Below are 224,594 nucleotides of genomic sequence, written 5' to 3' on the forward strand. Positions count from 1 at the left end.
GAACTGGTCGGCTTGAACGCCATGCGGACGACGACGTCCTGACCGGTGGAAATGCCGCCCGCCACGCCGCCACTATGGTTGGCGGTGAAGGCGGGCCGGCCGTCCTCGCTCTTGCGCATGGGATCGGCATTCTCGCTGCCTTGCAGCGCCGCGCTTGCCATGCCGCTGCCGATCTCCACGCCCTTCACGGCAGGGATCGACATCATGGCGCCCGCCAGCGCGGCGTCCAGTTTGGCATAGACGGGGGCGCCCCAGCCGGCGGGGACGCCGGTTGCCACGCATTCGACCATCGCGCCAAGGCTATCCCCATCGGTTCGTGCTTGATCGAGCATATCTTCCCATCTGGCACTATTGGCTTCGCCGCCGATGGCGGCGACTCTCGCGGAGATGGCGACATCGGGGATGATCAGCCGGGCGATGGCCCCGCCTGCGACGCGGATCGCGGTTTCGCGCGCCGACGCGCGCCCGCCGCCGCGGGGGTCGCGAAAGCCATATTTGGCGTCATAGCTGTAATCCGCATGGCCGGGGCGATAGGGCGCCTTGGCCAGCTCTTCGGGGGCCGGATAGTCCTTCGAGCGCGCATCGACATTGTCGATCATGAAGGCGATCGGCGTGCCGGTGGTGCGGCCCTCGTAGAGCCCGGACATAAGGCGGACCCGGTCGGGTTCCTGCCGCGGGGTGACGTTGCGCCCGGTGCCGGGGCGACGCTGGTCGAGGAAGGCCTGGATATGCGCTTCATCGAGCAAGAGCCCCGGGGGACAGCCGTCGATCATGCCGCCGATGGCGGGACCGTGGCTCTCGCCCCAGGTCGACAGGCGGAAGAGAAGGCCGAAATGGTTGACGCTCATCGCGTCGAGATCCCGCCGCCGAGGCTCCGCACGAGCGCGGTGAAATCGGGGAAGCTGGTGGCGATGGGTTCGGCATTGTCGACCGTGATCGCCCCCTTGGCGGCGAGGCCGAGGGTGAGGAAGGCCATGGCGATGCGATGATCGTGGCGGGTCGAGACCATACGCCCGCCCATGACCTCGCCCTTGCCGATGATGCGCAAACTGTCCTCTGTGGCAAAGGCGGTGACGCCGTTGGCGGTGAGGCCCGCGGCGACCGCGCCGATGCGGTCGCTTTCCTTGACGCGCAATTCGCCGATCCCCTCGAACAGGCTTTCGCCATCGGCCATGGCGGCGACGCAGGCGAGCATGGGGATTTCGTCGATCATCGAGGGGACCTCGTCGGGGGTCACGTGCACGGGCTCCAATCGGTCGTGTGCGACGGTGACGTCGCCGACCGGTTCGCCCGAGCGCAGGACGTGATTGTCGAGGCTGACCGCCGCGCCCATTTCCTCGAGCTTCTCGATAAAGCCGGTGCGCGTGCCGTTGACGAGGACGCCGCGCGTGGTGACCTTGGCGCCGGGGATCATGGCCGCGGCGGCCCAGAGGAAGGCGGCCGAGGACGGATCGCCGGGGATGCTGAGGTCGGTGGCGCTCAGCGCGCGCTGCTCGCCGAGCGAGATGGCGATGCCCTCCTCCACTTCCTCGACCCCGCCCTCGACGCCGAACTGGGCGAGCATAATCTCGGTATGATCGCGGCTGGGGCGCGGTTCGACGATGCGGACCGGCGCTTGGGTGCGAAGGCCCGCGAGGAGGATCGCCGATTTCACCTGCGCCGAGGCGACGGGACTGGCAAAATCGATGCCGCCCAGCCGCGCACCGATGAGGTCGAGCGGCAGCGTGTCGCCGCCCTCGAAGCTGGCACCCATGCGCCTGAGCGGCTGGGTGATGCGCTCCATCGGGCGCGAGGACAGGCTGTCGTCGCCGGTGAAGCTGGCGGCAAGTCCTTCGAACCCTGCGGCGGCTCCCATGAGGAGCCGCGCGCTGGTGCCGCTGTTGCCGCAGTCGATCGGCTCGGCGGGCGAGGTCCAGTCGCGCCCGGTAACGTGGACGACGCCGTCCACGTCGCGCTCGACATGGGCACCAAAGGCTTTGACGGCATTTTCGGTGGCGCGCACGTCGTCGCTGTCGAGAAGGCCGGTGATGCGGCTGGTGCCGCTGGCGAGCGCGGCGAGGATCAGCGCGCGGTGGCTGATCGACTTGTCGCCGGGAAGGTCGGTCTCGCCGCCGAAGCGGGGCGAGGGATGCGCGGTCAACGGGGTCACAGCGAACTTTCCAGATCGGTTACAAGTTGTAGGGCCTGATCGCCATTGAGGCGAGGGTCGCAGGCGGTGCGATAGGCCCGGCCAAGATCGGCGACGCCTTCCGGCCCGCCGCCGCCAAGGCATTCGGTCACGGCATCGGGGCTCATTTCGAGATGCACCCCGCCGGGTACGATGCCAGCCTCGCGGGCGAGGCGGAAGAAGGCGCGGGCCTCGGCGAGGATGCGGTCGTAGCGGCGCAATTTGCGGCCTTCGACCTTTTCGGTGTTGCCGTGCATGGGATCGACGATCCACGCCGCGCCGCGATTTCCGGCGGCGGCGAGCAGCGGGGGCAGCTTTGCCTCCACCTCGTCGGCACCGAGGCGGACGATGAGCGTGATGCGTCCGGGCGTGCGGCCGGGATCGAGCCGGTCGAGCAGCGCGGGCAGCGCCTCGGGGTCGAGCGAGGGACCGCATTTGATGCCGATCGGATTGGCGATACCCGACAGATAGGCGACATGCGCGCCGTCCAATTGCCGGGTGCGATCACCAAGCCAGAGGAAATGGCCCGAGGTCGCCCACCAGCGCCCGTCCGAATCGCGGCGGGTAAGCGCTTCTTCATAGGGCAGCAGCAATGCCTCGTGGCTGGTGTAGATGGGCGGCTGCCCGTGGCGCGCGGCGGCGAGCGTTGCGGCGGTGCCGACCGACTGGATATGCGCCTGGATCATGCGCGTCGGCTCGGCGGCGCGTTCGGGGCCGGAGAAGCCCTGGCCGTTGATGATGTCGCCGCGATAGGCGGGCAGGCTGGCGGCGCCGCGCGTCTCGGTCGGGGCCGAGCGCGGCTTGGCGAATTGCCCCGCGATGCGTGCCACGCGCAGGACGGGGCGCTCCGTGCGTGCCTCGATGGGCGCAGCCATGGCGTCGAACAGGCGCGCCAGATTGGCGACGCGCATGCCGATGGCATCGTCGAAATTCTCGGCGCAATCGCCGCCCTGGAGGAGGAAGCGCTTGCCCGCGGCGACCTCGGCGATGGCATGGGCGAGCTGCTGCGCCTCGGCCAGCGCGATGACGGGGGCGGCATCGCGCAAACGCGCCTCGACCGCCTCGAGCGCTGTCACGTCCGCATAGGCCGGCTGCTGCGCGGCGGGGGCGCGGCGCCAGTCGCCGGGCTGCCAGTCGGCGGGGGCAAGGGGGAGGTGCTGGTTCATGCTCGCTTTCTCCCTAGCCGAGCGGTGCGGGCGAGGAAAGCGCGGGGGATAGGGCTTGCGGGCAGGGGGCGCGGCGCGCACGGTCGAAGGCGAACCATCAAGCGGAGCGCAACCCATGACCGACATCCTGCATCACGATCCGGCGCGATTTACGGGGCTGCCCGACTACGCATTTGCCGACCGTTGGCAGGCGGTAGACGTCGGCGGCGGGCGCGAGGCGCGGATGCATTATGTCGACGAGGGACCGCGCGATGGGCCAGTGCTGCTATTGCTCCATGGCGAGCCGAGCTGGTCCTATCTCTATCGGCACATGATCTCGCCTCTGGCGGCGGCGGGGTGCCGGGTGGTGGCGCCCGACCTCATCGGCTTTGGCAAGTCGGACAAATTGGCGGATCAGGGGTCTTACAGCTACGCCGCGCATGCCGATTGGCTTGAGCAGTTCGTCGCGGCGTTGGGGCTGAAAGACATCGGGCTGTTCTGCCAGGACTGGGGCGGGCTGCTGGGCTTGCGGATGGTGGGAATGCAGCCGGAGCGATTCGCCTTCGTGGTGGCGTCGAACACCTTCCTGCCGGTCGGCAAGGGCGAACCTTCGCCCGCCTTTCTCGCATGGCGCGAATTTGCCGCGAGCCATCCGGGGTTCGAGATCGGGCGGATCATCCAGCGCGCCACGGTGCGCGAATTGAGCGAGGCCGAAGTCGCCGCCTATGACGCGCCTTTCCCCGACGAATCGCACAAGGCGGGCGCGCGGGCCTTTCCGGCGCTGGTGCCGATCAGCGAGGAGGATTCGGGCGCGGTCGACAATGTGCGCGCCTGGGACGGGCTGCGGCGGTTCGAGCGGCCGTTCCTGACGCTGTTCACCGATCAGGATCCGATCACCAAGGGCGGCGAGCAGTTTTTTCAGAAGATGGTGCCGGGCGCGGCGGGGCAGCCGCACCGCATCGTCGAGGGCGGCGGACATTTCTGCCAGGAGGATGTCCCCGAGGTCTTCGTCGCGGCGATGCTGGACCTCGCAGGGCGCGGCGGTTGAGATTCGATCAACTGCTGGGTTCCTGGACGCGGAAGATGATGTTGTCACCTGCATCGAACGTACCCCAAAGTCCGCCATCTGGTGCTCGCATAAGACCGGAGACCGGTCGGCGAAGCGTTGATGTATCATGGGGGCCGAAAGAATGAAGGACGTCATGTTCTCCAGTTTTCGAAAGGCGGAAAATCGTGCCGTTGTCGGACGTCCTATAAAAGCCTCCGCTAACCGTCGCGCCATATAGATATCCATCGGCACCTTCGACGAGATGCTCTCCAGGCGTATAACCCAACGTATGATCTAGTTCGCCATTGTCGTCGAGAATGAAACGGTGAATGAATTCCACTCGCCCATCGGTTGAGAATTTGTAGACTGTCCCGCAACCAAGTGTCCGACACGCTACGGAAGCGCCAAATGGTGTCGTGCCGTACATATAGCCGTCGCTAGCGACTATAAGAGGCCCTCGTGGCATCGTCCCTTGGGTTTGCGGGTCGCCAAAGTGATAGACTGTCTCAAATCCAGCCTTCGGGTCATAACGGAAGATCGTTCCGCATTCGCTCCCGTCCTGGGCATTGATGTCGCGACAATCGAGTTTGCCCCCCCTGGCTGTACCATACAACGCACCATCGGGTCCTTCGACGAGCGTTCCGTTGGGTTTGGTCGCAGCCATGGGATCGGAATCGCGTCCGAAGGCATGCACGACCTGATATTCGCCATCCTTTGACACGCGATAGATCGTCCCGCACCTCACCGACCCTTCGGGATGGCTGTCGCAGATGTTAGGACCGAAATTCGTTGTGCCATAAAGATAGCCGTCGCTATGTTCGACCAGCGAACCGATGGGTTGCCCCTCGTCGCCGCCGCCCTTGAATTCATGCAATACGGTGTAGCTACCCGCCGATGTAATGCGGAAGACGACCCCGCGATCATCTGCCCCACCGAATAACGTGGTGCCATAAAGCGCGCCATCGCTGCCTTCGATCAGATGCCCGTGATCGCGCCCATAAAAACCGTCCGCGCCAGAAAAGCGGTGCAGTCGCTCGACATTGCCTTCACGATCCATCCGAAAGATCATACCGCAGTCGCTGTTCATATAGCAGCCACCCGCGCCGCCGCGAGTCGCCATGCCGTAGACGTATCCGTCGTCGAGACCGAGCAAAGGTGTGTATAGACCCAACTGCCGGTTTTCCGAATCCAACCTCGGATCATAGAATTCGATCGCCATCTGCTCCGGTTGAGGATCGGGAGCGGGAGCAGGGGAGGGAGCCGGGGCGGGCCCTTGCGTTGGGGGTGGCACCGGCTTGGAAGTACCGCCACCACCACAACCCGAAAGGCCGAAAAGGATCGCCAAACACGAAACCAGCTTCAAATCGACACCCATGGACGCAACCCTACGCACTCTAATGACTGATAGCAGCCTAGGGTGCACAGCACACGCATGCAAAAGATCATTCGATGAACGCGTAACGTCCCCGAGGTCCGCGTCGAGGCGGTCCTCGACCTCGCGGGGCGCAGCGACTGAGCTTGGGGGAAGTGGCGGAGCGGGTGGGATTCGAACCCACGATACGGGGTTACCGTATACACACTTTCCAGGCGTGCGCCTTCGACCACTCGGCCACCGCTCCGCACGACTTGGGGCAGGTAGCGGGCAAGTGAGTTGGGCGCAAGGCTTGCGGGCGGCGGGGCGGGCTGCTTAGGCATTTTCCCATGACCCGGAGCTTCGGCATCGCGCCCACGGGGGCGGACATGGAAGAGATGGCCCGCGCCGCCTTCGCGCGGCTGCCCGAGGCGTTCACGCAGCATCTCGGCGATGTCGTCATTCTGGTCGAGGATTTCGCCGACGAGGCGACCTTGCGCGCGATGGGGATCGAGGAGCCCTATGAGCTGACCGGCCTCTACGAAGGCCTGCCGATGACCGAGCGGTCGATCGAGCATTCGGGAACGCTGCCCGACAAGGTGCGGCTGTTCCGCCTGCCGATCCTGCTCGAATGGATGGAGCGCGGCGACGAGACACTGGAGCATCTCGTCGCCCATGTGCTGATCCACGAGATCGGGCACCATTTCGGCTTTTCCGACGAGGAAATGCACGCGCTGGAGGACATGGTTTGATCCCGCACCTGCGCTTCGAAGGCGTGACCTGTCGGCGCGGCGGGCGGGTGCTGTTCGAGGCGTTGAGCTTCGAACTGGCGCCCGGGGAGGCGATGCTGCTTACAGGCCCCAATGGGGTGGGCAAATCCTCGCTCCTCCGGGTGGCGGCGGGGCTGCTCGCGCCTGCCGAGGGCCGCGTGGTGAGCCGCTTATTGGCGCTGGCCGACGACCGACTGGCGCTGGAGCGCGACAAGCCGCTGGGCGAGGCGCTGGGGTTCTGGGCGCGGCTCAATGGCGCGGAGGCGCGGCTTGGCGAGGCGATGGACGCAATGGCGCTTGGCGATCTGGCCGATGTGCCGGTGGCTTATCTGTCGACCGGGCAGAAGCGGCGCGCTGGCCTTGCGCGGGTGGCGGCGTCGGGGGCGAGCCTGTGGCTCCTCGACGAGCCCGCCGATGGGTTGGACACCGCCTCGAAAGAGCGGCTGGCCGCGCTGATCGCGCACCATCGCGCAATGGGCGGGGCGGTGCTGGCGGCGAGCCACCAGCCGCTGGGCGATGACTGGCGCGGCCACGAGATTCGGCCATGATGGGGGCGCTGATCGGGCGCGAATTGCGCCGCGCGTGGAGCGGCGGCGCGGGGCTGGCGCTGGTGTTCTTCCTGCTGGTCGCGACGCTCGTGCCCTTTGCGACGGGGCCTGACGGGGCGCTCCTCAATGCTATCGGCGCGGGGATGGTGTGGCTTGCCGCGCTGCTCGCCGCGCTCTTGCCGATCGACCGGTTGGTGGCCCCTGACCTGGCTGACGGGACCGTGGACCAGCTGCGGCTACGCGGCGCGTCGACCGAATGGATCGCGCTCTCAAAGCTGATCGCGCATTGGCTCAGTTTCGGGCCGCCGCTGATGCTCGCGCTGCTGCCCGCAAGCGCGCTGCTGGGGCTCGAGGAATCGAGCCTGCCGCGCATCGCGCTGACGCTGCTGATCGGCACGCCCGCGCTGGCGGGGCTGGGGCTGATGGCGGCAGCATTGATCGCGGGGCTGCCGAGGGCGGGCTCGCTGGCCGGGCTGCTGGTGCTGCCGCTGGGCGTGCCGGTGCTGATCTTCGGCACGGGCGCGGCCGAGGGTCAGCCGGGGGCGCTGGCGCTTCTGGGCGCGGTGTCGCTGCTGCTGACGGGGGCGAGCCCCTTCGTCGCCGGGTTCGCGATCCGCGAAGCTAGTCGTTGACGTAGCGGGCGAAGATGGCGGTGGGCAGGACGAGCCCGCGCCGTTCCTCGCGCACCCCCATCTCGCCGACCTCGACCCGGCCCGGCAGGTGCGCGGCCTGTTGGCGCATCAGTTCGCCGATGGCGAGCGCGCTCATGCGCACGGCATAGACGGTGAGGATACAGAAGCGGCTTTGGTCGTCGAGCAGGCCGATGCAGTCCTTGAGGAGCGGGGCGAGCCCGGTGTCGATGTCCCAGCGCTCGCCCTTGGGGCCGCGCCCGAACTTGGGCGGGTCGAGCATGATGCCGTCGTAGCGCCGTTCCCGCCGCACCTCGCGCGCGGCGAACTTGCCCGCATCCTCGATCAGCCAGCGGATCGGGCGGTCGGCCATGCCCGACAGCGCCGCATTCTCGCGCGCGCCCTCGACCGATTTCTTGCTGGCATCGACATGGACGAGCTCGGCGCCCGTGTCGCTCATCTGCAAGGTGCCGACGCCGGTATAGCCGAACAGGTTCAAGGCGCTGCTGCCCTCGCCCAGTCGCTCGCGGGCGAAGTCCCATTGCGGCGCCATGTCGGGGAAGAAGGCCAAGTGGCGGAAGGGGGTCAGCTGCGCATTGAAGGCGACCGCGCCGCGCTTCAGCGGCCAGCTTTCGGGGACGTCCCGGTAATGCTGCCACCGGCCCTTGCCCTCGGCGTCGCTGGCGGGGACGAATTCGGCATGGGCGTCCCAGTCGTGATGCGCGGGCTCCCACATCGCCTGCGGTTCGGGGCGGATGGTGCGGATGGGGCCGAAGCGTTCGAGCTTTCGCCCGTTGCCGCTGTCGATGAGGGCGTAATCGTCCCACGGCTCGGTGACGAGGGTGAGGAGGTCGCTCATTCGGACGGCTCCCTTGCGGCGTCCTTTCGGCGTTTGGCCGAGGCCAGCAAGAAGATGACGACCGCGATGGCGGCAAAGGCGAACCATTGCATCGCATAGGCGAAATGGTTGTTGCTGATCGCGTCGAGCGAGGGCGGGGCGCTGGGCTGGAGCCCTGCGAGACCTTCGTCGGCGACGAGGCGATAGCGATATTTCTCGTCGGGCCCGATGGTGCCGGTGACGGGGCCACCGGTCCAGTCGGTGCCCGCGACGGGCTCGGTGCTCCAGCCGATCTCGACCGCCGCGCCGGGGCCCTCGGCGCCGAGGCGGCAGTCGGCGACATGGACATAGCCCGAGCGCCCGTCGCGATTGGCGCCGGCCTGATGGCGCCAACCGGTCACCTCGAGACAGGTTAGCGCGGACTTGCGGTAGAGCGGGGGATCGTCGGTGGGGACGGGGGGAAAAGCGATGGCGGGCCGGTCGGCGGCGGCCTCATAGCCCGCGATCAGCGCTTCCTTCTGTTCCAGCCGATCCAATTGCCAGAAGCCGAGGCCGATCATGACCGCGACGGCGATGGCGGTGAGGATCGCGCCGATGACGAAGGCGGTGCGGGTCATTGGGTGCGGCGTCCTTCGCGCGCGTCATTGGTCACCTCCTGGTAGAGGAGGGCGGCCTTGCCGATGCGCAGGCCGAGGATGGTGAGGGCGATGAGGATCGGCACCCAGACAAGGTGCACGTACCACGCCGGTTCGAGCGCTAGCTCGAGCCAGATGGCGGCAACGCCGATCACCGTGCCGAGGATGAGGATAAGGAAGGCGGCGGGACCATCACCGACATTGTAGCGGCCGATATCGAGCCCGCAGGAGGGGCAGTTGTCGGCGAAGGTCAGCAGGCCCTCGAACAGGGTCTTGGCGCCGCAGCGCGGGCAGCGGCCGCCGAGGCTGGCCTGAACCAGCCCCGGCGCCTGTTGCCTAGTGATAGGTCGCGCCCCAGCCACCCCAGACATAGATGGTGGCGAAGAGGAACAGCCAGACGACGTCGACGAAGTGCCAGTACCAGGCGGCGGCTTCGAAGCCGAAATGCTGCTTGGGCGTGAAATCGCCCTTCTTGGCGCGCAGGTAGCAGACGATCAGGAAGATCGTGCCGATGATGACGTGCATGCCGTGGAAACCGGTCGCCATGTAGAAGGTCGAGCCGTAGATGTTGCCGCCATTTTCGGTCGAGAAGGCGAAGGGGGCATGGAGATATTCGAACGCCTGCACGCCCGAGAAGATGAGGCCGAGCGCGATGGTCGCGAGCAGGCCCTTCTTCAAACCTTCGCGGTCGCCGTGGATGAGCGCGTGGTGCGCCCAGGTCACGGTGGTGCCCGAGCAGAGCAGGATCAGCGTGTTGAGGAGCGGATAGCCGAACGGATCGATCACCGCCTGGTTGACGGGCGGCCATACGCCTCCGACGGCGTCGACGGCGGGCGGGAAGAGCGAGGCGTTGAAATAGGCCCAGAACCAGGCGACGAAGAACATCACTTCCGAGGCGATGAAAAGGATCATGCCATAGCGGTGGTGAAGCTGGACCACCGGGGTGTGATCGCCGCCATTGGCTTCCTTCACCACATCGGCCCACCAGCTGTAGAAGGTGAAGAGCACGCCGATGAGGCCGGCGCCGAAGACGAGACCGCCATAGGCATAGTCGTGCATCCATCCGACCGCACCAGCGAGCATGGTCATCGCCGAGACGGCGCCGATCAGCGGCCAGGCGCTGGGGGGAAGAATGTGATAGTCGTGGTTGACGGTGCCAGCCATGAAAAGGTCCTCTAGTTCAGCTTTGCGGGCGTCCTAGCCCGGCTCTCCTCATTTTTCCACCGGGAAAAACGTATAGGAGAGGGTGATCTCGTCGATGAAGTCGGTGTTGGGGTCCTCGGCGATCGCGGGATCGACGAAGAAGATGATGGGCATTTGCGCCGTCTCGCCCGGTTTGAGCGTCTGCTCGGTAAAGCAGAAACATTCGATCTTGGAGAAATATTGCCCCGCCTGCACGGGCGAGACGTTGAAGGTCGCGGTGCCCGTCGTCGTGCGCGCGGTGAGGTTTTGCGCGGTATAATTGACGATGGTGCGCGCGCCGGGATGGATGCGCACGGTCTCCGCGGCCTCGACCTTCCAGGGAAGCGCGCCGTTCATGTTCACATCGAAGCGAACGCCGATCTCGGCCGCCACCGCGCCGGGGGCCTCGGCCGCCTGCTGGGTGGTGCCGCCAAAGCCGGTGACCTGGCAGAAGATGCGGTAGAGCGGGACCGAGGCGAAAGCGACGCCAAGCATCGCCAGCGCGAAGAGCGCGGCGCGAATCGCGATGCGATTGTTGTTTTTCGAGGCGAGCGCCTCGCTCATGAATAGAGCCCCATCTTGGCGATGGTGATGCCGAAGACGAGCACGACGAACGCGATCAGGAGGATCGCCATGACGCGCGCACGCTCGCGCTGGCGGCGGCGATACTCGTTTTCGTCGAAATCGGGAGGCGTGTCGGTCATTTAAAAGAACATCCGGTCGATGGTGAGGATCGCGAAGAGCGCGAAGAGATAGAGGATCGAATAGCCGAACAGGCGCTTCTCGGGCACCATCAGCTTTACCTTGTCGGTGCGGTTGCGCGCGACCTTGATGGCGAGGACGAGGAAGACGGCGTTGAGGGCCAGCGAGGCGAGGCCGTAGACCGGGCTGGCGAGGCCGAGCGGCCAGGGCGCCAGCGCGGCGGCGATCATCGGAAAGGTGTAGATGAGGATCTGGCGCCGCGTCATCGCATTGCCCGACACATTGGGCAGCATGGGGATGCCGGCGGCGTCATAGTCGGTCTTCACGAACAGCGACAGCGCCCAGAAATGCGGCGGCGTCCACAGGAAGATGATCGCGAACATGAGGATGGGCAGGATGGTGACATCGCCCGTCACCGCCGCCCAGCCGATGAGCGGGGGAAAGGCGCCCGCCGCGCCGCCGATGACGATATTCTGCGGCGTGCGGGGCTTGAGCCACATGGTGTAGACCACAGCATAGAAGAAGATCGAGAAAGCGAGGATGGCGGCGGCGAGGACATTGGTCGCCAGCCCCATCAGCACGACCGAGAAGAAGGACAGGCCGATCCCGAAATGCAGCGCCGAGCGCTTTTCCATCCGGCCCGCGGGCAAGGGGCGCCCGGCGGTGCGCTTCATCTTGGCGTCGAGTTCGGCCTCATACCATTGGTTGAGCGCCCCCGAGGCACCTGCCGCCACCGCGATGCACAGGATGGCGGTGAAGGCGAGGACGAAGGGGATCGTCTCGGGCGCCGCGAGCAGGCCGCATAGCGCGGTAAAGACGACGAGGCTCATGACCCGCGGCTTGGTCAGCGCGAACAGGTCGGCGACGCTGGCGGGATAGCGCGGCAGCTCGGTGGCCGGGGAGGCAGCGGGCTTGGCGCCGGGGCTGGAGGAAGCGTTTTCCATGGTCGGGGCTGGCCTATAAAGGCTTGAAGGGACGAGTCAAAGAGGGGCTTGGGGGCAGGGCGCGACTGGGCTAGGCTCATGCCCATGATCCAGCCTGTTGCAGCCCTGCTCGCCGCCCTTGTCGCCACGCATGCGCAGGAGGCCGCGCCGCCTCCCGCCGAGCCGATGGCGATCGCCGCGCCCGAGGCCGTGGAGTCGCCCGCGCAGCTCGTGCGGGTCCGGGTCGAGACGGCGATGGGGCCCTTCGTGCTCGAACTGGACGAGGGCGCGGCGCCGCTGACGGCGGGCTTGTTCCTCGATTATGTCGCCAATGGCGCGCTCGAACATGCGACCTTCTATCGCGCCATGCCCTATGGCGATGCGGGGATCGCGCAATTCGGGATCCGGCGCGGCGACAAGCTGCTGCCCGCGATCGCGCATGAATCGACCGCCGACACGGGGATCCTGCACGAGCGCGGCGTGATCTCGCTGATCGCGCCGCAGCCGGGGCAGGGGCAGGGCGACTGGTTCATCGCGCTGACCGATATTCCGGGCTTCGACGCGAGCGCGGACTTTCACGGCTTCACCCCCTTCGGCCGGGTGGTCGAGGGGATGGAGATCATCGAAGCGATCTTTGCCGCGCCGACCGACCCGCAAGCGGGCGAGGGGGTGATGAAGGGGCAGATGCTGGCCGCCCCGGTCGCGGTGACCGGGGCGAGCCGCGAGGACTAGCGCCCGGTGGCGCGCTGGAACAGCTGGCCGGCGCCCATGAAGATGGTCACGAACAGCGCGTGGATGCCGATGATGAAGGGCGCAGGCTCGCCCTGACCCGCGGCGAAGGCGGCGATCCCCATGCCGATGTAGAGCGTTGCGGCGGTGCGGCACGTCGCGGCCATGCCGGCGGGCTTCAGCCTCGCGAGCGTGGCGCCGAGCGCGAGCAGCGGGACGATCAGATAATAGCCGATGTTGATCGCATTATCCTCGTTGCCGACGATGCCGACGGCGAGGTTGGCCCAGAGGGTGAAGAGTGCGCCGAAGGTCGCGAGCACGGCGGCGATGCGGTAATTCCAGTCGCGGCTGACGCGAACCAGAAGCTCGACGACGAGGCCCGATCCACCGAGGAGGAGGGTGGCGGCGATGAAATCCTCGGGGCCCCATTGCACCTCGGCACCCCCGGCCATGGCGATGGCGGGCAGCGCGAGGAGGACGGCGACGAGGCTCCATGCGATGATGCGCAGGATCTTGAGCAGGCGATCGTCGCCGGAGAGGGAAAGGTCGGTCATGTTGTTGCACCTTGAGATCGTTGAACGAGCCGCAATCATGGCAAGGTGCGCGCATAAGGGCATGAGCGCCCGATAAGGATCAGGTGAGGATCAGCTGAGGATCGGCTGATGTCTGCGCTGGGCGATGAGGATGCCCGCCGTGACAAGGCTACCGAGGAGGAGGCCCTCGACCCCCGCGCTCAGCGCCTGGGCCAGCGTGCCGAACCCCTCGGCGAGTCCCGACAGCCCGCCGCCGTCGATGGCATCGCCGTGGAACTTGCGCGCGAGGCCGAGCAGGCTGGCGGCCATGAGCTTGCCGCCGCCAAGGCTGATCAGTACGCCCGCCAGCCCGCCGCCGATCCCGGCGCCGAGGACGGGACGGGGCCAGCGGCCCTCGACTCCCCCACCGAGCTGCGCGCCCATCGCGATGCCGGCGCCGAGCACCGCGCCCTCGAGGCCGCCCGTGAAGTCGGCATGGGGGGTCGCGAGGAGCAGCGAGAAGCTGCCGCTGGCGAGGAGGTGGAAAAGGTCGCCGACAAGGAAGCCGCCGAGCGCGGCGCCGAGCGCGAGAAAGCCGAAGGGACGGGCAAGGATGCGGCTGGCGGCGGTCATGCCGAGGAGGAGGCCGAGTGCGCCCAGTCCGGCGACGCCCATGGTGATGACGGTCATCACCGTGACGATGACGAGCGCGGCATCGTTCCCGGTCGCCGCGATCATGCCATAGACGAGCCCGCCGACGAGCCCCGCGACGACACCGCCCAGCGTGCCGCCGAGAATGGCGCGTGCGCTGGAGATGGGGCGCGCTGTCGGCGATGACGAAGGCGTTGCCGCGCCGCCTTCCACCGGGGCGATGAAGCGATAGCCGCGGCCGCGCACGGTTTCGATATAGGTCGGCGCGGCGGCATCGTCGCCGAGCGCCTTGCGCACTTCCTTGATGGCCTGGGTGAGCGCTTCGTCCCCGACGGTGACGCCGGGCCAAACCTGCGCGAGCAACTCGTCCTTCGACAGGAGCTGGCCGGGATGGCGCGCTAGCACATCGAGCAGGTCGAAGGCGCGGGGCTGGAGCGCGATGGGGGTGTCGCCGCGCAGAAGGCGCGCTTCCCCCGGCTCGAGGGTGAAAGGGCCGAAGCGAATGGCGCGGGGCTCGGACATGGGCTCATTCATAGCAAAGGGCGGGAGGATGCCTAGCGGAGAGATTGTTCGCTGGCCGGAACGAGTGGCGACAAAGTGGGTTGATTTCGAGAAACCATCTCGCATCTGCAAACAAACTGTGATACAGATGTCATATTATGGCAACGCAAATGAAACATTCCGTCCGCGCTTTCGATGAAGATCTGACCACGCTCCGCGACCTGATCGTGGAGATGGGGGGCATGGCCCGCACCGCGCTCGACGGCGCGATCCACGCGCTCGTCAAGAACGACCGCGCGCTCGCCGAAAAGGTGATCGCGGGCGATGCGGCGATCGACGCGCTCGAGGCGCGGATCGACCAGTTCGCCATCCGCACCATCGCGCTGCGCGCGCCGATGGCCGACGACCTTCGCGACATCATCAGCGCGCTGAAGATCGCCAACGTGCTCGAGCGCGTGGCCGATTATGCCAAGAATATCGCGCGCCGCTCGCGCAAGGTGACCGATGAGGACGCCGATCCGCTGAAGGAACGGCTGGTGGTGCTGGCGAGCCTGTCGGGCGATCTCATCGACAAGGCGGTCAAGGCCTATGCGACCCGCGATGCCGACATGGCGACGCAGGTGTGCAAGGACGACGATGCGGTCGACACGCTCTATGCCGCGATCTTCAAGGAGACGGTCGGCTATATGCGCGGCCATGCCGAGGAGGTCGACTGGGCCGCGCACGGCCTGTTCATCGCCAAGCATCTCGAGCGGATGGGCGACCAGGCGACCAATGTCGCCGAGATCGTCTATTATATGGAAACGGGCGAGCTATTGCCCGACCGCCCCAAACAGGACGAGGCGGCGGCGGAGTAGATCCGCGCGCCGCCCCGGCTCCCACTATTGCTGAACGCGTCGCCTAGAAGGCGAACTGCGCACGCGCGCCGATGACATCGGCCGCATAGTCGGTGTCGCCGTCGGCGGCCGGCGCCGCATCCTCATAGGTGATGTGCGCATAGTTCACGAGGAAGCGCAGATAGGCGTTGGGGTGCCACGAAAGCGCCGCCGCAATGGCATCCTGCGTGCCGCCGATCACGGCTTCGTCGCTGAGGTCGAGCCGGTCGTAACGCAGCACCGCCTGAACGGCGCCAAGGCCGTTCCAGCCGGCGTCGGTCGTGGGCTTCACGCTCTTGAAGGCGCCCGGCGAATAGCTGCGCGCATAGCCCGGCGTCAGCATGTAGCCGACCTCGGCATAGCCGCCGAAGAAGGTCGGATTGTCGCCTGCGATCAGGTCGGGTCGCATCCAGTGGACCTCGCCCGCGGTGTGGAACCGGCCCATGAGCGCGGCGGCCTCGAGCCCGTAGCTCATCTCGCTGGTCGCGCCGAGGCTGCCGGTGTTGATGAGGCGCGTGTCGGGGATGTGGATGAAGGGGCGCTGGCGATAGCGCACGCTTTCGCTGTCATCGTCGAGATCGCGCCAGTGAACCGAGCCGCCAAGATGCAGCTGGGTATCGCCGATCATCGGCGCGTAGACGGCGCGCGCATCGAGGCTGTAGGCCTGCGCCCCATCCTCGCCCAGATCGCCGATGTTCGACCCGAACAGCCCGCCCCAGACGTAAAGGTCGCCCGCATTGCCGTTCGCCGAGATGCCGAGGCGGCGCTCGAAACCGAAGGCGTCGGTGAAGGCGGCGCGCTCCATGAAGCTGATGTCGTTCGACGAGGTGATTTCCTCGAGGCTCTGGAAATTGTTGTGCTGGCCGAGCACCACGCCGACGTCGCCGCCGTCATAATCGATGAAGGCGTCGGTGAAGGCGACTTCATTGTCGGCGAAGTCGAGTTCGAACTTGTAGCCGAAGTCGCCCGGGATATCGCCCGAGACGCCAAGGCGCGCGCGGCGCACTTCGGTCGCATTGCCGAAATCGCCCGAAAGGCCGTCGGGCGCGCCGACGCTGCCCATGTCGAACTGGAGACGGCCGCGCGGCTTCAAGCTCCAGCCGTCCGACTTCTTGAAGCTGGAGATCGCCGGGGTCTTGGCGGCGGCCTCGCTCGCGGCGGTAGCGGTCGTGGCTGCCACGGCGGCCTCGCTGGTGGCGGCGTCGGCGGCGGCGGTGGCCTGTGCGGCCTGCGCCTCGGCGGCGGTCAGGCGGGCACGCAGCGCGGCGGTCTCGGCCTCGAGCGCTTCGAGACGCTCGAGCATGGCGCGGCTTTCCTCGGGGGTGAGGTCCTGCGCGGCGGCGGGCGTGGCGGTGAGCGCAAGGACAAAGCCCATTGCGGTGGTGGTGAACAGCTTGGCCATGACGGCTCCCTCCCTTGGTGTCCCCCGGCGGGACCTATGTGACGTTGCGGTGTCCGTTCGACGACAAAGGCGAAAGCTTGATGGCGGGGACGTGACGGTTCGATGACGCGCGGTAAGTTTGACGCAACAGGCGCGCAATGTGCCTGTCATCGGCGCGAGGCGGAGGTCGTGAGGATGGCGGCGGCGGGGCCAAGGCGGCTTGGCCCCGTCAGTCCTGTCGCTTCGCGCAGGCTGGCTGCGGCTCGGGCTCTTTCGACAAAAGAAAAAGCCGCCCGGTGTCCCGGACGGCTTTGTCTTTTGCGCTGGCCCTCGCCTAGTCGACGCGCGGAAGCGTTTCGAACTGGTGGTAGGGCGGCGGGCTCGACAGGCTCCATTCGAGCGTCGTCGCGCCTTCGCCCCATTCGTTGTCCGGAGCGGGCTTGCCCTTGGCGAGGCTCCAGAAGACGTTGACGAAGAAGATCACCATCGAGGCGGCCATGATGAGATATCCGATCGAGCTGATGCTGTTCCAATAAGCGAAGGCTTCCGGATAGTCGGGATAGCGACGCGGCATGCCGTCGAGGCCGAGGAAGTGCTGCGGGAAGAAGATCACGTTCACGCCGATGAACATGATGAAGAAGTGCAGCTTGCCGAGCAGCTCGTTGTAGCGCTTGCCCGACATCTTCCCGAACCAGTAGTAGAAGCCCGCGAACAGCGCGAAGACCGCGCCGAGGCTGAGCACGTAGTGGAAGTGCGCGACGACATAATAGGTGTCGTGCATGTAGTTGTCGACGCCGCCATTGGCGAGCACGACGCCGGTCACGCCGCCCACGGTGAACAGGAAGATGAAGCCGATCGCCCAGAGCATCGGGGTCTGGAAGCTGATCGAGCCGCCCCACATGGTGGCGATCCACGAAAAGATCTTCACGCCCGTGGGGACCGCGATGATCATGGTCGCGGCGGTGAAGTACATCTTGGTGTTCACGTCGAGGCCGACGGTGAACATGTGGTGCGCCCAGACGACGAAGCCGACGACGCCGATCGCGACCATGGCATAGGCCATGCCGAGATAGCCGAAGACGGGCTTGCGGCTGAAGGTGGCGATGATCTGGCTGACGATGCCGAAGGCCGGCAGGATCATGATATACACTTCGGGGTGGCCGAAGAACCAGAACAAATGCTGGTAGAGGATGGGATCGCCGCCGCCGGCCGCATCGAAGAAGGCGGTGCCGAAGTTGCGGTCGGTCAGCAGCATCGTGATCGCGCCGGCCAGGACCGGAAGCGCGAGCAGCAGCAGGAAGGCGGTGACCAGCACCGACCAGACGAACAGCGGCATTTTATGCAGGGTCATGCCCGGCGCACGCATGTTGAAGATGGTGGTGATGAAGTTGATCGCGCCGAGGATCGAGGCGGCACCGGCAAGGTGCAGCGAGAAGATGGCGAAATCGACCGCCGGGCCCGCCGAGCCCGAGGTGGAGAGCGGGGCGTAGACGGTCCAGCCGGTACCCGCGCCGGTGCCCGTGCCGCCGGGCACGAAGGCCGAGGCGAGCAGCATGAAGAAGGCGACGACGGTCAGCCAGAAGCTGACGTTGTTCATGCGCGGGAAGGCCATGTCGGGGGCGCCGATCATGATCGGCACGAACCAGTTGCCGAAGCCGCCGATGAGCGCGGGCATGACCATGAAGAAGACCATGATGAGGCCGTGCGCGGTGATCAGCACGTTCCAGTGGTGGAGCGCCTCGTTGAAGGTCGCCTCGGTGCCGACGCCGAAGGGCCAGCCCATGGTGTTGAGATACTGGATACCCGGCTCGGCGAGTTCCATGCGCATGATGCCCGAGAAGGCACCACCGATGATCCCGGCGATGATCGCGAAGATCAGATAGAGGGTGCCGATGTCCTTGTGGTTGGTCGACATGAACCAGCGGGCGAAGAAGCCCGGCACGCCATGATCGTCATGCGCGTGGTCGTGCGTGTCGCTCTTGGGAGCGTCGAACGGCAGCGTGTCAGCGGTGGTGGCCATGGGTGATGTCTTCCTTAGGCAGTCGGCTCGGCAGCGGCGGTGTCTTCCGCCTCGGCTGCCTCGGTTTCGGTTTCGTCGGTCGCGGTGTTGGCGTCCTCGGCGGGCTCGCTACCCGGCAGGCTGCCACCCTTGGCGGCGACCCAGGCGTTGAACTCGGCCTCGGGGAGCACTTCGACGGCGATCGGCATATAGGCGTGACGCGCGCCGCACAGCTCCGAGCACTGGCCGAAATAGAGGCCGGGCTTCTCGACATTGACCCAGGTCTCGTTGATGCGGCCCGGCACCGTGTCGAGCTTCATCCAGAAGGCGGGGATGGCGAACGAGTGGATGACGTCGTTGGCGGTCATCAGGAACTTGACGTTCTTGCCCGCCGGGATGACGAGGCGCTCGTCGACCGCGAGCAGCGCGGGGCCGTCGGCGTCGGTGCGGAAGCGGCTGCCTTCCTCGCGATCGGGGTCATTTTCTTCGAGGAGCATGTTCGACACGATGCTGATGCCCATGTCGGGATATTCATATTCCCAATACCACTGGTTGCCGATCACCTTGACGGTCACGTCGGCGGGCGGGGCGTCATACTGCTTCTTGATGAGGCCGATCGAGGGCACCGCGATCACGATGAGGATGAGCACCGGCACGACCGTCCAGATCACTTCGATCGCGGTATTGTGCGTGGTGCGCGAGGGCTCGGGATTGGCGCTGCGGCGATAGCGGACCATCGCCCACAGGAGGAGCACGAGCACGAAGATGCTGATCGCGGTGATGAGCGGAAGCAGCCAGTAATCGTGGAAGTTGGCCGCCTGCTGGCCGACCGCGGTGACCTGGTCCTGGATGCCCATGCGCCCGTCGGGGCCGGCATAACCCTGGGTGGCGTCGAGCCCGACCCAGCTGGGCGCGGCGGCGTCGGCACCGGTGGCGAGGTCCGCCTCGGCGGCGACCTGCTCGCCGATCGGCGTCTCGATTGCTGCCCGCGCCGCGGTCGGCAGGGTGGTGAAGGCGGTGAGGGCGGCTAGCCAGCGTTTCCCGGTCATCGTCATCCTAGGTCTGTCAGTTGTGGGCGCGCGGAGATGCGCGACCCCTATCGCGAATTGCGGCCTCTATAGTCGGCACATCTCTATTGCTCAAGGCCGCAAAAAGGGCGGGGCGGCGCGACTTTACGATGACGCGCGCGCGACCTATGTGCGGGAGCAGGAAGACAAAGGGAAAAGCGATGACCCAAGAGGAAGTTTTGGCCGAATTCCGTAGCGCCGATGCGCTGCTGGAAGGACATTTCATCCTCTCCTCGGGAAAGCGCAGCGCCGCCTACCTCCAATGCGCACGCGTACTGATGGAGCCGGCGCGCGCCGCCCGCCTCGCCGAGGCGCTGGCTGCAAAAATCCCCGCCGAGCTGCGCGACTCCATCGACGCCGTCGTCTCGCCAGCGATGGGCGGGGTGATCATCGGGCACGAAATGGGCCGCGCGCTGGGCAAGCCCGCCATGTTCCTCGAACGCCCCGAGGGTAGCTTCCACCTGCGCCGCGGATTCGCGCTCGACAAGGGCGCCAAGGTGCTGATGGTCGAGGACGTCGTCACCACCGGCCTGTCGAGCCGCGAGGCGATCGACGCGGTGGGGCGCGAGGGCGGCGAGGTCGTGGGCGAGGTCAGCCTCGTCGATCGCGGCGGGGGGACGAGCCTCGGCGTGCCCTATTGGTGCCTGATGGAACTCGACATCCCAGCCTACGATCCCGACGCGCTGCCCCCCGAACTGGCGGCGATCCCCGCAGTGAAGCCGGGAAGCCGCGCGTCGTGAAGGCGCTCCTCCCGCTTCTGTCGATCGCGCTCGCGGGCTGTGTCGTGGCGACCCCCGAGCCGCAACCCGAGCTGGCCGAGGTCGCGGCCACCGATGCCGTCGCCGCGGTGCTCGAGCGGTACCAGTTCGATGGCGAGGTGGCGGTCTCCTACGGCGGCGCGCGGCCCGATTATCGCTATGCCGCGAGCGGCGCCGAGCAGCGCTGGCCCTGGGCGTCGGTGACCAAGCAGGTGGTGGCGACCATCGTCATGCAGGAAGTGGCCAAAGGGCGCCTCGACCTCGATGCGCCGGTGTCGACCTATCTTGCCGACTGGCCCGAGAGCCCCCTGGTCGCGCCGAGCCTGCGGCAATTGCTCCAGCACCAGTCGGGCCTCTACGACCCCGAGGACGATCCCGCCTTCGACTGGAAAGAGGCGCTGCCGCTCGATCCGATGATGTGCGTGGCACGACGCAGCGTGGCGCCGGGCGGCGCCTTCGATTATACCAATTGCGATACGCTGCTCGTCGCCCGGGTGCTCGAGCGCACTACCGACGATGATATCGAGGCGCTGTGGCAGTCGCGGATCGCGCAGCCGGTCGGTCTTGAACAGTCGGGCTTCGCGACCCCGCGCACCCGGCTGGGGCCGAGCGTCAACGGTACGCTCGCGGCGCAGATCGCTCATTATGGCGCGGCCGGCGGGCTGGCCGGAACGGCGAGCGACCTCCTCGCCTTCGACCATGCGCTGATGGACGGGCGCCTGCTGCCCGAGGCGGCGCGCGCCGAGATGTGGACCGGCAATCCGGCGATCGGCTATGCCGCGCTCGGCCAATGGGCATTCGAGGCCCCGCTCGCAGGCTGCGACGGGCCGGTGCGGATCATCGAGCGGCGCGGCGCCATCGGCGGCTACCAGGCGCGCAACTTCATCCTGCCCGATCGCGATGTTGCGATGGTCGCCTTCATCGGCCGGGGCGAGGGCGACTATGCGTTCGGCGAGATCTGGATGGGCGAGGGGCTGTCGTTCGAGATGCTGTCGGCGGCGGCCTGCGCCTCATGACCATGGCGCCGCGCCCCACCACCCTGCGCCTCGGGGTCAATATCGACCATGTCGCGACGGTCAGGAACGCGCGCGGGGGCGATCATCCCGATCCCGTCCGCGCCGCCGAGATCGTGGCGCGCGTCGGCGGCGACGGCATCACCGCGCACCTGCGTGAGGATCGGCGGCATATCCGCGACGACGACTTGCAGCGTATCCAGCAGGCGACCGACCTGCCGCTCAATCTGGAAATGGCGGCGACCGAGGAAATGCTCGAGATCGCGCTCCGCCACCGCCCCCACGCCGCCTGCATCGTGCCCGAGAAGCGCGAGGAGCGGACCACCGAGGGCGGGCTCGATGCCGACGGCCTTCACAACCAGCTCGCCCCCATCGTCACGCGCCTCACCGAAGCGGGCATTCGCGTCTCGCTGTTCATCGAGGCGCAGGAACGCCAGCTCGACGCCGCGCTCCGCCTCGGCGCGCCGGTGGTCGAATTTCACACGGGCGAATATGCTCATGCCTTTCTCGACGGCGATGCGCCGCGACTGGAGCGCGAATTGAAGCGCATCGCCGACATGGCGGCGCTGGCAGCCAAGAACGGCATCGAGCCGCATGCGGGACATGGGCTGACCTACGAGAATGTGCAGCCGATCGCGGCAATCCCCCAGATCGCCGAGCTCAACATCGGCCATTATCTCGTAGGCGAGGCGATTTTCGTCGGGCTGGAGGCGGCGGTGCGGCGGATGCGCGAATTGATGGACGCGGCGCGGTGAACTTGCTGCATTTCCGTCGCCCCAGCGAAGGCTGGGGCCCATGCCAGAGACCTTCCGCGATGCCTCGGGGCATGGATCCCAGCCTTCGCTGGGATGACGCGAAAAGAGGCGCGTCATGATCATCGGGCTGGGCAGCGACCTGTGCAACATCGAGCGCATCGCCAATTCGCTCGAACGGTTCGGCGAGCGCTTCGAGGAGCGCGTCTTCACCGAGGTCGAGCGCGCCAAGGCCCGCCGCCGCCCGTTCACCATCGCCGGCACCTATGCCAAGCGCTTTGCCGCCAAGGAGGCCTTTTCCAAGGCGGTCGGCACCGGCTTCAAGCGCGGCGTCTATATGAAGGACATCGGCGTCGTGAACGCGCCGTCGGGGGCGCCGACGCTGGCGCTGACCGGCGGGGCGGCGGCGCGGCTTGACGAATTGACCCCCGTTGGCCACCGCGTCACCGTCCATGTGACGCTGACCGACGATCACCCCTGGGCGCAGGCCTTCGTGATCCTCGAGGCGCATCCGATCAGAGAAGAAACGTGACAGACCCCGCCCCGACTGCCGAAACACCCAATGCCGACACGCCCGCGCCGTCGCCCGACACCCGCAAGCCGCGTTCGGCGGGCGAGTTGGGGCGCTTCGTCTGGCGTGAGTTGAAGGGGCTGTTCTGGGTCATGCTGGCGGTGCTGGGCTTCCACAGCTTCATCGCCAAGCCCTTCTATATCCCGAGCGAATCGATGATGCCGATCCTGCTCGAGGGCGACCGGCTGGTCGTGTCCAAATTTCCTTACGGCTATTCCAACGTCAGCCCGACCATCCCCAATCCGGCGGCGTTGTCGCGCATGCTCATCATGCGCGGGCCCGCCGAGCCGTGGAGCGTGACCTTGCCGCCGATCGAAGGGCGCCTGTTCGGTCGCTATCCGACGCGCGGCGATATCGTCATCGTCACCCCGCCGGGGCGAAGCGACGATTATATCAAGCGCGTCATCGGCCTGCCCGGGGACACGGTGGCGATCACCGGCGGGCGGCTCGTATTGAACGGCAAGCAGGTGAGCGCCGAGCGCCGCCCCGCCGCGCTCATCCCGGTCGATCCCAATGCGCCCTGCCACCTAATGGACGGCACGCGGGTCAAGGGCGGCGACGGCGCGCTCTACTGCCGCCTGCCGATCGTGCGCGAAACGCTGCCGAACGGCGTGAGCTACGACACGGTCGACCTCGGCTATCGCCGGTCGAGCGACGAGTTCGGGCCGATCACGGTACCCGAAGGCCATGTCTTCCTCCTCGGCGACAATCGCGACAGTTCGGCCGACAGCCGCGTCGCGCTCGAACAGGGCGGGCTCGGTGGGCCGGTGCGGGTCGAACAGATCGGCGGGCGCGCCGAATTCATCACCTTCAGCCTCGACGGCACGACCAGCCTCAATCCGGCGAGCTGGTGGGCAAGCTTGCGCGACGGGCGCAGCTGGTCCAGCCTGCGAACCTCTCCCAGCCAAGGGACCAGCGACTAAATGAGCCAGCCCCCCGAAGCGCAGACCGCCGGACCCACCGAGATCGAGGATCCGCGGCTGCGCTTCGAGGTGAAGCGGGCATTGGTGTGGATCGGGCTGGTGCTGCTGGCGGTCGGCGTCATCATGCTCGCCGCGCCGCTTCTCCTCATCGTCGGCGGACTGGTGTTCGCGGTGCTGCTCGATGGCGGCACGCGGCTCTTGGGCAAGGTGCTGCCGATCGCGCGGGGCCTGCGGCTGCTCCTTGTCGTCCTCGCCTTCTTCGGCTTTCTCGGCTGGACCGTCTGGTATGCGGGGACCAGCTTCGTCGACCAGTTCGCGGCGCTGCGCGACACGGTGGTGACGCAGTTCGAGCGCTTGCTCCAATGGGGCGACCGGGCGGGGTTGATCACCGACCTCACGCTCGACCGGGTCGAGGGGCAATTGTTCGAATCGGTCGGGCGGGTGACCAGCATCCTCGGCACCGCGCTGGGCGCGCTGACGGGGGCGCTGCTGATGGTGGTCATCGGCATCTTCATCGCCGCCGAGCCGCGGCTCTACGACCGCGGGGTGGCATGGATGCTGCCGACGCGGTTGCGGCCCAAATTCTACGAGATTTCGGACCATGTCGGCTATGCGCTCCGCCGCCTGCTCGCGGGGCGCCTCCTCGGCATGTTCATCGAGGGAGTGTTCACCTATGTCATGCTGACACTGGGCGCGCGGCTGATCGGGCTGGAGCCCTTCGCGCTGGCGGCGCTGCTGGCGCTGCTGACGGGCCTGCTCGCCTTCATCCCCAATGTCGGCGCCTTCGTGTCGGGCGTTCTGATGGTGGCGGTGGGCTTTTCGCAATCGAACGAGGCGGGCTTCTACGCCATCTTCGTCTATCTCTTCGTCCAGAATTTCGACGGCTATGTCGTCATCCCCATGATCGCCAAGAAGACCGTCGACCTCGCGCCCGCGCTGGTGCTGGCGATGCAGATCGTGATGGGGACGCTGTTCGGCATCCTCGGCCTCTTGCTGGCCGACCCGCTGATCGCGGCGATCAAGGCCGCGCTCGAGCAATATTCGAAGGTCACCCCGGGCAAGAGCGACGCCCTACCGCCCAAGACAAAACGCCCGGCCAGCGAGGGCTGACCGGGCGTCCGTGTTGCTTGTCGCGTCTCGCCAGGCTCAGCCGGCGAGGGGCGCCTCGGCCTCGGGCGCGGCGGCGTCCGCTTCGGGCGGGAGCTGCTGCGGGGCCTGCTGCTGCTGCATCATGAGCGCGGCACCGCGCACCACGTCGGCGATCTCGATATCGAAATAGAGATCGGCGCCGGCGGGAATGATGCTGCCGGGCGGCGGGGTGTCGCCATAAGCGAGCTCGGCGGGGATGCGCACCTTGTAGGAGCCACCGGGGCGCATCGCCTGCAACGCTTCGGAGAAACCCGCGACCGTCTGGGCGGGCAGCATGGGGATGGGGCGACCTTCGGACGAATCGAAGACGCGGCCATCGGCCAGGCTGCCGGTATAGATCACGAAGGCCCCGTCGACGACGTCGATGGTCTCGCCCTCACCCTCGACGAGGGTGCGGATCGACACGCCATTTTCGGTCGTCTCGGCCTGGAGCGGGCGCGTGGCCACCCAGGCGATGGCGACGCCGAGAACGACGAGCGCGAGCATCGCGAGCCAGAATTTGGCGACCGAGCCCTTGGCGATCGGACGCAACGGGACTTGGGTGACCGACATGACCTACCCCTTGTTAAAGGAAGGTCCTAGCGACCGCCTTCGCGTTCCATGCGCTTGCGCTCGAGCTTGCGCGCACGACGGACAGCGGCGGCCTTTTCACGGGCGCGCTTTTCCGACGGCTTTTCATAATGGCGGCGCAGCTTCATTTCGCGATAGACGCCTTCGCGCTGCAGCTTCTTCTTGAGCGCGCGCAGCGCCTGGTCGACATTGTTGTCGCGAACGATGATCTGCATAAAAAACACCAGCTCCTTTGCCCCGCCGGAAAATGTGGACAGGCGGGTTAATGTCCATAGAGAATCGGGCCGCGAGACCCAGATGGGTCGCAGCGAGGCCGCGCCCTTAGCAAGGTCGGGGGCCATGTTCAAGCGCATAGCTGGCTTTTAGGCGCCTCGTCGCGCCCCTGCCCCGGCCTGTCGGCGATCCGACACAAGTTCCGTCCATCTTCGACGAACCGTTGTTTACCCATGGTAGGACGAAATTCGCCTCATCGCGCATTAACCTTTTGATAGCTATAAGAAATCACCTTGAGTGGATGGAGCGAACAACGAGAGCGGGGACAGGCGTAGTGACGGATTTGGGGCGGCGGAGTCTTTTGAAAGCGGCGGCAGCGGGGAGCGCGGGGATCATCCTTCCCGGCGCGGCGCTCGCGCAGCCGATGAAGGTCGTCACCCCGCGCGCTCGCTCGTCGGCCTGGAATTTCTCGGGCGCGCCCGCGGGCGTCGAACCGCGCATCTTCCAAAAGGCGCTGGCCGCGCTCGAACAGCATCGCGGGCGCCTGCGTCACACCGATCGCATCGGCATCGTCGACTATTCCAGGCATAGCGCGCAGGAGCGTTTCCACATCGTCGACCTCGCCTCTGGCCAGGCGCAGCATTTCCGCGTCACCCACGGCAGCGGCTCGGACCGCAGCCACAATGGCTATCTCGACCAATTCTCGAACGCACATGGCAGCCATGCGAGCTCGCAGGGCGCCTATGCGACGGCCAACCAATATCACGGCAAATACGGCCTCTCGATGAAGCTCGCCGGGTTGGACTTCACCAATTCCAATGCCATGTCGCGCTATATCGTGATGCACTCGGCCAATTACGCCGAACCCGCCATGATCGCCCGCCACGGCAAGCTCGGCAGGTCGCAAGGCTGCTTCGCCTGCGCGAAGCGCGATCACTGGCAGGCGATGAACCTGCTCGGCGACGGGCGCCTGCTTTACGCCGACAAGCTGGCGTAAAACTGCACCGGATCTGGGCTGTCCCGGAAGGTCTGCTTACGACCCCATTGCGGACACTGAGTCGTCATGCAAACTAGTGACATGGATTGCCTTCTAGTCATTGCCACTCTGTGCTTTGCAGACGTGCAAAGTGTTGAAGTCAGCAGCTCAAGCACGACGTCGCGCTGGGCTACTGCTCGTGTTCTAGGCTCGGAAGTCGTCGTCCAGCTTTGGAGCGACAACTTTCGCGGTGAATTTGATGCGCAGCGCATGAGCCGCGCGTGCGTCGAAAACGCTTGCGTCTCCTATCATCGTTGGTGTGAAAGCCGGGATGACGGCTGGACTTGCTATTACTCCACGGAAGACAATGCGGATTACTCACGCTGGCTTCGCATATCTTCGCAGGATGCAGTTTCTTATGCTGAGGTGGAGAGATCGCTGGGACTAATAAGTTCTACGGGACACGTCGTTCCGCTTGCTAACCTTGAGACTGTCTCTCTGAACCCGACTCCCCCGTTTTGCCGACGTGAAGGGCGGGGTCCTCAATGCCCAGACTGATTGCCCGCTTCCCACCCCGATCCTGACCTTGGCCAACGCTCGCTATTCCAAGCCTTGCATGATCATCGCGTTTTATCGAACGTCGCGTCCGTGAAACGCCTCAAATCGCGCATCCCTGTCGAACTCACGATCATCTTCGGGGTGATCACGCTGGTCGGTTGCCTCGGCCTTGGCGTCGGAACCGCCCGGCCCGAAACGGGGGCTTGGTTGCCGGGGCTCATATTCCTTCTTGCCGGGCTCGCCTGCCTTGTGGGCGCGCGGTCGTTGCAGACCGTGTGGGTCGACGCGGGCGCCGTGACGGTGCGCACGATCTCGCTCGCACGATGGCCGATGCACCGCGTCGAACGGATGGCGTTCGATCAGATCGAGCAGTTCGGCGAGCGCGACGAGGCCATGACCGGCGTCGGACAGCGGTTTCTTCACGAGCGCATCTTCAAGGTGGAAAACGCAGACCAGGTCGTCGAAATTCAGACAGCCTACCTCCGCAGCGACGACGTGAATCGCCTTCGGAACCTCTTGCGCTCACGCTCTTCCGCGCCCGTGGCGCGCTAACGAAAAGGCCCCGCCGTCGCCGGCGAGGCCTTTCCCAATTTCATTGACGACGCGACGCCTCAGTCGGCGCTCGCCACCTGCTCGCCCAGCGGGGCCAGTGGGTCGACACCCTTCGGCGCATCGTTGAGCGCCTGGAGTACCGGGGCGTCGCGGTCGTAAATATCCTCATAGGCGAGGATCGAGCCGTCGCCCTTGGCCGCGACCGACATATAGACGATGTAGACGGGCAGCGGGTTGACGAAATTGGCGCCCGTATTCTCGCCCGAATTGACCACCTCGACGGTCTTTTCCGCCGACCAGTCGCCGCCATCTTCCTCGAGCAACATGGTCGCGAGCCCGAGGATATTCTCGGTGCGGATGCAGCCGTGCGAATAGGCGCGCGCCTCATTGTCGAACAATCCGCGCGCATTGGTGTCGTGCAGGTAGATGAGATGCGGATTGTACATCACGAACTTGACCCGCCCGAGCGCGTTCGACGGCCCCGGCGGCTGGCGATAGCGCACGATATTGCCGTCGCCGTCCTTGACCGCCTCATAGCCCGCCTTGCCGCGCACTTCGGGCTCGATCGACTTGGGCACGTTCCAATAGGGGTTAAAGATCACCCCGGTCGCCTCGGCCATCAGTTGGGGCGTCGGCGTGCGCTTGGCCCCCGCGACGGCACGATGGCGCGACTTGGTCTTGCCATTCTCGACCAGCGCGGCGGTATAGGCCGGCACGTTGACGATGATGTAGCGATCCCCAAGATCGCGCGGCAGCCAGCGCCAGCGATCGAGGTTGAGACGAATGTCGGCGATGGCCTCGGCATCGGCGGCCTCGCCTTTGGCGCGCTCGGTCGCGAGCGCGTTGATCAGCGCGGCATATTGCGGGTGCGTCGGCGCGAGCTGGTCGAGCGAGGCGGTGACCGAGGCCGAGGCGATGGCCTGCGCCACATAGGTGCGCAAGGAGCCTTCCTCGGCAAAGTCGGTATCGACGATATGCCAGTCGACGCGGGCGTCATCGCTGGCATGGCCATGGGCGAGATCGCGCGCGAGCGTTTCGAACAGTTCGGTCGCGGCGACCGAAACGCCATTCTGGTTGTTCGCGGCCATGGCAAGGTCGAGCTGGCTGCGGTCGTAATCGGCCGGGTCGAGTCCGAGGGCGCCGACATTGGCGACATAGCTCAGCAATTCCTCGACATCGCCGGCCTGCCAGAAGGGCAGGCGCTCGGCAGGCTCGAGCGGGGCGATGGTGGGCTGGCCGACATCGCGCGCCGGGTCGGCAGGCAGTACGTGCTGATGCGGCGCGCTGGCCTGCGCATCTTGGGCCGAGGGCGTTTCGCCGGGCACTTCGGCACTCGCCGGTTCGGATGCGGGCAGCTCGACCGGCTGGACCGATGCCTGCTGCATCGCCAGCGCCGAGGCGGGCACGAACATGCTCGCTGCGGCGAGCTTGGAGAGGAGGGAGCGCTTCATCGAATATCCTGTGGTCGCAAGGGGTTGGCGACACCCCACATGCCGCCTTGTCGCCCCCCGATAGCTGATGTCGACCATATAGAAGCTGAACGAGGCTTGCCAGCGATTCGCACGGCCATTCGTCGCATCGCGGCGGCGGCTCGCTTGGTCGCCCCTTGGGTCGCGCCCGGGGTCGCGCCAAGCATGGTGAACAGAAATTTCCCCATTTTGCGAATTTGTGACTATAAAGCGCGCACCCCGTCGGTGACGGGCAATGAAGGACGGAAATTTCACATGGTCGAAGCGCGAATCGCCGAGGTCGATCCGGCAGTCGAACGGCGCCGTTCGAAACGGCAGGACGTCGATCTCGACGCGCAGGTGCGCGAAATGGGGGCCGAGGGCACCGAGGCGCGGCTGGTGAACCTGTCGGCGCATGGCTTTTCGGCCGAAGTGCCGGGGCACGAGTTCGAGCCCGGCATGCGCATCTGGCTGATCATCCCGACGCGCGATCGTGCCAGCGCGATGGTCAAATGGATCGCGGGCGACCGGCTCGGCGCGGAATTCTTCGAGGAAGTCGACGTCACCGGACTGGTCGGCGAGGAAGACTAATCCGCGCCTTGCGTCTCCGCCTCGATGAGGGGCAGGAGGCGCGCGGTCATGGCGGTCACGATCGCCTTTATCCCTTCGAAATTGGGATGCACCCCGTCGGGGAGCAGCAATCCCTCGCGGCTCGCGCCTTCGGGGACGAATGGCAGGACGGGCACGTCATAGCGTTCCCCCAGCGCCGGATAAACGGCATCGAAGGCGGCGACATAAGCGGGGTCGTAATTGCGCGCCGCCGGGATGGAGGCGAGGACGACGGCGATGCCGCGCGCTTCGAAGGCCTCGATCATCGCGGCGAGATTTTCCTCCGTCACGCTCGGGTCGAGCGCGCGCAGCATGTCGTTGCCGCCCAGTTCGAGGATCGCCATGTCGGGCACGGCATCGAGACTGTCGAGCGTCCAGCCGAGCCGCTCGCGCCCCTGCGCGCTCGTATCGCCCGACACGCCGGCATCGATGACGGTGGCGGCAATGCCCTCGCGGCGCAGCGCATCCTCGAGCTGGGGCGCGAAGCCGAGACCCGCATCGAGGCCGTAGCCCGCGGTCAGGCTGTCGCCGAAGGCGATGATGGTGATCGTCGGCCTATCACCAACACCCATGTCGTTCGCAGGCTGCTGGGCGCTGCTCGTCGAAAGCACGGCCGTCAGGAGGCTGAAGAAGAGCGCGAGGCGTACCATGGTCCTATGTGCGGCTAGCGCAAGCGGGGCCGCTCGGCAATTGCCAAGCCACTTCCTGCCCCTTAGCCACGGACGCCATGACAGAACTCCTCATCGACCTTTCCGACATCCATCTCTCGCTTGGCAAGGGCGCCGCGCGCGTCGACATTCTGAAAGGCGTCGACCTTCAGCTTGCGGCGGGCGAGACGCTGGCGATCCTCGGGCCCTCGGGCTCGGGCAAGTCATCGCTCCTCAGTGTCATGGCGGGGCTCGAACGGCCCGATGCAGGGACCGCGAGGATCGCGGGCGAGGATCTGGCGGCGCTCGACGAGGACGGGCTGGCGCGGCTGCGCGGGCGGCGCATCGGCATCATCCTGCAGGATTTCCAGCTGCTCCCCACCATGACCGCGCGCGAGAATGTCGCGGTGCCGCTCGAGCTGGCGGGGGAGAAAGACGCCTTCGCCCATGCCGAGGCCGAGCTGGCGGCCGTCGGGCTGGCCGGACGCATGACCCATTATCCGAGCGAATTGTCGGGCGGCGAACAGCAGCGCGTCGCGATCGCGCGCGCGACCGCGCCGGGGCCCGACCTGCTGCTCGCCGACGAGCCGACGGGCAATCTCGACAGCCGCACCGGCGCCGATGTCGCCGACCTCCTGTTCGAACGCGCCAAAGAGCGCGGCGCGGGGCTGGTCATCATCACCCATGATCCCGCGCTGGCAGGGCGATGCGACCGCACGCTGCACATGCGCGACGGGAAGCTCGCCGAATGATCGGCTGGCGGCTGGCACGGCGCGATCTGAAGGGCGGGCGCGCGGGGCTCGGACTCCTGTTCGCCTGCCTTCTGCTCTCGGTGGCGGGGCTGGCAGCGGTGCTGAGCCTCGTCGCCTCGATGAACAGCGCCATCGCCGACAATGGCCGTGCGCTGCTTGGCGGCGACCTGCTCGTCAGCCAGGCGCAGCGGGTCGCGACCAGCGAGGAGCGCGCGGCGATGGAAGGCCTAGGCACGGTCAGCGAAGGCGTGGCGACGCGCGCGATGCTGCGCCAGGGCGAGGAGATCGCGCTCATCGACCTGCGCGGTGTGGACGGCGCCTTCCCGCTCGCCGGGACGCTCGAACTCGAAGGCGCGCGGCCCGCCAGCGATGACGAGATCGCGCTCGGGCGCGCCGTGGCGGCGCAGTTGGGGCTGGGGCTGGGCGACCGGGTGGCGCTGGGACAAGGCGACTATCGCGTCAGCGGGCTCATCGACCGGATGCCCGGCGGCACCTTCCTGTGGGCCCCGCCCGCGCTGGTGACCCCCGGAGGACTGGGACGCAGCGGACTGGTCGTGCCGGGCAGCCTCGTCGACTATCAATATCGCATTGCGCTTCGCAATCCGGCGGCGCTGGAGGGGGCGGAAGAAGAGTTGATCGCCGCGCTGGAGCCGATCGGCTGGGAAGCCCGCACCCGCGAGGGCGCGGGGCAGGGGACCCAGCGCTTCGTCGCGTTGGCGGGCGACATGCTGCTCGTCATCGCCATCGCTGCGCTGGGGATCGGCGCGCTCGGCATCGGCGCGGCCATGCGCGCCTTCGCCGCCTCGCGGCAGGCGGCGGTAGCGCGGCTGAAGCTGGTCGGCGCGCAGCGGCGCGACCTCGGCGCGATGCTGGGATTGGAAATCACGCTCGCGGTGGGGCTCGCCCTGATCCCCGCGCTGGCGATCGGCGCGGCGGTGCCGCCGCTGCTCGAGGATATGCTCGCCGAGCGCTTCCCCGTGGCGCCCGACACGGGGCCGCATTGGACGGCGCTGGGGCTGGCGGCCGCGGTGGCGATCGCGGTGACGGTGGCGGTGGCGTGGCGCCCGCTGGTCGCGGCATTGCGCACCCCGCCCAAGGCGCTGCTGCGCGCCGATGCGGGCAGCGGGCTTTTGAACGGCCGCAAGATCGACTGGCTGGTGCCGGTGCTGGCGGCGCTGGTGGCGATCGCGCTGCTGTTGCTGGGGTCGGACAATGCACGGCTCGCGGGGATCGCGATTGCAGGCCTGTCGGTGCTGGCACTCCTCTTCTGGCTGCTCGGCTGGGCCATCCAGCGCGCGGCCAAGGCGGCCGCCGGGCGCGGCGGGCCGGTAGCGCGATTGGGCGTGGCGGCGCTGCATCGCCCGGGCAATGCGACCCGCGCGCTGACCGTGGCGCTGGGGCTCGGCCTGTCGATCCTCGTCACGCTGGCGGCGACGAGCCAGAGCCTCTTGGGCGAACTCGACGGCGCCATCCCCGAGCGCGCGCCCTCGCATTTCATCACCGACCTGCCGCGCGGCAGCGAGAGCGACTTGCGCGCGCTGGTCACCGAGGCGATGCCGCAGGCCAAGCTGCGCGTCGTACCCAGCCTGCGCGGTTCGATCAGCGCGGTCGACGGGATCGCGGTCGCCGACCTGCCCGAGGACCGTCGCAGCTGGCTGACCAGCGGGGACCGGGGGCTGACCTATTCGGCCGCCGTGCCCGAGGGCAATGAGGTCGTCGCGGGCGACTGGTGGGGCGAGGATTATGCCGGCGCGCCGCTCGTCAGCCTCGAGGAAGAGGCCGCGCGCGATCTCCAGCTTGAGGTCGGCGACACGCTGACGCTCGCCATCGCCGGGCGCGAGGTCACCGCGACCATCGCCTCGCTGCGCAAGGTCGACTGGCAGAGCTTCGGCTTCAACTTCGGCATCGTTTTCGCGCCGGGCACGCTCGAACAAGCGCCGCATGTGCTGATGGCCACCATCGAGCCGCAGGGTGCCAGCGTGCCGCGCGGCTTCGAGGCGGGGCTGGCCGAGACCTTTCCGACCGCGACGACCATCTCGGTGGCAGGCGTGCTCGAGGACGTGCGCTCGATCCTGACCTCGCTCGACGCGGCGGTGCGCATTGCGACCCTCTTGGCGATCCTCATCGGGGTGGTGGTGCTGACGGGCTCGGTGCTGGCGACGCGCGCGGCGCGGGCCCGCGATCTCGTCTTGCTCCGGCTGGTCGGTGCACGGGGGCCGCAGCTGGTCGGCACCCAGCTGGTCGAATTTGCGATCCTCGTCGCCGCGGCGGTGTTGCTCGCCATCGGCGCAGGGCTGGCCTCGAGCTGGTTCGTCATCACTCGTCAGTTCGATATCGGCTTCGCCCCCGACGCCGCTGGAATCGCGGCGCTCGCCGGGGCGACCATCGTCGTGGCGATCGGCAGCGCGATGGCAGCGGTGCGCCCCGCGCTCACTCGCTCGCCACGCGCGGCCCTCAGGGCACATTGAGTGGCCCGATTGCACCACTTGCGTCCCAAATTAAGACTTTGGAAACCCTTTCGCGACCGCGGGCGTTGATGCGGGTTGAAAGGAAGTGCCGATGAGCCAGCCCGCGATGCATTATCACCCGGTCCATGACAGCGCCCTCGAGGGAAGTCGCGGCTATCATGCCGTCTATCGCGAAGCCGAGGTGAACCATTGCCCGGGCTGCGGTCGTACCCACTGGCTGGTGGGACGCACGTCGGCCGAGTGCGCCTTCTGCGCCACCGCGCTCCCGCTCGAAGGCTCGGTGTTCGACCAGGGCCGCGCCGAATTCGTCATCGCGCACCGCCCCAAGGCGCGCACGCACAGCGACGTCTGGGCGGCCTGAACCTACGCCTTTCCTAAACCGCTAGCGCGCGATGCGGCGCACCGGCACCTGCACATTGCAAATATCCACACCGCCCGCGGGGACGTCATAAAAGGCGTCGTCGCGGTTGGCGCGCACGCTGACATAGCGGGCGAAGGCGGTGCTGTCCTCGCGCAGCACCCCATAGGCGGGGCGGGTCTCGGGCGGCATCTGGCTGGCCAGTGCGACGCGCACGATACCGGCCGCAATCTCGCCCTCGGGATACATGCCGAGCGTCTCGGTGCCGCGGGTCAGCGAAGTGAAATGCTCCATCCCGTCGATCACGCGCCCGACGATGGCGATGTTGCGATCAAGGTGGCGCGGGGCGTGGCCGATGACGGCATAAAGCTCCTCGCCCGTGCCGGTATCGGGGCTGAGGTCGCGGCCGACGCCGACGGTGCCATAACAATGGGTGAGGCTCGCGGTGCCGTCGGCGTAGAGCGCGACGGGCCAACCATTGGCGAAGCCGACGGCGGCGGCATAGCTGTCGCGCATGCCGAAGGAGCGCACCGACAGCCCCTCGACGGGGCGGACATATTCGGCGGGCGGATTTTCCTCGACCGTAGCGGGTAGCTCGGGCGCATCGTCGCGGTGGCCCCATTGCACGACATAATTGTCCTGCACCCGATAGACGCTGGCGCCGGGGATCCAGAAACCCTCGCGCGCCATGGCCTGGATATTGGCGACATGGACGGGGGCGAAATCGCTGTTGAGTTCGATCGTCACCTCATCGCCATCGGCGAGGCCGATGACGAGCAGGTGATCAGGATCGATCGCGCGCCAGTCGCCCGCGGGCGCGGCGTCGGCGATCTCGTTGGGGGTGAGGCCGGCGACATCGGGGTCGGCTTGCTGGAACAGGAAGCTGGCGAGGGCGAGGCTGAGCATGGGACACTCCGGCAATCAGGGGCGACAGACGAGCGCGCAGCATGGCAGCGGCGGGGCAAAGCGCAAGAGGCTGTCGATGACGGGAGGGACAGCGGGTGGTCGTGACTTGTGCGTCACGGCGGCGTCAAAAGGCGGCAAAGCGGAAACTTTTGCTGATTTGGAGCATTGCTCGCCTTATGGAGATGGACGACACCCCCCGCCTTTCGCCGTCCGAATTGAGGACGATGGCGCAGACCAGCGCCGATCCGATCATCCAGCGCGCGCTCAAAACGCTTGCCGATGATTATGAGGAAGAGGCAGAACGCCCGGTGGACGCGGAGGATTGGTTTTGATCGATAAAAGTTGGTTGCCGCTGGTGATCGCGGCGGGCGTCTTGGCAGGATGCGGCGAGACCGCGCCGACCGAAGACAAGGACGTGACGGTGCGCAGCGAAGCGCAGAACCGGCTGTTCGACCTCAGCCCGGTCAATCGCGATATCGCCCTGAAGCGCGCGATCCGCGCCTCGGGGCTGCGCTGCGAGCGGGTGACGCGCTCGGGCTATGTCGCCGACTATGAAAATCTCATGATGTGGACCGCGAGCTGCGACGACGGGCGCGACTGGGCGGTCTTCATCGGCGCCGATGATTCGGCGCAGGTGCGCAATTGCGTCGATGTCGAGGCGCAGGGGTTGCCCGCCTGCACCATCACCCGCGCCGACAGCGAGGGGCAGAATGCGCCCGAACTGGGCGAGGTCGAACCGGGGTCGAACGAACCCTAGGCGTCGCCGGCCGGCGGGAAGCGCGCGATTTCGGTGAACTCGTGCGCGTTGCGGTGGCCGATCACGGGCACATCGCCCGAACGCACCCAGACATGCGCCTCGAGCCCGTCGTCGCTCCGGCGGGTGCCATAATGAACGACGACGTCGCAGCCGCGCCGCTCGAGCATGCGCTTGGCCGCGATCGCCTGGACGAAACATTCGGTCTTCCACGGCAGCCGACGGGCCCAGCCGCGAACCGCGCGCTCGATCATGTCGCGATCGCCGGGCGACACGCCGGGGCGGTGCGAGATGTGCGCCGGCACCAGCGCCACGAAGGGGCGGAAGCGCAGCGCGGCGACAGCAGCGAGATGATCGCCCAGCGCCTCCAGCTTGACCCGCAGCGGCAGCGGTGGCGGCGTGGATCCGCCGTGCGTCACGGCGCGCCGTCCGCGACCCATTGGGCAAAGGCGGCGGCGCTCATCGCGCGGCCGAGATGGATGCGATAACGCACGACCTGATCCTCATCGTCCCAGCCCGAGGCGGGCCAGTTGTCGAGTGCGCGCCGCATCGCGCGCACGTCGAAAAGCTCGGCACCGCGATGGCCATCCTCGAGCCGGTCGAGGATGCGCTTCATCAGCCCGGCATCGCGCAGCGCGGCGGCGCGCCAGTCGCCGCCCTGGATCGCGGTCATGCGCGGGTCGCGGATGTCGGGGGGCAGGCGCGGATCGAGCAGTGCGCGCTGGAGCCCGCGCGGCACGCCGTCGTGGCGGAAGATCGCCTCGGGCAGGCGCAGGCTGAATTCGACCAGCTCGCGCTCGGCATAGGGATCGACCAGTTCGATGCCGTTGCGCCGCTCGGCGGCGCGGTAGCGACCGGCGGGATCGACCTGCGCGATATAGTCGCGCAGCCGCCGCTCGGGAAAGGCGAGCCCATCGCCGGGATAATCCTGCCGCACCCCGAGCGCGATCTCGGGCGCCATGGCGGCCTTGATCCGCGCCGAGCGGGGATTGGCGAACAGGTCGCGCACATGGCGCCGTGCCGAAGGGCGGGCGAGCAGCCGGGCGAGCCAGTCGGGCGGTGCGGCGAGGAGCGAGGCGCGGATGTCGCGCCCGCCATTGGCGGCGATGGCGCGCGCCCAATCGCCCCAGCGCCGCGCCGCCGCCAGCGCGATGGTCGGTCGCATGCCATTGTGGCCGAGCGTGTAATTGCCCTGCAGCCCGTCGAAGATGCGCGTCATGCCGAGACTGCTGGCGAGTGCCTGGCAACCATCGACCCAACCGAGGTTGGAGGGGTTGTACATCGGGCGCTGATAGGCGGCATAACCCCAATTGAGCGCATCGCGCAGCCCGCTCGGCGCGGCGCGCAGGCGATGGTGCTCGCTCCCGCCCACGCTGCGCAGCCCGGCATGGGCGAGCGGATATTCATCGACCAGCTGGACCGCCGAGGGGTCGGCATGGGCGCTGGGCGAGCCGGTGATGGCGCGCGGCGTGCGCCCGAGATGCGCGAGCCGCGAGAGGATGACATTGCTGTCGATCCCAGAGGAGAGGAGCAGCGCGTCGCAATCACTGCCCCCGATGGCCTCGTCGAGCAGCGTAGCGGCGGTGTCGCGCGCCTCCTCGAAACCGATGTCGAGCGGCTCGAAGCTCGGCGTCCACCATGTTTCGTGGCGGGCGCGGCCATGCTCGATGACGACAACATGGCCGGGTTCGACGCGCGTGACGCCATCGAAGGGCGACCGTGGGCCTTCTTCCGGCAGGGTCAGGAAATAGCGCGCGAGCCACTGTTCATCGAGCCGCGGCGTGCCGCCGATCCGTGCCAACGGCAGGGCATCGCGGTCGAGATCCACTGCCTCGCCGTCAAGACGATAATGTAGCGCCTTGCGCCCGAGCGCGTCGCGGAACAGGAGGGTGCGGGTCGGGGTCTGGAGGATGCCGACGAAACCGCCGCGCAAGCCATCGAACGCCGTCCAGTCGAGCCGCGCGAGCCGCCGCGCGATGTCGCTGGCCTGCTCGGCGCTCGGCGGTCGAAGCGCGTCGAGCCACAGGCGAACATCATCGCCGGTGGCGAAGGGTGGGGGCGAGACGGTGTCGCGCCCGCGCTCGGTCCACGGCTCTAGACGGCGCGGAAAAAGAGGGGAGCTGCTGGTGCCGCTCAGCTGCAATTCATCGAACTGCCGCGCCGGGTATCCTGCCCTTCGCAGATGCTCGTGCCGGACATGCGCGCATGCTTGGCGGGCAGGCGATCGAGGCGCGGGGCCTTCCAGGGGGCTTTGACGGTGGTCTTCATGGGTCCTCTATACGCATCTTCGCCGTCAAAGCGGCAACAAATTCCGGCCGGTTACCTAGAGCGACGATAACGCCTCGTCTATGTCTATATATAACACCGCTTTCACCGACCTCAGCTCGCGCAGAGCTTGGCCTTGCCCTCCTTGCCCGAACAACCTTCGGCCGCCGGACCATTGCCCGGCATGCGCGCGGCCTTGGCCGCGAGCCGGGTCATGGTGGGCGCCGTCCAGGACGCTTTGGGGGTGGGTGGGTGTCGCATATCGATTCGGCAATATCGCTTCTAAACAGGTGTGCTTTATGAAGGGTTAAAGAGCGCGCGCGACCCTAGCGTGGCGATCGAGCTGCGCAAGGCTCTGCGGGCGATGCGAGACCATGAGGATGGCCATGTCGGGCGCGGCGGCGCGGATTTGCGCGAAAATCGCAGCCTCCGCCTCGAGGTCGAGCGCGGCAGTCGCCTCGTCGAGGAGGAGCAGGCGGGGCTGTCGCAGCAACGCGCGCACGAGCGCGAGGCGCTGGCGCTCGCCCCCCGACAGGGTCGCGCCATGTTCTCCCAAGGGGCGGTCGAGGTCGGGGCCGAAGCGCTCGCGCAGCGGGTCGAGGCCCAGCGCGCTAATCCAGCGGTTCGCATCGGCGGCGGCCGCCTCGGGCAGGTCGTCGAGCTCGAGCATGGCGCGCGGGGTGGTGCCGAGCAGGGGATCGTGCTGGCCGACATAAGCGAGCCCACGCGCCCAGTCGGGTCGGGCGGCGAGATCGATCGGCGCACCGTCGACCAGCAGGCGCCCGCCCAGCGGGGCGATGAGCCCGGCGATGGTGTCGAGCACAAGCGTCTTGCCCGAGCCCGAGGGGCCGGTGAGCGCGATCGCCTCCCCCGGCGCGATGGCGAGGTCGAGCGGGGCGGTGGCGATTTTGCTCGCGACGCCGGCGACGAGGCCCTCGACCTTCAATTCGCGCCAGTCGAGCGCCTCGCCCATATCGGCGGCGACCTCCGCCTGCGGTGTCGCCCGCGCGTCGGCTGCCGCGAACAATTCGGCAAGATCGGTAAAGCCCGGCGCATTGACCGCGACCGCCTGCCACGCATCGACCAGCGTGCGCAGCGGGCCGTAGAGCCGCCCGAACAGGAGCAGCGTGAGAATGAGGATGGCGGGGGCCACGTCGATCCAGAAGAGCCCGGCGGCCACCAGCCCGACAAGCGCGACAGCGGCGACCAGCTGGCCGACGAACCCCGCCAGCACCTGTCCCTCGTCGATGGCGATGAAAGCGTCGCGCTCCTCCGCCAGCCGGGCGCGGTAACGGTCGAGAAAGCGCGGCGCGCGGCCCTCGGCCAGGGCGGCCTTGAGGCCCGCGCGCAGCCGATAGGCCTCGCCGATGCTCTTGTCATAATGGTCGGCGAGCTTGCCGGCGCGGCGCTGGCTGGCGCGCAGGAAGGGCCAGCCGATGGCGATGCTGATGGCGGCGAGCGCCATGGCGAGGAGGGTCAGCGCCGGCGCCAGCGCGAGCGCGATGAGGCCCTGCACGGCAACGATGAACAAGGCGACCAGCCCGATCTCGACATAGGAGGCCGCCGCGCCCGCGCGCATGATGTCGACCTGCAGCATGCGTTGGAGGCGGGGCGGGCCCAGCGCCTCGGCCTCGCGCCAGCCGATGGCGAGCAGCGACACGGCGACCGCCTCGCGCAGCCTTGCGGGGTAGGATTGGCCGATGCGCGCGCGCTGGCGGGCACGCGCGGCGATCAGCATCGCGCGCAGGATCATCACGCCGAGGAACAGCGCCAGTAGCAGCTCGATCGGGGGGAGCGGTGGAAACCAGTCGGGCAGGCCCGCCGCCGTCATCCCCTCCGCTCCGCCCGTGGCAAGCGCGATGATGGGGACGAGGAGCGTGATCCCCACCCCCTCGACCAGCGCGGCGAGGAAGGCGACGAGGAAAAGGCGGCGAAGGCCGGGGCCCTCGCGGCGGGCGAGGTCGGCGACCAACGCGCGGCGGACCGCCATGCTCATGGTTCGACGACGACCAGTCCGGCCGCCACGGCCTGCTCGAGGAAGGGCAGGATATCGGCGAGGCACTGATCGGGCGCGACATCATGGCTCTGCGTGATGGCCTCGACCAGCGCGGCGATGGTGGTGCCGCTGCCGATGCGATCCCAGACGATCGTGGCGATGGGGTCGAGCCCGAACACTTCCCCCGCCTTGGGATCGAGCGCCATCAATTCGCCATCGACCCGCCCGGTCGGCACGGCCTGGTTCTGGCGGATGCGCGTGTCGGGGGTGAGGTTGAGGGGTGCCTTTGCCATGGCGCTGGGGTAAGCCCGCTCGTCATGCAGGGCAAGAGCGGCACAAGCGGCGGGCATCACCGCCATGGCGCCTTCGGGTTGCGCTTCGAGAGCAGCATGCTGCTGCCCGAACTCTATGCCGATACGTCGGGGGAGGCGCCCGACGTGCATATCACGATGCGCCGCGATGCCGCGCTGCGCATCGATGAGGAAACCGACTGGCGGCTCGAACCCGACGGAACGGTCGCGTTCGAACTGCATGGCATCCGCTATCGCGTGCGCGGCGGGCGCGAGATCGAGGTGGTCGCGCCGCGGGAAACGCCCGAGGCGATGATCCGCGTGTGGCTGCTTGGCTCGGTCATGGGGGCGCTGCTGCTCAAGCGCGGGATGCTCACCGTCCATGCCAATGCCGTCGCCTTTGGCGATGGCGAGGCGGCGGCCTTCCTCGGCGACAGCGGGGCGGGCAAGTCGACGCTGGCGGCGAGCCTGCGCGAGGCGGGGTTGAGGCCGCTCTGCGACGACCTGCTCGCGGTCGAGTTCGATGACGACGGCACCGCATGGGTCCGGCCCGGCATCCCGCGCATCAAGCTCGGCCCGACGGGCGCGGCAGCGCTCGGGATCAGCCTCGAGGGCTTGCCACGTGTCGCCCCGCAGATCGACAAATATCAGCTCCCGCTCGACCGCTCGGCGCCGTGGACCGAGCGGTTTCGCCTGACGCGGCTCTATCGTATCGACCAGGGCGAGTTAGCAATTGTGCCCATTAAGGGGCGCGAGGCGGCGATGAGCCTGCTCGACAACCTCTTTCGCCCGGCGATCGGCGAAGCGCTGGCCGACGATGATCGGCGTTTCCTGCAGGCGATGGCGCTGGCGGACGGCTGCGCCTGCTTTTCCTTCTCGCGGCCCTTCGCGCTCGACGAGGCGCTGCGGCATGCCCGTGCGCTGCAACAGCATCTGCAGAGACCGCTCGGCGCCTAGGCGCGCGCGTTGACGGCAGACAGCAAAAAACGCCCCCGAAAGCTCGGAGGCGTCTGATGCTGTCTCAAAAAGACCTGCGCGTCAGGCAGGCGCCGTGGCTTAGCCCTGGCGCGCCTTGAAGCGACGGTTGGTCTTGTTGATCACGTAGGTGCGACCGCGACGACGGATGACGCGGCAATCGCGGTGACGCGACTTGAGCGATTTCAACGAGTTACGGATCTTCATGATGCAAAACCTTGCAAAAAAGTGATTCTGTTTTTTCGGGAGCCGAAAAGTCTGAGCGCCACCTAGTGGCTGCTAAGCCCTGAGTCAAGCGTGGGCGGCGTCGGCGCGCGCTCGCCGCCGGGATCGAAGGCGTCGCCGAAATAGGTGCCCTCGTACCAGCGCGGCGGGGTCGCATCCTCGGCGATGGTCAGCGCGATGCGATGGTTCAATTCCGCATATTTGGCGAGCGCGTCCCAATCGAGCGCCTGGCTCAGATCATCGCCCGCCTTGTGATAGCGCGTGGCGAAGAAGTCGGCCCATTGCTCCTCGCCGCCATTGCCATAGCCGGTGAAGAGCAGGATCGCGGGCACGCCCATCTTGGCGAACTCATAATGGTCCGAGCGCACGAAGATATTCTGCTCGGGCATGGGATCGGGCGAGACGGTGATGCCGAGCGCGGCGCCCGCGTCGGCGACCTTTTCGGCGACGCTGTTATAGGGCGCCCCGAAGGCGACCACGTCGGTGAAGTCGTAGAGCGGGACGGGCATGTCGAGGTTCACCACCGCGGCGATGTCGTCGATCGGCACGATGGGATTTTGCGCATAATAGGCCGCGCCTAACAGACCCATTTCCTCCGCCGCGAGCGCGATGAAGCTGATCGAGCGGGCGGGTGCGACCTCGCGTGTGGTGAAGAGGCGCGCCGCCTCGAGCATGGTGGCGATGCCCGCGGCATTGTCGAGCGCGCCATTGTTGACCTTGTCCTCGCCCTCTTCGTTCACGCCGATATGGTCGAGATGCGCGGTCATCATGACATGTTCGCCCGCCAGCACCGGATCGGCGCCGCGCAGGTTGCCAATGACATTCGTGCCGGTGAAGCTGTCATGGGACGAGCGATGGTCGATCATCATCCGCGCCTCGGGCGCGCGCGGCAGCGTGATCGCCTCGCCCATCGCCGCGGCCATGGCGGTCTCGCGCAGGTCCATGCCGAACAGCGCGCTGGCCGCCTCGATGGTCATATAACCTTCCACGTCGAGCGCGCCGGGCTGGTCGGACGGGCGCCCGTCGGGGCCGATGACATCGACCACCTCATGGTTGCGCATATAGTTTATGAAGCCAGCGCCCTGCCCTTCGGGGGCGGCAAGCAGGTAGATGATGCCGCGCGCGCCCTTGGCGGCGGCGACCTGCGCCTTCGATCCGCCGAGATGCGCGTTGACGTCGCCATTGCCGCCGGGAACCGCGCCCGGCATCACGACCACGATCTTGCCCGCGACATCGAGGCCCGCATAATCGTCGATCCCGAGCAGCGGTTCGCTGATGCCGCGCCCGGCGAGGACGACGGGCGCGTCGATCATGACCTGTTCGCCTGCCACGCTGGGGCGCAGCGCGATGTCGCTATCGGCGAGCGCGACGGCCGCGCCGTCGCGGCTGGCGGCGATGCTGGTCTCGCCGACCTTCGCGCGCACGAAAGGCACCTCCTGGTACCAGCTGCCGTCATCGCCGCCGGGCTCGAGGCCCATGGCGCGAAAGCGGCTGACGACATAGAGCGCCGCGAGATCGTAGCCTCGGGTGCCGGTCTGGCGCCCTTCGAGCAGATCGTCGGCGAGGAATTCGACATGCGCGCGGACCATGTCGCTGTCGGCGCGGATGGTGGCGGCCTCGGCCGTCATGGGGGCGGGGGTCTCGGCGGCAGCGGCCAGCGGGGCGGCGGCGGCCAGCGCGGTGCCGGCGGCGAGGAGGAGGCGAAGGGTCGTCACGGGGCGTTCTTCCTGAGCAATCGTCAATGGCTGGCCCGCTCCATAGGCGCTCGCAGGTGGATGCGGAATGAATTTCGACAAGCGGACGCGAGGCGCGGGTGAACGCACGGGGTTTCCCTTGGCTGTCGCCTTGCCTAGGAAGGGGCGAAATTTCGATCATTACAGGTGTAGACACAGCCATGACCCTTTCCGTCACCAGCGCTTTCGACAGCGGCAACATCCGGCTCGTGAGCCAGCAGGACGACCGGCTCGAGCTCGAGATCGTCAAGGACCATCAGAGCGATTTCTACCAGTGGTTCCACTTCAAGCTGGTCGGCGGCGCGGGGCGCGAGGTCGAGCTCGCCATCACCAATGCGGGCGGCGCGGCCTATGTCGACGGCTGGCCCGGCTATGAAGCGCTGATGAGCATCGACCGCGAGGAATGGACCCGCGTCAAGTCGACGAGCTACGAGGACGGCACGCTGACCATCCGCCTCGTGCCCGACACCGACTGCGTCTATCTCGCCTATTTCGTGCCTTATTCGATGGAGCGCCACCTTGACCTCGTCGCCACCGTCGCGGCGCTGCCCGATGTCGACTATCGCAGCCTCGGCAAGACGATCGACGGGCAGGACCTCGACTATTTCCAGATGGGCGAGGGCGATCTTGTCGTGTGGATGTATGCGCGCCAGCATCCGGGCGAGAGCCAGGCCGAATGGTGGATGGAAGGCATGCTCGAGAAGCTGACCGATCCCGACGATCCCGTCAGTCGCAAGCTGCTTTCCGAATGCACCTTCCACATCGTCCCCAACATGAACCCCGACGGGTCCAAGCGCGGGCATTTGCGCACCAATGCGGTCGGCACCAACTTGAACCGCGAATGGGACAATCCGACCGAAGAAAAGAGCCCCGAAGTGCTCTATGTGCGCAATCGCATGGACGAGACGGGCGTCGACTTCGCGATGGACGTGCATGGCGACGAAGCGATCCCCGCCAACTTCCTCGCAGGCTTCGAGGGCATCCCGAGCTTCGATGAGAAGCAATATGACCTGTTCAAGCAGTTCAGCAGCCTGCTGGTGGCCAATTGCCCCGACTTCCAGGAGGAAAAGGGCTATGAGGTGTCCAAGCCGGGCGAAGCAAACCTGTCCATGTCGACCACCCAGCTGGCCGAGCGTTTCGGCGCGGTGTCGATGACGTTGGAAATGCCCTTCAAGGACAATGACGACCTGCCCGACCCCATCTACGGCTGGTCGACCGAGCGCTGCAAATATCTGGCGCACGGCTGCCTCAATGCCCTCGCCCAGCTCGTCCCCGACCTGAAAGCCCGCAAGAAAGGCTGATCGCCCATGACCGCCAAGCTGATCCTCGTCCGCCACGGCCAGTCGCAGTGGAATCTCGAAAACCGCTTCACCGGCTGGTGGGATGTCGACCTCACCGACAAGGGCGTCGAGGAAGCGAGGAGCGCGGGCGAGGTGATGAAGGCCAAGGGCATCGCGCCGACCCGCGCCTTCACCTCGGTCCAGACGCGGGCGATCCGCACGCTGCACCTCGCGCTCCATTCATTGGGGCGGCTGTGGATCCCCGTGACCAAGGACTGGCATTTGAACGAGCGCCACTATGGCGGGCTCACCGGCATGAACAAGCAGGAGATGCGCGACAAGGTTGGCGACGAGCAGGTCCACATCTGGCGCCGCAGCTTCGACGTGCCGCCGCCCGCGCAGGAAGCGGACGACAAGTACCGGATGGACGATGATCCGCGCTATGCCGGGATCGACGTGCCCGCGACCGAGAGCCTCAAGGACACGATCGCTCGCGTCCTGCCTTATTATCAGGCGAACATCCGACCCCACCTGGAGGCGGGCGAAACGGTGATCGTGTCGGCGCATGGCAACAGCCTTCGCGCGCTGGTAAAGCACCTATCGAACATCTCGGATGACGACATCACCGGACTCGAAATCCCGACCGGCCGTCCCATCATCTACGAATTCGACGAAGCGATGCAGCCCTCCGACCGGCGCTACCTCGACGAGGCCTGAGGCGTGGACGGGCGAGCGTTCCTCGCCTAAACGGGAGCGATCCGGCCCCGCCACGGGGCGCGAACACGGGGGCTATATACGTGGACGTCGGTATCATCATGGGCAGCCAGTCCGACTGGGAGACGATGGCGCGCGCCGCCGCGATCCTCGAGGAGCTGGGCGTTGCACACGAAGTAAAGATCGTCTCGGCGCATCGCACTCCCGACCGGCTCTACGATTATGCCAAGGCAGCGCGCGGGCGCGGTTTGAAGGCGATCATCGCGGGCGCGGGCGGGGCGGCGCATCTGCCCGGCATGGTCGCCGCGCTGACCCCGGTGCCGGTGCTCGGCGTGCCGGTGCGCTCCAAGGCCCTGTCGGGTCAGGACAGTCTCTATTCGATCGTTCAGATGCCCGCGGGCGTCCCCGTCGCCACCTTCGCCATCGGCGAGGCGGGCGCGGCCAATGCGGCACTGTTCGCGGCGGCGCAACTGGCGGTGAACGACGAAGCGCTGGCCAAGCGACTGGACGATTGGCGCCAGGCCCAGACCGACAAGGTCGAGGAGACGCCCCGATGAGCGAACTCAAGCCACTGCCCCCCGGCTCGACCATCGGCATCGTCGGCGGCGGACAATTGGGGCGGATGCTGTGCCTTGCCGCGCATCGCATGGGCTATCGCACCCATGTCTATGCCCCCGATCCCGCGCCGCCCGCGAGCGCCACAGCCTCGCTCTACGTCTGCGCCGATTATCAGAATTCGGACGCGCTCGCAGCCTTCGCCGCCGAATGCGACGTCGTCACCTACGAGTTCGAAAACCTTCCCGTCGCGCCCTTGGACGCGATGGAAGGCAAGCTTCGCCCCGGCACGCGCAGCCTCGCCATCGCGCAGGACCGCGCGGCGGAAAAGCGTTTCATCGAAGAGCATGGCGGCACCGTCGCCAGATGGCGTCCCATCAGCGAACCCGGCGATTTCGACGGCATCGGCGAGGACATCGGCTTCCCGCTCGTGCTGAAATCACGGCGCCTCGGCTATGACGGCAAGGGGCAGGCGTGGGTGCGCGAGGAAAGCCAGCTGCTCGACGCCTGGGACGCCATCGGGCGCGAGCCCGCGGTCGCCGAGGCGGCGGTCGATTTCGGCGCCGAATTCTCGATCCTCGTGGCGCGCCGTGCCGATGACGAACTCGCCATCTGGAACGCGCCGCGCAACATCCACGACGGCGGCATCCTGCGCCGCTCCGAGGTCCCGGCGGGCGATCCGGTCGACGAGCATGTCGAGGCGGCCGTCGCCATCGCTGCCAAGCTGGCGATGGAGCTGGGGCATATCGGGGTGATGGCGGTCGAATTCTTCGCCACGCCCGAGGGGCCGATCGTCAACGAGATCGCTCCGCGCGTCCACAATAGCGGGCATTGGACGATCGAGGGATCGCAAACCAGCCAGTTCGAACAGCATCTTCGCTGTATCTGCGACCTGCCGCTCGGCGATCCCGCGCTGGTCAGCCCACGCGTCACGATGGACAATCTCATCGGCAACGACGTGGACCTGTGGGCCGACCTGCTCGCCGAACCGGGCGCGCATCTTCACGTCTATGGCAAGCGCGAGGCCCGCCCCGGGCGTAAGATGGGGCATGTGACCCGGCTGGGCTAGACGCTCTATCCTAGGGTGCGTCGACTTCGGGGGCGCTGCGCGTCTCGAAGGCGATGCCCGCCGCCTCCAGCTGCGGCGCGACCGTCTCGGCATCGCCGACGACGATCCAGCGAAAGGCCGCGGGGTCCAATGCCGCGCGGATCGCGCGGTCGAGCCCCTCGCTTGTCTGCGCGCCAAGCCGCTCGGCGAGCGTTTCGTAATAGTCCATCGGCCGCCCGACCTCGACATTGTTGCTCATCCCCTGAATGAGCGCCGCGCTCATCTCGAAGCGGCCGGGGAGTTCGGCGATTTGCGCGGCCTGAGTCCGCGCCAACTCTTCCTCGCTCACCCCCGCATCGGTGAGGAAGGCGTGGGTCTCGGCGATGATCGCGCGCAGGCTGTCGGCGGTGCGGTCGGCCTGTACCGGGGCGCGGAGCCGGTAGAAGACATCGGCGCTCGATCGGATGACATAGCCGCGCGCGCCATAGGACCAGCCCTTCTCTTCGCGCAAATCCATGTTGATGCGCCCGAGGAAGCTGCCCCCGAACACTTCATTGGCACTGAAAAGATCGGTCAGCTCGTCGCCCGGCGCGACCGGCAGGATTTGCGCGGCGAGGATCAGCGACTGCGAGGAGCCGGGGCGATCGACGAGAGTCACGTCGGGGCCCTCGGGCCGCGCGGGCCGCGCCGCAAAGCGCTTGATGCCGGCGGGAACCTCATCGACCGTCCATCGGCCCAGCCGTTGTTCGAACATCGCTTCGACCTGCGCCGTGTCGAGGTCCGAGACCACGAAGATATTCGCCCGTTCGGGTCGCAGCCAACGCGCGTGGAAATCGCGCAGGTCGTCGGCATCGATCGCGGCGATGGCGTCGGGGTCGCCGTAAGGGCTGCCGCCATAGGGATCGGCCGGGTGATAGAGGATGGCGGGCAAGAGATCGTTGGCGACGCCGTCGATGGTAGCGAGCGTGCGTTGCCGCGAGGCGAGTAGCTGGCCACGCACGCGCTCGATCGCCTCAAGGTCGAAATCGGGGGCCCGCAACATGGTCGCCAATAGATCGAGGCTGGCATCGAGATTGACCGTCAGCGCGCTCATGCTCGCGACCGTCTCGTCGAGCGCCGTGCCGAAGTCGATCTCGGTGCCGAGCGCTTCGCTGCGCTCCGCGATCTCCTGCGCGCTCAAGCCGCCGGCGCCTTCGTCCAGCAGCGCCTCGACCATGGCCGCGATACCGCGCTCGTCGGGGGCTTCGGCGGCGCGTCCGGCGTCAAATTCGATGAGGACCGAAGTTACGGGAAGGCTGGAGCGGCGGGCATGGTATAGCGTGGCGCCATTAGACAGCCGCACCGAGGCGACCTCGGGAAAGTCGAGCGCCGAGGTCGGCCCGATGGGCGGGATCTCGCGGATGGTGCGGGTCGGCGGGCTGGGCGATGCGGCTGTATCGCTCGACGCCTGCGACGGGGCCTTTTCGAGGGCATCGACCGTCTCCGGCTCGCCCGGCAACAGCGTGAGCGTCAAGGTCGGCTGCTCGAGCCAGCGCGCGGCGGCGGCGCGGACCGCCTCGGGCGTCAGTGCAGCATAAGCGGCGAGATCGGCGGCAAAGTGCCCCGCGTCACCATGATCCAAATAGCTTTCGGCCAGCCGTGCGGCCTTGCCCTCGCTGCCCCCGACTTGCTCTAGCCCGCGTACCTCGGCGGCGATCAGGTCCGTCACCGCCCGCTCGACTTCCTCGGCGCTCGGTCCCTGCGTGACAAGCCGGGCGACCTCTTTCTGCAACGCCAACTCGAGGGTGTCGAGCGAGGTGCCCTCACGCGGCTCGCCGCCCACGCTGAACAGCCCGACATGCTGATATCCGATATAGCCCGCGAAGGCGAAGTCGGCGATCTCGCGGCGGCGGACGAGCTCGGCATCGAGGCGGCTGGAGGCGAGCCCGCCGAGAACCGAGCCCGCGATGTCGAGCGCGGGGCGATCGGGATCGGTGCGCGGGGGCATGGGCCAGTAGATCGTAACGCGTGGGCGCGCGACGCCGTCGGTCACCTCGACCCGCCGCGATTGCTCGAAACTGGGGACCTCGGCCACGATCGGGGGTTGGGCGGGACCTGTTGGGATTGCCCCGAAATAGCGTTCGACCAGCGGGCGAGCGGTGGCGGCATCGACATCGCCCGCCAGCACCAGCACGGCATTATCGGGCCCATAATGGTCGATGAACCACTGGCGCACGTCGCCCAGCGTCGCGCTGTCGAGATCCGCCATCGAGCCGATCGTCTCGTGACCGTAGGGATGGTCCTTGCCGAACATCTCCTTCAGCAGCACGCCCCAGGCGCGCGCGCCGGGGCGATTGTCGCGCTGCCGTTTCTCGTTCTGGACGACGGCGCGCTGGGTATCGAGCTTGTCCTGCGTGACCGCGCCCAGCAGATAGCCCATGCGATCGCTTTCCATGAACAGGATGCGCTCGAGCGCGCCGGTCGGCACGTTCTGGAAATAATGGGTGCGATCGAATTGGGTGGTGCCGTTGAGCGACGTCGCGCCGATGGCGTCGGTCCATTCGAAATAGTCGCCCGGCAAATTCTCCGAACCGTTGAACATGAGATGTTCGAACAGATGGGCGAAACCGGTCTTGCCGGCGGGCTCGTCCGTCGAGCCGACATCGTACCAGACGCTGACCGCGACGATGGGGGCCTTGCGATCCTCGTGCACGATGACCGTGAGGCCGTTGTCGAGCGTGAACGTCACGTGCGGGATGGCGACCTGGTCGGCGAGGGCGACGAGCGGTCCCGGCGCGGCTGGTGCCTGTGCCTCAATGGGCGCGGGCGCAGGGGCAGCGTTCGGCGGCGGCGTGACCGCGCAGCCGAGCAGGAGCGCGCCCGAGGCGACGATCCACGCCTGCCGCAAGAGTCGAGGCACGATAATGTTCGGGACTTTCAGCACGTTGCCGTGCTCATGCCCCGAACATTCCTTCACCGCAATATCCCTCTTCGACGAGGGTGCGCGTCGGTTCGACCGACGCCCGGGGGTCAACGGTTCGGGCGCAGATCCTCGTTGGGAATGATGCGATAGCGCGCCTCGACGAGGCTGAAGATGCCGAACAGGATGAGCCCGATGCACAGGAGCGTGAAGAGCGTGCCCGTGTCCTTGAGGCTGGTCAGCGCGGCGGCGAGGCCCTTGGCCTCCTCGCTGTTGCCGACCGCCTGGATGACGAACCATCCCGAGGTGATGAAGACGATGCCGCGCGCCACATGGCCGAGCAGTCCGAACCAACCGACGAAGGGCGGCGTGCCGGCGCCCAGCCCGCGCAGGAACTCGCGCGTGATGCCCTTCTTGATCTGGTAGAGGCCGGCGATGAGGATGCCCGCGCCGGTCGCATAGAGCAGCCAATCGGGCGCGATGGCGGCGGCTTTTTGCGTGCCGTCACCCGAACCGCCCGACCCGAACAGCGTCTTGCCTGCCAGATAAGCGAGAACGAAATAGCCGAACCCGCCGACGACATAGAAGAAGCGCTTGGCCTTGCCGGTGGCGTCGTCGTCGAAACCCTCGAGATTCTTCACCGCGTCGAAGATCTTCCACAGGCCATAGCCGAAGGCGCCGAGCATGATGATGCCGAGCAGCACGCTGCCCGCTGGAAGGTCCTCGACCGACTTGAACAGGTCCGACGTGCTGTCGGGCGCTTCGGCGGACAGCGCGACATAGCCGAGGAGGATGTAGATAAGCCCGCGCGCGACATAGCCGACGCGGGTCCAGTTCTCGAGGCTGGAGGCGGTGGATTCCAGTTCCGACGTAGTGACCATGCGTGAAAACTCCCTGTTGTCTTCTGGCAGACGAGCGGGAAGCCGTGACGGTTCCGAAAATGCTGACAGGCGCGCCAACTGCTGCTAGCTGGCGTGGCAGATTGGCGCGGGACCCGTCCGCCGCCTCCCAGCTTGACTGAAGATTCGCATGGCAGACCTCGAAAAAATCCGTAATTTCAGCATTATCGCGCATATCGATCATGGCAAGTCGACGCTTGCCGATCGGCTCATCCAGGTCACTGGCGGGCTGACCGAGCGCGAGATGAAGGCGCAGGTGCTCGACAATATGGAGATCGAGCAGGAGCGCGGGATCACCATCAAGTCGCAGACCGTGCGGCTCGACTGGGTCGCGGCGGATGGCGAGACCTATGAATTGAACCTCATGGACACGCCCGGCCACGTCGACTTCGCCTATGAGGTGTCGCGCAGCCTCGCCGCGTGCGAGGGCGCGCTGCTGGTGGTCGATGCCGCGCAGGGCGTGGAAGCGCAGACGCTCGCCAACGTCTATCAGTCGATCGAGCACGACCATGAGATCGTGCCCGTCATCAACAAGATCGACCTGCCCGCCGCCGAGCCCGAAAAGGTCAAGCTGGAGATCGAGGAAGTGATCGGCCTCGACAGTTCGGACGCGGTCGAGGCATCGGCCAAGTCGGGCATCGGCATCGAGGCGATCCTGCAGGCCATCGTCGACAAGATCCCGCACCCCAAGGGCGACCGCGACGCGCCCTTGAAAGCCATGCTGGTCGACAGCTGGTACGATCCGTATCTGGGCGTCGTCATCCTCGTGCGCGTCATGGAAGGCAGCCTGAAGCGCGGGCAGCGCGTCAAGTTCATGCAGGCGGGCACCGAGCATCTCATCGACCGCGTCGGCTGCTTCACCCCCAAGCGCATCGAACTGGACGAGCTGGCGGCGGGCGAGATCGGCTTCATCACCGCGCAGATCAAGGAAGTCAGCCAGACCGCGGTCGGCGACACGATCACGACGGTCAAGAACCCCACCGCCACGCCGCTGCCGGGCTTCAAGGAAGTGCAGCCGGTGGTGTTCTGCGGGCTGTTCCCGGTCGATGCGGCGGAGTTCGAGAAGCTGCGCGAGAGCCTGCACAAGCTGCGCCTCAACGATGCGAGCTTTTCGTTCGAGATGGAAACCTCGGCGGCGCTGGGCTTCGGCTTTCGCTGCGGCTTCCTCGGGCTGTTGCACCTCGAGATCATCCAGGAGCGGCTGACCCGCGAATATGACCTCGACCTCATCACCACCGCGCCGAGCGTCGTCTATACGATGCATTTGTCGCACACCAAGACCGAGGATGCGAAGGTCATCGAGCTGCACAATCCGGCGGACTATCCCGACGTCAACCGGATCGAGCGGATCGAGGAGCCGTGGATCAAGGCGACCATCTATACCCCCGACGAATATCTCGGCGGGATCCTCAAGCTGTGCCAGGACCGGCGCGGGATCCAGAAGGACCTGACCTACGTGGGCGGGCGCGCGCAGGTGGTCTACGAACTGCCCCTCAACGAAGTGGTGTTCGATTTCTACGACCGGCTGAAGTCGATTTCACAGGGCTATGCGAGCTTCGATTATGAACAGATCGGCACGCGCGAGGGCGACCTCGTCAAGATGAGCATCCTCGTCAACGAAGAGGCGGTCGACGCCTTGAGCATGATCGTCCACCGCTCCACCGCCGAACAGCGCGGGCGCGGCATGTGCGAGCGGTTGAAGGACCTCATCCCCCGCCACCTGTTCAAGATTCCCGTCCAGGCCGCGATCGGCGGCAAGGTCATCGCGCGCGAGACGATCAGCGCGATGCGCAAGGACGTGACGGCCAAATGCTATGGCGGCGACGCGACGCGCAAGCGCAAGCTCCTCGAGAAGCAGAAGAAGGGCAAGGCGAAGATGCGCGAGTACGGCAACGTCTCCATCCCGCAGGAAGCGTTTATTGCGGCGCTGAAGATGGGGGATGAAAATTAGGATCGCCGAGCAGAAGGCGGCGATTGCGCGAGCAATCGTGCCTTCTGTCGAGAGACGATCCTAAGCGGCCGGCGGGTCGGCGCAGCCGGACCCGTTCGACGACGGCAGGCCGCCCTGCCGTCGCTTGCAGCAACCTAATACCAGAGGGCTTTTTTCATTGCTTTCGCACCGTCGGAATATACCTTTGACTGAAAGGGGGAGGGGCGCAAATGGCTTATCCATCTTACACTGCAGTTGACCTCTTCGCAGGTTGTGGAGGCCTTTCGGTAGGGTTGTCCGATGCCAACATTCGCATCTTGGGCGCAGTCGAATGCGATAATCTGGCAGCCGAGACATATCGGCTGAACCATCCTAAGACTAAGGTTTTTGAGAGCGATATTCGTGGTCTAGATCCATCGAAAGTGCGAAAGTCGCTCGGCCTTGAGAAGGGTGAACTGACGCTTTTGGCTGGTTGCCCACCGTGCCAAGGATTTTCATCACTTCGCACAAGGAACGGTGGATACAGCGTCTCCGAGCCGATGAACGATCTGGTGTTCGAGTTCGAGCGGTTCTGCAAAGAGTTTAGGCCACGGCTCATCATGCTAGAAAACGTACCAGGGTTGAGCAAAGATGTTCGGCTTAAGGCTCTAAAAACAAAGCTGAGCGCACTTGGTTACAAATGTAAGTCCGAAGTTTTCAATGCGATTAACTTCGGTGCAGCGCAGAAGCGGCGCCGGATGATATTGATTGGTTCTTTGGATTCGGAGCCTGATTTTGCGCCACCTTTGAGTGCTAGCCTTAGTGTAAGAGATTTGATAGCGCACTTGCCTGAGCCGTCGAAGAGCAAAGACGCGATGCATAATTATCCGGTTAAACGTTCGGACAAGGTAAACGAGATCATATCGAAAATTCCGAAGGATGGCGGGAGTAGATCAAGCCTGCCTTTTCATTTAGTGCTTGAGTGCCATAAAAAAACAGACGGCTATAAAGACGTGTACGGTAGAATGGCTTGGGATAAGCCAGCGCCTACGATAACTGGGGGGTGTATCAATCCTTCTCGCGGCAGATTCCTTCATCCTGAACAGGATAGGGCGATCACCTTGCGTGAGGCTGCAATCCTTCAGGGTTTTCCGGCATCATATGCGTTTTCTGCAAAGCGCGGCCGCTACCCTATTGCGCAAATGATTGGTAACGCCTTTCCGCCCTCATTTGCGAAATTGCATGCTGCTCGGCTTCTCCAATCATTGGGGTCTTCATGATTGATAGTAAAAACGAGAAACTTTACTTGCGCTTTCATGGGCGGATAATAGACTCGCTCGGCATTCAGATGTACCAAAGCCCTGTAGCGGCAATCGCTGAACTAGTAGCAAATGCATGGGATGCCGATGCGGAAAACGTCAGGATTTCCTTGCCAGATGATGTCAGCGACCCTCAGGCGACCTTCACAATCAAAGACGACGGTCACGGCATGTCGTTCGCAGAGTGTCAGGACTTTTACCTTAAGATAGGTCGAAACCGTAGAGAGAGCGATGGTGGCGATACTTCAGAGAAGGGGCGTCCGGTCCTTGGAAGGAAAGGGATTGGAAAATTTGCGGGATTTGGGATCGCTGAGGTTCTCGAAGTAGAAACAACTAGTAAAAAGACCGGCGAGCACACTAAATTTGTCCTAGATTTGGCCAATTTGCGAAGCTCCGAATACATTTCGGAGATCGCACAAGAGCTCCCGGTGCCGATCAAAGAAGGTCCCGATCCATCCAAAATTGAAAACCACGGTACAACGGTCACTCTCAAAAGGCTAAAGCTTTCCCGCCGTCCTAATAGCGAAGCATTCGCGAAATCAATGTCGCGGCGCTTCTTGGTCAACCAATCAGCTGATGATTTTCGGGTATTTGTTGAGGGGTCGCCGATTCCAGAAGATCGACTCCTCGCAGGAGTAGAGTTCGATTTTCCAAAGGATTTTCGGGATGATGAAGTCCCCGATGGCGTAAAAGTCGATGGAAACTGGGCTCAAGAAAAAGTTGGTGGAGGAAGAGTTCGCTGGAGGGTCTCGTTTACAAAAGATCCCATAGAGACAGAGGAGTTTAGAGGGGTTTCCGTATTTTGTGGAATAAAGATCGCGCAGACACCTTTTTTCTTCCATCTTTCGGGGGGTCTATCAGGCCAGCACGGGCAACAATACATGTTTGGCGAAGTTCAAGCGGACTTTCTTGATAGTCTTCATGACGACATAATTACGACTGAACGTCAGCGCATAAACTGGGAAATCGACGAGGCGAAGCCCGTATTGGAGTGGGGTCAAGAAAGACTAAAAAAACTTCTCCGGCTATGGAAAGAAAGACGAGCCGAGGAAAATATTGCTAAGATAGATAACAAGATTGCTGCGTTTTCCGGTAGACTAGAACGGCTGAACGCTCGTGAGCGCAGGATCGTAAAGGGCGCGATTAAAAAAATCGCGACGATCGAGACTCTCAAGCAAGAGCAGTTTGAAAGTCTAGCATCGGCTATTCTCACTGCTTGGGAGGGAGGCCGGCTGAAGGAACTCATCTCGGACGTGTCCGACGTGGAGGACATGAGCGAGGGGATCCTCCTGTCACTTCTTGCAGAGACCCAAGTACTCAATGCGCTACACGTTGCAGAAGCCGTTAAAGCCAAACTGGAAATCATTCGTGGCCTCGAACGACGCATCCGAGCGAAGGAACTCGAAAACGCTGTAAGGGATTACATCGCGAAGAATCCTTGGCTGCTCTCTCCAGAGTGGGAGACATTTAGAATCGAAAAAACGGTCAAAAATCTCGTTGAGGCCGCGGCAAAAGAGGCCAAGCTCGACAGTGACCCTGATTGGAAGAAACGAGTGGATTTGGTCCTGTCATCTGGCCGTCAGTTACTCATAGTAGAATTTATGCGGCCAGGACTTAAAGTTGATCGTGACCATCTGAATAGATTTCAGGAATATGTCGATATTCTTAGCATTAAGATTCATGCGAACACGAAGCTTGGCTTTTTAAATGTGTCAGGCCTACTCGTTGCGGAAAAACTCGCAGATAATCCGGGGTTGCAACCGCTTTTCGATAGACTTCAACGCGCAGGCATGGAGTGCTTGGAGTGGGACGGGCTGCTCAAGCGCGCAGAATCGCAGTGGGACGAGTTCCTAGAAATTTTGGTTCAGCGTGCCCCGGATGATGATCGGTTGTCTGACCTACGAGCGAGTTGAAATACATCAGCCTTGAATTGCGTAGCAATCGATCGAAAGGCGCGGATTGGACGCCGCGTTTACTTCGTCTTCTCACAACCGCCTGATCATCATCCCCTCGGGCCCCGGCTCGAACCCGCGCGAGAACAGCTCTTCCCGCGTCACGTCGCGAACGTCGGGCGGGTGGCGCTGGCCCAGCGCAGCCCTCGCCTGTTCGCGTTCGATGGTGGCGCTGGAGGGGGGCTGCGTGGCGGGCTGGGGGGGTGGTTCGGGCGCTGCCGGTAGCGCTGGGGGCGGCGCGTCGATGGAAGCGGCGCCGGGCGCTGACGTGTCGCGCGCGGCGCGGGCGCGCCAGGCGGCGTCTTCGGCCTCGCGCTCTCGCACGGCGTCCCAGTCGACGGGGCCGTAGAGGGTTTCCCAGGCGGCGCATTTGTCGGGGTCGTGCATGATCTCGGCGAGTTGTTCCTGCTGCCCTTCCTCGGCGAGGCGCTCGAGGCGTTCGAGGACGGCGGCGCGGGCGGCTTCGATCTCCTCGCGGTCGGGGCCGCCGTCGCCGACGTCGACGGCGGGCGGGCGGCCGGGGCCGCGCCTGCGGCCATCGCGGCGCTCCTCGCGCGAGAGGAGGACGCTGCGGCGCTGGTCGCGTTCCTCGTCATGCTCGGCCTTGAGGTCGGCGAGGCCGTCGTGGAGGAGCGCGAGTTCGCGTTCGCGGTAGAGGTCGAGCGCATTGTCCCAGGCTTCGGCGAAGCTGCGACCCTTCGGGTGTTTCCTGAGGCGCTCGGCACCGTTGGCCCAGCGGCCGATGGCGCGGGCGGCGGGGCGAACGTTGCCGGTGGTCGCGAGCGCGGCGATGAAGGCGCGCTGATGCTCGGGCGTCCAGTTGTTGGCGTGGCTCTTTACCGGCACGGGGGTGAAGGCGAGCAGCTCGGCGAGTTCGGCGAAGGCCTCGTCGCCGGCATGGCCGCGGGCGCGGCACAGGTCGCACAGGACGGGAATAAGGGGCTGGTCTGGCATGGGGTGGCTCCGGCGCGGTGGAAAGCCTCTCCATGTATCGCAGGGCGGGGGTTGTAGGACAGGGTGGCGGCGCGGGAGGTGGTGCGGGGGCCCGAGGCGGCTCGGGCCCGTCGGTCCTGTCGCGCAAGGGCGCGCAGGCCGTCCGATGGGTCACGCATCTCTTCGGATAGCGACGCTCGCTTGCGCTCCGCTTACGCTATCCTCGGTGCTTGTGGGCGGTTTCGGTTGCGTTCAGGAACGTAACCCTATAGAGGCGCGCAACAGACATTCGGTGCAGCGTGAGGCCTGATCACAGGATCCGCACCGTCCAGAAACACTGACAGCTTCCTTTTTCACGCAGGGTCGCATTCGACGACAACCTGCTGCGCGGTGCGCCCCTCATCGTGGGTCGCTGCGCCGCTTTTCATATTGAAAGAACATCCATGAGCTTTTTTGCCAAGCTTGGCCTCGCCAAGCCGATCCTGCACGCGTTGCAGGAACAGAATTACACCACCCCGACCCCGATCCAGGAGCAGTCGATCCCGGCGCTGCTGGAAGGGCGCGACCTGATGGGGATCGCGCAGACGGGGACGGGCAAGACGGCGGCTTTCTCGCTGCCGTCGATCCACCGCCTTTTGGAGCGCGGGTTCGTGATGCGCCAGCCGGCGACGTGCCGGATGCTGGTGCTGAGCCCGACGCGCGAGCTGGCGGCGCAGATCGCGACCTCGATCAAGGGCTATTCGAAGGGGACGGGGCTGAAGACCCATGTCGTCTTCGGCGGCAAGCCGATCACCGCGCAGGCGCGCGGGCTCAGCGGCGGGACCGACATTCTCGTCGCGACGCCGGGGCGTTTGCTCGACCTGATCGACCGGCGCGCGCTCACCCTGCGCAATGTCGAGATCTTTGTCTTGGACGAGGCCGACCAGATGATGGATCTGGGCTTCATCAAGCCGCTGCAGCAGATCGCGCGGATGCTCCCCAAGGAGCGTCAGTCGCTGTTCTTCTCGGCGACCATGCCCAAGACGATCGCCGATCTCGGCAAGCAGTTCATCTCGAACCCCGTGCGGGTGGAAGTGACGCCGCAGAGCTCGACCGCCGAGCGGATCGACCAGTCGGTGACCTTCATCGACCAGCGCGAGAAGCAGGCGCTATTGACGCTGCGCCTTCGTGACGGCTTGCGCGACGGGTCGATCGACCGCGCGCTCGTGTTCACGCGCACGAAGCATGGGGCGGACCGCGTCGTGCGCTTCCTCGTCGGTGCGGGCATCGAGGCCGCCGCGATCCATGGCAACAAGAGCCAGGGCCAGCGGACCGCGGCGCTCAACGGTTTTCGCGAGGGCAAGCTGCGCATTCTCGTCGCGACCGACATCGCCGCGCGCGGGATCGACGTGCCGGGGGTGAGCCATGTGTTCAACTTCGAGCTGCCCAACGTGCCCGAACAATATGTCCACCGCATCGGGCGCACCGCGCGTGCCGGGCGCGAGGGCGTGGCGATGAGCTTCTGTGCGCCCGACGAGAAGAGCTATCTGCGCGACATCGAGCGGCTGACGGGGGTGAAGATCACGCCCGCGCGCCTGCCCGACAATTTCAACCAACAGGCGAGCGAACTGCCCAAGGCGGCGCCGCGCGGCGCGACGCAGGGGCGCTGGACGCCGATGGGCGAGGATGAGGGCGAGGGTGTCAACAGCCGTCCGCCGCATTATCGCCGCCCGAGCAAGGGCGAGCATCGCGTCAAGCCGCGTCACGGACAGGGCAAGCCGCGCCGCGACGATCAGGGCGAGGGTGGCGAGCGCCGCCAGCGCAAGCCCTTCGCCAAGAAGCCGCATCGCGGGCAGGGCGGACATGGGGGCGGACATCAGGGCGGCGGCCAGCAGGGTGAGCGCAGCTGTGGCGAGGGGCAACGTGCCCAGCGCGGTGGCGGCAATCCCGGCGGCCCGCGCGGGCCTCGTCCCGGCGGTCGCCCCGGTGGCGGGCAGCGCGAAGGCGGCGCAGGCCGTGGCCCTCGCCGCCAGTCGCGCTAGGGTCCTTTCCTAGCCCTCAATCGTCATCCTTTTCTGCGGCCTGTTCGACTGTTCGAGCAGGCCGCGTCGTTACGGTCGCCCGCGCCCGGTTGGGCGTGTCGGCGTCCTGCGTGTCGCTGGCGCGCGGCGGGCGGGTCGGGGCGCGGGCCGGCGTGCTGCTCGAGCGAGCGGCGGGGCGCGCATCGCTGCCGCGGGTCGTGACGCTGTCGCGCGCCTGCGGGCTCCAATGGGCGGCGCGGACCTGGTGCTGGTTGGAGCAGGTCGTGCCCGCGTGGCAGGTGAAGTCCAATCCGCCCGGCGGCAGGTCGACCGACAGTTGCGGGAACCAGACCGGCCATTTCCACGTGTGGCCCCAGACCGCGATGTCGACGAACACGCGGCCCTCGATCCCCGGCGTCATCTCGAAGCCGAGATTGTAGACCGGATCGCTGATCGAGAAGCGGCTGCGGTGGTTGTCGTCGAGCGCGACCGCATAGGGCTCGCCCGAGGTCGTCATCCACGTATTCTTGCCCGCGACATGATCGCGCAGCTTGAACTTGAGGCCGTCCGAATTGAAATTGAACTTTACCGCCGGGTGGATCCTCGCGCCCGCGATGCCGAAATTGGCCTTGTTGGCGATAAGGTCGATCTCGGTCACCGTGCGCACCAGATCGGGGCTGCTGTAGCCCGGCGCGGGCGGGGTGAACTGGCCGCCATGATAAGGCGCGGGCAGGCGATCGGTGAGGTCGGCGCCGACACTGGCGCTGATATTGCCATCGACCCCGGCGGGCAACTTGAACAGGAAGCCCGCATAGGCCTGTAGCTCGGCGACCATCTCCTGTCCGTCGAACGACTGATTTTGGGAGAGGCCGGCATCGCGATATTGCTGGTCGTTGCCGTTGAAGGGGGTGAATTGCGGCACCACCCAGGCGCGCTCCTGCCCGTTCTGGTGGCGATAGCGATAGGTGCCCTCGACCCGCACGGGCAGGCGGAGGCCGAGCCCGTAGCCGAAGCCCGCATAGGGTTCGAGATAATAGGTCCGCGTGCAACCGATGAGGCACCAGTTGACGCTGATCGACACGCGGCGCGACCATTCATGTTCTAGCCCGAGGGTGAAGCCGGTGAGATAGGGCTTGGCCTCGATCGCAATGTCTTCCGAGACATTGAGCATCTCGGGCGCCTGGAAACCGTGGATCCCGCCGGGGCGCGTCGGGGTCATGCGGATGTCGGCGACGGCGCGGCCCGAAGGCACGCGCGCGGCCAGATCCTCGCGGTCGAGCGCGACGATCTGCGCATCGAGCGCCTCGCGCGAGCCGATGCGCCCGAAATCGGCGCGATCCTTGAGCCGCACCGCACGGGTGGCGGGGGCGGGGACGAACATCACTTCCTCGACCTCGATCTCGGCATTGTTGACGATCTCGGCCTGGAGCTGGTCATCGGGCAGAGCGGCGAGGCGGGCGGCCTCGGCGACGCCCACCTCGGCCTCGATCGCGGCGCGTTGGGCGGGGTCGGCGAACATGGCGCGCAGCTGGGCGATGTCGCCGTCGATCTCGGCCTGCGCCTGCACGATCCGCGCCTCGGTCTGGGCGGCGATGCGCGCGCGCTGGGCGCGGTCCTCGACGAAGCGTGCGCTGGCGGGATCGGCGAGTTCGGCGCGGCGCGCCTGGGCGCTGGCGCGGTCGAAACAGGTGCCGCCCTGCGCTTCCAGCGCGCGGCGCTTGGAAGGGTCGGTGCAGGTGCCGAGCCCCACCTTGTAGGCGAGGAACTGGCGCACCACGAGGCCCTGCGGGATTTCGGCGACCTCGATCGTATCGGCGCGCACGGTGGCGAGCTGGGGCCGCGCCTTGAGGCGGTCGGCGATGTTGATCGGCGACACGGGATTGGCGAGCACGGGGGTGAGGTCCGCCTCGCCCTGCTCGAGCGCGATCACCGGCTGGGCGCGCACGGCGGACAGATCGAGACGGCGCTCGACCGGCAGGCGACGCAGCAATTCGGCCTGGTTGTCGGCGCGCAGCACCACCGCGCGCTGCGGGATGGCGGCGCGACTGATCGCGGGGGCGGACAGTTCGGGCTGGACCGGCGCCGCCTGGCGCGCCGCCTGCTGCGCGTATGCGCTGCTGGCAAGGCCGATCAGCGCAAGGCTTCCGGCGATCATCTTCACCTGTCTCATGTCGTCTCTCCCTCTTGGACCCCGCGGGGCGGGGCCATTGGCATGGGTGAGGTATGACCGGCGTTTGCGAGGATCATATCACATCGCCCGAGTCGTTGTGTTTCAAATGTGTCGCTGGGGATGAATGCGCATCGTCAAAGCGCGGATTGCCGAGCCTCGTTTCGCATCCGTCATATAAAAGGCTATCGATTCGCTACTGATTCTGGTTAAGCTCGTTCCATGGAGCGAATGGGGGATCGCGAGTCGCCCGTCTCGCCCGCGGGGGAGACGGAAGCTACGGACCGCTCGAGGCGGGACGGGGGGATTCAACCCGGTGCGATCGGGCGCGAACTCAAGCTCCTGCTCGCCAACCTTCCCGACAATGTCGATTTCGACAGCGTGGTCGCGCTCGCCGATGCGCTGCCGGTCATGATCGCTTATTGCGACACGGGGCTGCGCTATCGCTTCGTCAACGCGCCGCTCGCCCACTGGCTGGGCCGCAAGCGCGAGGCGATCATCGGGCGCCGTGTCGAGGAGATGATGGGCCCCAAGAGCTATGCCGCGCGCGCGCCCATGCTCGAACGCGCGCTGGCGGGCGAAGCGCAATATTATGCCGCCGATTACGAGCATCCGCGCCGCGGGATGCTGACGACGCAGGCCGAATATCTCCCCCATGTGGGCAGCGACGGCGAGGTGCGCGGGCTCATCCTGATCATCACCGACATCACCGAGCAGCGCGGCGCCGAACATGCGCTGCGCGAGAGCGAGGACCGCTTCCGCCGCATCGCCGACAGCGCGCCGGTGCCCATTTGGGTGACCGATGCGGGCGGGCGCCGCGACTTCATCAACCGGGCCTATGCCGAGTTCATGGGGATGGTGCGCGAGGATGCCGCCGCGGTCGACTGGACCGACCGGGTCCATCCCGACGACGAGGCGATGATGCGCGCGGCGCTGGTCGAGGGGCTGAAGAGCGAGGCGCCCTTCGCCTTTTCGGCGCGGGCGCGGCGACATGACGGGGAATATCGCTGGATGGCGGCGCAGGTCCAGCCGCGCCGCGACAGCGAGGGGCGGGTCGACGGCTATATCGGCAGCGCGACCGACATCACCGCCGCCAAGGAGGCCGAAACACAGCTGCGGCGCGAGGTCGCCGACCAGCAGGGCGAATTGGCCTCGAGCGAAAAGCGCTTTCGCGCCGTGTTCGACACGCTCGACATGGTCGCGCTGATCGACCTCGACGGGCGCTATATCGACATGAACCGCGCCGCGCGCGCGGTGCTGGGCGAAGAGGCGGTGGCGAGCGGGCGCCCGGCCTGGGAATTGCCCCCCGTGGCCGACAGCAAGGACAATGCCGCGATCATGCGCGGGTTGATCGAACGCGCGGTCGGGGGCGAGGAAGGGCGGGCCGAGATCGACCTCGACTTGGAAACCGCTTACGCCACCCATCTCCTCACCATCCGCCCCGTCCTCAATGCGGCGGGCGAGCCCGAATATCTGGTTGGCGAAGCCCGCGACGTGAGCGCGCTGAAAGCCGCCGAGAGCCAATTGAGGCAGGCGCAGAAGATGGAGGCGCTGGGCCAGCTGACGGGCGGCATCGCGCACGACTTCAACAACCTCCTCACCGTGGTGCTGGGCGGGCTCGACCTCATCGCCAAGCGGGTCGAGGACGAGAAATTGAAGCGCTACGCCGACAATGCGCTCGCCGCCGCGCAGCGCGGAGCGCGGCTCACGGGACAATTGCTGACCTTCAGTCGGGTCCAGAAGCTGGAGGTGCGGCCGATCGAACTGGGCGCGATCCTGAAGGAGGTCGGCCCGCTGATCGCCAATGCGATGGGCGGGCGCTACGAGGTCGAATGGGACGTGGAGGATGATGCGTTGCGCATCCTCGCCGATCCGACCCAGCTCGAGGTGGCGCTGCTCAACCTTGCCATCAACGCGCGCGATGCGATGTCGAAAGGGGGCAAGCTTACGCTCGCCGCCCATGCCGTGGACTTTGCCGGCGACGGCGAGGTGGAAGCGGGGCGCTATCTCGAGCTCAGCGTTGCCGACACCGGCTCGGGGATGGCGCCGCGCACGCTGCAAAAGGCGTTCGAGCCCTTCTTCACGACCAAGGACGTGGGCAAGGGCACGGGGCTCGGCCTGTCGATGGTCTATGGCATGGTGCGCCAGTCGGGCGGCACCGCGCGGATCGAGAGCAAGCTCGGCGAAGGCACCACCATCCGGCTCTATTTCCGGCTCGCGGGCGAGGAGGCCGGGGAGGGGCCGAGCGATACGGTGGCGCGCGGCTGTGCCCAGTCGGTGGCGGGGCGGCGCGTGCTGGTGATCGACGACGACGGCGACGTGCGCGGCTTCATCGCCCAGACGCTCGACGACATGGGGGCGCTGGTGAGAAGCGCGAGCGACGGCAAAACCGGGCTCGCGGCCTATCGTGCCGAGCGGCCCGACCTCGTCGTGGTGGATTATGCCATGCCCGGCCTGTCGGGCGCCGATGTCGCCGCGGCGATCCTGAAGGAAGCGCCCGACCAGCCGATCCTGTTCATCTCGGGCTATTCGGAGACCGAGGCGATCAAGCGCCACGCGCCCGAGGCGCGGCTGCTGGCCAAGCCTTTTTCGCCCGACGACCTCGAAGCGTCGCTGTGCGACCTGCTCCCGGCCTGAGAGAAAGCTGAGGCTTGATCGGGGCGCGCGGCTCGGCCAATCGGGTGGCGATGCGCGCCTCTCTCTCCCGCTGGCTGCCGCTCGGCACCTTGCTGCTGCTCACCCTACTCTTCTTCGCGCTGGGCGGAGGCGAGCGGCTGGGGATGGAGCGGATCGACGACAATCTGGCGCAGGTGCGTACATTGGTCGAGGCACATTGGGTCATCGCGCTCTTTCTCTATTTCCTGCTCTACCTCGCCGCCATCGCGCTCTTGGTGGTGCCGCCGAGCCTGTTCCTCAGCCTGACGGGCGGCGTCCTGTTCGGGACGGTGGCGGGCGGGCTGGTGTGCGTCATTGCCAAGACCTTGGGCGGCTATGTCTCCTTCCGGATGTGCCGCTCCTCCTTTCGCGACGGGGTCGAGCGGCTGGGGCCGCGCGCGCGGGCGTTCGCCGACCGGCTCGCCGACCGGGGGCTGTGGCTGCTGGCGGCGTTCAGGCTGGCGCCGATCTTCCCCTTCGGCACGGTGACGATCGGCGCGGCGGCGGCGCGCATGTCGCGGCGCGATTTCCTCGTGGGGACGGTGATCGGGCAGATCCCCTCCTCCTTCATCTACGCCCACCTCGGGTGGAGCGCCTCGCGCGCGGTGCTTCGCGACGAAGCGGGCGCGGCGCGGGCATTGGGCGACTGGCTCGCCTCGGCGGATTTCCTGCTGCCGAGCCTGTTCCTCATCGCGCTGTCGGGCGTCGCGCTGCTGGTCGACCATGTCGCGCGGCGACGGGGCGCGGCGCGAGACTGACGGTCGTCGACACAAGCCTTGGCTTCATCGAATATTGCTGTTGGCGAACCCCCTACCGCATAGGGCGTGAGCACGGGTCGCGCCGGGCGGCGCGAAGGCAGGGGACGACATCATGGACATCAGTTACGAACGGGTCGAGCGGATCGATGTGGAGACGTTCCGGCGCGTGCTGGTGGCCTCGGGGCTGGGCGAGCGGCGACCGGTCGATGACGCCGAGCGGCTCGGGCGCATGGTCGATCATGCCAATCTGACCGTGGTGGCCAAGGACGGGGACAGGGTTGTCGGCGTATCGCGCGCGCTGACCGATTTCGCTTTCTGCTGCTACCTGTCCGACCTTGCGGTCGATCCCGTCTACAAGGGGCAGGGGATCGGCCAGCGGCTGATCGAGGAAACGCGCAGGCATGCCGGGCCCGAGGCGATGTGCCTGCTGCTGTCGGCGCCCGAGGCGGTCGGCTTCTACGAGCGCATAGGCATGCCGAGGAACGACCAGGCCTTCATCTACGCGCGCGAACGCTAGCGGTTTCTCTCGGCGCGAGCGCCGGGGTGGCGCCTCAGCCCGCCTTCTTGGCGAGGCCCATGACCATCTGGCCGGCGCGCTCGAAGGTGAGCGGGCGGCCGAAGAGATAGCCCTGGATGGTGTCGACGCCGAGGTTGCGCATGCGCTCGAAATCCTCGGCGGTCTCGACGCCTTCCGCCGTGACGTTCATGCGGAACGACTTGGCGAGCTGGACGATCGACTTGATGATCGCGACATTTTCCTCGCGCGTGCCGGCCTCGCGCACGAAGCTGCCGTCGATCTTCAGCTTATGGAAGACGGCCTTGTTCAAATAGCCGATCGAGGAATAGCCGGTACCGAAATCGTCCAAGGCGATGCCGACGCCCAGCTGGCGCAGGCGCTGGAGGATCTCGAGCGTCGACGAATTGTTGCCGAGGAAGATACCCTCGGTGACTTCGAGTTCGAGGCGGTTGCCCGGCACCTTGTGACGCGCCAGCGCCTGGCTGACGAGCTGGGGCAGCGAGGGCATCTGGATCTGCTTGGGGCTGACGTTGACCGCGACCGTGATCGGCTCGGGCCATTTGGCGAGCGTGCGGCAGGCTTCCTCGATGACCCATTGGCCGATTTCCATCATCAAGCCGCATTCCTCGGCGATGGGGATGAAGACCGGCGGCGGCACGAGCCCGCGCTTGGGGTGGTTCCAGCGAATGAGCGCCTCGAAGCCGATGAGCTTCTGGTCCTTGGCCGAGACGAGCGGCTGGTAGAGGAGGTGGAACTGCTGGCTGGCGACGGCCGCGCGAAGGTCGCTTTCGAGGCGGACGCGGTCTTCCTGCTCGCTCATCAGTTCGGAACTGAAATATTTGGCCACGCCGCGGCCTGCATTCTTGGCCTCGTAGAGCGCGAGGTCGGCCTTGAGGATGAGATCGTCGACGGTGGCGCCGTCGATGGGGCCGAAGGCACAGCCGATCGACACGCCGATGCGGATCTCGATCTGGTCGATCATATAGGGTTCGGCGACGGAGGCGATGATGCGCTCGGCCAGCGCCTGCACGCCCTTGCGGCTCTGCGCGTCCTTGATGATGATGGCGAATTCATCGCCGCCCATGCGCCCGACATGGCCCATGTCGCCGACCTCGTCGACAAGTCGCTTGGCGACCGCCTGGAGGACGGCATCGCCCTTAGGGTGGCCGAAGGTGTCGTTGACCGGCTTGAAGCCGTCGAGATCGAGGAACATGATCGCGCAAGGCACGTTCGAGCTGGTCGCATGGCGCAGCGCCTCGCCCGCGAGCTGGCGCACGCGGCCACGGTTGGGCAGCCCCGACAGGACGTCGACATTGGCGAGATGGGTCAGGCGTTCCTGCTGCTGGCGCACCTCGGTAATGTCGCTGCCCACGCCGCGGAAACCGGCGAAGCGGCCGGCATGGTCGATGATGGGATCGCCCGCAAGGCTGATCCAGCGCGACCCGCGCCCGGTCTCGAGCTCCATCTCGAGGTTCTGGAAGGGCTTGTGCTCGTAGAGGACGGCGCCGAATTCCTTCTGCCCGCCGAGGAGGGCGGGGAGCGCGTGGCCGATGATGGCGGACGAGGGCCGCCCGATGAGCGCGACCATACGGCTGGAGAGGTAGGTAACGCGATTTTCCTCGTCGACCTGCCACAGCCAGCCCACGCCGCGCTTTTCATATTCCTGGAGGAGGAGCGAGGCGCTTTCGGACTGCGAGCCGACATCGGCGTTGGTCTTCAATTGATGGAAGGCCCAGCGCGCGACGGTCATGACGCCCGCCATGGCGACGCCGATGACGAAGATGATCGCGACCATATGCTCGATCGGCACGGTGTTGCGGCCGATGAAGAGATTGACGCACAAGGCGGTGACGAAGACCGTCATCCACGTCATGGCGGCGGTCGGCACGGCGACGAGGCCCAAGGCGGCGACGCCCAATCCCGCGATGACCGAGGCGGCGATGATCTGGTCCGACGGCGACAGGCCGGCGAACACCATCATCGGCAGGCTGAGCCAGACGGCGGCGCGCAGCGCGACGTCGGAAATCATCAGCCAGTGCGGCACGCGGCGCCCCGAGCGCCCGATATGGGTGATGGCCTGGCGCCGCGCGAGCATGGTCATGGCAATGTTGATGCCGCCGACGGCGAGGATCCAGCCGCCCATCAGCACGATCTGGATCGAGCTGTGCATCGAGGCGGCGAACAAGAGGGCGGCGAGGATGTTGGCGGCGGCGAAGAAAGGCGCGAGCTGGGCGCGGCTGATCAACTGGACGTCGCGCAGCGGAGTCGAGGCCTGGTCGTCATGCACGCCCTGCGCGACGCCCAAGGAGGCGCCGTCGGGCAATTTGGCCGAAATCATGCGTTTGTAGCGGTCCGGGGCCTGATACATTCGACTCACGCGCTCCTGTTGTAGAGCGCATGGCCTAGCCTCCGGGTGGTTACGACCGGGTTAAGACCGTGGTTAACTTTGCGTTGAACCTGCTCCGTCTTCGGTCCGACCCAGACCCATTTCGTCCAATTCCTGGAAGGTGACGGGGTGATAGAGCGGGCGCGCGCGCGGATAGATGTCCCTGGCGATCGGCAGGCCCCACTGCTCGTCCTCGGCGAGCGCGACGAACAGCGGGCGGACGAACTTGCGGCGGCCTTGGCCGGTCAGGAAGGCATCGAGCGTCTCGACCGCCGGATCGTAGCGATTGGCGATGGCGAGCTTGAGCCAGAGGAAGAGGATCTCGTTGTTGCCGGTGTCGGACAGGCCGTAGGCATTGTCGAGCGCGGCGAGACGTTCGGTGTCCATGTCACTGTCGATCTTGCCGAGGAAACGCAGCCGCTCGGCGGTGTTCCATTCGGCCCAGCCGAGCTCGGCGGGATCGCGGCCACCGTCGAAATCGGTGACGGCGGCATCGACCTCGGCAAAGGCCTGCGCATTGCCGCGCGCAATATTCTCGGGAAGGCCGGGTTCGTAGATCCAGTCGCGAAGCCCGAAGCTCGCGATCTTTTCCTCATCGCCGTCGAACAATTGCTCGCTCACCGCCTCGAAGAACATCGAGGAGGTCACGGGTTCGAAGGCATGGTCGTCGAACCAGCGGCGGATGAAGGCGTCGAACTTCTCGCGCCCGACCTCGGCCTCCAGGGTGCGCAGGAAGGCCGCGCCCTTGTCATAGGGGATGGAGGTGAAGCCGTCGTCGGGATGACGCCCGGCAAGGTCGACCGCGAGCACCTGGTCGCGTTCCTCCAGTTCGGCGATGGCGCCGTCGGTCTCGTCGAGCGACAGGCTGACCGCCTGGTCATAGGCATCCTCGCCATAGACCGCCTCGACGATGCGCTGCTCGGCATAGACGGTCATGCCCTCGTTGAGCCAGAAATCGGCCCAGGTGGCGTTGGTCGCGAGATTGCCCGACCAGCTGTGCGCCAGTTCGTGCGCGATCAAGGCGGTGAGCGACTTGTCGCCCGCGATGAAGGTCGGGGTGAGGAAGGTGAGAACCGGGTTTTCCATGCCGCCGAAGGGGAAGCTGGGGGGCAGGACGATCATGTCGTAGCGCTCCCAGCGATAGGGGCCGAAGAGCTTTTCCGACACCGCAATCATGCGTTCGGTGTCGGCCAGTTCGGCGGCGGCCGCATCGAGCATTTCGGGTTCGGCCCAGACGCCCGAGCGCAGCCCCAGCGGCTTGAACTCGATGTCGCCGACCGCGACGGCGATGAGATAGGGCGGCACCGACTTGTCCATCTCGAAGGAGAAGATGCGGTGGTCGGGGCCGTCGGGGACGGGGTCGCCAGCGCTCGGCGCGCTCATGACGGCGGTCAGCGGGTTGGGGACGCGGATTTTCGCTTCCCACGTCTGGCGGATGCCGGGGCTGTCCTGCGTCGGAATCCACGAGCGGTTGAGGATCGACTGGCCCTGCGAAAAGAGGAAGGGATGTTCCTTGCCCGCGGTCTGTTCGGGGCTGAGGAACTGGAGCGCGTCGCTGTCGGGTGCGGCGACATAATCGATGACGATCTGTTCGGCGTCGCCGAGCTGGACGGTGATCGGCTGGCCGAGCTCGTCATTGCCCTCGCCGACCTCATAGGCGAGCGCGCTGCCATCTGGGGCGGTGATCGAATTGATGGTGAGATTGCGGCTGTCGAGGACGATCTCGGTCGCATCCTCGGCGGCAAGGACGTCGAGCGTGGCGGTGCCCGACACGCGCTTGGCGTCGAAATCCATGTCGAGGTCGAGCGCGACATGGTGGACGCGCGCTTCCAGCGGCTTGGCATAGCTATGCTGGTCGACCGCATCCTCGCGGTCGAGGATCGGGGCGATGGCGGTCGCATCACCGGTGGCGCGAGTATCGTCGCTCTTGGTGGAACAGCTGGCGAGAAGGGCAGCCCCCAGGGCGACCAACGCGAAACGAACCATCGAAAACTCCTGCCAACCGTTGCTGTCCTGCGACGACCATGATCGCCGTGCCCCTAGGAAGACGTGTCATTGCGCATTATGTTGCGCCAGCGCAACCATGGAGCGGATGATTTGGCGAGCGAAGCTGTACCGGGGCTGAAGCAGGACGGCGGCAAGCGCGCGTCACGACGCGATCGCCTCGGTGGCGTATCGGTCGAGCATATTGCGCGCCATGCCGGCGAACAGGCGGCCAGCGGCGTCGGCCCCGACGGGCAGGTGATCGGCGCGGTCGGCCTCGACCGGCCCTTCTTTTCCGACAAGAACCGCGCTTTCTGGCTGCTCCAGAGCTTCGGCTGGTCGGGCTATCTCATCCTTCGTTACCTGACCGGCGTGGTGAACGGCTTCCAGCCGATCGTCTTCCTGTTCCACTGTCTCATCATCACCGCGACGGGCTATTCGCTCACCCTGTTGATGGCGGCGCTCTACAAAAGGCTGATCAAGCTGCAGGCGGCGATCACCATGCTGGTGAGCCTCGCCACGGTGGTGCTGGGCTCGGTGCTGTTCAGTTTCCTCGAGACGTGGAGCATCTCGACCTTCGTCAACCCGACCTTCGAGCCGCGCGGCACGCAGTTCCTCGGCGCGATGGTGCTCGACTTCGCGCTCCTGGCGGCGTGGACCGCGCTCTATTACGGGATCAACTATTACCTGCTGCTCGAGGAACAGATCGACCAGCGCCGCGCGCTCGAGAGCCAGGCGTCGGCGGCGCAGCTGGCGATGCTGCGCTATCAGCTCAATCCGCATTTCCTGTTCAACACGCTGAACAGCATCTCCACGCTGGTCCTGCTGGCGGAGAAAGAGCGCGCCAATGCGATGCTGGCGCGGCTGTCCTCCTTCCTTCGCTACACGCTCGCCAACGAGCCGACCGCGCAGGTGCCGCTGGCCAAGGAAATCGACACCTTGAAGCTCTATCTCGAGATCGAGAAGATGCGCTTCGAGGAACGGCTGCGCCCGCACTTTCGCATCGAGGCGGCGGCGGCAGGCGTGCCGGTGCCGAGCCTCATCCTCCAGCCGCTGATCGAGAATGCGATCAAATATGCGGTGACCCCGGCCGAGAATGGCGCCGATATCTGGATTACCGCGCGCGCCGAGGGGGGGCGGGTGCGCATCGAGGTGGCGGATTCGGGCGCTGGCGGCGGGGTCGTCACCGGGGCCCCGTCGACGGGCGTAGGGCTCGCCAACACGAGCGAGCGACTGGCCCAGGCCTATGGCCGTGACGGTCATTTTGAGACCAAAGCGAACGAAAAGGGAGGCTTCAGCGTTATCCTCCACATACCTTTCAGGAAAGAAGAACAAGAATGACCATCCGTACGCTTCTGGTCGACGACGAGCCGCTCGCCACGCAGGGCCTCCAGCTGAGGCTCGAGGCGCATGACGATGTCGAGGTGATCGGCACCGCCAACAACGGGCGCGAGGCGATCCGCCAGACCAAGACGCTGAAACCCGATCTCGTTTTTCTCGACATACAGATGCCGGGGTTCGACGGCTTTTCGGTGATCTCGGGGCTGATGGAAGTCGAGCCGCCCTTGTTCGTCTTCGTCACCGCCTACGACCAGCATGCGGTCAAGGCGTTCGAAGCCAAGGCGGTCGACTATCTGGTGAAACCCGTCGAGGAAGATCGCCTCGCCGAAACGCTCGACCGGGTGCGCAACCGGCTCGCCGAAAAGGGCGCGGCGAGGAAGGCGAGGAAGCTCGAGGCGGCGTTGAACGAACATGCCCCCGAGGCGGCGAGCGAATTGTCCAAGCAGGACCCCAATGCGCCCGCCGCGAGCCGCTATGAAAGCGTCATCAACATCCGCGACCAAGGCCAGATCTTCCGCGTCGACGTCGAGGATATCGAGCGCATCGATGCGGCGGGCGATTACATGTGCATCCAGACGGGCGACAATACGCTGATCCTTCGCGAGACGATGAAGGACCTCGAAAAGCGCCTCGATCCGCGCAAGTTCCAACGCGTCCACCGCTCGACCATCGTCAATCTCGACAAGGTCAAGCAGGTCAAGCCGCACACCAATGGCGAATGTTTCCTCATCCTCGGCTCGGACGCCGAGGTGAAGGTGTCCCGCAGCTACCGCGACGTGGTGGCGCGCTTCGTCCACTAGGAGGCGCTAGAGGTCGGCCTCGTCCCATCGCGCGCGGCCGCGGCGCTCGAGCTCGGCGCGGGTGGTCGCGTCGGGGATCAATTGTTCGACCCATTCGCCGGTGCATTTGCGACCCTGTTCCTCGGCAAGGACGACGCACAGGAAGGCGGCGTCGTCGAGCAGGTCGTTGCGATAGCGTTGGAAGACGGCTTGGTTACGGACCGCGAAATTGACGACGTCGGCAAATTCCCTGTCGGCGCAATAGGACTCGCGATCGAAGATCATCTCCAGCCCGCTGCCTTTGTCCGAACCGCTGTCGCGCACGGTGAGCCGAGGATCCTCGGGGCGAAGGAGATCTTCCTGCGAGCGGAAGTTGGGGAGCTGTCCCTTCGCATAATTGAGGCTGTTGCGATAAAAATCGACCGCGAGCCGGGCGTCGGCCGATAGCGCGGAGACGCCGACCGAATTGACGAGTTCGTCATAGACGCCGCTCGGCGGGTCGATCATCTCGTACAGCTGGACCGCCCAGAGGCTCTGGAAGGCGGCATCGTCGGGGCATCGACCTTCCGCAAGGTCGCGCGCTGCGCTGCGCGCCAACGGCAGTTCCTCATCGCGCTGCGAGGTCCGTTGCCAGACCAGCCCCATCGCGGTGCGCGCTTCCTCAAGCAATTGCGCCTCGATCCGGCCGAGACGCGCGGCATCGCGGCGGTCCTCCGCATATTCGCTGAGCTGGAAAGCGGCGAAGATCGAGATGAAGACGATGACGCCCTCGATGGCGACGAGGAGCCAGTCGGAGGGGCGAACCTCGCGAGCGGATGTGCGCAGGCGGCGGATGAGGGCGATCATGGGCTTGTCTCGGCGAGAACGTCGCGGGCCTTGTCGGCGTCCTCGGGGGCGAGTGCTTCGCCGCGCGGGCGACACGCACGTCCCAGGCTGTCGGCCACGACCATGCAGGCCATGACCGCTTCGAGGAGCAGTTCTTCGCGCTGCGCGTGCAAGATTTCCGCCGCGCGCATCCGCTCGGCCATTTTGAGCTTCAGCGCAGGAGACTCGCAGCGGTCCGGTGCCTTGACCGCGTAGGCCCGGCGCCATCCCGCTTGTGCATCAAAGCCGGCGTCGTAGCCCGCCGCTGCAAGGTCATCCGCCAAGGACGGCAGGGAGATATTAAACCACTGGACCCGACCGTTGTAGGATTGGAGCTCGGAATGAAAATTGGCGAGCGTATCGCGTCGGCGCGTATCATCGAGCAGCGATAGGCTGCCCGTCGCGGTCATCTCGTCATAGGCCACCGTGGGCAGGTCAATATCCTCGAAGATAGTGGTGAAGATGGAAAACTTCTGGGGGCACTGGCCGGCATTGATCCAGGCATCGAAGTCGGCGCGCGCCTCGGCCCTCACCCTTCGGTAGAAGACGTCGCCGCGCTTCAACCGAAAGACCGATTCCTCCATTTCCCCGACCAGTCGATCGAGCAGCCGTTGTTCGCGCGCCTCATCGCGCCGCGCGCCGACCCAGTCCTCCAGTGCCAGCGCGAGCAGGATACCGCCGACCACGGCGATGGTCTCCAGACCCAGCAAAAGCCATTCGGGCCCGCGGATCTCTCCGGCGCTCGAGCGCAGGCGGCGGAAAAGGGCGATCATCGGGGCGCCACCTTTGACCAGCGTTCGTCGGCCGGGCGATCGGTGCGGTCGTAATAACGGGCGAGCATCGCATCGATGCGTTCCCGGCTGCTCTTGGGAATGGCGAGGCGGGACCGGTCGTAGCAGGGTTCGCCAACTTGGGCGGCGAGCGCGTGGCAGGCGTTGGCGACGGCAATCACATTGTCGTTGCGGATCGCCAGATAGCGTTCGTAGAGTTGTGCGGCGGCGATATAGCCTTCTCGAAAGTCGGTATCGGCGCACAAGCCTTCGATGTCATAGTCACGGCGCGTGGTCGCTGCGCGGCCTTGAGTTTCGGCGGTGGCCATGTCCTCGCGACCCGAGCCGTCGACCTCGTCCAGATAGCGTACGCGAACGTGTCGATTGTCGGGTTCGAAGAAGGTGATCGGCTGGCTCGCGCGCCCGAAATTCTCGTCCATCCAATCGAGGTTGGCGCGATAGGAGGACAGCGGGCCATGCATCCTGGGAGGAAGCGCCGACAGGCCGACGCCATTCAGCATCTCGTCGTAAGCGGGCGTGCTGGGTGCCGCAAACCATCCGCCGAAGCCAAAGGCGTCAAGATCGCCGTAGCTTGTCGGACATCGACCGCGCGACAACAGTCGCGCCGCATCGCTCGCCTCCCGTGCCGTCTCGATGGCCGCGACGGTGTGGAGTTCGACCTGCGCCAAGGCGTCGGCGCTTTCGACGAGGAGCCGTTTCATCAGCCGATCGACCTGACGCGCCTCGCGCCGGTCGGTGGCCCATTCGGTGAGCTGGAAGGCAGCGAAGATGGAGATGAAGACGATGACGCCTTCGATGGCGACGAGGAGCCAATCGGAGGGACGGACCTCGCGGGCGGATGCGCGAAGGCGGCGGATGAGGGCGATCATACGGCGGGGCCCTCCAGCGCCTCGGCCGCCAGGTCAAGGTCGTCGCCCGTCAGCGACTGGTCTCCGGGGCGGCATTGCCGGCCCGCCGCATCGGCGAGGACTGCGCACATCTCGATCGCCTCGGCGGCAAGCGCGGCGCGAAATTCGTGGACGACCTCGGCGTGATACATGGCGCTTGCCATCCGGCCCTTGAAGGTTTCGTCGGCGCAGTCGCCGTCATGGACCTTGCGCCCGTTATAGCTGCTGCCTGCGGGTTTCGCGGGGTCGAAGGTATAGACGAAGCCCATGCGGTCCCAGTCGCCGAAATCGTAACCGGTGGCGAGCGAACGGGCGAATTGCAGCTGTTGGGCGAAGGCATTGCGGGCCGCCTGATAGTCGGCGACGGCGCGCCGTTCGCGCGCACGCGGGAGGATCGACAAGCCCCCGGTGCCGGCCATCTCGTCATAGGCGGAGGTCGGCAGATGCAGCGAGGGCAGGTTGCGGGCAAAGGACATGTCGCCTTCGGGCGGGCATCGATCCTCGTTGATGAGGATGTCGAGCTGGGTACGCGCGGCGCGGCGCCATCCATCGAAGCCGTCGCGATGCTCGATGAGGAAGGCCACGCTCTGCTCGGCCTCGTCGACGAGCCGGTCGAGAAGCGCTGCCTGCGCGGCGCGCTTCTCGCGGCGCTCGGACCATTGCTCGAGCTCGAAGGCGATGAGGATGCCGGCGACGACCGCGAATGTTTCGATGGCGAGCAGCGCCCATTCGGTCGGGCCGATACCGCCGACGGCCTTCCTTATCCTGCGCCACAGGACGATCATGACAAGCACCCCCCGGTTGAGCGCCTAACCTGCGTCAGCTTTTGGCGGCTGGCAAGTCAGGATCGTCGGCGATTTTCGCGACGAGGCGGGGGAGCATGAGGCGCTGGAAGACCGCGCGGGCGATGAGGAAGAGGGTGAAGCTCGCCCACAGGCCGTGATTGCCCCAGTCCCAGGTCAGCCAGAGCGCGAGGGCGTAGACCGCCGCGCTTCCCCCCATCACGAGGAGCAGCGCCCGCGTCCAGGAAGCGCCGACATAGACGCCGTCATAGATGAAGCCCGCCACGCCTGCGAAGGGCAGGACGACGAGCCAGGGCGAATAATACATGGCGGAAAGCGCGACCGCGGGGGTGGCGGCGAAGCTCTCGATCAGCGGGATGGCGAACAGGCCGAAGGCGAGGCTGACCAGCGCGGCGGCACCGAAGCCGCGAAAGACGATCGCCTTGGTCAGCCGCTCGAAGCGGACGCGGTCGGCGGCGCCCTTGGCCTCGCCATTGAGGACCTGCGCGGCATTTTCGAAGCCGTCGAGGAAGAGCGCGGAGAAGAGGAAGAATTGGAACAGGATGGCATTGGCGGCGAGCGTGACCGCGCCGCGCGTCGCGCCGATGCGGGTCAGCGCGGCAAGCGCGAGCGCGAGGATGACGGTGCGCAGAAACAGGTCGCGGTTGACCGACAGGAAGGGCAGGAGGCGGGCTCTTGCGAAGGTGCCGGTTGCGCCGAGCTGGGCGCGCAGGAGCACGAGGCCGCCGCCCGAGAAGACGAGCGCGGCGGTGATGGCGAGCTTGGCATATTCGGCAATGAGGCTCGACCAGCCAATGCCCGCAATGCCCATGTCGAAGCGCAGCACGAAGAGCAGGCCGAGCGCCACGTTGAGGAGGTTGTAGCCGACCTCGATCACGAGCACGGCCGTCATCCGGCGCTGGCCGACGAGATAACCGATGAGCGCGAGGTTCACGAGCACGCCCGGGGCCGACCAGTAGCGAATGCCCGCATAGGTGCGCGCGGCAACGAGCACCTCGCCCTTGGCGCCGAGCGCGTCGAGCAGCAGCGGCAGGAGCAGAGGTTTGAGCGCGAGGAGGGCCAGCGCGATGGCGAGCGCGACCGCCATGCCGCGCAGTAGCGTCGCGGCCTGTTCCTCTGCGCCCTCGCGCGTGCCTGCCTGCGCGACGAGGCCGGTGGTGCCCGTCTTGAGGAAGTTCATGACGGTGAAGAGCAGCGCGAACAAACGCGCGCCGATATCGACCGCGCCTTGCGCCGGCGCGCTGCCGAGGCGCCCGACGACCCACAGGTCGGCAATGCCGATGAGGGCGGTCGCGACATTGGTGATCATCGCGGGGACGGCGATGGCCCAGATCAGTCGACTGTCGATGCTCCCCCGCTTCATGACGATCTGCTATGCCGGAGCCGCAACGACAGGGGAAGCATGATGGCACGGATCACGGGACTTGGCGGCGTGTTCGTCAAGCGCAAGGACGTCGAGGCGTCGACCAAATGGTACAAGGACGTGCTCGGCATCGCGGGCGATTATGGCCCGATGTTCCGCTGGGCCGACGAGCCGCAGGAGGATCCCTTCAGCCTGTTGTCGAGCTTTGCCGAGGACACGACCTATCTCGATCCGGGCACCATGCCCTTCATGATCAACTTTCGCGTCGACGACCTCGATGCCTTCCAGGCCGAATTGGAGGGCAAGGGCGTGGAGATCCTCGGGCGGGCCGACGAGGTCTATGGCAAGTTCGCCTGGATCCTCGACCCCGACGGCATCAAGATCGAATTGTGGGAACAGCTGGGGCCGGCGCCGGCGGCCTGAGCCCGCCGCGCCGATCTAGCGCACGGCCTTGCGGCTCCACGGCCAGCGGAAGGGCTTGCCCGATTTCAGCACGCTCTTCCTGAAGAAATTGGAAGCGACGCGCAGGATCAGCGCGACCCACAGCGCCTGCCAGGCGATCGCGACGAGATGCGGCCAGAGCGGCGCGACTTCGGCGGCGCGGGCGATCATCGCGAAGGGGCTGGTGAAGGGGAAGACGGCGGCGATGATCGCCTCGCGGCCATAGGGATCGCCGACGCCCAGCTGCGCGCCGAGGAAGAGGACGACCTGGATCATGGTCACGGGCATGGACAACGTCTGCACCTGCCGCACGGTCGAAGCCTGCGCGCCGATGCCGAGGAACGCCGCGCCGAGGAGCAGGTAGCTCGTCGTGAAATAGACGAGGCCCAACAGGATGAAGACCGGCCAGCCCACCGCGGGCGGGGGCGGGATCAGCGCCGCGCTGCCGCCGCCAAAGGCGTAGAGCGCGATGACGATGGTCGTAATCCACACCGCGATGCCGGTCAGCGAGATGGCGAGCATCGCAAACAATTTGCCGATGAAGATGCTGTCGACCGGCACGGCGGAGGCGAGCACCTCGATCGCCTTATTGCCCTTCTCTTCCAGCATCTGGGAGAGGAGCATGCCGGCGAGCAGGATGGTGACGAAGAAGAGGAGGAGCTGGCCCATGCGCGCGGTCAGCGCCTGCGCGAAGCTGCGGCTCGAGGCCGATTGGCTGCGGGTATTGACCTCGAGCGGGGGGCCGGTGGCATCGGGCGGGGCGCCTTCCAATGATGCGCGGCGCGCCTCGTTAATAAAGGCGCCGAGATGACGCGCGGTGCCCGAGCCTTCGCCGAGCGTGCCGGTGAGGACGGGCGCCTCCAGCCCGCCGTCGAGGACGCCGAGAATGGGACGCTCGGTGCGCGCCAGCAGCGCCTCGCGCTGCGCATCGAGATCGCCTTCGGGGTCGACCTGTTCGAGGGTCACGAAGCCATCGCCCGGCGCGAAGGGGGTGAAGCGCTCCTGCGCCTCGTTCAGTGCCGCGACCTCGGCGGCGGTGCCGATGACCGCGACGATGCGCTCATTGTCGCTGTCGGCGATATTGGTGCCGACCGCGCCGAACAGGACGCCGATACCGATCGGGAAGAAGGGGCCGATGAGGAAGAAAAGAAACGTCTTCGACAGGACGGTCGCGAAATAGTCGCGGCGGCCGATGACGAAGGCGGCGCGGATGATTTCCTTCATGCCCGGGCATCCTTTTTCATCTGGGCGGCGACCGCCTCGCCCGCGATGGCGACGAAAGCATCGTGCAGGCCGGGGCGCTCGATCGACAGCGTGTCGATGCCCGCGCCATGGTCGATCAGGCTCTTGAGCATTTTCTCGGGGCCCGCTTCGGGCAGCTCGAAATGGAATTCGCAGCCCGACTGGCGGGCGCTGTCGGGCAGGTCGGCGCGCCAGGGGCCATCGGGGGTTCGGGTGCGCAGGTTGACGATGGGGCGCAGCCGGTTGCGCGCCTCGTCGACCCCGCCCTCGAAGGCGATCCTGCCATTGGCGATGATCGCGACCTTTTCGCACAGGCGCTCGGCATGGGCGATGACATGGGTGGAGAAGATGACCGTCGTCCCCTCGGCGGCGAGGCGGCGGATGAGGTCTTCGAGCTTGCCCTGGTTGATTGCATCGAGGCCCGAGAAGGGCTCGTCGAGGACGACCATGCGCGGATGGTGGACGATGGTGCCCAAGAGCTGGACGGTCTGCGCCATGCCCTTGGACAAGGAACGGATCGGGGCCTCGATCCAGTCGCCAAGGCCGTGGCCGTCGAGCAGTTCGACGGCACGCGCGCGCCCGGTTTTCAGCGGCAGGCCGCGCAGCGCCCCCATGAAGGCGATGGCCTCCCTGCTGCTCATCGCCGGATAGAGGCCGCGTTCCTCGGGGAGGTAGCCGACGTCATGCGCGACCTTCAGCGGTTGCCGGTTGCCGAGCAGCGTGCGGTGTCCCTCGTCGGGGTCGATGATACCCAGCATCATGCGCAAGGTCGTCGTCTTGCCCGCGCCATTGGGGCCGAGGAAGCCGTAGATCGATCCCGCGGGCACCGACAGGCTGGCGCCGTCGACGGCGGTCTTGCCGTCGAAGGTCTTGACGAGGTCGGTCGCTTCGGCGGCGAGAGGCGTGGCGTTCATCCCTCAATTTGGTAAGGGCTGGAGCCGTGATGGCAAGCCTTGAAACCCGGATCGAGGAAGAAGCGCGGCGGCTCGGCTTTGCCGCTTGCGGCTTCGCGCGTGCCGATGCGGCCGACGATGCGGGCGAGGAATTGCGCGCCTTCGTCGCCGAGGGGCGGCATGGCGACATGGGCTGGATGGAAGAGCGGCTGCACCACCGCGTCGGCGTCAAGGCGCTGTGGCCCGAGGCGAAGAGCGTCATCGCCCTGGGGCTGAGCTATGCGCCCGACCGCGACCCGCGGTGGCTCGAAGACCATCCGACCAAGGGGCGGATCAGCGTCTATGCGCAGGGCGCCGACTATCACAAGCTGGTGAAGCAGAAGCTGAAGGCCTTGGCGCGCTGGCTGGTGGCCGAGGCGCCGTGCGAGGTGAAGGTGTTCGTCGACACCGCGCCGGTGATGGAAAAACCCCTCGCCGCCGCTGCCGGGGTGGGCTGGCAGGGCAAGCACACCAACTTGCTCAACCGCACCCATGGCAACTGGCTGTTCCTCGGCATCATCTATACGACGCTGGAGCTGGCGCCGAGCGCGCCGGCCAAGGTGCATTGCGGCAGCTGCACCGCCTGCATCAAGGATTGCCCGACGGGCGCGATCACCGCGCCGCACCGGATCGATGCGCGCAAATGCATCTCCTATCTCACCATCGAGCATCCCGGCCCGATCCCGGAAGACTATCGCGAGGCGATGGGCAATCGCATCTATGGCTGCGACGATTGCCTGTCGGCCTGTCCGTGGAACCGCTTCGCCGACGGCGCCCAGGGCCATGAGAAGTTCGCGCCCCGCCCCGAACTGGTCGCCCCCGCGCTGGCCGATCTGTTGCAATTGGACGATGCGGGGTTTCGCGAGATGTTCGCAGGTTCGCCGATCAAGCGCATCGGGCGGGGGCGTATGGTCCGCAACTGCCTTATCGCGGCCGGTAACAGCAAGGAGAAAGGCCTGCTCGAGCAGGTCGAGCCGCTGACCCGCGATGCCGATCCGGTGGTCGCCGAGGCGGCGCGCTGGGCCAAGGGGCGGTTGGCGCGCTAGTTGGCGGCTTCCAGTGCGCGGATGCAGGCGGTGCGATCGACCTCGTCGCCGCCGGGTCCGCGCGCCTCGACATGCGCGGTCTCGGTGCCGCCGCGACCATTGGGGTAGAGATAGGCGTCCAAGGTGCAGCCCGCCGTCTTCCATTGCAGCATCAGGCTGTCGCCCTCGGGCACCTGCAGGCTGGGCGCGCCGAAGCGTGACAGGAGGCTCGCCGCGCCCATGCCGAGGAGGCTCCCCGCGCTGGCGGGCGCGGTGGCGGCGACGAGCGAATAATTGGCCGACGGGGTCGGCGGCGCAGCGGAAGTGGCGCGGCTGCCGCAGGCCGACAGCGCGGCGGCGGCAAGCAGCAGGGGAAGGGCGAGACGCTTCATGAGACGAAGCCTATCCACGGCTCGTCGCGCGACGCAAGCGCCTTCGGTTCGGACGCCTTTTCCTTGCGCTGGAACGGGCCAGCGCATAGGGGCGCTGCCATTCCTTTTTCATTCAAGGCAAGTTTCATGACCCAGCCCCGCCTCGACGTGCTCGCCATCGGCAATGCGATCGTCGACGTCATCGCCGATGCGAGCGACGAATTTCTTGACCAGCAGGATCTCGACAAGGGCGGCATGCGCCTCATCGACGAGGCCGAGGCGGAGCGGCTCTACGGACTGATGGGCGCGGGCCGCGAGATTTCGGGCGGCTCGGCGGGCAATACCGCCGCCGGCATCGCCGCGCTCGGCGTCAAGGCAGGCTTCATCGGGCAGGTCGCCGACGACCAGCTGGGGCAGATCTACAAGCATGACATCGAGGCCGCGGGCGTGGACTTCATCGTGCCGCCGTCGAGCGAGGTGGACGCCGCCACCGCGCGCTGCCTCATCCTCGTCACCCCCGATGCGCAGCGCACCATGAACACCTTCCTCGGCGCCGCGCAGGAACTGCCGGCGGGCGCGATCAGCGATGAAGCGGTGGCCGATGCCTCGATCCTCTATCTCGAAGGCTATCTGTGGGACCCGCCCGGGCCGCGCGCGGCGATGGAAAAGGCGATCGACGCGGCGCGCGCCGCGGGCCGCAAGGTCGCCTTCACCCTGTCCGACACCTTCTGCATCTCGCGCCACCGCGGCGATTTCGTGCGGCTGCTGGATGAAGGCAAGATCGACGTGCTCTTCTCCAACGAGGAAGAAGCAAAGGCGCTGGCCGACAAGAGCGACCTCGACGAGGCGGTCGAGTGGATCGCGCCCAAGGTCCCGCTGCTCGTCGTGACGCGCTCGGAAAAGGGCGCGATCGCGGTCGAGGACGGGCATCGCGCCCGCGTCGGCGCACAGCCGATCAAGGCGCTGGTCGACACTACCGGCGCGGGCGACCTGTTCGCGGCGGGCTTCCTTGCCGGGTTGGCGCAGGAGCGCGACCTCGAGGCGTGCCTCAAGATGGGCGCGATCGCGGCGGCCGAGGTGATCCAGCATTATGGCGCCCGTCCCGAAGAGGATCTGCGCGCGCTGGTCGCGAAGAAGCTGGCCTAGACCAGCGTCGCTAAAAGAGAAAAAGAAAGGCCCGGCGGGAGTGGATCCCGCCGGGCCTTTTTCTTGGCGCTCGGTCGCTGTGTCCTAGCCCAGAAGGCCCGGGAACAGGCCGAACAGCAGCACCAGCCCGACCGCGACCGGGCACAGCCAGGCAATGAGGAAGCGCCACAAGGCGAACATGCCGTTCGACAGGCCGGTGGCCGCCTTCATCATCTTCTGGTCGGCCTTCCAGCCGATGAAGATCGACAGGATCATCACGCCGACCGGCAGCATGATCTTGCCGGTGAAGCCGTCGATCGTGTCGAGGATGTCGGCATTTTCGAACAGGCCCCAGAAGCCCAGCGGGCGCACGTCGGCAAGGACGTTGTAGCCCAGCAGCGCGAACACGCCGAGGCCGAAGGCGCCGATGCCGAAGATGGTGGCCGAGGTGAAGCGGGTCCACTTCATCTCGCCCTTGCCCCAGGCAGTCGGCACTTCGAGCAGCGAGACCGAACTGGTCAGCGCGGCGACGAAGATGAGGAGGAAGAAGAGGAGGCCGATGAGCGCGCCGCCCGGCATCGACTGGAAGGCGACCGGCAAGGCCTGGAAGACGAGCGTGGGCCCGCCCGCCGGATCGAGCCCCGCCCCGAACACGATCGGGAAGATCATCAGGCCCGCGATGAGCGCGACGCCGGTGTCGGCCATCGCGATGGTGGCCGCCGTGCCCCCCAGCCCGCCCTTCTGCTTGATGTAGCTGCCGTAGGTGATGAGGCCGGCGACGCCGAGCGAGAGCGAGAAGAGCGCCTGGCCGAGCGCCTCGTTCATGACCTGCGGGGTGAGCTTGGAGAAATCGGCGGTGAAGAGGAAGGCGGTGGCTTCCTCGAAATTGCCGGCAAAGGCGCCATAGATGGTGATGCCCACGAGCAGCGCGAAGAAGATCGGCATGAGGATCGTCGCCGCTTTCTCGATGCCCGCATGGACGCCGCGGCTGACGACGAACCAGGTCACGCCCATGAACAGCGCATGCATGGCGAGCAGCATTTTCCAGTCGCCGAGCAGGCCGCCGAGACGGGCCTGGATCTGGTCGATACTCTCGCCCGCGAAGGCCCCGCCCAGGGGATCGCCGCGGCCGATGGCGCTGACGAGCTCGCCGCCCATCACGCCCGCATAATAAAGCACCCAGCCGGCGACGACCGAGTAGAAGGAGAGGATGAGGAAGGCGCCGATGGTGCCCAGCGTCGCGGTGATCGACCAGCCCTTTGACGCGTTGGAGCGATCCGCGACCTCGCGCACCGAGCCGACCGCGTCGGTCTGGCCGATGCGCCCGGTGGTGATCTCGGCGAGCACGAGCGGCAGGCCGAGGAGTAGGACGAAGGCGACATAGACGAGGACGAAGGCGCCCCCGCCATTTTCGCCCGCGAGCGTGGGGAAGCGCCAGATGTTGCCGAGGCCGACGGCGGCGCCGACGGCGGCGAGAATGAAGGCACTGCGGCTGGACCAGCCTTCCTTGGCCGATGCGCTGCCCATGGCGGCTCCCTTGGAAACCATCTGATCCTCCCCGGTTAAATACTGTTGGTGCGACGTGGTAACGGGCAAAGGCGCGCCCGCCTAGGGGCTTGGACGCGCCGCTCGTCGAAAACTATTTGCAGAGCATGGGCCCCAAAGGCTCGCCCGCGAACAAATGGACGTGGAGGTGCGGCACCTCCTGGCCCGCGCGCTGGCCGACGTTGGCGAGCATGCGATAGCCCTGCTGTTCCATCCCGCGTTCGCGCGCGACCTTGCCGACAAGGCGGACGAAATCGAGGATTTCCTCGTCCGACGCCTTGGCAGTGAAATCGTCCCAGCTGACATATTTGCCCTTGGGGATGACCAGGATGTGATGCGCCGCCAACGGGTTGATGTCGTGGAAGGCGAAGCTGTGTTCGCTCTCGGCTTCCTTGTGGCAGGGCAGCTCCTCGCGCAGGATCTTGGCGAAGACATTGTCGTCGTCATAAGGGGCAGTGGCATCGATGGGCATGAGGTTGGCGATCCAATCGTCTAGTGTTCCCCTTGACCCATCGCGCATGCGGGTTCACGAGGCAAGCCATGACCGACGACACGCCCGAAAGCCTGATTCCCTATGACGAGATCGTGCAGGAAGCGCTGCGCGCGGTGGTCGGGCGCGTCCTGACCAGCGTCGCCACGCAGGGCGGGCTGCCGGGCGGGCATCATTTCTACATCACCTTTCGCACGCGCCATCCCGGCGTCGACATCCCGGCGCATCTGGTCGAACGTTTCCCCGAGGAAATGACGATCGTCATCCAGCATCGCTTCTGGGATCTCGAGGTCGACGACCAGGGCTTTTCGGTGGGCCTCAGCTTCGGCGGGGTGCCGTCGAGCCTGCGCGTGCCGTTCGGCGCGGTGACCGACTTCGTCGATCCGGCGGTCGAATTCAGCCTCAAGTTCCAGGCCTCGGACGATATCGAGATCGAGACGACCGACGCGCCGGATCGCCCGGCGGCCGAGGCGAGCGAGGACGGCTCGAACGTCGTTGCGGTGGATTTCACGAAAAAGAAATAAGGCCAAAGGACAGCCGGTGGCTGTCCGACGTCTTGTTCCGGAGCGAAGCGGAGGCGCGGGCGTCCGCCTAGCGCAGCGGCAGGCGGATGCGGATGCGGCGACCGCCCTCGATGAGGTCGCGCGCCTGTTCGCCCTCCACCTTGGCGAGCTGGCGAGCGATGCAGCGGATCATCGCCTCGCTTTCCTCGACCGGCGGCGCATCGACCGCCTCTTCCTCCCAGTTGAGACACAGCGTGTCGCAGCCCTCGGGGCCGCTGCCCTGATCGACCGCCCAATCGAGATGGACGCGCCCGTCGCGGGTGCGCCACGCACCATGGTCATGCGCCCAGCGAGCGAGCTCGTGGACGATGAGGGTGAGCGGGGTGACGATACCATTGGCGAGGCGCACCGGCGGGCCGTCGCAGGAAAAGCTGGCGGGCGAGGGCAGATGGACGCCGACCACCGCCTCGATGAGGCGGCGCAGGTCGACGGTGAATTCGCCGTCATGATCGAGCCCGATGATATGGGCATTGGCGAGCGCGCCGATACGCTCGCGCGCATTGTCGAGGAGCGCGGCCTTGTCGTGGCTCTGCTCGGCGCTGGTCTCGAGCGATTCCTGGACGACGACGAACAGGTCGCGCACGCGGGTGCGCAGCTCGCGGTTGAGCATGGCCTGCCGCCTGGCCTCGCGCTCGAGCGCCGCTTCCTGCTGTTTCTGGACGGTGATGTCGGTGCCCGAGACGATGATCTCGACGACATTGCCGAGCGTATCGTAGATGGGCGCGGTCTTGCGGATGACGTGAATGATGCCCTGGTCGCCGAAACGGGCGGCGGTCTGGCGCGTGGTGGCCTTGCCTTCACGCGCGCGGGCGACATCCTCTTCCAGTTCGCGGGCGATGGCGGGGTCGTAGTTCCACCACTGACTTTCCCAGAAGATGGTGCCTTCGACATCTTTGAAATCGACCCCGGCGAGGTCGAGTGCGGGTCGGCCGCTTTCGATCATGCGCCCGTCGAGATCAAGCACGGCCACGAACGACACGAGCTGGTCGAACATCTGCTGGAGCCGACGATCGGCGCGCGTGTCCATCCTATCCCCCAAGCACCCCGCAGCGTCGCAAGGCCTGCGCATCATGGCATGGGCAGGCCTGCTGACAAGGCTTAATAATCGAACCGAACGGTGGACGCGCTACGAGGCCGAGGGGTGTTGACGGTGCGGTGCTCGACCAACGGGCGCGCAGTGTCGACCAACGGCGGTGGCGGACCGATCGCCGTCGCCCCTCAACCGCGTCCGCGCGTGCCGGTGCGGCCTTCCTTATAGGTCTTTTCGAGATATTCGATGATCTTGCCGGCAACGTCGATCTCGGTCGATTTCTCGAGGCCTTCGAGGCCGGGGGAGCTATTGACTTCCATCACCACCGGCCCCTGGTTGCCGCGCAGGATGTCGACGCCGCACACGCGCAGCCCCATCGTCTTGGCTGCAAGCGTGGCGGTCTTGCGCTCGATCGCGGTGATCTTGACCGGCTCGGCCGAACCGCCGCGATGGAGGTTGGAGCGGAAATCGCCCTCCTTGCCGGTGCGCTTCATCGCCGCGACGACCTTGTCGCCGACGACGAAACAACGAACGTCCGATCCGCCTGCTTCCTTGATGAACTGTTGGGTGAGGATGTTGGTGCCCACGCCCGCAAAGGCTTGGATAATCGATTCGGCCGCCTTCTGGGTCTCGCCCAGCACGACGCCGATGCCCTGCGTGCCCTCGAGCAGCTTGACCACGACCGGCGCGCCGCCCGCCATTTCGATGATTTCCTCGGCGCGGCTGGTCTGGTGCGCGAAGACGGTGACGGGGAGGCCCACGCCCTTGCGCGCAAGGAGCTGCATCGAGCGCAGCTTGTCGCGGCTGCGGCTGATCGCGACGCTCTCGTTGAGGGGGAAGACGCCCATCATCTCGAACTGCCTGAGGACCGCGGTGCCGTAGAAGGTCACGCTCGCCCCGATGCGCGGGATCACCGCGTCATATTTGGGCAAATCCTCGCCCTTGTAGCGGATCGTCGGCTTGTTCGAGGTGATGTTGATGTAACAGCGCAGGTGATCGATGATGTCGATCTCGTGCCCCCGCTGCTCGGCCGCCTCGACGAGACGCTGGTGCGAATAGAGCTTGGCGTTGCGGCACAGCAGCGCGATTTTCATTGACGAATCCCCTTGGACGGCTTGTTACGAGTCGCGAATGACAATGCAGGATCAACGAGCCAGCGTCCATTGAGTGCCTGCCGCCCGATCAACATGCGAAACCCCATGGTGTCGCGGTTGGTCAGCGTCAATTCGATCGGATAGGTCGCATCGCCCATGGCGAGATCGACGGCGATGACGAAGCGGCGCTGCTTCATGCCGTTCGACGAGGTGATGACGCGGGTGTCGAGCAAAGGACATTCGCAGGCGATCTCGTCCATATCGTTCTTCTGCTCGGGATGGAGGTTGAAGCGGACGTGCTCGACGCCGTCTTTCTTGAAATGATGCACGTTCCAGGCGTGGATCGCGCTGGTCTTCGCGCCGGTGTCGATCTTGGCCTTGATCGCGGCCACGCCGAGGCCGGGCAGGGCAACCCATTCGCGCCAGCCGACTATTCCACGATCCATATGCCTCGTCCCCTCGACAGTTGGCCCCCGCTTGGGCTAGCGCGCGCCCCAAAGTCAATTGGAGAGCATGATGAGCGATTTCCGTATCGAGAGCGACAGCATCGGCGACATCGAGGTCCCGGCCTCGGCTTATTGGGGCGCGCAGACCCAGCGCAGTCTGGAGAACTTCCCCTTCTCGGAGCGCGAGCGCATGCCGATGGGGATCGTCAAGGCGCAGGCCATCGTCAAGCAGGCCGCCGCGCGGGTCAATCGCAAGCATGGGCTCGACGAGGATCTCGCCGATGCGATGGAGGATGCCGCCCAGTCGATCATCAAGGGCGAGCGCGACGGCGAATTTCCGCTGACCATCTGGCAGACGGGCTCGGGCACGCAGACCAACATGAACGTCAACGAGGTGATCGCGGGCATCGCCAACGAGGCATTGAGCGGCCAGCGCGGCGGCAAGGAGCCGGTGCACCCCAACGACCATGTCAACAAGTCGCAAAGCTCGAACGACAGCTTCCCGACCGCGCTCCACGTCTCGGCGGTGCTGGCGACCGAGAACGAGCTGTTTCCCGCGCTCGACCGGCTCACTGCTTCGCTCGCCGCCAAGGCCAAGGAATTCGACCCGATCGTCAAGATCGGGCGCACCCATACGCAGGACGCCACCCCGCTCACGCTGGGTCAGGAGTTCTCGGGCTATGTCGCGCAGCTGGTGAGCGCTCGCAAACGCATCGAGGGGGCGATGAACGGGTCGCTTCGCAAGCTCGCCATCGGCGGCACCGCGGTCGGCACCGGCCTCAATGCGCCCGACCATTGGGCCGAGGACATGGCGAGCGCGATCAGCGACATCGCCGGCACCAAGTTCGAGAGCGCGCCCAACAAGTTCGCCGAACTGGCGGCCAAGGACGGCATGGTCTTCTACCACGGCGCGCTCAACAGCCTCGCGGTGGGCTTGAACAAGATCGCCAACGACATCCGCTTCCTCGGCTCGGGCCCGCGCTCGGGGCTGGGCGAACTCTCGCTGCCCGCCAATGAGCCGGGCTCCTCGATCATGCCGGGCAAGGTCAATCCGACCCAGAACGAGATGCTGACGATGGTCGCCGCGCAGGTCATGGGCAACCAGCAGGCGGTCACCATCGGCGGGGCGCAGGGGCATTTCGAACTCAATGTCTTCATGCCGCTCATCGGCTCGAACGTCTTGCGCTCGATCGAGCTGATGGCGACGGGTATGGTCAGCTTTGCCGAACGCTGCGTCGACGGCATCGAGGCCAACGAAGAGCGCATCAAGGAGCTGGTCGACCGCTCGCTCATGCTGGTGACCGCGCTGGCGCCCGAGATCGGGTACGATAATGCCGCCGCCATCGCCAAGCATGCGCACAAGAAGGGCCAGACGCTGAAGGAGGCGGGCCTCGAACTGGGGCTGGTCGATGAAGAGACCTTCGACCGCGTCGTGCGTCCCGAGACGATGATCGGGCGCTAGGCGTTCTTCGTCGCGGCGCGTTCCTCGGCCGCGCGGCCCTGCAGCGACTGGCGGTCGAGAGCGTCCTCGAGCGCGTCGATCGCCGCCATCAGGCCGGGCACCTCGGCGACCAGCGCGGCGGTGGCGCGCTGGTCGGCCTCCCATGTCGGCGCAAGACGCCGCACCACCGCCTCGCCCTCGGCGGTGAGGCGCAGGAGGCGGCGGCGCGCGTCCTCGGGGTCGGCCACGCCCTCGATCAGGCCCGCGCGTTCGAGCGCGCGGCGGGTCTCGCTGACCGAGGCATGGGTGATGCCGAGCCGTGCGGCGATGTCGCCGACGGTCGCTTGCCCAAGCAGGCGCAACTGGTTGACGATGCCGAACCAGCGCTGGCTGAACGTGACGCCGAGGTCGCGATAGATGGCGTCGGCCTCGCGATCGATCCGTTCTGACAGGCGGCGCAGTCGCCCGCCGAGCGCCTCACCGCCCGCTTCACGCAAATAGTCGCTTTCACCCGCCATTGACCTGCCTCCTGATAATATGTAGGCGCCTACATAATTTATCGGACAGGATATGTGAACCCATGATCTCGATTCTCCTGGCTGCCCTCGCAGGCTCCGCCCTTCCCGCCGACGCCGAGGCGACCTGCATTGATGCCGGGCCGACCATGCACGCCGTCGCCGACGCGCTGCGCAGCCGCTACGTCATCATCGACAAGGGGGCGGAGGCGGCGACGCGGATCGAGCAGCGCGTGGCGAGCGGGCAGTTCGACCGGATTTGCGGGGCGCCGGACGAGCGCGCGCGCACGCTCACGACCGGATTGCGCTTCCTGCTCCCCGACCAGCATTTGCGGATCGCCGCGGGCGCGCCGCAGGATCCCGACCCGCCCGCCGAGGCACCGCAAGACGCGCTCGAATATGGGCTCGGGATCGGCGAGGTGTCGCGCCTGCCGGGCGGCATCGGCTACCTTCGCATCGCGGCCTGGCTGCCCGTCGAATGGGTGCGCCCGCGCCTCGAATCGGCGCTCGACCTGCTGCGCGGCAGCAAGGCGATCATCATCGACGTGCGCGGCAATGGTGGGGGCGATGGCAATACGATGAACCTCGTGGCGCGCAGCTTCCTGCCCGCCGGCGCGCCGCAGACGCTGGTCGGCATGGACCGCAGCGGCGCGCCTCACGATTATATCGAGCCCGCCGAGCCTGCATGGGTGCGCTTCGCCTCCGACCTGCCGCTCGCGGTGATCATCGACGGCGATTCGGCGTCCGCCTCGGAGGCGCTGGCCTTCATTCTCCAGCAGGAAAAGCGCGCGACCATCGTCGGGCGACGCTCGGCGGGGGCGGCCTATGCGGTGATGGATGCGGTGGTGCTGCCCGGCGATTTCGCGCTCTATCTGCCCGAATATCGCGGGGTGAGCCGTTATGACGGCAGCGACTGGGAAGGTGGCGGCGTGGTCCCCGACGTCTGGGCCGGGGCGGGCGAAGAGAAGCTGACTGCCTGGGAGGTGCTGCGCGCCGCCACCGCGCCCGACACCGACTGATCGCGCCCCGTCGGCGCCGTTAAACGCGTTAACAGGCAGGCTTAACGATCAGTTGTTGCGCGGCGTCGGCCAACCGACAGGCCTGTTCATTTGCCTGCCAGCGCCTCTCTGTCATTGTTTCAAAACGGAACAACGACGGGGGCGCTTCAACAGCATCCCCGCACGAGATGGGGTGGGGACCTTTGAAAAAACGGATGATGCCGGCGCTTGCCGGAACGATGCTTGGCGCCATGACGATGCTGGGCAGCGCGCCCGCGATGGCAGCGGACAGCCAGGCGCAGGCGGCCACGGTGGCAGCGAGCGCGACCATGGCCGCTACGCCGAGCCCGCGCGCCTATGTCGATGTCGCGGCCTCGGCGGCGCTCTATTCGGTCGAGGCGGCGCGGCTTGCCAAGACCCGTGCGCGCAGCGCTGCGGTGCGCAATTTCGCCAAGAGCCAGGAAGCGAGTGGCTTCGGCATCGGTGGGCAGTTGAGCTGGGCCGGGCGGCGCGTCGATGCGCTGCCAGGCAATCGGCTGACGCGGACCCACCAGGTCATGCTCGACCGGCTGCGGCGCGCGCGCGATTTCGACGCGACCTATCTCGCCCAGCAGCGCGACCTCATCGAGACCATGCGGACCTTCCATGCGAGCTATGCGCGCAGCGGCGGGTCGGCCACGCTGCGCCCGGTGGCGCAGTTCGGCGCGCGGCGCATGGCGGCGCAGGCGGCGGCATTGCGGCTGGTCGACTAGGACGCGCTTGCCCCCCGCCGCCATGCCGATAGGATGGCGCTTGTTGCGAGGGGGGATGATCGATGAGGAAATTGCTGGTTCTGGGCGCAGGCGCGCTGATGCTGTCGGGCTGTGCGGGCGGCGGGACGAGCGCGCCCAGCGCGCCGGTCGCGGCGGCGGCGAGCCCCGCGATCCTGACCGCGGTCGCCTTCGTCGACGTGGCGGGCTCGGCGGCGCTTTATGCGGTCGAGGCGGCCAAGCTTGCGCAAGGGCGATCACGCGACCCGCAAGTGCGTGCGCTGGCGGCATTGCAGGGTGCCAATGGCGAGGGGATCGGCGGCCAGCTCAGCTATGCCGGGCGGCGGGTCAATGCGCTGCCCGACAATGTCATGACGCCCCAGCATGAAGCGATGCTCGAAGCGCTGCGCACGGCGAGCGATTTCGATGCGACCTATGTCGCGCAGCAGCAGGAGCTGGTGCCGGTCATGCGGCTGTTCCACCAGGATTATGCGGTGCGGGGCGGCTCGGCGACGCTGCGCCCGGTCGCCGAATTTTCGGCCGAGAAGCTGGCCGAGCAGCTACGGGCGCTCGACGCGCTGAAAGATTGAGCTAGACGCTTTGGGGGGCTGGCCGCAGGGCGCGGCCCGTTGATCGACCGGCTCGGAGCCTTTCGCATCGCCCACGCTTTGCCTCTTTGAAAGCATGGTGCTAGGGCGCGGCGCATATCGCGCGCGCCCCCGTGCGCGTCAAAAGATTCGAACCCAAAGAGGAGCCTCCATGACCGCCACCGGCCAGGACAGCCTGAACAGCCGCTCGACCCTTACCGTCGACGGGCAGACCTTCCATTATTACAGCCTCGAAAAGGCCGCCGAGACCGTTGGCGACGTCTCGCGCCTGCCCTTCTCGATGAAGGTGCTGCTCGAGAACATGCTCCGCTTCGAAGATGGCAAGACGGTCACGACCGAGGACGTCCAGGCGATCGCCGACTGGCAGAAGGATCAGCGCATCGACCGCGAGATCCAGTATCGCCCCGCGCGCGTGCTGATGCAGGATTTCACCGGCGTTCCCGCCGTGGTCGACCTCGCCGCGATGCGCGACGGCATCAAGGCGCTTGGCGGCGATCCGCAGAAGATCAATCCGCAGGTCCCCGTTCACCTCGTCATCGACCATAGCGTGATGGTCGACGAGTTCGGCACGCCGATGGCGTTCGAACAGAATGTCGCGCGCGAATATGAGCGCAACAAGGAGCGCTACGAATTCCTCAAATGGGGCAGCCAGGCGTTCGACAATTTCAAGGTGGTGCCGCCGGGCACCGGCATCTGCCACCAGGTGAACCTCGAATATATCGCTCGCGCCGTCTGGTCGTCGCAGGATGCCGAGGGCAACACGATCGCCTATCCCGACACGCTGGTCGGCACCGACAGCCACACGACGATGGTCAACGGCCTCGGCGTGCTCGGCTGGGGCGTCGGCGGGATCGAGGCCGAAGCCGCCATGCTCGGCCAGCCGATCTCGATGCTGGTGCCCGAAGTCGTCGGCTTCCGTCTCGACGGCAAGCTGTCGGAGGGCGTCACCGCGACCGACCTCGTGCTCGTCATTGTCCAGATGCTGCGCGAAAAGGGCGTCGTCGGCCGCTTCGTCGAATTTTACGGCCCCGGCCTCGACAACCTCTCGCTCGCCGACCGCGCGACCATCGCCAACATGGCGCCCGAATATGGCGCGACCTGCGGCTTCTTCCCGATCGACCAGCGTACCATGGACTATATGGAGCTGTCGGGCCGCGGCGACCAGATCGGTCTCATCAAGGCCTATGCGCAGGCACAGGGCATGTGGCGCGATGCCTCGACGCCCGACCCCGTCTTCACCGACACGCTCAGCCTCGACATGGCGAGCGTCGAACCGAGCCTCGCCGGCCCCAAGCGCCCGCAGGACCGCGTGGCGCTTTCGGCGATGGCGTCCGAATTCCAGAAGCTGCTCGACACGCAATATGACGGTGGCCAGAAGGGCAAGGACGTCGCGGTCGAGGGCGAGGATTATGGCATCACCGACGGCGATGTCGTGATCGCCGCCATCACCAGCTGCACCAACACGTCGAACCCCGACGTGATGATCGCCGCGGGCCTCGTCGCCAAGAAAGCGCGCGCGCTCGGCCTCACCCGCAAGCCGTGGGTCAAGACCAGCCTCGCCCCCGGCAGCCAGGTCGTCACCGACTATCTCGACAAGGCCGGCCTGTCGGACGATCTCGACGCCATCGGCTTCGACCTCGTCGGCTATGGCTGCACCACCTGCATCGGCAATTCAGGGCCCCTGCCCGCGCCGGTGTCGAAGGCGATCCACGACAATAATCTCGTCGCCTGTTCGGTGCTGTCGGGCAACCGCAACTTCGAGGGCCGCGTGTCGCCCGACGTGCGCGCCAACTATCTCGCCAGCCCGCCGCTGGTCGTCGCTTATGCGATCCTCGGCAACACCCGCGAGGACATCACCACCTGCGTGATCGGCAAGGACAAGGACGGTAACGACGTCTACTTGAAGGACATCTGGCCCTCGAACGAGGAAGTCCGCGCGCTGGTCGATGCCAACGTCAACGCCGACATGTTCCGCTCGCGCTATGCCGACGTCTACAAGGGCGATGATCGCTGGCAGGCCATCGAGGTCTCGGGCGGCGCCACCTATGACTGGCCCGCGCAGTCGACCTACATCCAGAACCCGCCCTACTTCCAGGGCATGGGCATGGAGCCCGAGGCGACGAGCGACATCGAGAATGCGCGTCCGCTCGCCATCTTCGGCGACTCGATCACCACCGACCACATCTCGCCCGCCGGCGCGATCAAGCTCGACAGCCCCGCGGGCGCCTATCTCCAGAAGCACGGCGTCGAACGCGCCGAATTCAACAGCTATGGCGCGCGGCGCGGCAACCACGAGGTCATGATGCGCGGCACCTTTGCCAACATCCGCATCAAGAACCAGATGCTCGACGATGTCGAAGGCGGCTACACCAAGGGCCCGTCGGGCGAGGTCGAGCCGATGTACGATGCGGCGATGGAATATATGGCCAAGGGCACGCCGCTGATCGTGCTCGCGGGCAAGGAATATGGCACGGGTTCGAGCCGTGACTGGGCCGCCAAGGGCACCATCCTCCAGGGCGTGCGCGCGGTCATCGCCGAGAGCTTCGAGCGTATCCACCGCTCGAACCTCGTCGGCATGGGCGTGCTGCCCCTGCAGTTCCTCGACGGCGAAGGCGCCAAGAGCTTCGGCTTCGATGGGTCGGAGACCTTCTCCATCTCGGGCCTCGCCGATCTCGAGCCGCGCCAGGACGTGAAGGTCACCGCGACCCGCGCCAATGGCGAGATGGTCGAATTCACCGCCAAGTGCCGGATCGATACCTATAACGAGCTCGAATATTTCAGGAATTCGGGCATCCTGCACTACGTCCTGCGCAACCTCGCGGCGTAACGATGACCTTGTGGCGCCTCGCTCCTGCCTGCCTTCTCCTCGCCGCCTGCGGTGAAGGGGAGGGGGCGGGCGAGGCGCCCGCCATCGCCGAAGCGCAGATCGCGGCCCCGGTCGTCGCCCTGTCGGCGGCCCAAGCCGCGGCCATGCTGGAGGCCCCCGAGCCGCCGACCTTCATCGACGTGCGCACGCCAGAGGAATGGGCCGAGGGTCATGTCGCGGGCGCGCGGCTCATGCCGCTCGCGGACTTCGATCCGGCCGCGCTCGATGGCGAGAATGTCGTGCTCTACTGTCGCTCGGGCCGTCGCTCGCTCGAGGCCGCGACCATGCTGGCCGAGCATCGCGGCGAGACGGTCGCGCATATGGACGGCGGCTTCATCGCTTGGGACGAAGCGGGCTTTCCCACCGAGATCCCGACCTCCTGACCGTTATCCCGGCGAAGGCAGGGATCCAGGTCCTGGCCAATATACTAAATGGCATGGGCCCCAGCCTTCGCTGGGGCGCCGTCAGGGCGTCAGCACCACCCCCAGCCAGACGGTTCGGCCGCGGGCGCGTTCGCGCGACCCGTCGCTGGCGATGTCGCTCAAGATCTCCGCATCGGTGAGATTCTCGGCACGCAGTTCGAGCGCGACCTTCTCGTGCGCGGCGAGGCGGGCATAGGCATCGAGGCTGAGGGCGGCGGAGAGCGCGACCGTATTGGCCAGATCGTCATAGCGCGCACCGTCGAGGCGGGCGGTAAGGGCGAGGCGGTGGCCGTTCTCGCTCCAGCCGCCGGTCAGGCTGCCCGAATGGCGCGGCGCCTGGACGGGGCGGTTGCCATGGAAGGCGGCGGCATCGCCCGAGGCGTCGAGCCGGGCGTCGGCGAAACCGTAGAGAAGGCGTAAATCGACGCTGCCATCCTGCCAGCCCGCATCCAGTTCGATCCCGCGGCTGGTGATGCCATCCACGTTCAAACGCTGCGAATAGGTGCCCGCGCCCGACACGAAACCGACGCCGGGAAACTGGCCCGGCCCGGTGGCGAGGGGGACGTTGGTGATCGCCTGATCGAGCCGCTGCCAGAAGAGCGTCGCGCCGAGCGTGATCGCGCCTTCGTCGTAACGCGCGCCGAGGTCGACGCCGTGGCTCGTTTCGGGGTCGAGCGCCTCGTTGGCGGCGGTCGCATCGGCCCCGACGCGGAACGGGCGATAGAGTTCGTTCAGCGTCGGCAGGCGCCAGCCGCGATGCGCGGTGGCGAAGAAAGTTGTCGAGTTCGCGTCATGGCTGGCGGTGGCACGGCCCGACCATTGGGTCCCCGACCGGGCGGCGAAACTGCTGTCCTCGAGGCTGCTGTCGTCGGCGAGGGTGAAGGCGCGGCGATATCCCTCGCCGATGCGCCAGAAATCCACGCGCCCCGTGAGGTCGAGATCGACCGCGCCCGCGCTCGCGGCATAGCCCGCCGAGGCACCGACGATGCTGGTCGACCCGCCTGCGTTGCGTTCGCGCGTGGGGGCGCCGTCGACGAAGAAATAGCGTTCGGCGACGCTGGCCTCGCTGCGCCGCCAGCCTGCGCCGAGCGTCACGGTGCCGAGAGCGACCTTGCCTTCGACGCCGAGGCCCGTGGCGGGGACGTCATATTGGTCGAGGACGAGGCGCGTGGTGGCGCGCTCGTCGTCCAAGGCGGCGAAGCGCGTCTCGAAGGTGCGGTCCTGCCACCAGCCGGTGAGTTCGAAGGGCAGCGCGCCCTCGCGCTCGACGAGGCGCAGCGACAGATCGAGACCGCGCGCCTCATTGTCGCTGCCATCATAGCCGCGGTCGCGCGCATCGGAGAAGAAAGCGACGCCCGCCTGCGCTTCCACGCCGCCGACGGGGTGGACGAAGCGCCAGCGGCTGGCGCGCTGTTCGGACTGGGCGGCGCGGTCGGCGGGGCCGCGATCCGCGGCGATGATCGGGATCAGCCCGTCATCCTCGCGAAAGCTCGACATGGTCTGGAGGAAACCTTCGCCGATCTTGAGATGCCCGGCGTTGGACAGGTCCCAGCTGTCGCCGCCGCCCCAGGCGGCACGGATCGTGCGCGGGGTGCGCGCCAGCGTGTCGATCGCGATGGAGCCGGTCACCGCGCCGGGCTGCGCGGCCGCGCCGGGGGTGAGCGACAGGCGGCGGATGGCGACGGGGTCGATGGCAGCGAAGTTGATCCAGCCGCCGAAGGGATCGGCTTGCGGCACGCCGTCCACGCTGAGCGCGACGCGGCTCGCCGCATTGCCGCCGAGCCCGCGCAGGGTGAGGCCCTGGCTGGTGGGATGGACCGAGCGCGCATCGGCGCGGCGAAAGGTGGCAAGGCCCGGCAGCCGGGTGAACAGTTCCTCGGCGCGCCCGCTGGCCAACGTGGCGGCATCATCCTCGTCGAGGATGACGGCGGCGGGCGGCGCGTCGGGGTCGAGCGGCGCGCCGGTGACGATGATGGGCGCGTCCTGCGCGGCGAGAAGGAGGGCGAGGCTGATCATTTTGCGAGCGCGTCCTTGAGCCAATCGGGGAGGAGCGCACCCTCGGGGACATTGTCGATGCGGGCGTGGACGACCGAGAGGCCAAGGTTCGGATAGGAAATGCGCGCCTTGTCATGCTCGCCCTGGACGATGAACAGGCGGCGGTTGATCTTGGCGCGCCAGTTCATCCGCGCGGTATTTTCCTGGCCCACGAAACAACCCTTGTCGAAGGCGACGCCGTGCAATTCGGCGGCATTGCATTCGAGCCAGAGGAGGTCGCCCAATTCGCCATGGCCCTCGCAGATGTTGAGGCGCAGGCGATGCTCGACATAGCCGCTAGCGGGTTCGCTCGCGGGCGCGAGCCAGCGGCGGCCCATGGCCGGATGGCGCGGGTCGGCATGGCCCTCCTCGCCCGACGCGCTCCAATGCACGGCGAGGCTGTCGTCCAGCGCGATGTCGATCTTGCGGCGCAGGCGATACATGGCGAGGCGCTTGGCAAGCGCGTCGGCCTCGTCGGCGGCGACGTCGATGAGCACGTCTTCGCCGTCGACCCATGTGAAGAAGTCGGCGATGGCCTTGCCCTGCGGGGTGAGAAGGCCCGACCAGCTCGGACCTTCGGGGGCGATGCGGTTGGTGACGAGCTTGTCGAGGAAGCCGTGCGGATCATCGCCCGAGAGGCGGAGGAGCGTGCGGTCGGTCAGGGTGGTTGCGGGCATGCCAGCCTATCTAGGGAGCGCGGCCCGCGAAGGGAAGCGGGCGAAAAAGCTGTCCTACGCCCCCTCATCGCTGGTAGGCGGGGGGGCATGATGACCAGCCCCCTTCTTTCCTGCGTCGGACCGGTCCGCGCCGGCACCCCGACCCACCGTCAACTTTCTCAACTTGCAGAGGGGAAAACGTCCTACAGCGGGGGCTTCCGTCATGGTTGAAACGATCACCATTCGCCGCCCCGACGATTGGCACCTGCACCTTCGGGACGGCGCGATGATGGAAGCCGTGCTGCCCTATACGGCGCGCCAATTCGCGCGCGCGATCGTCATGCCCAACCTGTCGCCTCCGGTGACCACCGCGAAAGCGGCGGCGGCCTATCGCGACCGCATCAACGCCGCGCTGCCGGGCGGGATGGACTTCACCCCGCTCATGACCGCCTATCTCACCGATGACAGCGATCCCGAGGATATGGCGGCGGGCTTTGCCGACGGCATCTGGGTCGCGGCGAAACTCTATCCCGCCGGCGCGACGACCAATTCGGCGTCGGGCGTGACCGATATCCGCAAGATCGACGCCGTGGTGGCGAAGATGGAAGAAATCGGCATGCCGCTGCTCGCCCATGGCGAAGTGACGCAGGACCATGTCGACATCTTCGACCGCGAGGCGCGCTTCATCGACGAGGTGGCGGTGCCGCTCTTGAAGCGTCACCCGGCGCTCAAGTTCGTGTTCGAACATATCACCACGCGCGATGCGGCGCAGTTCGTCGCCGATGGTTCGGACCGGATCGCGGCGACGATCACGCCGCAGCATCTCCAGATCAACCGCAACGCCATCTTCAAGGGCGGCATCAACCCGCACGCCTATTGCCTGCCCATCGCCAAGCGCGAGGAGCATCGCCTCGCGGTGCGCGCGGCGGCGACGGGGGGCTCGGGCAAATTCTTCCTCGGCACCGATTCGGCGCCGCATGCCAAAAGCGCCAAGGAAAGCGCCTGCGGCTGCGCCGGCATCTTCAACGCGCCTCATGCGATCGAAGCCTATGCCGAGGTGTTCGAGGAGGAAGGCGCGCTGGGTCGGCTCGAAGCCTTCGCCAGCCTCGATGGCCCGCGCTTCTACGGCATTGTGCCCAACGAGGAGCGCGTGACGCTGGAGAAGGTGGAGGTCGAGGTGCCCGCCGAAATCGACGATGGCACCGAACCGCTGGTGCCCTATCGGGCGGGCACAATGATGCGCTGGCGGCTGGCGTCAGCCTAGCGGCTGCAATTGTCGATCCAGTTGGCGTCGGCGCTGCCCAGCACCTTGTCGAAGTGCCGCTTGACCGACTTGTAGCATTCGCAGGCGCGATGCTCGAGTTCCTCGCGGTCGGTCACGCTGACGATGCCACGGCGATACTGGATCAATCCCTCGTCCTGCAGCTGGCGCGCGACCGCGTTGACGCTGGTTCGCTGAACCCCCAGCAGCGCGGCGAGCGCTGATTGGGTCAGCGCCAGTTTGTCGCCGGCACGGTCCTGCGCCGTCAGCAGCCAGCGCGCCGCCCTCGCCTCGATCGGGTGGAAGGCGTTGCACGCCACCGACTGCATGATCTGGGCGAGCAGCGCGTCGGCATAGCGGCAGAAGAGGTCGCGGATGACGAGGCTGTCGCGCTTGACCTTTTCCACCGCCTCCATCCCCACCGCGAGGACGCGGCCTGCGACCTGCACCTCGGCACGCGTATAGGCGGGCAGGTCGCCGCAACTGACGATCCCGCCGATGGCGCCTTCCTGGCCGATGGTCGCGACCTCGACGCGGCGGTGGTCGTCCACCTCGACGAGCAGCGACACCATCATCGGCTGCATCGGGAAATAGGTCCGCTCGATGTTGCGACCGCTGTCGAACAGCACTTCTCCCGTGCCCAGCGTGATTGTCTCGCCTGCCCCCTCGAGCGCGTCGCGCTGTTCGCGCGGCATCATGTCGAGCAACGCATTGCCAGTCGATGGCGTGGCCTCCGGGCTTCCGGGCGGGGGCGAATAGGGCATGATCTTCCTCTTGGTTCCGCCAGCCAGAACGGCTCATCGCGGCAAAAGGCTCCCACCGTTTTTACACGGTTGAAACGCTGCGCGAGTCTCGCTAGAGGCTCGGGTTCAGCCCCCAAGGACCTTGGGCATGCGGAGACGTGGGTGAGTGGCTGAAACCAACGCTTTGCTAAAGCGTCATACGGGTAATCCCTGTATCGAGGGTTCGAATCCCTCCGTCTCCGCCATTTTTCCCCTTAGCGGAGAGGTGAAACGGTCACGCCGCGACCCTCCTGTGGCTGTGCCTGTCGCGTGGGCAAGGCCTTGCACGAATGTCGTGCAACCGACATTGAAGGCGAGGCGTTCTTCCGTTGAAGGGAGGCTTTGGCATGTCCGGACTGCCGCGTGGCCTGATGGATTATATGGAGCAATCGACCTTGTCGCTGTCGGCGGCACCGGTGGCGGTCGAGGATCACCCGCTGGCGGGCGTCAACGAGGCCTTCTGCAAGCTCGTCGGCTATCCCCGCGAGAAAGTGTTGGGCCAGAACTGCCGCTTTCTCCAGGGCGACCGGCGCGAGCAGCCGGGGCTGGCCAAGCTTCGCACCTTCCTTGCGGGCAAGGGGCGCGGGCAGTGCCGGGTCAACCTCCTCAACTATCGCGCCGAGGGCGCGCCCTTCGTCAACATGCTGACCCTGAGCCGCATCTGCGATACCGATGGCAACGACTGCTTCCTGTTCGCCAGCCAGTTCGACATCGGCGCGGCGAGCGAGGACGAGGCCGAGCGCTTCGATGCCCACTACCGCAGCGCGACCGACAAGGTGCGCGCGGCGCTCGATCCGCACGAGATGATGCTGGTCGGCAGCGTCGCGGCGCTCGCCAATGCGGCCAGCGCGATCGCCGAGGCGAGGATGCTGGTCGAGCATATCGACAATGGCACGCGGCTTTACTGAGCCAGCGCCAAGCGCGCACCCCTCTGGCGCTGATCTCGGCCGGCTACGGACTTTGGACCGTTTTTGATTCAAAGGGCTTGGCGCAACCGATACGCCGCCGTATCAAGTCCGGATGGCGGACATGTACAAGTGAGTGAAACGAAGGACGGGGCGCCGGAGGAGGCGCCGATCCCGATCGTCGGCGTAGGCTCTTCGGCAGGGGGGCTCGAAGCGCTGCGCGAGATGTTCAGTTCGGTGAAGAACCGCACCGGTATGGCCTTCGTCATCGTCCAGCATCTCGACCCCGATCATGAAAGCTTGATGGCGCAGTTATTGGCGCGCGAGACCGCGCTGACGGTGCTCCAGGCCGAGGGCGGCGAGACGCCGGTCGCCGACCATGTCTATATCATCCCGCCGGGCAAGGGATTGGCGCTGCGCGAGGGCAAGCTCGTGCTTGAGCCGTTCGACCAGCCGCGCGGCCAGCGCCGGCCGATCGACGATTTCCTCATCAGCCTTGCCGAGGGACGCCAGCAGTTCGCCGCCGGGGTGATCGTGTCGGGCACGGGGGGCGATGGCGCCATCGGGCTGCGCGCGATCAAGGAGCATGGCGGGCTGGCGATCGCTCAGGAGCCGACCAGCGCGCGCTATGACGGCATGCCGCTCTCGGCGGTCAAGACGGGGATGGTCGATTTCGTCAACGAGCCGACCGATATCGTCGAGACCGCGCGCGACTATTTCGCGCGGCTGTCGGGCTCGAGCATCTACAATCGCGAGGCCAGCGAGATCGTCGGGCAGATCGACAATCTGTGCGACACGCTGCGCGACGCGGTGGGGCATGATTTCTCGGGCTACAAGCGCTCGACGCTGGAGCGGCGCATCGCCCGGCGGATGCAGGTGCTCGGGATCGAGAGCGCGGCCGACTATGTCGAGATGCTCGGCGATGATCGCGACGAGTGCGAGTTATTGTTCCGCGACCTCCTGATCAATGTCACCAAATTCTATCGCGACGCCGAGCATTTCGATGCGCTGCGCGACGAGGTCATCGACCCGTTGGTCAAGGGCCGACCGCGCGATCAAGAGATCCGCGTCTGGGTGCCGGGCTGTTCCTCGGGCGAGGAGGCCTATACGGTGGCCATGCTGGTCGCGGCGGCGATGGAGCGGCACAAGGTCGGCTGTGAGGTCCAGATCTTCGCCACCGACATCGACGAGACGATGCTCAATATCGGGCGCGAGGCGCGTTATGCGTCGGCTGCGCTGGTCGAACTGCCCGACGCTTTGCGCGAACGCTATACGGTCAACCATGGCGATCATGTCACCGTGTCGCCGCGCATTCGCGACATGGTGCGCTTTTCCAACCACAGTATTATCAAGGACGCGCCTTTCTCCAAGCTCGACATGGTGAGTTGTCGCAATCTGCTCATCTATTTCGGGGACCGGCTGCAGCAGGCGGTGATCCCGCTCCTGCATTATTCGATCGTGCCGGGCGGCTATCTGATGCTCGGCCCCTCGGAAACCATTGGGCGGTTCGACGACCTGTTCGAGCCGATCGACCAGAAAGCGCGGCTGTTCAAGCGCAAGGGCGGGCGCGGCACCTATCCCACCCAGCTGGCAGTCGGCAGCGGCGAGCGTGGCAGCAGCCGCCAATTGCGCAGGGCGCGGCGCGCGCGGCATGACAGGGCTTGGGAGGACGACGCCGCGCTGAAGCGTCTCGTCGATCGCTATTCGCCGGCCGCGATGGTGCTCGATGACCATGGCGAGATCCAGAACAGCTATGGCCGCCTGTCGCGCTATTTCGAATTTCCCAACAGGCAGACCGGCGAGGCGAGTGCGACGTCGCTCGCACGGCCGGGCCTTCGCGAGGTGCTGGTGCCGCTGTTGCGCGAGGTGCGCGAGGAGCGCGCCCGGGTCGTCGCGCGCGATGTCGAGGTAAAGAGCGAGTTCGGCATCCAGCGCATCAACGTGATCGCCGACCCGCTGCCCGATGGCAACCAGCTGCTGGTGTTCCGCGAGATCGCCGAATTCCGCGCCGAGCTCGACGAGGATCTCGTCGAACTGGGCCCCAATGACGGGCAGGTCCAGATCCTCGAGGACGAGCTGCGTCTGGCGCGGCACCGGCTGCGCTGTACCGTCGAGGAACTGGAAACGGTCAACGAAGAGCTCAAGTCCTCGAACGAGGAAATGATGAGCATGAACGAGGAGCTCCAGTCGACCAACGAGGAGCTTACCACGGTCAATGACGAACTGAAATCGAAGGTCGACCAACTGACCATCGCCAATGCGGATTTGAAGAACTTCTTCGAAAGCACGCAGCTCGCGGTGGTGGTGCTCGACGGCGATCTCAACATCCGCAGCTATACCGAGGCGGCGGAACAGCTGTTCCCGCTGAAGCCGGCGGATCGCGGACGCGGGCTGGAGGAAATGACCTCCGAGCTCGAAAGCGATCGCTATCTCGACGATGCGCGGGCGATCATTGCCGGGCAGGGCGCCATCGAGCGGCAGGTGCGCGGGCGCAGTGGACGCACCTATCTCCAGCGCACGATGCCCTATCGCGTCCTCGACGGCAGCGTGTCGGGGGCGACGCTGGTGTTCACCGACATTACCGAGGCGAAGGCGCTCGAGGAAGAGTTGGCGCAGGAACGCGAACGGCTCAAGCTGGCGCTCGAGGTGTCGGGCATCGGCGTGTGGGAATATCTCGTCGAGGAGGAAAGCACGGTTCTCGACGAGGCGGTCGAACGGATGTTCGGGCTGACGGCGAGCGATCGCCACGCCATCGGCGAAGTGATCAGCGCGATCCATCCCGAGGATCGCGACCGGGTCGAGGCGGCGCTACGCCGGGCGATGACCGGCGAGGCCGATTACCAGGCGACTTTCCGCGTGCGCGACGAGGACGGCACGATCCGCACGCTGCGCGGGCTGGGACGATTGGTCGAGGGCAGCCGGCCACGGCGGCTCGTCGGGGTCAATTTCGATGTCACCAGCGAGGCCGAGGGGATCGCCATGCGCGAGCTCCTGCTGCGCGAGATGAACCACCGGGTGAAGAATTTGTTCGCGGTGATCGGCGGCATGATCAGCCTCGCCGCGCGTTCGAGCGAGGATGTGGGCGACATGTCGCGCACGCTGCGCGAACGGATCGCCGCGCTGGGCCGGGCGCATTCGCTGACCAACGCCGAGGGCACGGACGGTAGCGATCTCGGCGACCTCGTGCGCGCTGCGTTGGCGCCCTATGCCGATCATGACGGCCTGTCGATCGAGGGCGAGGCGGTTGAGATTCGCCAGGCGGCGGTTTCCGGGCTGGCGCTGCTGCTTCACGAATGGGCGACCAATTCGATGAAATATGGGGCGCTCGGCGACAGTGAGGCGAGCCTCGCCATCGGCTGGCACGAGACGCAGGACGGCGCGATCCACCTCGATTGGGAAGAAAAGCTCAGCGAGGTGCGGAACGTCGAGGAGCATCAGGGGTTTGGAACCACATTGGTCGACGTGTCGGCGCGCCAATTGGGTGCGAGCGTCGAGCAAGAGAGCAGCGAGAGGGCGTTCCGATTAACGTTGAACCTTCCAGCAGCATGTCGTCCGGACAGCCGTATAAAATCCTCGTCGTAGAGGACGAGATCCTGATCGCCATCGATATCCAGCATACCCTCGAGGATGCGGGATATGCGGTGATCGGTCCGCACGAGAATGTCGCCGACAGCCTTGCGACGATCGACCTCGGCAAGCCAGATGCGGCGATCCTCGACGTGCAGCTCGATGGCGAAGACGTGTTCCCGGTGGCCGAGCGGCTGAAGGCTGATGGGGTACCGATCGTCTTTCATTCGGGCCATGCTGAACCGGCCAAGCTGCATGAGCGCTTCCCCGAGGCGCGCTTCTGTTCAAAGCCGTGTACGCCGGGGCTGCTCGAGGACGAGCTGCGGATCGCGATCGAAGGGCAATAGCCGGTCCACTTCCCGACTCGGACTGATCCATGTTAAGTCATCCACCGCGTCACTTTCGACGCGGACAGGGGACTGATCCATGAAAAATGCATTGTTCGGCGCGGCTGCGATGGCCGCCACCCTGTATGCGTATCCCGCCACCGCCCAAAGCTGGTCGCCCGCGCAGACCGAGGTCTGGCAAGCGGTCTCGAACCATTGGGCCAATCATGTCGAGGGCTCGGACTGGCACGAGGTGATGACGGCCGACAGCTATGGCTGGGGCGGCAGCGCGCTGCTGCCGCGTTCGCGCGACCAGTTCGCGGCGAGCGCGCGCGTGTTCGGCGCCGAGGGCAAAATCCTGCACTATGAGCTCAACCCGCTCGCCATTACCGCGCGCGACGATGTCGCGGTGGTCCATTACATGGCGATGATCACCGAGGAGGATCATAAGGGCGAGCGCGAGTTCAATGTCGAGCGGTGCAGCGACGTGATGGTGCGCGAAAGCGGGGGGTGGAAATTCCTCGGCTGGGGCTGCGCCGACATGAGTGATGACGATTAGCGGTGACGACGATTAGGGCGTCGGCTCGCTCGCGCTGGCGAGCGCGCCGCCGCCAAGGGCCTGCCACAGGTTGATGCGGGCACGCGCCGCCTGCCCCCGGGCAGCGGCGGCGCGTTCGCCGCTCGCGTCGGCGGCGCGGCGGGCTTCGAGGACGGTAAGGAAATTGTCGAGGCCGGCGCGGTGGCGCGTGTCGGCGAGGGCGGCGGCGCGCTCCGCCATCATCGCTTCGCGTGCGCTGGCGGCGGCGGCCAAGTCGGCGGCGGTGACGAGCGCATAGGCGCCCTCCACTTCACCAAAGGCGGTGTAGAGCGCCGCGCGATATTGTTCGAAGGCGAGCTGGGTCGCGGCCTCGTCCCGGTCGATCTCGGCCTCTATGCGGCCGAAGTCGAGGAGCGGCCCCGCGAGCCCGGCGCCAAGGTTGCCGACGATGGCGTCGCTGTCGAACAATCCGCCGAGCGAGAAAGCGAGAAGACCGAGCCCCGCCGACAGGTTGATCTGGGGGAAGCGCCGTGCGGCGGTGGCGGAGAGATCGGCATCGGCGGCGGCGAGACGGTGCGCGGCGGCGATGATGTCGGGGCGGCTCGCGACCAGCGCCGAGGGCAGCGCCGACGGGACCGGGGCAAGCGCGTCGGACGGCGTGTCCAGCGCGAGCGCCTGCGCGACCTCCCCACCGGGCAGGGCGGTGAGGGTGACGAGGCGCCCGAGGATGGCCGCGCGCTCGGTGGCGAGCGCGGCGAGGCGCGACTGGCTGGCCGCGGCCTGCGCTTCGGCGCGGTAGCGATCAAAGCCTGGGGCGATGCCCGCTTCCTCGCGGGTGCGCGCGAGCGCGGCGAGCTGGCTGGCGGCGCCAAGATCGGCCTCGAGCGCGGCCGAGCGCGCCTCGATGGTGCGCCAGTCGGTCACGGTGGCCGCAATGTCGGCGGTGAGCGCGAGGCGCATGGCGGCGGCGTCGGCGCCGGCGGCATCGAGCCGCAGGAGCGCCGCGCGCTCCGTATCGCGCAGGCGACCGAAGACATCCGCGTCCCAGCGAGCGGTGAGATTGGCGCCATAGCTGACGCGCTCACTGTCGATGGAGATGCCGGGCGGCAGGCTCGCGCCGGACTGGTCGGGGTTGGTGCGCGTGGCGGCAATGCTGGCGTCATAGCCGATGGATGGCAGGCGTTCGGCACCCGCACGATCGGCACCGGCGCGCGCAAGGTCGATGCGGGCGAGCGCCTGGCGCAGGCTGGGGTTCTGCGCCAGCGCGGCGGCGGCGAGCGTCTCGAAGGCCGGATCGTCGGGGAGCAGCGCGGCGAGCGCGGCGGCATCGGCCGGGGTCGCCTCGGGCGCGAGGTAGAAGGCCTCGGGCACGATGGCATCGCTGGCGCTGGGCACGGGGCCCGGACCGGCGGCGCAGGCCGACAGCATGAGCGCGCTCGCGGTGGCGAGGGCGAGGCGGCGCGTCATTCGCTCGCCCCCTCGGCCTTGGCGGCAGGAATGAAGGCATCGACCTGCTGGCCGACGCGGAAGGCGGCGGGGGCGTCGGCGGGAAGCGCATAGACGAGCTGGAGCACGCGCACGTCGACCCGCTCCTGTGCCGAATTGGTCAGGCTGCGCTTGGGCACGACAAGCGGTTCGGCGCGCACGAAGCTGGCGGTGACGCGAGCATCGGCATCGCCGCGCGGGGAGACAGTGGCGGGGGCGCCCATGTCGACGCGCACGGCCTCGTCCTCGTCGACGTCGATGCGCACGTGCAAGGGGTTGGTCTCGCCCATGCGGACGTACGGGCCGCCGCCGCCGGGGCCGGCATTGACCAGTTCGCCGGGACGCACGTCGACGCGCAGGATTTCGCCCGCGATGGGCGCTCGGACGGTGGCGCGCTCGCGCTCGGTGCGCGCGGCGGAAAGGGTGGCCTGCGCGGCGGCGAGGTCGGCCTCGGCGAGCTCGCGCCGGGCGCGGGCGGCAGAGGCATTGCCCTCGGCACTGATGATCTCGGCGCGGCTGACGGCGAGCGGATCGGCGATGCCGCGATAGAGGGAAAGCTGGCGCGCGGCAGTGGCCTCGGCGCTGCGCGCTTCGGCGATGGCGGCTTTCGCGCGGGCGATGTTCGCCTGCGTCTCACGGATGCGGGCCTCGAGATGGCGGGTGTCGACGCGGAACAGGGGCTGGCCCTTGGTAACGCGTTCGCCGGGCGCGACGAGCACGGCTTCGACGATGCCGGAGAGGGCAGTGCCGACCTCGATCAGCTCGCTCGACGGTTCGACCACGCCCGCGCCGGCGACGCGGGCTTCGCCCGCGAGCGCGCCGCTGGCCATGGCGGGGGTCTCCTCGGCCTCGGCCATCGAGCGGTCGGGGGCTTGAGAGACGATCAGCCAGATGGCGGCGGCGATGCCGAGCAACGCGATTACGGGCAGGATCTGGCGGGAGAAAGAGAGCTTGGCCATGGTTTAATGGTCCTCTGGCATATCGGTGCCGTCATGGGTGACGCGGCCGTCCTCGAGGACGAGGATGCGGTCGGCGAGATCGAAGATGCGATTGTCGTGGGTGACGATGATGCAGGCGCGGTCGGGCGCGACGGCGACTTCGCGCAACAGGTCCATCACGCGGCGGCCCGAGGAGGCATCGAGTGCGGCGGTGGGCTCGTCGCACACGACGAGCTTGGGTTCGTGGACGAGCGCGCGGGCGATGGCAACGCGCTGCTGCTGGCCGCCCGACAGTTGGCGCGGGAGCTTGTCGGCCTGGTCGCCGATGTTGAGCTTTTCGAGCATCGCGCGTGCCCGTTCGCGGGCCTCGAGGCGGGGCATGCCCTGCGCAATCAGCGGGACGGCGGCGTTGGCGGCCGCATCGATGGTGGGAATGAGATTATACTGCTGGAAGATGAAGCCGATATTGTTCAACCGGAAGTCGACCAGCTGGCGGTCGGACAGGGCGTAGATGTCGGTGTCGAAGACGGTGACGCTGCCCTCGGTCGGCCACAGGATGCCGCACATGATCGAGATAAGCGTCGTCTTGCCCGACCCGGATTCGCCGACGAGATAGGTGAGTTCACCCTTGCGGATGTCGAGGTCGATGCCGTGGAGGACGCGGATGGTCTGCTGCCCCGCCTCGAAATCGCGGGTGATGCCGCGCGCCGCGATGGCCGCGCCACTGGTCTTGGCGCCGCTCATCGGAACACCGCCGCGGGTTCGGTCTTGAGGACGCCGCGCAGCGCGACCCAGCCGGTGATCATGATGATGAAGGAGACCGAGACGAGGCTGATCACCGGGATCTGCCACGGCGTATAAAAGCCCTTGAAGGTCGGGTTGCCCGAGAAGGCCTGGATGAACAGGGCGGCGCCGAGAAGACCGAGGCCGTAGCCGATGACCCCGACCATGCCCGCCTGCGCGGCAACCATGGCGCGGATCTTGCCATTATGGACGCCGATCGCCTTCAGCGCGCCGAACTGTTTGATATTGTCGCGGATAAAGAGGCTGAAGGTAAGGCCGACGATGGCGACGCCGACGATGAAGCCGAGGCCCACGGTAATGCCGAAATTCAACGGGATGCCCGTATTCTCGATGATGAAGTCGATGCCGTCGCGGGCGAATTGATCCCGCGTGCGCGCGCGAAGGCCGGTCTGCTCCTCGATCCGCGCGGCTACGGAAAGCGGGTCTTCGCCCGCCGCGGCCTTCACGAGGATGAAGCTCATGCGGTTGCGCTGGCCGGGGACGTAGCCGAGCGCGTTCGAATAGCGCGTCGTCAACGTGACCTGGCTGGTGAAGGTGGGAATGTTGTCGGTGACACCCCGGATGACCGCGCGGCGGTCGTTGAGTTCGAGCCGCTCGCCGATGAAGTCATGGCCTTCGGGAAAGAGACGGGTGGCGCCGACATCGTCGATGAAGACGGTGTCGGGGGCGGCGAGCAGGGCTCGGTCGCCCTCGATCATCTTCTCGGGCAGGCCGATGAGGGTGGTGTCGTCGACCCCGATCACGGTGACGCCTTCAAGATCGCCCTCGGGCGTGCGGATGGCAGCGCCGGCGCGCAGGTGCGGCACCGCCCATTTGACCCCCGGCACGCCGCGCACCCGTTCGAGCGCGGTCGAGGGCATGGGATAGACGACGTCCGGCGTGCGGCTGACCTTGTCCATCACCCAGATATCGTTCGACTTGATGTCGTAGACCGCGCTGGCGCCGCGTTCGAGCAGGTTGACAAAGATGGTCAGCTGCTGGGTGATGAGGAGCGTCGAGAAGGCGATACCGAACAAGAGCCCGAAGAACTTCTGCTTGTCGCCGGTCAGCATGCGAATGGCGATCCAGATCATCTCGAGACGTCGGCCTTTCTTGCCTTTGATTCGATTCGGACGCATACTCTTTGAACGATAGCGTTCAATTGAACGGAGCCGTTCACTTTGTCAACACCACCCAAAGGCAGGGGCCTGCGCCCCTCGTCCGAAGCCAAGCGCAGCGCGATCGTCGCGGCCGCCGCGCAGGTCTTTTTCGAGGCGGGCTATGAGGCGGCCTCGATCGAGGCGATCGCGGCGGCGGCGGGCGTGTCGAAGGTGACGGTCTACAATCATTTTGGCGGCAAGGAGGCGCTGTTCAAGGCGAGCGTCGAGCAGGAATGCGCGCGCATGGAGAGCATGATGGCGATCGATCCCGATGCGCCGCGCCGCCCGATCGAGGAGCATTTGCGGCTCTTGGGCGAGAGCTTCCTCGCCTTTACCGCGCGGCCCGAGATGATGCGCTTCGACCGCCGCATCGCCGCCGAGGCGGACCGGGACCCCGCCATCGGCGCGGCGTTCCTCGATGCCGGGCCGCGGCCGATGAAGCGGCACATGGCGGCGCTCATCGCGGCGGCGGCGGACGCGGGCGAACTGGAGGTCGAGGATGCCGAGCTGGCCGCCGAGCAGTTCGTGTCGATGGCCAAGGGGTTCGGCGAGATGGAACGGCGCTATTGCGGCAAGAGCGACCCGGCTCGGGATGTGCAGCGCATCGAGGGCGCAATCCGGACCTTCATGCGCGCCTACGGGAAGGCGGACTGACGACAGATGATCCTCGTTCTCGATGAAGGCACCAGTTCGACGCGCGCGCTCCTGTTCGGGGAGGACGGGGCGATCCACCATGTCGCGCAGGCCGAACTGCCCGCGCTTTATCCGCGCCCCGGCTGGGTCGAGCAGGATCCTAAGCTGATCTGGGACCAGAGCCGCAAGGTCATGGCGCAGGCGATCGCAGCGGCGGGCGGGGCGAGCCGAGTGCGCTGCATCGGCATCACCAACCAGCGCGAAACGGTGGTGGCGTGGGACAAGGTGACGGGCGCGCCGCTCGGCCCGGCAATCGTGTGGCAAGACCGGCGCACGGCAGGTGCCTGCGATGAGTTGCGTGACGCGGGGCATGAGGCGGCATTGCAGGCGCGCACCGGGTTGCTGCTCGACCCCTATTTCAGCGCCACCAAGATGCGCTGGATGCTCGATCAGCACGACGACGTGCGGGCGGCGGCCGAAGCGGGTCGGCTGGCGTTCGGGACGGTCGATGCCTGGCTGTTATTCAAGCTGACTGGACGTCATGCGACCGACGCGAGCAATGCCAGCCGTACGCAGCTGATGGATCTTGAAAAGGTCGAATGGGACGAGGGGCTGTGCGACCTTTTCGGCGTGCCGCGCGAGACGCTGCCCGAGATCGTGCCGACGATGGGCGATTTGGGTGGCACCGACCTGTTTGGCGGCCCGCTGCCAGTGACGGGCGCGGCAGGCGATCAGCAGGCGGCGACCATCGGGCAAGGGTGCCTCGAGGCCGGCACGGCGAAGGCGACCTTTGGCACCGGGCTGTTCGCGCTGGCGCCTACGGGGGCGACGGCGACAAGCTCGGAGCACCGGCTGCTGTCGACGCTGCTCACGCATGACGGCACCCGCACGCGCTATGCACTCGAAGGCTCGGTGTTCGTCGCGGGGAGCCTCGTCAAATGGCTGCGCGACATGGCGGGGCTGGTGGGCAATGCCGAGGAGACCGAGACGCTTGCGCGCAGTGTCGCCGACAATGGCGGGGTGACGATCGTGCCGGCCTTCACCGGTTTGGGCGCCCCGCATTGGCGGGCCGACATGAAGGGATCGATACACGGCCTCAGCTTCGGGGTCGGGCGCGCGCATCTCGTGCGCGCCGCGCTCGAGGCGGTGACGATGAGCGCCCATGATCTCGCACAGGCCTTCGCCGCCGATGGCGCGGGCTGGACGCGGCTGCGGATCGATGGCGGCATGGCGCTGAACGACTGGTTCGCGCAGGACCTCGCCGACATGCTGGGCATGGCGGTCGAACGGCCCGCCAGCGTGGAAAGCACGGCGCGGGGTGCGGCGATGCTGGCGGGGGTGGGCGCGGGGCTGTTCGCGAGCCTCGAGGACGCGCAGGCGATGCAGCCGCGCCGGGACCGCTTCGAGGCGGCGATGGATACGGCGACGCGCGCGGCGCGGCTGGCGCAATGGCGCGATGCGCTGGACCATGCGCTGACGCGCTGAAAAAGGCGCCGCCGCACGGGTCGGCGACTCGGCGAAGCTCGAAAATTCGACTCGGACGAAGTCGGGCGGGCGACTCCCCGAGACGGCCAGATGTTCCGTTTCGGGACGCGACTTCGGCAGATTCTTCGGGCTGCCGGTCGGTTTTTGGTGAAGGTCAAATTTAACCGGGACTTTTATGAACGTGGCTAACTCTGGGTTAACCACACCGGGTAAACCTTAATCTGTGTTATGAAATATAGTCGAGTAGTCGATACATGATGCTGGGTTTGGTCCGGCCATGTTAGATATGCTTGATTCTTCGAAATACAGACTAGCTCAATGGGAGATGCATTATAGTCTTCTCTTGAGTTAACCTTCAAATCTTAACAGTAATATTCGCGAATGTCTTGTCATTCACTCGCGATGATGATTCGCCCATGGGAGCGCTCAACTTGCTTTTGACATTCGAATCATGATTTCTTTCTGCATCTGAAGCGGTGGGCCGTGGTTGCGTTAACCAATTCCGTTTAACGCGCAGCGCCATTTCCACCGATCAACAGCGGGGGCGGTCCGACCAACCGCCCGCCAGAAATGAAGGTGGGACGACATGCGACAGGATGATCTTTCGATGACCGAGGGCGCGCAGGGCGCCGAGGATGCGGGCCAGGACGTGGTGCTGCCCGAAAACGCCCAGCGCGTGGCCCCCGGGCCCGGCGGCTCGGTGATCCTCCCCGCGGGCACCAATATCGATGATATCCAAGTCGCCGGACGCGATCTCGTCATCGAACTGCCCGACGGCAGCTTCATGATCATCGAAGGCGGCGCCGTCTTCGTTCCCCAGTTCATCATCGGCGGCATCGAGGTTCCCCCCACCACCCTCGCTGCGCTGTTGATCGATGAAGAACCGCAGCCGGCCGCCGGCGACACGCCCTCGAGCGGCGGCAACTTCTTCATTCCCGTGCCCAATCTCGGGCCGGGCATCCCGATCGGCGACCTCCTGCCGCCGACCGAATTGTTCTACACCCCGCCCGAATATCGCGAGCTGGGTCTCGTCGAGGACAATGAGCCCGAAATCCTGATCGACACGCCGGAAGAACCCTTCGCGGTCCCCGACGCGGTGGCGATCGTCTATGAAAGCGGCCTGCCCGAGGGCGATGGTACGTTCCGCGACGATGGCGAGCCCGAAGGCACGGCCTCGGCAAGCGACGGTGAAACGACCACCGGCACCTTCGTCTTCACCTCGCCCGACAATGCCGGTCCGGTCGTTGCCGCTGGCGGTCTCACCGTCAATGGCGTGGTCGTGACCGAGGTCGGTCAGATCATCCAGGGCACCTATGGCTATATCACCATCACCGGCGGGCTCGAGGACGGCTTCGTCACCTTCAGCTACACGCTGACCGACAATACGGTGAATGGCGATGTGACCGATGTCTTCATCGTCACCGTGACCGATCCCGACGGCGACAGCGACACCGCCACGCTCACCATCGGCATCATCGACGATGCGCCGATCGCGGTGGACGATGTCGTCACGCTCGGCCAAGGCCAGATGGGCGCGTCGGGCGATGTCATCACCGGCGAAGGCTCCGATGCGGGCGTGGGCAGCAAGGACACCATGGGCGCCGACGGCTTCGGCGAATGGGGCGTTTTCGACGATGGCACGCTGAAAATCTACAATGGTGCCGATATCCTGATCGAGGGCGATTGGGGCACGCTCACCGTCAAGGCCAATGGCGACTGGAGCTACGAGCGCTTCGATGAGGGCGCGGGCGGCCAGACCGACACCTTCGTCTATGTCATCCGCGATGCCGATGGCAGCGAGGCGACCGCCACCCTGTCGATCGTCATCCCCGACGACTTCCCCACCATCACGCCGCCGACGTCCGATCCCAGCGATCCCAGCGCGGGCGATCCGGGCACCTTCGTCTATGAATCGGGCATCGAGGATGGCCGCAACGGCGAGGAAGGTTCGGACGCCGACAGCAACAGCGAATTCACCGAGGGCGTGATCGCCTATACCGACGGCGACCTGCCGTCTGTCTTTACCATCCAGATCGATGGCCAATGGGTCGCGCTTGAAGTCGGCGAGAGCTACGAAGGCGATTATGGTACGCTGACGATCGACTCGATTGGCGGCGGCGAGATCGCCTACACCTACGAGCTTACCGACCATTCCAACGGCGACAATGTCGTCGAGGAATTCGCCATCCGCGTCACCGACCCCGACGGGCCGGGCGCCGCCGACGATGACGTGCGCACCGGAACGCTGCGCATCCAGATCATCGACGACGTGCCGACCGCCGCGGACGATCTCGACAATGTCCAGGAAGACGAGGGCGAGCCTGTCGTCGTCAATGTCATCGGGAACGACACCGAGGGCGCCGATGACGTCGACCTGTCGAACAACAACCCCAATTCCAACAGCGATGGCGGCCCGGTCGTCAGCGGCATCGAATATGTCGAAGGCTCGCTGACCGGCGATGGTGAGGTGACCTATCTCGGCGGTGGCGAATTCAGCTATGCGCCCGCCCCGGGCGAGACGGGCGAGGTCAGCTTCGATTATCGCATTGTCGACGGCGACGGCGACGAATCGATCGCGACCGTGACGATCGAATTGCTTCCCGACAGCGTCCCGCAGGTCGGCGAGGCCGCCGACCTGGCCGCCGACGAGGACGATCTCGAGGGCGCCAATGCCGACGACGATCAGGCCGCGCCGCAGCCGATCGAGACCGATGGCCCGACCAACTATAGCGGCAGCGTCACCGTCGATTTCGGCGACAATCAGGATACGCCCACGCAGGCCAATGCGATGGCGAGCTTTGCCTTCACTGCGGCCACCGTCACCGCGCTCAATGCTGCCGGCCTGACGTCCGACGGCCAGCTCATCACCTTCGTGCTGAGCCCCGATGGCCACACCATCACCGGCACGGCGGCCGGCGACACCGAGGCCACCATCACCATCAGCCTCGACAGCGCAGTGGTGAACGCGGCGACCAACGAGGTGACCTATAATTACAGCGTCGATCTCGATGGGCCGATCGATCATCCCGATCAGACCGACGGCGAGCTCGATCCCGACGTGGAAGACGTGTTCGACCTGCCGGCGATCGGCTTCGAGGTCACCGACGCCGACAATGATGCGCCGACCGGCGACGTCGGCACCGGCAGCTTCATCGTTTCGATCCGTGACGACGTGCCGACCGCCGAGGACGATGTCGCCGAGGTGAGCGATGCCGACGGGCTGCGCAGCGCCGAGGGCAATGTCATCGACGATGCCCCGGGTGCCGACGAGGAAGGCGCCGACGGCGCCGAGGTAAGCCGCGTCGATGGCTATGACGGCGACACCGACAGCGGCAGCACCATGGAAGTCGACGGCCGCTATGGCACGCTGACGATCGATGCAGAGGGCAATTACGTTTACGAGATCGACGTCAACGGTGCCGATTATGCCGACGTCCTCGCGCTCGGCGTCAATGGCGAGCTGACCGACACTTTCACCTATTATCTGGAAGATGCCGATGGTGACGTGGCGACCGCCACTCTGACCATCACCATCAACGGCTCGAACCAGCCGCCGACGGGGACCGTCGGCAATGTTGTCGTGTCCGAAGAAGGGCTAGACGACGGGCTCGCCGACGACGAGCCGGTGCCGACCGACGATACCGACAGCGACACCGACACCGGGACGCTGAATTTCTCGGACGGCGATACGGGCGACGTGCTCAGCTACACGCTCGGCGATCCGTCGACGGTAGTGGGATATCAGGCGCTCTACACCGCCGACGGTCAGGAAATTCAGTGGGATACGAGCGATCCCAATGTCCTCATCGGCCATACCGGCGATCCGACCGACCCGGTCATCACCATCAGCATCGATTATGGTGCCGACCTCGATGATCCGAGCGACGATTTCTACACCGTCGACCTCGACCAGCCGCTGTTCCACGGCACGCAGGGCGGCGACAATCCGGGCGATGGCAATATCGAGGGTGAACTCGACATCGTCATCCCGCTGACCGTCTCGGACGGCAATGGCGGCGAGCTCGACACCAGCTTCACGGTCGAGATCGAGGACGACAGTCCCGAAGTGACCGCCGACGACAATTTCGACGGCCAGGAAGAAATTCCGACCCTCGTCGTCACCAGCGATGCCGAGATCACCGACGTGTCGAACGCGGTCGACTTCTCGGGCGCCTTCACCTTCGAATCGGGCGGCGACGGCTATCTGGGCGGCAGCCTCGACAGCGCGGTCACCTATTCGCTCGAGGTCGACGATAGCGTCGCGACCGGCATCTTCGACACCAAGACGGGGCTCGAGGTCCAGCTGGAGGTCGATGGCGACGGGCTCGTCCACGGCTTCGTCAACGATCCCGACGAAGGCAAGGTCGACGTCTTCACCGTATCGGTGGACGGCGATGGCCAGGTGACCGTCACCCAGTATCGCGCGGTCGAACATTATGACGGCGCCGCCGTTCCGGCCAACGAAAGCGACGTCAACGAGGCGATCGCCGACGGGGCGCTGAGCCTGACGGCGCGCGTCTACGACCAGGATTACGATTATGCCGCGGACAGCATCGATCTCGGCAGCCGTATCCGCTTCGCCGACGACGGCGTCGAAGCGGTCGACGATGCCGACGAGGTAACCGACGCGGCTGGCTTCTACGAAGCGAGCGGCAACGTCATCACCGACGCCGAGAACAATGGCGACAACGGCGCCGACAATGTCAGCGAGGACCTGCCCAACGAGATCATCCAGATCGACGGCTACGCCGGCGACAGCGACGGCCGCCCGGTCGGCGACCTCGACACGCAGATGACCGTCGAGGGCCAATATGGCACGCTCGTCATCAACGCCGACGGCAGCTATACCTATACGCTCGACACCAATGGCGCCGATTACGACGACATCGTCGCGCTGGGTGACGGCGAGACGCTGACCGACACCTTTACCTATACGCTGTCCGATGGCGACGACGACACGGCGACCGCCGACCTCGTCATCACGATCAACGGCATCGACGATGGCCCCTATGGCAATGTCGACGGCGCGGTGGTGTCGGAAGAAGGGCTCGACAACGACCCGTTCATCGGTAACCCCGACGGCGATCCCGCCTCGGTGCTCGACCCGGCCGACCCGTCGGACGATGATTATACCGACAACACCAATGCGGCGAGCGTCGAAGTCACCATGAACTTCGCCGATCCCGACAATGACGAGCTCGACTATATCCTCGGCGATCCGTCGACCGTGGACGGCAACGCCACGCTCTATGCCGCCGATGGCAGCGAGATCGAGTGGACCGTGACCAACAGCGGCGCGACCCTGACCGGGCGCGACGGGTCGGGCGATACGGTCATCGTCATCCAGATCAACCAGAACGGTGCCAACGACACCTCGGACGACAGCTATACCGTCACGCTCTACGAGCCGGTCTATCATGACGGCGGCGACGAGGCGTTCGACGGCGATGGCAATATCGAGGGCGAACTGTCGTTCCTCGTCCCGCTGACGGTGTCGGACGGCACCCCGGCGAACGATCTCGAAACGACCATCAAGATCAACATCGAAGACGACAAGCCGGTCGTCACCGATGCGGCCGAACCGCCCGCGATCAACGGCCTGCAGACGTCCGATGCCACGCTCGGCGATGCCGGTGAGGACACGCAGGACTATTCGGGCCAATTCTCGGTCGCCTTTGGCGGCGACGGGCCGCAGGGCGGCAATGCCGCGACGGCAGTCGAGTATACGCTCGGCCTCAACTACGACTTGAGCACCGACAGCACCGGGCTCGTCGATACCGCGACCGGCAATGAGGTCGAACTGCGCCTCAACGGTGCAGGCGAGGTCGAGGGTTATTATGACGATGGCGGCGACGGCGTGGTGGTCTTCACCCTGTCGGTCGACGGCGCCGGCGTCGTGACGCTCAACCAGGAACGCGCGGTCGAACATTATGACGGTGCGTCCGTACCGGCGAATGAGAGCGATGTTCCCGAGACGATTTCGGGCACCGACGTCATCACGCTGACCGCGACCGCGACCGACGATGATGACGACAGCGCCAGCCACACGATCGACATCACCGGCGACATCAGCTTTGCCGACGATGCGCCAAGCATCAGCGCCGATCCGGTGGCGGACGACTTCACCATCGCGCTCGATGAAAGCCGTCCCGAAGATACGGACGTCGATGGTGTGAACCTCACCGACGGCGATGTCAGCGTGTCGGTCGACGTGTCGGGCTATTTCAGCCTGGACGACAGCGAGCTTGCTGACGATCCCGACGTCAACACCGACCTGTCGAACGACCAGCCGAACACGATCGCTTATTCGATGTTCCTGGCGGGCGGGCTCGCCGGGGTGGCCTCGGGTGTCTATGCGATCGCCGACGATGGCGGCCAGGGCGCCGAGATCACGCTCTATTACTTCGACCATGATAACGACGCCGACACCCCTGACATCATCGTCGGATCGACGGCGGCGGATGCGGACAGCATCAATGGTCTTAACAGCTACTTCCAGATCGAAGTGGACGGCGATGGCCAGGTGATCTTCACCCAATTCGAAAACGTCTGGCATGGCGATGACAGCGACAATGACGATGCGGTGTCGCTCGACCTCGCTGACAACACGCTGGGCGTGACGGCGACCATCACCGATGGCGACGACGACAGCGCCAGCGCTACGCTCGACCTGTCGGGCGGCGTGTTCGTGATCGAGGATGACGGCCCCGTCGTCACCGACGCCACGATCGACCGCACCGTCGATGAGGATGGCGTCACCGACGGCATCCCCGGCGGGGAGGGCGATGTCGACGGCGAAATCACCGAAGTCACCGGCAGCGTCGCCTCGCTGTTCGACCTCGGCAGCGATACGCCCGGCAGCTATGGCATCAACACCGACACCTCGGGATTGCCCCCGCTGGCTTCGGGCGGCCTCCCGGTGCTCTATGACGTGACGGGCGATACGCTGACGGCCTATGTCGTCGACCCCGACACCTTGGTCGAGACGTCGGTCTTCACGCTGCAAGTCGAGAGCGACGGGACCTATACGTTCACGCTGCTCGCCAATCTCGATCATGCGACGCTCAACGGCCTCGAGGGCGACGACACCGAGAATGATCTCATCCTCGACCTGTCGGCGGCGATCGTCGGTTATGATGGCGACGGCGACAGCGTGGTCGCGGCCGATGATTCCTTCGAGATCACGGTCGATGACGACACGCCCGTTGAATTCACCCCCGACGCGGTCGCCGCGCTCGATGGGAACACCGCGCCGATCACCGCCGATCTCAACCTCCAGATGGGGGCGGACGGGCTCGGCAGCCTGGTGTTCGACATCGTCGATAATACGGTGGCGACCGACCAAGAGGGCAATATCCTCAAGGTCGGCACGCAGCAGATCTACCTCTATGGCGACGATACCGGTCAGATTGTCGGGTCGACCGGCATGAACGGGACGGGGACCATCGCGTTCACCGTCACGCTCAACATGGACGGTACCTATACGTTCGACGTCAACGAGACGATCACCAACGGTACGGCGACGAGCTTTACCAACCTGACGACCGCGCGGGCGGGCAACGTCGAATATCGCGCCGTCGGTGCGGGCAACCCCACCAACAACAGCGACAATATCGACGTCATCCTGTCGGCGGTCGGCGGCGACGGCACGCAGCAGACGATCAACACCAGTTCGACCTCGATCGGGGTGGCGAACCAGTCGGTCACGGCTGGCCAGACCGTCCGTTTCGACCTCGTCCAGGATGCGGTCGATGTCGGCGGCAACGCTGGTGGCGGCACGGGCTTCGACTATGACAGCTATAGCGGCACCGACCGCTTCCAGCAGACCGTGCCGCAGACCAATGGCCCGGTGAAGTTCGCCACGCTCAACATCGCGGCGGTCGCCGATCCCAACCAGCAGAATGCGCGCGACTATTATTTCGACGGGAACGGGCTCGAAGGCACCATCATCGACGTACAGACGGTCGTGATCTACGACTATGCCAAGGTCGGCAATGCGATTGTCCTGCAGGGGACCTATACGGTCAACAATCCGGGCAATGCGAACACGGTCTCGGTGAACGGCGGCCAATATTCGGTCACCTTCAACAACGATAATACCGTGACGATCACCGGCATGGGTCCGAACGATCAATATGCGATCGAGACCGATACCGACTTCAACACGGTGCTGGTCAATTCGGACGACAGCAACCAGGGCACGTTCGATCTCGGCATCTTCACGCTGGGCCGTGAAAGCGCCGGTATCCCCATCAACCAGGACTTCGACATCGTGGCGACCGACGGTGATGGCGACAGCGTGACCGGGTCGATCGAGACGACCATCGTCCAGGATTATCCGGGCAATCACGTCGGGACCAATAATGCCGACATCCTGTCGGGCGATGCCGGCAACAATTCGATCGCGGGCAATGACGGCAATGACGTGATCAACGGCAACGACGGCAACGACTATCTTTATGGCGGTGCCGGCAATGACGTGATTGCCGGTGGCGCCGGCAACGACATCATCCGTGGCGGCAATGGCGACGACCAGCTCAATGGCGGGCCGGGTGCCGACACCTTCATCATGTCGAACAGCTCGGTCACCGACGGCAGCGCCGACACGGTTACCGACTATGATCCGGTCGAAGGCGACGTGATCGACCTGAGCATGCTGCTCAACGTCACCGGTGGTACCGACCTTGTCGCCGACGGTTATGTGCGCTTCCTCGACGATGGGACACTGCAGGTGGACGTCGATGGCGGCGGCGACAATTGGACGACTGTCGCGACCGTCTATGAGACCGGATCGACCGCACCGGTTGTTGTCTATGTGACCGTGGATAGCCTTGGCGACACGCCGGTACCGGTGGTGGCCCAGCCCGCGCCGCTCGAACTGTCGATGAGCCTGATGGCGGGCACGACGCTCGTCCTCGCCGACAATGACAATAGCGGCGAAACCAGCAAGTCGCTGATGATGGGGTCGGCGATCGCCATGGGCTTCGGCCTCGCGGCGATGAACGAGCCGGTCGTGATCCGCGGTGTCGACAGCAACGAGATGGCGGGCGATGACGAACTCGCGCCGATCGTGATGGACAATTACGTTCCGCTCGAGGTCATCTCGCCGATCATCGGCGCGCCCGAGGTGTCGGACGAAGGCGGCAATGATGGCGTCGAACCGCTCGACGGCCCGATGCCGGTCGACAGCGGTTGGGACATCGGCGGGCTCGACAATGGCGATGCCGACCTTGCGGCGGTCTCGCCGATGGTCGCCGACCAGGCGCCGTTGCCCATGCCCGACATGGGCGCGAGCTTCGGTGGCGGCGATGTCGCGATGGCCGGGGCCGAGGCGCTTGCCGCACTGGGCGAAGCGGGTGGCAAAGGTGCCCCCGACCTCGCCGCGATCCTTGGCGAGGCGATGGTCGAACTGGGCGGCGAGGATGCCGTGTCGACCGCGCTCGCCGCGCTTGGCGAAGGCGATGCTGCGCTGGATCAACTGGCCATGTTGCCTGCCAATGATGCTGTGTCGCTTTGGGACAGCATGCAATTTGGTGGATTTACCGCCGAAAATGGCGCATTTAGTGAAGCTGAAGCAGCGATGCTTCAACCCGATGCGGGGCTGGCCAACGGCTAAGCCCCGCCGGGCGGGCGCCTGGGACGGGCGGCTCGCATGTGTGGGACCAGAGAGGGGCAAGACATGAAGAAGCGTTTGATTGCAGTCGCATCGGTCACCATGGCCGCGATCCTTGGAACCCCGGCGCAGGGCGCCGACCTCAGGGAAGCCATCGCCTACGCGCTGCAGACCAGCCCGGAAATCCGGCAGGCCGTGCATAATCGCGAGGCGACCATGTACGAGCGGCGCCAGGCCGAAGGGCTCTATTATCCGCGCATCTCGGTCGAAGCCTCGGCGGGGATCCGCAGCCTGCGCAACCCGACGCGCCGTTCGCTCGGTATCGCCAGCGACACGCTCTATCCGCGTGAAATCGCGCTGACCGTCGACCAGCTGTTGTTCGACAGTGGCGCGCGCGAGGCGGAAATTCGCCACCAGGCCGCGCGCACCGATGCCGCTGCAGCGCGCATCGAGGAACGCAGCGAATATATCGCGCTGAACATCAGCCGCGCCTATATCGACTATCTGCTCCAGCAACGGCTGGTCGCGATCGCGCAGGACAATGCGCTGTTCCACCGCGGACTCGCGGGCGACCTCCAGCAGGGCGTGGATGCCGGTTCGATCTCGATCGCCGACCTTCAACAGGCGCAGGAGCGTCTCCAGTCGGCCGAGGCGCGCGTCGTCGAGGCGCAGGAAGAACTGGACCTCGCCGCGATCAGCTTCGAGCGCCTGTCGGGCCTCCCGATCGGCGATGTGAGCATGCCGCCCGACCTGTCAAACGCCATGCCCGACACGCTCGGTGCGGCGATCGAACTGGCCCGGGTCGATAATCCGATGGTCGAGGAAGCCATCGCCGATTATGCTGCCGCGCGCCAGCTCATCAACAAGGCCAAGGGCGAGATGGGGCCGCGCATCAATCTCGAGGGCCGCGCCCGCTATGGCGAGGATATCGACGGTTTCTCGGGCATCACCGAGGATTATCAGGCGCGCGGCGTCGTGCGCTGGGACGTCTTCAACGGCGGTACCAACGCCTATAATGTGCGCGAACAGCAGGCGCGGGCCGACGAGGTCCATGCCCGCCTGTTCGAAAAGCAGCGCGATGCCGAGGAACTGGCGCGCAGCGCCTGGTCGCGGCTTGCGAACCAGGGGCGCCTCGTCGAGGAACTGTCGGCGCAATCGTCGATCACCGACGAACTGCTGCTCTCCTATCGCGAGCAGTTCAACGTCGGCCGCCGCTCGCTGCTCGACGTGCTCGATGCGCAGAACACCCGCTATAACGTGCAGGCGCAGCTCGAGACCGCGCAGCTGGCGCAGCTCTACGCGCAATATCGCGTGCTCGCCGCCACCAACCGCCTTGTCGAGGCGATGGACGTTGAAATGGCGACGCCCGCTTACGAGCAGGATCGCCTGCAATATTGGGTCAATCCGGTGCCTGCCACGGATCTCGAGGAAGAGAGCCTCGAATATCCGATGATGGGCCCGCCGGCCAATTAACGAACGGATATGAATGGGACGGGGTATGAGTTTCGCGGCATGGCTATCCGATGAGCAATCCCACGCGCTCGATCCCGTCCTAGACTGTCTTGCCTATGTCGCCCGGCTGGGCGACCGCCCGTCATCGCCAGTCCTGCTCCGTGCCGGGCTGGCGCTCGACGAACAGGGACTCCTGCCCTTCCACCAGATCGAACCTGCGCTCGAACAGGCCGGGATGCGCGGCGCACCGGTCGAGCATCGGCGGCTGCGCCAGTGGCGGGCGCGCCAACTGCCTGCGATCCTCGAGCTCGAGGGCGGGCGCGCTGCGGTGCTGCTCGAACTGGAGGGCGCCCAGGCGCTCGTCTATGCCCCCGGCATCGAGGAACCGCTGTGGATCGAGCGCGCCGAACTGTCGCCCACGCTGACCGGGCGCGCGGTCGAGGTCGAGCCCGATCCCACCCGCGAACGCGAAGGCGAGCGGCCGTGGGACAAGGCCAAGCGCCGCCACTGGTTCTGGTCCGAAGTGTGGAAGGCGCGGCGCGATTTCCGCCCGGTGCTGCTCGCCGCGATGGTCATCAACCTGCTCGCGCTCGCGGTGCCGCTCTTCACCATGAACGTCTACGACCGGGTCATCCCCAACGAGGCGATTTCTTCGCTGTGGGTGCTGGCCGCCGGTGTCGCCCTTGCGCTGATGTTCGATTATGCGCTCCGCCTCGCGCGCTCGCGGCTGGTCGACGAGATCGGGCGCAAGCTCGATGCGCGTTATTCGCAGCGTATCTTCGAGAAGGTGATGAACCTGCCGCTGGCGCAGAAGAAGGGCTCGACCGGCGCCTTTGCGCGCCGCGTGTCCGAATATGAGCAGGTTCGCGACTTCTTCGCCTCCACCAGCGTCGTGCTGATGGTCGACATCGCCTTCATGGGCATTTTCCTCATCTTCATCGCGCTGCTCGCGGGCTGGCTCGTGTTCGTGCCGATCACGCTCATCGCGGTCATGGTGATCGTCGGGCTCAGCCTGCAAAAGGCGATGGGGCGCACCGCGCTCGACGCACAGGCCGATGCCAGCCTCCAGCATAGCGTGCTGGTCGAGGCGATCGGCGGGGCCGAGACGCTGAAATCGGCGCGCGCAGAAGGCCAGATGCTCGGGCGCTGGCGGCGCTTTGCCAACATGTCGGCCTCGACGCAGGAGCGGATGCGCCGCCTGACCGCCATCGCCACCAACCTTGCCGCCGTCACCCAGCAAGCGATGAGCGTGGCGCTCATCATCGGCGGTTTCTACCTCTTCCACGCGGGCGACATCACGATGGGCGCGATCATCGCCATCGTCATGATCGCGGGCCGGGCGATGGCGCCGGTGGGGCAGTTCGCGCTGCTCATGACCCGCGCCAAGCAGGCCACCGCAACGCTCGACAGCCTGCAGGAAATGATGGACGCGCCCGACGAGCGCGCCGCCTCCTCGCGCTCGATCACCCCCGAGGTGCGCGAGGGCGTGGTGGCGATGGACCGCCTGTCCTTCCGCTATCCGGGCGCCTCGGTCGACAGCCTGTCCGAGATCAACCTGCGCGTGACCCCGGGCGAGCGCATCGGGATCATTGGACGGGTCGCGTCGGGCAAGTCGACCTTCGGACGCGTGCTGTGCGGCCTCTACCCGCCGAGCGAAGGCGTGATGACCGTCGATGGCCTCGACAGCCGCCAATATCACCCGCACCAGCTGCGCGACGCCTTCCGCTTCGTCGGACAGGATGCCGAGCTCTTCTCGGGCACGGTGCGCGACAATCTCATGCTGGGCGCGGCGCGGGCGAGCGATGAAGAGCTGATCGACGCGGTGCGCCGGTCGGGCGCCGACCTCTTTCTCAGCCAGGGCGCGGCGGGCTTCGACCTGTCGGTCGGCGAACGTGGCGGGGCGTTGTCGGGCGGGCAGCGGTCGCTGTTGGTGCTGGCGCGCGCGCTCGTGTCGGATTGCAAATTGCTCTATCTCGACGAGCCGACGGGCGCGATGGATACGCAGACCGAACGCTATTTCATCGACAAGCTGAAGACCGCCCTGCGCCCCGAGCAGACGCTGCTGGTGTCGACCCATCGTCACCAGATGCTGTCGATCGTCGACCGCCTGCTGGTCATCGACAAGGGACGGCTGGTCGCCGACGGGCCGCGCGACGAGGTGCTGGCCACGCTCAATGCGGCAGCGAACAAGGCGTCGGGCGGCAATGCGGAGGCAAGCGGATCGTGACCCGCGCGCTCGGCCTCCAGCGCGTGCGCATTGCGCTTGCGATTCTTGCGATGACGGCGCTTGCGCTGGCTGCGGTGCTGCTGCTGCCGATGGGCGCGCGGGCGCCGGCCACCCCGCTCGCCGAGGCGCGGATCACGGCGCCGCTTCCGGCGCCCGATGCGGTCGTCGAGGCGGCGACCGGCGCGGCGGTGACCGACATGGCAGCGCTCGGCGCCAGCGCCGAGATCATCAACGCCTCGCTGCCTTTTGCTGGCGGGCCCAATCCGTCGGCACGCGGCTTCGACGGGGCGGCGCCGGGCAGCCTGTCCTACGACCGCGCACATTTGTGCCTGACGCAGGCAATCTATTACGAGGCGGGCTTCGAACCGATTGCGGGACGCCGCGCGGTGGCGCAGGTGGTCCTCAATCGCGTCCGCCACCCGGCCTTCCCGGCGAGCGTGTGCGGCGTTGTCTACGAAGGCGCGAAGAAGCCCGTCTGCCAGTTCAGCTTCACCTGCGACGGCTCGCTCGACCGCCGCCCCGCCGCCGCGGCCTGGGCGAGCGCCAAGGACATTGCGGCGCAGGCGCTGGCGGGCCGGGTCGAGCCTTCGGTTGGCATGGCGACCCATTATCACGCCGATTATGTCGCGCCGCGTTGGGCGCCGATGCTCGACAAGGTCGAGAAGCTGGGCGCACACATCTTCTATCGCTGGCCGGGAGGCTGGGGCCGCCCCGCCGCCTTCCGCGCCGCCTATCGCGGCGAACCGCGCTCGATCGCCTCGCTGCAGCGCAATGCGCCGCCGGTCGCCGGGCTGGTTGGCGAGGAACTGGCCGAGGCGATCGCGCCCGAAGCCCCGAAGCCGTTCCCGACACGGCAGGAAGATCCGACCATCCACCGCGCCGAGAATGACGTCGGCGGGCTCGTCGACATGACCAAGGAATGGCGACCGAGCCTGCCCGATCCGACGCGTCAGCGCAGCGCTGCGGCGCGCATCGCCCATAACCAGACCGCGCGCGCCGCCCAGCCGGACGCCGCCAGCCTTGCCGAGGGGCAACAGCAATGAACGCTTTCTCCTTCATCGACCGCGACCGCGCCGCCGCGCGGCCGCCGCGCAGCGGCGCGCGCACAACGATCCTGCTGATCGCCGGTGCCTTTGCCGCCTTCCTCATCTGGGCCGGGCTGATCGCCGAGGTCGATGAGGTGACGCGCGGGCCGGGGCAGGTCATTCCCTCCTCCAAGGTGCAGCTCATCCAGGCGAGCGAGCCGGCGGTGGTCGAGGAATTGCTGGTGCGCTCGGGCGAGCGGGTCGAGGCGGGGCAATTGCTGGCGCGCCTCGATGACACGCAGAGCGCCTCGGCGCTGGGCGAGATCGCTGCCGAGACGCGCAGCCTCGAGGCGCGCGAAGCGCGGCTACGCGCCGAGGGCACCGGCGGGGCGCTCGGCTGCGAGGGCGCCGATTGCGCCATCGAGGGTGCGGTCATCCGCGCCCGCCGCTCGGCGCTGTCGAGCCGGGTCAGCGCGCTGAACGCGCAGGCCCGCCAGGCGCAGGCCGACGTGCAGGAAGCCAATGCGACCATCTCCAGCCTGACGTCCTCTGTGCGGCTCGCGCGCGAGAATGTCGACAGGCTGGCGCCGCTGGCGCAGCGGGGCATCGTGCCGCAAACCGAGCTTGCCGACGCACGGCGCGAAGTCATCGACCTCGAGGGCCGGATCGCGGCGGCGCGCGAGCAGCGAGGCCGCGCGCAGGCCGCCATCGCCGAGGCCAATGCGCAGGCCGCCGAAGCGCGCGCCGACTTCCAGCAGCAGGCCTTGGACGAGCGCAGCCAGGTCGCGAGCCGTATCGCGGTCAATCGTGAAAGCCTGCGCGGCGCCGAGGGGCGGCTGGCGCGTACCGAGCTTCGCTCGCCGGTCGACGGCGTGGTCAACAATCTTGCCGTCACCACCATCGGCGGCTTCGTCCAGGCGGGCGAGAGCGTGATGGAAGTGGTGCCGGTGGGCGACAAATTGCTCGTCGAGACGCGGGTCAAGCCGTCGGATATCGCCTTCGTCGCGGTGGGCGACCCGGCGCTCGTCACGGTCACCGCCTATGATTTTTCTATCTATGGCGGACTGGATGGCAAGGTCGTGGAGATCAGCGCCGACAGCATCTATGACGAGGTCGAGCGCGAGGCCTATTTCAATGTTATCGTCGAGACCGACAAGGCCTATCTGGAAGCGGGTTCGACCCAGCTGCCGATCACGCCGGGCATGATGACCGACACGCAGATCATCACCGGGCGCAAGAGCGTGCTGGCCTATCTGATGAAGCCCCTGAACAAGGCGCGCTCGGAAGCGCTGACCGAACGCTAGTCGCCTAGTTGGCGGCGAGCGCGGCGACCTGCACCGGCAGCGAGCGGGGCGGCGCGGGCACCGGCGCCTTGCGCTCGTAACCGTGGATCCACGACTTGCCCGCAGAATAGCTGAAGATCGGCTTGTAATCGCGCACGTCGTCCGAATCGAGAATGCGATCGGTGCCATTGTCGAGGACGAGGAACCGGTCGTCGTGGCGCACGACGAGGACGGCATGGTCGGCGCGGCGGACGAGGTCTTTCAGCACGACGAGATAGAGGTCCTCGGCGTCGAAACCGGCGGCACGGAGCATCTGCATCTTGGCGATGGCATAATCCTCGCAGTCGCCGCGGCCCGACGAGAGGGTTTCGGCCGCCGCATTCCAGCGGTCGGCGCGGCCATGCGCGCGCTGGTCGTCGGTAAAGGTGACGCGCGCATTCACATAGGCGTTGATGTCGTGGAGCGCGCTCATCCGGTCGGTGGCCGCGTGACGCGCCGCGACGGCGGCAGCGGGGCCGAGCGCGCGGCTCGCGAACACCTGCGCGAAGCGATCATTGAAGGCGGTCTTGGAGACGCTCAAGGCGGTCGAGCCGAAGACGTCGGGTCGGACGGCATGTGCCGGGCGCAGGTCGGGGGCGAGGCGATGCGCGGGACGCAGCCCCTCTGTCGATGGCAGGCTAGAGGCAGCAGTCGTCGCGACGATGCTGGTGGCGGCGACGGGGGTCGCGACGGTGGGAGTCGCGGTCACCGCACCGGTCATGCTCGCGATGGGAAGAGCGGGGGCGGCTTGCTGGCTGCGGATCGCGGCGAGCGCCGAGGAGGTGCCGAGAATCGCGCTGGCCTTGGTGCCGACCGCGGGCGCTGCAATGGCGAGCCGGGGCGCGGGGGCGCTGCGATCCATGCTGGCGCTCATGCCCACCGCACCCGTCGGGCTCGCGGCCAGCGAGGCCGCGAGGAGCGGCAGGGCGAAGCGGATGGCACGGTTCGTCATGCCATTCGAAATGACAGGACAAGCCGAATATCTGGCTAAGCGTTAAGGTTAAAATGCCGGTAAGCTTATGCTTTTCCGTCCAAATCGGAGATAAACTGCTCCACCAACCGGTTAAAGGCGAGCGGGCGCTCGGCATTGGTGAGATGGCCGGCCTCGGCAATGTCGACGCGGCGCGCGGCGGGCAAGGCGGCGGCCAGCGCGTCCGACAGGGCTGGCGGGGTGATGGCATCCTCGGTGCCGCACAGCACGAGGGCAGGGCTGTGGATGCGGTGCAGATCGCGGGTCAGGTCGGCGCGCCACACCGCCTCGGCGCCCAACACATAGGCCTCGGGGTCGATCGCCGCCATCGTCTCGACGAGCTCGTCCTCGAGCCCGGCGGGCGGCTCAATCCCGAGCAGGCTGGCAGCGCGTGTGCGGGCGAGCGCCTCCATCCCGATCGAGCGCGCCGCGCCGACCGAGCGGTCGTAGATCGCCTCGCCGTCCGGATGACGCCCGAAGCTGTTGGCGATGACCAATCCGGCAACGCGTGTCGGATGGTGGATTGCCATCTCCATCGCCACGATCCCGCCTAGCGAGAGGCCACAGACATGGGCCTCGCCGATCTCGAGCCGGTCGAGCAGCGCGATCATCGCATCGGCATAATCTTTGCGGGTGGCACCGGGGCGGAAATGGCTGTCGCCGTAGCCCGGATAGTCGGCGGCGATGGCGAGCCGCTCTTGGCCGAAATGCGCGAGCTGCGGCATCCAGACGCTCTTGTCCGAGCCGACGCCATGGAGGAACAATAGGGGAAGGCGCGACCCTCCCCGCACGCCGGTCGTGATGGCGCCAATGCGCCCCGACAACGTCTCCGTCCCCCCGAACATGTCGCCCGACCATGCCGAACCAGGGCGCGCTTGTAACCACGGAAAAAGGGCCTAGGCTTCGGCTTTATGACCCGCATGACCGTCAACGGCCAGCCGATGGCCTTCGCGCTCGATCCCGCCACGCCGCTGCTCGAGGCGCTGCGCGAGGCGGCTAATATCACGGGACCCAAACGCGGCTGCGACGATGGCGGCTGTCATGCCTGCACGGTGCTGGTGGATGGCCAGGCGGTCCGCGCCTGTTCGCTGTCCATCGCGCGCGCGGAAGGGGCGCAGGTGGTGAGCGTCGAAGGCCTGCCGCCCTCGCATCCGATCTTTGCCGCCTGGCGCGCGGCGGATGCGAGCATGTGCGGCTTTTGCGACCCCGGCTTCATCACCGCGCTGGTCGGCCTGCTCAGCACCAATGCGGCGCCGAGCGAGGCCGAATTGGGCGCGCTGGCCCATCGCTGCCCCTGTGGGTCGGGTCCGCGGATCGTACAGGCTGGGCTGGCGGCGGCGGCGGCGCTGCGCGCAGGCTCGGCGGCGCAGGATGAAGAAAGGCCTGCAGCCACGTTCAGCTTAGGGTCACCCGTTAGCGGCAATATAACAACCGAAAGTAAGCGTAACGAGTGAGGAGAGGCGTAACATGCGCACTGCTTTGACCATGACCATCGCGATGGCGCTGGCGGCTCCGGCCGCGGCACATGCAGCGACCAATAGCGCGGCGACGACCGTCTCGACCGCGCAGCCCGAAGAAACACGCGAACAGCGACGCGAGGCGCGCGAGGAACGCCGCCAGGCCCGGCAGGAACGTCGACAGCAGTCGCGCCAGCGCACCGAGCAGCGACGCGAACGCCGTCAGGAAGCGCGGACGGAAAGCCGGTCCGAACGTCGCGAACAGGCGCAGGGCGAACAGCGTCGCTTCAACCGCGAACGCGCCAACAATCGCCTTGAGCGGGCCGAGCGCCAGGAACAGCGTGCGGACCGTCGCCTCGAGCGCGCCGAACGGCTCGAGCGTCGCACCGATCGCAGGGCGGGTGAGGGCAGCCGTGCCGAACGCCGCGCCGACCGCAACCTCGAGCGGGCACGCACCGTCGAGCAGCAGACCGACAACCGGCTCGACCGGGTACGCGATCGCACGGCCCATTCGCGCGACCAGTATCGCGACGGCGGCGACCGCCGTGCGCGCGATGCGCGGCGCAATGGCGACAGCATCGTGCGCTACAACGGCCGCGACTATCGTCGCTGGCACCGCGACAGCTGGCGCAACGATCACCGCTACAACTGGCGCCATTATCGCGACCGCAACCGGTCGATCTTCCGCCTTGGCTTCTATTACGACCCGTTCGGCTGGAACTATCGCCGGCACCAGATCGGCTGGAACATGCGGCCGGCCTTCTATTCGAGCCGCTATTGGATCTCGGATCCGTGGCGCTATCGCCTGCCGCCCGTCTACGGCCCCTATCGCTGGGTGCGCTATTATGACGATGCGCTGCTCGTCGATATCTACTCGGGCGATGTCGTCGACGTGATCTACGACTTCTTCTGGTAGGACATTTGGCGACGAGCGGGATCGCCAGGGCATGAGGGCGTCGCTTCATCAAGAAGCGGCGCCTTTTTTTTGGTTCCCGCCGGCCAAAAGGGTCATGACTTGTCAAGCTTTGCCCGCCATGGTCGCGCCAGTTTCGTATCGAGGGGGGCGTAGCGCCATGACAGCCGAGAATTTCTTCCAGCGCGCACGGCGCGTGGTCGCCAGCGGGATCGACAGCGCGCTCGGCGCCGCCGAAAAGGCGACGGGCCCCGCGCTTTTGGGCCAGGCGGTGCGCGATATCGAACAGGCGCGCGCCAACCTCGTGCGGGCCAAGGCCAAGGCCGAGCATCAGGCTGCCATCGCCGACGCCGCCGCCCAAGCCGACAAGGACGCCGCGGCGGGGCTCGGCAAGGATGCGGCCTATGCGCTCGACAAGGGTCGCGACGACCTCGCGCGCGACGCGGTCGAGCGGCAGATGACGCTCGAGGCCGAAGCCGCGGCGCAGGCATTGGCCGCGACCCAAGCACGAGCGCACGCCGCCGAGCTCGCGGTCTCGATCAGCGAGGTGGAGGCTGAACTCGAACAGGCACGCAGCGATGTCGCGGCGATTACGGCGGGGCGTAAGCCGTCCGGTCAGGGTGCTGGCGGCACCGGCAAGGCGGCGCGCGTCGTGCAGCGCAGCCGGGACCTCATCGATCGCATGGCCGCCGCGCGCCCCTTGGTGGCCTCGATCGACGCGCTGCGCCGCGAGGAAGAGCTGGAAGCGCGCATGGCGGCGTTGAAGGTCGGGCCTGCGAATGCCAAGAAAGCGACCGCCAAGCGCAAATAGGCGGCGAATGCCGGAACCCCATCCGCCCCTCCTTCGCTATTGAAGTGAAAGGAGTTTTTGTCATGGCAGATGTGAATCACAATCCCGCGCAGGGCAATAATGGCGGTCCCTCGATCGCCTCGACCGGCCCGCAGGACCAGGTCAACCGGCCCGACAGCCAGAAGGGCGACGAGGCCAATGCGATCGGCGACTATGACCATGCCCCGCGGGGCGGTGCGCCCGACGTGAACCAGTCCGGCGGTCCGCAGCCGACCGATCCGGTGCAGAGCTACGCGCACGAGGAAGAAGAATAGAGGCTCGCCTCACGCGTCAGCCCCCGACGCTAATGAAAAGGCCCGCTCGACCGAGCGGGCCTTTTTTCATGGCTCAGGCGCTGGCGAGCGCCTCGGCGATGAGCTTGCGGCTTTCCTCCACGCCATAGAGCGCGATGAAGCTGCCCATGCGCGGCCCCTGGCGGGAGCCGAGCAGCGTCTCGTACAGCGCCTGGAACCAGTGGCGCAGGCTCTCGAACGGATAGGCCTTGCCGACCTCGAAGACGATATTCTGGATGTCCTCGGCGCTGGTGCCGGGGTCGAGCGCGCCGAGCTTGGCGTCGAGATCCTTCAACGCGTCCACCTCATGGCCGACGGGAGCACGGCGCTTCAAACCCGGCACCACGAAATCACGGGCGTAATTGACCGCCAGCCCGATCAGCGTGTCGAGCTCGGGATCGCTCTCGGGCGTCGCCTCGGGGGCGTAGCGCTTGACGAATTTCCACGCGACCTCCTTGTCCTGCAGGCCGGGCAGGCTGACGAGGTTGAGGAGCAGCCCGTAGTTGAGCGGCAGCGTCTTGGTCGGCACGTCGCCATTGTGGATGTGGTGGACGGGGTTGCCGAGCTGCTTGTCGAGCTCCTGCGTCGGATAATTGCCGCGGAACTGCCAATATTCGTCGACCGCGCGCGGCACCAAGCCGAGGTGGAGGTTCTTGGCCTTGCGCGGTTCGCGGTAGATATAGAAAGCAAGGCTCTCTTCCGAGCCATAGGTCAGCCAATCCTCGATCGACAGGCCATTGCCCTTGGACTTTGAGATCTTCTCGCCCTTTTCGTCGAGGAACATCTCGTAGATGAGCCCCTCGGGCTTGGCGCCGCCCAGCACCTTGGCGATGCGGCCCGACTGGACGCCCGAATCGGTGAGGTCCTTGCCGTACATCTCATAGTCGACGCCCAAGGCGACCCAACGCATCGCCCAGTCGACCTTCCACTGGCACTTGGCATTGCCGCCGAGCGCCGATTGTTCGACGCGGCTGCCATCCTCGTCGGTGAAGGCGATCATGCCGGCGTCGGCGTCGAGGATCTCGACCGGTACCTGCAGGACGCGGCCGGTGGTCGGCGAGATGGGGAGGATCGGCGAATAAGTCGTGCGGCGCTCTTCGCGCAGCGTCGGCAGCATGATGTCGAGGATCGCGTCATTCTGGCGCAGGACGGTGCGGAGCGCCTCGTCGAACTCGCCCGAATTATATTTGTCGCTCGCTGCGATGAATTCATAGTCGAAGCCATATTGGTCGAGGAAGCGCTGGAGCAGCGCATTGTTGTGCGCCGCAAAGCTTTCATCGTCGGTATCGAACGGATTGGGGATACGGCTCAGCGGCTTGCCGAGATTGTCGGCGAGTAGCTGCGGGTTGGGGATATTGTCTGGGACCTTCCTGAGGCCGTCCATATCGTCCGAAAAAGCGATGAGGCGGGTCTTGCCGTCTTGCGGGCGCCAACCCATGAGCGCTTCGAAGGCGCGGCGGACCATGGTGGTGCGCAGCACTTCGTTGAAGGTGCCGATATGCGGCAGCCCCGAGGGACCATAGCCGGTCTCGAACAGCACGGGGCGGTCGGGGGCGCTGCCGCCGAACCGTTTGGCCAGCCGTTTCGCTTCCTCGAAGGGCCAGGCCTTGGAGTTGCGAGCAGCGGCGGCGAGCGTGTCGAGATCGGTCATGCTGTGCGGTTATCGCGCTTTGTGCGCCGCATCAACCACTTGGGAACCGCGCCTCTCTCCGCGCGTAGATTTCTACTTACCAGAGGGGAGTTTCACCCATGAACAGTTCGGCAGTCTATTTTCTCGGTTCTCTACTCGTCATCGCGGGCCTAGCCTATGGCGCGATCATGCTCGGCGTCCCGGCGCTCTGGGTCGGCATTGGCGCCGTCGTTCTCGTCGGCATTGCTCTGATGAACACGGTGACCAGCACCAAGCGGCCCAGCTCGGCGGAAGGTGATGTTACGCGTACGACCACCACCGTTCACGAGGAATAAGGGCTTAGTCCTTGCCGAGGATGGTCGCGGCGAGCGGTTTGCTCGCGGCGATCTCTTCTTCCGACAGGCCACAAATCTCGTGCGGGAAGACCAGCCAGTCGTCGCATTGGTGGACGTAATAGTCGGGCGCAAGCTGGGTCTGGTTGCGCCGCGGCTTGTAATAGACCGTGGCGATGCGCGTCTCGCGCGGCATGTTGTGGCGACAGCGCGCCTTCAACTCGGCGAGGAATGCCTCGATCGACCGGCCGGTGTCGAACACGTCGTCGATGACGAGGAGGCGGTCCTCGGGGTCGAGCGTGTCGATCAGATGGCCGAGCGCGAAGACGCGCACTTCCTTCTCCTGTCGGTCGATACCGGTGTAGGAAGAGGTGCGGATCGAGATATGGTCGGCTTCCTGTCCGTGATAGGCGAGCAATTCCTGCACCGCGATGCCGACCGGCGCGCCGCCGCGCCAGATGCCGACGATATGGGTGGGCCGATAGTCGCTGGCGAGGATCGCGCGCGCCAGCCGGAAACTGTCGGCGAGCAGGCTGTCGGCGCTGATCCAGATCTTGTCGGTCACAGTTGTTCGATCCGAGCAAGGTGCGGTGCCTGGTCGGCAGGCGAGAGGAGCGAGCCGGTGAAGGCGTTGCGCGCCAGCGTCTTGATCTCCTCCCTCGATAGATCGAGTGCCTGCGCGGCGGCATGGAAATTGTCGTTGATATAGCCACCGAAGTAGGCCGGGTCGTCGCTGTTCACCGTGGCCTTGAGGCCGCGGTCGAGCATCTTCTTTAAGGGGCTGTCGGCAATGGCATCGATGACGCACAGCTTGAGGTTGGAGAAGGGGCAGACGGTGAGGATCAGGCCCTCATCGGCAATGCGCCTCGTCAAGGCCTCGTCCTCAAGCGCGCGATTGCCATGATCGATGCGCTTGACGCCCAACAGATCGAGCGCCTCATGGACATAGTCGGGCGGCCCTTCCTCGCCGGCATGGGCGGTGGGGAACAGCCCCATGGCGCGCGCTTCGGCGAAGACATTCTCGAACTTGGACGGCGGGTGGCCGACTTCCGAACTGTCGAGCCCGACGCCATGGATGCGGTCGAGCCAGGGGCGAGCGAGCTCGAGCGTGGCAAAGGCGCTCTCCTCGTCGAGATGCCTGAGGAAGCACATGATGAGGCGGTGACTGATGCCGAACCGGCGCTCGCCCTCGTCGAGCCCGCTGGTGATGCCCTTCATCACCGTCTCGAAGGAGACGCCGCGCTCGGTATGGCCCTGCGGATCGAAGAAAATCTCGACATGGACGACGCCGTCGGCATGGACGCGCTCCATATAGGCCAGCGTGAGGTCGTGAAAATCCTGCTCGGTCAAGAGCACGCTCATGCCTTGATAATAGATGTCGAGGAAGTCCTGGAGGTTGGAGAAATCATAGGCCGCGCGCACCGCCTCGACACTGTCGAAGGGGATGTCGACCTGGTTACGCTCGGCCAATGCGAACAGCAGTTCGGGCTCCAATGAGCCTTCGATGTGGAGGTGCAACTCGGCCTTGGGCAGGGCGTCGATGAGGGCGCGGCGGTCGGCGGCGGTGAAGGTCTCGGTCATGGGCGAGGAAGCTGGCGCATGACCGGACGGGCGTCAATCACTGGCGCTGGCGCGGTCGTGCCATTGGCCGTAGCTCACGACATAGGGCGAGCCCGGATCGATCGCGGCGACGAGGTCGCGCATCAGGGCGAGGTTCGGCTCGGGCGGTCCGGCAAGGAAGATGACGAGGCCATCGCCCTTCTGATCGGCATAGGCGAGCGTCAGCTGGTTCCAGTCATAGCCGCCATGACCGATCAGCGAGTGCCCGTCATCATCGATGCGAACCATGCCGAGGCCATAGCCCTGCGCCTCGGGACAGGCGGCCGGGGCGAGGGTGCAATCGACGACTGAATCACCGCCTTGGTCGGTGATGATGGCGTCGCGTTCGGCCTTGAGGGCGGCGGGATAGCCGCTGCCCTCGGCAATGGCAGCGAGGATCTTCGTATAATCGGGCAGGCTGATCTTCATCCCGCCGGCCGCCGACCACGTCCCGGCGGGCCAGCAGAAGCCGGGGCGGCAGGCCGGACGCAGCCAGTCGCCGTCCTCGGTGCGGTTCTGGACCATGTGGGGGCCGGGCTCGGCTTCGAATGTGGCAAGGGCCTCGGTGATGCCGAGCGGGGCGAGGAGATAGCGGTCGAGAAGTTCGGCATAGGTCTTGCCGCTCTTCTTCTCCATCGCGCGGAACAGCGCGTTGAAGCCCTCGCCCGAATAGCCGTAGCGGGTGCCGGGATCGGCGTTGAAGGTGAGCGTGCCGTCGGCGCGGAAGAAGCGCCAATTGTCCCAACCCGACTGGTGGGTGAGGATGTGGCGCGGAGTGAGCAACCGGGCGCGCGGATCATCGGCGACATCGGGATCGACCCACCAATTGGCGATGGGTGTGTCGAGGTCGGCATCGCCCACCGCCACCATGCGCAGGAAGGTCTCGGCCGCGATGGTCTTGGTAATCGAGGCGATCTCGAAGCGGCTCCGCGCATCGACCGGCTGGCCCGGTGCCTCGATGCCGTCGTAATGCTCGAACACCAGTTTGCCGCCGCGCAGCACGCCGATCGCAAGCGCTTGCGGGTCATGCGCGGCGATGATGGCGTCGAGCTGTTGCGGGCTCGGCAGGGCGGCGGTGGGTGCGCTATTCGCTCGCGGGGCGGTCGTCGGGATGCAAGCGGACAGCGCAAGTGCGGCGAGGGCGGTGACAATTGTTTCCATGAATGGCGATGTGCGGCATCGCTGGCGCGCGCCCGAAGATTGTCCGTCAAACGACCCGCAAGGCCCGCGAACCGACCCCCGCCGCGCTATTTGACCAGCGCGCGTAGCCGCCGCCCGCCCTCGCGGCTGGTGACGAGATCCTCGCCGTTGACGAGGTGGAGGGTGAGCTTGCCGCTGCCCGCCGGTTCGCTGCGGACGATGGCGCCCAAGGGGACGAGGTGCGAGCGGTGCGCGCGCAAGGCGCCGGGCAATGCGTCCTCGAACCAGCCGAGGCTGTGGCTCGACAGATGTGTGCCGGTGCGCGTGACGACCTCCACATAGTCGCCCGCCCCCGAGACGCGCACGACATCGTCATGGTCGATGCGCACCATTTCCTTGCCCTCGCGGAGAAGGAGGTGGTTGGAGGCCATGATCGCGCCGGGGTCGCTGTCCCCGACCGCGGCGGCGCGTGCCATGCGTTCGGCCCCCCACCCGCGGGTGACGAGGAGCAGGGCATAAGCGAGCACGCCCTGGTGGAGCTGCCAGACCAGCGCATTCTGGCTGAAGGCACGCGCCGACAAGCCGTCGCTGATCCAGTCGGCGCCGAGCGAGAAACCACCGAGCACGAGCGCGTACCACAGATAGGCAAAGCCGATGGCGGCGGCGATGTGGAAGCCGATGCGCAGGCCCATCGGCCAGCGCCAGGGCCGAACCACATCGAGCAAGGCGGCGGCAATAAGGAAGGCGAGGAACAGCGCGGCGACATTGACCGCGGCATCGTCGAGCACCGTGACGAGCGGCGCGCCCGCCAGCACCATGCTGAACAGATAGGCGCCGTAGAAGCCGAGCGGGGCGAGCAGCAGCAGCGGTCGGGGCAGGGCGGTCATGCCGACTGTCTGGCAAGCGGGGGGAGGGGTGACAAGTGCCTCTTTGCGTTGCCCTTTCGTTCGCATGGCGGCATTGAAGGCGGGTGAGCGAGCTCCCTGATCTCCCCGCGCTGCACGCGACCCATGCCGGCATCTGGCTGGCCAAGGGGGGCGAGGTGCGTTCGGTGTCGCGCGGCGAGGCGATCGCGCGCGCGGCGGAGACGCCGCACCTCCTGTTGAACGCGCCGATGGTGGCGGGGCGGTTGGGGACCCCAGATCTGTCGGGCCTCGACCTTCTCGAACTGTTCGCCTTCGTCCATCCGGCGCGCTTTGCGGTGCCGACCGTGTCGGGCTTGGGACGAGCGGTGGGGCTGGAGGCACCGCAAGGCGAGGAAGCCGCCGCGCTGGCGCATCTCGAGATCGCGCGCGCGCTCCTCGAGACGATGGACGGTGGCACCGATTGGGCCGAGCGCGAGGGGGCGTGGACGGTGGGTCGCGCGCTGGCGCGGGCCGGTTGGCCGTGGGCGCCGCTCGCTGCCGCACGGCTGCCGACTCCCGGCAAGATGGAGCGCAGCCTGTTCACTCGCCTGCCCGAATGGGACGAGGGCGCGCATCCCACGCCGCCGCGCACCGTCCATGTCGACGAGGACGAGGCATTGAAGCGGCTCGATGCTTTCACTGGCGCAGGGTCGGAACGACGCGAGGGCCAGCGGGCGATGGCGGCCTCGGTCGCGCCGACCTTCGCGCCGCGAAAGGCCGAGCGCCAGCCCAACGTCCTGCTCGCCAATGCTGGCACGGGCATCGGCAAGACGCTGGCGTATCTCGCCCCCGCGACGCTGTGGGCGGAGAAATCGGGCGGCACGGTGTGGGTGTCGACCTATACCAAGGCGCTGCAGCGGCAGTTGGACGCCGAAGGGGCGCGGATCGAGCCCGATCCGGTGCGGCGCAAGGAGCGCATTGTGGTGCGCAAGGGGCGCGAGAATTATTGCTGCCTGCTCAATCTCGAGGATGCGATGCAGGGCGGGTTCGCGGGTCGTGCGGCGGTGCTGGCACAGCTGGTGGCGCGCTGGGCGGCCTATTCGAAGGATGGCGACATGGTCGGCGGCGACCTGCCGGGCTGGTTGCCGAGCCTGTTCCGGCGCGCCGGTGCGACCGCGCTGACCGACCGGCGCGGCGAATGCGTCTATGCGGGCTGCGCGCATTATCGCAAATGTTTCATCGAGCGCGCCGAACGCGCCGGGCGCGAGGCGGACCTCGTCATCGCCAATCATGCGCTGGTGCTGATCGGCGCGGCGCGCGGGCGCGAGTTCGGGCCGAGCCGGATCATCTTCGACGAGGGCCACCACCTTTTCGACGCCGCCGATTCCACCTTCGCCGCCGCGCTGACCGGGCGCGAGGCGATCGAGCTTCGCCGCTGGATCATCGGCCCGGAAGGCAAGCATCGCGGCCGGCGGCGGGGGTTGCAGGCGCGGCTGATGGATCTCGCCAGCTATGACGAGGCGGGCAACGAGGCGATCGCGAAGATCGTCGATGCGGCGCAGGCGCTGAATTCTGACGGATGGCTCGCGCGAGTGCAGGAGGGCGATCCGTGGGGGCCCTTGGAAAAATTCTTCGGCGCGGTGCGGGCGATGACCTATGCGCGCGCCAAGGCGCAGGATGCGGGCTATGGGCTGGAGACCGAGCTGGCCGATCCCGACGCGCCGCTGGTCGAGGCAGCTTCCGCCGCGCTGGAAGCGATGGAGGCGCTGGCGCAGCCGATGGCGGCGCTGTCGCGGCGATTGGAAGCGGTGCTGGAAGATGCGCCCGATTGGCTCGATTCACAGGCGCGCGCGCGGGTCGAGGGGGCGATCAACTCGCTCGGCTGGCGGCGCGAGCAGGTGGCGGGCTGGGCCGCAATGCTGGCGCGGATCGGCGGGCCGGCTGACGTGGATTTCGTCGATTGGCTCGCCTGTCACCGGGTCGAGGGACGCGATTTCGATATCGGCATGCACCGCCATTGGCTCGATCCGACGCGGCCGCTCGCCAAGGCGGTGATCGAGCCCGCCCACGCGGTGGTGATGACGTCGGCGACGCTCAAGACAGGCGAGGGTTGGGACGAGGCCGAGGCGCGGACGGGGGCCCAGCATCTCGATCATCCGATCCGCCATTTCGAGGCGAAAAGCCCGTTCGATTATGCGGGGCAGACGCAGGTGCTGGTGGTCAACGACCTGGCGCGCGACAACCTCCCCGCGCTGGCCGGCGCCTATGCGCGGCTGATCGAGGCGGCTGGCGGCGGCACGCTGGGGCTGTTCACCGCGATCAAGCGTCTGCGCAGCGTTCATGCGCGCATTGCCGACCGGCTGGCGCGCGCCGGCTTGCCGCTGTTCGCGCAGCATGTCGATCCGATCGACACGGGAACGCTGATCGACATGTTCAGGGACGATCCGCGCGCCAGCCTGCTCGGCACCGACGCGCTTCGCGACGGCGTCGACGTGCCGGGCGAATCCCTGCGGCTGGTGGTGATGGAGCGCATCCCCTGGCCGCGCCCCACCGTGCTGCACGGTGCGCGGCGCCTCGCGGGCGGGGGCAGCGCCTATGACGACAAGGTCGTGCGCGCCAAATTGGCGCAGGCCTATGGGCGGCTGGTGCGGCGCGCGGGCGATGGGGGGCATTTCGTCCTGCTGTCGGCGGCCAGCCCGTCGCGGCTGATGACCGCCTTTCCCGAAGGCGTGAGCGTCGAGAGGGTGCCGCTGGAGGAAGCCGTGCGTCGGGTTGCCGACAGAGCGGAAATCGCGCAAGTTGCCAAGGCAGATGCCTGAGCTTTTTCTCCTCCGCCATGCCAAGTCGGCCTGGGGCGATCCGTCGCTCCGCGATGTTGAGCGACCGCTGGAGCCGCGCGGCCATGCCGCCGCGAAAGCGATGGGCGGTTATCTGGAGGACATGGATGCTAGGATCGACCAGCTGTGGGTGAGCCCCGCGACCCGCGTCGCCGAGACGGTGGAGGGATTGCGCGAGACCTGCCTTGGCCTTCCCGAACCGCATGTCGTGCCGAGTCTCTATGGGGCCAGCGCGGAGACGTTGCTCATGCTGGCGCGGCAGGCACGTGGCGAGCGGGTGATGCTGGTCGCGCATAATCCCGGCATGCACGACTGCGCGATGATGCTGACGCAGGGGGACAAGGGCGCGGCGCGCGATCGACTGGCGAAGAAATTTCCGACCGCCGCACTGGCACGGATCGACATAGAGGGCGACTGGCCGATGATCGCGCCGGGGCGCGGGCGGCTCGTCGCTTTCACCAAGCCAAGGGACCTCTAGCGCTGGAGCGCCCCGGCGAGCCGGGCGCGAATGGCACGCAGGCGGTCGAGATCGGATGGCGGCGGCGGCGGTTCGCGCAGCGCTTTCTTCGCGCCCGCCATCGTATAGCCCTCGCGATTGAGGAGCGCGTCGATGCGCCGCGCGATGGCGACGTCGGCGGGACGATAATAGCGGCGATTACCCGCGCGTTTGAGCGGCGCGAGCTGGGGGAATTTGGTTTCCCAATAGCGCAGCACATGCTGCGCCACGCCGAGGTCGTCGGACAGTTCGCCGATGGTGCGGAAGGCGGTGGGGTCCTTCGCGCCGGCCAAGATGTTAGCCGGCGATCCGGTCGCGCATGATCTGGCTGGCGCGGAAGGTCATGACGCGGCGGGGCGCGATCGGCACCTCGACGCCGGTCTTGGGATTGCGCCCGATCCGCTCGCCCTTGTCGCGTAGGATGAAGCTGCCGAAGCCCGAAATCTTGACGTTCTCGCCGTTCGACAGCGCTTCGCACATGTGCGCGAGGAGCCGTTCGACCAGCGATGCCGATTCGGCGCGGCTGAGGCCGAGCTTGACGTGGACCACGTCGGCAAGATCGGCGCGCGTCAGCGTGCCTGCGTCGTCGGTGATGTGGGTCTGGCTGCGTGCAATACCGGCATCGGCCATGGTCTAAACTCCCGCCCCTCTTGAGCGCCGCCCCCTGCGGCGCCGAGAAAAAATCGTTTCGGATCAGGCTCAAACGACCTGACGAGGCGAATCCTTGCCTAATTTTTCAACAAGTTCAAGGGCAAAGCTGCAAATGGCGGGGCTTAATAGCGCAGCGCCGCCGCCCCCCAGGTGAGCCCGCCGCCCATGGCCTCCAGGAGAACCATGTCGCCGCGCTGGATGCGCCCGTCGCGCACCGCCACGTCGAAGGCGAGCGGAACGGAGGCTGCCGACGTATTGGCGTGTTGATCGACGGTCACGACGACCTTGGCGGGGTCGAGACCGAGCTTCTTCGCGGTGGCATCGAGGATGCGCGCATTGGCCTGGTGCGGCACGACCCAGTCGACGTCGGCAGGGGTGAGGCCGGCAAGGTCGAGCGTTTCGTTCAACACCTCGGCGAGATTGGTGACGGCGTGGCGGAAGACTTCGCGCCCGCGCATGCGCAAATGGCCGACGGTCTGGGTCGAAGACGGCCCGCCATCGACATAAAGCAGGTCGTGATGTTCGCCCGCGGCGTGAAGCTTGGTCGCGATGATGCCGCGATCCTGTTCGCCCTCGGCCACTTCCTCGGCGTCGATCAGCATGGCACCGGCGCCATCGCCGAACAGCACGCAGGTGCCGCGATCTTCCCAGTCGAGGATGCGGCTGAAGGTCTCGGCGCCGATGACCAGCGCGCGCTTGCCCATGCCGGTGCGCAGCAGCGAGTCGGCCACGCTGATGGCGTAGAGGAAGCCGGTGCATACGGCGGCGACGTCGAAGGCGACGCAATCCTTGATGCCGAGCGCGGCCTGAACCTTGGTGGCGGTCGCAGGAAAGGTTTCGTCGGGGGTGGCGGTGGCCAGCACGATGAGATCGACGCTGTCGGCACTGGCGCCGGCGGCCTCCAGTGCCTTTTTGGCGGCTTGCGTCGCGAGCGTGCTCGTCGTCTCGCCCGCATCGGCGATATAGCGTTGGCGGATGCCGGTGCGCTCGACAATCCATTCGTCGGAGGTGTCGACCTTTTGCGCCAGTTCGGCATTGGAAACGCAGGTCTTGGGCAGCGCGCTGCCCGATCCCTTGACCACCGAACGGATCATTATTTGGCTGCCTCGTTCAGCTTGTCGAGCGTGTGACTGCGAAAATTCTCGAGATCGTCGTGGATCTTCTTGGTGATGTCGTTGCGGACCATCGAGCCCGCCACGGTCAGCGCATTGGCGACGCCCTTGGCGCTCGCCCCGCCGTGACTTTTGACGACGATGCCGTTCAATCCGAGGAAGACCGCGCCATTGTGATTGTTGGGGTCGAGATGGACCTTGAGGAGGCGCATGGCCGGCTTGGAGATGAGGAAGCCCATGCGGCTGCGCAGGCTCGACTTGAAGGCGTTGCGCAACAGGTCGGTGACGAAGCGCGCGGTGCCTTCGGCGGTCTTCAGCGCGATATTGCCCGAAAAGCCGTCGGTGACGACGACGTCGACATCGCCGCGTGCCAGCTTGTCGCCCTCGGTGAAGCCCTGGAAATCGAAGGGGAGATAATCGGCGTCGCGGAGCAGCTGTGCGGCGTCCTTCAACTCGTCGGTGCCCTTCAGGTCCTCGGTGCCGATATTGAGGAGGCGCACGCGCGGGCGCTGGTTTTCCATGACGGTGCGCGCATAGGCCGCACCCATCACCGCGAACTGGACGAGGTTCTGGGCATCGCACTCGGTATTGGCGCCGAGGTCGAGCATGACGAGATCGTCGTCGCGAACGGTGGGGAGCAGCGCCGACAGGGCCGGGCGGTCGATGCCCTCCATGGTGCGCAGCGCGAGCTTGGAGATGGCCATCAGGGCGCCGGTGTTGCCGCCCGAGACGGCGGCATGGGCGGTCCCGTCCTTCACGGCGCGCACCGCTTCGCCCATCGAGGTGCCCTTGGAGCGGCGAATCGCCTGGCTCGGCTTTTCCTCGGACCCGATGACATCGGGACAGTGGTGAATGACGGAGACGCGCGACAGCTTTTCGTACCGCTTGAGTTCAGCGGCGATACGATCCTCGTCCCCGTAAAGGTCGAAGCGCAGGTCGCGGTCGCGTCGCCGGGCGAGGGCCGCGCCCTCGATCATCACCGACGGCCCGATATCGCCGCCCATGGCGTCGATCGCGATCCGTGGGTTGGCGGTCACCGCTGTCTGCGCTTCGCTCTAGGACTTAGTCTTCGGGCGCGATGACTTCGCGGCCGTTATAGTGGCCGCACGCGTCGCACAGATTGTGCGGGCGCTTGAGTTCTCCGCAGTTGGGGCATTCCTGGAACGCGGCCGGAGTCAGCGCGTGATGGCTGCGGCGCATGCCCTTCTTGGAGGGCGAGGTTTTTCTTTTCGGGACGGCCATGACGGCACCTTCATCTACTGATCGAAATAAAAACAGCGACCAGCCGCGTGCCCGAGAGGCAGACGCCGGGAGGTCGCTCGTGGGCGCTCCTATAGCGAAAACGCGGGGCGATGCAAGGGTATCCGCGCTCCGTCGCCAGACTCTTTATCCGCGCGCCAGCACCGCATCGCCGACGAAGGGATTGGTGGCGCGCTCGTGTCCGAAGGTGCTCATCGGCCCGTGGCCGGGGACGAACGCGGTGTCATCGCCCAGCGGCCACAGCTTGGTGGTGATCGCATCGATCAGGTCCTGATGGTTGCCGCGGGGAAAATCGGTGCGGCCCATCGAGCCCTTGAAGAGGACGTCTCCGACGATGGCGAGCTTCGATTCGGCATTGTGGAAGACGACATGGCCCGGCGTATGGCCGGGGCAGTGATGAACGCCGAAGGTGAGATCGCCCACGCTGACCGTGTCGCCATCCTCGAGCCAGCGGTCGCTCTCGAAGCTGATCCCCGGGATCCCATATTTGGCGCCATCCTCGGGCAGCCGGTCGATCCAGAACTTGTCGGCGATATGCGGGCCTTCGATGGGCACGCCGAGCTCGTCGGCGAGGACCCGCGCCTGCCCGCAATGATCGATATGCCCATGGGTGAGGAGGATCTTCTCCACCTCGACCCCGGTCTTGGCGATCGCGGCCTTCAATTTGTCGAGATCCCCGCCCGGGTCCGAGAGCGCCGCCTTGTTGGTCTTCGTGCACCAGAAAAGCGTGCAGTTCTGCTGCAAGGGCGTCACCGGGATGATGGCGGCGCGCAAGGGGGGCATGGGGGTCTCGGTCATGGCGGTGTCGCTAGTCGGCGATGGGCGGCTTGTCGAGCGCGGCCGGGGTCGCGGCCATCGCGGCGGCGGCGGCCTCGGCCTCGATCATCACGCGCAGCAGGTTGCCCCCGGCGAGCTTGGCCAAATTCTCGTCCGACCAGCCGCGCCGCGCCAGTTCGGCGAAGAGCGCAGGATAATCATCGACCGAATCGAGCCCCTCGACGGTCGAGGAGATGCCGTCGAGATCGCCGCCGATGCCGACATGGTCGTGCCCCGCGACGCGGGCGACATGGTCGATATGGTCGGCGACGTCGGTGAGCTGGGCCTTGGGCGCGGGATTGGCTTCCATCCATGCCATATAGGCGGCGCGGCCTTCCTCATTCGGCTCGCCATCGATCTGTGGATAGAGCGCTTCCAACCGCTCCATTTCGGCCTCTCGCGCCTCGCCCCATGCCCCCACCTCGGCATTCACGAACTGGGGGACGAAGGTCACCATCACCACCCCGCCATTGGCGGGCAGGCGGGTGAGCACGTCGTCGGGCACGTTGCGGACATGATCGGTCACGCCGCGTGCCGAGGAATGGCTGAAGATCACCGGCGCGGCGGTGACATCGAGCGCGTCGTGCATCGCCTCGGCGGTGACGTGGCTCAAATCGACCAGCATGCCGACGCGGTTCATCTCGGCGATGACGGTGCGTCCGAAATCGCTGAGGCCGCCGTGGCGGGCCTCGTCGGTGGCGCTGTCGGCCCAGCCGGTGGTCTTCGAATGGGTCAGCGTCATGTAGATGGCGCCGAGGCGCTTGAACTGGCGCAGCGCGGCGAGATTGCCGCCGATCTGGTGGCCGCCCTCGATCCCCGCCATCGAGGCGATGCGTCCGCTGGCGAAGACATGGAGCAATTCGCTGGTGTCATGGGCCCAGCCGAGCTCGGCGGGATAGGCGGCGACCATGCGATCGACGAGGTCGATCTGCTCGATGGTGGTGCGCACGGCTTCATCGCCGGTGGTGCCGGCGGGGATATACACCGACCACATCTGCGCCCCGACCCGGCCTTCGCGCATGCGGGCAAGGTCGGTCATGTAGGGCGTGTCGGCGGCGATGTCCGCCACGCTCCCCTCGGCAGCATGGTGGAGCGCATAGGGAAGGTCGTTGTGGCCGTCGATCAGCGGGGTCTTCGACAGCACATCAGCGACGCGCGCGTCGATCGCGGCATCATCGGCAGGCTGGGCCGCGAGCAAGGCGGCGATGGCAAGGATGCTGGTCATGGCGCTTACTCCCCCGCCCCGTCATCGTCGAAGAAAATGTCCTGCCAGAACATCGTCGCGGTCCAGCCGTAATAGTCGCTGTTTTCCTTCTTGCGGAAACCATGGCCCTCATTCTCGCCGACGAGATACCAGACGTCTTGGCCATTGGCGCGGACGCGCTCGACCAGCTGATCGGCCTCCGACTGGGGCACGCGCGGATCGTTGGCGCCCTGGATGACGAACAGCGGATCCTCGATCTCCTCGATGCGATTGAGGGGCGAGATTTCCTCGAGCTTGGCGCGCTGTGCGGGATCGCGCTCGTCTCCATATTCGGGGCGGCGCAGATCCTGACGATAGGGCTGGGTGTTTTCGAGGAAGGTCACGAAGTTTGAGATGGCGACATTGCACTCGGCGCCGGTAAGCTGGTCGGCGTAGCGCAGGATCGAGGCGTAGCACATATAGCCGCCATAAGAGCCGCCTCGAACGCCGACGCGGTCGCTGTCGATCGCGGCATCGCCCTCGAAATGGTCGAGGAAGGCGCCGATATCCTTGACGCTGTCCTCGCGCTTGTAGGGACCGTCATCCAAGCTGATGAAGCGCTTGCCATAACCGGTCGAGCCGCGAACGTTGGGATAGAAGAGCGCGATGCCGAGCTCGTTGAGATAATAGTTGGCGCTGCCCTGGAAACCGGGGCGCGACTGGCTGGCAGGACCGCCGTGGATCGACATGACCATCGGGCGCGCGCCGGGAAACTTCGCGGGGTCGGGGCGATAGAGGAAGCCCGAAATGGGCTCGCCGTCGAAGCTTTCGATCTCGACCAGTTCGGGTTCGACATTGGCGAGCGGGTCTAGCCCACCGGTTTCCGATTGGGTCCAACGTGTCACTGCGTGCGTGACGGGATCGATCGAATAGGCGTCGGACGGGCTGGTCGCGGAGTTCATGGTGAAGCCAAGCGGCCCCCAAGGCGCGAATTCGAGCCCGCCGATCAGGCCATAGGGGAGTCGTTCGACACGGCTCTCCGTGCCGGTGGCGACGTCGTAGAACCAGAGCTGGCTCGCGCCCTTCTCGTTGGTGACGACCGCGATGGTGGCGCCGTCATGCGACATGTCGACGCTCGAAATCTCCCAGCCGCCGAAGTCCGCCTTGGGCGTGAAGCTGCCGGTCGCGGGGTCGAGGATGCCGAGGCGATTGACGTCGCTGTCGATGTCGCTGGTCAGCCAGATGGTGCCGTCGGGGGCGACATTGACGTCGCCGAATGCCTCGTCGGCTTCCGGATCGCGAATCGGGCGCAGGTCGCCGGTCGCGAGGTCGAGCTCGAAAATGTCGATATTCGTATTGAGGATGTAGCGCCCGACGAGTGCCTTGGTTTCGTTGGCATAGAGCCCGGCGGCATACATGCCGACATGGGGCGCCTCGAGCACCAGGCGCGCGCTGGCGGGATCATTGACGTCCATCATGTAGATGTCGCTCTCGCGCCCGTTGCGCTTGGTCGAGCCGTAGAGGATGCGGGTGCCGTCGTCGAAAAATTCCTGCAATCCGTTGCGCGATTGGCCGTCGGTGAGGAGGGTCAGGCGGCCTTCGTCATAGCGATAGAGCTGGCTGAATTCAGACCCGCCCGCATCCTTGGAGATGATGATGGTCTTGCCGGTCGGGTCGATCGAGCCGCCCACGGGTTCGGCTTCGAAGGTCAGCTGCTGGCGATAGCCCATCGGCATGGCGACCTTGTGGAGCTGGCTGACATTGCCGAAACGGGTCGAGACCAGCATCGAGCGATCGCTTGCGTCCCAGCCCGAGAAGCCCGCCGAGCGGTTCTCGCGATAGGGGCGCATCGCCTCGACGAGGGTCATCAGCACCTCGGGCATGCCCGTCGCGGTCAGTTCGGCCGGCTTGGGGGCGAAGCGCTCCTCGCCTTCCTGCGCGATGGCAGGCGTGGAGACGAGCGCGAGCGCGCTGGCGGCAAGCAGGAGATGTCGCATGTGAATTGGCCCCTCGGTTGATCTGTCGGCGCTTCTTCTAGGCGGCGGGGCGCGGCGGCGACAAGAGGGGCGATTTGCCGTCGGTCGAACCCTTGCGTGCGCTCGCAGCGCGGCCCATGGAAAAGCCATGCGGATCCTGTTCGACGATGCGCGCCCCGGTGCGGGCGAGAGCCTGCTGTTCGAGGCGCCTATCAAGCTGATCCGCGCGTCCTGCGAGGCCGAGGTGCGCCCGGCGCTCGAGGCTTTGCGCGCCGCGCTCGCCGAGGGCCATCATGTCGCGGGCTACATCGCCTATGAGGCGGGCTTCGCGCTCGATCCCGCGCTCGAAGAGCAGGGGCGGACAGGCGATGGGCCGCTGTTGCTGTTCGGGGTGTTCGGCGCGCCCGAGCGGGTCGATCGCGGCGTTTTTCTCGCGGACTTCGGCTCCGCACGGCTCGACCCGCCGCGTCCGATGATGGCGCGCGGAAACTATCTGGCAGCCGTGGGCGAGGTGCACCGCGCGCTTCATGCGGGCGATTATTACCAGGCCAATCTCACCTTTCCCTGCGAGCTTGGCGTCGAGGGCGACCCCTTCGCGCTTTATGCGATGCTGAGCGCACGCGGCGGCGGCGGCTGGGGCGGGGTGATCGAGCATGAGGAGGGCGCGCTCGTCTCCTTGAGCCCCGAACAATTCTTCAGCCTCGAAGACGGCCTGCTCACCGCGCGCCCGATGAAAGGCACCGCGCCGCGCCGCGACGACCCGCACGCCGATGCCGCCGAAATCGAGGCGCTGCGCCAGGACGAGAAGCAGCGCGCCGAAAACCTCATGATCGTCGATCTCTTACGCAACGATCTTGCCCGCGTCGCCGAGACGGGCAGCGTGGCGGTGCCCGAGCTTTTCAGCGTCGAGACCTATCCGACGCTCCACCAGATGACGAGCCGCGTGACGGCGCGACTCGATCGGCGATTCGATGCCGTCGACGTGCTCGAAAAGCTGTTTCCCTGCGGTTCGGTGACCGGCGCGCCCAAGATCGCGGCGATGCAGGCGCTGATTAATCTCGAGCCCCATGCGCGGGGCGCTTATACCGGCTCGATGGGATGGATCGCGCCTGCGCGGGCCGACGGCAGCGCCGGTAATGCGGCATTTAACGTCTTAATCAGGACAATCGAGACTGTATCGCAAAGGTCACGCGCGCGGCTCGGATTGGGTTCGGGGCTTGTGGTCGATTCCATCGGCGGCAATGAATGGGGTGAATGTTTGCTTAAAGGACAGTTCGTGACCAGCGTTGCCGATCCTTTCGACCTCATCGAGACCATGGCCTACGACCCCGTCGACGGGATCGTCGATCTCGAACGCCACTTGTCGCGCATCAAGGCGGCGGCGGCGGACCTCGGCTTCATCTTCGACCGGCACGATGCGCGCAACGAGTTGCAGGCGGCGACCTTCGGGCATCGTCACCCGGCGTTCGTCCGGCTGCTCGCGGCGCGTGGCGGCGGGGTGGCGATCGAACTGTTGCCGCTCCCCGAAACCCCAGAACAGCCGGTCAGCGTGCAGATCAAGCCGCTGCCGGTCGATCCGTCCGACATGCGATTGCGGCACAAGACCAGCGACCGCGCCTTCTATGACGAGGCGCGCGATCCCGCCGTCGCCTTCGAGACTATCTTCGAGCGGGAGGACGGGCAGCTGACCGAAGGCAGCTTCACCAACCTGTTCGTCGAGAAGGACGGCCAGCTCGTGACCCCGCCTGCCGAACTGGGGCTGCTCCCCGGCGTGCTGCGCCAGCGGTTGATCGAGGAGGGCCGCGCGGTCGAGGGCGGGCTGACGCGCGCCGACCTCGAGGGCGGTTTCTTCATCGGCAATTCGGTGCGCGGACTGGTGGGCGCCAGGCTCGTCTAGGCGGCGAGCGGGAAACGCAGGACGCGGTCCGAGACGGGCACCAGCGCCGCCGCCTCGCGCCCCATCGCCTTCAGGATCGCGGGATGGTCGGCATCGAGGCCGCCCGTCAGCGCGCCATAGGCCGGCAGGATCATCTTCTTTTCGGTGGCGACGAAACAGCGCCGCGACACGCGCCGCCCGCGCGACTTGATCCTGAGCTTGGGGTGGAAGTGGCCCGACAATTCGGGGCGCGTCTCGTGCGTCTCCGCTTCGTGACGCAGGACGAGCCCATCGAGTTCGGCCTCGACCACCACCTCGCCGCCGCAATGATCGATCATCCCGGCGTCGTGATTGCCGGTGATCCAGACCCAGCGCACATTTTCGGTGAGATGGGTCAGCTTCTCGCGCGCCCGCACCGGCAGCCGGTCGCAGCCGAAGCGGTCGTGAAAACTGTCGCCGAGGCACCAGACCGAGCGCGCGCCCGAGGCGGCGACATCATCCGCCACCGCATCGATCGTCGCCTCGCTGTCATAGGGCGGGAGCATCTGGCCGAAGCGCGCGAACCAGCTCGCCTTTTCGAGATGCAGGTCGGCGATGAGCAGCGCCTCGTGCGCTTCCCAATAGAGCGCGCCCGAGGGGAGCACGGTAAAGTTTCGGGAAGCGAACGAAAGGGGAACCATAGGCTCTCCTAACGGCCTTACGCGATTCCCTCCAAATGCTTTGTGACATGGGTCCGCAGCGCGCGTGCATCGTGGAGCGCATTGTGCGGCACCTTCGAGTTCGCCGCGGTCGAGAAACCGGTCATGTCGAGCAGCCGGAGCGTGAAGGGGGGCACGCGCACCATGACGCCTGGCCCGGTCACGAGGAGGCGCGCAAGATGCGCGAGGTCCTCGGGCCAGTCGGCGCAAATCTCGGGTGCCTCGTCATGCGCGAGATAATGCCCCAGCGCCTGCGCGGCATCGGCGGGCAGCATAGGCGCCTCGCGCAGCGCCTCGGGGACATGGTTGAGATAGGGGATGACATGGCGCTGGACCCACTCGCTGGTCGCCTCGGCGGGGGCGATGATGGCGTAGAACTCCTCATCACCCTCTTCTTCGGGGACGAGCGCAAGGCTGAGGAGGCGGCCGCCGAAGCCATCATATTCGGTGTCGAGGAAATAGCGCATGGGGTTCCTTAGGTCAGCGGACGTCCACCGTCCACGTCGCCCCAGCGAAGGCTGAGGCCCATGTCTCGGCGGATATTCTCGATGGCATGGATCCCAGCCTCCGCTGGGATGACGAGGGGTGGATCAATCCACGCGCATGGCTGCGTCGATCAGTGCCTGTTCGGCCTCGACCAGCAGCGCTTCGTCGGCGGCCCCGCCGGGGGCCTGTTCGCGGCCGATGACAACCATCAGCGGCACCGCCATGGGGGTGACGCGGGGGGCTTCGACATGGACCATGGTGTCGGCCGCGCGCTCGACGAGGCGGGCGAGGCGGCCGAGTTCGGTCATCCGTGCCTTGGCGTCCTCCCACGCCGCGCGCATGAGCAGATGGTCGGGCTCGTAACGCTTCAGGACGTCGTAGATAAGGTCCGTCGAGAAACTGACCTGCTTGCCGGTCTTGCGCTGGCCCGGGTGTTGCCGCTCGACCAGCCCGCCGATCACCGCGACTTCGCGGAAGGCGCGTTTGAGCAAGTGCGATTCCTCGACCCATTCCTTGAATTCGTCTTCGAGGATGTCGGCTGAAAAGAGCGACTTGGGGTCGGTTACGGGCTTCAATGACGATACCGCGAGGGCATAATCGTTGGCGACCCAGTTGAGGGGCTTCAATCCGGCGCGCTCCATGCGGTTGGTGATGAGCATGCCGAGGCTCTGGTGCGCGTTCCAGCCATCAAAGCTGTAGCTCACCATGAAATGGCGTCCCTCGTGCGGGAAGGTCTCGACCAGCAGTTCGTGCGGTTCGGGCAGGATCGAGCGCTTGGACTGCACGTCGAGCCATTCGCGTACGTCATCCGGGAAACGCTGCCTCTGGCTCCGGTCGGCGAGGAAGCCGCGCACGCGCTCGGCAAGGTGGGTCGACATGCTCATCCGCTGGCCGCCATAGCTGACGATCCGCCCGTTCTTGGTCGAGGCGCGCACGATGATGTCGGCGTCCTTGAAGCCTTCCACTTCGAGGCTGAGGCCCGAAAAGTAGAAGGCATCGCCTACCGTCAGCGTCGAGCCGAAGCCTTCCTCGACCCGCCCGATCTTGCGCCCGTTTCGAAAGCGCACATCCATCATGACATTGTCGACGATGACGCCCGCATTGAGGCGATGCTTCTGCGCCACGACGGGTTTGGTGATGCGCCACAGGCCGGGCTCCTGCTCGACGAGGCGGCGATATTTGTCATAGGCCTTTAGAGCATAGCCGCCGGTCGAATTGAGGTGCAGGATGCGCTCCCATTCCTCCTCGCGCAGCCCCGCATAAGGCGCGGCGGAGCGCACTTCGGCGAGCAGTTCGTCGGCGCGAAACGGCCCGGCGCAGGCGACCCCCATGACATGCTGGGCGAGCACGTCCAGCGCACCGGGGCGGAACTGTTCGGGATCGAGTTCGCCATCCTCGATCGCATCGAGACAGGCGCGGGCTTCGAGATATTCGAAGCGGTTGCCCGGGACGATCATGCCCTTCGACGGCTCGTTCAGGCGGTGGTTGGCGCGGCCGACGCGCTGGAGTAGGCGGCTGGAGCCCTTGGGGGCGCCCATCTGCGCGACGAGATCGACATTGCCCCAGTCCAATCCCATGTCGAGGCTGGCCGTCGCGACGAGCCCGCGCAGCCTCCCCTCGGCCATCGCCAGCTCGACCTTGCGCCGCGCCTCGATACTCAAGCTGCCGTGGTGGACCCCGATCGGTAGCTTCTTGTCATTGGCGCTCCACAAATCCTGGAAGATGAGTTCGCACAAGCTTCGCGTGTTGCAGAAGATGATGCTCGCGCCATGTTCATCGATGAGGTCGAGCACCTGCCGCGCGGCATAGCGGCCCGAATGGCCCGACCAGGGTACGCGTTCTTCGGGGATGAGGATCGACAGGTCGGCGGGCGCGCCGGGCTCGCCCTCGACGAGCCGCACCATGTCGATATCGCCATCGGGCGCGAGCCAGGCGCGATAGGCGTCGGGGTCGGCGATGGTGGCGGACAGGCCGACGCGGCGAAGCCTGGGGCTCAATCGCTGGAGCCGCGCCATGGCGAGGCTGAGCAGATCGCCGCGCTTTTCCTTGGCGAAGGCGTGGATCTCGTCGACGACGATGGTGTGGAGATTGCCGAACATTTTGTCGGCGTCGGGATAGGTGAGGAGCAGCGACAGGCTCTCGGGGGTGGTCAGCAGCATCTGCGGCGGCTTGGTTCGTTGCCGCTGCTTGCGATTGGATGGGGTGTCGCCCGAGCGCGTCTCGACGCGGATATCAAGCCCCATCTCCTCGATCGGGGTGAGGAGGTTGCGCTGGACGTCGACCGCCAGCGCCTTCAGCGGCGAGATGTAGAGTGTATGGAGGCCCTCGGTGGGCGCCTCGATCAGGTCGACGATGCTGGGCAGGAACCCTGCGAGCGTCTTGCCCGCGCCGGTGGCGGCGACGAGCAGCGCATGGTCGCCCGCGCGGCCCGCCTCCAGCATGCCCGCCTGATGGTCGCGCAGCCGCCAATCGCGGCGCGCGAACCATTGTTCGATAACCTTGGGTAGGTCTGCGCTCAGGCGTCGCCCTCGCGGCGCTCGGCGGCTTCATGCTCTTCGCGATAGAGCTCGTCGGTGGCGCGTTCGGTGCGCGCGATGTCGGCGGGGCTGTCCTTCGCCTTGTTGCGGCTGATCGCATAGATGAAGACGATGAGGAGGAGGGCGGCGCCGATGATGGCGACGAGGCCGAGTCCTTCGGGCATGATGATACGTCCTTTCGGTCTATGACCGGAACGAACCGGCCTGTTCACCCACTATAACGGCGCAATGCCCCGCTTGGGTTCCTGGATCGAGCCGCACCCGGAAGGGATTTACGTGAAGCCGGCCGATGCATGGGTCGATCCCATGCAGCCCAAGGAACGCGCCCTCGTCACGCATGGCCATGCCGACCACGCCCGCGGCGGCCATGGCGCGGTCTGGGCGACGCCCGAAACGCTGGCGATCATGGGCGTGCGCTATGGCGAACAGACCGAGATGCCGGTGCAATATGGCGAGAAGGTGCGGGTGGGCGACGTCGACGTGAGCTTCGTGCCCGCAGGCCATGTACTGGGTTCGGCGCAGATCGTGCTCGAACATGGCGGCGAGCGGGTGGTGGTGTCGGGCGATTACAAGCGCCGTCCCGACCCGACCTGCGAGCCGTTCGTCGTCACGCCCTGCGACATCTTCATCACCGAGGCGACCTTCGGCCTGCCGGTGTTTCGCCATCCCGATACGGGGGCGGAGATCGACCGGGCGCTCGCCCGCCTGCACGCAGAGCCCGGGCGCTGCGTGCTGGTCGGCGCCTATGCGCTCGGCAAGGCGCAGCGGGTGGTCAAGGAGATGCGGCTGCGCGGCCATCACGCGCCCATCTATTACCACGGTGCGATGGAAAGGCTGTGCCAGCTCTATCAGGATCTCGGCGTCGATCTTGGCGAATTGCGCCCCGCGACGGGGGTGGCGAAGGACGAGCTTCGCGACAAGATCATCATCTGTCCGCCGGGGCAGTTGAACGATCGCTGGGCGCGGCGGCTGCCCGATCCGGTCACCGCCATGGCCTCGGGCTGGATGCGGGTGCGCCAGCGCGCGCGCCAGCGCAATGTCGAGTTGCCGCTGGTCATCAGCGACCATGCCGACTGGGACGAATTGACGACGACGATCCAGGAGGTCGCCCCGCGCGAGGTGTGGATCACCCATGGCCGCGAGGACGCGTTGAAGCATTGGTGCGAGACGCGCCAGATCAAGGCGCGCGAATTACGGCTGCTCGGCCGCGAGGAAGAGAATGAGTGAGGGAAAGCGGCGGGCGACCCGTTGCTTTCCTCATGCCTAGCAAAAGGAGACGAAAATGAAGGTCCATGGTTATGGCGCGCTCGAGGCCGGCGCAAAGATGGTGCCGGTGCAATTCGAACGCGAAGCGCTGCGCGCGGGCGAGGTGGCGATCAAGATCAGCCACTGCGGCGTCTGCCACTCTGACCTTCACCAGGTGAACGACGATTGGGACAACAGCCTCTACCCCTGCGTGCCGGGTCATGAAATCGTCGGCAAGGTGACCGCCGTCGGAGAAGGCGTCGAGAAATATAGCGAAGGCGATGTCGTCGGCGTCGGCTGCATGGTCAACAGCTGCCAGCAATGCGCCAACTGCAAGGCCGGCGAGGAGCAATATTGCACCGGGCCCAAGGGCTGCACGCTGACCTACAATGGTCCTGCCGTCCCCGATGGCACCAACAGCTATGGCGGTTATTCGGACGGGATCATCGTGCGCGAGGAATTCGTCGTCCGGGTGCCCGATGCGCTCAAGCCCGAGGAAGCCGCGCCCATCCTGTGCGCCGGGATCACCACCTACCAGCCGATGAAGCATTGGAACGTAAAGATGGGCGACCGCGTCGGCATCGCCGGTATCGGCGGGCTCGGGCATCTCGCCATCGAGACGGCCAAGGCGCTGGGTGCCCATGTCGTGGCGCTGACCACCTCACCCGAAAAGAAGGAGATGATCCTCGAGGACCTGGGCGCCGACGAGGTCATCGTGATGAGCGATGAGAAAGCGCTGGAGGAGGCGGCGATGAGCCTCGACTTCCTCCTGTCGACGATCCCCTACAAGCATGACATCAACAGCTATATCCCGCTGATGAAGAAGAACACGACGATCTGCATCGTCGGCAATCTCATCGGCTTCGACAATGTCGACACGTCGGGAATGGTGTTCAATCGCATCCAGTTGGCGGGCAGCCTGATCGGCGGGGTCGAGGATACGCAGGAGATCCTCGATTTCTATGCCGAACATGGCATCAAGCCGGACATCACGCTGATCGCGCCCGACCAGATCAACGAGGCGTTCGAGCGCATGAAGAACGAGAATGTGCGCTTTCGCCACGTCATCGACATGAGCCTGTTGAAGGCCGATGACGGCGACGAGAAGATCGAGCAGCCGGTGCGCGGCGAGGTCGTCGGACGCGATGCCTAGTGGCGGCTGACGCCGAGCGTTCCGAGTTCGGCGTCGATCTGTGCGACGAGGCGGTCGAGGCCCTCTTCGTCGCTCGCCTCGGCGCGGGCGGCGAGGACGTCCTGCGTGTTGGAGGCGCGAAGGAGCCACCAGCCGTCCTCGGTCGTCACGCGCGCACCGTCGGTCTCGTCGATGGTGACGCCGCTGGCGCGAAGGTTGGCGAGGAGATCGTCGACGATTTGAAACTTGTCGTGATCGCCGACGGGGAAGCGCATTTCGGGCGTCGCGACCGTCTGCGGCATGGCGTCGATCAGTTCGGCGAGGCTGTGGCCCGAGGCATGGATCGCCTCGATCAGGCGAACGGCGGCATATAGCGCATCGTCGAAACCGTACCAGCGGTGCTTGAAGAAGATGTGGCCGCTCATCTCGCCCGCCAGCGGTGCGCCGGTTTCCTTCATCTTGGCCTTGATGAGGCTGTGGCCCGTCTTCCACATGAGCGGCGCGCCGCCCAGGGTCTCGATGCGGTCGAAGAAGGTCTTCGATGCTTTCACATCGGCGATGACGGTGGCGCCGGGATGTTCGGCGAGCACGGGGCCGGCGAGCAGCATGAGGATCTGGTCGCCCCACACGACGCGCCCGCGCCCATCGACCGCGCCGATGCGGTCGCCGTCGCCATCGAAGGCGATGCCGAAGTCGAGATCATGGTCGGCGACCAGCGCCTTTAAATCGGCGAGGTTCTTTTCGACGGTGGGGTCGGGGTGGTGATTGGGAAAGGCGCCGTCGACGTCGGTATAGATGGCGCGATGCTCGCCCGGCAGCGTTTCGAGGAGCTTGACGAGCGCGGGGCCGGCGGCGCCATTGCCCGCGTCCCAGCCGATGCGGAAGGTACCGCCGCGAAAATCCTCGGTCAGGCGCGCGACATAGGCATCGAGCACGTCCTTCTCGGCATAGCTGCCGCTGCCTTCGCTCCAGTCGCCGGCCTCCGCGATCGCGCCCAGCTCCTGGATCGCATCGCCATGGACCGAGCCGTCACCCAGCAGCATCTTGAAACCGTTATAGTCGGACGGATTGTGGCTGCCCGTGACCTGGATGCCCGCGTCGACGTCCAAGGTGGCGGCGGCGAAATAGAGCATCGGCGAGGGGCCCATGCCGACATCGACCACGTCGAGCCCGCCTGCGCGCAGCCCTTCGATCAGCGCGGCCTGGAGGCGGGGGCTATGCTCGCGCCCGTCGCGCCCGACCGCGACCGAGCCGAAGCCTTTCGCCCTCGCCATGGTCGCGAAGGCGCGGCCCAAGGCCGTCGCATCACCTTCATCGAGCGTGTCGCCGACCACTCCCCGAATATCGTACTGGCGAAGGATCGAGGGGTCGAACTGATGGCTCATGAAGGCTCCTAACTGGCTTCGGCGATGGCCTGTGCCGACGGGTCGGGCAAATCGAGGCTGGCGACCATTTCGCGCAATTCCTGCCGCGCGGCAATATGGCCGAGCCCGACATCGGGCAAGTGCTTGAAGTCCAAGAGCGTCAGCCCCTTGGGGAAAAGCTCGCGGAAGATGACTCGTTCCCCCAGCCCCGGAATCGTGCGGAATCCGACCCGCTTGGACAGCTGCGACAAAGCGGCGGTGACGCGCGTCTTGTTGTGGCTCTCGATATGCTGGAGGCGGTTCCTCAAGACCACCCAGTCGACGCTGCGGCCCAGTTCCTTGGCGCGGCGCTGGCGCGATTGCCAGATGAGGTCGGCATAGAAGCTGGGGCGCTCGACCTCATAGGTTTCGGGGTCGACCTGGCCGATGAGGTCGAGATCGACGAAACTGTCGTTGATCGGGGTGACGAGCGTGTCGGCGAACAGGATGGCGGTCCGCGCCATGTCGTCGTCGCGGCCCGGCGTGTCGACGACGACGAAGTCGTTCTTGGTCGCCAGCCGGGTGAGCGCGGCATCGAAGGCGGCGTCCGAACGATCCTCGAGCACCTCGTGCTGGACCATCGGGATGGGCACGCCGAGGCGTTTGGCGGTCTTTTCGCGATTTTCGAGGTAGCGGTCGAGCGTGCGCTGGCGCTGGTCGAGGTCCAACGCCCCGACACGCGCGCCTGCGGCGGCGAGCGCGATGGCGGTATGTACCGCGGTAGTGGATTTTCCAGTCCCGCCCTTTTCATTGGCGAAGACGATGAAATGCGGCTGGCCCATTGGCTCCCTGCCCCCTAGGTATCTGGTCGAAATGGATTCTAGTCCAAGGGGCAAGTCCTGTGCAAATCATTAAGAGCAAAGAAAATCTGGCCGCCGCGCTGGCGCGCCTTCGCGAGGGCGGCCGGGCGCTCGCGATGGTGCCGACGATGGGCGCGCTGCACGAGGGGCATCTGGCGCTGGTCGCCGAGGCGGCGCGGCGGGCCGATAAGGTCGTCGCCTCGATCTTCGTCAATCCCTTGCAATTCAACGATGCGGGCGACCTCGAGCGCTATCCGCGCGACGAGGAAGGCGATGCAGCCAAGCTGGAAAGCGCGGGCTGCGATGCGGTGTGGATGCCCACGCCCGCCGACCTCTATCCCGAGGGGTTCGCCACGACCGTCCATGTCGCGGGCATCACCGAGGCTTGGGAAGGTGCGCATCGGCCCGGCCATTTCGACGGGGTGGCGACGGTCGTGACCAAGCTCTTCACCAACGTGGCGCCCGACGTCGCCGTCTTCGGCGAGAAGGATTACCAGCAATTGGCGCTCATCCGGCGGCTGACCGTCGACCTCGACCTCGGGGTGGAGATCGTGGGGCTGCCGACGGTGCGGGCCGAGGATGGGCTGGCGCTCTCCTCGCGCAATGCGCTGTTGTCGGTAGAGGAGCGTGCCGCAGCGGTGGCGCTGCCCCGCGCGCTCGACGAGATGGCCCGGGCGATCGGCGCGGGTGCCTCCCCCCGCGAGGCCGAAGCGGCGGCGCGCGAGACACTGCAATCTGCCGGTTTCGGGCCGATCGACTATGTCGCTTATGTCGATGGCGACACGCTCGAGCCGCTCAAAAGCGCCCGAGAAGGAGCGCGAATCATCGCGGCGGCGAGCCTTGGCAAGGTGCGACTTATCGACAACAGGGCGGGCTGAACCGTCCGTTCCGGAGATGGTATTTGCCGCGTTAACCATTTGTCAGGACCGAATCGCGATCACTGTTGCATCGACGGGCACCAACGCCCGCAAGCAACAGGGGTTAAGTGACATGGCCATCAGCCAATCGAGTGCCGAGTTCCTGATCAAGAGCCGCATCGCCGATGCGATGACGGGCGACGTGGATGCGCTGTTCGAGCTGGGCGTGAGCTATTCGACCGGCCGGGGCGGCTGCGAGGTCGATCTCATCGAAGCGCACAAATGGTTCAACCTTGCCGCCCTTAACGGCGACAAGCGCTCGCAGCAGTGCCGTGCCGAAATCTCGGTCGAGATGACCGCCCGCGAAATTGCCGAGGCACAGAAGAGCGCGCGCGCTTTCCTTGCCATGGGCGGTGCGGGCGCCGCGAACCGCTACGCCGCATAAGGGAAAAGCGGGGCGGCATCGCTGCCACCCCGTCACATGTCACGGCGTTCGTTTCCCGCTGAGCCGAAAATGGTGATCCGGCGGGACCCGGCGCGCAGCGTAGCTGTGGCTACGTGAGCACCGGAATGCCCGGCGGGTTGCCATTTGCAGGCCAGCGGGGGACGAACTAGCGGACGATCACCGTCACCGCGCGGCGGTTCTGGGCATAGGCCTGTTCGTTCGAACCGAGCGCCACCGGGCGCTCCTTGCCCCAGCTGATCACCGTCATGCGGTTGTTGGGCACCCCCATCGAGGCGAGATATTCGCGCGCCGCATTGGCACGGCGCTCGCCGAGCCCCAGGTTATATTCGCGCGTGCCGCGTTCGTCGGCATGGCCTTCGATCGAGGCGTTGACGTTGGGGTTGGCGATGAGCCAGCGCGCCTGCGCCTCGAGCGTCGCGCGCGCGTCCATCTCGAGATTATACTGATCGGTCGCGAAATAGATGGTGTCCGAGCCGGCCGCCGCGATCAGCGCAGCCTGCGCATCGGGCAATTCGACGAGGTCGAGGTCGTTGTCGGCGACCGTGTTCGACGGCGTCTCGTAGGCGGGGGTCTCCGACGGGCCGATGACATCGTCGTCCTTGGAGCCGCAGGCCGCGAGCGCGAGGGTCGCCGCCGAGATGAGCAACAGTTTCTTCATGAAAAACTCCCTTTTCCCTAATCCTGTAACGGCGACCAGCTGGGATCGGATCCCCCCAGCGGGGTCGGCATGACACGCGCCCGGCCACCATTGACCGGGACAGCATAGAGGGTGCCATCGCCCGAACCCTGCTGGGTCCGGTGGAACATGACGAACTGGCCGTTGGGGGCCCAGCTCGGCCCCTCATCCTGCCAAGCCGAGGTCAGCAGCCGCTCGCCGCCGCCGGTGGGGGCCATGACGCCGATGCGGAACTGGCCGCCGCCGATCTTGGTGAAGGCGATGAGGTTGCCCAAGGGGCTCCACGTAGGCGAGGCATATTGGCCGCCGCCAAAGCTGATGCGGCGCTGGTCCGAGCCGTCGGCATTCATGATGTACAGCTGCTGCGAACCCGAGCGATCGCTCTCGAACACGATGCGCCGCCCGTCGGGCGAGAAGCTGGGCGAGGTATCGACGCCGGGCATGGTGGTGAGGCGGCGCGGCGTGCCGCCATTGGCGCCGACGACATAGATGTCGGTATTGCCGCCCGAGGCCATCGAGAAGACGATGTTACGACCATCAGGCGAATAAGAGGGCGCGAAGGTGAAGGCGGTGCCGGGCACCAGCAGGCGCGATTGACCGGTGGCGAGATCGAGCACGTAGGAGCGCGGGCGGCGACCCTTGTAGCTCATGTACACGAGCTGGTCGCCGCGTGGGCTAAAGCGCGGGGTGAGGACGGTTTCCTGCCCCTCGGTGAGGTAGCGATGGTTCTGGCCGTCACTGTCCATTAGCGCGATGCGCTTGACGCGATTGCCCTTGGAACCGGTCTCGGCGACATAGACGATGCGCGTGTCGAGGAAGGGCTCTTCGCCCGTCAGGCGCGAATAGACGGTGTCGGCGCATTTATGCGCGGCGCGGCGCCAGTCGGAAGGATCGACCGAATAGCCCTGCCGTACCAGTTCGCGGCCCGTGACCGTGTCGAACAGGTAGCAGGCGAGCGTCAGGCGTCCGTTGCTGCCGACCTCGACATAGCCCGCGACGAGCGCCGAGGCGCCGGCGCGCTGCCAGTCGGAAAAAATGGGGTTGGTGACCTCGCCATCGCGCAGGCGGCGGATGCCCACGGGGCCGATGGGGGTGATGACCCCCGTCGAACGCAGGTCCGAGGAAATGACGAGCGAGACATTGTTGGCGACGGTGTCGATGTTGCCGATCGGCGTGTTCATCGGCCCGCGCGCGGCCATCTGCGGCACGGCGACGGGCTGGGCGGCGGTCTGGCCGCCGACGACATCGACCTGCAGGCGGTCATCGTCCTGCGCATAAGCGACGCCGGGCACGAGCAGTGCCAGCATCATCATCAGGGGGCGGAGCATCGATTTTCTCCTCATGGCAATTTGTAGGTCATGTCGAAATCCTTCCAGCGGTCGTAAAACTCCTCCGGAAGGCCGGTCAGCGGGGAGCAGCCCTGATAGGCGGCGATGGCGAGATCCTTCACCCGCTGCTCGTAACGTTGGTTGTCGCCATCGACGCCGCTCGTACGGGTGACGCGCGGGGGGCGGATAAGGTTGCCGCGCCGGTCGAGGCGCAGGTTCAAGGTGACGACGATCTCATTGGCGCCGGGGCCGGGGTCGATCTGGCGGTTGGCGCAGGGCTGGATCTGGCGGCGGATCGCCTGGACGATGCCGGCCTGCGCTTGCGCCGAGAAAGCGGGGGCGGAGGGGCTGGCGGTCTCGGCCTCGCCCGAGCGGCTGTTGCCGTCGTTCACGCCCTTCAGCAGATCATCGCCAAGCCGCCCGGTGGGGCGCGGGCGGGGGCGCACGCGTTCGCGCGGCGGGGTCGGCGTGGGGGTCGCACGCTCGCGCGGGGGCGTCGGCGTCGGCTCGGCGCGCGGCGGCTCGGGCGTCGCGTCGGGCTCGGGCGGCGGCGGGACGCTGTCGTCGGGGAGATCGGGGGTGGTCGCCTGCGGCGCCTCGGTCGGCACCTGGCTCGGCGCGGCGGCCTCGAAGCCGACATCGTCGACGAATTCGACGAAAACGGCGGGCGGCTCGGCGGGGAGATTATGCTTCGCCAGATTGAGGCTCAGCGCCGCGACGAGCGCGACGTGGAGGCCGAGCGCCATGCCGTTGCCGGCCCATTCGGCGCGGTCGAGCCTCACTCCTGGCCGGCCCCCACCGACACGAGCGCGACGCGATTGAGGCCCGCGGCATTGAGTTCGCCCATGACCCGCATGACGCGGCCATAATCGAGCGTGCGATCGGCGCGCAGATAGATGCGGCGACCTTCCGCTGGGGCGGGTTCGGCGGCGATCTCGGCGAGGCGGGTGGACAGCGCGCTATCCTCGATCACCATGTCGTCGATGCTGATGACCCCGTCACGGTCGATCGACAATTGCACCGGCTCGGCGCTCTGATCCAGCGTCTCGGCATTGCTCTCGGGCAGGTCGACCGCGACGCCCGCGACGAGCAACGGGGCGGTGACCATGAAGATGATGAGCAGGACGAGCATCACGTCGACGAAAGGCGTGACGTTGATCTCGGCCATCACCCCGCGGCGCGAACGACCGCGTCCACGCCGGGTCCGGCGTGAGGACGAGGCGAGCCCCATCGCCATCTAGCGGCGCTCCAGCTGGCGGCTCAGCGTGGCCTGGAAGCGATCGGAAAAGCGGGTCAGCTCATTCTCGAACGCATCGAGGCGGTGGGTGAGGCGGTTGTAGGCGATGACCGCGGGGATGGCGGCGAACAGGCCGATAGCGGTCGCGAACAGCGCTTCGGCGATACCCGGCGCGACGACGGCCAGCGAGGTGTTGTTGGCACCCGCGATGGCGGTGAAGCTGCGCATGATGCCCCAGACGGTGCCGAACAGCCCGACGAAGGGCGCGACCGAACCGATGGTGGCGAGGATGTTGAGGCGGTCGGACAGCTTTTCCAATTCGCCCGCCATCGCATCCTCGCTCGCCACCGCGATGCGGTCGCGCGCGGCGGCGCGGTCGGCGAGCCCGGTCTTCACCGAGCGATGATATTCATCGACCCCGGCGCGGAGGATGCGGGCCGACACGTCCTTGTGCGAACGGTGTGCATCGACGAAGACGTCGATATCCTTGGCATTCCAGAACGCTTCGATAGTGCGCCGTGCCTTGGAGCGGGCGGAGGAGAGGCGGGCCGAATGGGTGAAGATGATGCCCCAGGTCCAGACGCTGGCGAGCAGGAGCCCGATCATCACGACCTTCACGACCACGTCGGCCTGCAGAAACAGGCTCAAGGGGCTCATCAGATTTTCGGAAGCGGCGAGGCCGGCAATGATCACGTGTTCTTCCCCTCTTGGGCGACGGCCTTGAACTTTTCCACCCAGTCGGCGGGCTGGCGTCGGGGCCGGCCGTCGGGGGTCAGGAGCGCGGCCGTCACCTGCGCTTGTGCGAGGATTTCATCCCCGCGCCTTACGCGTTGCTGAATGGAACAGCTGGCGGCCCGAACCTGTTGCACGACGCTCTCGACGATGAGCTCGTCGTCGAGTTTGGCGGGGCGTTTCCATTTGATGTCCATGTGGGTCACCGCATAGGCGCCGAGCCCCTCGTCATGGGCGGCGCGCTGGTCGATGCCGACGCGGGCGAGCATGTCGCTGCGGGCGCGCTCGAAATAGCGCAGGTAATTGGCGTGATAGACAATCCCCGACAGATCGGTGTCCTCGAAATAGACGCGGACGGGGAAGGAATGGAGCGCGCCGTCGAAGCGGCCCGTGGGCGGGGTCAGGGTCATTACGGCCCCAATAGCGCAGCCGATATGCGCTGGAAAGCAGGGTTAAAGGCTCATCGGCGAGCGGACTCCTATTTGCGACCGGCGGTGGTCGCGCAGCGCCGCGCCATGTCACCTCAAGGTTACGCTTGACACGTGTCACCCATGGGTTACAAGTAACGCAGAGGTTACACGGAGTCGATTACAATGGGCTATAGCAAGAAGGACAATCTCGATCTCAACCACATGCCTGCCACGGAGGACGTGCGCACGCAGCGGCGGATCTGGTTCTGGTTCGTGCCCTTCATCCTGTTCATGCAGGTCGCGGGGCTGGTCGATCCGGACGCGGGCGGGATGTCGCCGCTTATCCGCACCAGCCTGTGGGCGATGATCGTGCTGGTGATCGTGCTCGCGCTGACCGGCTGGGCGCCGTTCGGCTGGGGCAAGACGCAGGACTGGGCCGCGCTCGAGGACGAGATCACCCACCATCATCGCGCGAAGGCGTTCCGGGCGGGTTTCGTCGCCTGCATCCTGAGCGGCGTCGTCATCGCCTTTGCCGCGCTGTGGGTGGAATTGGCGCCGCAGCTCATCCTGCATGTCATCCTGTCGGCCGGGCTGACGGTGGCGGCCTTTTCCTTCGCCTGGCTCGAACGCGAGGATTTCGAAGAGGAATGAGCGAGGCGCTGGGCAATCGAATCAAGGAGTATCGCGCGGCGGCGGGACTGACGCAGGCCGAGCTGGCGGCGGCTTGCATGGTGTCGCGCAAGACCATCAACACGGTCGAGAATGGCGTCTTCATTCCCTCGACCGTGCTGGCGCTTCGGATCGCGCAGGTGTTCGGGGTGGCGGTGGAGGATATCTTCTGGCTCGAGCCTTGAGCTAGCGCCGGCCCGCAGCGGCATGGGTGTCGCCGAGCCGATCGAGGAGGCGAATGAGGTCGTCCTGTGCGATCGCCATGTCGGCGAGATGCTTGCCCCAGCCGGGGAAGAAGAAGCCGCCCATGCCGGGTTCACCGCCGATGCGGTCGGTGCGGCTGTCATTCGCGCCGCGCGCGGTGGTACGGATTTCGAGATAGCCTTTCTGGCCCGCAGAGATGCAGCGCGCCTCGACCAGGTCCTCGCTGACCGCGAAGGGGCCGGGCGGCGGGCCCTTGGCGCTCCAGCGGATGGGGCCGCCCTTGACCGGATAGGAGGATTTGGCGAACCAGAAGCCGTCGAGCGACTGCCAGCCGGTCCCGCTCGCACCCGAGGGGTTGGTGCAGATGGGGCGATAGCCGGGGCGTTCTGAATAGCCGAACAGCGCGCCGGGGCCGGGGGCATCGCCGACGCCATAGCTCGACCAGCTCATCACACAGCCGGTCTCGGTGGCGCTGGCGCAGGCCGGGGTCTTGCGGAAGGAGCCGCCGACGCGCTCGCCGTCGGGCACCATGATGTTCCAGCCGGGCAGGATGGCGCGAAGCATGAGGTCGTGCGCGGCGCTGCCTTCGATCTCGTCGCGGATCAATTGCTCGAGCATGATCGAGCCCTGGCTGTGGCCGAGAAGCACGAAGGGGCGGCCCTGGTTATGGGTCTTGAGATATTCGCGGAAGGCGGCGCGCACGTCGCCATAGGCGATGGCGCCATAAGGCGTCATGTCGGCGCCGGTCGCGGCGAGGGCGATCGCCGACACGGTCATCTGGCGATACACGGGCGCGAAGGGGCGGCAGACGCTGGAGAAGCGCGCGAACTGGAGCTGGGCGAAGAGCTTTTCCTCCGACGAGGAAGGGGTCATGTCGCTGTTCATGCCGCCGTCCGAACTGACCGTCGGATAGACGTAGAAACAGTCGATGGGGGCGGCTGCGTCGGGCAGGCTGGTGACGGGGCTGCCCCAGCCGGACGGCAGGAGCCGGTGCGCGGTGACGCCCCATGAACAGACATCCTCGCGCCCCGGCAGGCAGAGCCAGCTGGCGGGATCGCGGTAGGAGGGCGGGACGGGCGCGGCCTGCGCGGTCGCGGCCGAAAGGGCGAGGGCGGTCAGCGCGATACTCATCTACTTCTCTCCGTCGAACAGGCCGTCCTGGCTGGCGGTGCCGCGCGGCGGGGTGAGGCCGAGATGCTGCCAGCCGCGACCGTTGAGCACGCGCCCTCTTGCGGTGCGGGCGATGAGGCCAAGCTGAATGAGATAGGGCTCGATCACGTCCTCGATCGTGTCGCGCGGTTCCGACAGGCCCGCCGCGAGCGTCTCGACCCCGACGGGGCCGCCGCCATAGAGATCGGCGATCATGGTGAGGTAGCGACGGTCCATTGCATCGAGGCCGAGCGCGTCGATTTCGAGCCGGGTCAGCGCGCGGTCGGCGCAGGGCGCATCGATGCTGTCCGCGCCCTCGGCCTGCGCGAAGTCGCGCACTCGGCGCAGGAGACGGCCCGCGACACGCGGCGTCCCTCGGGACCGTTTGGCGACTTCATGGGCGCCGTCGGGGGCGAGCGGGGCACCGAGCAGGCCGGCGGCGCGGGTGACGACCTGTTCGAGCTCGGCGACCTCGTAGAAGTTGAGCCGGACGGGGATGCCGAAACGGTCGCGCAAGGGGGTGGCGAGGAGGCCCTGCCGGGTGGTCGCGCCGACCAAGGTGAAGGGCGGCAGGTCGATGCGCACCGAGCGCGCGCTCGGCCCTTCGCCGACCATGATATCCAAGGCGCGGTCCTCCATCGCGGGATAGAGGATTTCCTCGACCGCCGGATTGAGGCGGTGGATCTCGTCGATGAAGAGGACGTCGCCTTCCTCGAGATTGGTCAGCAGCGCGGCGAGGTCGCCCGACTTGGCGATGACGGGTCCCGAGGTGGAGCGGAAGCCGACGCCCAGTTCGCGAGCGATGATGCCCGCGAGCGTGGTCTTGCCGAGCCCGGGCGGGCCGAAGAAGAGGACGTGATCCAACGCATCGCCGCGCTTTTTCGCGGCATCGATGAAGATGCGCAGATTTTCGCGCGCGCCCTTCTGGCCGACGAACTCCTCGAGGCTTTTCGGGCGCAGCGCGGCATCGGCGTCTTCGGGGCGCCGGTCGGGGGTGGTGAGGCGGTCGGGATCGGTGGCCATGATCTAGCGGGTGTAGGACTTTTTCAGAGGGGGAAGTTGAGAAAGTTGACGGTGGGTCGCGCCCCCGTCCGGGACCCGTGGCGCGCACATGAGAGCGAGGGTCGAAAAGGGCGCGCAGCAGGTCATCGCCGCCATGATGCACAAGGCGGGCCGGGTAGGACAGTTTTTTGTTGTCGACGCGCCGCGCCTAGAAGTCGTGGTCGCGGTCGCGCAGCAGTTCGGATTGGAACCACGACCACCAGGCGGTGTCGCGTCGACCGATGATGTCGGCGACGAAAACGAGGCGGCCTGCCTCATCGAGCTCGACCTTGCCTTCAATATAGCGTGATGTCGGGCTCTGCCGCAGGTCCGCGCCGGTGGCATAGGGGATGTGGGTGCCGTCGGGGTCATAGTCGCCCCAGCGAAACGGCAGGGTGAGGCCGGCATAAGGGTCATCCTCGACCTGCCCCCAGGAGCGCAGGAGAAGGCCGGGTTCGAGCCACAGCGTGCGGCGGACGGTGATGGTCTCGATCGGCCAGCTGGTCGGCGGCTCGACCTCGAACAAGTGGTTACGCGACGAGATCTCGTAGGGGACGTCGTTGACGAACCACCAGCCGCTGGGCTCGGCGGCGGCCGCGGCGGCAAGCGCGAGGGCAGCGAGGGCGAGGGTCATTTGGCGGCTTTTTTGAGCGCCACCCGTACCAGCGCGTCGAGGGTCGCGTCCTTGCCCAGTTCTTCCTGCGCGGCGGCGACGGCCTTGCTCGCGATCGCGGGCTTGAAGCCGAGGTTGGCGAGGGCGGAGAGGGCGTCCTTGGCGGTGCTGCCGGCGGGTGCGACGCCCGGACCGGCGGCGGGGACGGCGGCGAAGTCGCCATATTTGCCCGCAAGTTCGTTGCAGATGCGCTGCGCCAGCTTGGGTCCGACGCCATTGGCGCGCGAGATCATCGCCTTGTCCCCGCTGGCGATGGCGCTGCCCAATTCCTCGGGGCCGAGGACCGAGAGGATGGCGAGCGCGACGCGCCCGCCCACGCCCTGCACGCCGGTAAGCGCGGTGAAGCCGGCTTTTTCCGCCGCGCTCATGAAGCCGAAGAGGGTCATGGCATCCTCGCGCACCTGCATCTCGGTGAGGAGCATGACATGGCTGCCGACCTGGCCGACGGCGTCGAGGGTGCGGGTCGAGACATGGACGAGATAGCCCACACCCGAGACGTCGAGGACGAGGGTATCGGTGCCGATTTCGGCGAGCTTTCCGGTGAGACGCGCGATCATCCGTCGACTGTGGCGACGGCTCGTCCGTCTGTCGAGAGGGAGGTGACGCGGCGGCCTCGAAGGGGCATGATGGGCGCCGCTGTTCGAAAAAGGCACCTCCATGCGAAACCTGCTGCTGCCCCTTCTTGCTCTCGGCTGCGCCGCCTCGATGGGCTGCGCGCCACAGGCGGCCGTCGCCGTGGCCGACGAGGAGCCCGCGCCCGCCACGCTGGTGGTCGGCAACAAGGGCGAGGACAGCGTCTCCTTCATCGACCTCGACAGCGGGCAGGAACGGGTACGGCTGGCGACCGGCAAATGGCCGCACGAAATCGCCACTTCGCCCGACGGGAGCGAGGTGGCGGTGGTGCATTATGGCGCGAACAGCGTCGAGATTTTCCATGTCGATCCGCCGCGCGCGCACCGGGTGATCGCGCTTGGCGACAATGTCGGGCCGCATGGCATCCTGTGGACGGCGGACAATCGGCTGCTGGTGACGACCGAGCGGTCGAAGACGTTGAGCATCGTCGACCTGGCCGACGACAGCGTGACCGCGATCCCGACCGGGCAGGACGTCAGCCATATGGTCGCCGCGCAAGGGAGCCGCGCCTATACCGCCAACATGGGGTCGGGCACGGTGAGCGTGATCGACCTTTCGGCGGGGCGAAAGGTCGCCGACTTGCCCGCTGGCGAAACGCCCGAGGGGCTGGCGTTGTCGGGCGATGGCAGGACATTGTGGGTGGCGGACCGGGCCAATGCGACATTGTTCGCCTTCGATACCGCGAACATGGAGCGCGTCGCGACCATTGCCGTGGGCGACTTTCCCATCCGCGTGGCGGTGAGCCCCGATGGTCGCAGCGTGGTGACCTCGAACCTGATGGACGGGACCTTGAGCATCGTCGATGCCGCTGCGCGCAAGGTGGTGCGCACGATCCGTGTCAACGAGGGCGAGGCGGCGGCGATGGTGACGATCCTGTTCGCGCCCGATGGCCGGACGATTTATGCTGCCGAGACGGGCAAGCGCCGGATCGCGGAGGTGGACTTGGCGACGGGCGAGGTGCGGCGATATCTGAGCGCGGGTGAGGGCGCCGACGGGCTGGCGCTGGCGGACTAGGCGCTTACAGACCGCGCCGGGCGCTCTGGGCGTGATGCGCGTGAGTGATGGCGACGGCGAGCGCGTCGGCGGCATCGGGGCCCGCGATGGTGACGCCGGGAAGCAGGATTTTCACCATTGCCTGCACCTGCGCCTTGTCGGCGCCGCCGGTGCCGACGACGGCTTTCTTGACGAGGCTGGGGGCATATTCGCCGACGATGATGCCGCGGCTGGCGGCGATGCACAAAAGCGCGCCGCGCGCCTGCGCGAGTTTCAGGGTCGAGCGCGGGTTCTTGTTGACGAAGATTTCCTCGGCCGCGGCGCTGTCGGGGGCGTGGTCGGCGATGATCGCTTCGAGTTGGCTGGCGAGATGCGAGAGGCGCTGGGGGAGCGGCGCCTTCGGATCGGTCTTGAGCTGGCCGTTGTCGAGGTGCTTGAGGCGGTTGCCCTCGGCTTGGATGAGGCCCCAGCCGGTGCTGCCGAGGCCGGGGTCGAGGCCGAGGATTTTCAACGCTATTCCGCCTGGCCGAGGCGCTCCAGTTCGGCGTCGGAGAAGGTGTAATTGCCCCACACCGTCTGGACGTCGTCGTCATCCTCCAAGGCGTCGATCAGCTTGACGAGCGTGTCGGCGTCCTTGCCCTCGACCTCGGTCTCGATCTGGGGGCGCCAGGCGAGCTTGGCGGTCTCGGGTTCGCCGAGGCTCTTTTCGAGCTGGCTGGCGACTTCGTGAAGCTGGTCGGCTTCGGTCCAGATGCTGTGCGTCGTCTCGTCCGACTGGATGTCGTCGGCGCCGGCTTCCATGGCGGCTTCGAGCACTTTTTCTTCCGACAGTTCATCGGCCTTATATTCGATGAGGCCCAAGCGATCGAAACTGTGCGCGACCGCGCCCGAGGAACCGAGGTTGCCGCCATTCTTGGAGAAGATGGTGCGCACGTTGGTGGCGGTGCGGTTGCGATTGTCGGACAATGCCTCGACGATCAGCGCGACGCCGTTGGGGCCATAGCCCTCGTAGCGCATTTCCTCGTAATTCTCGCCTTCGCTGGCCGAGGCCTTGTCGATCGCCTTCTTGATATTGTCCTTGGGCATCGACTGCTTGAGCGCGGTGTTGACCGCGAGGCGGAGGCGCGGGTTCATGTCGGGGTCGGGCAGCCCCATCTTGGCCGCGACGGTGATTTCGCGGCTGAGCTTGGAGAAGAGCGCCGAGCGCTTCTTGTCCTGCGCGCCCTTGCGATGCTTGATGTTGGCGAATTTACTATGGCCGGCCATGATATCCCCGAAAAGTGGCATTTTTCGGGGGCCCCGATGAAGGAGCCCCCGATGAATCTTGTGAATGAATGGCCGCCTTATAGCAAAAGGCGCGAATTGGGCGAGACCCTAAGCGAGTTTGACCGCCGTGCCGCTGGCGGTGACCATCAGCATCGAGCCGCCCTGGCCGAGGACTTCATAGTCGAGGTCGATGCCGATGACCGCATCGGCGCCCAGTTCGGCGGCCTCGCCCTGCAGTTCGGACAGTGCCTGGCGGCGTGCCTCGTCGAGCGCCTTTTCATAGGCGCCCGAGCGCCCGCCGACGATATCGCGCACCGCGGCGAACAGATCCTTGAACACGTTCGCGCCGACGATGACCTCGCCATGGACGATGCCGAGATAGGTCGAGATGTCGCGGTTCTGGAGGGTCGAGGTGGTCGTCAGGATCATCGATGAGGCTCCCCGTGATGGATGGTGCTGCATTGCACCAACCGCGGGGAGCCCGATTTGTTTCCGACCCGAAACGGGAAGGCGCGCGTTACGCCATGCCGAGCGCGGCGCGGTAGGTTTCGAGGAGGGCGTCCTGCTCGTCGACCTGACAGGTTCGAATTGAAAAAGTGAAATGGCGCGAATGGCCTCTAGTGAGTGACCATCCGGATGAAATTGATCGGGCTGCGTCTTTAAAAGGAGAAATCCTTTGCCAACTTGTCATTTGGCTGCCTTGAGACACTTTGAACCCCCGTATGTCATTCCGACGGCTCCCATGGGCCACTGATCGTTGCATATTGCATGCGATCAAATCCGTGACGTCGCCCGACTTTGTCGAGGCAGTCGTGGTGTTTTTCGACGGGTTGCGAGCGGAAATAGAGAACGCGCTCCTTTTCGCTCCCCGAGGGAGAAGAGCGATCGACGACGTCTACGAGCGTGAGAGTATTTGGCAGAAGGCCGCATTCGACTTCCGCCTCTCGCAGGCTTTTCGTCGCGATATCTTCCGGCGTTTCGCAGGAAGAAAGGCAGAACGCTCCAATCGCCGGCATCAGGACAAGACGCGTTCTTTCTCGGACACGCACTAACGATGTAGAATTCATGCAGACGCCCCAAACACGCCGCAAATGCAGCGGCCTACTACGATCCGCTCGGTCCGAGCTTGGGCGAATCTTCCGACAACTCTAGCGAGCCGCGCCGTGGGATCCATCTTCTTTTCAATATAGCGTGCGCGACCTGCCTCGTCGGTCGTTGTTGCAAGAGAGCACGACCCAACATCGAAGATGCCGCGATAGAACTGGATACCGCGGTTAGCGAAGCCTTGTGGCCGTCATCATCTTCATCATCAAGAAAAGGGGCTCCCCGTGATGGATGGTGCTGCAGTGCACCAACCGCGGGGAGCCCGATTTGTTTCCGACCCGAAACGGGAAGGCGCGCGTTACGCCATGCCGAGCGCGGCGCGGTAGGTTTCGAGAAGCGCGTCCTGCTCGTCGAGCTGGTGCTTTTCCATCTTCCGCAGGCGCACGATGGCGCGCATCGTCTTGGTGTCGTAGCCATTGGCCTTGGCCTCGGCATAGACGTCCTTGATGTCGTCCGCGATCGCCTTCTTTTCCTCTTCGAGGCGTTCGATCCGTTCGATGAGCAGGCGAAGCTGGTCGGCTGCGATGGCGCCGTCGGCCATGATGCGATTCTCCTAAGTGGGTGAAAAATTCTCGGGCGCCGGGGTAGGCGAGCGGGCGCTCCGTCTCAAGCCGGTTGCGATAAAATTTGATGGCGCTATGGCGGGCCCGCAACATATTGAACCCGCACAAGATAAGACGAAAGCGCGCGCGATGAGCGAGATGATGAAACCACGCGGCCGCAAGGTGAAGATCCTCGCCACGCTGGGCCCCGCCTCCGATACCCCCGAGATGATCGAGACGCTGATGCGCTCGGGCGCCGATGCGTTCCGCATCAACATGAGCCACGGCGAACAGGCCGACAAGGCGAAGCTCGTCGAGCATATCCGCGGGCTCGAAAAGGTGCTCAAGCGGCCGACCACCATCCTGTTCGACCTGCAGGGCCCCAAGCTGCGCGTCGGTGCGTTCGAGGGCGGCAAGGCGAAGCTTCAGAAGGGCGATACCTTCACGCTCGACCGCGACGGCGCGCCGGGCGATGCGACCCGCGTGTGCCTGCCCCATGCCGAATTGTTCGAGGCGATCCGCGAGGGATCGCTGCTGCTGATCGACGATGGCAAGATGCGCTTGAAAGTGACCGAGGTGCACGAGGATCGCATCGTCACCGAAGTGCGCGTGTCGGGCACCATCCGCGATCGCAAGGGGGTCAATGTCCCCGACGTGCTGATCCCCATTCCGGCGCTGACCGAAAAGGATCGCTCGGACCTCGAATTCGCACTGGAACAGGGGGCCGACTGGATCGCGCTGTCCTTCGTCCAGCGTCCCGAGGACGTCGAGGAGGCGCGCGAACTGGTCAAGGGCCGCGCCGCGATCCTCGCCAAGATCGAGAAGCCGCAGGCGGTCGATTGTCTCGACCAGATCCTCGAGGCGGCCGATGCGGTCATGGTGGCGCGCGGCGACCTCGGCGTCGAACTGCCGCCCGAACAGGTGCCGGTGGTGCAGAACCGCATCGTCGCCACCGCGCGCCAGCATGGCAAGCCGGTGGTGGTCGCGACGCAGATGCTGGAGAGCATGATCTCCTCGCCCACGCCGACGCGCGCCGAGGTCAATGACGTCGCCGACGCCATCTATGACGGCGCCGATGCGGTGATGCTGTCGGCCGAGAGCGCGGCGGGCGATTATCCGGTGCAGGCGGTCAAGATGATGAACCGCATCGGGCTCGCGGTGGAGGCGGACGAGCGCTATGGCGACCGCGTCCATTTCACCGAGACGGCGCCCGAGGCGACGACCGCCGACGCGCTGGCCGAGAGCGCGCGCGGCATCGCCCGCACGGTCAGCGCGAGCGCGATGGCCTGCTATACCAGCTCGGGCTCGACCGCGCGGCGCATCGCGCGCGAGCGCCCGCCGGTGCCGATCATGGTGATGACCGCATCCGAGAAGGTGGCGCGGCGGCTGGGGCTTCTCTGGGGCACCTATGCGGTGGCGACGCGCGATGTCTCGAGCTTCGAGGAAATGGTCGGCAAGGCCAAGCGCATGGCGCTTCGCCATTCGATCGCGGGGGGCGGCGATCGCCTGCTCATCATGGCGGGCGTGCCGTTCGGCGTGTCGGGCTCGACCAACGTCATTCACGTGGTCAAGCTGGTCGGCGATGAACTGGAGAATTACGGCCTCTAGTCGACGCCAACCGCCCGTTCGTCGAAGCGGGCGGGCTGTTCAGGAACCGTATCAGGCGGCTGCTTTTCTCTTTGCCAAGAGGAGAAGCGGTATATGCGTATCATTATCACGGCCCTGTCGTGCCTCGCGCTCGGCGCCTGCATGGCGCAGGGCGAGGGCGAACAGCCGGCCACCGGCAACAGCCTGGCAGAGGATCCGGCGGCGAGCGACTTTGCGACCCAGCTGAGCGCGCCGGCGCCCGACTTCGCGCCGCTGGTGCCGCCGTCCGAGCGCAGCCCGGCACCCAAGATCGAGCCGAGCGAGCGCTATTCGGGGAGCGAGGAAGAGGCGCTGGCCGAGGCGCGGATGTGGGCCGGGCGGTTCGACGGCGGCATCGCGGTGACCGCATACAGCACCATCAAGCAGTCGATCTTCCTGCGCTTTCGGCTGACCAAGCCGGAATATGAGGCAATCATGGCGGCCAATGGCTGGACGCTCCCTGCTTATGTGGAGGCCGAGTTCATGAAGCCGCTTCGCGCGCCCAAGGTGAGCGATGCGGCCGCGCCCAAGCTGCGGCATTTCGCGAGCAGCGACAGGCGCACCGGGCCGCAGCGCACCGGCGCGGGAGGGGGCAGGATCTGGCTCGACGATGGCTGCATCTATGTCGATCCGATGGGGCAGGGCACGCACCTTGCCTATTTCCACAACGAGGTGGGGGTCGATGTCGACGTGGAGGGCTATGTCACCCTCGTGCATCGCAGCGACGGCTCGCTGCTCGGGCGGTTGGGCGAGAACATGCGTTGGGCCGCGCCCAATGGCGAACCCGTCGCCGAGCATGTCGCCGCATTGCGCGCGGCCTGCCGGGCCGACGTGCCCATCTATCATGCCGGGCTGCCGACCAGCCGCCCGCGCCCGGCGCCGCGCGGTTGAGCCTGTTTCACGAGGGAGAAGAGCATGCGTATCCACTTTATCGTGCCGATGCTGGCGCTGACCGCCTGCATGGCGGCCGAGGAAGGCGAGCCGGTGGTCGGTAACCAGACCCCGGCGGCGAGCAGCGATTATGCGACGCAATTGACGCCGCCGCCGCACCCCGAGGTGGTCGACACGCGATTGGGTTATGACGCGCCGCGGCGTCCCTCGACCGCGCAATTCAACGGCAGCGACGCCGAGGCGCAGCGCATCGGCAAGATGTGGTTCGACCGGCTGGGCGATGCGGCCTATGGTTTTGCGACGCAGACGATCAACCAGGATATCCAGCTGTCGCTACGGATCACCGAGGCCGAATTCGATGCGCTGATGGCGCAAAAGGGTTGGACGTTGCCCGCTTATGTCGACGTCAGCTTCGTGCGGCCGCTCACCCTTCCGGCGGTGAGCGCGGCGGCGGCGCCCAAGCTTAGGGCCTTTGCCAGTAGCAAGCAGCGCACCGGCATCCAGCTCGAGGGCGGGGGCGAGGCGCGGATCGTGGTGCGCGATGGGTGCATCCTGACGCAGGCGGGGCAGGCGGGCGAGGCGCTGGCCTGGTTCCACGCCGAGGTCGGGGTGGAGGTGGACGATAAGGGCTATCTCGTGCTGATCGACCGGCGCGACGGACACCGGCTCGGCTGGCTGGGCGAACGCATGGGCTTTGCCGTGCCCAATCCCGATCCAGATCCTGAAGGCGCCGCGGCGCTGCGCGCGGCCTGCGGGAACCTGCCGATCTACAATGTGGGGATGCCGCGCACGGTGGCTGCCGATTGACGCTCGGGGGCTCGCTGTGCCACGCGGCTCGGCGAACAGGAGAGACGTCATGGGTACCACGATCGAGGAACTGGAAGCACGGCGCGACAAGGCGCGGGCCGGCGGCGGGCAGAAGCGCATCGATGCGCAGCATGCCAAGGGCCGCCTGACCGCGCGCGAGCGGCTCACCGTGCTGCTCGACGAGGATTCGTTCGAAGAGCTCGACATGTTCGTCGAGCATAATTGCACCGACTTCGGGATGGACGAGGTGCATTATCCGGGCGACGGGGTGGTCACGGGATCGGGGACGATCAACGGGCGGCTGACCTATGTCTTCGCGCAGGATTTCACCGTGCTCGGCGGGTCGCTGTCGGAGCGGCATGCGGAGAAGATCTGCAAGATCATGGATGCGGCGATGAAGGTCGGCGCGCCGGTCATCGGGCTGAACGATTCAGGCGGCGCGCGCATCCAGGAGGGCGTCGCCAGCCTCGGCGGCTATGCCGAGGTGTTCCAGCGCAACGTGCTGGCATCGGGCGTGGTGCCGCAGCTTTCGGTCATCATGGGGCCGTGCGCGGGCGGGGCGGTTTATTCGCCCGCCATGACCGACTTCATCTTCATGGTCGAGGATACGAGCTACATGTTCGTCACCGGGCCCGAGGTGGTGAAGACGGTGACCAACGAGGAAGTCACGCAGGAGGAACTGGGCGGGGCGATCACGCATACGCAAAAGTCGGGCGTGGCAGATTGTGCGTTCGAGAATGACGTCGACGCGCTGCTCGCGACGCGCGAGTTCTTTTCCTATCTGCCGAGTTCGAACCGCGACGAGGTGCCGCAGGTGCCGACCGACGATCCGTGGGACCGGATCGAGGACAGCCTCGACAGCATCATCCCGGCCTCCGCCAACCAACCCTATGACATGCATGAGGTCATTCGGAAGGTTGCCGACGAGGGGCGCTTCTTCGAAATCCAGCCCAAGCATGCCGCCAATATTATCGTCGGTTTCTGCCGCATCGAGGGGCGCACGGTGGGGGTGGTCGCCAACCAGCCGATGGTGCTGGCGGGCGTGCTCGACATCAATTCATCGAAGAAGGCGGCGCGCTTCGTGCGGTTCTGCGATGCGTTCGAGATTCCGATCCTGACCTTCGTCGACGTGCCGGGCTTCCTACCGGGCGTGGGGCAGGAGCATAATGGCATCATCAAGCATGGCGCCAAGCTGCTCTTTGCCTATGCCGAGGCGACGGTGCCCAAGATCACGGTGATCACGCGCAAGGCCTATGGCGGGGCCTATGACGTGATGGCGTCCAAGCATCTGCGCGGCGATTTGAACTATGCCTGGCCGAGCGCGGAGATCGCGGTAATGGGCGCCAAGGGGGCGGTCGAGATCATCTTCCGCAAGGATCGCGACAATCCCGAGAAGATCGCCGAGAAGACGGCCGAATATGAAGAACGGTTCGCCAACCCGTTCGTGGCGGCCTCGAAGGGCTTCATCGACGAGGTGATCATGCCGCATTCGACGCGCAAGCGGGTGGCGCTGGGATTGAGGAAGCTCGCCAACAAGGCGCTCGAGAACCCGTGGAAGAAGCACGACAACATCCCGCTGTAATGCGCCAGTAACACACTACTGGACAGGTCAATAAAGGCGGTTTAGCGTTGGTCCCGACTCAAACAGGGGAGTTAGGGACATGATGCGTTTTTCCACGCTGTTGACGACCGTGGCGGCGGCCACCTTATTGTCGGCCTGCACCACATACGAAACCGAAACCGCCAGTGCCTCCGCACCTGCTGCCGCAGCCGAGGAGATGGCGATGTACGACGTGAATGCCTATCCGCTGATCGACCGCGAGGCGCTGTTCGGCAATCCCGAGCGGGCGCAGGGGCGGATCAGCCCCGACGGCAAGTGGCTGAGCTGGATCGCGCCGTCCAACGGCGTGATGAACGTCTGGGTCGCGCCGCGCGGCAACATGGCGGCGGCCAAGGTGGTGACGAACGACACCCATCGCGGCATCTCGAACCACCAATGGACGGTCGACAGCGAGTATCTTCTCTATCTGAAGGACAATGACGGCGACGAGAAGGCGCATGTCTATGCGGTCGATCCGGCGACGGGCGCGACGCGCGACCTGACGCCCTATGACGGGGTGAGCGCGCAGTTGCAGGGGGTGAGCCGCGACCGGCCGGGAACGCTGCTCATCGGCATGAACGATAGAAACGAGCAACTGCACGATCTCTATCTCGTCGACATCGCGACGGGGGCCCGTACGCTGGTGCTCGAGAACCCAGGCTATGCCGGGATCGTTACCGATAACGAGTACACGCCGCGCATGGCGGCGATGATGCAGCCCGACGGCAGCCTGAAGATCGTCTGGCTCAACGATGAGCTGATGCCGGGCGAGGTCTTTGCCGACGTTCCCTCGGAAGATCTGCTCAACACCAACATGTCGGGTTTCAACCGTTCCAACGACGTCGTCTACATGACCGACAGCCGCGGCATCGACGTGGCGGTGCTCAAGTCGGTGAACCTGACGACGGGCGAAGAGAAGATCATCGCCTCGGGCACCAAGGCCGACATCAACGGCATCCTGTCCGACATCAACAGCTACGAGCCGATCGCTTATTCGAGCAATTATCTCAAGAACGAATGGACCGCGCTGACGCCGGGGGCGCAGGCCGACCTCGACTTCCTCCAGTCGCGGCTGGCGGGCGAAGTGGCGGTGACCGCGCGCACCGACGATGACCGCCTTTGGGTGGTCGCCCAGTCGGCGGCAGAGGCGCCGGGCGTCTATCATCTCTACGATCGGCAGGCCAAGACGCTGGAGCCGTGGTTCGCCGGACGCCCCGCGCTCGACGGCGCGCCGCTGGTGCCGATGCAGCCGCTCGAATTGAAAGCCGGCGACGGGCGCACGCTGGTGTCCTATCTGACGCTGCCGCCGGGCAGCGACAAGGACGGCGACGGGCGGCCCGAACAGGCAGTGCCCATGATGCTGTGGGTGCATGGCGGCCCGTGGGCGCGCGACAGCTATGGCTATAACACCGTCCATCAGTGGCTCGCCAATCGCGGCTATGCGGTGCTGAGCGTCAATTATCGCGGCTCGACGGGCTTTGGCAAAGCGCACACCAATGCGGCGGTCGGCGAGTTCGCCGGGCTGATGCACCAGGACCTTATCGACGCGGTCGACTGGGCGGTGCGCTCGGGCATCGCGCAGGAAGACAAGGTCGCGATCGGTGGTGGCAGCTATGGCGGCTATGCCACGCTGATCGGGGTCAGCCACACGCCCGACAAATTCGCCTGCGGGGTCGATATCGTGGGGCCCTCGAGCCTCGCCACGCTGATCGAGAGCTTCCCCGAATATTGGAAGCCGTTCCTGGCCGGGACCTGGTTCCGTTATGTCGGCGACCCGTCCGATCCCGAGGCCCGCGCGGCGATGATCGAGCGCTCGGCGATCAGCCGGGTCGACGACATTTCGGTCCCGCTGCTGGTCGGGCAGGGCGGCAACGATCCGCGCGTGACCAAGGCCGAGGCCGACACGCTGGTCGCGGCGATGCAGGTCAAGGGGCTGCCCGTGACCTACATCAACTTCCCCGACGAGGGGCATGGCTTCCAGAAACCCGAGAATAGGCTCGCCTTCTTTGCCGCGATGGAGGGCTTCCTCGGCACCTGCCTTGGCGGGCGGGTGCAGCCGATCGGCGACGATTTCGAGGGCTCGAGCGCCGAAATTCTCGCCGGGGCGCAATATGTCGAGGGCCTCGGCGCCGTCGGCAGCGACTAGGCCAGGGACTTCGACCTTGACGAGAAGGGCGGTGCCGGGCGATCCCGGCGCCGCCTTTTTTGTTTGGGAGACGCGACGTGAAACTTGGACGGCTCAACCATGTCGGGGTCGCGACGCGATCGATCGCGGACAGCGTGGTTCATTATCGCGAGACGATGGGCGCGAGCATCGTGGGCGAGCCCTTCGACCTGCCCGCGCAGGGGGTGAAGGTGTGCTTCATCGACACGCCCAATTCGCAGATCGAACTGATCGAGCCGCTGGGCGACAATTCGCCGGTGATGAAGTTTCTCGAGAAGAACCCGCTGGGCGGGCAGCATCATGTTTGTTTCGAGGTCGAGGATATCGAGGCGGCGCGGGCGCATTTCGAAAAGATCGGCAAGCGCATCCTCGGGCCGACGCGCACCGGGGCGCATGGTACGCCGATCTTCTTCCTCCACCCCAAGGACATGGAAGGGGTGCTGACCGAGATCATGGAAAGCCCCCAGCAGGCGCATTGAGATGATGCGACTGGTCGCGGCGCTGGGTGAGGGGCGGGGCGAGGAAGTGCTCGTCGGGCTGGTCGCGGCGGTCGTCGCGCTGCTGGTGGTGCGGCGGATCGTGCTGGCCCTGAAGGAAGGCGAGATCGCGCTCTATCGCACGCGGATCAGGCGCCGCGAGGCGGGCGATGCGAAATTCTTCACGCTGGTGGCGGTGAATGCGGGCGCGGTGGCGCTGCTGCTCTTCATCGCGATCGATTTGTTGGGAGACATGGGATGGCGTTGAAGAGACTGTTCGTGACGGCGGCGCTGGCGGGGATGCTGGCGGGCTGCATCGAGGATCCCGAGGGCGAAGCGCCCGACCAGCCGGTGATCGGCGAGGCGGGGGACGAGGCCGAGGTCGTGCCGCTCACCGAGGGACCGCGGTTCGAGGCGGCGGCGCGCGCGGTGCTGGGCGAGGCGGGCGAGGTCGAGGCGGATTGGGGCGGCGAGCCGATGAGGGTGCGCGCACACAGCCTGATCCTGCTGGACGGGGCCAATGCGGCGCTGGTGACGCAGGGGCGCAATGCCAATGACTGCCACGCCTGCGCCGGCGCGACGTCGATCCATTATCTGCGGGCGAGCGGGCCTGAGGATTTCGAGCTGGTCGAGGAATGGATCGCGCTGGTGCCGGGGTCGGGCTGGGGCGAGCCGGCCAGTCTCGACCGGATCGAGACGCGGCTGGCGTCTTATCCGGTGCTAATCTTCTCGCGCGGCTATACCGGGCAAGGCGTCACCGAGACCAACATGAGCCTCGTTGCGCTCAGCGGCAGCGGGCCGATCATCAGCGAACCGATCATGACGAGCGAGGACAATGGCGGTTACCTCGGCGAGGACAGCCCCGATTATCGCAGTGTCGAGGGGGCGATGAGCGAGCCCATGCCGGGGCAGGGCTTCACCATGCGCTATACGGGGACCGAGCCGTTCGAACGGCGCTATCGCGTGAAGGGCGGGCGCTTCGTCGCGGTCGAAGATTAGAGCGGGATGGCGGTATCGAACTTGACGGTTTCGAAAGCGAAGCTGGAATCGCAGCGTTCGACATCGGGATCGCCGATCACATAGGCATCGAGCCACGCCTTGTAGGCGGGCATGTCGACATGGTGGGTGACGAGGATGAAATCGGCCTCGCCCGACACATTGTAGACCTGGGAAATCGAGGGGCAGTCGGCCCAGCGCGCCTTCAATCGGGCGTAGCTGTCGTCGCTTTCCTCGGTGCAACGCATGCCGACGATGACGGTGAAGCCGAGGCGGTCGGTCGAGAGGAGCGCGACCTCGCGCGCGATGATGAACTCTGTGCGCAGCCGAGCGAGGCGGCGGCGGACCGAGCTTTCCGACAGGTTGACGCGGTGGGCGAGCTGGGCGTGGGTTTGCGCGGCGTCGCGCTGCATCTCGGCGAGCAGCGCGCGGTCGAAACTGTCGAGGGCGGTTTCCGTCATGATGTGGCCATTGCTGATCGAAAAGCGCCGTTCGCACAAGCAAAGACGACGATAACAATTGTAGTCCTGACGGTGCTGTTGACTATGTTCGGGTGTGGTCAGTCGAGTTGGGAAATTTTCGATGCAGCTTTGGAAGATGACGGCAGCGATCGCGCTGGCCGCAGGGATGGTGACGGCGGGCGGCGCGGCCATGTCGCAGGACATGGTGGCCGAGGAGGCGCCGGGTGCCTATCGCTTCGCCGACAAGACGAGCCTCGATCGCCGGATCGAGGAATTGCGCGCCGACTATGGCGCGGCGGCGGTGGTCGCGGCGGCGGCTCATGGCGACGCGATGATCTATGGCGAAGGCTTCGGCTGGGCGGATCGGGCGAGCCGAACGCGCGCCGATCTCGACACCATCTTCGCCATGGCGTCGGTGACCAAGCCCTTCACCGCCACCGCTATCATGATGCTGGTCGAGGAGGGCAAGGTCGCCCTGGACGCGCCGGTCAATCGCTACATCCCCGATCATCCGGTGCGGAGCCGTTTCGGCGATGAAGACATGATTACGGTCGAGCGGGTGCTGCGCCATACCGCGGGCCTGCCGCTGGTGTACGACCTCGTCTATCAGGGCGATGACGTGGTGGTGCGCGATTTCGGCGCGCTGATGGACGATCATGGCTACACCGTCTTTCCCGCCGGAGGCTCGAGCGAATATTCCAACCTCGGCTATGAAATCCTCGCCGAGATCGTCCGGCGCCGGTCGGGCATGGGTTATGGTGCGTTTCTGAAAAAGCGCATCTTCGAACCGCTCGGCCTCGATAGCGGCTTCGTGGCGGCGGGCTATGATCGGCCCGAGGGCGTGGCGACGCGCTACTTGAAGTCGGGCGAGGCGGCGCTGCCGGTCGACACGGCCCATCCGGGGGCGGCGAGCCTGCACCTGTCGGTCCGCGACCTGCTCACCTTCGGGCAATTTTTCGTGCGCGCCTGGAACGGCCAGAGCCCGCTGCTGAGCCAGGCCTCGGCGCGGGCGATGGCGTCGAACGAGACGGGCGAGTTTGCCGCCGGGGCGGGGATGGGGCTGTTCCTCGAGGACTATAAGGGCTGGATGAGCGCGGGCCATGGCGGATCGATGGTCGGCACCAAGACGCGGCTGCACATGTTTCCCGAGCAGGGCTATGTCTTCGTCATGGCCGCCAACCGCAAGGAGGGCTGGCTCGAGACCTGGACGATCGAGGAGATGATCCGTTCGTTCGCGCCCGAGCATAATTTCTACTGGACGCCGATCAGGGTGCCCGAGGCGCTCGCGGGCACGCGCTGGACCGGGATGATCGGGGGCAATGAGACACTGGCCAGCCTGTCGCTTGATTTTAGCGATGCCGACCATCCGCGCGCGTTCGTCGGCGGCAAGCCGGTCGATTTTCGCAGCATTCAACTGGGCGATCGCTTCGCCTTCAAGCTCGATGGCGAATTGGACGTGGCGCGAACCGGCTATCCGCACAGCATGAGCTTCAAGCTGCTCGAGCGCGGCGAGGGCTATGTCGGCGAGGTCCGGCTCGAACAGCTTACCAGCGCGGAGCGCGATTGGGGCGGGGTCGGCTATTGGGTCGAACTGCGGCCCGTCGACTGATTGGCAAGCGGCATGGGCGGCGCTAGAGATGCCGCCCATGACCGACAAAAGCGCATGGGCCGAGAAGGCCGAGAAAGAAGCCCGCGGCAAGGATCTCACCGTCACGACGCCCGAGGGCATCGAGTTGAAGACGGTCTATGGCCCCGAGGACGCGCCGGATCGCGATCCGGGTTTTCCGGGGCTGCCGCCTTACACGCGCGGGCCCTATGCGACCATGTATGCGGGGCGGCCGTGGACCATCCGCCAATATGCGGGTTTTTCGACCGCCGAGGAATCGAACGCCTTTTACCGCCGCAATCTGAAGGCGGGGCAGAAGGGGCTGTCGGTCGCTTTCGATCTGGCGACGCACCGCGGCTATGACAGCGACCATGAGCGCGTGTCGGGCGATGTCGGCAAGGCGGGCGTGGCGATCGATACCGTCGAGGACATGAAGCTGCTGTTCGACGGCATCCCCTTGGACGAGATGAGTGTCAGCATGACGATGAATGGCGCGGTGCTGCCGGTCATGGCTTTCTATATCGTCGCGGGCGAGGAGCAGGGGGCGACACGCGCCCAGCTGTCGGGGACCATTCAGAACGACATCCTCAAGGAGTTCATGGTCCGCAACACCTATATCTATCCGCCCGCACCCTCGATGCGGATCGTCAGCGATATCATCGGTTACACCAGCGCGGAAATGCCGCGGTTCAACTCCATCTCGATTTCGGGCTATCATATGCACGAGGCGGGGGCGACGGCGGTGCAGGAGCTGGCTTATACGCTGGCCGACGGCGTCGAATATGCGCGCACGGCGATGGCGGCGGGGATGGACCTCGACAGCTTCGCGCCGCGCCTCAGCTTCTTCTTCGGCATCGGCATGAACTTCTTCATGGAAGTGGCGAAGCTCCGCGCCGCGCGCACGCTGTGGGCCGAGCTGATGAGCGACCTCGGGGCGAAATCGGAGAAGTCCAAGCTGCTGCGCACCCACTGCCAGACGAGCGGCGTGTCGCTGACTGAGCAGGACCCCTATAACAATATCATGCGCACGACGATTGAGGCGATGGCGGCGGTGCTGGGGGGAACGCAGTCGCTGCACACCAACAGCTTCGATGAAGCCATCGCGCTGCCGACCGATTTTTCGGCGCGGATCGCGCGCAACACGCAGCTCATCCTCGCCGAGGAAAGCGGGATCACGGCGGTCGCCGATCCGCTCGGCGGTTCCTATTATGTCGAGGCGCTGACCGCGGAGTTGGTGGCCAAGGCCAAGGAGCTGATCGCCGAGGTCGAGGCGGCGGGCGGCATGACCAAGGCGGTTGCCGACGGCCTGCCCAAGCGGCATATCGAGGAAGCCGCCGCGATGCGCGCGGCCAAGGTCGATACGGGCGAGACGGTGATCGTTGGCGTGAACCGCTACAAGCTCGACGATGAGCCCGAGATCGACATCCTCGACATCGACAATGCCAAGGTCCGCGCCAGCCAGATCGCGCGGATCAACGAGGTGAAGGCGAGCCGCGACGAGGTGGCTTGCTCGGCAGCGCTGCAGGCGCTCGAAGAGGGCGCGCGGGGCGAGGGCAACCTCCTCGAACTGTCGGTCGCGGCGGCACGGTCGCGCGCGACGCTGGGCGAGATTTCACAGGCGCTGGAAAATGTCTTCGGGCGCTATGACACCAAGCCGACACCGGTCAGCGGCATCTATGGCCAGCGCGCCGACAAAGCGTGGGAATTGGCGAAGGATGGCACCGGTGCGGTATCGCAGCGGCTGGGGCGCGCGCCCAAGATGCTCGTCGCCAAGATGGGGCAGGACGGGCATGACCGCGGCGCGAACCTCGTGTCCTCGGCCTTTGGCGACCTCGGCTTCGACATCGTCGCGGGACCGCTGTTCCAGACGCCGCTCGAGGCGGCGAAGCTGGCGGTGGAAGAGGGTGTCGACGTGGTCGGTGCCTCGAGCCTTGCGGCGGGGCACAAGACGCTGATCCCCGAACTGATCGGACATCTGAAGGACATGGGCCGGGGCGATATCAAGGTGGTCGCGGGCGGGGTCATCCCGCCGCAGGATTATGCCTTCCTTCGCGAGAAAGGCGTGCAGGCGATCTTCGGGCCGGGCACCAACCTCGCCGATGCAGCGCGCGACGTCTTGAGCCTGTTGGGGCACAACATGCCGCCGGTCGACGAGGCGGCGGAATGAACGTCGTCCTACTGTCGCTGGCATTGCAGGTCGTCGTGCCTGACGTGCCAACGTGCAGCGCAGAGGATCGCATCACCCATTGCGGGCGGCGGATCGAGCAGCCCTCGGAGCAGCCGCCCGAAGTGGGGGATTGCTTCGCGGCGGACTTCGCCACGCAGGCCGAGCTCAACCGATGCGCCGCCGAGGCGTTCGCCGAGGCCGACGCGACGCTCAATGCGCTGTGGCAGGCGCAGTCGCCCGAGACGCGCGCCGCGCTGCTGCCGAGCCAGCGGGCGTGGCTGGCCTATCGCGACGCGCAATGTGACCTCGAGGCATCGCTGTGGATGGGCGGGTCGGCGCTGCCCCTCATCCTCGACAGCTGCCGAAACGGGCTGACCCGGCGCCGGATCGAGGAGCTGGAAGGCGTCCTTTACCAGATGTCGCTCTGAGCAGGCTACTCCAGCGCTAACTGGTATTAACAAAAAATAAATGATATGGACCGTTGCTCCAACAGGGGAGAACAGGGACATGAAAGCATTTCTCGGTGCGGCCGCGCTCGCGGTCCTGTGCGTTTCGCCCGTCGTTCCCGCCTCGGCACAGGAGATGCCGACGGCCGAGCGTAACGACCTCAATTGGTATTCGATTCACTTCATCAAGTTCAAACCCGGCATGCGCGCGCGGGCGCATGAGATCATCGACGATTATTACATCCCCGCCGACAAGGCCGCAGGGACGGGCGCGGGGGTGATCGACCTGCATCTCAATACCGGCGAATGGGACGGCGTCGTCGCCTTCCCGATGGCGGGCGGCCCTGCCGACATGACCTGGGACACTTCGCCCAATGACGTCAAATGGATGGCGGCGATGAGCGAGATCGCTGGCGGCGATGACAAGGCCATGGCGATCCTCAAGGAATGGGACGCGCTGGTCGACCGCGAGGAAATCCATATCGGTCACATCGACAAGGATTGATCGCTCGCTTCGAAAGCGGCAGGGATGGCGGACGCCGTCCCTGCCGTTTTTCGGAGTATTCTCATGTTTTCAGCTTTTTCGATCCTCGCTGCAGCGCTCGCTGCCGCGCCGACCCCGCTCGTGATCGGCGAGCAGCACGTCTTCGAGGCGGTGGGGGCCGAGCGGCAGGTCAATGTGGTGTTGCCCCAGACCTATGGCGAGGAACCGCTGGCCGATTATCCGGTGGTGGTGCTGCTCGACGGGGGCACGGGCCAGGACCTCATGATGGGGGTCGGCATGGCGCGCTGGAACGCGTTGTGGGGGCGCAGCGAGGAGGCGGTCATCGTCGGGGTCGAGACCAAGGATCGGCAGCGCGAACTGCTGCCGCCGACGGGCGATGAAGAAGAGGCGGAGGCCTATCCGAGCGCGGGGGATCGCGAGGCGTTTCGCGCCTATTTGCGCGACGCGGTCCTGCCGATGGTCGAGGTGAATTATCGCACCGACGGGCGCCGCTATCTCGTCGGCGAGAGCGCGGCGGGGCATTTCGTGGTCGAGAGTTGGGCCTATGCGCCGACGCTTTTTACTGGCTTTGCGGCGATTTCGCCGAGCCTGCAGTGGGACCATGAAGCGCTGTCGAAGGCGCTCGCCGATGCAGGCATGAGCCCGCGTGCGCCGCTCTATCTCAGCCTTGCCGACGAGGGCGGGGCGACCGAGACGGGGGTGCTGCGGCTGGTCGGGGCATTGGGGGACGAGCAGCCGCATTGCTTTTCCGATCGGCGCGCGGACCTTCGTCATGCGACCAGTCTGCACGGCCTGCTTCCCGAGGCGCTGCAATATCTGATGCCGACTCCCGCCGACTGGTTGGGGGACTATGGCATGGTGCTGCGCTGCGATGCGGGTGGGCCCGGCGCGTCCGAATAGGGCGGGGGTTGAAGCCCCCGCGCCTTGCCCTGAGGGCGACGGCGCGGCATAGGCGGTCGGTCAGTAGAGAGACCGTCACGGAGACCGCATGTTCAAGAAGATCCTGATCGCCAATCGCGGCGAGATCGCCTGCCGGGTGATGCGCACGGCGAAGAAGATGGGGATCGCGACGGTGGCGGTCTATTCGGACGCCGATGCCAAGGCGCCGCATGTGGCGATGGCCGACGAGGCGGTGCACATCGGTCCGGCGGCGGCGGCGGAAAGCTATCTTGTCGCCGACAAGATCATCGCGGCGTGCAAGGAGACGGGCGCCGAGGCGGTGCATCCGGGCTATGGCTTCCTGTCCGAGCGCGCGAGCTTCGTCGAGGCGCTGGATGCCGCCGGCATCGCCTTCATCGGACCGCCGGCCCCCGCGATCGCGGCGATGGGCGACAAGATCGAATCCAAGAAATTGGCGCGCGAGGCGGGCGTGAACGTCGTGCCCGGCTATCTCGGCGAGATCGCCGATACCGAGGAAGCGGTGAAGATCGCCAATGACATCGGCTATCCGGTGATGATGAAGGCGAGCGCGGGCGGCGGCGGCAAGGGAATGCGGCTGGCCTATAGCGAACAGGACGTGCGCGACGGCTTCGAGGCGACCAAGCGCGAGGGGCTGAACAGCTTTGGCGACGATCGCGTCTTCATCGAGAAGTTCATCGAGCAGCCGCGCCACATCGAGATTCAGGTGCTCGGCGACAAGCATGGCAACATCGTCTACCTGGGCGAACGCGAATGTTCGATCCAGCGGCGCCACCAGAAGGTGATCGAGGAAGCGCCCTCGCCCTTCGTCACGCCCGAGATGCGCAAGGCGATGGGCGAACAGGCGGTCGCGCTGGCCCGCGCAGTGGATTATCATTCGGCGGGCACGGTCGAACTGATCGTCTCGGGTAAGGATACCACGGGCGAGAGCTTCTACTTCCTCGAGATGAACACCCGGCTCCAGGTCGAGCATCCGGTGACCGAGGAGATCACCGGGGTCGACCTCGTCGAGCAGATGATCCGCGTCGCTTACGGAGAGAAGCTGCCCTTTTCGCAGGACGAGATCGCCTATGACGGCTGGGCCATCGAGGCGCGCGTCTATGCCGAGGATCCCTATCGCGGCTTCCTGCCCTCGACCGGGCGGCTGACCACCTATTCGCCGCCGCACGAAGAGCGCTCGGACGAGGGCGTGGTGCGCGTCGACGACGGCGTCGCCGAGGGCGGCGAGGTCAGCATGTTCTACGATCCGATGATCGCCAAGCTGATCACCCATGGCGCGGACCGCGAGGCGGCGATCGATCTCGCGGTCGAAGCGCTGGACGCCTTCGAGCTCGAAGGGCTGGCGGACAATATCGACTTCCTCTCGGCGCTGTTGCAGCACGAGCGCTTCCGCTCGGGCGAGATCACGACGGGCTTCATCGCCGAGGAATATCCCGAGGGGTTCGAGGGCGCGCCGACCGATGAGCAGCTGCGGACCGACCTCGTCGCCCTCGCCGCGATCGTCGGGATGACCCACGAGACGCGGATGAGCCTCATCGACGGGCAGTTGGGCGAGCCGGTCTATCCCTCGATGCACCAGGCGGTGATCCTCGATGGCGCACGGCACGACATCAGCGTCGATCCGCAGGAGGGCGAGACGATCGTCACCGTGGGCGAGGAGACGGTCGCGGTGATCGCCGACTTCACCCCGGGCCAGTCGCTGCTCGATGCCGATTGCGACGGCCGCCGCCGGATCGTGCAGGTGCATCACAATGGCCGCGGGTTCGAGATGGTGACGCGCGGCGCGCGGCATCATGCGCGCGTGTTGCCGCGCCATGTCGCCGACCTGCTCCCGCACATGCCCGAGAAGGTGGCGCCCGACCTGTCGCGCTTTCTGATGGCGCCGATGCCGGGGCTCCTGACCAAGCTGCACGTCGGCGAGGGCGACAAGGTCGAGGCGGGGCAGCCGCTCGCGGTGGTCGAGGCGATGAAGATGGAGAATATCCTGCGCGCCGAGAAGGCGGGGACGGTCAAGGCCGTGCCGGTGCCGGAGGGCGCGAGCCTTCAGGTCGACGAGGTCATCGTCGAATTCGAATGAGCCCGCTCGTCATCCAGCGGCTGATCGCCAGCGTCTTCTTCGTGCTCGGCGGCTGGCTCTTGCTGGCGCCCGCCTCGGTGATCGAGCTGGCGGTGCGCGAGGGATGGCGGACGGACGACCCGCTGGCGGTGTTCGCGATGGGCTGTTTCGGGGCGCAGGCCTGTATCTCGGGGCTGTTCGCCTGGTTCGCGCGCTTCACCAGGACGACGTTCCTCGCCTATGGGATCGCGCTCATCCCCTTCTTCGCTTTCAACTATTATTTCTATGCGGTCGTGCCGCTCTTGAACGAGGTCGGGCTGCTCGACCTTGTCGGCAATGTGGTGATGCTCACTTTGTGCTGGATGGGCTGGAAGCGCGCGCCGGCGCGCTAGGCGCGGCGACATGAAAAAGGGGAGCGCGGCGCAGGGCCGGGCTCCCCCTTTTTCTTGGCTGAAACTGATTGCTCAGTCGGTGCCGATATGCTCGTCGAGGAAGCGGACGTAGGCGTCGCTCGCTTCGATCTGGTTCGACTTGACGCGGAAGCCGTGCCCCTCGTCCTCAAACAGGAGATATTCGACGGGCACGTCATTGGCGCGCACGGCGGCGACCAGTTCATCGCTCTCGGCCTGGAGGACGCGCGGGTCGTTGGCGCCCTGCACCACCAAGAGCGGCTTGACGATGTTGGACGCGTGGAACAGCGGCGAAATGGCGCGCAGGCGGTCGCTATCGGTCGCCGGATCGCCCAGCTCGTCATAGAGGCTGGCGCGCTGCGGACCCCACCAGGCGGGAATCGATTCGAGTGTGCGTAGCCAGTTGGTGACGCCGTAGATGTTGATGCCCGCGTCGAACACCTCGGGGCGGAACGCGAGCGCGGCGGCGGTCATGTAGCCGCCATAGCTGCCGCCCATGATGGCGATGCGATCATCGGCCACCCAGTCCAATGACTTGAGCCACGCGGCCGCGGCGACGACATCGTCGAGATCGGCCTCGCCATGCTTCTTGTCGTCGAGGTGGAAGAAGGTCTTGCCATAGCCCGAGGAGCCGCGGTTGTTGATGCCGTAGACGGCATAGCCCGCATTGACGAGATGCTGGATCTGCGCGCTGTAGCCATAGCCGGTCTGGCCGCCGGGGCCGCCATGGACGAGGACGACGGCGGGCGCGGGATTGGCGGCGCTGGCGCCCTTGGGGCGGTAAAGCATGCCGGGGATCTCGAGCCCGTCATAGCTTTCGAACCGCACCATCTTGCCCGCGACGAGATGCGCTTCGTCGATCGCGGGGTTGAGCGCGCTGGTGAGCCGGGTCGCGGTGCCCGCATTGCGGTCGACCAGATAGAGATCGGTCGGCGAGGTTTCCGAGCGTAGCGAGACGATGACGCGGCCGCGTTCGTCATCGAAGCGGGCGCTGCCGAAATCGCCTTCGGGCAGGCCGGGAAAGTCGATGACCTCGCCCGTTTGCGCATCGAGATATTCGATCTTGCCGAGGCCGTCTTCGTTGATGCTGCGATACATATATTGGCCATCGGCGGTGAAGCCGTAGCCGGTGACGTCCCAATCGGCCTCGTAGACCGGACGATGCGTGCCGCTGGCGAGATCATAGGCCCAGGCCTGGCGGAATTCGCCATGGGCGTCGGTGCCATAGAAGAGGGTCGTGCTGTCGGGATCGAAGCCGTAGCTGCTGTTCGAGGTGTTGCCGGGGAAATCGGTAATCAGCACCGGCGTGCGATCCTCGCTCTGAAGGTCGACGAGATAGAGGTCGGTATCGGACGAGCTATTGTTCTTGGTGAGGACGATATAGCGGGCATCGTCGCTGAACGCGCCGAGGTTGTAGCCGCCGGGGTTCTGGAACAAGAGTTCGCGCGAATAGTCGGCGATGTCGACGACGTAGAGGTCGTTGGCGGACGCGTCGCGTTCGTTGCTGGTGACGTAGAGGAATTTCTCGTCCTCGCTCCAGCCGGCCGCCGAACTGCGCGCTTCGGGGAGATCGACGAGCGTGGTGATGCTGCCATCTTCCTCGCGCACGCGCAGCTGGTAGATTTCATTGCCCTCCGTATCGCCCGTGAAGAGGATGCGGTCATCGTCGGGGAAGAAGCCGACCGGATAGACCGGGCTCTTCTCGGAGAAGGTTAGCTGCGTCATCTCGCGCCCATCGATCGACATGAGATAGATATTGTGCACCCCGCTCTCGTCCGAGCGCATCAGGAAGCGGTTGCCGTCCGTGGTGAAGTTGCGGGCCCAGCTGCTGGCCGTGCCATAGCTCTTGCTCTCGAAGAACTGCTCGGCCGAATAGCGCGGCACTTCGGTGGCTTCGGCATGGTGGTCGGCGGCGGCGGCAGCGGCGCTGGCGGCGGCGATCGGTGCGAGCGCGGCGGCGCCGGCGAGCAGGATGATGTGGGTCTTGCGCATGGTCGGATGGTCCCCTGTCTGACGTGATGGTCGTGAGCAGGAGGCTAGGCAGCCCGTATCGCCTATGCAAGACAGCCGCCATCCGCTCGTCGAAAAGACGGGACTTTACGCAGGTCGGACCGCTCCCTAGCCTCGCGCGCATGCAGACAGGAACCTTGATTTCGCTCGCCGCCTATTTCGTCGGCATGATCCTCATTGGCCTGTGGGCCTGGAAGAAGAGTACAGATACGAGCGAGGGCTATCTCCTTGCCGGGCGCAACCTGCCGCCCGCGGTGGCGGCTTTGTCGGCGGGGGCCAGCGACATGTCGGGCTGGCTGCTCCTCGGCCTGCCCGGCGCGCTCTATGCCGCGGGGCTGGTCGAGGCGTGGATCGGCATCGGCCTGTTTCTCGGCGCGCTCGCCAACTGGATCATCGTCGCGCCGCGGCTGCGTGCGCAGACCGAAGCCTATGGCAATGCGCTGACCATTCCCGAATTCCTCGCCAATCGCTTTCCCGACAAGGCGGTGGCGTTGCGGGTGGCGAGCGCGCTGATCATCGTCACCTTCTTCGCGGTCTATACGGCCGCCGGGCTGGTCGGCGGCGGCAAGCTGTTCGAGACCAGTTTCGCCGGGCTGCTGCCGGGGCTGGGCATGAGCGATTATATGACCGGTATCTGGATCACCGCGCTGGTGGTGCTCGCTTACACGATGGTCGGCGGTTTCCTCGCGGTCAGCCTGACCGACTTCGTGCAGGGCCTGATCATGGTCATCGCGCTGGTGGCGATGCCGCTGGTCGTGATGTTCGGTGCGGGCGGCGAAGGCGGCGGGAGCATCGCCGACGTGCCGGTGGCGGGCTTCCTCGATCCCTTCAACGGGCTGACGGTCATCGGCTTCATCAGCCTGATGGCCTGGGGGCTGGGTTATTTCGGCCAGCCCCACATCATCGTGCGTTTCATGGCGATCGACACGGTCGAGAAGGTGAAGCCGGCGCGGGCGATCGGCATGACGTGGATGGGGGTCGCGCTGGTCGGCTCGATCGGCATCGGTATCGCGGGGCGCGCTTTTGCGGAACGCAACGGCATCCTCGTCGAGGATCCGGAAACGATCTTCATCATCCTCGCGAACCTGTTGTTCCACCCACTTATCACCGGCTTCCTGCTGGCGGCATTGCTGGCGGCGATCATGTCGACGATTTCCTCACAGCTGCTGGTGGCGTCGTCCTCACTGACCGAGGATTTCTACAAGCTGTTCCTGCGCAAGGAGGCATCGGAGCGAGAGAGCGTGAACGTGGGTCGGATCTGCGTGGCGCTGGTGGCGCTGGTGGCGATCGTCATCGCGTCCGATCCCGACAGCCAGGTGCTCGGCCTCGTCGCCAATGCCTGGGCGGGCTTCGGCGCGGCGTTCGGGCCGCTCATCATCCTGTCGCTGACGTGGAAGAAGATGACGGGTGCGGGCGCGCTTGCGGGCCTCGTGACCGGCGCGGCAGTCGTGATGGCGTGGATCGCGCTCGACGTCGGCATCATCTACGAGATGGTGCCGGGGTTCATCGCGGCATGGGCGGCGATCTGGCTTGTCAGCAAGGCGACTTGGGCAGACAATGAGCGCGAGGCCGTCGCCGCCTAGCGATCGGCGAGGGCGAACAGAGGGAGAAGCATGATGGGCTATGCAAGGATGACGATTGCGGGCGCGGCGATGATGGCGGGCGCGGCGGCACTGCCGGCACCGGCGGCGGCGCAGGAAGCCTTTATCGGCGAGGTACGGACCGTCGGGTTCAACTGGTGCCCGCGCGGCTGGGCGCGGATGGACGGGCAATTGTTGCCGATCAACCAGAACCAGGCGCTCTTCTCGCTGCTCGGCACGACCTATGGCGGCGACGGGCGCACGACCTTCGCGCTGCCCGACATGCGCGGGCGGGTCGCGCTGCACCAGGGCAATGGCCCGGGGCTGCAGAACCGTCCGATCGGACAGACCGGCGGGCTCGAGGAGACGATCCGTCCCGGCGTGCCGGTGCGCGAGGGGCGCGAGCGACCCAATCGCCCTGCCCAGAGCGAGGAAGCGGCGAGCCCCGAGGCGATGAACAACATGCCGCCCTATGTGGTGCTCAACTGGTGCATCGCGCTGCAGGGCATCTATCCGTCGCGTAGCTAGGCGACGGCGCGCCCCACCACCACCCCACCAGGAGAGACTTTCGTGAAAACCCGTGCCGCCGTGGCCTTTGCCGAAAAACAGCCGCTCGAAGTGGTCGAGCTCGATCTCGAGGGACCCAAGCAAGGCGAGGTCCTCGTCGAGATCATGGCGACGGGCATTTGCCACACCGACGCCTATACGTTGGACGGGTTTGACAGCGAGGGGCTGTTCCCCTGCGTGCTCGGGCATGAAGGCGCCGGGGTGGTGCGCGAGGTCGGGCCGGGGGTCACGCTGGTGAAGCCCGGCGACCATGTCATCCCGCTCTACATCCCCGAATGCGGCAAGTGCAAGATGTGCACGAGCGGCAAGACCAACTTGTGCGAGGCGCTGCGTGCGACGCAGGGGCGCGGGGTCATGCCCGACGGGACCAGCAGGTTTTCGTACAAGGGCGAGACGATCTACCATTATATGGGCTGCTCGACCTTTTCGAATTTTACCGTGCTGCCCGAGATCGCGGTGGCGAAGATCGACGCATCAGCGCCCTTCGACAAGGCCTGCTATGTCGGCTGCGGGGTGACGACGGGGATCGGCGCGGTGCTCAACACCGCCAAGGTCGAGGAAGGATCGAGCGTCGTCGTCTTCGGGCTGGGCGGTATCGGATTGAACGTCATCCAGGGCGCGAAGATGGCGGGCGCGCGGCAGATTGTCGGCATCGACCTCAATGACGAGAAGGAAGAATGGGGCCGCCGCTTCGGCATGACCGACTTCCTCAACCCGACCAAGACGCAAGACCTCGGCAAGGCGATCTACAAGCTGACCGGCGGGGGCGCCGATTACAGCTTCGATGCGACGGGCAATGTCGATGTCATGCGGCAGGCATTGGAATGCTGCCACAAGGGCTGGGGGACGAGCGTCATCATCGGCGTGGCGCCTGCCGGCGCGGAGATTTCAACGCGGCCCTTCCAGCTGGTGACGGGGCGGACGTGGAAGGGGACTGCGTTCGGCGGTGCCAAGGGGCGCAGCGACGTGCCCAAGATCGTCGACTGGTATCTGAACGGCAAGATCGAGATCGACCCGATGATCACGCATGTCCTGACCCTGGACGAGATCAACAAGGGGTTCGACCTCATGCATGAGGGCAAGTCGATCCGCAGCGTGGTGGTCTATTGATGCCGAAGGCGGTCGATCTGGCGCAGAAATATGCGACCTTCACCGAGACATGGGCGCCGCGCATCGTCGGGCGCTATGAAGGGCATGAAGTGCGCATCGCGCGCCTCGACGGCGAATTCGACTGGCACCGCCACGACCATGAAGAACTGTTCTTCGTGATCGAGGGCGAATTGGAAGTCGCCTTTCGTGATCACGTCGAGGTGATGCAGCCGGGCCAGTTGCTGGTCATTCCGGCCCGGACCGATCATCGTCCGGCCGCGCGCCATGGCGAGGTCAAGCTCATGATGATGGACCCGGCGGGATCCCCCAACACCGGCGATGAAGCCACCGCCACCAAGGCGGTCGAAGCCTAGGAGAAAGAGCGAGCATGTTCAGTCACGTGATGGTCGGGGCCGACGACCTCGAGAAATCGAAATTCTTTTATGACGCGCTGTTCGGCGCGATCGGGGGCAGGCCCGGCATGACCGACGACAAGGGGCGGTCGAGCTGGATCCACAACGGGTCGGTGTTCATGCTCGGCAAGCCGATCGACGGCGAACCCGCGAGCTGCGGCAACGGCATGACGATCGGTTTCGCCTGCGAGAGCGAGGCGATGGTCGATGCGTGGCACGAGGCGGGCGTGGGCGCGGGCGGCACCGCGATCGAGGACCCGCCGGGGCTTCGCGACAATCCGTTTGGCGAACTCTATCTCGCCTATCTGCGCGATCCCGCCGGCAACAAGCTGTGCGGTCTCTATCGCAAGCCGCGCCAGAAATGAGGGCGGTTCGCCTCTTCGCGCTGAGCGCGCTGCTCGGCGGTGCGTCCGCTGCGCAAGCCGCGCCGCAGCTGCTCGACGGTGCCACCATCATCGATGGCCGCGGCGGCGTGATCGAGGATGGCGTGATCGTCGTCGAGGAGGGGCGCATCGCCTGTGTCGGGGCGCGCGGCGCGTGCGACGGTGCGGGGGCCGAGGTCGTGGACGTCGCAGGACGGTTCGTGACGCCGGGGCTGATCGACGGGCACGTGCATTTCGATCAGACGGGCTGGATCGACGGGCGGCCGGACGGCATGGCCTTTCCCGAAACCTACCCCGAAGAAGAGACGCAGGCGGCGCTGCGCGCCAACCCGGCGCGCTGGCACCAGGCCTATCTGTGTTCGGGCATTACCGCGGCCTATGATGTCGGCGGGCGACCGTGGACGGTGAGCGAGACCGAGGGGCGCGAGCCCTTGCGTGCCGACCGGGTGCATCTGCGCTCGGCGGGGCCGCTCATCACCCATGCGGACGTGGGCGAGCAATCGGCCGAGCAGCCCATCTTCCTTGCCATGGACGATGAGGCCACGGTGCGTGCCGGGGTGGCGCGGCTCAAGTCGATCGGGGCCGACGCGGTCAAGGTTTGGTTTCTTGGGCCCCAGCCCGATCGGGCGGAAGAGCTGCGCGAGCTGCTGATGGTCGCGGGCGAGGCGGCGCGGGAGGCGGGCCTGCCGCTCATCGTTCATGCGACCGATCTCGAGGATGCCAAGGCGGCGCTTCGCGCGGGCGCGACCATGCTGGTGCATAGCGTCGACGATACGCCGGTCGATGCGGAATTCCTCGATCTCCTGACGCGGCAGGGCAGCTTTTATGCCCCGACGATGGTCGTGGCGCGCAATTGGGGGCGGACCATCGAGACCATCGCCTTTGGCGAGGCGGCCGAGGTCGATGATCCCAATCGCTGCGTCGACGAGGCGCTGCTGGCGCGGATCGCGGAGGTCGAGACGCTGCGCGCCGAACGCGGCGAGGACCGCCTGCCCAAGGCCAAGCGGCTGGCCGAGCGCGCTTATGCGCATGGCTATGCGCGGGCGATGATGGAGGCCAATCTGCGCGCGGTGCAGGCGGCGGGCGGGCGGATCGTCCTGTCGACCGATGCGGGCAATCCGCTCACCGTCCATGGCCCCTCGATCCTGTGGGAGATGGAGGCGATGGAAGCCGCCGGGCTCGCGCCGATTGCAATCATCGAGGCCGGCACGCGCGTGGCGGCGGAGGCGATGCGGATGGAAGCGGAGATCGGCACGCTGGAGCCGGGCAAGGTCGCCGACCTTCTCGTCCTTTCCGAGGATCCCCGCGAGGGGGTAAGAGCGTTTCGTTCGCTCACCCATGTCATGCGCGCAGGCGTGCTGAAGACGCAGGAGGAATATCAGGTCCGATGAGCCTCGAGACGATCGACAGCTGGGTCAGCCATGGCGGCCGCCAAGGGGTCTATGCCCATCCCAGCAGCGCGACCGGGACGAACATGACCTTTTCGGTCTTCGTTCCGCCGCACCGCGAGGGTACGCGCCTGCCGGTGCTCTTCTATCTCTCGGGGCTGACCTGCACCCATACCAATGTCACCGAGAAGGGCGAATTTCGCGAGGCCTGCGCCAAGGCGGGGATCGTCTTTGTCGCGCCCGATACGAGCCCGCGCGGCGAAGGGGTACCCGACGACAATAAGGGGCATTGGGATTTCGGGCTGGGCGCGGGCTTCTATGTCGATGCGACGCAAAAGCCCTATGACCGCCATTACCGGATGTGGACCTATGTCACCGAGGAACTGCCCGCGTTCGTCGCCGAACATTTCCCGGTCGACCTCGCCGCGGCCTCGATCATGGGGCATTCGATGGGCGGGCATGGCGCGCTGGTCGCCGCCTTGCGCGAACCGGGCAAGTGGCGCTCGGTCTCCGCGCTCGCACCGATCGTCCATCCGATGAAGGTGCCGTGGGGCAAGAAGGCGTTCGAACTCTATCTCGGCGAGGACGAGCAGGACTGGCGCGCCTATGACGCGGTGGCGCTGATCGAGGACGGGGCGCGGCGCGGCGAAATGCTCGTCGATGTCGGCACCGAGGACCCGTTCCTGCACGACCAGCTCTGTCCCGAAGCGCTCGAGGCGGCCTGCGGAGGCGCTGGAATAGCGCTTAACCTCAGGCGGCAGTCGGGCTACGACCACAGCTATTATTTCATCTCCAGTTTCATGGCCGACCATGTCGGCTGGCACGCACAGCGTTTGAAAGGCTCCGCATGAAAACCATCCTCCTCCACGTCCAGGCCGACCCCGCGGTGGCCAAGCGGGTCGAGACGGCGCTTGCCATCGCGCGGGCGGTGAGCGCGCATCTCGAAGTGCTGCACGTCACCTCGGCCGATGCGGCGGCGGTGTTCGAGAGCTTCGGCGGGATCGATCCCGACCGCTCGGCCGAACGCGCCTTCGATGCGGGCGAGGATGCGCTGGAGGCGGCAGTGAAGGCCGAACTGGCGAACGAGGACGTGAGCTGGAATTACGTCCGCGTCACCGGCTCGACGGCGGGGCAGATCGTCACCAAGGCGGCGCTCGCCGATCTCATCGTGGCGGGCCGCATACCGCGCAACGGCGACAGCGCGAGCAGCGCGATCACGGTTCTGGGCGATGTGCTGATGAACAGCGTGTCGCCCGTGTTCCTGCGCGGCGACGAGCATGACTGTTTCGATCCCAAGGGGGTGTGCGTGATCGGCTGGGACGGCAGCTTCGAGGTCGCCAATGCGGTGCGCGGCGGGGTGGAATTGATCGCGCAGGCGACCGAGGTGCATGTCGTGCGCGTGACCGAGCGCGGCGAGGAAGTGCCCGCGGGGCTCTATCCCGTCACCGACGTGCTCGAATATCTCAGCCGCAACGGGGTGAAGGCGGAATATTCGCGCATCGCCGAAGTCGATCGCAAGGTGTCGACCGCGCTCTTGCAATTCGCTGAAGAGAAGGGCGCCGGGCTGCTGGTGGTCGGCGGGTACGGCAGCTCGCGGCTCGGCGAGAAATTGTTCGGCGGGGTGACGCACAGCCTGCTCAAGAACTGCCCCATCGGATTGATGGTCGCGCATTAGGATGCTGACACTGCTGGGAATCATCGCGGCGCACCCGGTCGCCGCACCCGACGCCTTGCCCGATCCGCTCGAGGCGGGGTGGCAGGGCGACAAGGTGTGCGAGGCGCTGCACGAGGATGCGCACCAGCGGGTGCTGCGCTGCACCTTTGCGCCGGGCGTCGGGCATGAGCGACATTATCATGCGCGGCACTTCGGCTATGCCCTGTCGGGCGGCACGATGCGGATCACCGATGATAAGGGAACGCGCGAGGTCGAGCTGGCGACGGGGAGCAGCTATGCGAGCGAGGGCACGCGCTGGCACGAGGTGGTCAATGTCGGTGAGACGGTGGTGACTTATCTGATCGTGGAGCCGAAGGGTTAGGAATGAGCGAGGGTAATGAGGTGCGGTTTCGCGCGCCCGAGGCCGAGGATATCGAGCAACTTTCGGCGCTCGGCGCCGAGACGTTTCGTGAGAGCCATGGCGACCAATATACGGCGGAGGATCTCGACGCCTTCGTGTCGCAGGTGTTCGACGCGGACGCGGTGCGCGGCGAGTGGGAGGACGAGCGCTATCGCTTCCAGGTCGCGACCCGAGACGAGGATTTCATCGGCTATTGTAAGCTGGGGCCGCCGTCGGGTGATTTCGACTGCGATGTCGAATTGAAACAGATTTTCGTGCGCCGCGCGGCTTATGGGAGCGGCGCGGGTGCGGGGCTGATGGACTGGGCGCTGGGAGAAGCGCGGGCGCAAGGGATCGAGCGACTGGGCCTCAGTGTCTGGGAAGGCAATGGCCGCGCCATGCGCTTTTACGAGAAGCATGGGTTCGAGCGGTCGGGCACGATCGATTTTACCGTGGGCGAGAAGGTCGAGACCGATCTGGTGATGATCCGCAGGTTCGACTGAGGTTCGATTGTTTCGGTGATCGAGCAAAGTGAAAGGCATTTCGACATGACGAAGACGATGGCACTCCTGGCAAGCGCACTCTTGTTGAGCGGCTGCGCGACCGTGGCCGAGGAGACGGCGACGACGTCGCCCGGGGCCATGCTCGAGCAGATGGTACCGCAGCTTATTGCCGACGAGAAGGTCGCGGGGATCGGCATCGCGATGATCGAGGACGGCAAGGTTCGAGACAGCTGGTATTTCGGCGAGCAGGAGCCGGGGCGGCCGGTCGATGCGAAGACCGTCTTCAACACGGCCTCGGTGGCCAAGACGGTGATCTCGGAACTCTATATCGATCTCGACGATCGGCAGTATATCGATCTCGATGCACCGATCGCCGAGCGCATTTCGCACGACGATCTGGCAGGCGATCCGCGCTTTGCCGCGCTGACGCCGCGTATCCTGTTGGCGCACACCTCTGGGCTGCGCAATTGGCCGCACCAATATGAGGACGGCAAGCTGGCCTTCGACTTCGCGCCGGGAGAAAAGTTCGGCTATTCGGGCGCGGGGATCGAGATGGCGGCGCAATATGCGGCCGCCTCGCTCGGGGCGACCTATCGCGACCTGGCGTGGGAATATGTACTGGGTCCTGCCGACGTGGAGCAGATGTCCCTGGGCGCGATCGAGCCGTGGATGGAGGGGCATCTGGCCCGGCCGATGGGTTATGACGGGCAATGGAGTTCGATCGCCGAGACCAATTCGAACCTGTCGAGCGGCCAATCGGACAGCGCGGCCGACGATCTGCTCGTCACGGTGCCGGCTTACGGGCGCTTCCTCGAATGGGTGATCGCGGACCGCGAGAATCACGCCATGCGGCGCGACATCCGTTCTTCGGTGCTCGACGAGGGAAATTATCGCTGCCGCGAGGAAGTGACGGCGGTGTGCCCGCAGGCGGCGGGGCATTCGCTGGGCTGGCAGGTCAACAATTATGGGAACCATGACGTCGTCTTCCACAGCGGGAGCGACAGCGGTGAGAATGCGCTCGTCTATTTCTCGCCCGATACGCGCGATGGCGCGGTGATCTTCGTCAACGGGGCGAACGGGTGGGTGCCGATGGTCCGGATCGTCGAGGTGCTGGGGCAGGAGCCCGAGTTCGCCGATTACCTGCGCGGCATCATCGCCGACCTCATGAATCGCCCGCTCGAACCGCTGGCATCGACCGACCGTTAAGAGCTGAAAAGCAAAAAGCCGCCCCCGGATGGGAGCGGCTTTTGTTTTCCAAGGATGGTGACCCCTACGGGACTCGAACCCGTGTTTTCGCCGTGAAAGGGCGACGTCCTAGACCGCTAGACGAAGGGGCCACACGCTTGGTGTGGGGGCGCATCTATAAGGGGGGGCGGGACTCGTCAAGCGCCTTTTCGCAGCTTTATGCGCGGGCCGCGTCCTCGAGGTGCATTTCGGCAGCATCGCCGCCGGTCCACTCGTCGCGCTTCATCACGCCGGCGAGCCAGAAACGCTCGTCGGGGCGGGCGTGGAGGAGGGCCTGGCCCCAGGCGGTGTCGGCGGCGCGAAAGGCGATGGCCTTGAAGCCGCGCTGGTCATCGCCCACGGCGCGGAGGCGAACATGGCCGTTGCCGACGACGCCGACATTGAGAAGGCGGACGGGGCCGACCGCGACGCGCGGGGCGGGCCAGCCCGCGCCATAGGGCCCGGCGGCCTCGATGCGGTCGCACAGCGCGCCGGCGACGCCCCCCGCAGCCAGCATGGCGTCGATGACCAGCGCACGGCCCGCGCGCGCCGTCTCGACGTCGGCGGCGAGGCGATCCGACAGGAAGGCGTGGAGCGCGCCCGTGCCGTCGGGAGCGAGCGTGACGCCCGCCGCCATGGCATGGCCGCCGCCTGCCACCAGCAGCCCCGAATCACGCGCGGCGAGGATGGCGACGCCAAGGTCGACGCCCGAGATGGAGCGGCCCGAGCCCTTGCCCATGCCATCCTCGTCCACGCCGATGACGATGGCGGGGCGGGCGAAGCGTTCCTTCAGGCGGCTGGCGACGATGCCGACGACGCCGGGGTGCCAGCCTGCGCCCGCGACGCAAATGACGGGGCTGTCGCCCTGCGCCTCGGCAGCCTCGAGCGCGGCCTCGGTGACGGCGGCCTCGATGGCGCGGCGTTCCTCGTTGTAGCGGTCGAGGCGGGCGGCGATTTCCTCGGCCTCGGCCTCGTCCTCGGTGGTGAGGAGGCGAACGCCGAGGTCGGCCTCGCCGACGCGGCCGCCCGCGTTGATGCGGGGCCCCAAGGCAAAGCCGAGGTCGCGCGCGGCGGGGGCCTTCTTCAATCCGGCGACGCGGGCCAGTGCGGCAAGGCCGATGTTGCGCTGCTGGCCCATGATCTTGAGGCCCTGGGTGACGAAGGCGCGATTGAGGGTCTGGAGCTTGGCGACGTCGGCGACGGTGCCAAGGGCGACGAGGTCGAGCAGCGGCAGGAGGCTGGGCTCGGGCACGCCGTCGACGAAGCGGCCGCGCTTGCGAAGCTCGCGCAGGAGGGCGGCGCCCAAGAGGAAGGCCATGCCGACGGCGGCGAGATGGCCGTGCGCGGCGCCCGTTTCGGTCTCGTCGAGGCGGTTGGGGTTGATGACGCTATGCGCGGTGGGGAGCGTTGCGTCGCATTTGTGATGGTCGCAGACGATGACCTCGAGGCCTGCCTTGGCGGCCTCGTCGAGCGCGGCAAAGGCCTGCGCGCCGCAATCGACGGTGATGCACAGGTCGGCGCCCTGTTCCTTCAGTTTGACGAGCGCGGCGCCCGAGGGGCCGTAGCCCTCCATCAGCCGGTCGGGGATGTAGAGCATGGGCTCGGTCCCGAGCTGCTTGAACAGGCGCGCGAGGAGCGCGGCGCTGGTCGCGCCATCGACGTCATAGTCGCCGAAGACGGCGATGGTTTCCTTTGCCTCGATGGCGTCGGCGAGGCGGGCGGCGGCCTGGTCCATGTCCCGGAAGGAGGAAGGGTCAGGGAGGAAGTCGCGCAGGCGGGGTTCGCGGTGGCGCGGCAGGTCGGCCTCCTCGATCCCGCGGGCGAGGAGCAGCTGGTCGGTGAGGTCGCGCTGGAGATCGTCGCCGCCGCGATAGCGCCAGCGCCACGGCTGGCCCGAGAGGCTCTGGCCAAAGGCGGTTTCGGCGGTCATCGGACGGGCTCCAGCAGGGCATCGCGCAGGGCATAGGCATGGGCGCTGCGCAGGGCCTCGATACGGTGGGCGGAAAAGCCGCTGCCGCCGGCGACGCCGAAGCGCAGGTCGGCGATGCCCAGCCAGCGCTTCCAGAAGGGGCGATAGAGGTCGATCGACTGAATCCGGCCCAAGGGCAGGACGACAAGGCGGCGACGCCACCAGCCGCGGCGGGCGTAGAGCTGGCCGTGCGCGATGCGGTGGCGGCGGTGGCGCCAGTCGATGATGCGAAGCGCGAGCAGGAGCAGCATGATGGCGCCCGCGAGGAGCGCGCTGGTGCCGAGCCAGGGGAGCGGATCGGCGAGCAGGGCCTCGATATTGCCGTCGCGCGAGAGGCGCAGCGCGGTGATGGCGAGGGTGGCGAGGAGGAGGAGGGGGAGCAGGCCGACCGCATAGGCCGCGATGAAGGCGGGGCTGGGGCGGTGCCAGTCCTCGTCATCGTTCGGCAGCGGGGGCCAGTCCATGGCGTGCAGCAGCGCGTCGACCTCCTCGTCGGTGGCGAGGGGGGCGATGGCGTGATCGCCGGCGCCAGTGTCGCGCGCGAGGCTCTGGACGGTCAGCCCCGAGAAGCCGAAGTGGCGGCGCACGGGGCCCGAAGCGAGGATGGCGGCCTGGACGCGCTTCAGCGGCAGGACGACGTCGGTCAGGGTGAAGAGGCCGCGGCGGCGGCGCAGGCCGGTTTCGGTCCGGCTGAGGGTAAAGCCCCAGTCGCGCGGGATGACGCGAACGAACCCGGTGAGAAGGCCGGCAAAGAGCAGGCTGACGACCCCGAAGGCGGCGGTGATGAACTGGTTGGCGAGGACGAGGTCGCGCAAGGGACCGACGCGCTCGAGATTGGAACGCCAGAAATCGGGGTCGAAGGGGTCGAGCCCCATGGCATCGCCATAGGTCTGGGCGATACCGAAGAGCGCGCCGACGATGGCGAGCGAGAAGCTGAACAGCGAGAGCTGGACGAGGCGGCGCGGGGACATGGCGAAGACGGTCGTCTCGGTGGGGGCGTCCTCGGCCGAGAGGTCGGGCGTGCCGGCGGCGGGAGCGGACGCGGCAGCGGCCGGAGGCGCGGCGCGAGCGCCGGCGCGGTGGGCGCGGATGCGGTCGCGCAGCGCCTCGGCGCGGGACAGATGGATCGAATCGAGCACGCCATCCTCGTCCTTGGCGCCCGCCGAGGCACCGGTCTCGAGCTTGACGCGGGCAAGGCCGAGGAGGCGGGCGACGATATTCTGCTCGATATTGACGTCCTGCACCCGGTCGAAGGGGATCGAACGCTGGTTGCGGTTGAGGATGCCCGAGGCGAGGTCGATCTCGTCATCCTCGATCCGGTAGGAGAAGGACAGGAGCCGGAGCGCAATCGAGCCGAGGGTGGCGAGCGTGGCGGCGGCGACGAGCAGCACGGCGATCTCGGTGCGACCCTGCGCGGCGAGGAACAAGGCACCGGCGAGCGCGGCCCAGGCCTGCTTGAGCACGAGCGGAAGCCCGGCGAGCAGGCTCAAGGGGTGGAGACGTTCGCGGCGCGGTGCCTCGGCGATCTCGACCTGTCCCCCCGCCTCGCTCATTGCCAGTCGGTCTTGATCTGGGCGCGGATGGTATCGCGCAGCTCGATGGCGCGGTCGGGCGCGAGACCGGGCAGGGTGACGATGCTGTTGTGGGTACCCGCGGTATGGACGATGAGGCTGGCGGTGCCGACAATCTTGTCGAGGGGGCCGCGGGCCACGTCGAGATGCTGGACGCGGACGAAGGGCACGATGGTGTCGGTGTGGAACAGCCAGCCGCGAACGACGCGCAATTCCTTGTCGCCGAGGCCATAGCCGAGGCGGCGCCAGATGCGCTGCGGCCCGATGAGAATCGCGGCGAGGCTGAGGATGGCGACCACGCCGCTCAGCGCGCCGCGAAAGGGCGCCTCGACGAGGACGAAATTGTCGAGCACCAGCGCGCCGACAAGCAGCGGCAGCCAGGTGATCATCATGCGGATGCGCAGGGCCCAGCGATAGCCCTTCTCGACCGGCGACAGGCCGGCCGGCAACGCGGCGCGATCGGTGTCGAAGGTGGCGGGCAGGTCGGGCTCGGGCGCGACGAGGGTGTCGGTCATGACGCCCATCTTAGCGAAAGATGTGGCGGGAGAAAGTACCCCCCCAAATGATAGGTATGTCACCCGATTCCGTTCTGGAAGACTGCTAACCACGCCGCTTAAGGGCGCTTGAGGCTCACAACACCGAAGGGCTCTCCAAGTTTTGCCAAGTCTATGCTTTGTCCAAGTATGAATGAAATCAGTGCTATCATTACCCAGACACTAAACTGTCCAATTAACCCTGAAGTAGTTTTAGAGAAAAGTCCTAGGCCCGCGAGACTAACGGTTCGCAAACGATTGTATTCAGTTTCGACAGGGCGCAATCTACGACACCAAAAATTAATTAAATGAACGCGAAACTGATAGCCAACCGGTGCTTTGACTTCTATGGATGTTACGCACAAGTAGCTAACGAGACTCTTTAAGTACCTTGGAGTCCTCTCTAATAGAATCGCAGCACTACGAATCCCTCTGTCGAGGAAAACCACGTGGTCGTTCCACCCCCCTAAATTCGATTTCGCTGGGTACAGCAGAACTGAAACGTCTCCGGTAGGTCCCAGCGAAAAAACTAAGGACGCACCAGTCTCAATCGCAAGATCACCATTATATGTTTTCCTAAAGAGCGAGCGGTTGCACAGCGACACCTGTAAACTGAACGTGGAGGTTTCGGATATCTGAAGTCCGTATATCTCAGAAATCTCTCGAGCGATGCTGTCGTGAGCGAAAAAATCTTCGATCGCAGGGGGAGCCTTTTGACAGAACAGTTCAAAATCATATGCCGCTGTCGTTGCGCGACGATGGCCATATGAGAGCCATCCAAGTTCTTTTGGGAGCTTTTTCATTATAAAGGGGACTGTACTGGAAGCTAATCAGGCCACGCCCTTGCGATGTTCGCCCTTGATGTAGCGGACCGTGCCCGAGGAGGCGCGCATGACGATCGATTCGGTTTCGATCGCCCCGCCCTTGCGGCGACGCACGCCGTCGAGGAGCGAGCCTTCGGTGACGCCGGTGGCGGCGAAGATGCAGTCGCCCTTGGCCATGTCCTCGAGCGTGTAGACGCGGTCGAGGTCCTCGATGCCCCAGCGGCGGGCGCGAGCGCGCTCGTCGTCGTTGCGGAACAACAGCTTGCCCTGGATCTGGCCGCCGACGCAGGCGAGCGCGGCGGCAGCGAGGACGCCTTCGGGGGCGCCGCCCGACCCCATGTAGATGTCGATGCCCGTATCCTCATCGGTGGTGGCGATGACGCCCGCGACGTCTCCATCGGGAATGAGCTTGATGCCGCAGCCGAGGCGGCGGAGCTCGCTGATCAGTTCGCGGTGGCGCGGGCGATCGAGGACGCAGGCGTTGATGTCGCCGACCGCGCAGCCCTTGGCGGAGGCGAGACGGGTGATGTTGGTCTCGACATCGTCCTCGAGCGCAATCGTGCCGTCGGGATAGCCCGGGCCGATGGCGATCTTCTGCATATAGACGTCGGGGGCGTTCAGGAGGCAGCCGTGCTCGGCGATGGCGAGGACGGCGAGGGCGTTGGGGCCTGCCTTGGCGGTGATGGTGGTGCCTTCGAGCGGATCGAGCGCGATGTCGATCCTGGGATCCTCGGGGCCGGCGAGGCCGACCTTCTCGCCGATATAGAGCATGGGCGCTTCGTCGCGTTCGCCCTCGCCGATGACGACGGTGCCTTCCATGGGCAGGAGGTTCAATGCGGCGCGCATCGCCTCGACGGCGGCGGCATCGGCGGCCTTTTCATCGCCGCGCCCGACGAGTTTGGCGGCGGCGATGGCGGCGGCCTCGGTCACGCGGACCATTTCGAGGACGAGCACCCGGTCGAGGGCGTTGCTGGCGGTGGTCATGTCTCTTGGCTCCCCTGGCGTTGGCACGCGCGCTTCCCATGGCAAGCCCGGAGGCACTTGTCGAGGCGGGGCGTTCGTGAAAAAAGAGTGGCGGGCCCGATCAGGGTTAATGTGGGGAGCCATCATGTTTCATTGGGTGATGAAGGCGGTCACGATCTTCTTCGCGGTGCTCTATGTCTTCGCGCTGGGGCTCTACGGGATCGTGCGGATGGACCTGTTCAGCCAGGAACAGGCGGACTTGTCGATGGTCATCCTCGAGCCGCTCGGCAAGCCTTGGACCGACTGGTTCACGCAGCAGCTCGACGTGTTCGGCGCGCCCTTCATCAACCTCATCATCCTGGTGCTGATCACGCGGCTCGCGCATCGCCGTCGTCGCGGCTAGTCCTTCATCTCGTCCATCATGACCTGATGTTCCAACAGGTCGCTGGAGACGTGGATCCAGCGGCTGGCGATGCGCGTCTCGACGAGGAAGGTGGCAAAACCGGCGCCGATCGAGATCATCGCCAGCGCGAACAGGATCGAGATGATGTCGTGGACGACGAAGGCGCTCATCTGCGCGGCGAACATCAGGATGACGACAAGGCAGATCAGGACGGCGGCAAGCACGACGAGGCCGATGGCCGCATTGACGAGGCCGATGCGGCGATCGATGGCGCGCAGTTCCTCCTTGATCGATTCATGCTGGTGCCCCGTCGCCTCGAGAAGGATCTGGGCGCGCGAGCGGGCGCGGTCGACGATGCGATGGAGGCGGCCCGCGAGCACGTTGAGGAAGCCGCCGGCGGCAACGAGCAGGAAGACGGGCGCGATGGCGAGCTCGATCGTGTGGCCGAGCGCAGTGACGTCATTGGGATTGATCACTGGTCCATCATCTTCTTGATGCCACGCGCGGCCTGGCGCAGGCGATGTTCGTTCTCGACGAGGGCGAGGCGGACATAGCCTTCGCCTTCCTCGCCGAAGCCGATGCCGGGGGCGAGCGCGACATGGGCGACTTCCATCGCATGCTTGGCAAAGCCGAGGCTGCCCATGCCGCGAAAACGTTCGGGGATGGGGGCCCAGGCGAACATCGACGCCTCGGGCACGGGGATGTCCCAGCCGGCGCGGGCGAAGCTTTCGACCATGACGTCGCGGCGCTTCTTGTAGAGCTGGCGGTTGTGCTCGACGATGTCCTGCGGGCCGTTCAAGGCGGCGACCGCGGCGGCCTGGATGGGGGTGAAGGCGCCATAGTCGAGATAGGATTTCACGCGCTTCAGGGCGGCGATCATCTCGGGGTTGCCGACGGCAAAGCCCATGCGCCAGCCCGCCATCGAATAGGTCTTGGACATGGAGGTGAATTCGACCGCAATGTCGCGCGCCCCGGGGATCTGGAGGATCGAGGGGGTGGGCTGGTCGCCATAATAGATTTCGGCATAGGCAAGGTCGGAGATGACCTTGAGCCCCTCTGACCGGGCGAATTCAACGATGCCGGCATAGAAGTCGAGGCCGACGACCTGCGCGGTGGGGTTGGAGGGGTAGCCGACGACCAATACCTTGGGGCGCGGCACCGAGTAGCGCATCGCTTTCTCGAGCTTGTCGAAGAAGTCGGGGCCGGGCGCGGCGGGGATGGAGCGGATCGCGGCGCCTGCGATGATGAAGCCGAAATGATGGATGGGATAGCTGGGGTTGGGGGTGAGGACGACATCGCCCGGCGCGGTGATCGCCTGCGCAAGGTTGGCGAAGCCTTCCTTGGAACCCAGCGTGACGCAGACCTCGCTGTCGGGATCGAGGCTGACGCCGAAGCGGCGGGCGTAATAGTCGGCCTGTGCCTTGCGAAGGCCCTTGATGCCCGCGCTGGCGGAATAGCGATGGGCGTGAGGGTCGCGCGCGACTTCGCACAATTTGTCGATGACATGTTGGGGCGGGGCGCCGTCGGGATTGCCCATGCCGAGATCGACGATGTCGACGCCCTTCGCGCGCGCTTCGGCCTTCATCCGATTGACTTCGGCAAAGACGTAAGGGGGGAGGCGCTCGATGCGATAATAGTCGGACATGGGCGCGACTTTGCGCCTTATGGTGCGGTGCGGCAACGGGAAAATTGCGCCGCCGCTCAGTCCTTGTAGGCGGGGAGGCTGAGACCGCGCGCGATCGCCGCGCCGCGAAGCGAGAAACCGAGCAGGCCCGCGACCACGGCGGCGAGCAGGAGCGGCACGCCCGCGGTCACCAGCAGCACGAACAGGCCCGAGGCGAAGGCGGCGGCGGTGACGTAGAGTTCGGGGCGCATGAGGATCGAGGGCTCGTTCGCGAGCACGTCGCGGATGATGCCGCCGACGCAGGCGGTCATGATGCCCATGACCACGGCGGGCAACGGCGCGACGCCGTAGCGAAGCGCCTTGGACGCGCCGTAGATGGCATAGGCCGCCAGCCCGAGCGCGTCGAACCAGAGAAGCGGACGTTCCGAATTGCGCAGCGCCTTGATGAACCAGGCAGCAAGCGCGGCGACGATGATGACGATGAGCGTCTCGTTGTGGCGGACCCAGAAGACAGGGGCGCCGATGAGGAGGTCGCGCAAGGTGCCGCCACCGACCCCGGTGACCAGCGCGAAGAAGAAGAAGGTGACGAGCGTCTGCCCCTTCTTGGCGGCGAGCAGCGCGCCCGAGACGGCGAACACCGCGATGCCGATAAAATCGAGCGCGACGAGCGGGCCGGCTTCGATTGGCAGGTCGGGAAGGTCGATGGTTTGGATCTGCACGTCGCTGGTCGTCCGTAAAAGCTGAGCCTGTCGATGGACCGCTCTTCCTGTTATCGCCGTTGAAGCAAAAAGGTTGTTTGGACAAGCGCAGGACGAACGGGAGGTTCCATGGCGGGCGATAGCAAGAGCGGCGACGACATTCCCGGCAGCGATTGGGCGGCGGTGATGGCGCGTACCCAGAAGATGTGGATGGACGCCTGGGCCGAGAGTTTCTCCGGCGCGTCCAAGATGCCGAACATGGGGGTGGCAGCGCCCGGCGAGGCGATGGACCTTGCCCAGCAGGGGGTCGAGGCCTGGGCCAAGGGGCTCGAGGCATGGACCGACATGCTCGGGCGGATGGAGGCGGCGGGCCACCGCGAGGATCGCCGCTTCTCGGCCGCCGAATGGTCCGAAAACCCGCTCTTCGCGAGCATGAAGCAAGGCTATCTGGCGTGGGGCGAACAGATGCTCGGCACGGTCGATGCCGTCGAAGGACTGGACGAGGCCGAGCGCGAGAAATTGCGCTTCGCGACCAAGGAAATGGTCGATGCGATGAGCCCCGCCAATTTCGCGCTGACCAATCCCGAGGTGCTGGCGCGCGCGCAGGAGACGGGCGGCGACAGCCTGGCGCAGGGGATGAGCAATTTCCTCGGCGACCTTGCCGCGGGACAGGTGACGCAGAGCCCCGAGGGCGCGTTCGAACTGGGACGCAACCTCGCGACCACGCCGGGCAAGGTGGTGTTCGAAACCGATCTCTACCAGCTCATCCATTATGCCCCGACAACGGACGCCGTACTGAAGACGCCGGTGATTGTCTTCCCGCCGTGGATCAACCGCTTCTACATCCTCGACCTCACGCCCGAGAAAAGCTTCGTCAAATGGGCGGTGGACGAGGGCGTGAGCCTGTTCATGGTCAGCTGGAAGTCGGCGGACGAGAGTATCGCCGATACGACCATGGAAGATTATGTCGCCGCGCAGGTCGAGGCGATCGACACGGTGCGTGACCTGTTGGGCGTCAAGGACGTGCACACCATCGGCTATTGCGTGGCAGGGACGGTATTGTCGATGACGCTGGCGCTGCTCGCGGCCAAGGGCGCGGCGGACAAGGTGGCTTCGGCCACGCTGTTCACCGCGCAGGTCGATTTCGCGGACGCCGGCGATTTGAAGATGTTCGTCAACGAGGAGACGTTCACGACGCTGGAGCAGCTGGCGGGCGAGACGGGGGTCACCGACGGGCGCGTGCTGGCCGCGACCTTCAACGTGCTGCGAGGGCGCGACCTCGTGTGGAATTACGTCATCAACAACTATCTGATGGGCAAGGACCCGCGGCCGTTCGACCTCTTACATTGGAACGGCGATGTGACGAACCTGCCGGCGCGCTGGCACATCGACTATCTGAAGCGGCTCTATCGCGACAATCTGCTAGTCGATCCGGGGGCGATGAGCGTCGACGGGCATCCCGTCGACCTCACCATGATCGAGACGCCGCTCTATGTGCAGGCGGGCGAGCAGGATCATATCGCACCGCCGCTGAGCGTGTGGAAGATCACCGATCATGTGAAGGGCCCGGTGCGCTTCGTGCTGGCGGGCTCGGGGCATATCGCGGGGGTGGTGAACCCGCCGTCAGCGGGCAAATATCATTATGCGGTGCTGGAGGACGGGGTGCCCGCGCACAGCCTCGCGGCCTTTCGCGAGAAGGCGAAGACGCACCGGGGAAGCTGGTGGCCCGACTGGATCGATTGGCTCAAGAGCCTCGACGGCGAGACCGTCGAGGCCAAGGGCGCTCGAGTCCCTGGCGAGGGTAAGCTCGAGGCGATCGAGGAAGCGCCGGGGCGCTATGTGAAGACGCGCTAGATCCCGCCGAGGAGGACGAGGCGCGCGACCATCAGCAGCGCGATGACCGCGTTGAAGTTGCGGCCGTGGTTCTTGGAGGACAAGGCGCCGATCACGATCCCGACGATGGGGAACATGATCCACAAAAGGTTGGTCCAGCCGAGAAACGGCACCTGCCCGATGATGAGCAGCGGGATGGAGAGGAGGCCGATGAGGATCGAGACGATGTTGAGCATGGTCTCGATATAGGCGGCACCCAGCTGTATTACAAGGTTAGGACGGCTTGCGCTCGCGCGCTTGGCGGACGAGGGCCATGACATAGAGGCTGATGGCTGCCCAGATGAAGGCGAAGGCGAGGGCGCGGGCGGAGGTGAAGAGCTCGCCGAACAGAAAGACGCCCATCGCGAACTGCATGGTCGGGGCGAGGAATTGGAGGATGCCGATGGTCGACAGCGGCAGGCGGCGCGCGCCCTCGGTGAAGAGCAGCAGCGGGAGCGCGGTGACGACGCCTGAGATGGCGAGCAGGAACGTGTGCCAGCCGCTCGGCCCCCACAAGGGATCGCCCATGTCGCGAAGGCTGGTCAGCCACAGGATGGTGAGGGGGGCGAGGATGATGGTCTCGAGGAGCAGGCCGGGGGCGGCGCCGACATCGACCTTCTTGCGGAAGTAGCCGTAGAAACCGAAGCTGAAGCCTAGCGTGAGGGTGATCCACAAGTCGGTGAAGGTCGAGCCGGCGGCGAGGATGGCAATGCCGATCGCGGCGAGGCCGAGCGCGCTCCATTGCAGCCGCGAGAGATGCTCGGACAGAAGGAAGCGGCCGATCAGCACGTTGATCAGCGGGTTGAGATAATAGCCGAGGCTGGTGGCGAGCACATGACCCGAATTCACCCCGAGGATATAGACCAGCCAGTTCACCGCGATGAGACAGGCGGTGAGGAGCAGCGTCCAGCGCACCTTGGGATTGGCGAGCGCTGCCTTGACCTCGCCGAGGCGGCCGCGCGCCCATAAGAGAAGCGCCAGCGGCGGCACGGCCCACAGGACGCGGTGCGCGACGATGTCGATCGAATCGATAGGGATCAGCGCCTTGAAGAACAGCGGGATGACGCCCCACAGGGTGAAGGCGGTGAGCGCATAGGCATAACCCGCGCGGGAGGTGCTGTGGTCGGTCATCGGATGAGCGCGCTGCTGTCCCGCAGCGGGATTGTCAACGCCGATCCGCAACCCATGCGCCGCGCCCGCGTTCATTTCGGTCATGAACCGAGCTTTTTCCCTGACGATCGTGGCGATGGCCGCGGGCCTGCCGCTGGCGGGCTGCGCCGAATTGCTGCCGCCCGAGCCGGTCGGGGTGGTGGTGCCGGTCGCCGAGGATCCTGCGGAGGACTTGGAGCTCGAATGGCAGCGCTATGCGAGCGAGGCGGACGCGGCGCGGATCGACCGGCTGGGCGAGGCGTGGGCCGAGGGGCTGGCCACCGTGCGCGCGGCCGATTTCATCACGGCGGTGGAGGAGGAAGGCGCGCTGCTCGAGCCCGACGCCGGGCTGGCGCGGCCCGACCCGACGCCGGGGAGCTATCGCTGTCGTCTGGTCAAGCTCGGCGCCGCCGACGCGGGCGACCCCGCCTTCATCGCCTATCCCGCCTTCTTCTGTTACGTCGAGATCGAGGAAGATCGCTTCACCATCGTCAAGCAGACGGGTTCGCAGCGACCCGCCGGGCGCCTGTTCGAGAGCGACAATCGCTATATCTTCCTCGGCAGCCTGGCGCTGGGCAACGAGCGCGATCCGCTGGCCTATGGCGAGGACGAGAGCCGCGACATGGCGGGGGTGTGGGAGCGGGTCGGGCCGTTCCGCTGGCGGCTTGCCATCCCCTATCCGCGCTCGGGCGGGGTGCTAGACGTGTTCGAACTGGTGCCGACCGCCGATCAACCCTAGATTGAAGCGCATGACCGAACCGCTCCACGACCCCGATGAAGTGCGTGCGCACCTCGTCGGTGCGGCCAGCGCGGGCACGGCGCTGACCTATTCGGAGATGCTGAGCCATCTGGGCTATCGCTTCACGCGGCCCAAGATGCGCGCCTTGTGCGCGACGCTGGGCGAGGTGGATGCGCAGGCGCGGTCGATGGGCGAGCCAGAACTGGCGGTGCTGGTGGTACGCGCCTCCGACGGGCTGCCGGGGCAGGGCTGGTGGGTCGGGCCGCAGAAAGGCGATTACGCAGGCCCGTGGGAGGGCCCGAAGGCGCGGGCGGTGATCGACCGGCTCCAGCAGGAAGCTTTCGACTATTGGGCCAAGCACGGCTAAGGGCGCGAGATGATGAGCGACGATGTGAGAAATTTTACTGTCGAGGACGAGGATGACGGCATCCGCCTCGACCGCTGGTTCAAGCGCCATTTGCCCGAGGTGAGCTTTGGCATGATCGCCAAATGGGCACGCACCGGCCAGCTGCGCGTGGATGGCGGGCGCGCCACGCCCGGCGACCGGATCGCGAGCGGCATGCAGATCCGCGTGCCGCCCGATACGGGCGAGGCGCCGCCGCCGCGCGAAAAGCAGGTCGTCGAACTGACCGACGAGGAGATCGACGCCGTCGAGGAGATGGTGATCCTCAAGACGGTCGATGCCTTCTTGTTGAACAAGCCGCCGGGCCTCGCGACGCAGGGCGGGACCAAGACCAAGCAGCATCTCGACCGGCTCTTGAACGGGCTCGACCAGGACGGGATGGGCAAGCCCAAGCTGGTGCATCGCCTCGACAAGGATACATCGGGCGCGATCCTGGTGGCCAGAGGGCCGCGCGCGGCGGCGCATTTCTCCGCTGCCTTCCAGAACCGCTCGGCGCGCAAGGTCTATTGGGCGATCGTCACCGGCGTACCCGAGGTGTCGGACGGCATCATCGACCTGCCGCTCGCCAAGCAGCCCGGCACCGGCGGCGAGAAGATGCATGTCGACATGGAGGAAGGCGCCCCCGCCAAGACCAAGATCCGCGTCATCGACCGGGCGGGGAGCCGCGCGGCGTTCGTCGAACTGCAACCGCTCACCGGACGCACGCACCAGCTGCGCGCGCACATGGCGGCGGTGGGACATCCGATCGTCGGCGATGCCAAATATGGCGGGGCCGCGGCGATGCTGACGGGCGGGATCAGCCGCAAGCTGCACCTTCATGCGCGGCGGCTGAAGATCGGCGCGCCCAAGGGTAAGGTGATCGACCGCACCGCCGACCTGCCCCAGCATTTCGCCGACAGCCTCGACAGCCTCGGCTTCGAGGCGCGCGACGGGGACAATCTGCCGCTGTCGACGCCCGATCCGGGGATGAGCCTCGAGGCCAAGATCCGGCGCAAGAAGAATATCGTGAAGGAGTATCGCAAGCAGGGACGCCCCGACCGCAAGGCGCGTGGTGGTCCCGGCGCCAAGGGCGGGCCCGGGAAGGGCGGTAAGCCGGGTGGTCGTCCCGGCGGGAAGTTCGGTGGCAAACCCGGCGCCAAGCCGACACGGCGCGGACCGCCCAAGGGGCGCGGGCGATGAGCGCGGTGAAGCTCGCGATCTTCGATTGCGACGGGACGCTGGTCGATTCGGGCGCGACCATCCATGACGCGCTCGACAGCGCGCTCCGGCATCACGGCTATTGCTGTCCGCCGCGCAAAGAAGCGCAGAAGGTCATCGGGCTGAGCCTCGTCGAGGCGATGCGCGCGCTGGTGCCCGATGCCGACCACGAGGCATTGGCCGAGACCTACAAGCAGGCGTTCGTCGACCTGCGCGCCTCAGGCGCGGCGGGAGAGGACCCCTATGATGGCATCGGCGATCTGCTGACGGCGTTCGAGAATGAAGGCTGGTTACTCGGGGTGGCGACGGGCAAGTCGATGCGCGGGCTCGACCATGTCCTCGACCAGCATGGCTGGCGGGAGCATTTCGTCACGCTCCAGACCGCCGACCATCACCCTTCCAAGCCGAACCCTTCCATGATCGCGCAGGCGCTGCGCGATGCTGGGGCCGAGCCGCGCAATACGGTGATGATCGGCGATACCGGGCATGACATGCGCATGGCGCGTAACGCCAATGTCGGCGCCATCGGGGTGATGTGGGGCTATCACGAGCATGAGGAGCTCGATGAGGGCGGGGCGCATGCGATCGCGGGGCGCGCCGCCGACGTGCTGACCTTGTCGCAGGCCTATCTGAAGGGCGCGTGGCGCGTGCGGGCCGACGCGCCGAGGATGCTCTAGGTGACGGTCGAGCCGCAGGACGAGGCGCTGTGGAAGCGGCGCTTCGAGGCCTTTGCCCTGGTGCGCCTGTCGGGCGCGATCTTCGTGCTGGGCGGGCTGATGGTGGCATTCAAGAACCCACTGGGTGACGAATATCCGGTGATCGGCGCCTTGCTGGCTCTGTCGGGCGCGGCGGATCTGATTTTCGGGCCGAGGATGTTGCGGAAAATCTGGGCGGAGCAGGACCAGTGAAGCGTTTCTGGAGCGATGTGCTGGTCGAACCGACCGCGGCGGGCTGGGCGATCCGGCTTGACGAGCGGATGCTGAAGACGCCCGCGCGCGCCGACCTCGTCGTGCCAAGCGAGCGGCTCGCGCAGGCGATCGCCGACGAGTGGCGCGCGGTGGAAGAGAAGATCGACCCGCGCGCGATGCCGATGACAGGGCTGGCCAATGCCGCGATCGACCGGGTGGCGGTGGCGAAGGACGCATTCGCGGCCGAATTGGCCAACTATGCGACAAGCGATCTGTGCTGCTATCGCGCCGATTATCCGGCGAGCCTTGTCGAACGGCAGGCGCAATATTGGGACCCGCTGCTCGACTGGGCGGCGCGGCGTTACGATGTGTCGTTCGAAACGACCGCAGGGGTCATGCATGTCGACCAGCCGGCGGCGACGGTCGAGCGGCTGGGCGCGGCGATCACGGCCGAAGGACCGTTCGTGCTCGCGGGGCTGTCGCCGATGATCCGCAATGGGGGGTCGCTGGTGATCGCGCTGGCGGTACGGCACGATGTGATCGAGGCCGAGGCGGCGTGGAAAGCGACCGACTGCGACCGCGCGCACCAGGCCGCGCAGTGGGGCGCGGACGCCGAGGGCGAGGCGGCGGCGAACGCCAAGCGCGAGGATTTCCTCAACGGCGCGCGCTTCCTCGACTTTCTCGAAGGCTAGGGACGGCTATTCGTTGGGGCGCTCGACCAGCTGGCGCACGAGGCGCGGCAGGTCGGGGCGACGGATTTTCTTGAGGCGTTCGGCCTGGATGATCTGCTTCACCTCGGACAGGCACTGGTCGAAGTCGTCGTTGACCAGCACATAGTCATAGCTGAACCAGTGGCCGATCTCGCGCTCGGCGCGGTGCATGCGGCCGGTGATGACCGCCTCGCTGTCGGTGTTGCGCCCGCGCAGGCGCTTTTCGAGTTCGTCCATCGAGGGGGGCAGGATGAAGATCGGGACGAGTTCGTGGCCGAAGGCGTAGACGAGCGCCTGCGTGCCCTGCCAGTCGATGTCGAACAAGATGTCCTTGCCCTGGCGGAGCGCTTCCTTGATCGGCTCCTTGGGGCTGCCGTAGCGATGGTCGAAGACATAGGCCCATTCGGCGAATTCGTCCTCTTCGATCATGCGATCGAATTCCGCGTCGGAGAGGAAATGGTAATGGACGCCGTCGACCTCGCCGGGGCGGGGCGCACGAGTGGTGGCCGAGATCGACATGGTGATATTGCTGTCGTCGGCCATCAATTGGCGACTGATCGAGGATTTGCCCGCGCCTGAGGGGCTGGAGAGCACGATCAGCAGGCCGCGCCGGTTTTTCATCGCCAGTTCCATCTTGGCGCCATGGGAAAAAGCGGCGCGTGCGTCAAGGCGTGGGGCAGGCGCGACGAACCTTTGTGCAATGCAACAAAAACACTTGATCCATGCTGCGATGCAATATATATTGCACTGCAACATCGAGAGAAAGGTGGGCGTGATGGCAAAGGGTGACGTGAAGAAACCGGCAACGGCGAAGGCCGAGCAGGCGGTGGAGACGAAGGCGCCCGAAGCGGCGCCCGCCAAGGTGGACAGCGCGGCGCCGGCGGAAACGCCTGCCGCGACGAGTGACGAGAAAAAGGTGAGCGCGGCGGCCAAGCCGGTGAAGGCCACCGTGAAGAAGATCAACCGGAAGGCGGCCAAGAGCGTCGCCACCGCGAAGAAACCGGCGGCGCGCAAGCCGGCTGCAAAGCCCGCGCCCAAGCCCGCCGCCAGAAAGGAAACGAGCATGACCAATTTTGACATGAGCAAGTGGTTCGGCGGCTATGACGTACCCAGCACCGAAAAGGTCGAGGAACTGATGGCTAAGGCCGGCAAGCAGGGCGAGGAATTCATCGCCAAGACCCGTGCGGGTTCGGAAGAACTGGCCGGTCTTGCCAAGGCGAACGTGGAAGCCGTGATCGAAGCGACCAAGATCGCCGCGACCGGCGCCAAGTCGATCGGCACCGAGCTGATCGAGGACGGCCGCACCCAGTTCGAGGCCGCCTCGGACAATCTGCGTCGCCTGGCCGAAGCCAAGAACCCGCAGGAATATATGGCGATCCAGTCGGAACTGGCGAAGTCGCAGTTCGACCTTATGGTCGCCGAAGGCTCCAAGCTGACCGAGAAGATGGTCAAGCTTGCGGGCGACGCGATGCAGCCGGTGTCGAACCGCGCGAGCCTCAACGTCGAGAAGGTCAAGTCGCTGATGGCCTAATGGCCTCGTGACCTGAACCGACACGACAAGAAGGAGGGCTGCCTTCCCGGATCGGGACGGCGGCCCTCTTTTGTTTGGGGCGGGGGAGCGATGACGGTTGCGAGGCGTTCGCGCCTTACCATATGAGAGCCAGCATGAGTGACCTGAAGACCATCTTTTCCGGCCAGAACGACGTCGACGATGCCGAGGGCGAGGCCGGTGTCGCCACCGCGAAGCGGCCCAAGACCAAGAAGCCGAGCAATTACAAGGTGCTGATGCTCAACGACGATTACACGCCGATGGAATTCGTCGTGCTCGTCCTCCAGAGCTATTTCAACATGGGGATCGACGATGCCACGCGGGTGATGCTGCAGGTGCATCAGCAGGGCGTCGCGGTGTGCGGCGTGTTTCCCTATGAGGTCGCCGAGACCAAGGTCAGCCAGGTGATGGATTTCGCGCGCGAGAACCAGCATCCGCTGCAATGCACGCTCGAAAAGGCCTGAGCGCTCTCATCCCTTGCCCTTGCGATAACCATCAGGAGGCTTAAAGCCAGCCCATGGACTCTATCTGGATCGAAGGCGGCAAGACGCTCAATGGGAAGATTCCCATTTCGGGCGCCAAGAATGCCGTGCTCACGCTTATCCCCTGCGCGCTGCTCACCGAGGAGAAGCTGACGCTGTCGAACCTGCCGCGGCTGGCGGACGTCGACAGTTTCTCGCATCTCATGAACGAGCTTGGCGTGAGCACTGCCTTTGCGGGCAAGCGTTCGGGCGCGACCAAGCGCTCGATCACGCTGGATGCCAGCCACATCGAATCGACCGTCGCGCCCTATGAGCTGGTGCGCAAGATGCGTGCCTCGATCCTCGTGCTGGGACCGATGCTGGCACGCATGGGCGAGAGCACCGTGTCGCTGCCGGGTGGCTGCGCGATCGGCGACCGCCCGATTGAACTTCACCTGCGTGCGTTGGAGGCGATGGGCGCCGAAATCGAACTTGCCGAGGGCTATGTGAAGGCCATCGCGCCGGGCGGCAAGCTGCCGGGCGGCGAATATACCTTCCCCGTGGTGTCGGTCGGCGCGACCGAAAATGCGGTCATGGCGGCGACGCTGTGCCGCGGCCAGACGCAATTGTTCAACGCCGCGCGCGAGCCCGAGATCGTCGATCTGTGCAACTGTCTCGTCGCGATGGGCGCGAAGATCGAGGGGATCGGTTCGGGCCATCTCATCATCACGGGCGTGGAAGCGCTGCACGGCGCCGATTACGAGGTCATGCCCGACCGCATCGAGGCGGGCAGCTATGCCTGCGCGGCGGGGATCACGGGCGGGTCGATCGAGCTCGTTGGCGCGCGCGCGGCCGACATGCTGGCGACCACCAATGCGCTGGCGGCCGCGGGGCTGCTGACCGAATTCACCGACGAGGGCATCAAGGTGTCGGCGACGGGCAAGCTCAGGCCGCTGGCGATCTCGACCGCGCCTTACCCGGGCTTTGCCACCGACATGCAGGCGCAGTTTATGGCGATGATGACGCTCGCCGACGGCGACAGCTTCATGGAAGAGACGATCTTCGAGAACCGCTACATGCACGTGCCCGAACTGCGCCGCATGGGCGCCGAGATCGACACGCGCGGGCGCAGCGCCATCGTGCGCGGGGTCGAGGGGTTGACGGGGGCCAAGGTGATGGCGACCGACCTACGCGCCTCGATGAGCCTCGTGCTCGCGGGACTGGCGGCGAAGGGCGAGACCGAAGTGCTGCGCGTCTATCACCTCGACCGTGGTTACGAGCGGCTCGAAGAGAAACTGGCGGGCGTGGGCGCGACGATCGAGCGGCGCTCGGGGGGTTAGATCCCGACTCTTCCCAGCGCGTGCAGGCCGGTGCCGACGAGGCCGCCGACCAACGTGCCGTTGATGCGGATATATTGGAGATCGCGGCCGACCGCGCCTTCGAGGCGGTCGGTCACGGTCGTCGTGTCCCATGACCGGATCGTGTCCGACACGAGGGTGACGATATTGTCGCCGTAGGAGGCCGCCATGCCGACCGCGGTACGGCGGGTGAAACGGTTGATCGCGGTCTTGAGTCGCAGGTCGTTCTCGAGGCTGTGGCCGACGGACTGGAGCACCTCGCCCAATTGTCCGGCCATGGCGGTATTGGGATCATGCGCGCCTGCGACGATGCCCTTGCGGAAACGCTGCCACAGGTCGTCGATCCACAGCGCGACCGAACTGTTCTCGATGGCGCGCACCTTCCACGCCTCGACCTTGGCCTGGAGCTCGGGATCGGTCTGGAGATTGTTGGCGAGGTCGGCGAGTTGCTGTTCGATCTTGATGCGCACGGGATGGCCGGGGTCGGCCTCCATGTCGCGGAACAGCTTGCGCAGCCCCTCGACGAGCTGGTCGGCGATGCGCTCGTCCACGGTGGCGAGCCTGAGGAGCCAGCTGGTCCGCTTGTAGACCATGTCGCGGATCATATGTTCGTTGTCGTCGAGCGCGTTGGCGAGATAGGCGATGGCCTTCTCCATCGCAGGCAGATGGCGGTCCTCGTTGATCGCGACGGCGAGCGCCCGGCCGATGACGGGGGCGATGTTCATGCGCTTGAGGCGGGCCTTCAGCGCGTCCTTGGCGATCCCGCCGAGCCGTTCGTCGTCGAGCCCTTCGAAGGCGTCGGCGATGAGGCGGCTGGCCCCGGCGCGCATCCGCGTCTCGCCCCCCGATGGCCTTGCTAGAAAACGGCCGATGGCGCCCGCGACGTCGGTGCGGCGCATGCGCCGGGCGATAACCTGGGGGGTGAGGAAATTCTCGCGGATGAAGCGCGAGAGGGCGGTGCCGATGCGGTCCTTGTTCCTGGGGATGATGGCGGTGTGCGGGATGGGCAGGCCGAGCGGGTGGCGGAACAGCGCGGTGACCGCGAACCAGTCGGCGAGCGCGCCGACCATGGCCGCCTCGGCAAAGGCCTCGACCCATTCGAGCCACGGATAGGCGGGCTCGAGCTGGCGCGAGGTGAAATAGAGGATCGCCATTAAGACGAGCAGCCCGGTGGCGAGCCGCTTCATGCCGCCGGCGCCGGGCTGTTCGGCGGAAAAACGCGAAAGGGCGGGTGTGGAAGCCATCACCCGCACCTAACGCGTCGGATCGTCAAAAGTCACTCGGCGGGCAGCGTGCCCGGGGCGCCGCCGCCCGTCGGCAGCTGGCCGGGACGCTCGCGTCCATCCTCGATGGCCGGTGCCTCGTCGCGGTCGTTGACGAAGCGGCCGACCTTCCTGGCGAGCCATTGTTCGACGTCGATGGCGAGGCTGTAATAGGCCGGGACGAGGAGCAAGGTGAGCGCGGTCGAGAAGATGAGGCCGCCGATCACCGCATAGCCCATCGGCGCGCGCCACGAGCTGTCGCCATGGAGCGACAGGGCAATGGGGATCATGCCCGCGACCATCGCGACGGTGGTCATGACGATAGGCTGGGCGCGCTTGTGCCCGGCCTCGGCGATCGCCTCGTCCTTTTCCATGCCGTGGTTCATCATCTCGAGCGCGAAATCGACCAGCAGGATCGAGTTCTTGGCGACGATGCCGAGCAGCATGAGGAGACCGATGAAGACGGGCAGCGAGATGCTCATGCCCGCAAGGTTGAGCGCGACCGCCGCGCCCAGCGGCGCGAGCAGGAGCGAACCCATGTTGACGAAGGGCGCGAGGAAGCGGCGGTAGAGCAGGACCAGCACCGCGAAGACGAGCATGACGCCCGCGAGCACCGCGATGACGAAGTTCTTCAAGAGCTCGGCCTGCCACTTTTCCTGGCCCAGCTCGAGACGTGTCACGCCGCGCGGCAGGCTGGCGACGGTGGGCAGTCCGTTGACGATCTGCCAGCCATCGCCGATCGCGGTGCCGGGCAGAAGGTCGGTGCCGACCGCGATCCGACGCATCTGGTCGGTGCGCTCGATCGCCGTCGGGCCAGCGCCGAAGCTGATGTCGGCAACAGACTTCAGCGGGACCGAACCCCCACGCGAGGTCGGCACAGGGAGGTTGAGCAGCGTGTCGATATCCTCGCGCTGTTCCTCGGACAGCGAGACGCGGATCGGCACCTGGCGGTCCGACAGCGAGAATTTCGCGCTATTCTGCTCGATCTCGCCAAGCGTCGCGATCCGGATGGTCTGCGACAGCGCGACCGTGGTGACGCCGAGGTCGGCGGCGAGATCGAAGCGCGGGGTAATCTGGATTTCGGGGCGGATGTCATTGCCGGTGACGCGCGGCCCGACAAGGCCTTCGGTGCCCTGCATTTCCTCGACGATCTGATAGGCCGTCCGCTCGAGCAGCTCGGGGTCCGACGAGCCGAGGTAGAGCGTGAGCGCCTGTCCGCCCGAGCCCGGGCCGCCAGAGTTCTGGCTCTGGAAATTGACGCGAGCGTCGGGAATGGCCGCGAGCGCGGGCGACAGTTCGGCCTCATATTCGAAGCTGGGGTCGGGACGGTCGTCCTTCCACAGGACATTGACATAGGCCTGATTGGTAAAAACGCGCTGGAACACGGCCTCGACCTGCGGGTGATCATCGACCGTATCGGAGACGAGCTGGGACAGTGCCGACGTCTGCTCGATCGTCGTGCCCGGCGGCATGGAAATATTGACCGACGAGGTGTTGCGGTCCTCCTGCGGACTGAATTGCATCGGCAGGAGCGAGAAGAGCGCCACGGTAAGACCGATCGTGACGAAGCCTGCCACGACCGCGACCCAGCGATGGCGCAGCGTCCAGTGCAGGACCTTCATGTAGCGCTGCATGACCGGGCCGTTGGCATGCTCTTCCTCGCCATGGCTCTTGAGAAAATAGGCGGCCATGAGCGGGGTAATCATGCGCGCCACGAACAGGCTGACGATCACTGCGAGGACGACGGTATAGCCGAAATTCTTGAAGAACTGTCCCGAGATACCGGGCATCAGCGCGACCGGCAGGAACACCGCGACGATGGTCATGGTGGTGGCGAGAACGGCAAGGCCGATTTCGTCGGCGGCGTCGATCGAGGCCTGATAGGCCGATTTGCCCATGCGCATGTGGCGGACGATATTCTCGATCTCGACGATGGCATCGTCGACCAGCACCCCGGCCACCAGCGCGAGCGCGAGAAGGCTGAGGAAGTTTAGGTTGATGGACATGAGGTCCATGAAGAAGAAGGCGGGGATCGCGGACAGCGGGATGGCGACCGCGGCAATCACCGTGGCGCGAAGGTCGCGCAGGAACAGGAAGACGACGAGAACGGCGAGCAGCGCGCCCTCGATAAGCGCCTGCATCGAGCTCTTATATTGCTGCTTGGTATATTCGACGCTGTTCGAGATTTCGATGAAGTCGATGCGCGGATCGTCGGCTTCGATCTTCGCCAGCTCGTCCCAGCCGAGGTCGTAGGCCGTGACGTCGGACGCGCCCTTGGCGCGGGAGAAGTTGAAGACGACGACCTCTTCCCCGTCCATGCGGGCATAGCTGGTCTGTTCGGAGGCGGCGTCACGCACCTGCGCGATATCGCGCAGGCGGACGACGCGACCGGTGCCGGTACTGATCTGCGTTTCGGCGAGCTGGGCGGCGGTCTCGGCATTGCCGAGGATGCGGACCGACTGCTGCGAGCCGGCGATTTCGGTGCGGCCACCCGCCGCGTTGATGTTCAACTGGCGCAGTTGGTTGTTGACCGCGGCGGCGGTGAGGCCCTGTGCTTGCAGGGCGGCGGGGTTCAGGGTGACCTTGATCTCGCGATCGACGCCGCCGAAGCGGCGCACTTCGGCGATACCCTCGATGCCGAGGAGGCGGCGGTTGACGTCATTGTCGATGAACCACGACAGTTCCTCCAGCGTCATGTCGGTGGTCCGCGCGGCGATGAACGACAGGCTGTCGTTGGAGATGTCGATCCGTCCGACGCGCGGTTCGAGGATGCCCTGGGGCAAGGAGCCGCGGATCTGGTTGACGGCATCTCGGGTGTCGTTGACGGCGCGGTCGACATCGGTACCGATTTCGAACTGGACCCACGTACCCGAATTGCCTTCGTTGACGGTAGAGTTGATCTCGTCGACGCCCTCGATCCCGCGGAGCGCGGCCTCGACGCGCTGGGTGATCTGGTTCTCGATTTCTTCCGGCGCGGCGCCGGGCTGCGAGATGTTGACCGAGACAGCGGGAAAATCGATGTCGGGATTCTGCGTCACCTCCATGCGCAGGAAGCTGATGACGCCGGCGATCAGCAGCACCGTGAACAGGACGATGGGCGGCACCGGGTTGCGGATGCTCCAGGCCGAAATGTTACGGAAGTTCATGGCGCAGATGCTCCTTAGCGGGCGCTTTCGCGAACGGGCGAGACCTTGCGCCCTTCGGTGAGGAAGGCACCGGCGCGGCTGACGATCGATTCCGTGCCGTCGATCCCGTTGGCGATGGTGACGCCGCGATCATCGACGCTGCCGACCGTGACGTTGCGCCGCTCGACGACATTTTCATCGTTGATGACATAGACGTAATTGCCCGTGGCATCGGCAAGCACCGCCGATTGCGGGAGCAGCGGCGCGGTGGTCGCGCCGGCGCCGATGCGTGCTTCGGCGAAACCGCCGGGACGGATGGCGGGATCATAGGGAATGGCGATGCGCACCTCGCCCTGGCGGCTCTGCGGGTCGATCACCGGCGAGACCTGCCAGACGCGGCCATCGAACTGCTTGTCGGTGCCGGTCGGAATGATGGTCGCGGGCATGCCGACATTGATCGAGGAAAGGTCTTCCTGGCTCAGCTCGGCGCGCATTTCCATTTCGCCGCCGCGTGCCATGCGGAAGGCGAAGGGGGTGCCGGGGCTGACGACCTGGCCGACCTCGATGTTGCGCTCGAGGATGAGGCCCGAAGTGGGGGCGCGGATGTCGAGCAGGCCGATGGCGGCGCGGGTCTGGTTCAATTGTGCCTGCGCGACGGCGACGCGGGCACGCGCGGCGTCATAGGCGGCCTGCTTGCGGTCGATGTCGGCCTTGGAGACGAAGCCGCGTTCTTCCAGCGCGCGGGCGCGTTCGAGCTCGCCCTGCGCGAGGTCGGCATCGGCCTGCGCGGCGGCGATCTGGGCGCGCTGTTGCTGCGCGGTCTGCGACTGGACCGAACGTTCGATCGAGGCGAGGAGCTGGCCCTGGCGGACCCAGTCGCCGGCCTCGACGAGGACGCGGGTGACCTGGCCCGAACCCGACACGCCGACCGACTGGTCGCGGCGCGCGGCAAGCGTACCGGCGGCGGTAATGGTGCGGCCGATCTCGCTCTGGCCGGGGACGATGACGGTGACGCTGGGCGCGCCCGATCCGTTGGCGCCAGCGGCGCGGGGGCCGGTGGCGGGGGATTCCTCGCTGCCGCCGAAGGCAAAGAAGGCGCCGAGCAGCACCGCCAGCACGATGAGGCCGGCGATCAGGAAGTTGCGGCGGCGGCGCTTCTGGCGGGCGGTGTCATAGGCCGGGCTGCCTTCGAGCGCGAGTTCACGGTTCATCGTCATATCCCTAAAAATGTCCCCACGGCGTGAGCGTATCAAGATGCCGTATCACATGAGTAGCACAGTTGCACCGCAAAAACAGGTCGAACCTTCGAGCTGGTCCGACGTTTCGACAAACGACGCGTCGGCTTGTGCTGAACGACCGATGCACTATCGTAACGAGTGTCCGATAGCGGGCAGCGGCAGGCGGGTCCACACCCCGCGAGGGAGAAGAGCGAATGTTTCTAGCAGATTATGGATGGCTCGGTTGGATCATCATCGGGCTGATCGCGGGCGCGATCGCCAAGCTCATCATGCCGGGCAAGGATCCGGGCGGCTGTTTCGTCACCATCCTGCTGGGGATCGCCGGCGCGCTGCTGGCAGGGTTTCTCGGCACGACGGTCGGCTGGTACGAGGCGGGCGAGGGCGCGGGTTTCATCGCCGCCATCGTCGGCGCGCTGATCATCCTCGCCATCTATCGCATGGTACTCAAGAAGCGCTGAACCACGCCGTTCATCGGCGGTTGAGGCCGGGCATGCTCGCATGGGGCATGGCCCGGCCTTTTGGCCTTTAACGGGCCAAGACAAGAGGAGAGGGACGCGATGAAAAGCATGAGCAGGATGGCGGTGATGGCCGCGCTGGTCGCCGCAGGCATGCCCGGCGCGGCGAGCGCGCAAGAAGGTGCGCCCATGATCGAGATCGGGGCCGAGCAGACAGTGCTCGACCTCAGCGTGCGCGGCACCTCGACCCGGGTGCCCGACATGGTCACCATCTCGGCCGGGGTGACGAGCGAAGCGGCGAGCGCGAGCGAGGCGCTGCGAATCAACAGCGAGGCGATGCAGCGGGTGGTCGATGCGCTGCGCGCGCAAGGCGTGGCCGAACGCGATATTCGCACCCAGCGAATCAACCTCAACCCGATCTACGAGGATCGCAATAGCAGCGGCATCGCCAAGATCGTGCGCTATCGCGCCAGCAACATGGTCGCGGTGCGCTTTCGCGAGGTCGAGATGTCGGGGCGGGTGCTCGACATTCTCGTGCGCGAGGGGGCCAATGAAATCCAGGGGCCGAACTTCGAAATCGACGATCCTGAAGAAGCGCTCGACGAGGCGCGGGCCGATGCGCTGCGTATCGCGCGCGAGCGGGCCGAACTCTATGCTGCTGCGCTCGGCAAGCGGGTCGTGCGGCTGGCGCATTTCTCGGAAGGCGGCGCGAACTTTCCCTCACCGATCGTGGTGA

At 66.3% G+C, this 224,594-nt stretch carries 216 protein-coding genes and 3 tRNA genes (2 of these 219 cut by a window edge); 111 read left to right on the forward strand and 108 right to left on the reverse strand.

The features are described from left to right. The 3 genes in view from NUW51_RS11335 to NUW51_RS11345 are tightly spaced (each overlapping or abutting the next) and all read right to left on the reverse strand, a layout consistent with a single transcriptional unit that may run on beyond the window. A protein-coding gene (locus tag NUW51_RS11335) for a chorismate synthase (RefSeq protein WP_265587627.1) crosses the window boundary here: on the reverse strand, positions 1 to 848 show its 5' portion. Its footprint begins 172 nt before the window's first position; the window shows 848 of its 1,020 coding nt (coding positions 1-848); it begins with the start codon at positions 846 to 848; the stop codon falls past the left edge of the window. After that, a complete protein-coding gene (gene aroA / locus NUW51_RS11340) occupies positions 845 to 2,149 on the reverse strand; it encodes a 3-phosphoshikimate 1-carboxyvinyltransferase (protein WP_265587628.1) in 1,305 nt (434 codons plus the stop codon). The genes NUW51_RS11335 and aroA overlap by 4 nt, the downstream gene beginning before the upstream one ends. Continuing rightward, positions 2,146 to 3,333, reverse strand: a complete 1,188-nt coding sequence (locus NUW51_RS11345; protein WP_265587629.1) for a 3-deoxy-7-phosphoheptulonate synthase — start codon at positions 3,331 to 3,333, stop codon at positions 2,146 to 2,148. The genes aroA and NUW51_RS11345 overlap by 4 nt, the downstream gene beginning before the upstream one ends. 115 nt (positions 3,334 to 3,448) lie before the next feature. Here NUW51_RS11345 and NUW51_RS11350 point away from each other — a divergent pair, with 115 nt between their 5' ends. Next, on the forward strand, positions 3,449 to 4,360 hold the full coding sequence (locus NUW51_RS11350; RefSeq protein WP_265587630.1) for a haloalkane dehalogenase: 912 nt from the start codon (positions 3,449 to 3,451) through the stop codon (positions 4,358 to 4,360). Between the two features lie 7 nt (positions 4,361 to 4,367). Here NUW51_RS11350 and NUW51_RS11355 read toward each other — a convergent pair whose 3' ends face one another. Then, positions 4,368 to 5,735, reverse strand: coding sequence for a choice-of-anchor tandem repeat GloVer-containing protein (locus NUW51_RS11355; RefSeq protein ID WP_265587631.1), 1,368 nt, complete (start codon positions 5,733 to 5,735; stop codon positions 4,368 to 4,370). A gap of 153 nt (positions 5,736 to 5,888) precedes the next feature. Next, a tRNA-Ser gene (locus NUW51_RS11360) sits at positions 5,889 to 5,979 on the reverse strand. A gap of 82 nt (positions 5,980 to 6,061) precedes the next feature. On the opposite strand from NUW51_RS11360, the gene NUW51_RS11365 reads away from it, so the two are divergent. From NUW51_RS11365 to NUW51_RS11375, 3 genes are read left to right on the forward strand one after another with little or no spacing between them, the layout of a single operon-like run. Continuing rightward, on the forward strand, positions 6,062 to 6,463 hold the full coding sequence (locus NUW51_RS11365; protein WP_265587632.1) for a metallopeptidase family protein: 402 nt from the start codon (positions 6,062 to 6,064) through the stop codon (positions 6,461 to 6,463). After that, positions 6,460 to 7,029, forward strand: coding sequence for a heme ABC exporter ATP-binding protein CcmA (ccmA, locus tag NUW51_RS11370; protein WP_265587633.1), 570 nt, complete (start codon positions 6,460 to 6,462; stop codon positions 7,027 to 7,029). Before NUW51_RS11365 ends, ccmA begins: the two co-directional genes overlap by 4 nt. Then, positions 7,029 to 7,661, forward strand: a complete 633-nt coding sequence (locus NUW51_RS11375; protein WP_265587978.1) for a heme exporter protein CcmB — start codon at positions 7,029 to 7,031, stop codon at positions 7,659 to 7,661. The genes ccmA and NUW51_RS11375 overlap by 1 nt, the downstream gene beginning before the upstream one ends. Here the strand turns inward: NUW51_RS11375 and NUW51_RS11380 are convergent. Genes NUW51_RS11380 through NUW51_RS11410 form a run of 7 tightly spaced genes read right to left on the reverse strand, consistent with a single transcriptional unit; the run spans position 7,651 to position 11,959 of the window. Then, entirely contained in the window at positions 7,651 to 8,517 is an 867-nt protein-coding gene (locus NUW51_RS11380; protein WP_265587634.1) for a class I SAM-dependent methyltransferase, read from the reverse strand. The two genes, NUW51_RS11375 and NUW51_RS11380, sit on opposite strands and share 11 nt — an antisense overlap. Continuing rightward, positions 8,514 to 9,113 carry an SURF1 family protein gene (locus NUW51_RS11385; protein WP_265587635.1) on the reverse strand — a complete coding sequence of 200 codons (600 nt, stop codon included), beginning with the start codon at positions 9,111 to 9,113 and terminating at the stop codon, positions 8,514 to 8,516. The genes NUW51_RS11380 and NUW51_RS11385 overlap by 4 nt, the downstream gene beginning before the upstream one ends. After that, a complete protein-coding gene (locus NUW51_RS11390; protein WP_265587636.1) occupies positions 9,110 to 9,493 on the reverse strand; it encodes a DUF983 domain-containing protein in 384 nt (127 codons plus the stop codon). Before NUW51_RS11390 ends, NUW51_RS11385 begins: the two co-directional genes overlap by 4 nt. Beyond that, the gene (locus NUW51_RS11395) at positions 9,468 to 10,295 is read right to left on the reverse strand and encodes a cytochrome c oxidase subunit 3 (RefSeq protein ID WP_265587637.1); all 828 of its coding nucleotides are present in this window, start codon (positions 10,293 to 10,295) and stop codon (positions 9,468 to 9,470) included. Before NUW51_RS11395 ends, NUW51_RS11390 begins: the two co-directional genes overlap by 26 nt. 48 nt (positions 10,296 to 10,343) lie before the next feature. Further along, entirely contained in the window at positions 10,344 to 10,877 is a 534-nt protein-coding gene (locus tag NUW51_RS11400) for a cytochrome c oxidase assembly protein (RefSeq protein WP_265587638.1), read from the reverse strand. Further along, positions 10,874 to 11,017, reverse strand: coding sequence for a hypothetical protein (locus NUW51_RS11405; protein ID WP_265587639.1), 144 nt, complete (start codon positions 11,015 to 11,017; stop codon positions 10,874 to 10,876). Before NUW51_RS11405 ends, NUW51_RS11400 begins: the two co-directional genes overlap by 4 nt. Further along, positions 11,018 to 11,959, reverse strand: a complete 942-nt coding sequence (locus NUW51_RS11410; RefSeq protein ID WP_265587640.1) for a heme o synthase — start codon at positions 11,957 to 11,959, stop codon at positions 11,018 to 11,020. Between the two features lie 84 nt (positions 11,960 to 12,043). Here NUW51_RS11410 and NUW51_RS11415 point away from each other — a divergent pair, with 84 nt between their 5' ends. Next, on the forward strand, positions 12,044 to 12,670 hold the full coding sequence (locus NUW51_RS11415; RefSeq protein WP_265587641.1) for a peptidylprolyl isomerase: 627 nt from the start codon (positions 12,044 to 12,046) through the stop codon (positions 12,668 to 12,670). Here NUW51_RS11415 and NUW51_RS11420 read toward each other — a convergent pair. Together NUW51_RS11420 and NUW51_RS11425 are read right to left on the reverse strand one after the other, a co-directional pair. Then, the gene (locus NUW51_RS11420; protein ID WP_265587642.1) at positions 12,667 to 13,221 is read right to left on the reverse strand and encodes a hypothetical protein; all 555 of its coding nucleotides are present in this window, start codon (positions 13,219 to 13,221) and stop codon (positions 12,667 to 12,669) included. The two genes, NUW51_RS11415 and NUW51_RS11420, sit on opposite strands and share 4 nt — an antisense overlap. A gap of 90 nt (positions 13,222 to 13,311) precedes the next feature. After that, positions 13,312 to 14,352: a winged helix-turn-helix domain-containing protein gene (locus NUW51_RS11425; protein WP_265587643.1), complete on the reverse strand. Its 1,041-nt coding sequence runs from the start codon at positions 14,350 to 14,352 to the stop codon at positions 13,312 to 13,314. A 149-nt stretch (positions 14,353 to 14,501) separates the two neighbouring features. Here NUW51_RS11425 and phoU point away from each other — a divergent pair, with 149 nt between their 5' ends. After that, positions 14,502 to 15,188 carry a phosphate signaling complex protein PhoU gene (gene phoU / locus NUW51_RS11430; RefSeq protein ID WP_265587644.1) on the forward strand — a complete coding sequence of 229 codons (687 nt, stop codon included), beginning with the start codon at positions 14,502 to 14,504 and terminating at the stop codon, positions 15,186 to 15,188. Positions 15,189 to 15,231: 43 nt separating this feature from the next. On the opposite strand, the gene NUW51_RS11435 is transcribed toward phoU, so the two are convergent. From NUW51_RS11435 to coxB, 3 genes are all read right to left on the reverse strand, one after another. After that, positions 15,232 to 16,608, reverse strand: coding sequence for an OprO/OprP family phosphate-selective porin (locus tag NUW51_RS11435; RefSeq protein ID WP_265587645.1), 1,377 nt, complete (start codon positions 16,606 to 16,608; stop codon positions 15,232 to 15,234). A 313-nt stretch (positions 16,609 to 16,921) separates the two neighbouring features. After that, the gene (gene ctaD, locus NUW51_RS11440; RefSeq protein WP_265587646.1) at positions 16,922 to 18,607 is read right to left on the reverse strand and encodes a cytochrome c oxidase subunit I; all 1,686 of its coding nucleotides are present in this window, start codon (positions 18,605 to 18,607) and stop codon (positions 16,922 to 16,924) included. Between the two features lie 14 nt (positions 18,608 to 18,621). Continuing rightward, the gene (gene coxB, locus NUW51_RS11445; protein WP_265587647.1) at positions 18,622 to 19,635 is read right to left on the reverse strand and encodes a cytochrome c oxidase subunit II; all 1,014 of its coding nucleotides are present in this window, start codon (positions 19,633 to 19,635) and stop codon (positions 18,622 to 18,624) included. A 179-nt stretch (positions 19,636 to 19,814) separates the two neighbouring features. On the opposite strand from coxB, the gene pyrE reads away from it, so the two are divergent. The 6 genes from pyrE to NUW51_RS11475 all read left to right on the forward strand — a co-directional run bounded on the left by pyrE (position 19,815) and on the right by NUW51_RS11475 (position 24,780). After that, positions 19,815 to 20,393, forward strand: coding sequence for an orotate phosphoribosyltransferase (gene pyrE, locus NUW51_RS11450; protein ID WP_265587648.1), 579 nt, complete (start codon positions 19,815 to 19,817; stop codon positions 20,391 to 20,393). Then, a complete protein-coding gene (locus NUW51_RS11455) occupies positions 20,390 to 21,427 on the forward strand; it encodes a serine hydrolase domain-containing protein (protein ID WP_265587649.1) in 1,038 nt (345 codons plus the stop codon). The genes pyrE and NUW51_RS11455 overlap by 4 nt, the downstream gene beginning before the upstream one ends. Further along, positions 21,424 to 22,179: a pyridoxine 5'-phosphate synthase gene (locus tag NUW51_RS11460; protein WP_265587650.1), complete on the forward strand. Its 756-nt coding sequence runs from the start codon at positions 21,424 to 21,426 to the stop codon at positions 22,177 to 22,179. Before NUW51_RS11455 ends, NUW51_RS11460 begins: the two co-directional genes overlap by 4 nt. 115 nt (positions 22,180 to 22,294) lie before the next feature. Further along, positions 22,295 to 22,708, forward strand: a complete 414-nt coding sequence (acpS, locus tag NUW51_RS11465; protein ID WP_265587651.1) for a holo-ACP synthase — start codon at positions 22,295 to 22,297, stop codon at positions 22,706 to 22,708. Further along, complete coding sequence (gene lepB, locus NUW51_RS11470) at positions 22,705 to 23,670, forward strand: signal peptidase I (RefSeq protein WP_407696343.1); 966 nt, start codon at positions 22,705 to 22,707, stop codon at positions 23,668 to 23,670. Before acpS ends, lepB begins: the two co-directional genes overlap by 4 nt. After that, the gene (locus tag NUW51_RS11475) at positions 23,671 to 24,780 is read left to right on the forward strand and encodes an AI-2E family transporter (protein ID WP_265587652.1); all 1,110 of its coding nucleotides are present in this window, start codon (positions 23,671 to 23,673) and stop codon (positions 24,778 to 24,780) included. Positions 24,781 to 24,816: 36 nt separating this feature from the next. On the opposite strand, the gene NUW51_RS11480 is transcribed toward NUW51_RS11475, so the two are convergent. Together NUW51_RS11480 and rpsU are read right to left on the reverse strand one after the other, a co-directional pair. Further along, on the reverse strand, positions 24,817 to 25,371 hold the full coding sequence (locus NUW51_RS11480; RefSeq protein WP_265587653.1) for an FKBP-type peptidyl-prolyl cis-trans isomerase: 555 nt from the start codon (positions 25,369 to 25,371) through the stop codon (positions 24,817 to 24,819). 26 nt (positions 25,372 to 25,397) lie between these two features. Beyond that, positions 25,398 to 25,604 (reverse strand): 30S ribosomal protein S21, encoded by a 207-nt coding sequence (gene rpsU / locus NUW51_RS11485; RefSeq protein WP_245112460.1) that lies wholly within the window; start codon positions 25,602 to 25,604, stop codon positions 25,398 to 25,400. A 332-nt stretch (positions 25,605 to 25,936) separates the two neighbouring features. Here rpsU and NUW51_RS11490 point away from each other — a divergent pair, with 332 nt between their 5' ends. Both NUW51_RS11490 and NUW51_RS11495 read left to right on the forward strand, forming a co-directional pair. Further along, positions 25,937 to 26,599, forward strand: a complete 663-nt coding sequence (locus tag NUW51_RS11490) for a murein L,D-transpeptidase catalytic domain family protein (protein WP_265587654.1) — start codon at positions 25,937 to 25,939, stop codon at positions 26,597 to 26,599. A 627-nt stretch (positions 26,600 to 27,226) separates the two neighbouring features. Next, positions 27,227 to 27,688, forward strand: a complete 462-nt coding sequence (locus NUW51_RS11495; RefSeq protein WP_265587655.1) for a hypothetical protein — start codon at positions 27,227 to 27,229, stop codon at positions 27,686 to 27,688. Between the two features lie 59 nt (positions 27,689 to 27,747). On the opposite strand, the gene NUW51_RS11500 is transcribed toward NUW51_RS11495, so the two are convergent. Further along, entirely contained in the window at positions 27,748 to 29,139 is a 1,392-nt protein-coding gene (locus tag NUW51_RS11500) for a L,D-transpeptidase family protein (RefSeq protein WP_265587656.1), read from the reverse strand. Between the two features lie 273 nt (positions 29,140 to 29,412). Here NUW51_RS11500 and NUW51_RS11505 point away from each other — a divergent pair, with 273 nt between their 5' ends. Further along, positions 29,413 to 29,727 (forward strand): PilZ domain-containing protein, encoded by a 315-nt coding sequence (locus NUW51_RS11505; RefSeq protein WP_265587657.1) that lies wholly within the window; start codon positions 29,413 to 29,415, stop codon positions 29,725 to 29,727. Here the strand turns inward: NUW51_RS11505 and NUW51_RS11510 are convergent. Continuing rightward, positions 29,724 to 30,395 (reverse strand): arylesterase, encoded by a 672-nt coding sequence (locus NUW51_RS11510; protein WP_265587658.1) that lies wholly within the window; start codon positions 30,393 to 30,395, stop codon positions 29,724 to 29,726. The two genes, NUW51_RS11505 and NUW51_RS11510, sit on opposite strands and share 4 nt — an antisense overlap. Before the next feature lie 77 nt (positions 30,396 to 30,472). Between NUW51_RS11510 and NUW51_RS11515 the strand changes: the two genes are divergently transcribed. The 3 genes from NUW51_RS11515 to NUW51_RS11525 all read left to right on the forward strand — a co-directional run bounded on the left by NUW51_RS11515 (position 30,473) and on the right by NUW51_RS11525 (position 33,973). Next, a complete protein-coding gene (locus tag NUW51_RS11515) occupies positions 30,473 to 31,144 on the forward strand; it encodes an ABC transporter ATP-binding protein (RefSeq protein ID WP_265587659.1) in 672 nt (223 codons plus the stop codon). Continuing rightward, entirely contained in the window at positions 31,141 to 33,612 is a 2,472-nt protein-coding gene (locus NUW51_RS11520) for an ABC transporter permease (protein ID WP_265587660.1), read from the forward strand. Before NUW51_RS11515 ends, NUW51_RS11520 begins: the two co-directional genes overlap by 4 nt. A 91-nt stretch (positions 33,613 to 33,703) precedes the next feature. Continuing rightward, the gene (locus NUW51_RS11525; RefSeq protein ID WP_265587661.1) at positions 33,704 to 33,973 is read left to right on the forward strand and encodes a hypothetical protein; all 270 of its coding nucleotides are present in this window, start codon (positions 33,704 to 33,706) and stop codon (positions 33,971 to 33,973) included. Positions 33,974 to 33,994: 21 nt separating this feature from the next. Here NUW51_RS11525 and NUW51_RS11530 read toward each other — a convergent pair whose 3' ends face one another. Beyond that, complete coding sequence (locus NUW51_RS11530) at positions 33,995 to 34,876, reverse strand: peptidylprolyl isomerase (protein ID WP_265587662.1); 882 nt, start codon at positions 34,874 to 34,876, stop codon at positions 33,995 to 33,997. Between the two features lie 182 nt (positions 34,877 to 35,058). Between NUW51_RS11530 and NUW51_RS11535 the strand changes: the two genes are divergently transcribed. Both NUW51_RS11535 and NUW51_RS11540 read left to right on the forward strand, forming a co-directional pair. Continuing rightward, on the forward strand, positions 35,059 to 35,208 hold the full coding sequence (locus NUW51_RS11535; protein WP_265587663.1) for a hypothetical protein: 150 nt from the start codon (positions 35,059 to 35,061) through the stop codon (positions 35,206 to 35,208). Next, the gene (locus tag NUW51_RS11540) at positions 35,205 to 35,633 is read left to right on the forward strand and encodes a hypothetical protein (RefSeq protein ID WP_265587664.1); all 429 of its coding nucleotides are present in this window, start codon (positions 35,205 to 35,207) and stop codon (positions 35,631 to 35,633) included. Before NUW51_RS11535 ends, NUW51_RS11540 begins: the two co-directional genes overlap by 4 nt. On the opposite strand, the gene NUW51_RS11545 is transcribed toward NUW51_RS11540, so the two are convergent. The 5 genes from NUW51_RS11545 to NUW51_RS11565 all read right to left on the reverse strand — a co-directional run bounded on the left by NUW51_RS11545 (position 35,630) and on the right by NUW51_RS11565 (position 40,184). Then, a complete protein-coding gene (locus NUW51_RS11545; RefSeq protein WP_265587665.1) occupies positions 35,630 to 36,049 on the reverse strand; it encodes a lasso peptide biosynthesis B2 protein in 420 nt (139 codons plus the stop codon). The two genes, NUW51_RS11540 and NUW51_RS11545, sit on opposite strands and share 4 nt — an antisense overlap. Continuing rightward, positions 36,046 to 37,773: an asparagine synthase-related protein gene (locus tag NUW51_RS11550; RefSeq protein WP_265587666.1), complete on the reverse strand. Its 1,728-nt coding sequence runs from the start codon at positions 37,771 to 37,773 to the stop codon at positions 36,046 to 36,048. The genes NUW51_RS11545 and NUW51_RS11550 overlap by 4 nt, the downstream gene beginning before the upstream one ends. Then, a complete protein-coding gene (locus NUW51_RS11555) occupies positions 37,764 to 37,898 on the reverse strand; it encodes a hypothetical protein (protein ID WP_265587667.1) in 135 nt (44 codons plus the stop codon). The genes NUW51_RS11550 and NUW51_RS11555 overlap by 10 nt, the downstream gene beginning before the upstream one ends. A gap of 304 nt (positions 37,899 to 38,202) precedes the next feature. After that, positions 38,203 to 39,891 (reverse strand): ATP-binding cassette domain-containing protein, encoded by a 1,689-nt coding sequence (locus NUW51_RS11560; protein ID WP_265587668.1) that lies wholly within the window; start codon positions 39,889 to 39,891, stop codon positions 38,203 to 38,205. Beyond that, positions 39,888 to 40,184, reverse strand: coding sequence for a PqqD family protein (locus NUW51_RS11565; RefSeq protein ID WP_265587669.1), 297 nt, complete (start codon positions 40,182 to 40,184; stop codon positions 39,888 to 39,890). Before NUW51_RS11565 ends, NUW51_RS11560 begins: the two co-directional genes overlap by 4 nt. Positions 40,185 to 40,208: 24 nt before the next feature. On the opposite strand from NUW51_RS11565, the gene NUW51_RS11570 reads away from it, so the two are divergent. After that, positions 40,209 to 41,138, forward strand: coding sequence for a phosphoenolpyruvate carboxykinase (ATP) (locus NUW51_RS11570; RefSeq protein WP_265587670.1), 930 nt, complete (start codon positions 40,209 to 40,211; stop codon positions 41,136 to 41,138). 99 nt (positions 41,139 to 41,237) lie between these two features. Here NUW51_RS11570 and ykgO read toward each other — a convergent pair whose 3' ends face one another. Together ykgO and NUW51_RS11580 are read right to left on the reverse strand one after the other, a co-directional pair. After that, complete coding sequence (ykgO, locus tag NUW51_RS11575; RefSeq protein ID WP_006833921.1) at positions 41,238 to 41,363, reverse strand: type B 50S ribosomal protein L36; 126 nt, start codon at positions 41,361 to 41,363, stop codon at positions 41,238 to 41,240. 62 nt (positions 41,364 to 41,425) lie between these two features. Further along, the gene (locus NUW51_RS11580; protein ID WP_265587671.1) at positions 41,426 to 43,096 is read right to left on the reverse strand and encodes a M20/M25/M40 family metallo-hydrolase; all 1,671 of its coding nucleotides are present in this window, start codon (positions 43,094 to 43,096) and stop codon (positions 41,426 to 41,428) included. Between the two features lie 179 nt (positions 43,097 to 43,275). Here NUW51_RS11580 and NUW51_RS11585 point away from each other — a divergent pair, with 179 nt between their 5' ends. The 4 genes from NUW51_RS11585 (at position 43,276) to NUW51_RS11600 (ending at position 46,732) form a co-directional block, all read left to right on the forward strand. Further along, on the forward strand, positions 43,276 to 44,415 hold the full coding sequence (locus tag NUW51_RS11585) for a M14 family metallopeptidase (protein ID WP_265587672.1): 1,140 nt from the start codon (positions 43,276 to 43,278) through the stop codon (positions 44,413 to 44,415). 6 nt (positions 44,416 to 44,421) lie between these two features. Beyond that, positions 44,422 to 45,111 (forward strand): 2,3-diphosphoglycerate-dependent phosphoglycerate mutase, encoded by a 690-nt coding sequence (gene gpmA / locus NUW51_RS11590; protein ID WP_265587673.1) that lies wholly within the window; start codon positions 44,422 to 44,424, stop codon positions 45,109 to 45,111. 98 nt (positions 45,112 to 45,209) lie between these two features. Then, complete coding sequence (gene purE / locus NUW51_RS11595; protein WP_407696357.1) at positions 45,210 to 45,665, forward strand: 5-(carboxyamino)imidazole ribonucleotide mutase; 456 nt, start codon at positions 45,210 to 45,212, stop codon at positions 45,663 to 45,665. Next, on the forward strand, positions 45,662 to 46,732 hold the full coding sequence (locus NUW51_RS11600) for a 5-(carboxyamino)imidazole ribonucleotide synthase (protein ID WP_265587674.1): 1,071 nt from the start codon (positions 45,662 to 45,664) through the stop codon (positions 46,730 to 46,732). The genes purE and NUW51_RS11600 overlap by 4 nt, the downstream gene beginning before the upstream one ends. Positions 46,733 to 46,742: 10 nt before the next feature. Here NUW51_RS11600 and NUW51_RS11605 read toward each other — a convergent pair whose 3' ends face one another. Continuing rightward, positions 46,743 to 49,610 (reverse strand): M16 family metallopeptidase, encoded by a 2,868-nt coding sequence (locus NUW51_RS11605; protein WP_265587675.1) that lies wholly within the window; start codon positions 49,608 to 49,610, stop codon positions 46,743 to 46,745. 110 nt (positions 49,611 to 49,720) lie between these two features. After that, the gene (locus tag NUW51_RS11610; RefSeq protein ID WP_265587676.1) at positions 49,721 to 50,491 is read right to left on the reverse strand and encodes a DUF1206 domain-containing protein; all 771 of its coding nucleotides are present in this window, start codon (positions 50,489 to 50,491) and stop codon (positions 49,721 to 49,723) included. A gap of 148 nt (positions 50,492 to 50,639) precedes the next feature. On the opposite strand from NUW51_RS11610, the gene lepA reads away from it, so the two are divergent. The 3 genes from lepA to NUW51_RS11625 all read left to right on the forward strand — a co-directional run bounded on the left by lepA (position 50,640) and on the right by NUW51_RS11625 (position 55,650). Beyond that, entirely contained in the window at positions 50,640 to 52,460 is a 1,821-nt protein-coding gene (gene lepA / locus NUW51_RS11615) for a translation elongation factor 4 (protein ID WP_265587677.1), read from the forward strand. A 209-nt stretch (positions 52,461 to 52,669) separates the two neighbouring features. Next, positions 52,670 to 53,698, forward strand: coding sequence for a DNA cytosine methyltransferase (locus tag NUW51_RS11620; protein WP_265587678.1), 1,029 nt, complete (start codon positions 52,670 to 52,672; stop codon positions 53,696 to 53,698). Then, positions 53,695 to 55,650 (forward strand): ATP-binding protein, encoded by a 1,956-nt coding sequence (locus NUW51_RS11625; RefSeq protein ID WP_265587679.1) that lies wholly within the window; start codon positions 53,695 to 53,697, stop codon positions 55,648 to 55,650. The genes NUW51_RS11620 and NUW51_RS11625 overlap by 4 nt, the downstream gene beginning before the upstream one ends. A 72-nt stretch (positions 55,651 to 55,722) precedes the next feature. Here NUW51_RS11625 and NUW51_RS11630 read toward each other — a convergent pair whose 3' ends face one another. Further along, the gene (locus tag NUW51_RS11630) at positions 55,723 to 56,643 is read right to left on the reverse strand and encodes a hypothetical protein (protein ID WP_265587680.1); all 921 of its coding nucleotides are present in this window, start codon (positions 56,641 to 56,643) and stop codon (positions 55,723 to 55,725) included. A gap of 422 nt (positions 56,644 to 57,065) precedes the next feature. Here NUW51_RS11630 and NUW51_RS11635 point away from each other — a divergent pair, with 422 nt between their 5' ends. Further along, a complete protein-coding gene (locus tag NUW51_RS11635) occupies positions 57,066 to 58,643 on the forward strand; it encodes a DEAD/DEAH box helicase (protein ID WP_265587681.1) in 1,578 nt (525 codons plus the stop codon). A 16-nt stretch (positions 58,644 to 58,659) separates the two neighbouring features. On the opposite strand, the gene NUW51_RS11640 is transcribed toward NUW51_RS11635, so the two are convergent. After that, complete coding sequence (locus tag NUW51_RS11640; RefSeq protein WP_265587682.1) at positions 58,660 to 60,792, reverse strand: coiled-coil domain-containing protein; 2,133 nt, start codon at positions 60,790 to 60,792, stop codon at positions 58,660 to 58,662. 228 nt (positions 60,793 to 61,020) lie between these two features. Here NUW51_RS11640 and NUW51_RS11645 point away from each other — a divergent pair, with 228 nt between their 5' ends. The 3 genes from NUW51_RS11645 to NUW51_RS11655 all read left to right on the forward strand — a co-directional run bounded on the left by NUW51_RS11645 (position 61,021) and on the right by NUW51_RS11655 (position 64,719). Then, entirely contained in the window at positions 61,021 to 63,426 is a 2,406-nt protein-coding gene (locus tag NUW51_RS11645; RefSeq protein ID WP_265587683.1) for a PAS domain S-box protein, read from the forward strand. Between the two features lie 14 nt (positions 63,427 to 63,440). Next, a complete protein-coding gene (locus NUW51_RS11650; protein WP_265587684.1) occupies positions 63,441 to 64,202 on the forward strand; it encodes a TVP38/TMEM64 family protein in 762 nt (253 codons plus the stop codon). A 112-nt stretch (positions 64,203 to 64,314) separates the two neighbouring features. Beyond that, positions 64,315 to 64,719, forward strand: coding sequence for a GNAT family N-acetyltransferase (locus NUW51_RS11655; RefSeq protein ID WP_265587685.1), 405 nt, complete (start codon positions 64,315 to 64,317; stop codon positions 64,717 to 64,719). A 34-nt stretch (positions 64,720 to 64,753) separates the two neighbouring features. Here NUW51_RS11655 and NUW51_RS11660 read toward each other — a convergent pair whose 3' ends face one another. Together NUW51_RS11660 and NUW51_RS11665 are read right to left on the reverse strand one after the other, a co-directional pair. Next, the gene (locus tag NUW51_RS11660; protein WP_265587686.1) at positions 64,754 to 67,087 is read right to left on the reverse strand and encodes a putative bifunctional diguanylate cyclase/phosphodiesterase; all 2,334 of its coding nucleotides are present in this window, start codon (positions 67,085 to 67,087) and stop codon (positions 64,754 to 64,756) included. 72 nt (positions 67,088 to 67,159) lie between these two features. Further along, a complete protein-coding gene (locus NUW51_RS11665) occupies positions 67,160 to 69,091 on the reverse strand; it encodes a M1 family metallopeptidase (protein WP_265587687.1) in 1,932 nt (643 codons plus the stop codon). Positions 69,092 to 69,346: 255 nt separating this feature from the next. Between NUW51_RS11665 and NUW51_RS11670 the strand changes: the two genes are divergently transcribed. After that, a complete protein-coding gene (locus tag NUW51_RS11670; RefSeq protein WP_265587981.1) occupies positions 69,347 to 70,429 on the forward strand; it encodes a sensor histidine kinase in 1,083 nt (360 codons plus the stop codon). After that, positions 70,426 to 71,229 carry a LytR/AlgR family response regulator transcription factor gene (locus NUW51_RS11675; protein WP_265587688.1) on the forward strand — a complete coding sequence of 268 codons (804 nt, stop codon included), beginning with the start codon at positions 70,426 to 70,428 and terminating at the stop codon, positions 71,227 to 71,229. The genes NUW51_RS11670 and NUW51_RS11675 overlap by 4 nt, the downstream gene beginning before the upstream one ends. Positions 71,230 to 71,235: 6 nt before the next feature. On the opposite strand, the gene NUW51_RS11680 is transcribed toward NUW51_RS11675, so the two are convergent. The 5 genes from NUW51_RS11680 to NUW51_RS11700 are packed head-to-tail and all read right to left on the reverse strand — an operon-like array spanning position 71,236 to position 75,916. Continuing rightward, positions 71,236 to 72,054: a hypothetical protein gene (locus NUW51_RS11680; RefSeq protein WP_265587689.1), complete on the reverse strand. Its 819-nt coding sequence runs from the start codon at positions 72,052 to 72,054 to the stop codon at positions 71,236 to 71,238. Continuing rightward, complete coding sequence (locus tag NUW51_RS11685) at positions 72,051 to 72,845, reverse strand: hypothetical protein (protein ID WP_265587690.1); 795 nt, start codon at positions 72,843 to 72,845, stop codon at positions 72,051 to 72,053. The genes NUW51_RS11680 and NUW51_RS11685 overlap by 4 nt, the downstream gene beginning before the upstream one ends. Then, positions 72,842 to 73,732: a hypothetical protein gene (locus tag NUW51_RS11690; protein ID WP_265587691.1), complete on the reverse strand. Its 891-nt coding sequence runs from the start codon at positions 73,730 to 73,732 to the stop codon at positions 72,842 to 72,844. The genes NUW51_RS11685 and NUW51_RS11690 overlap by 4 nt, the downstream gene beginning before the upstream one ends. Next, the gene (locus NUW51_RS11695; RefSeq protein ID WP_265587692.1) at positions 73,729 to 74,535 is read right to left on the reverse strand and encodes a hypothetical protein; all 807 of its coding nucleotides are present in this window, start codon (positions 74,533 to 74,535) and stop codon (positions 73,729 to 73,731) included. Before NUW51_RS11695 ends, NUW51_RS11690 begins: the two co-directional genes overlap by 4 nt. A 34-nt stretch (positions 74,536 to 74,569) precedes the next feature. Beyond that, positions 74,570 to 75,916: an MATE family efflux transporter gene (locus tag NUW51_RS11700; RefSeq protein ID WP_265587693.1), complete on the reverse strand. Its 1,347-nt coding sequence runs from the start codon at positions 75,914 to 75,916 to the stop codon at positions 74,570 to 74,572. A gap of 39 nt (positions 75,917 to 75,955) precedes the next feature. On the opposite strand from NUW51_RS11700, the gene NUW51_RS11705 reads away from it, so the two are divergent. Further along, a complete protein-coding gene (locus NUW51_RS11705; RefSeq protein WP_322597092.1) occupies positions 75,956 to 76,339 on the forward strand; it encodes a VOC family protein in 384 nt (127 codons plus the stop codon). A gap of 15 nt (positions 76,340 to 76,354) precedes the next feature. On the opposite strand, the gene NUW51_RS11710 is transcribed toward NUW51_RS11705, so the two are convergent. After that, the gene (locus NUW51_RS11710; protein ID WP_265587694.1) at positions 76,355 to 77,581 is read right to left on the reverse strand and encodes an ABC transporter permease; all 1,227 of its coding nucleotides are present in this window, start codon (positions 77,579 to 77,581) and stop codon (positions 76,355 to 76,357) included. After that, positions 77,578 to 78,513, reverse strand: a complete 936-nt coding sequence (locus tag NUW51_RS11715) for an ABC transporter ATP-binding protein (protein ID WP_265587695.1) — start codon at positions 78,511 to 78,513, stop codon at positions 77,578 to 77,580. The genes NUW51_RS11710 and NUW51_RS11715 overlap by 4 nt, the downstream gene beginning before the upstream one ends. Before the next feature lie 29 nt (positions 78,514 to 78,542). Between NUW51_RS11715 and queG the strand changes: the two genes are divergently transcribed. Continuing rightward, a complete protein-coding gene (gene queG / locus NUW51_RS11720; protein ID WP_265587696.1) occupies positions 78,543 to 79,577 on the forward strand; it encodes a tRNA epoxyqueuosine(34) reductase QueG in 1,035 nt (344 codons plus the stop codon). Here the strand turns inward: queG and NUW51_RS11725 are convergent. Beyond that, positions 79,574 to 79,948 (reverse strand): hypothetical protein, encoded by a 375-nt coding sequence (locus NUW51_RS11725; protein ID WP_265587697.1) that lies wholly within the window; start codon positions 79,946 to 79,948, stop codon positions 79,574 to 79,576. The genes queG and NUW51_RS11725 overlap by 4 nt on opposite strands. Next, the gene (locus tag NUW51_RS11730; protein WP_265587698.1) at positions 79,945 to 80,076 is read right to left on the reverse strand and encodes a hypothetical protein; all 132 of its coding nucleotides are present in this window, start codon (positions 80,074 to 80,076) and stop codon (positions 79,945 to 79,947) included. The genes NUW51_RS11725 and NUW51_RS11730 overlap by 4 nt, the downstream gene beginning before the upstream one ends. Between NUW51_RS11730 and NUW51_RS11735 the strand changes: the two genes are divergently transcribed. Further along, positions 80,075 to 81,073 carry an adenosine kinase gene (locus NUW51_RS11735; RefSeq protein WP_265587699.1) on the forward strand — a complete coding sequence of 333 codons (999 nt, stop codon included), beginning with the start codon at positions 80,075 to 80,077 and terminating at the stop codon, positions 81,071 to 81,073. The genes NUW51_RS11730 and NUW51_RS11735 overlap by 2 nt on opposite strands. Positions 81,074 to 81,157: 84 nt before the next feature. Here NUW51_RS11735 and NUW51_RS11740 read toward each other — a convergent pair whose 3' ends face one another. Beyond that, positions 81,158 to 82,579 carry a sodium-dependent transporter gene (locus NUW51_RS11740; protein ID WP_265587700.1) on the reverse strand — a complete coding sequence of 474 codons (1,422 nt, stop codon included), beginning with the start codon at positions 82,577 to 82,579 and terminating at the stop codon, positions 81,158 to 81,160. Positions 82,580 to 82,691: 112 nt separating this feature from the next. Beyond that, a complete protein-coding gene (locus NUW51_RS11745; RefSeq protein WP_265587701.1) occupies positions 82,692 to 83,069 on the reverse strand; it encodes an HIT domain-containing protein in 378 nt (125 codons plus the stop codon). Positions 83,070 to 83,137: 68 nt separating this feature from the next. Between NUW51_RS11745 and NUW51_RS11750 the strand changes: the two genes are divergently transcribed. Further along, positions 83,138 to 83,611, forward strand: a complete 474-nt coding sequence (locus NUW51_RS11750) for an SspB family protein (RefSeq protein ID WP_265587702.1) — start codon at positions 83,138 to 83,140, stop codon at positions 83,609 to 83,611. Between the two features lie 67 nt (positions 83,612 to 83,678). Here the strand turns inward: NUW51_RS11750 and NUW51_RS11755 are convergent, their stop codons facing one another. From NUW51_RS11755 to NUW51_RS11765, 3 genes are all read right to left on the reverse strand, one after another. Beyond that, positions 83,679 to 84,677 (reverse strand): PAS domain-containing protein, encoded by a 999-nt coding sequence (locus tag NUW51_RS11755; protein ID WP_265587703.1) that lies wholly within the window; start codon positions 84,675 to 84,677, stop codon positions 83,679 to 83,681. A 191-nt stretch (positions 84,678 to 84,868) separates the two neighbouring features. Beyond that, complete coding sequence (gene rimK, locus NUW51_RS11760) at positions 84,869 to 85,774, reverse strand: 30S ribosomal protein S6--L-glutamate ligase (protein WP_265587704.1); 906 nt, start codon at positions 85,772 to 85,774, stop codon at positions 84,869 to 84,871. Continuing rightward, positions 85,771 to 86,220, reverse strand: a complete 450-nt coding sequence (locus tag NUW51_RS11765; protein ID WP_265587705.1) for an ATP-dependent zinc protease family protein — start codon at positions 86,218 to 86,220, stop codon at positions 85,771 to 85,773. Before NUW51_RS11765 ends, rimK begins: the two co-directional genes overlap by 4 nt. A gap of 70 nt (positions 86,221 to 86,290) precedes the next feature. Here NUW51_RS11765 and fumC point away from each other — a divergent pair, with 70 nt between their 5' ends. Next, the gene (fumC, locus tag NUW51_RS11770; protein ID WP_265587706.1) at positions 86,291 to 87,682 is read left to right on the forward strand and encodes a class II fumarate hydratase; all 1,392 of its coding nucleotides are present in this window, start codon (positions 86,291 to 86,293) and stop codon (positions 87,680 to 87,682) included. Here fumC and NUW51_RS11775 read toward each other — a convergent pair. Then, complete coding sequence (locus NUW51_RS11775) at positions 87,679 to 88,179, reverse strand: MarR family winged helix-turn-helix transcriptional regulator (RefSeq protein ID WP_265587707.1); 501 nt, start codon at positions 88,177 to 88,179, stop codon at positions 87,679 to 87,681. The two genes, fumC and NUW51_RS11775, sit on opposite strands and share 4 nt — an antisense overlap. Before the next feature lie 62 nt (positions 88,180 to 88,241). On the opposite strand from NUW51_RS11775, the gene NUW51_RS11780 reads away from it, so the two are divergent. From NUW51_RS11780 to NUW51_RS11800, 5 genes are all read left to right on the forward strand, one after another. After that, positions 88,242 to 89,195: a S41 family peptidase gene (locus NUW51_RS11780; protein ID WP_265587708.1), complete on the forward strand. Its 954-nt coding sequence runs from the start codon at positions 88,242 to 88,244 to the stop codon at positions 89,193 to 89,195. A 194-nt stretch (positions 89,196 to 89,389) separates the two neighbouring features. Beyond that, positions 89,390 to 89,926 carry a DUF4142 domain-containing protein gene (locus NUW51_RS11785; RefSeq protein ID WP_265587709.1) on the forward strand — a complete coding sequence of 179 codons (537 nt, stop codon included), beginning with the start codon at positions 89,390 to 89,392 and terminating at the stop codon, positions 89,924 to 89,926. Between the two features lie 62 nt (positions 89,927 to 89,988). Further along, positions 89,989 to 90,513, forward strand: coding sequence for a DUF4142 domain-containing protein (locus NUW51_RS11790; RefSeq protein WP_265587710.1), 525 nt, complete (start codon positions 89,989 to 89,991; stop codon positions 90,511 to 90,513). A gap of 169 nt (positions 90,514 to 90,682) precedes the next feature. After that, positions 90,683 to 93,358: an aconitate hydratase AcnA gene (gene acnA, locus NUW51_RS11795; protein WP_265587711.1), complete on the forward strand. Its 2,676-nt coding sequence runs from the start codon at positions 90,683 to 90,685 to the stop codon at positions 93,356 to 93,358. A 2-nt stretch (positions 93,359 to 93,360) separates the two neighbouring features. After that, positions 93,361 to 93,780 (forward strand): rhodanese-like domain-containing protein, encoded by a 420-nt coding sequence (locus tag NUW51_RS11800; RefSeq protein ID WP_265587712.1) that lies wholly within the window; start codon positions 93,361 to 93,363, stop codon positions 93,778 to 93,780. Between the two features lie 81 nt (positions 93,781 to 93,861). On the opposite strand, the gene NUW51_RS11805 is transcribed toward NUW51_RS11800, so the two are convergent. Continuing rightward, positions 93,862 to 95,835: a TonB-dependent receptor gene (locus NUW51_RS11805; RefSeq protein WP_265587713.1), complete on the reverse strand. Its 1,974-nt coding sequence runs from the start codon at positions 95,833 to 95,835 to the stop codon at positions 93,862 to 93,864. Further along, a complete protein-coding gene (ygfZ, locus tag NUW51_RS11810; RefSeq protein ID WP_265587714.1) occupies positions 95,832 to 96,530 on the reverse strand; it encodes a CAF17-like 4Fe-4S cluster assembly/insertion protein YgfZ in 699 nt (232 codons plus the stop codon). Before ygfZ ends, NUW51_RS11805 begins: the two co-directional genes overlap by 4 nt. A gap of 202 nt (positions 96,531 to 96,732) precedes the next feature. Between ygfZ and pyrC the strand changes: the two genes are divergently transcribed. Further along, positions 96,733 to 97,773 carry a dihydroorotase gene (gene pyrC / locus NUW51_RS11815; protein WP_265587715.1) on the forward strand — a complete coding sequence of 347 codons (1,041 nt, stop codon included), beginning with the start codon at positions 96,733 to 96,735 and terminating at the stop codon, positions 97,771 to 97,773. On the opposite strand, the gene NUW51_RS11820 is transcribed toward pyrC, so the two are convergent. Continuing rightward, positions 97,770 to 98,534: a Crp/Fnr family transcriptional regulator gene (locus NUW51_RS11820; protein ID WP_265587716.1), complete on the reverse strand. Its 765-nt coding sequence runs from the start codon at positions 98,532 to 98,534 to the stop codon at positions 97,770 to 97,772. The two genes, pyrC and NUW51_RS11820, sit on opposite strands and share 4 nt — an antisense overlap. A 131-nt stretch (positions 98,535 to 98,665) precedes the next feature. Here NUW51_RS11820 and NUW51_RS11825 point away from each other — a divergent pair. The 5 genes from NUW51_RS11825 to NUW51_RS11845 all read left to right on the forward strand — a co-directional run bounded on the left by NUW51_RS11825 (position 98,666) and on the right by NUW51_RS11845 (position 103,909). Then, positions 98,666 to 98,758 (forward strand) — tRNA-Ser (locus tag NUW51_RS11825). A 141-nt stretch (positions 98,759 to 98,899) separates the two neighbouring features. Further along, the gene (locus NUW51_RS11830) at positions 98,900 to 99,460 is read left to right on the forward strand and encodes a PAS domain-containing protein (protein ID WP_265587717.1); all 561 of its coding nucleotides are present in this window, start codon (positions 98,900 to 98,902) and stop codon (positions 99,458 to 99,460) included. A 129-nt stretch (positions 99,461 to 99,589) separates the two neighbouring features. Then, a complete protein-coding gene (locus tag NUW51_RS11835) occupies positions 99,590 to 103,039 on the forward strand; it encodes a CheR family methyltransferase (RefSeq protein WP_265587718.1) in 3,450 nt (1,149 codons plus the stop codon). Continuing rightward, positions 103,003 to 103,371, forward strand: coding sequence for a response regulator (locus NUW51_RS11840; RefSeq protein WP_265587719.1), 369 nt, complete (start codon positions 103,003 to 103,005; stop codon positions 103,369 to 103,371). The genes NUW51_RS11835 and NUW51_RS11840 overlap by 37 nt, the downstream gene beginning before the upstream one ends. 79 nt (positions 103,372 to 103,450) lie before the next feature. Continuing rightward, complete coding sequence (locus NUW51_RS11845; RefSeq protein ID WP_265587720.1) at positions 103,451 to 103,909, forward strand: nuclear transport factor 2 family protein; 459 nt, start codon at positions 103,451 to 103,453, stop codon at positions 103,907 to 103,909. 12 nt (positions 103,910 to 103,921) lie between these two features. On the opposite strand, the gene NUW51_RS11850 is transcribed toward NUW51_RS11845, so the two are convergent. The 4 genes from NUW51_RS11850 to NUW51_RS11865 are packed head-to-tail and all read right to left on the reverse strand — an operon-like array spanning position 103,922 to position 108,188. Next, positions 103,922 to 105,355 (reverse strand): efflux transporter outer membrane subunit, encoded by a 1,434-nt coding sequence (locus NUW51_RS11850; RefSeq protein WP_265587721.1) that lies wholly within the window; start codon positions 105,353 to 105,355, stop codon positions 103,922 to 103,924. Beyond that, on the reverse strand, positions 105,352 to 106,332 hold the full coding sequence (locus NUW51_RS11855; protein WP_265587722.1) for an efflux RND transporter periplasmic adaptor subunit: 981 nt from the start codon (positions 106,330 to 106,332) through the stop codon (positions 105,352 to 105,354). Before NUW51_RS11855 ends, NUW51_RS11850 begins: the two co-directional genes overlap by 4 nt. 3 nt (positions 106,333 to 106,335) lie before the next feature. Further along, a complete protein-coding gene (locus NUW51_RS11860; RefSeq protein WP_265587723.1) occupies positions 106,336 to 107,055 on the reverse strand; it encodes an ABC transporter ATP-binding protein in 720 nt (239 codons plus the stop codon). Then, on the reverse strand, positions 107,052 to 108,188 hold the full coding sequence (locus tag NUW51_RS11865) for an ABC transporter permease (RefSeq protein WP_265587724.1): 1,137 nt from the start codon (positions 108,186 to 108,188) through the stop codon (positions 107,052 to 107,054). The genes NUW51_RS11860 and NUW51_RS11865 overlap by 4 nt, the downstream gene beginning before the upstream one ends. 87 nt (positions 108,189 to 108,275) lie before the next feature. On the opposite strand from NUW51_RS11865, the gene NUW51_RS11870 reads away from it, so the two are divergent. From NUW51_RS11870 to NUW51_RS11900, 7 genes are all read left to right on the forward strand, one after another. After that, entirely contained in the window at positions 108,276 to 108,908 is a 633-nt protein-coding gene (locus NUW51_RS11870; protein ID WP_265587725.1) for a TetR/AcrR family transcriptional regulator, read from the forward strand. A gap of 6 nt (positions 108,909 to 108,914) precedes the next feature. Then, positions 108,915 to 110,372 carry an FGGY family carbohydrate kinase gene (locus NUW51_RS11875; protein WP_265587726.1) on the forward strand — a complete coding sequence of 486 codons (1,458 nt, stop codon included), beginning with the start codon at positions 108,915 to 108,917 and terminating at the stop codon, positions 110,370 to 110,372. Between the two features lie 586 nt (positions 110,373 to 110,958). Further along, complete coding sequence (locus NUW51_RS11880) at positions 110,959 to 119,988, forward strand: DUF5801 repeats-in-toxin domain-containing protein (protein ID WP_265587727.1); 9,030 nt, start codon at positions 110,959 to 110,961, stop codon at positions 119,986 to 119,988. Positions 119,989 to 120,051: 63 nt separating this feature from the next. Further along, complete coding sequence (locus tag NUW51_RS11885; RefSeq protein ID WP_265587728.1) at positions 120,052 to 121,458, forward strand: TolC family protein; 1,407 nt, start codon at positions 120,052 to 120,054, stop codon at positions 121,456 to 121,458. Positions 121,459 to 121,483: 25 nt separating this feature from the next. After that, positions 121,484 to 123,664: a type I secretion system permease/ATPase gene (locus NUW51_RS11890; RefSeq protein ID WP_265587729.1), complete on the forward strand. Its 2,181-nt coding sequence runs from the start codon at positions 121,484 to 121,486 to the stop codon at positions 123,662 to 123,664. Then, entirely contained in the window at positions 123,661 to 124,707 is a 1,047-nt protein-coding gene (locus tag NUW51_RS11895; RefSeq protein ID WP_265587730.1) for a cell wall hydrolase, read from the forward strand. Before NUW51_RS11890 ends, NUW51_RS11895 begins: the two co-directional genes overlap by 4 nt. Next, positions 124,704 to 125,993 (forward strand): HlyD family type I secretion periplasmic adaptor subunit, encoded by a 1,290-nt coding sequence (locus NUW51_RS11900; RefSeq protein WP_265587731.1) that lies wholly within the window; start codon positions 124,704 to 124,706, stop codon positions 125,991 to 125,993. Before NUW51_RS11895 ends, NUW51_RS11900 begins: the two co-directional genes overlap by 4 nt. A gap of 4 nt (positions 125,994 to 125,997) precedes the next feature. On the opposite strand, the gene NUW51_RS11905 is transcribed toward NUW51_RS11900, so the two are convergent. Together NUW51_RS11905 and NUW51_RS11910 are read right to left on the reverse strand one after the other, a co-directional pair. Next, the gene (locus tag NUW51_RS11905) at positions 125,998 to 126,963 is read right to left on the reverse strand and encodes a transglutaminase-like cysteine peptidase (protein WP_265587732.1); all 966 of its coding nucleotides are present in this window, start codon (positions 126,961 to 126,963) and stop codon (positions 125,998 to 126,000) included. 65 nt (positions 126,964 to 127,028) lie between these two features. Next, positions 127,029 to 127,826, reverse strand: a complete 798-nt coding sequence (locus tag NUW51_RS11910) for an alpha/beta fold hydrolase (RefSeq protein WP_265587733.1) — start codon at positions 127,824 to 127,826, stop codon at positions 127,029 to 127,031. 66 nt (positions 127,827 to 127,892) lie between these two features. Here NUW51_RS11910 and NUW51_RS11915 point away from each other — a divergent pair, with 66 nt between their 5' ends. The 4 genes from NUW51_RS11915 to NUW51_RS11930 all read left to right on the forward strand — a co-directional run bounded on the left by NUW51_RS11915 (position 127,893) and on the right by NUW51_RS11930 (position 130,455). Next, positions 127,893 to 128,435 carry a (2Fe-2S)-binding protein gene (locus NUW51_RS11915; protein ID WP_265587734.1) on the forward strand — a complete coding sequence of 181 codons (543 nt, stop codon included), beginning with the start codon at positions 127,893 to 127,895 and terminating at the stop codon, positions 128,433 to 128,435. A gap of 13 nt (positions 128,436 to 128,448) precedes the next feature. Next, positions 128,449 to 129,354 carry an RcnB family protein gene (locus tag NUW51_RS11920; protein WP_265587735.1) on the forward strand — a complete coding sequence of 302 codons (906 nt, stop codon included), beginning with the start codon at positions 128,449 to 128,451 and terminating at the stop codon, positions 129,352 to 129,354. A gap of 157 nt (positions 129,355 to 129,511) precedes the next feature. Beyond that, complete coding sequence (locus NUW51_RS11925; RefSeq protein ID WP_265587736.1) at positions 129,512 to 130,162, forward strand: PspA/IM30 family protein; 651 nt, start codon at positions 129,512 to 129,514, stop codon at positions 130,160 to 130,162. A gap of 62 nt (positions 130,163 to 130,224) precedes the next feature. Then, entirely contained in the window at positions 130,225 to 130,455 is a 231-nt protein-coding gene (locus NUW51_RS11930; protein WP_265587737.1) for a hypothetical protein, read from the forward strand. A gap of 73 nt (positions 130,456 to 130,528) precedes the next feature. On the opposite strand, the gene NUW51_RS11935 is transcribed toward NUW51_RS11930, so the two are convergent. Then, entirely contained in the window at positions 130,529 to 132,124 is a 1,596-nt protein-coding gene (locus tag NUW51_RS11935; protein ID WP_265587738.1) for a lysine--tRNA ligase, read from the reverse strand. Positions 132,125 to 132,222: 98 nt separating this feature from the next. On the opposite strand from NUW51_RS11935, the gene NUW51_RS11940 reads away from it, so the two are divergent. Continuing rightward, the gene (locus NUW51_RS11940; protein ID WP_265587739.1) at positions 132,223 to 132,438 is read left to right on the forward strand and encodes a hypothetical protein; all 216 of its coding nucleotides are present in this window, start codon (positions 132,223 to 132,225) and stop codon (positions 132,436 to 132,438) included. Positions 132,439 to 132,442: 4 nt separating this feature from the next. Here NUW51_RS11940 and NUW51_RS11945 read toward each other — a convergent pair whose 3' ends face one another. The 4 genes from NUW51_RS11945 to NUW51_RS11960 form a co-directional block, all read right to left on the reverse strand. Continuing rightward, positions 132,443 to 133,000 carry a phosphoribosyltransferase gene (locus tag NUW51_RS11945; RefSeq protein WP_265587740.1) on the reverse strand — a complete coding sequence of 186 codons (558 nt, stop codon included), beginning with the start codon at positions 132,998 to 133,000 and terminating at the stop codon, positions 132,443 to 132,445. Next, a complete protein-coding gene (locus tag NUW51_RS11950; protein ID WP_265587741.1) occupies positions 132,997 to 134,016 on the reverse strand; it encodes an adenosine deaminase in 1,020 nt (339 codons plus the stop codon). Before NUW51_RS11950 ends, NUW51_RS11945 begins: the two co-directional genes overlap by 4 nt. Positions 134,017 to 134,049: 33 nt before the next feature. Continuing rightward, a complete protein-coding gene (locus NUW51_RS11955) occupies positions 134,050 to 135,195 on the reverse strand; it encodes a serine hydrolase domain-containing protein (RefSeq protein ID WP_265587742.1) in 1,146 nt (381 codons plus the stop codon). 86 nt (positions 135,196 to 135,281) lie between these two features. Then, positions 135,282 to 136,061 (reverse strand): LytR/AlgR family response regulator transcription factor, encoded by a 780-nt coding sequence (locus NUW51_RS11960; RefSeq protein WP_265587743.1) that lies wholly within the window; start codon positions 136,059 to 136,061, stop codon positions 135,282 to 135,284. Between the two features lie 83 nt (positions 136,062 to 136,144). Here NUW51_RS11960 and NUW51_RS11965 point away from each other — a divergent pair, with 83 nt between their 5' ends. Next, positions 136,145 to 138,838, forward strand: coding sequence for an ATP-dependent DNA helicase (locus NUW51_RS11965; protein WP_265587744.1), 2,694 nt, complete (start codon positions 136,145 to 136,147; stop codon positions 138,836 to 138,838). Next, entirely contained in the window at positions 138,831 to 139,334 is a 504-nt protein-coding gene (locus tag NUW51_RS11970; RefSeq protein ID WP_265587745.1) for a SixA phosphatase family protein, read from the forward strand. The genes NUW51_RS11965 and NUW51_RS11970 overlap by 8 nt, the downstream gene beginning before the upstream one ends. Here NUW51_RS11970 and NUW51_RS11975 read toward each other — a convergent pair. The 8 genes from NUW51_RS11975 to NUW51_RS12010 form a co-directional block, all read right to left on the reverse strand. Continuing rightward, the gene (locus NUW51_RS11975; protein WP_265587746.1) at positions 139,331 to 139,645 is read right to left on the reverse strand and encodes a MerR family transcriptional regulator; all 315 of its coding nucleotides are present in this window, start codon (positions 139,643 to 139,645) and stop codon (positions 139,331 to 139,333) included. The genes NUW51_RS11970 and NUW51_RS11975 overlap by 4 nt on opposite strands. A 4-nt stretch (positions 139,646 to 139,649) precedes the next feature. After that, entirely contained in the window at positions 139,650 to 139,982 is a 333-nt protein-coding gene (locus tag NUW51_RS11980; protein ID WP_265587747.1) for an integration host factor subunit alpha, read from the reverse strand. A 143-nt stretch (positions 139,983 to 140,125) separates the two neighbouring features. Continuing rightward, complete coding sequence (locus tag NUW51_RS11985; RefSeq protein WP_265587748.1) at positions 140,126 to 141,097, reverse strand: beta-ketoacyl-ACP synthase III; 972 nt, start codon at positions 141,095 to 141,097, stop codon at positions 140,126 to 140,128. Continuing rightward, on the reverse strand, positions 141,097 to 142,152 hold the full coding sequence (plsX, locus tag NUW51_RS11990) for a phosphate acyltransferase PlsX (protein WP_265587749.1): 1,056 nt from the start codon (positions 142,150 to 142,152) through the stop codon (positions 141,097 to 141,099). The genes NUW51_RS11985 and plsX overlap by 1 nt, the downstream gene beginning before the upstream one ends. Positions 142,153 to 142,177: 25 nt before the next feature. Beyond that, positions 142,178 to 142,357, reverse strand: a complete 180-nt coding sequence (gene rpmF / locus NUW51_RS11995) for a 50S ribosomal protein L32 (protein WP_265587750.1) — start codon at positions 142,355 to 142,357, stop codon at positions 142,178 to 142,180. Between the two features lie 144 nt (positions 142,358 to 142,501). Continuing rightward, positions 142,502 to 143,173: an MBL fold metallo-hydrolase gene (locus NUW51_RS12000; RefSeq protein ID WP_322597093.1), complete on the reverse strand. Its 672-nt coding sequence runs from the start codon at positions 143,171 to 143,173 to the stop codon at positions 142,502 to 142,504. Positions 143,174 to 143,183: 10 nt separating this feature from the next. Then, complete coding sequence (locus NUW51_RS12005) at positions 143,184 to 144,416, reverse strand: dipeptidase (protein WP_265587751.1); 1,233 nt, start codon at positions 144,414 to 144,416, stop codon at positions 143,184 to 143,186. Between the two features lie 5 nt (positions 144,417 to 144,421). Next, positions 144,422 to 146,371: a S9 family peptidase gene (locus tag NUW51_RS12010; protein ID WP_265587752.1), complete on the reverse strand. Its 1,950-nt coding sequence runs from the start codon at positions 146,369 to 146,371 to the stop codon at positions 144,422 to 144,424. A gap of 127 nt (positions 146,372 to 146,498) precedes the next feature. Between NUW51_RS12010 and pabB the strand changes: the two genes are divergently transcribed. Continuing rightward, on the forward strand, positions 146,499 to 148,247 hold the full coding sequence (pabB, locus tag NUW51_RS12015) for an aminodeoxychorismate synthase component I (protein WP_265587753.1): 1,749 nt from the start codon (positions 146,499 to 146,501) through the stop codon (positions 148,245 to 148,247). Here pabB and pdeM read toward each other — a convergent pair. The 4 genes from pdeM to NUW51_RS12035 form a co-directional block, all read right to left on the reverse strand. Beyond that, a complete protein-coding gene (gene pdeM, locus NUW51_RS12020; protein WP_265587754.1) occupies positions 148,244 to 148,906 on the reverse strand; it encodes a ligase-associated DNA damage response endonuclease PdeM in 663 nt (220 codons plus the stop codon). The two genes, pabB and pdeM, sit on opposite strands and share 4 nt — an antisense overlap. 17 nt (positions 148,907 to 148,923) lie before the next feature. Next, positions 148,924 to 149,391, reverse strand: a complete 468-nt coding sequence (locus NUW51_RS12025) for a hypothetical protein (RefSeq protein WP_265587755.1) — start codon at positions 149,389 to 149,391, stop codon at positions 148,924 to 148,926. A gap of 123 nt (positions 149,392 to 149,514) precedes the next feature. Continuing rightward, on the reverse strand, positions 149,515 to 151,929 hold the full coding sequence (locus tag NUW51_RS12030; protein ID WP_265587984.1) for a ligase-associated DNA damage response DEXH box helicase: 2,415 nt from the start codon (positions 151,927 to 151,929) through the stop codon (positions 149,515 to 149,517). Next, positions 151,926 to 152,111 carry a hypothetical protein gene (locus tag NUW51_RS12035; RefSeq protein WP_265587756.1) on the reverse strand — a complete coding sequence of 62 codons (186 nt, stop codon included), beginning with the start codon at positions 152,109 to 152,111 and terminating at the stop codon, positions 151,926 to 151,928. Before NUW51_RS12035 ends, NUW51_RS12030 begins: the two co-directional genes overlap by 4 nt. A gap of 73 nt (positions 152,112 to 152,184) precedes the next feature. Between NUW51_RS12035 and NUW51_RS12040 the strand changes: the two genes are divergently transcribed. Next, the gene (locus NUW51_RS12040; protein WP_265587985.1) at positions 152,185 to 153,174 is read left to right on the forward strand and encodes a ligase-associated DNA damage response exonuclease; all 990 of its coding nucleotides are present in this window, start codon (positions 152,185 to 152,187) and stop codon (positions 153,172 to 153,174) included. A gap of 55 nt (positions 153,175 to 153,229) precedes the next feature. Next, the gene (locus tag NUW51_RS12045; RefSeq protein ID WP_265587757.1) at positions 153,230 to 154,345 is read left to right on the forward strand and encodes an NAD(P)-dependent alcohol dehydrogenase; all 1,116 of its coding nucleotides are present in this window, start codon (positions 153,230 to 153,232) and stop codon (positions 154,343 to 154,345) included. Here NUW51_RS12045 and pgmG read toward each other — a convergent pair. Together pgmG and NUW51_RS12055 are read right to left on the reverse strand one after the other, a co-directional pair. Next, positions 154,342 to 155,709, reverse strand: coding sequence for a phosphoglucomutase/phosphomannomutase PgmG (gene pgmG, locus NUW51_RS12050; RefSeq protein ID WP_265587758.1), 1,368 nt, complete (start codon positions 155,707 to 155,709; stop codon positions 154,342 to 154,344). The genes NUW51_RS12045 and pgmG overlap by 4 nt on opposite strands. 8 nt (positions 155,710 to 155,717) lie before the next feature. Next, a complete protein-coding gene (locus NUW51_RS12055; protein WP_265587759.1) occupies positions 155,718 to 156,509 on the reverse strand; it encodes a division plane positioning ATPase MipZ in 792 nt (263 codons plus the stop codon). Between the two features lie 59 nt (positions 156,510 to 156,568). Here NUW51_RS12055 and panC point away from each other — a divergent pair, with 59 nt between their 5' ends. Continuing rightward, complete coding sequence (gene panC / locus NUW51_RS12060; RefSeq protein ID WP_265587760.1) at positions 156,569 to 157,405, forward strand: pantoate--beta-alanine ligase; 837 nt, start codon at positions 156,569 to 156,571, stop codon at positions 157,403 to 157,405. A 112-nt stretch (positions 157,406 to 157,517) separates the two neighbouring features. Further along, positions 157,518 to 157,829 carry an SEL1-like repeat protein gene (locus NUW51_RS12065; RefSeq protein WP_265587761.1) on the forward strand — a complete coding sequence of 104 codons (312 nt, stop codon included), beginning with the start codon at positions 157,518 to 157,520 and terminating at the stop codon, positions 157,827 to 157,829. Positions 157,830 to 157,995: 166 nt separating this feature from the next. Here the strand turns inward: NUW51_RS12065 and pal are convergent, their stop codons facing one another. Genes pal through NUW51_RS12095 form a run of 6 tightly spaced genes read right to left on the reverse strand, consistent with a single transcriptional unit; the run spans position 157,996 to position 162,233 of the window. Then, positions 157,996 to 158,508 carry a peptidoglycan-associated lipoprotein Pal gene (gene pal, locus NUW51_RS12070; protein ID WP_265587762.1) on the reverse strand — a complete coding sequence of 171 codons (513 nt, stop codon included), beginning with the start codon at positions 158,506 to 158,508 and terminating at the stop codon, positions 157,996 to 157,998. A gap of 17 nt (positions 158,509 to 158,525) precedes the next feature. Continuing rightward, positions 158,526 to 159,854, reverse strand: a complete 1,329-nt coding sequence (gene tolB / locus NUW51_RS12075) for a Tol-Pal system beta propeller repeat protein TolB (protein WP_265587763.1) — start codon at positions 159,852 to 159,854, stop codon at positions 158,526 to 158,528. 11 nt (positions 159,855 to 159,865) lie between these two features. Continuing rightward, positions 159,866 to 160,636, reverse strand: coding sequence for a hypothetical protein (locus tag NUW51_RS12080; RefSeq protein ID WP_265587764.1), 771 nt, complete (start codon positions 160,634 to 160,636; stop codon positions 159,866 to 159,868). Beyond that, positions 160,633 to 161,091, reverse strand: coding sequence for a protein TolR (gene tolR, locus NUW51_RS12085; RefSeq protein ID WP_407696345.1), 459 nt, complete (start codon positions 161,089 to 161,091; stop codon positions 160,633 to 160,635). Before tolR ends, NUW51_RS12080 begins: the two co-directional genes overlap by 4 nt. Next, positions 161,092 to 161,748, reverse strand: coding sequence for a protein TolQ (tolQ, locus tag NUW51_RS12090; protein WP_265587986.1), 657 nt, complete (start codon positions 161,746 to 161,748; stop codon positions 161,092 to 161,094). Positions 161,749 to 161,780: 32 nt separating this feature from the next. Next, positions 161,781 to 162,233, reverse strand: a complete 453-nt coding sequence (locus tag NUW51_RS12095) for a YbgC/FadM family acyl-CoA thioesterase (protein WP_265587766.1) — start codon at positions 162,231 to 162,233, stop codon at positions 161,781 to 161,783. Between the two features lie 183 nt (positions 162,234 to 162,416). Here NUW51_RS12095 and NUW51_RS12100 point away from each other — a divergent pair, with 183 nt between their 5' ends. Together NUW51_RS12100 and NUW51_RS12105 are read left to right on the forward strand one after the other, a co-directional pair. Further along, on the forward strand, positions 162,417 to 162,884 hold the full coding sequence (locus tag NUW51_RS12100; RefSeq protein WP_265587767.1) for a hypothetical protein: 468 nt from the start codon (positions 162,417 to 162,419) through the stop codon (positions 162,882 to 162,884). Continuing rightward, positions 162,881 to 163,087 (forward strand): helix-turn-helix transcriptional regulator, encoded by a 207-nt coding sequence (locus NUW51_RS12105; protein WP_265587768.1) that lies wholly within the window; start codon positions 162,881 to 162,883, stop codon positions 163,085 to 163,087. Before NUW51_RS12100 ends, NUW51_RS12105 begins: the two co-directional genes overlap by 4 nt. A 1-nt stretch (position 163,088) precedes the next feature. Here the strand turns inward: NUW51_RS12105 and NUW51_RS12110 are convergent, their stop codons facing one another. The 4 genes from NUW51_RS12110 to ruvA all read right to left on the reverse strand — a co-directional run bounded on the left by NUW51_RS12110 (position 163,089) and on the right by ruvA (position 166,526). After that, a complete protein-coding gene (locus NUW51_RS12110; RefSeq protein WP_265587769.1) occupies positions 163,089 to 164,237 on the reverse strand; it encodes a DUF3089 domain-containing protein in 1,149 nt (382 codons plus the stop codon). Beyond that, a complete protein-coding gene (gene ruvB / locus NUW51_RS12115) occupies positions 164,238 to 165,278 on the reverse strand; it encodes a Holliday junction branch migration DNA helicase RuvB (protein WP_265587770.1) in 1,041 nt (346 codons plus the stop codon). A gap of 187 nt (positions 165,279 to 165,465) precedes the next feature. Then, positions 165,466 to 165,930 carry a hypothetical protein gene (locus NUW51_RS12120; protein WP_265587771.1) on the reverse strand — a complete coding sequence of 155 codons (465 nt, stop codon included), beginning with the start codon at positions 165,928 to 165,930 and terminating at the stop codon, positions 165,466 to 165,468. Further along, the gene (gene ruvA, locus NUW51_RS12125; protein ID WP_265587772.1) at positions 165,927 to 166,526 is read right to left on the reverse strand and encodes a Holliday junction branch migration protein RuvA; all 600 of its coding nucleotides are present in this window, start codon (positions 166,524 to 166,526) and stop codon (positions 165,927 to 165,929) included. Before ruvA ends, NUW51_RS12120 begins: the two co-directional genes overlap by 4 nt. 100 nt (positions 166,527 to 166,626) lie before the next feature. Here ruvA and NUW51_RS12130 point away from each other — a divergent pair, with 100 nt between their 5' ends. Continuing rightward, positions 166,627 to 167,616, forward strand: coding sequence for a YncE family protein (locus tag NUW51_RS12130; RefSeq protein ID WP_265587773.1), 990 nt, complete (start codon positions 166,627 to 166,629; stop codon positions 167,614 to 167,616). Between the two features lie 4 nt (positions 167,617 to 167,620). Here NUW51_RS12130 and ruvC read toward each other — a convergent pair whose 3' ends face one another. The 4 genes from ruvC to NUW51_RS12150 form a co-directional block, all read right to left on the reverse strand. Then, positions 167,621 to 168,106, reverse strand: coding sequence for a crossover junction endodeoxyribonuclease RuvC (gene ruvC, locus NUW51_RS12135; RefSeq protein ID WP_265587774.1), 486 nt, complete (start codon positions 168,104 to 168,106; stop codon positions 167,621 to 167,623). 2 nt (positions 168,107 to 168,108) lie between these two features. Then, positions 168,109 to 168,861, reverse strand: coding sequence for a YebC/PmpR family DNA-binding transcriptional regulator (locus NUW51_RS12140; RefSeq protein WP_265587775.1), 753 nt, complete (start codon positions 168,859 to 168,861; stop codon positions 168,109 to 168,111). A gap of 108 nt (positions 168,862 to 168,969) precedes the next feature. Continuing rightward, positions 168,970 to 169,290: a heavy metal-binding domain-containing protein gene (locus tag NUW51_RS12145; RefSeq protein ID WP_265587776.1), complete on the reverse strand. Its 321-nt coding sequence runs from the start codon at positions 169,288 to 169,290 to the stop codon at positions 168,970 to 168,972. Between the two features lie 973 nt (positions 169,291 to 170,263). Next, positions 170,264 to 170,506, reverse strand: a complete 243-nt coding sequence (locus tag NUW51_RS12150) for a DUF2312 domain-containing protein (protein WP_265587777.1) — start codon at positions 170,504 to 170,506, stop codon at positions 170,264 to 170,266. 151 nt (positions 170,507 to 170,657) lie between these two features. On the opposite strand from NUW51_RS12150, the gene pyk reads away from it, so the two are divergent. From pyk to NUW51_RS12190, 8 genes are all read left to right on the forward strand, one after another. After that, positions 170,658 to 172,115 carry a pyruvate kinase gene (pyk, locus tag NUW51_RS12155; protein WP_265587778.1) on the forward strand — a complete coding sequence of 486 codons (1,458 nt, stop codon included), beginning with the start codon at positions 170,658 to 170,660 and terminating at the stop codon, positions 172,113 to 172,115. Positions 172,116 to 172,208: 93 nt separating this feature from the next. Beyond that, the gene (locus NUW51_RS12160) at positions 172,209 to 173,024 is read left to right on the forward strand and encodes a hypothetical protein (RefSeq protein WP_265587779.1); all 816 of its coding nucleotides are present in this window, start codon (positions 172,209 to 172,211) and stop codon (positions 173,022 to 173,024) included. Between the two features lie 24 nt (positions 173,025 to 173,048). Continuing rightward, a complete protein-coding gene (locus tag NUW51_RS12165) occupies positions 173,049 to 173,831 on the forward strand; it encodes a hypothetical protein (RefSeq protein WP_265587780.1) in 783 nt (260 codons plus the stop codon). 49 nt (positions 173,832 to 173,880) lie between these two features. Next, positions 173,881 to 175,413 carry an acyl-CoA carboxylase subunit beta gene (locus NUW51_RS12170; RefSeq protein ID WP_265587781.1) on the forward strand — a complete coding sequence of 511 codons (1,533 nt, stop codon included), beginning with the start codon at positions 173,881 to 173,883 and terminating at the stop codon, positions 175,411 to 175,413. A gap of 79 nt (positions 175,414 to 175,492) precedes the next feature. Further along, complete coding sequence (locus tag NUW51_RS12175; protein WP_265587782.1) at positions 175,493 to 177,577, forward strand: S9 family peptidase; 2,085 nt, start codon at positions 175,493 to 175,495, stop codon at positions 177,575 to 177,577. Positions 177,578 to 177,654: 77 nt separating this feature from the next. Beyond that, positions 177,655 to 178,074 carry a methylmalonyl-CoA epimerase gene (mce, locus tag NUW51_RS12180; protein ID WP_265587783.1) on the forward strand — a complete coding sequence of 140 codons (420 nt, stop codon included), beginning with the start codon at positions 177,655 to 177,657 and terminating at the stop codon, positions 178,072 to 178,074. 1 nt (position 178,075) lies between these two features. Next, entirely contained in the window at positions 178,076 to 178,339 is a 264-nt protein-coding gene (locus tag NUW51_RS12185; protein ID WP_265587784.1) for a hypothetical protein, read from the forward strand. Continuing rightward, positions 178,330 to 179,070, forward strand: a complete 741-nt coding sequence (locus NUW51_RS12190; protein WP_265587785.1) for a hypothetical protein — start codon at positions 178,330 to 178,332, stop codon at positions 179,068 to 179,070. The genes NUW51_RS12185 and NUW51_RS12190 overlap by 10 nt, the downstream gene beginning before the upstream one ends. Here NUW51_RS12190 and NUW51_RS12195 read toward each other — a convergent pair. Beyond that, positions 179,067 to 179,528 (reverse strand): Lrp/AsnC family transcriptional regulator, encoded by a 462-nt coding sequence (locus NUW51_RS12195; protein ID WP_265587786.1) that lies wholly within the window; start codon positions 179,526 to 179,528, stop codon positions 179,067 to 179,069. The two genes, NUW51_RS12190 and NUW51_RS12195, sit on opposite strands and share 4 nt — an antisense overlap. Before the next feature lie 121 nt (positions 179,529 to 179,649). Between NUW51_RS12195 and NUW51_RS12200 the strand changes: the two genes are divergently transcribed. The 7 genes from NUW51_RS12200 to NUW51_RS12230 all read left to right on the forward strand — a co-directional run bounded on the left by NUW51_RS12200 (position 179,650) and on the right by NUW51_RS12230 (position 187,618). Beyond that, complete coding sequence (locus tag NUW51_RS12200; protein WP_265587787.1) at positions 179,650 to 181,137, forward strand: serine hydrolase domain-containing protein; 1,488 nt, start codon at positions 179,650 to 179,652, stop codon at positions 181,135 to 181,137. A 37-nt stretch (positions 181,138 to 181,174) separates the two neighbouring features. Beyond that, positions 181,175 to 183,301, forward strand: a complete 2,127-nt coding sequence (gene scpA, locus NUW51_RS12205; RefSeq protein WP_265587788.1) for a methylmalonyl-CoA mutase — start codon at positions 181,175 to 181,177, stop codon at positions 183,299 to 183,301. After that, positions 183,298 to 183,729, forward strand: a complete 432-nt coding sequence (locus tag NUW51_RS12210) for a lysozyme inhibitor LprI family protein (RefSeq protein ID WP_265587789.1) — start codon at positions 183,298 to 183,300, stop codon at positions 183,727 to 183,729. Before scpA ends, NUW51_RS12210 begins: the two co-directional genes overlap by 4 nt. Before the next feature lie 79 nt (positions 183,730 to 183,808). Then, complete coding sequence (locus NUW51_RS12215) at positions 183,809 to 184,252, forward strand: hypothetical protein (RefSeq protein ID WP_265587790.1); 444 nt, start codon at positions 183,809 to 183,811, stop codon at positions 184,250 to 184,252. Positions 184,253 to 184,315: 63 nt separating this feature from the next. Beyond that, the gene (locus tag NUW51_RS12220; RefSeq protein ID WP_265587791.1) at positions 184,316 to 185,152 is read left to right on the forward strand and encodes an alpha/beta hydrolase; all 837 of its coding nucleotides are present in this window, start codon (positions 184,316 to 184,318) and stop codon (positions 185,150 to 185,152) included. 88 nt (positions 185,153 to 185,240) lie between these two features. Then, a complete protein-coding gene (locus tag NUW51_RS12225) occupies positions 185,241 to 187,247 on the forward strand; it encodes an acetyl-CoA carboxylase biotin carboxylase subunit (protein ID WP_265587792.1) in 2,007 nt (668 codons plus the stop codon). Next, a complete protein-coding gene (locus NUW51_RS12230) occupies positions 187,244 to 187,618 on the forward strand; it encodes a hypothetical protein (RefSeq protein ID WP_265587793.1) in 375 nt (124 codons plus the stop codon). Before NUW51_RS12225 ends, NUW51_RS12230 begins: the two co-directional genes overlap by 4 nt. Positions 187,619 to 187,690: 72 nt before the next feature. Here the strand turns inward: NUW51_RS12230 and NUW51_RS12235 are convergent, their stop codons facing one another. Then, positions 187,691 to 189,628 carry a S9 family peptidase gene (locus NUW51_RS12235; RefSeq protein ID WP_265587794.1) on the reverse strand — a complete coding sequence of 646 codons (1,938 nt, stop codon included), beginning with the start codon at positions 189,626 to 189,628 and terminating at the stop codon, positions 187,691 to 187,693. A 140-nt stretch (positions 189,629 to 189,768) separates the two neighbouring features. On the opposite strand from NUW51_RS12235, the gene putP reads away from it, so the two are divergent. Genes putP through NUW51_RS12290 form a run of 11 tightly spaced genes read left to right on the forward strand, consistent with a single transcriptional unit; the run spans position 189,769 to position 198,829 of the window. Further along, positions 189,769 to 191,229, forward strand: a complete 1,461-nt coding sequence (gene putP / locus NUW51_RS12240) for a sodium/proline symporter PutP (protein WP_265587795.1) — start codon at positions 189,769 to 189,771, stop codon at positions 191,227 to 191,229. Between the two features lie 30 nt (positions 191,230 to 191,259). Next, entirely contained in the window at positions 191,260 to 191,754 is a 495-nt protein-coding gene (locus NUW51_RS12245; RefSeq protein WP_265587796.1) for a phage tail protein, read from the forward strand. A 42-nt stretch (positions 191,755 to 191,796) separates the two neighbouring features. Next, the gene (locus NUW51_RS12250) at positions 191,797 to 192,903 is read left to right on the forward strand and encodes an S-(hydroxymethyl)glutathione dehydrogenase/class III alcohol dehydrogenase (protein WP_265587797.1); all 1,107 of its coding nucleotides are present in this window, start codon (positions 191,797 to 191,799) and stop codon (positions 192,901 to 192,903) included. Then, complete coding sequence (locus tag NUW51_RS12255) at positions 192,903 to 193,256, forward strand: cupin domain-containing protein (RefSeq protein WP_265587798.1); 354 nt, start codon at positions 192,903 to 192,905, stop codon at positions 193,254 to 193,256. Before NUW51_RS12250 ends, NUW51_RS12255 begins: the two co-directional genes overlap by 1 nt. 14 nt (positions 193,257 to 193,270) lie before the next feature. After that, positions 193,271 to 193,660, forward strand: a complete 390-nt coding sequence (locus NUW51_RS12260) for a VOC family protein (RefSeq protein WP_265587799.1) — start codon at positions 193,271 to 193,273, stop codon at positions 193,658 to 193,660. After that, the gene (locus tag NUW51_RS12265) at positions 193,657 to 195,069 is read left to right on the forward strand and encodes an amidohydrolase family protein (protein ID WP_265587800.1); all 1,413 of its coding nucleotides are present in this window, start codon (positions 193,657 to 193,659) and stop codon (positions 195,067 to 195,069) included. Before NUW51_RS12260 ends, NUW51_RS12265 begins: the two co-directional genes overlap by 4 nt. Continuing rightward, positions 195,066 to 195,917, forward strand: a complete 852-nt coding sequence (fghA, locus tag NUW51_RS12270) for an S-formylglutathione hydrolase (protein ID WP_265587801.1) — start codon at positions 195,066 to 195,068, stop codon at positions 195,915 to 195,917. Before NUW51_RS12265 ends, fghA begins: the two co-directional genes overlap by 4 nt. Beyond that, the gene (locus tag NUW51_RS12275) at positions 195,914 to 196,741 is read left to right on the forward strand and encodes a universal stress protein (RefSeq protein WP_265587802.1); all 828 of its coding nucleotides are present in this window, start codon (positions 195,914 to 195,916) and stop codon (positions 196,739 to 196,741) included. Before fghA ends, NUW51_RS12275 begins: the two co-directional genes overlap by 4 nt. A 1-nt stretch (position 196,742) precedes the next feature. Beyond that, entirely contained in the window at positions 196,743 to 197,102 is a 360-nt protein-coding gene (locus NUW51_RS12280; protein ID WP_265587803.1) for a cupin domain-containing protein, read from the forward strand. Positions 197,103 to 197,104: 2 nt separating this feature from the next. Beyond that, positions 197,105 to 197,623, forward strand: a complete 519-nt coding sequence (locus NUW51_RS12285; protein ID WP_265587804.1) for a GNAT family N-acetyltransferase — start codon at positions 197,105 to 197,107, stop codon at positions 197,621 to 197,623. Positions 197,624 to 197,668: 45 nt separating this feature from the next. Then, positions 197,669 to 198,829, forward strand: a complete 1,161-nt coding sequence (locus NUW51_RS12290) for a serine hydrolase domain-containing protein (RefSeq protein WP_265587805.1) — start codon at positions 197,669 to 197,671, stop codon at positions 198,827 to 198,829. Between the two features lie 55 nt (positions 198,830 to 198,884). Here the strand turns inward: NUW51_RS12290 and NUW51_RS12295 are convergent. The 5 genes from NUW51_RS12295 to glpX form a co-directional block, all read right to left on the reverse strand. Further along, positions 198,885 to 198,960 (reverse strand) — tRNA-Glu (locus tag NUW51_RS12295). Between the two features lie 65 nt (positions 198,961 to 199,025). Continuing rightward, complete coding sequence (gene recJ / locus NUW51_RS12300) at positions 199,026 to 200,777, reverse strand: single-stranded-DNA-specific exonuclease RecJ (RefSeq protein WP_265587806.1); 1,752 nt, start codon at positions 200,775 to 200,777, stop codon at positions 199,026 to 199,028. Next, a complete protein-coding gene (locus tag NUW51_RS12305; RefSeq protein ID WP_265587807.1) occupies positions 200,774 to 202,369 on the reverse strand; it encodes a PH domain-containing protein in 1,596 nt (531 codons plus the stop codon). Before NUW51_RS12305 ends, recJ begins: the two co-directional genes overlap by 4 nt. After that, positions 202,366 to 202,902 carry a PH domain-containing protein gene (locus NUW51_RS12310; protein WP_265587808.1) on the reverse strand — a complete coding sequence of 179 codons (537 nt, stop codon included), beginning with the start codon at positions 202,900 to 202,902 and terminating at the stop codon, positions 202,366 to 202,368. The genes NUW51_RS12305 and NUW51_RS12310 overlap by 4 nt, the downstream gene beginning before the upstream one ends. A gap of 848 nt (positions 202,903 to 203,750) precedes the next feature. Continuing rightward, a complete protein-coding gene (gene glpX / locus NUW51_RS12315; RefSeq protein WP_265587809.1) occupies positions 203,751 to 204,728 on the reverse strand; it encodes a class II fructose-bisphosphatase in 978 nt (325 codons plus the stop codon). 124 nt (positions 204,729 to 204,852) lie between these two features. Here glpX and NUW51_RS12320 point away from each other — a divergent pair, with 124 nt between their 5' ends. Continuing rightward, complete coding sequence (locus tag NUW51_RS12320; protein WP_265587810.1) at positions 204,853 to 205,110, forward strand: hypothetical protein; 258 nt, start codon at positions 204,853 to 204,855, stop codon at positions 205,108 to 205,110. On the opposite strand, the gene NUW51_RS12325 is transcribed toward NUW51_RS12320, so the two are convergent. The 3 genes from NUW51_RS12325 to NUW51_RS12335 are packed head-to-tail and all read right to left on the reverse strand — an operon-like array spanning position 205,107 to position 207,447. Then, positions 205,107 to 205,586: a DUF2721 domain-containing protein gene (locus tag NUW51_RS12325; RefSeq protein WP_265587811.1), complete on the reverse strand. Its 480-nt coding sequence runs from the start codon at positions 205,584 to 205,586 to the stop codon at positions 205,107 to 205,109. The two genes, NUW51_RS12320 and NUW51_RS12325, sit on opposite strands and share 4 nt — an antisense overlap. Next, a complete protein-coding gene (locus NUW51_RS12330; protein ID WP_265587812.1) occupies positions 205,583 to 206,755 on the reverse strand; it encodes an LL-diaminopimelate aminotransferase in 1,173 nt (390 codons plus the stop codon). Before NUW51_RS12330 ends, NUW51_RS12325 begins: the two co-directional genes overlap by 4 nt. Positions 206,756 to 206,811: 56 nt before the next feature. Beyond that, entirely contained in the window at positions 206,812 to 207,447 is a 636-nt protein-coding gene (locus NUW51_RS12335; RefSeq protein WP_407696358.1) for a trimeric intracellular cation channel family protein, read from the reverse strand. 114 nt (positions 207,448 to 207,561) lie between these two features. Here NUW51_RS12335 and NUW51_RS12340 point away from each other — a divergent pair, with 114 nt between their 5' ends. Further along, positions 207,562 to 209,286, forward strand: coding sequence for a PHA/PHB synthase family protein (locus tag NUW51_RS12340; protein WP_265587813.1), 1,725 nt, complete (start codon positions 207,562 to 207,564; stop codon positions 209,284 to 209,286). On the opposite strand, the gene NUW51_RS12345 is transcribed toward NUW51_RS12340, so the two are convergent. Together NUW51_RS12345 and rarD are read right to left on the reverse strand one after the other, a co-directional pair. Beyond that, entirely contained in the window at positions 209,283 to 209,501 is a 219-nt protein-coding gene (locus NUW51_RS12345) for a hypothetical protein (RefSeq protein WP_265587814.1), read from the reverse strand. The genes NUW51_RS12340 and NUW51_RS12345 overlap by 4 nt on opposite strands. A 37-nt stretch (positions 209,502 to 209,538) precedes the next feature. Further along, entirely contained in the window at positions 209,539 to 210,519 is a 981-nt protein-coding gene (gene rarD, locus NUW51_RS12350) for an EamA family transporter RarD (RefSeq protein WP_265587815.1), read from the reverse strand. Positions 210,520 to 210,550: 31 nt separating this feature from the next. On the opposite strand from rarD, the gene NUW51_RS12355 reads away from it, so the two are divergent. Genes NUW51_RS12355 through NUW51_RS12380 form a run of 6 tightly spaced genes read left to right on the forward strand, consistent with a single transcriptional unit; the run spans position 210,551 to position 214,392 of the window. Beyond that, positions 210,551 to 211,192: a DUF4893 domain-containing protein gene (locus tag NUW51_RS12355; RefSeq protein WP_265587816.1), complete on the forward strand. Its 642-nt coding sequence runs from the start codon at positions 210,551 to 210,553 to the stop codon at positions 211,190 to 211,192. Between the two features lie 10 nt (positions 211,193 to 211,202). After that, positions 211,203 to 211,559, forward strand: coding sequence for a ribose-phosphate pyrophosphokinase (locus NUW51_RS12360; protein ID WP_265587817.1), 357 nt, complete (start codon positions 211,203 to 211,205; stop codon positions 211,557 to 211,559). A gap of 12 nt (positions 211,560 to 211,571) precedes the next feature. Then, complete coding sequence (locus NUW51_RS12365; RefSeq protein ID WP_265587988.1) at positions 211,572 to 212,774, forward strand: RluA family pseudouridine synthase; 1,203 nt, start codon at positions 211,572 to 211,574, stop codon at positions 212,772 to 212,774. Then, positions 212,771 to 213,469, forward strand: a complete 699-nt coding sequence (locus NUW51_RS12370; RefSeq protein WP_265587818.1) for an HAD-IA family hydrolase — start codon at positions 212,771 to 212,773, stop codon at positions 213,467 to 213,469. The genes NUW51_RS12365 and NUW51_RS12370 overlap by 4 nt, the downstream gene beginning before the upstream one ends. Then, positions 213,470 to 213,700, forward strand: a complete 231-nt coding sequence (locus NUW51_RS12375) for a hypothetical protein (RefSeq protein ID WP_265587819.1) — start codon at positions 213,470 to 213,472, stop codon at positions 213,698 to 213,700. Beyond that, positions 213,697 to 214,392, forward strand: coding sequence for an ATP12 family chaperone protein (locus NUW51_RS12380; RefSeq protein WP_265587820.1), 696 nt, complete (start codon positions 213,697 to 213,699; stop codon positions 214,390 to 214,392). Before NUW51_RS12375 ends, NUW51_RS12380 begins: the two co-directional genes overlap by 4 nt. A gap of 6 nt (positions 214,393 to 214,398) precedes the next feature. On the opposite strand, the gene gmk is transcribed toward NUW51_RS12380, so the two are convergent. Beyond that, positions 214,399 to 215,031, reverse strand: coding sequence for a guanylate kinase (gmk, locus tag NUW51_RS12385; protein WP_265587821.1), 633 nt, complete (start codon positions 215,029 to 215,031; stop codon positions 214,399 to 214,401). Positions 215,032 to 215,185: 154 nt separating this feature from the next. Between gmk and NUW51_RS12390 the strand changes: the two genes are divergently transcribed. The 3 genes from NUW51_RS12390 to murA all read left to right on the forward strand — a co-directional run bounded on the left by NUW51_RS12390 (position 215,186) and on the right by murA (position 217,760). Continuing rightward, on the forward strand, positions 215,186 to 215,941 hold the full coding sequence (locus tag NUW51_RS12390) for a phasin family protein (RefSeq protein WP_265587822.1): 756 nt from the start codon (positions 215,186 to 215,188) through the stop codon (positions 215,939 to 215,941). Positions 215,942 to 216,075: 134 nt separating this feature from the next. Further along, positions 216,076 to 216,423: an ATP-dependent Clp protease adapter ClpS gene (gene clpS / locus NUW51_RS12395; RefSeq protein WP_265587823.1), complete on the forward strand. Its 348-nt coding sequence runs from the start codon at positions 216,076 to 216,078 to the stop codon at positions 216,421 to 216,423. Between the two features lie 53 nt (positions 216,424 to 216,476). Next, positions 216,477 to 217,760 (forward strand): UDP-N-acetylglucosamine 1-carboxyvinyltransferase, encoded by a 1,284-nt coding sequence (murA, locus tag NUW51_RS12400; protein WP_265587824.1) that lies wholly within the window; start codon positions 216,477 to 216,479, stop codon positions 217,758 to 217,760. Here murA and NUW51_RS12405 read toward each other — a convergent pair. Genes NUW51_RS12405 through NUW51_RS12415 form a run of 3 tightly spaced genes read right to left on the reverse strand, consistent with a single transcriptional unit; the run spans position 217,757 to position 223,376 of the window. Next, positions 217,757 to 219,022: a DUF445 domain-containing protein gene (locus tag NUW51_RS12405; protein WP_265587825.1), complete on the reverse strand. Its 1,266-nt coding sequence runs from the start codon at positions 219,020 to 219,022 to the stop codon at positions 217,757 to 217,759. The genes murA and NUW51_RS12405 overlap by 4 nt on opposite strands. A 32-nt stretch (positions 219,023 to 219,054) precedes the next feature. Then, on the reverse strand, positions 219,055 to 222,186 hold the full coding sequence (locus NUW51_RS12410; RefSeq protein ID WP_265587826.1) for an efflux RND transporter permease subunit: 3,132 nt from the start codon (positions 222,184 to 222,186) through the stop codon (positions 219,055 to 219,057). A gap of 14 nt (positions 222,187 to 222,200) precedes the next feature. Beyond that, on the reverse strand, positions 222,201 to 223,376 hold the full coding sequence (locus tag NUW51_RS12415) for an efflux RND transporter periplasmic adaptor subunit (RefSeq protein WP_322597094.1): 1,176 nt from the start codon (positions 223,374 to 223,376) through the stop codon (positions 222,201 to 222,203). A gap of 221 nt (positions 223,377 to 223,597) precedes the next feature. On the opposite strand from NUW51_RS12415, the gene NUW51_RS12420 reads away from it, so the two are divergent. Further along, positions 223,598 to 223,861 (forward strand): GlsB/YeaQ/YmgE family stress response membrane protein, encoded by a 264-nt coding sequence (locus NUW51_RS12420; protein ID WP_265587828.1) that lies wholly within the window; start codon positions 223,598 to 223,600, stop codon positions 223,859 to 223,861. Between the two features lie 99 nt (positions 223,862 to 223,960). Further along, on the forward strand, positions 223,961 to 224,594 hold the 5' portion of the coding sequence (locus NUW51_RS12425) for an SIMPL domain-containing protein (protein WP_265587829.1). The gene runs 101 nt beyond the window's last position; only the first 634 of its 735 coding nucleotides appear in the window; the start codon lies at positions 223,961 to 223,963; the stop codon falls past the right edge of the window.

This window comes from Sphingomicrobium arenosum, from assembly GCF_026157085.1.
GTDB lineage: Bacteria > Pseudomonadota > Alphaproteobacteria > Sphingomonadales > Sphingomonadaceae > Sphingomicrobium > Sphingomicrobium arenosum.

Bases quoted from the DNA above. Each gene is read 5' to 3' on its own strand.
- NUW51_RS11345 (WP_265587629.1), bottom strand. From the start codon at position 3,333: ATGAACCAGCACCTCCCCCTTGCCCCCGCCGACTGGCAGCCCGGCGAC.
- NUW51_RS11350 (WP_265587630.1), top strand. From the start codon at position 3,449: ATGACCGACATCCTGCATCACGATCCGGCGCGATTTACGGGGCTGCCC.
- NUW51_RS11355 (WP_265587631.1), bottom strand. From the start codon at position 5,735: ATGGGTGTCGATTTGAAGCTGGTTTCGTGTTTGGCGATCCTTTTCGGC.
- NUW51_RS11365 (WP_265587632.1), top strand. From the start codon at position 6,062: ATGACCCGGAGCTTCGGCATCGCGCCCACGGGGGCGGACATGGAAGAG.
- NUW51_RS11375 (WP_265587978.1), top strand. From the start codon at position 7,029: ATGGGGGCGCTGATCGGGCGCGAATTGCGCCGCGCGTGGAGCGGCGGC.
- NUW51_RS11380 (WP_265587634.1), bottom strand. From the start codon at position 8,517: ATGAGCGACCTCCTCACCCTCGTCACCGAGCCGTGGGACGATTACGCC.
- NUW51_RS11385 (WP_265587635.1), bottom strand. From the start codon at position 9,113: ATGACCCGCACCGCCTTCGTCATCGGCGCGATCCTCACCGCCATCGCC.
- NUW51_RS11395 (WP_265587637.1), bottom strand. From the start codon at position 10,295: ATGGCTGGCACCGTCAACCACGACTATCACATTCTTCCCCCCAGCGCC.
- NUW51_RS11400 (WP_265587638.1), bottom strand. From the start codon at position 10,877: ATGAGCGAGGCGCTCGCCTCGAAAAACAACAATCGCATCGCGATTCGC.
- NUW51_RS11405 (WP_265587639.1), bottom strand. From the start codon at position 11,017: ATGACCGACACGCCTCCCGATTTCGACGAAAACGAGTATCGCCGCCGC.
- NUW51_RS11410 (WP_265587640.1), bottom strand. From the start codon at position 11,959: ATGGAAAACGCTTCCTCCAGCCCCGGCGCCAAGCCCGCTGCCTCCCCG.
- NUW51_RS11415 (WP_265587641.1), top strand. From the start codon at position 12,044: ATGATCCAGCCTGTTGCAGCCCTGCTCGCCGCCCTTGTCGCCACGCAT.
- NUW51_RS11420 (WP_265587642.1), bottom strand. From the start codon at position 13,221: ATGACCGACCTTTCCCTCTCCGGCGACGATCGCCTGCTCAAGATCCTG.
- NUW51_RS11425 (WP_265587643.1), bottom strand. From the start codon at position 14,352: ATGTCCGAGCCCCGCGCCATTCGCTTCGGCCCTTTCACCCTCGAGCCG.
- phoU (WP_265587644.1), top strand. From the start codon at position 14,502: ATGAAACATTCCGTCCGCGCTTTCGATGAAGATCTGACCACGCTCCGC.
- NUW51_RS11435 (WP_265587645.1), bottom strand. From the start codon at position 16,608: ATGGCCAAGCTGTTCACCACCACCGCAATGGGCTTTGTCCTTGCGCTC.
- ctaD (WP_265587646.1), bottom strand. From the start codon at position 18,607: ATGGCCACCACCGCTGACACGCTGCCGTTCGACGCTCCCAAGAGCGAC.
- coxB (WP_265587647.1), bottom strand. From the start codon at position 19,635: ATGACCGGGAAACGCTGGCTAGCCGCCCTCACCGCCTTCACCACCCTG.
- pyrE (WP_265587648.1), top strand. From the start codon at position 19,815: ATGACCCAAGAGGAAGTTTTGGCCGAATTCCGTAGCGCCGATGCGCTG.
- NUW51_RS11460 (WP_265587650.1), top strand. From the start codon at position 21,424: ATGACCATGGCGCCGCGCCCCACCACCCTGCGCCTCGGGGTCAATATC.
- acpS (WP_265587651.1), top strand. From the start codon at position 22,295: ATGATCATCGGGCTGGGCAGCGACCTGTGCAACATCGAGCGCATCGCC.
- NUW51_RS11475 (WP_265587652.1), top strand. From the start codon at position 23,671: ATGAGCCAGCCCCCCGAAGCGCAGACCGCCGGACCCACCGAGATCGAG.
- NUW51_RS11480 (WP_265587653.1), bottom strand. From the start codon at position 25,371: ATGTCGGTCACCCAAGTCCCGTTGCGTCCGATCGCCAAGGGCTCGGTC.
- rpsU (WP_245112460.1), bottom strand. From the start codon at position 25,604: ATGCAGATCATCGTTCGCGACAACAATGTCGACCAGGCGCTGCGCGCG.
- NUW51_RS11500 (WP_265587656.1), bottom strand. From the start codon at position 29,139: ATGAAGCGCTCCCTCCTCTCCAAGCTCGCCGCAGCGAGCATGTTCGTG.
- NUW51_RS11505 (WP_265587657.1), top strand. From the start codon at position 29,413: ATGGTCGAAGCGCGAATCGCCGAGGTCGATCCGGCAGTCGAACGGCGC.
- NUW51_RS11510 (WP_265587658.1), bottom strand. From the start codon at position 30,395: ATGGTACGCCTCGCGCTCTTCTTCAGCCTCCTGACGGCCGTGCTTTCG.
- NUW51_RS11515 (WP_265587659.1), top strand. From the start codon at position 30,473: ATGACAGAACTCCTCATCGACCTTTCCGACATCCATCTCTCGCTTGGC.
- NUW51_RS11520 (WP_265587660.1), top strand. From the start codon at position 31,141: ATGATCGGCTGGCGGCTGGCACGGCGCGATCTGAAGGGCGGGCGCGCG.
- NUW51_RS11525 (WP_265587661.1), top strand. From the start codon at position 33,704: ATGAGCCAGCCCGCGATGCATTATCACCCGGTCCATGACAGCGCCCTC.
- NUW51_RS11530 (WP_265587662.1), bottom strand. From the start codon at position 34,876: ATGCTCAGCCTCGCCCTCGCCAGCTTCCTGTTCCAGCAAGCCGACCCC.
- NUW51_RS11535 (WP_265587663.1), top strand. From the start codon at position 35,059: ATGGACGACACCCCCCGCCTTTCGCCGTCCGAATTGAGGACGATGGCG.
- NUW51_RS11555 (WP_265587667.1), bottom strand. From the start codon at position 37,898: ATGAAGACCACCGTCAAAGCCCCCTGGAAGGCCCCGCGCCTCGATCGC.
- NUW51_RS11560 (WP_265587668.1), bottom strand. From the start codon at position 39,891: ATGAGCATGGCGGTCCGCCGCGCGTTGGTCGCCGACCTCGCCCGCCGC.
- NUW51_RS11565 (WP_265587669.1), bottom strand. From the start codon at position 40,184: ATGGCAAAGGCACCCCTCAACCTCACCCCCGACACGCGCATCCGCCAG.
- NUW51_RS11570 (WP_265587670.1), top strand. From the start codon at position 40,209: ATGCAGGGCAAGAGCGGCACAAGCGGCGGGCATCACCGCCATGGCGCC.
- ykgO (WP_006833921.1), bottom strand. From the start codon at position 41,363: ATGAAGATCCGTAACTCGTTGAAATCGCTCAAGTCGCGTCACCGCGAT.
- NUW51_RS11585 (WP_265587672.1), top strand. From the start codon at position 43,276: ATGACCCTTTCCGTCACCAGCGCTTTCGACAGCGGCAACATCCGGCTC.
- gpmA (WP_265587673.1), top strand. From the start codon at position 44,422: ATGACCGCCAAGCTGATCCTCGTCCGCCACGGCCAGTCGCAGTGGAAT.
- purE (WP_407696357.1), top strand. From the start codon at position 45,210: ATGGGCAGCCAGTCCGACTGGGAGACGATGGCGCGCGCCGCCGCGATC.
- NUW51_RS11600 (WP_265587674.1), top strand. From the start codon at position 45,662: ATGAGCGAACTCAAGCCACTGCCCCCCGGCTCGACCATCGGCATCGTC.
- NUW51_RS11610 (WP_265587676.1), bottom strand. From the start codon at position 50,491: ATGGTCACTACGTCGGAACTGGAATCCACCGCCTCCAGCCTCGAGAAC.
- lepA (WP_265587677.1), top strand. From the start codon at position 50,640: ATGGCAGACCTCGAAAAAATCCGTAATTTCAGCATTATCGCGCATATC.
- NUW51_RS11620 (WP_265587678.1), top strand. From the start codon at position 52,670: ATGGCTTATCCATCTTACACTGCAGTTGACCTCTTCGCAGGTTGTGGA.
- NUW51_RS11625 (WP_265587679.1), top strand. From the start codon at position 53,695: ATGATTGATAGTAAAAACGAGAAACTTTACTTGCGCTTTCATGGGCGG.
- NUW51_RS11630 (WP_265587680.1), bottom strand. From the start codon at position 56,643: ATGCCAGACCAGCCCCTTATTCCCGTCCTGTGCGACCTGTGCCGCGCC.
- NUW51_RS11635 (WP_265587681.1), top strand. From the start codon at position 57,066: ATGAGCTTTTTTGCCAAGCTTGGCCTCGCCAAGCCGATCCTGCACGCG.
- NUW51_RS11640 (WP_265587682.1), bottom strand. From the start codon at position 60,792: ATGAGACAGGTGAAGATGATCGCCGGAAGCCTTGCGCTGATCGGCCTT.
- NUW51_RS11645 (WP_265587683.1), top strand. From the start codon at position 61,021: ATGGGGGATCGCGAGTCGCCCGTCTCGCCCGCGGGGGAGACGGAAGCT.
- NUW51_RS11655 (WP_265587685.1), top strand. From the start codon at position 64,315: ATGGACATCAGTTACGAACGGGTCGAGCGGATCGATGTGGAGACGTTC.
- NUW51_RS11660 (WP_265587686.1), bottom strand. From the start codon at position 67,087: ATGTATCAGGCCCCGGACCGCTACAAACGCATGATTTCGGCCAAATTG.
- NUW51_RS11665 (WP_265587687.1), bottom strand. From the start codon at position 69,091: ATGGTTCGTTTCGCGTTGGTCGCCCTGGGGGCTGCCCTTCTCGCCAGC.
- NUW51_RS11675 (WP_265587688.1), top strand. From the start codon at position 70,426: ATGACCATCCGTACGCTTCTGGTCGACGACGAGCCGCTCGCCACGCAG.
- NUW51_RS11680 (WP_265587689.1), bottom strand. From the start codon at position 72,054: ATGATCGCCCTCATCCGCCGCCTGCGCACATCCGCTCGCGAGGTTCGC.
- NUW51_RS11685 (WP_265587690.1), bottom strand. From the start codon at position 72,845: ATGATCGCCCTTTTCCGCCGCCTGCGCTCGAGCGCCGGAGAGATCCGC.
- NUW51_RS11690 (WP_265587691.1), bottom strand. From the start codon at position 73,732: ATGATCGCCCTCATCCGCCGCCTTCGCGCATCCGCCCGCGAGGTCCGT.
- NUW51_RS11695 (WP_265587692.1), bottom strand. From the start codon at position 74,535: ATGATCGTCCTGTGGCGCAGGATAAGGAAGGCCGTCGGCGGTATCGGC.
- NUW51_RS11700 (WP_265587693.1), bottom strand. From the start codon at position 75,916: ATGAAGCGGGGGAGCATCGACAGTCGACTGATCTGGGCCATCGCCGTC.
- NUW51_RS11705 (WP_322597092.1), top strand. From the start codon at position 75,956: ATGATGGCACGGATCACGGGACTTGGCGGCGTGTTCGTCAAGCGCAAG.
- NUW51_RS11710 (WP_265587694.1), bottom strand. From the start codon at position 77,581: ATGAAGGAAATCATCCGCGCCGCCTTCGTCATCGGCCGCCGCGACTAT.
- NUW51_RS11715 (WP_265587695.1), bottom strand. From the start codon at position 78,513: ATGAACGCCACGCCTCTCGCCGCCGAAGCGACCGACCTCGTCAAGACC.
- queG (WP_265587696.1), top strand. From the start codon at position 78,543: ATGGCAAGCCTTGAAACCCGGATCGAGGAAGAAGCGCGGCGGCTCGGC.
- NUW51_RS11725 (WP_265587697.1), bottom strand. From the start codon at position 79,948: ATGAAGCGTCTCGCCCTTCCCCTGCTGCTTGCCGCCGCCGCGCTGTCG.
- NUW51_RS11735 (WP_265587699.1), top strand. From the start codon at position 80,075: ATGACCCAGCCCCGCCTCGACGTGCTCGCCATCGGCAATGCGATCGTC.
- NUW51_RS11730 (WP_265587698.1), bottom strand. From the start codon at position 80,076: ATGAAACTTGCCTTGAATGAAAAAGGAATGGCAGCGCCCCTATGCGCT.
- NUW51_RS11740 (WP_265587700.1), bottom strand. From the start codon at position 82,579: ATGGGCAGCGCATCGGCCAAGGAAGGCTGGTCCAGCCGCAGTGCCTTC.
- NUW51_RS11745 (WP_265587701.1), bottom strand. From the start codon at position 83,069: ATGCCCATCGATGCCACTGCCCCTTATGACGACGACAATGTCTTCGCC.
- NUW51_RS11750 (WP_265587702.1), top strand. From the start codon at position 83,138: ATGACCGACGACACGCCCGAAAGCCTGATTCCCTATGACGAGATCGTG.
- NUW51_RS11755 (WP_265587703.1), bottom strand. From the start codon at position 84,677: ATGGACACGCGCGCCGATCGTCGGCTCCAGCAGATGTTCGACCAGCTC.
- rimK (WP_265587704.1), bottom strand. From the start codon at position 85,774: ATGAAAATCGCGCTGCTGTGCCGCAACGCCAAGCTCTATTCGCACCAG.
- NUW51_RS11765 (WP_265587705.1), bottom strand. From the start codon at position 86,220: ATGGATCGTGGAATAGTCGGCTGGCGCGAATGGGTTGCCCTGCCCGGC.
- fumC (WP_265587706.1), top strand. From the start codon at position 86,291: ATGAGCGATTTCCGTATCGAGAGCGACAGCATCGGCGACATCGAGGTC.
- NUW51_RS11775 (WP_265587707.1), bottom strand. From the start codon at position 88,179: ATGGCGGGTGAAAGCGACTATTTGCGTGAAGCGGGCGGTGAGGCGCTC.
- NUW51_RS11780 (WP_265587708.1), top strand. From the start codon at position 88,242: ATGATCTCGATTCTCCTGGCTGCCCTCGCAGGCTCCGCCCTTCCCGCC.
- NUW51_RS11785 (WP_265587709.1), top strand. From the start codon at position 89,390: ATGATGCCGGCGCTTGCCGGAACGATGCTTGGCGCCATGACGATGCTG.
- NUW51_RS11790 (WP_265587710.1), top strand. From the start codon at position 89,989: ATGAGGAAATTGCTGGTTCTGGGCGCAGGCGCGCTGATGCTGTCGGGC.
- acnA (WP_265587711.1), top strand. From the start codon at position 90,683: ATGACCGCCACCGGCCAGGACAGCCTGAACAGCCGCTCGACCCTTACC.
- NUW51_RS11800 (WP_265587712.1), top strand. From the start codon at position 93,361: ATGACCTTGTGGCGCCTCGCTCCTGCCTGCCTTCTCCTCGCCGCCTGC.
- NUW51_RS11805 (WP_265587713.1), bottom strand. From the start codon at position 95,835: ATGATCAGCCTCGCCCTCCTTCTCGCCGCGCAGGACGCGCCCATCATC.
- ygfZ (WP_265587714.1), bottom strand. From the start codon at position 96,530: ATGCCCGCAACCACCCTGACCGACCGCACGCTCCTCCGCCTCTCGGGC.
- pyrC (WP_265587715.1), top strand. From the start codon at position 96,733: ATGGTTGAAACGATCACCATTCGCCGCCCCGACGATTGGCACCTGCAC.
- NUW51_RS11820 (WP_265587716.1), bottom strand. From the start codon at position 98,534: ATGCCCTATTCGCCCCCGCCCGGAAGCCCGGAGGCCACGCCATCGACT.
- NUW51_RS11830 (WP_265587717.1), top strand. From the start codon at position 98,900: ATGTCCGGACTGCCGCGTGGCCTGATGGATTATATGGAGCAATCGACC.
- NUW51_RS11840 (WP_265587719.1), top strand. From the start codon at position 103,003: ATGTCGTCCGGACAGCCGTATAAAATCCTCGTCGTAGAGGACGAGATC.
- NUW51_RS11845 (WP_265587720.1), top strand. From the start codon at position 103,451: ATGAAAAATGCATTGTTCGGCGCGGCTGCGATGGCCGCCACCCTGTAT.
- NUW51_RS11850 (WP_265587721.1), bottom strand. From the start codon at position 105,355: ATGACGCGCCGCCTCGCCCTCGCCACCGCGAGCGCGCTCATGCTGTCG.
- NUW51_RS11855 (WP_265587722.1), bottom strand. From the start codon at position 106,332: ATGGCCAAGCTCTCTTTCTCCCGCCAGATCCTGCCCGTAATCGCGTTG.
- NUW51_RS11860 (WP_265587723.1), bottom strand. From the start codon at position 107,055: ATGAGCGGCGCCAAGACCAGTGGCGCGGCCATCGCGGCGCGCGGCATC.
- NUW51_RS11865 (WP_265587724.1), bottom strand. From the start codon at position 108,188: ATGATCTGGATCGCCATTCGCATGCTGACCGGCGACAAGCAGAAGTTC.
- NUW51_RS11875 (WP_265587726.1), top strand. From the start codon at position 108,915: ATGATCCTCGTTCTCGATGAAGGCACCAGTTCGACGCGCGCGCTCCTG.
- NUW51_RS11880 (WP_265587727.1), top strand. From the start codon at position 110,959: ATGCGACAGGATGATCTTTCGATGACCGAGGGCGCGCAGGGCGCCGAG.
- NUW51_RS11885 (WP_265587728.1), top strand. From the start codon at position 120,052: ATGAAGAAGCGTTTGATTGCAGTCGCATCGGTCACCATGGCCGCGATC.
- NUW51_RS11890 (WP_265587729.1), top strand. From the start codon at position 121,484: ATGAGTTTCGCGGCATGGCTATCCGATGAGCAATCCCACGCGCTCGAT.
- NUW51_RS11900 (WP_265587731.1), top strand. From the start codon at position 124,704: ATGAACGCTTTCTCCTTCATCGACCGCGACCGCGCCGCCGCGCGGCCG.
- NUW51_RS11905 (WP_265587732.1), bottom strand. From the start codon at position 126,963: ATGACGAACCGTGCCATCCGCTTCGCCCTGCCGCTCCTCGCGGCCTCG.
- NUW51_RS11910 (WP_265587733.1), bottom strand. From the start codon at position 127,826: ATGTTCGGGGGGACGGAGACGTTGTCGGGGCGCATTGGCGCCATCACG.
- NUW51_RS11915 (WP_265587734.1), top strand. From the start codon at position 127,893: ATGACCCGCATGACCGTCAACGGCCAGCCGATGGCCTTCGCGCTCGAT.
- NUW51_RS11920 (WP_265587735.1), top strand. From the start codon at position 128,449: ATGCGCACTGCTTTGACCATGACCATCGCGATGGCGCTGGCGGCTCCG.
- NUW51_RS11925 (WP_265587736.1), top strand. From the start codon at position 129,512: ATGACAGCCGAGAATTTCTTCCAGCGCGCACGGCGCGTGGTCGCCAGC.
- NUW51_RS11930 (WP_265587737.1), top strand. From the start codon at position 130,225: ATGGCAGATGTGAATCACAATCCCGCGCAGGGCAATAATGGCGGTCCC.
- NUW51_RS11935 (WP_265587738.1), bottom strand. From the start codon at position 132,124: ATGACCGATCTCGACACGCTCGCCGCCGCTGCTCGCAACTCCAAGGCC.
- NUW51_RS11940 (WP_265587739.1), top strand. From the start codon at position 132,223: ATGAACAGTTCGGCAGTCTATTTTCTCGGTTCTCTACTCGTCATCGCG.
- NUW51_RS11950 (WP_265587741.1), bottom strand. From the start codon at position 134,016: ATGACCGAGACCTTCACCGCCGCCGACCGCCGCGCCCTCATCGACGCC.
- NUW51_RS11955 (WP_265587742.1), bottom strand. From the start codon at position 135,195: ATGGAAACAATTGTCACCGCCCTCGCCGCACTTGCGCTGTCCGCTTGC.
- NUW51_RS11960 (WP_265587743.1), bottom strand. From the start codon at position 136,061: ATGACCGCCCTGCCCCGACCGCTGCTGCTGCTCGCCCCGCTCGGCTTC.
- NUW51_RS11970 (WP_265587745.1), top strand. From the start codon at position 138,831: ATGCCTGAGCTTTTTCTCCTCCGCCATGCCAAGTCGGCCTGGGGCGAT.
- NUW51_RS11980 (WP_265587747.1), bottom strand. From the start codon at position 139,982: ATGGCCGATGCCGGTATTGCACGCAGCCAGACCCACATCACCGACGAC.
- NUW51_RS11985 (WP_265587748.1), bottom strand. From the start codon at position 141,097: ATGATCCGTTCGGTGGTCAAGGGATCGGGCAGCGCGCTGCCCAAGACC.
- rpmF (WP_265587750.1), bottom strand. From the start codon at position 142,357: ATGGCCGTCCCGAAAAGAAAAACCTCGCCCTCCAAGAAGGGCATGCGC.
- NUW51_RS12000 (WP_322597093.1), bottom strand. From the start codon at position 143,173: ATGACCGAGACCCCCATGCCCCCCTTGCGCGCCGCCATCATCCCGGTG.
- NUW51_RS12005 (WP_265587751.1), bottom strand. From the start codon at position 144,416: ATGACCAGCATCCTTGCCATCGCCGCCTTGCTCGCGGCCCAGCCTGCC.
- NUW51_RS12010 (WP_265587752.1), bottom strand. From the start codon at position 146,371: ATGCGACATCTCCTGCTTGCCGCCAGCGCGCTCGCGCTCGTCTCCACG.
- pabB (WP_265587753.1), top strand. From the start codon at position 146,499: ATGCGGATCCTGTTCGACGATGCGCGCCCCGGTGCGGGCGAGAGCCTG.
- pdeM (WP_265587754.1), bottom strand. From the start codon at position 148,906: ATGGTTCCCCTTTCGTTCGCTTCCCGAAACTTTACCGTGCTCCCCTCG.
- NUW51_RS12025 (WP_265587755.1), bottom strand. From the start codon at position 149,391: ATGCGCTATTTCCTCGACACCGAATATGATGGCTTCGGCGGCCGCCTC.
- NUW51_RS12035 (WP_265587756.1), bottom strand. From the start codon at position 152,111: ATGCCCGAAGGACTCGGCCTCGTCGCCATCATCGGCGCCGCCCTCCTC.
- NUW51_RS12045 (WP_265587757.1), top strand. From the start codon at position 153,230: ATGAAGGTCCATGGTTATGGCGCGCTCGAGGCCGGCGCAAAGATGGTG.
- pgmG (WP_265587758.1), bottom strand. From the start codon at position 155,709: ATGAGCCATCAGTTCGACCCCTCGATCCTTCGCCAGTACGATATTCGG.
- NUW51_RS12055 (WP_265587759.1), bottom strand. From the start codon at position 156,509: ATGGGCCAGCCGCATTTCATCGTCTTCGCCAATGAAAAGGGCGGGACT.
- NUW51_RS12065 (WP_265587761.1), top strand. From the start codon at position 157,518: ATGGCCATCAGCCAATCGAGTGCCGAGTTCCTGATCAAGAGCCGCATC.
- pal (WP_265587762.1), bottom strand. From the start codon at position 158,508: ATGAAGAAACTGTTGCTCATCTCGGCGGCGACCCTCGCGCTCGCGGCC.
- tolB (WP_265587763.1), bottom strand. From the start codon at position 159,854: ATGCTCCGCCCCCTGATGATGATGCTGGCACTGCTCGTGCCCGGCGTC.
- tolR (WP_407696345.1), bottom strand. From the start codon at position 161,091: ATGGCGATGGGGCTCGCCTCGTCCTCACGCCGGACCCGGCGTGGACGC.
- tolQ (WP_265587986.1), bottom strand. From the start codon at position 161,748: ATGAGCCCCTTGAGCCTGTTTCTGCAGGCCGACGTGGTCGTGAAGGTC.
- NUW51_RS12095 (WP_265587766.1), bottom strand. From the start codon at position 162,233: ATGACCCTGACCCCGCCCACGGGCCGCTTCGACGGCGCGCTCCATTCC.
- NUW51_RS12100 (WP_265587767.1), top strand. From the start codon at position 162,417: ATGGGCTATAGCAAGAAGGACAATCTCGATCTCAACCACATGCCTGCC.
- NUW51_RS12105 (WP_265587768.1), top strand. From the start codon at position 162,881: ATGAGCGAGGCGCTGGGCAATCGAATCAAGGAGTATCGCGCGGCGGCG.
- NUW51_RS12110 (WP_265587769.1), bottom strand. From the start codon at position 164,237: ATGAGTATCGCGCTGACCGCCCTCGCCCTTTCGGCCGCGACCGCGCAG.
- ruvB (WP_265587770.1), bottom strand. From the start codon at position 165,278: ATGGCCACCGATCCCGACCGCCTCACCACCCCCGACCGGCGCCCCGAA.
- NUW51_RS12120 (WP_265587771.1), bottom strand. From the start codon at position 165,930: ATGACCCTCGCCCTCGCTGCCCTCGCGCTTGCCGCCGCGGCCGCCGCC.
- ruvA (WP_265587772.1), bottom strand. From the start codon at position 166,526: ATGATCGCGCGTCTCACCGGAAAGCTCGCCGAAATCGGCACCGATACC.
- NUW51_RS12130 (WP_265587773.1), top strand. From the start codon at position 166,627: ATGCGAAACCTGCTGCTGCCCCTTCTTGCTCTCGGCTGCGCCGCCTCG.
- NUW51_RS12140 (WP_265587775.1), bottom strand. From the start codon at position 168,861: ATGGCCGGCCATAGTAAATTCGCCAACATCAAGCATCGCAAGGGCGCG.
- NUW51_RS12145 (WP_265587776.1), bottom strand. From the start codon at position 169,290: ATGATCCTGACGACCACCTCGACCCTCCAGAACCGCGACATCTCGACC.
- NUW51_RS12150 (WP_265587777.1), bottom strand. From the start codon at position 170,506: ATGGCCGACGGCGCCATCGCAGCCGACCAGCTTCGCCTGCTCATCGAA.
- pyk (WP_265587778.1), top strand. From the start codon at position 170,658: ATGAGCGAGATGATGAAACCACGCGGCCGCAAGGTGAAGATCCTCGCC.
- NUW51_RS12160 (WP_265587779.1), top strand. From the start codon at position 172,209: ATGCGTATCATTATCACGGCCCTGTCGTGCCTCGCGCTCGGCGCCTGC.
- NUW51_RS12165 (WP_265587780.1), top strand. From the start codon at position 173,049: ATGCGTATCCACTTTATCGTGCCGATGCTGGCGCTGACCGCCTGCATG.
- NUW51_RS12170 (WP_265587781.1), top strand. From the start codon at position 173,881: ATGGGTACCACGATCGAGGAACTGGAAGCACGGCGCGACAAGGCGCGG.
- NUW51_RS12175 (WP_265587782.1), top strand. From the start codon at position 175,493: ATGATGCGTTTTTCCACGCTGTTGACGACCGTGGCGGCGGCCACCTTA.
- NUW51_RS12185 (WP_265587784.1), top strand. From the start codon at position 178,076: ATGATGCGACTGGTCGCGGCGCTGGGTGAGGGGCGGGGCGAGGAAGTG.
- NUW51_RS12190 (WP_265587785.1), top strand. From the start codon at position 178,330: ATGGCGTTGAAGAGACTGTTCGTGACGGCGGCGCTGGCGGGGATGCTG.
- NUW51_RS12195 (WP_265587786.1), bottom strand. From the start codon at position 179,528: ATGACGGAAACCGCCCTCGACAGTTTCGACCGCGCGCTGCTCGCCGAG.
- NUW51_RS12200 (WP_265587787.1), top strand. From the start codon at position 179,650: ATGCAGCTTTGGAAGATGACGGCAGCGATCGCGCTGGCCGCAGGGATG.
- scpA (WP_265587788.1), top strand. From the start codon at position 181,175: ATGACCGACAAAAGCGCATGGGCCGAGAAGGCCGAGAAAGAAGCCCGC.
- NUW51_RS12210 (WP_265587789.1), top strand. From the start codon at position 183,298: ATGAACGTCGTCCTACTGTCGCTGGCATTGCAGGTCGTCGTGCCTGAC.
- NUW51_RS12215 (WP_265587790.1), top strand. From the start codon at position 183,809: ATGAAAGCATTTCTCGGTGCGGCCGCGCTCGCGGTCCTGTGCGTTTCG.
- NUW51_RS12220 (WP_265587791.1), top strand. From the start codon at position 184,316: ATGTTTTCAGCTTTTTCGATCCTCGCTGCAGCGCTCGCTGCCGCGCCG.
- NUW51_RS12225 (WP_265587792.1), top strand. From the start codon at position 185,241: ATGTTCAAGAAGATCCTGATCGCCAATCGCGGCGAGATCGCCTGCCGG.
- NUW51_RS12230 (WP_265587793.1), top strand. From the start codon at position 187,244: ATGAGCCCGCTCGTCATCCAGCGGCTGATCGCCAGCGTCTTCTTCGTG.
- NUW51_RS12235 (WP_265587794.1), bottom strand. From the start codon at position 189,628: ATGCGCAAGACCCACATCATCCTGCTCGCCGGCGCCGCCGCGCTCGCA.
- putP (WP_265587795.1), top strand. From the start codon at position 189,769: ATGCAGACAGGAACCTTGATTTCGCTCGCCGCCTATTTCGTCGGCATG.
- NUW51_RS12245 (WP_265587796.1), top strand. From the start codon at position 191,260: ATGATGGGCTATGCAAGGATGACGATTGCGGGCGCGGCGATGATGGCG.
- NUW51_RS12255 (WP_265587798.1), top strand. From the start codon at position 192,903: ATGCCGAAGGCGGTCGATCTGGCGCAGAAATATGCGACCTTCACCGAG.
- NUW51_RS12260 (WP_265587799.1), top strand. From the start codon at position 193,271: ATGTTCAGTCACGTGATGGTCGGGGCCGACGACCTCGAGAAATCGAAA.
- NUW51_RS12265 (WP_265587800.1), top strand. From the start codon at position 193,657: ATGAGGGCGGTTCGCCTCTTCGCGCTGAGCGCGCTGCTCGGCGGTGCG.
- fghA (WP_265587801.1), top strand. From the start codon at position 195,066: ATGAGCCTCGAGACGATCGACAGCTGGGTCAGCCATGGCGGCCGCCAA.
- NUW51_RS12275 (WP_265587802.1), top strand. From the start codon at position 195,914: ATGAAAACCATCCTCCTCCACGTCCAGGCCGACCCCGCGGTGGCCAAG.
- NUW51_RS12280 (WP_265587803.1), top strand. From the start codon at position 196,743: ATGCTGACACTGCTGGGAATCATCGCGGCGCACCCGGTCGCCGCACCC.
- NUW51_RS12285 (WP_265587804.1), top strand. From the start codon at position 197,105: ATGAGCGAGGGTAATGAGGTGCGGTTTCGCGCGCCCGAGGCCGAGGAT.
- NUW51_RS12290 (WP_265587805.1), top strand. From the start codon at position 197,669: ATGACGAAGACGATGGCACTCCTGGCAAGCGCACTCTTGTTGAGCGGC.
- recJ (WP_265587806.1), bottom strand. From the start codon at position 200,777: ATGACCGCCGAAACCGCCTTTGGCCAGAGCCTCTCGGGCCAGCCGTGG.
- NUW51_RS12305 (WP_265587807.1), bottom strand. From the start codon at position 202,369: ATGAGCGAGGCGGGGGGACAGGTCGAGATCGCCGAGGCACCGCGCCGC.
- NUW51_RS12310 (WP_265587808.1), bottom strand. From the start codon at position 202,902: ATGACCGACACCCTCGTCGCGCCCGAGCCCGACCTGCCCGCCACCTTC.
- glpX (WP_265587809.1), bottom strand. From the start codon at position 204,728: ATGACCACCGCCAGCAACGCCCTCGACCGGGTGCTCGTCCTCGAAATG.
- NUW51_RS12320 (WP_265587810.1), top strand. From the start codon at position 204,853: ATGTTTCATTGGGTGATGAAGGCGGTCACGATCTTCTTCGCGGTGCTC.
- NUW51_RS12330 (WP_265587812.1), bottom strand. From the start codon at position 206,755: ATGTCCGACTATTATCGCATCGAGCGCCTCCCCCCTTACGTCTTTGCC.
- NUW51_RS12340 (WP_265587813.1), top strand. From the start codon at position 207,562: ATGGCGGGCGATAGCAAGAGCGGCGACGACATTCCCGGCAGCGATTGG.
- NUW51_RS12345 (WP_265587814.1), bottom strand. From the start codon at position 209,501: ATGCTCAACATCGTCTCGATCCTCATCGGCCTCCTCTCCATCCCGCTG.
- rarD (WP_265587815.1), bottom strand. From the start codon at position 210,519: ATGACCGAAATGAACGCGGGCGCGGCGCATGGGTTGCGGATCGGCGTT.
- NUW51_RS12355 (WP_265587816.1), top strand. From the start codon at position 210,551: ATGGCCGCGGGCCTGCCGCTGGCGGGCTGCGCCGAATTGCTGCCGCCC.
- NUW51_RS12360 (WP_265587817.1), top strand. From the start codon at position 211,203: ATGACCGAACCGCTCCACGACCCCGATGAAGTGCGTGCGCACCTCGTC.
- NUW51_RS12365 (WP_265587988.1), top strand. From the start codon at position 211,572: ATGAGCGACGATGTGAGAAATTTTACTGTCGAGGACGAGGATGACGGC.
- NUW51_RS12370 (WP_265587818.1), top strand. From the start codon at position 212,771: ATGAGCGCGGTGAAGCTCGCGATCTTCGATTGCGACGGGACGCTGGTC.
- gmk (WP_265587821.1), bottom strand. From the start codon at position 215,031: ATGAAAAACCGGCGCGGCCTGCTGATCGTGCTCTCCAGCCCCTCAGGC.
- NUW51_RS12390 (WP_265587822.1), top strand. From the start codon at position 215,186: ATGGCAAAGGGTGACGTGAAGAAACCGGCAACGGCGAAGGCCGAGCAG.
- clpS (WP_265587823.1), top strand. From the start codon at position 216,076: ATGAGTGACCTGAAGACCATCTTTTCCGGCCAGAACGACGTCGACGAT.
- murA (WP_265587824.1), top strand. From the start codon at position 216,477: ATGGACTCTATCTGGATCGAAGGCGGCAAGACGCTCAATGGGAAGATT.
- NUW51_RS12405 (WP_265587825.1), bottom strand. From the start codon at position 219,022: ATGGCTTCCACACCCGCCCTTTCGCGTTTTTCCGCCGAACAGCCCGGC.
- NUW51_RS12410 (WP_265587826.1), bottom strand. From the start codon at position 222,186: ATGAACTTCCGTAACATTTCGGCCTGGAGCATCCGCAACCCGGTGCCG.
- NUW51_RS12415 (WP_322597094.1), bottom strand. From the start codon at position 223,376: ATGAACCGTGAACTCGCGCTCGAAGGCAGCCCGGCCTATGACACCGCC.
- NUW51_RS12420 (WP_265587828.1), top strand. From the start codon at position 223,598: ATGTTTCTAGCAGATTATGGATGGCTCGGTTGGATCATCATCGGGCTG.